Below are 194,810 nucleotides of genomic sequence, written 5' to 3' on the forward strand. Positions count from 1 at the left end.
CATCAAGAAAATCATCACACCTTTATTATCTCACATTATGGGCGTAATTAACAGTTTCCAGGCAAGAAAAACCGCGGAGAATCAACAAACCATCCAACGCCCAGCCAGCTATGTCCAGAGCCCTGAGTCCTTGTCTACGATTCCGTTGTTGTGGCTCAGGCCCTTGGCGATATCGATATGGACCTCTGCCAGGGACTTGCCGATGTTCCGTGACCCGCTGTGCAGCGTGAGCCAGACGTTGCCGACTTCATCGACGCAGACTTCGATGAAGTGGTTGCCGCCGCCGAGGGTTCCGAGCTGTGAATGGGCGCGCGATTCCAACTTCTGGACTGAGGGGTGCAAGTCCTTGAACCCCGCCCAGAAGCCCTTGACCCCGCTCTCGAGGCCGAGTCGCTTCAGGTTCACTTCGCGGTTGTGGGAGTTGAAACCGACCGGTATGGCCATTTCGATGGCTTGCCGAAGAACGTGCAGGTTGTCCAGATCATTCTCTGTCAGGGATGTCTTGACGGCAGAGACGCCGCAGCCGATGTCCACGCCGACGGCGGACGGGGATACTGCCTGGCGCATAGCGATGACGGACCCGACCGTAGCACCTTTGCCCAGGTGGACGTCCGGCATTACACGGACGCCGTGGACCCATTCCAGGGAGGCGATGTTGCGGAGCTGCTGTAAGGCAGCGGGTTCGACGTCATACTCGTGCGCCCAGAGGTGGACGGGACGTGCGGTGCCTCGCATTTCAATCGGAAACATTTTTTCCCTAACCAATAGCTTTGTCAGCTGAAGTAAGACAGTGTCATGCGGCTTGGTACCTCAGTCCGCTAAAGGACGGGGCGCGCTCACCAGCCGTCATCTTCGACGGACAGCTCGACGACGACGTAGCGTTCACGCCTGCCGGCGGCAGCTGTTTCAGCCCGCAAAGTTTCAGCGGCACTCTCAGCATCTGCGAGGGTTGGGTGAACGTCGGACCCGTACGGAATGCCGGGTTGACCCGAAGCCTGGTTGAACTCGATGACGATGAAGCCGATATCTCTCATGTGCCTCATGTGTACGGCATCTGCTTTAGCTGTCCCCAAGGGCTGCCGCAGCGGTCATGCACGGGTACTGAATGCCTGGTCCACAGGCGGCGCAGTGCTGCGCAGCCCTGATGCTCGGTGGTTCGCAGTCCTCACCGGAACACTGCTCGTGAAAGTCAGTTTCGGCTGCCTCCGTAGCGGCAAACGTTTTCTCTGCCCACCGGTCGTGGTGATAGCGGCTGACAGGCGCATGGATGGCCAGTACCGCGCTCAAAGCAGTGTGCATGCCAGCGAGATCTGTCTTGGCGTTGCCGAGCAGGTTCGCGTTCGCTCGGCCGCTCATTGGGAACCCTTTCGCGCAGCGGCAGCCCTGCGTTCCTCGACCCGTTCCAAGGCGCGGTACTTGGCCCGCAGACGCCGCAGCCGGGCCACCTTCTCAGGTGACCAGCCGTGCCGCGCTGCGACGGAGGACATCCCTGCCCCCCACCCAACGGTAATCCCGTAAATCCAGGCTGTCTCGCGCCCTATGCTCCAGTCCAGGCCACCGAAGGCGATCGCTGAATGGATCGCCTCCAGTGGGTCGTCCCGACGTCCGGCGGTGACCAGGTCGTTCGCCATTACGTGTGCCGTCATGGTGCCGGATCTTCCGGTTTCACATCCGGCACCGCGGTACGGTTAGGTTTTACGGGTAAGCGTTGCATAAAACGCCCCGCAAACATGAGGATTACGCCAAAACCCACGACAACTTGCCCTGCGTAGCTGAGAATTTCAAGCATGGTCAGTTTTTCCGTTCTTCTGAAACGTTCAGGCCTTTGGTCAGGAACCGGGGGAGCTTGAAAAAATTCGATGGTTCGTTCATGCAATTTCTGCTTTCAGGGCGGCCTGTTCAGCTTTGCCTTCTAGTGCGACGATGCGGATAAGCTCGTTATGAACGTCATTTGCAGCAGGAAAAGGCTGCTGGTCCCCTGCGGTCCATCGGTCCCTCCAGGTGTTGATGAGCCGCCAAATGGCAGTGTCAATTGTCTCGGTCACCAACAGTACGGACGCTTCGGAAAGAGGCATCTGCCGGGTCCACGGCTCGTCGCGCGCATAGGCTGCGTGCAGTTCGGCTGAGGCAGCAAAAATGCGCTCCGAGTACGGGATGACGGGCTCTTTGGCGTCATAGCCGAAGGGCCACATACCCACCTCGGGGCCGTCCGTTTCCGCAATTTGGTCAGACATCTGACAAACCTGCGACCGGCTCCCAAGGGAGATCGAGCCGGCGTTCGACACTCTTGCCGCGCTCGAGGAAATGCCTGACGGAAGCCTGCTCACGCAGAGTAACCCACCCCGCGGCGACAGCGTTGAAGCGGTACTCGTAAGGACTGTCATCGCTGCTGTTGTTGGTTTGTTGAGCCCGCAATTCTGCGATACCGGCGGAGAGTTCGTCGTGAAGTTCGGCGATGCGCAGACCAAGTCGGGAACCGACTTCACTGCCGGTCATGCCGTCGCAGAGCGCGCCGAGAACCATCCGGGTGCGTTCGATCTTTTCCAGGGGCGTGGCGCTCATACCGGCACCACGATCGAGTTTTCAAGGGCGGTCAGGACATCTTCAGGGCTTGGAACCGTATACGCCGGGGCGCCGGTCGCGATGACGGCCTGCCAAAGGGTCTGGTGGATGCCGACGAGGATGGTCCGGCAATCCTCCCAGTTCTCCTTCGTCGGGGTTTCCAGGAAGTTGAAGACACGGGCACGCATCTCCGCGTTGATTGGTTTCGAAAACAAGTTGAGGCAGCGGGCCAGGGCGACGAAAATGCGTTCCGCGTCGTTGGCGGCCGTTGAAGTGATGCTCGGTAGTGAGGTATCCATACCCATCATGTGTACGGAATTAGGGGTTGCGCTCACCGGGGGCATCCCAAGCAATCGTTTCTAGTCCAGCCAGTGCAGCGGGAAGCTCATCATTGTTTTCGGCGGCGACTTGGCATTGCTTTTCGAGTTCGTCCTTGATGGCGTAGAACGTCCGGTTGGGCTGGTAGTTGTGGCCGTCTTTGAGGGCGAGGAAGATGATCTCCTCGCAGGCCGGATGCGGCCAGGTCTTGCCACGGGGGGGGGGTCAGCCACCAACGTTCTCAGTGGCCTCTTAACTTCGACAGTGCTCCGGTGATCTTTGCAAATTCCATCTGATTACCGTCACGGGTGACCATAACTCTCGTAGCTTCGCCGTTTATAGTGAAGTTCGCAAAAGCCTGGGCGCCTTCGCCGGTATTCCTAAGGAGCTCCATGAAGTTCTTGTCGCTTGTGGCGCTGTAGTCGTTGGAGAGGACATGCTCAAATTTCTGGTTGGCTTCAGATTCGGCCAATCCTTGAATCACGGGGATGGCGAAGGCCCCGACCCCCACAATCAAAGCGGCCACTACCAAGCCGGATACAAACCACCGGCGCTTAGTGGCTTTGTAGAAGGTAAAACAAAGCACAGCAGTGGCTGAGAGGCCGAAGCCGACGAATGTCAGTACCGTCCCAAATTGGCTGAAATAGCCTTCGATATTCAAGGTGTTCCTTTCGTGGCCAGCACGTGGCCGTCAATAGGTAGGGTGCTCATGGGATCATGTATGCGGAGCTAGCGGCACAGCTCACCGCTACGGACGCAATCTATTGGCGTTCCCCGGCGGTCTGCAGACACGCGTCCGGGCGTCAGATGCCGGCCCTGGTTAGCCTCGGCGTGGTGCCGTCGGGCTCACGGTTTCCCGCCTTTACGCAGTAGGGGAAGCTGACCTTGGTTTTGCCATACTTTGCCGCAGGCGAGGCAGTGCCGATACCGCCACCCCCATCCCGTTCCGGGAGCGTACCGCGACCAGTGCTTTTCCATGATTCCTTCTCTGAATGTAATTTGAATGAAATGCCTTATGCGTCTGATAGGTCCGTACCAGCCCTATTGGGCGGTCACTGTGGGAAGCGCATTACGTCTGCGCCCTCCAGTGGCAGATCGCCATCGATAAGGAGCTGTCCGGCACCTGGTTTGATGGTGTAGCCGAAAGGCTTCTCATCCACGAAGACGACAGCGAGATTGCCCTGAACCAGCATCGTGATCTGGAATGTTGTCATCGCAGCGCCACCGATGCCGCCCCATGGTCCGGCAGTACTCCCAAACATTGTGGGCCGGGAGTAGGCGCGTACCTGCCTCGGGTTGATCCGGTAGCCGTCGGGAAGGCAGTGGTTCAGATGCTCCATTGTGTCGTCATCGAGCAGGCGGGTCGTGATGAAATCGGGTCGGCCGTAAGCCATGGTCACTCCTCGTGGATTTTCTGGCTGAAATGTTTGGGATTGCACCACAACCCGGCAAGGTGCAGGTCGGCTGGGCGGAGCCGGTAGACGACGGCGCCGCCGCGGCTGGAGGACTCCCAGAAGCAGAAGTGGAACATTGTCTGCGCCAGATGGCTGAGCACCTGTTCGCACCCGGACCAGCCGCCTGTAACCATCTTGACTTCCACCTTTGGCTGACCCCAGTAATCTTCGATGTCCGACCGGCGTACAGAGCCGTAACCGGCCATCAACTCCGCAACGTAGTCGATGAGTTCGTTGGGTGAGCCGGGAAAGGCATCCAGATAGGCCAGCGCCTCGTCGGACGGATAGCCGTCCTCGTCGAACAGTTCCTCCGGGTATTCGGCCGGCGTCGGCGCGTGGCCGTCCGGGCTCACTGCAACCGGTTCATGCACCGTCGCCAACTCAACCCGCAGCCGGTCAATGACGCCCAACAAGTGGTTGATGTCGGACCATTCGCGGACACCACCGATCAGGCCGGAAGTGTTACGTGCTTCAGCGCGGGCACGGATGCCGGCAAGCATCCTGTCGTCGTCCGCAGCCATGTTTTCTGCATGGGGTTTTTCGCTCATGGGCATCATGTGTGAGGCAGGCCGGGCCTCGCTCACCGTGCTGGTCACTGGTCGACTGGTTCCAAGATGACGCGGTAGCCGTCGACGATGATCTGCCGGCTCTGACCTGTTGCCTGCACCTGCTCGTATCCGGCAGCTACCGTTCTGGCCTCAGGATATGCAAGCCGGTAGTTGCTCGAGCTTGTTTGGCCGATGTTCTGGCCGACCACGTAGGCGGGCGTCTTGTCGTGATATTCAGTAGAGCCGGCCTCCCAGGATGCATAGGTCTTGGCGACATTCTGCATTTCTTTCGCCAGCCATAAACGGATAGTCGCTGAGCTCACCAACTGAGGGAGTGAGTCTTTGAAGCGCTCGTTCAGGTCGCTTGCAAGTTCTGTAACTGCCGAACGCATGGCTACGAGTACGGTCAAGCTGAGTTCGTCACGGGCGGTTGCGGCTAATTCCGGAAAATCATCAAGCTGCATGTGGGTTTCTTCCCTACGAGGACTAATCGGGGTTTTATCCAGAAGAATCTGGTCGGGTTAGATCCCAGGATGCCGGCTGTTGGGTTCCTCGAAAGGAGCAAGGGTGATGTGCTGGTCGCGGATCAGAATGACTTCAGTCTTGCCCGTCGTTTCGACTCTTTGTCGGGCTTCGACGACCTCGTCCATGCTTGGAAAAGTCCTTCTCAGGCTCGGGAGCGACAGCTGCGCGGCTTCGGCAATATTGGAGAGAGTGTCCTCCTGGGCCCTTGCTTCACCGGCGTCGGCTTCTACTACTGCACGAAGGGCCACACGGAGTTGCTCGACAAGGTACAAACGCGCGAGCATGACGGACAAACCTGTCTCTTCGCTGAGCCGGGTCGCCCCCCTACCCACGGTGTCACCAACGATGTCGAGGGCTTCAGAAACCCAACCCTCGGTTGAACGTTCCGGCTGAACGGAGAGACGGCGTAGCACGCTGCGGTTGATCGCATTCTGAGGGTTTTGGGTCATGGGCATTATGTGTGAGGCGTCGGGCAGCGCCCTCACCACCTGATGGAGCGCCGAGGCTGCCGAGACGATCCACGCCCCGGCAGCCTGCAAGCATTACTGCACGAGGCCGGCGCCGCGGGCTGCGTTGAGCCAGTCAGGGTACTCCTCCAGCAGGACACGGAACAGCTCATCATCGTTGAGCTTGTCGACGTCGGCGACATCCTGGTAGTTGGCGTTGTCGACTTTCCGGCCAGGCATCTCATCGAGCTTTTCCAGGAACGGGATGGGTGTCGGGCTGATCGAAATGAACTTCCAGAACACCGGGTGTTCGGCTGCGGCGATCAAGCCTTTCGTCGCCTCGGTCCTCGAGTCGGGGGCACCGTCTGTGAGGAAAATGACGTACACGGGTTCCTTCACCGGAAGGGACGTCAGTTCTACTGGGGCCGGTCCTTTGAGCCGTCCAAACAGGGTGCGCTTCTGCGGCGCCGACGGTGACGCGACGAACCCGTAGTGCTTCAGGACGGATGAGAAAGCTGCCGCGTAATTGGTGGTGCCCATATGCCGGCCCTTGCGGAGGCGGTCAACACTGCCTTTGTAGTTGTCCAGGGAGATTTCGCCAAGATAGTCAGCGTCGGAATCGAAGACGAAGAAATCGATCTGGCCGTCGTCGTCGAACTGGGTGCCCAGGACGAGTGCTTTTTCGGCAAACCGCTGCATGGCTCCGGATGAATACTGCCGGGACATGGAGCCGGAGTGGTCCAGCACGAAGGCAACCTTCGCTTTGTGTCCGGTCAGCCCTGCGCGATCAAGTGCCCCTGTGGCCTCCTTGGCAAGCGAGAGGAGAGCAGGTGCAGTTTCTTCGATTTTTTTGAGGCTAAGAGCCATGGGGATTCCATTTCTGTGAGTTGTAACAAAGGGGAAATAGGTGGGTGGCTACCCAGCCGACTAAGAGATGCCACTGAATGGGCTTGTCTGTCAGCTTCGGTGCAGGAAAATCACATATGGGCCGAGCTTACCGGGCGTCCATCAGGCCGCCGCCGTTTCGAAGAGGTCGACAACCTTTTCCATGGTGGTCCGTCCGGGACGGAACTCCAACGCCCACTCCCTGCGGAACCGCAGGTCATTCACAGCGTCGAGGGTCGCTTTCTCCTGGTCGGTGATGGCCGGACCGCATTCGCAGCCCGCGTCGGTCATTTCTTCCAGCTCTCCGAACACCGATTCCAGTTCGGCTGCCTTGTCGTTGTAGGTCTCACGGGAAACGAAATGGCGGGTGATCCACAGCGCGATCTGATCAGTGCTCAGATTCGTGTCCAGGGCGGAGAGCCCAGCGGAGGCTGCCTCGGCGGCGCGGATGTCTTCGACAGTGGCTGCTGGATCAATGGTGCGGAACCGTTCCGCGACGGATTCGGGGACCGGCAGGATTTTGTACGCTTCCGCCTGCCTGTGCTCCAAGGCTGTGGCTTGATTGGCAAGCCCGGCGATTACCGTGTTGATCTCTTCGGGAAGTTCATTGGGCGATCCGTCGATCCATATTGTTCGCGCTTCGGTGCCGTCAGCCTGGAAATGAACGGACGGTGTAACGACTCCCGTGCCCTCATCAGGACAGGTACGGGATGAACGAGGCCTCGGGAACAGGAAAGATGCCGCGCCGGATTCGCCGTCATCGCTAAGGATGGTGGAGGTGTATCCGATAGTGGATACGGTAACGATGGTGTTCCGGAGTTTTGACGCTTCCATGATCAGGCTGCCAGGCGGTCTTCAAGGAAGGAGAACGCGGTGATGTACGTTGCCAGTGGCTGCGCTTCTTCCGGGTTCTTTTTGCCGGACGGGATTACCACGTGAATAAACCCGACACGTGTCCCGGCACCGATGGCGATTGTGGCGGCATCGACGAAGGTGTCGATGCGGAACTGGGGGATATCGGTCGCGGCCGGACGCTTGATGACGAACTGGAGATCCGAGGGGACATCCAAGGTCACGTGCACGGTCCGGTGATCCTTCGGTACGGCTTCGGCTGCAGTCCGCTGGTGTCGGTAAATCTCAGTGGGGCCAGTCTTCAAACTGGCCACAGTGGCGTCCATGGGGACATTCGCAAACGCTTTAATAACGGTCATGAATCCCATGTGTGAGGCAGCCACCGGAACCCTCCCCGGTCGGCCTCGGATGCGACATCGTCGGACGAAAGGTTCAGATGCCGCACACTAATAGGTATGAACGCTTTCGATGAGTCCAAGCATCCGCGCAGCCGGGGGAAGTTCGCTGCCGTATCCCATCGCGAACCAGCAGTGACCCTCAGCGAAAAAGGTTTCGATGCCCGGTATTGGGGCCTCCCGGCGCTGCGTCCGGGGTCGTGGGTGTTCGGAAATAAATCGTGTGCGGAAATCTTAGCCGGATCCGTTGTCGATGGTCCGCTGTCAAGAGGGTCAGTCCAGCAGGAAAATCTCGACGCCTTTGCCCGCTGGGAGAGTGCCGCGCTGAACCACGGCACGGCTGAAGGGAAGGAGTTCGCTGCAGGCCTTGAGGATGGCATCCGAACTTTGCATGGCACCGGTGCGGGCGATTCCGCAGCCGGTCTGCTGGGGACCGCACCGCTGGCTCCGACAACCCACCCGTCACGGGTCAACTGGCAGCTTCGGCTGCGGTCTGCGTCCAGTGAAGCCCGGTACCGTGGCCAACTGGCGGCAGGGGTGATCCTTTCCGGGGCCGAGAAGTGGTGGGGTATTTCCGACGACCTGGATCTGGCGATCCTCGGGTCGGCCGAGAGCACCCCTCGCCCAGCCGGTGCATGGTCGTCCCTCTCCTCCCGGTAAGCCGCTAACCGCATCAGAGCACTGGTAGGTGTCGATTATCGGGGCGATGCCCATCTTGAGCCCGGAATGCAGGTGTCAGACTGCTGTAACTTCTGCCGCGGTTTCGGCGGGAGCGGGTGCTCCCCGTCCTGACCAGGTCTTGTAAACGGTCCATCCGACGGCGGTAAGCGGGACGGCCAGCAGCGCCCCGGTGATGCCGGCGAGCATGGTTCCGGCGGCGAGGGCGAGCAGGATGGCAAGTCCATGGATACTCAGGACCCGGCCCATCAGGACTGGCTGGAGGAAATGGTGCTCGAGCTGGTTGACACCAATGACGACAGCCAGCACGATCAGGGCGGTGACCGGTCCGTTGGAGATCAACGCGATAGCCACAGCGAAGCTTCCTGCCGCTGTCGCTCCGACAATCGGGATGAAACCGCCGATGAAGATGAACACGCCCAGGGGCAGAGCAAGCGGGACACCCAGAATGGCCAGGGCGATCCCAACGACGAGACCGTCAACGGCGGCGACAATGGCTGTACCGCGGACATAGCCGCCCAACACGAGGGTTGAGCGTTCGGCAGCCAGACGCGCTTTCGTCTGGTGGTTAGCTGGCATGAACCCAATGAGGAAGTCCCGGATCTTGTCCCCGTCGAGCAGGAAGAAGAACAATGTGACGGCCATGAGCACGAGGCCGGCGAGGATTTCCCCGACGGTCCGTGCCCCGGTGAGCGCTTCGCTGCCAAAGGTGCTGGAGGTGAAGAAGTTCCTGATGGAGTCCCAGGCGGAGGTTAGCTGTTCGTCGCTGACGGGGATCGGTCCGTCATTCAAGAAGACGTGCAGCTGGTCGATGCCCGTTGCCGCCTTGGCGGCCAGCTCTTTTGACTGAGCCCGGACGAGGAAACCGACGCCGGTGATAACGCTTCCGAACATGGTCAGAATACCGACGAAGGACGCTCCAGTTGCCGCTATGCGGGACCAGCCGCGAGTGGTCAGCCAGCGCACCAGCGGCGCAATGGCGGAGGCCAGAATGAGCGCGATCGTCACAGGGATGATGACGACCGGTACTCGGGTCAGGGACCACAGCACGGCACAGGCGAGGGCGCCGACAAGGAGGGTCTGGGCGGAGCGGATGCCGGCGCGGCCGAGGCCATCGGACCAGATGGCCGATACGGTGGTGCGGGTTTCAGACACGGTGATTCTCTCTTTCAAAGGATGATGGGCTGCCGAGGCGACAATCGTGGCGTTAGCTCGTCCAACCACACGGGTGCGCATGGGTCCCATGTGTGAGGTGCCGCAGGCGGCTCTCACCGGATCCAGTGGGCCAGTGGTTCTCTGATGCGTATTGCCAGGCCGGTGACGAAGCTGAGGATGATCCCAGTGACCAGGGCTGGGATCCAAACATCCAGGGATCCGGTGGCAGTGATAAATGCGAAACCGCCCGACGCGGCCGCGCACCCGAAAGGGGTCTTCAGCGCTGTGCTGAGGTCATCGGCGACGGTGGCTACCAGTGTTCCGAAAGTCCACAGCACGGCGTAGACGATGGCAGGGAGACTCTGGAACGTCAGCATGCGAACCCCCTCCTTGGGCTGTACGAGCTGCCAAAGCTGAATCTCCTGGAACAGCCAGTAACCGCTTAACACGACAAATACGGAGGCAATGGCGCCGATCTTGATTCGCCGGATTTTTACTTCTCGTCCGGATTGGGCGCGCTGCTGTGAGGGGGCCTCAGAATCCGCTGGGTGGTATTGCTGCTCGGGTTCTTCAAAGCGGTAAAACTGTGCTGGCTCTGCAGGGGCTGCCGGTTCCGCCTGCGGGGCTGTGACTTTATTCAGTTCACGGTCATAGGCGGCACGCTTCAGCGGATCGGAGAGGGTCTCGTAGGCATCCTGGACTGACCGGAACAGGGGTGTCATGTCTTCACCGTTGCGGTCCGGATGTGTCTTGGCCGCAAGTTTCCGGTAGGCCTTCTTAATATCGTCCGGGGCGGCGTCGACCCGGACGCCGAGCACGTCGTAGCGGTTCATGACAGCCATCCTGCTGGCAGGGCAGGGCCGCATGTCAACTGCTGGCGGTCGGTGTGATCCAAGGGTCGCGGCCTTTCCAATGGCTTCTACCCTGAAATATGCGTAGATATTACGATGACGGCCCTACTCGGGCAGTAAGGAGGGCCGGGAAGTCAGACTTCCCGGCCCTTCTATGTTGAAGGACGACGCCCGTCGGGGGTTGAACCCGCCCGGTCCGAAGACCGGTAGCGACTCTGCACGCTCTCAGCTCCGCCCTTCTCACCCGTCGGCTACCCTCGGGAGGCCACTCTTTCCGGGCCTCTTTGTCCATGGCCGGTAATCGATTCCGGGCCCCGTCTTAGGGGGTTCCAATCTAGGACCAGGTGGACTGGTGCCGACCAGTCTCCCTGTCCGTCCTCCGGGTCGCGCTTTCCCCGTTCTTCGGAACCCGGTTTCCCGGACTTGGACCTCATGTGTGAGGCACAGGTAATGCGGCTCACCGTGTGGTTAGTGGGCCCATCGATACATGAAGGCGGCCATGGCGTCGCGGTTCACGCTTTGCACTGATTTGAAAGTCCGGGTGCCGTTGTCTTCGGTCCAGCCGCTGGAGATCCCCTTCGCGGACAGCCAGGAAATTTCTTTGAAGAACTGCTGTCCTGTGGAAACGTCCCCGAACGGGGAGTTCCTTGGGGTGTTGAACGCCGGTGAGCCAGAGAGACGGTACATGAACGCGGCCATGGCATCCCGGTTCACGGATTCGAAGGGCCGGTACGTCTTGGTGCCGTTCGCTTCGGTCCAGCCGGTGGAAATCTTCTTGGAAGCGAGCCAGGCCATTTCTTTGTAGAACTGCTGCCCGGTGGAGACGTCCGCGAAAGGGGATTTCTTGGGCGCTGTATACGTGGGCGAACCGGCGAGGCGATACATGAACGCAGCCATGGCATCCCGGTTCACGGTATCGAAGGGCCGGTACGTCTTGGTGCCGTTCGCTTCAGCCCAGCCTGTTGAGATATGCCTGTCCGCAAGCCAGTTCATTTCAGTGAGGAACTGCTGCCCGGCACGCAAGTCGCCGAAAGGGGACGCTGGTGCTGGTGCTGGTGCTGGTGCTGGTGCTGGTGCTGGTGCTGGTGCCTGCACAGAAGAGCGATAGCCGGCCATGTTAGAGACGACCATATGCCAGCCCGCGTACGGTCCGGAGGTCGGTATAACATAGCCGACGCCGGCGTCGGTTTCGCGGCCGTCCAGCATGGCGGCCTTGTGTGAGGGCGAATTCATCCACCAGTCGACAATGTTTTGGGGCGTGAAATTGAAACCGATGATTTCGGCGTACCACGTCGCGCCAGCTGAAATCCTCGGGCCGCCACCGTCGGCCCGGTGGATGGTCCCCCAATCAAAGTTGGGGTCCTTGGTGGCTTCACCAAGATGGTTCGCCCATTCCTGGGAGACGTCAGCGACCTTTTGGTTCCAGCGCAGAGCAGGCACCCCGACATTGCGGCGCTGGGCGTTCATCAGGTCGAGGACCTGCGCAGCGTAGGTGTCGGTGGAGTCTGAATTTACAGTGGCGGACAGCGGATTCCTGGCAGTCGTGCCAGCCGGTGTCAGAGCACCCCCCTTTGGCAGGGTCATATCCGCTGGTGGTTTAGGCGTCCCCGGCATAACAGGTACGAGATCGGAGCTGACCCCAACGGATGGGGTGTCAGTCGGTCCGGCAGCGGACGCTCCCGTGGACGGGAGCGAAGCGCAGCCCAGGGCAAGGGCAAGAGCAAGGGGCAGCGTGTAAACGCTGAGGGCAAACTTTTTCATAACCAGAATTTCTTATCGGGGACATCGCATGCCCGGCTCACATGCGGCCGGTGGCGTAACCCGGATCATGTGTGCGGCATTCACGAAAAGTGTCTCCACCTCATCGGCAGTTCACCGTCCTTTATCGGCACAACCGGTCCGGAGAGTAAGGCTGGGCCTGCCGGAGATGTCCCAACCCACCGTCAGCTGGTGACGGCCGCGTCAAGGGAGCGCATCATGGTCTGCACCTGGTTGCCGGTCAGGCATCCGGTTTCAGTATCATCGTTGAGCGGTTCGGGAGCAGGAATGAGGTCTGTGGTGAAGAAGTGCTTCCCGGTCGCTGATCTGCTGACGACGACAAAACACGCACCGCGGGCTCCGGGCTGCGTGGCAAAGCGGCGCGGCCCGGCCGCGGCACGGAAGGGTGGTAGGTAGCCTTCGGATTCGAGGCCGGCCAGGTCTATGAACGTGCCGTCCATGATCCGGGCGAGCCCCTGCGCGGTGGCGATCTGGGCTGCGTTCTGTTGGGCGGCACTGTCGTGGGCCATTGGGATGGCGTTGCCGGCCGATGATGCCGCCACCCCTCCTATAAGGCTGGTGACGACGACACCGACCAGGGCCCCGGCAGCGTTGATTGAACCCCTATCGGATTTCAGGGAGGAGATTTTCTGACAGAACTGAAGGAGCATCTTCGGACCTCACCTCGCGGAACGATGGAGGTCATAGTGAACCACCCGGGGCAGACATCCATCGACACCATGGGGCAGCCAAGGGGCCAGCCCCAGAGGCTGCCTCGCTGGATTACACGGTGGCGCCCCGACCCCGCCAACCGGGAACGCTGGCATCAAGGCGCTCGGTTCTGGTCGGGTCCGTAGTCCTGCGCTGCTTTTCCATCCACCGGCCCAGTGATTTCTCAGCTACCTCAGAGCTTCTTGTGTGGGGCAAACAGCCGTGGCCGGAAACGTAGGTTTTCAGTTCGTTCAACCGTGCATCCCATTTGTCATCGAGTGTCACGTGCCAACCAGGGATGGATGCGTCCAGAAGTGTCCGGGCATCAGAAGATGCGGCGTGGCGTTGGTAGATAAGCCACATCGCAAGGGTCTTCGCTTCACCGGTGTCCGTCCGGTCCGGGAACCTGCCATTGGTGTCGTGGAAGGCCATTACGGACTCATGGCGATCCTTCCACGACACCAATGTCGGTTGCCATCCCGGGATCAAACGGTCGAGGGTGGAACGCTGCTCATCGGTGGCGCGACGGGACTGGTCAGATACCCATACGGCCAGGCGGCGCTGCACGTCGTCAGCGCCACCGGACGGAAGCCGCCCGTTGTCGGCGAGAAACTTCCTCACCGCGGTCAACGAATCTTCCCACGATCGCAGACCGGGGTGGTTGCCCCGCCAGCCTGGTGCGGCATTGTCCAGGGCAGTAACCCGTTCAGGTCTGGGGTTCATGCGCTCCCCTTTCAGCCAGTTGGCGAGGTGCCTTTCGGAAGCGTCCTGCCCGGTCTGGTGCGGGATGTGGCCGTGCTGCTTCACAAACACCGCGATCTGATCCACAGTCACGGTCCAGGCCTGATGCTGCGATTCGCGCCAGTCAGGGATCCTCTCGTCCAGGCGGGCTACCCGCTCCGGGGTTGCCGTGCGGCGCTGGTGCACCAGCCAGTAGCCGAGGAGTTTCTCGGCACGGTTCGAACTTTTGGAGCGGGGGTGATGACCATGGGCGGCTGCGAACACCGCTGCTGCCTCCATTTTCGTCTCCCACTGGGAAGTGCGGGACTCCCCCCTCCAGCCGGGCAGGTCCTTGTCCAACGTGTTGGCACGTGCTGGACCGGCACGCATCCTCTGGACTGAAAGCCAGGAGGCAAGCTTACGTTCGGTGGTTTCCTTTGCGCCCTGCACGGGAAGCCGGCCTTTCTCTGCCTGGAACCGGATAATGGCCGCAAGGTTGCGCGCCCAGCGTTCCTGCCACGTCGCGCTGGCCGGGGAAGAAACTGTCGGTGCCATGTCGATGCCGTACTTTCTGGTTTTACCCCGGTCCTACACCGGGTGTCTATGCCTCATGTGTGGGGACGTGTGTGTTTCGCTCATCGGCGATGTCAGCCGGCTTCCGAGGTTACCTCATGGATTGTGACCGGAATGCTCTTTTTTTGTGCATATTTCAGGGTGTGGGTGGCGCCGTTGGAACCGTCCAGAATGAACGCGATCAGGTGGTCCGGGCCGGTGTCCACCATGGCGGCATTGCGGGTGAAACCTGCTCTCTTGTCGGTGGTTCCGTCCGGCGTTTTCCATTGTGCCGGGTGCCGTTCGACCGTGAGCCCGTTGTGGGTCCAGATTTCTTCGCAGATCCGGTCGGCACCTTTCGGGCACGCCCCGGAGACGAGGACGGCTTCCGGGTTCCTGCCGGTGGAGTCCCACCAGTTCCGGAGGGCATCACGGATAACAGCGCGATCGGTCCAGGCGCGGGAGCCGGTGATGAGCAGGCGTGGTGGCATCAGTACGACGCATTCTCGGCGAGAGCTGCCTTGATCTCAGGGAACGCGGACATGCGCTGGTCTGCCAGTTCCAGCGCAGCAGCAGCTGTCTCCTGCTTGCGGATTAACCGGCAAAGCTGGGTATAGGCGATGAGGTTGGCGGTCTCAAGATTCGCATTGGCTTTCGCCTGCTCTTCGGCGACGGCGAGTGTTGCCTGCGCGAGGATGGCAGTCATGGTCATCGCCTCCGTCGGCTGGGCACCGCTTCCGGTGATTTCCTTCATGAGGTTGAGACCGTTAACGGCGGCTTTATAGTGCTCGTTCATTTGCTTTCCTTCGGTGGTCGGGTTGCGACCTGCAGCCGCGAAGCAGGTCAGGATATGTGGATGCGACGGCGGAGAAGCCCCCGCAGGTCTCACGGCGCCGGACTCATCAGTGCCGAGCAGAGGGGCAATATGTTCGACGTAGCCGGCGGCCACCCCGCATGAGGAAGACAGGATGCCGGATGCCGCCGTCCTAGTCTGCGGCGTGGCTTTCGAGCGCAGCCTCCTCTGCCCGCTGTCGGGCATTTGCGGCACGGCGCTGGTTCCGGCGTACAAGCCAGTACATCCTGTCGGCATGGTGCGCGGCCGAGTGGATGTTGGCGAGCCGCCGGACAGTGCGTGCGGCACGGAGCCGCGCGACCAGGTTCCAGACTGGAGGCTTCACCCGGCAGGCTTTGAAATAGCGGCTGGCAGCCTCCTCTTCCAAGGCGGTGGCGCGCGCATGGGCGAGATCCTCTGTGGGTTCCAGGGCCGCGATTTCCAGGTAGCGCACGACTTCGTCCTCGCCCTTGCTCCGGCGGCGCGATGCAGAGGCCTTGTAGTCGGCGATGAGCCAGTCCAGGACCGGGTGACCCTCCTGCTGTGATTCGGGAGTTTCAGCCACCGTTTAGTCCCCCCTTCCTCGGCCCGAACGACCAGGAGAGCCGGCACGGCTGGCCGGTGGTGGCGCAGGCGCGGAAGTAGCCGACGGCGCCTTGGGAGTTTCGGCCGAAGGGCTGGATCCAGTCCAGGGACGGGGCGGCATTGAGACCTCGGATTTGGCCCGGGCCTTCGACAGTCCAGGTGATGCCGGTCGTTTCGGTTGTGGGCCAGGTGAGCATCCCGATCGCGGACAGCCGGCGCGCTGTTTCGAGGTACGGCTCCATGCGAGACTCACGGGTTTCGGCCCGGTTGCCGATCCATTCACCCCAGGTCATGCTGGCGTGGCCTGTGGCGGCGAATTCGCGTCGGGCCAGCACTTCCGCGGCGAAGTCGATGAGCAACGCGGTTTCGTCCTGCTGCGGGTATTCGGCACGCTTTGCGTCTGTGTAGGTCAATGGGTCACCTTTCGCTCCGCTGTCACAGCTATGGTCCAGACGGTGTGGACAATCGTTTCGTTCGGTCTCATATGGATGCTCGCTTCTGATACGTCGAGTCGCTTCACCAGGGTGTCTGCGGAGAAGGCTGTTGCTGTCCCCCGCTGCCCCGGGTGCTGGCTCCCTTAGGCTTCCAGCCCGAGCTCAGCGGCCTTGGTGGTCATGGCGTCATTGATGGCCTGCCAGTCGTTGTCTGTGGCATCGCCCAGGTTTTTCAGGGCCGTGATGCGGTCAGCCCAAAGCGCGTCCGCGACAGCGTCTTCTTTGCCTTCCTGGATGGAACCCAGGTCTTCGGTGATGAGGTCGCCGCGCTGAAAGACGGTGAACGGGACGTCGTGGTTACGCAAAATCTTTGTCGCCAGGCCGATCAGCTGATCCTCAGTGACCATGGCCTGGTCGGATATCAGGTGGGCGTATGCGGGGCCGACAAGCTGCTGAAGATCGAAGTGTACGGTCATGGTGTCCTCCAAATTGGGTAGTTTCTCTGCTTCTTATGTGTGCGGCAGAGGTATTTCCCTCACCCGTTCGGCGTCAGATGAGGGTATCCGTGTGAGGTTCGGGGACACCGGGCTCTGCTACATCATGCGGCGTGTCGTTGGAGACGAGGATGTCGGTGAGGATTCCGATGACATGGGCGCGGAGAACCAGGATGTCCCCGGTGAGTGCCGGCCAGCCGGTGGCCGTGAAAACATCTGTAACGTCCGCGGTGGCGTCCCACAGGACACCCAGAAACGGATCATGGAGATGCACTGCCGCTACGGGCGCCTGCCCTCGCCGATGCTGGCGCATTACGGTGTCTGTCAGCCACACCGCCGCTGCGGACGGAGAAGCAACGAAATGGTTCTCGAACTCCCCGTCGGATATAGACCACAGGACAGAGCTGATCGGGGCTGTTGCGGCCTGGCGGTCCTCGGTTTGTATGCTCATGCCGGCTATGTGTGCGGACAGGAGAGGATCCGGGCACAGCAAAGGGCGGCCGGGATAGTCAGGGCCGCCCCTACTGCACTGCAGCTATCTGGTGCTTAACACGTTCCAGAGGATCAGGTCGTGCGCGTGGCGAGCTTTGTCGTCGCCGCGGAACTCGGCTTCTTTGGTGCTTCCCCCGGTATCGATACCGATGCTGGACGTCGAGGTGAACCGGCCCAGCATCGACTTGTTGGACAGCATGGAAACGGAGCGGATGTTCTTGTACGGCACCGATGTGATCGCAAGCTTGTTGCCCACAAAACCCTTGTCCTGCAAGATGACGCGCATATTGGTGATTCCGACAAAGCCGGTGCCGATACCGATGCAGTCGTAGACCGCATAAACGGTTTCGCCCTGGAGCAGGCCGGCGTTGATCTGTTCGAGCTGTTCGGGCCGATCATGGATAATCTGGGTCAAGGTGTCTCCTTTGGTTGTTGATGGGTGCGGGGTTGATCCAAGGTCAGTCGCGGAGCGGGACACCGTGGGCGTCGAGACGGAAGCTGGTGGCTGCGGCGATGATCATGATTCCCTCGACGAAGCCCCACACCCCGACGGCAACGAGGCTAAGCCCGAATGTAAAGAAGGGCAGAACGAGCGCGAGTACGAGCTGGATGACTGCAACCCCAATGAAGCCCAGATAGAAGCGGTGGATGCCAAAACAGCCAAGGAAGATGCCTAGGAGCCCAGCGACAAGCCTGGACTTGGGTTGCCGATAACCGTACGGAAAGTTGGGTATTGGCTGGTGCTGTGACATCTGCTGCTGCTGCTGCTGATATGAGGGCGCCGGAAGGTCGCCTTGGTACGGCGGCTCAGATGGCCCAGCGAAGCCTTTCGGTGGTGCGTCATTGGTATCAGGATAGGGCTGTGTCATGGGTGCCTTTCGGTGGAGTGATGATACGGCTCTCAGCGATCGTGGGTTTCCTTCGGGAAATGTATTCCACTAGATCACTTGCCGTCATTGGTCTGGCAGAACGGATCTACATTGGAGCCGGAGCCTTTACCCGAAGGCGCCGCGGGCATCCGATTCGTTATCGAAAAGACGGCAACCCCAGTAGGTCCAGGTGCCGTTCCTGCGCCGCCGGAAAAGATGGCGACTGTCGCTGGCCCGACTGTATTGGCGCACCGCGTCGTCCAGGGTTTCAGCCATGATGGGTGACTCGTTCAACGCCCAGGCAGTTTCCGATTCGCCGGTCGCCGCGAATCCCTCAGCCCAGATCGTCCACGAAGGGGATACCTCTACCGCTGCTCTGGGGTCTTCCGTTATAGTCGTCATAGCGGCGTCCTTTCTGGGTCGTCGGCGTCAGTATTGCGGGGCTGTGTTGGGCCAACTTTGCGGGTCAACTGCCACCGAAGTTGTCACACTTTGACTGCTCAAATACTGCGCAATTGCTCAGTTAGGTCGGGGTCTCACATCAGAAATCCCAGTCGTCGTCTTCGGTGGCTGCAGCCTTGGATGATCCGACAATGTAGCTGCTCCCGCTGCCGCTGAAGAAGTCGTGATTCTCGTCCGCGTTCGGTGACAAGGCCGAAAGGATCGCCGGACTGACGTCCGTGGTGTCGCTGGCAAACATCGGCTCATAACCGAGGTTCATGAGTGCCTTATTGGCGTTGTAATGCAGGAACTTTTTGACGTCCTCGGCCAGTCCGACGGAATCATAAAGGTCGTGCGTGTACTGCACTTCGTTCTCGTAGAGCTCCATCAGCAGCTCGTACGTGTACCCCTTGAGCTCGTCCCTACGGGCTTCGGAGACTTTTTCGAGCCCCTTCTGGTACTTGTACCCGATGTAGTAACCGTGAACAGCTTCGTCCTTGATGATGAGGCGGATCAGGTCGGCGGTGTTTGTCAGCTTGGCGCGCGAGGACCAGTACATCGGCAGGTAGAAGCCGGAATAGAACAGGAACCCTTCAAGCAAAGTGGAGGCGATCTTGCGTTTGAGCGGGTCATCACCTTCGTAATAGTCCATGACGATCTGGGCCTTCTTCTGAAGGTGCTCGTTCTCAACCGACCAGCGGAATGCCTCGTCGATCTCTTTGGTTGAGCAGAGCGTCGAAAAGATGGAGGAGTACGACTTGGCGTGCACTGACTCCATGAAAGCGATGTTCGTGTAGACAGCCTCTTCGTGGGGCGTGATGGCGTCCGGGATGAGGCTGACGGCGCCGACGGTGCCCTGGATGGTATCCAGCAGGGTCAGGCCGGTGAAGACGCGCATGGTGAGCAGCTGCTCTTCCGGGGTCAGGGTCGCCCAGGACTGTACATCGTTGGACAGCGGGATTTTCTCCGGCAACCAGAAGTTGTTGACCAGGCGGTTCCAGACGTCAACGTCTTTCTCGTCCTGGATGCGGTTCCAGTTGATGGCGGAAACGCGGTCAATCAGTTTCAGGGATCCCATGGGGTTCTTCTTTCGTAGTGCTCTGGCCAGACCAGGGCCGGTAATGCCGGCAGATGTTCAAGGTGTCTGGCTTTCCCTATGCGGCCCGGAGAGCGACGGCCGTTTCAGGGCCGCATAGGGTGCTCGGTTCAGGCGTCGGCGTCCATTGTTTCGTTCTGGGCGCGCCGGTCTAGTAGACCTTTTCGGAGGAGGAAAATTCCCCCTCCGATCTCGGCTGTGCGCTTGATGAGTGTCCAAACACCACCAATAACTGCGAGTACCCCGATCCATGGAGCGAACGTCAGGAACACCTTGAAGAAACCGGACGGCGGGATGGCTGCTGTAGCAGCGACGTCGTCGGGATAGTAGGTGACGTCGATCTTTTCGCCTTTCATGTACGGGCAGGGACTCTGGCTCACGCTGGAGCGCACGACGTAGGATTTTCCGTCCACAACAAGCTCAGCGACGGGCGTGCAGTTGCCTTTGTCGTTGACCTGCACATTTGTGACCGTGGCCTGTGTATGGATGGTGCCGGCACGGGGTACCTCGTTGTGCAGGGGCATGCCGGGGGTCAACGACAGAAAAAGCCACACAACGCCGAAGATGATGGTTCCGATGGCTCCTTTCAGGCCTTGCCGATTCTGCCCGAATCCGACGACACCATCTGCGATCAGTGCCCCGCCGGCGGCCGCAGTTCCTCCCGCCCTCACGCCAGGGTCGCCCACGTATCTCCTGGCCGTGCCGATCAGCGCCTCCGGGGACCACGGTCGTGAGGCCTGTGCGCCGGGGTTGGCGGCGGCCGCATACTGCGGAACGGTCTGCGCAGCTTCCGGGGCGTGCACGGACACCGGTACGGCTTCCTGGGCTGGGGGCAGCGGCTGTTTGTGACCTGTCCACCCGTTGCCATCCCAGTACCCCATCATGCCTGGTTCATTGGCTAGAGGGTACCAACCGGGCGCTGAGCTCATGTCTGCCTTTCGGACCGGATAACTGGTTGCTTCGACTGCCCTGAAACATGCGTAGTTTTTGCCCATGTAGCTGTTGTCCGGCGACTACCCCATGCCGCTGTGACATCGGCCGCTACCCGATCGCCAACGTCGGGGCACGCTGGTCGCTGACCGGTCCAGGGTCTCGCGGTGGCATCGGGTGCAGCCCTTTACCGCCGAATGAAGCTGCCTGATCAGTTTTTGCGCGGGGCCGGACTTCTGTATGTTGACAGGTTCCAAAAAAGCCGGAAAGAGGAGCACATATAGTGCAGCGTTTACAGACTGCAAGGGCACTTGCCAATGAGCGGGGTGCCTTTGACCTGCCCTCCATCATCGTGGGTGTGGTCGTCGTCGGAATCCTCACCGCGGGGGTGCTGGCGGCCATTTTCGGGGTCATCCCGTTCGCGCAGGACCACGGAGCCCGGCAGGACCTAGGCGCAGTCCGGACCGCTGAAGGAGTCTCTAAAGCCAAAGAAAGCCATTACCAGCCCAGCACCGGGCTCCAGACCAGCGGTTACCTGCACCCGTCCCCGGTGGTAGCTGTAGGCGCTGACACTGCTGGGTCCTGCTATGTGGCGATCGCCGTGGCTGGTTCCGGGAACCTGTTCTACGACACCAACGCCACCGGCTCCCCGCAGCCGTACACAACCGGCACCGACACCGGATGCATTACACTCGCCGCCCAGCGGGCATTGGTCGCCGCCATCGGGGGTAACCCTAAAGCGTCTCCTCCCTTGGTCGGTTGGGGGTACGACGGTAACGGACAACTCGGCGACGGTACCTTCACAGATCACTGGAACTCACCTGTTAGTGTCACAGCCTTCACCGGCATGGCTGTCACCAAGGTGGCCGCTGGGAATGGCCAAACGTGCGCAGTCGCGGATGGGGACACATGGTGCTGGGGCAACAACTACGCCGGCGAGCTCGGCATTGGTGAGAACACATCCGCCCGGAACACACCTGTGAAAATTCCGGCCTTGGAAGGAAAAACCATCACCGCCCTGACCTCTGGAGCCGGCCAGACGTGCGCTGCCGCAGAAGGCGACACTTGGTGCTGGGGCAATAATTACGCCAGCCAGATCGGTGACGGGACCACCATCACACGGAACTCACCCGTGAAAGTCGCAGGTCTGACCGGCACTACCATCACCGCCCTGGCAGCTGGAGGCTCCCACACGTGCGCGGCCACGGACGAGGGTATCTGGTGCTGGGGTCAAAACAGTTTCGGCCAACTCGGTAACGGCAACTCGACAGACCAAAGCACACCTGTGAAGGTCACGGGTGAGACCGGTCTGACTGGCCGGAATGTCACCGCACTGACCGCCGGAACCTTCCACACATGCGCTATCGCGGACGGGACCGCCTGGTGCTGGGGAAACGACGGCAAAGGTGAACTCGGTGACGGGACCACTAATAACAGGAGCAGGCCCGTGAAAGTTGCCGGGCTGGCAGGTAAGACCATCACCACCATCGCCTCTGGATACGGTCACACCTGCGCGGCCGCGGATGACGGCGTCTGGTGCTGGGGCGAAAACAGCTCCGGCCAACTGGGTGACGGCACCACCGCCAATCAGAGCACTCCCGTAAAAGTCACCGGCCTGAACGGGAAGAAAATCACCTCTCTGGCCACCGGATATGCGCACACGTGCGCGCTCTCGGACGGGGAAACCTGGTGCTGGGGATTCAATGGCTTCGGCCAGCTCGGCGACGGCACCACCACCAACCGGAGCCAACCTGTGAAAGCAGCCGGTATGGCCGGTAAGTCGGTAACGGCCCTGAGTGCAGGATATTACCTGACGATGGCGATGGTGAAGTAAGCCCTGCTATCTCCGGATAACAGAAAGCCCCGACGATATATCCGCCGGGGCTTTCTGTTAGAAACTTACTCGGGGCGCATCAAAGTGCGCAGGAGACACAACCATCTACGGCGGTCCCTTCAAGGGCCATCTGGCGCAAACGAATGTAGTAGAGCGTTTTGATTCCTTTACGCCCCGCGTAAATCTGCGCTTTGTTGATGTCGCGGGTCATGGCACCTATGTGTGCGGAGCCGGCCCGAGCCGTCACCGTCCCAGCGGCTCGGCCCACTCAAAGTGGTGATAGTCGGGTCTGGCCCAGGACCCGCCCCACTCGAAACCCAGGCCGGTGAGAGTTTTCGTCAGGTGGTGGCTTGCGGTGAGGGCGCCCGGACGGTCCACGCGTTCGATATGCGTAGCCTCCGGGTACCAGCTTCCGTCCCGTGCGAGGTACGGGTTCAGCAGCGGGTTGATGTCCACGGCCAGCCCTAGAGAATGCATGGACACCCTAGTGGTCCCGGCGATGGTGCGGTAGTTGAAGCCCGAGGAGTTGTTGGCGGCCATCGAGGCGTGGTCGTCACCGCGGTAGGCATCATCGTCAACCGGCACTGCCTGCTGGATCGGAAAGCCCAGCTCCAGTGCAGCCGCCAGACCTTCCAGCAGGGATCCGGCGATCGCCCGGTGGACAATGATGGTGCCCTCGTGGACGGCGCCGTCGAAGCCGAGGTGGTCGAAAATGACAGCTTTGAGGTCTGAGACGGGCACCGGGCAGCCACCGCGGTAGGTGTACGGCAACATATCAGCGGTGACGTGCAGGACGTGGTTCACGTCAGGTCCTTCCAGAACATGTTCGTTGACCCGGTGGAGGCCACCAGCGCGTAGCCGTTCCGGAGGTAGAAGTTCGTCGCCGGCCGCTTTCCGTCGCTGTAGAGGGTGCTGTTGGTCAGCATCACTGCCTTTGCCTCCGGAACCAAGAGTCCTTCGACTAGCTTGAGCATGGCAGTGCCAACACCTGTGGACCGGCAGCCGGCATGGACGGTGATGTTCATCAGCTCGACCAGGTCTGGAGCCATGTAGCCGCAGTAGGCAAAGCCCGTTACATAGCCCTCGGAGACCGCGACAGCCGACGGGAAGCTCTCCAGGGCTTCTTCGATGAGCCGCAGGCTCGGTTCCCGGTCCAGTTGCTCCCGGAACAGGTCTGCGATGCCGGCCAGGTCACCGGACGAGCCGTGACGGACCGTCGGTGCTTCCAGGAGCGCGGCCGGTTTCCGGTTGGCTGTAGTGAGCAGCGGTGAATGTGCGATAAGAGGCATCGGTGCGCTTCCCCGTCCTGAGATGCTGGGTTTCCGTGGCGCTTGTTTCGCGCCTCACCGAGGAACATGCGTAGAGCCGGGCGGAGTGCACCGGCCGCTCGGCCCGCAGAAGCTTGATGGCGCCCACATGTGTCAGTGACTCGGGGGTAGCCGGCTGCACTTGTCCTTCACCTGCTACGTGTGAGGCGGCACCCACTGGCGTCTCCCGTGCAGCAGAAAGCCCCGGGACGATGTCTGCCGGGGCTTTCGGTCAGGAACTCACTCTTTGCTCATTATGCGCGACAGAGCGGGCCGTTGCGCATTAAAGTGCGCAGGAGACACAACCCTCTACGGCGGTCCCTTCCAGAGCCATTTGGCGCAAACGGATGTAGTAGAGCGTCTTGATCCCTTTACGCCACGCGTAGATCTGCGCTTTGTTGATGTCGCGGGTCGTTGCGGTGTCCTTGAAGAACAACGTCAGGGACAGGCCCTGGTCCACGTGCTGGGTCGCAGCGGCGTAGGTGTCGATGATCTTCTCGTAGCCGATCTCGTAGGCGTCCTGGTAGAACTCCTGGTTGTCGTCCGTCAGGTAAGGAGCCGGGTAGTAGACGCGGCCGAGCTTGCCTTCTTTACGGATTTCGATCTTCGCCGCGATCGGGTGGATCGAGGCCGTCGAGTTGTTGATGTAGGAGATAGACCCGGTCGGCGGGACGGCCTGCAGGTTCTGGTTGTAGATGCCGTACTCCATGACGGAGGCCTTCAGCTGCTCCCAGTCTGCGACGGTCGGCAGGTAAATGCCGGCGTTGTCGAAAATCTCCTGGACGCGTCCTGTTGCGGGCAGCCACTCCGAGGTGACGTACTTTTCGAAGAACTCGCCGGTGGCGTACTTGGATTTCTCGAAGCCTTCGAAGACCTGGCCGCGTTCCTTGGCGATCAGGTTGGAGGCCCGGATGGCGTGGTAGACGATGTTCGCGAAGTAGATGTTCGTGAAGTCGATGCCCTCTTCGGAGCCGTAGTGGATCCGTTCGCGCGCCAGGTATCCGTGCAGGTTCATCTGGCCAAGACCGATGGCGTGCGACTTGGCATTGCCGTTCGCAATCGGCGGCACAGCCTTGATGTCTGACTGGTCCGACACGGCGGTCAGGCCGCGGATTGCTGCTTCTACGGTGGCACCCAGGTCTCCGCCGTCCATGGCGGCAGCAATGTTCATCGAACCCAGGTTGCAGGAGATGTCCTTGCCGACAGTGTCATAGCTCTGGTCCTCGTTGAACGTGCTGGCCGAGCTGACTTGTAATATTTCGCTACAAAGGTTGCTCATGATGATCTTGCCGTCAATCGGGTTCGCCCTGTTTACCGTGTCCTCGAACATGATGTAGGGGTAGCCGGATTCGAACTGGATTTCCGCCAGGGTCTGGAAGAACTCGCGGGCCTTGATCTTGGTCTTCTTGATCCGTGCGTCGTCGACCATTTCGCGGTATTTTTCGGTGACGTTGATGTCGGAGAACGGCATGCCGTAGACCTTTTCAACGTCGTAGGGCGAGAACAGGTACATGTCCTCACCCTTCTTGGCGAGCTCGAAGGTGATGTCCGGGATGACGACACCCATGGAGAGGGTCTTGATGCGTACCTTCTCGTCAGCGTTTTCGCGCTTGGTGTCCAAGAACCGGTTGATGTCCGGGTGGTGGGCGTGGAGGTACACGGCGCCGGCGCCCTGGCGCTGGCCGAGCTGGTTGGCGTAGGAGAAGGTGTCTTCGAGGAGCTTCATCACGGGGATGATGCCGGAGGACTGGTTCTCGATCTGCTTGATCGGTGCGCCTACTTCGCGAAGGTTGGTCAGGCAGACGGCGACGCCGCCGCCACGCTTGGACAGCTGGCCGGAGTTGGAAACGGACTTGAAGATCGATTCCAGGTTGTCCTCGGTGCGGAGCAGGAAGCAGGAGACCAGCTCGCCGCGCTGGGCTTTGCCGGTGTTCAGGAATGTCGGGGTGGCCGGTTGGAAACGTCCGGAGATGATCTCGTTGACAAGCTGACGTGCGATCGCTTCGTTGCCATCAGCCAGTCCGAGGGCGACCATCGTGACGCGGTCTTCAAGGCGCTCCAGGTACCGCTTGCCATCGAAGGTTTTCATCGCATAGGAGGTGTAGAACTTGAAGGCGCCCAGGAAGGTCGGGAAGCGGAACTTGAGTGCATAGGCCTGCTTGTACAGGTTCTTGATGAAATCGAAGCTGTACTTGGCCAACAGGCCTTCTTCGTAGTACTTGTTGGTGACGAGATAGTCGAGCTTTTCCTGCAGGTCATGGAAGAAGACCATGTTCTGGTTAATGTTCTGCAGGAAGTACTGACGTGCAGCTTCACGGTCGGCACCGAACTGCATTTTGCCGTCGGCTCCATACAGGTTCAGGTAGGCGTTCAGCTCGTGATAACCAAGGCCCTTGTACATCTCGGGAAGTGCATCGTCCTTGCTTACGCGCTCAGGCGCGAGGGTGTTCGTTTCCAAAATTTCTCCAATTCAGTTCGGACACGCTCCACGTCTTCCGGGGTGCCCATCAGTTCTACTCGGTACAACAGTTGTGTGCGGCACTTGGCCGAAATGACATCCCCTGCAATGCAGTAGGAGTCATGGAAGTTGGTATTCCCTGCCGCGATGACCCCACGGATAAGGTTCCGGTTGGTTTCGACGTTGAGGAATTTGATGACCTGTTTCGGTACCGCCCCGCCTTCAGGGCCGCCCCCGTAAGTGGGAGTGACCAGAACAAACGGTTCGGTGGCGATCAGGGTGTCATCGGATGTGTGGAGCGGTAGCCGGTCGGCGGGCACTCCGAGCTTCTGAACGAAACGGTGGGTGTTGTCGGAGACGGAGGAGAAATAGATCAGGTTCCCCGTCACAGTCAGCACCGTCCTTTGTTGTGGACCACTGCTTCGGTCCTTGGTCTCCCCTATGCGCTCCGGCAGATGACGGGTGTCAGCGGTCCGGGGCGGTGTCGGTTGCCTCCCGGAACGGGATGGCCCTGCATATATGTGAGGCACCCCCATAGCCTCTCGTCTCTAAACATTTACACACTTACACAATTCTGTTAGTGTGTAGATCAGACGCTAAGACACAGAGAAAGAAGGAACTCATGACCCTCCCCGAACTCACCATCACACCCGCCGAGCCGATACTCGATGAGGTGCTGACCCCGAATGGTGCAGCTGCATATCTGCAGACCACCCGACGGAACATCACCAAGCTCCTGGAAGCCGGCTACCTCAAAGATCTGTCGCTGTCCTCCCTGGCCCCGATCAGGAAGGCCGACCTCGTTTCCGCAGGCGGCAAACTGCCCCTCATCCAGACAGCCCCGGCGGAGGAAGGTACGGACGACTGGCGCAAGTGGTGGGGTGACGCTCCCACCCTCAGTGACAAGGACTGGCTGAACGCCCAGCGCGGCGACTGGACCGGTGCCGGCGCTGACCGGATCGAGAAGGTCGGCTACCTGCTGATCGGGCTCGGCGGCGTCATCTCCGGGGTCACTAAGGTCATCAAGGCCGTCCCGTCCAGGGATCCGCGCAGGGCCCGGTTTGAGCTCGAGCTGCTGGGCCGGCTTACCGGGGAGTTGAAGTCCTACGAGAAGACCTTCCCGGAGACATCCACCGAGGAGGAGCAGATATTCGCGTTCACCCTCATCGGCCAGCGATACGAGACACGCCAGGGCGGCTCAGTCATGTGGCTCTAAGCTCTCCCCCAATTCTCCACCCCATCAAATATCTTCCGAAAGGCACTCCATGACCTCTGCACCGAAAATCACCGTCGAACACCTCATCAAAAAGGGCCTCCTGCACCCTGATGCCGCCAACAAACACCGCGGCAAGCACGAGCGTTTCAACAGGATCCTGCGCAGCGAAGGGAGAGTCGCCACCGAAGCCCAGGTCACAGGCTTCATGACCATGTTCGGTGGAGACCTTGAGGATGCCGTGATTGGCTATCTCTGCACCGCCGCCGGCGTTGAGGACCGGGACCGGCTCCAGATCGTTTCCGGGCTGGAATTCAGATTCGACTCAGAAGCACCCAATAAGAGGTCCATCGACCTCGTGATCGGTCGACGCGATGAAGACGCGCCAACAACCAAAGGGGCCAAGTCCTGGACCCCCGTCGTTGCGGTCGAGGCGAAGTTCGGCGCCATGGTCAACGGAGGCCACGGCTATTGCCCTGACGACGCTTTGGGCTACTCAAACCAGGCAATCTGCTATGCCCTCCACACCTGCGTCGACGACCGCCTGGACGGCACTGTGAAGTACGTCTGGCTGGGCAACCCGGTGGACGCCGAGATGCTTGCCCTGTACGGACCGTGGGGCCGCAAGGGAATCCATCGCGGCGATTTCGACTACCAAACCGTCAAGGACGCGTTCGACGACCAGGAACTCGCCAAAGACAAGTGGAAGCCAGCCACGTGGCCCGCGCTGGGTGCGGCCATCACCACAGCACTGAACGCCCAGGGGCTCGCCGCCGAAGCGGAAGCCATCGTTAGGTTCCTGCGTGCAGGCGGTCCGTCCGCTAACTGACCAAGCATCTGACCGGGGCGGGTTGCCCCGGTCAGGCTTCAGCGCAGCATGCAGCCACGGTGAGGTATGACGTGCTCGTGATGGAGGGTGCAGCAGAAGTTGTCGTGGTCGCAGCCGACGTGCTCGTAGTGATCGGCGAGGTCGTCAAGGCTGACGCGGTCGCGGACCTCCAAGGGCTCGCGCGTGCTGCCGCGGGCCAGGACGACGGTCCGCCCGGACCGCAGGCCACTCAGGGTCCACACTTTCCCGGTTCCTGTGTCCCGGTAGGTGAAGCCGATACCGACCGGGATGCGGGGTGCCGTACGGGCGTGGCGTGGCGTGCTGTTTTCCATGTACCCAATGTGTGCGGCGGGCCCGCGGACGGTCCACGTCAGGTCGCTGGCTCGTACGCATCAGCGAAGTCGGTTAGGCTGACGTAGTCTCTGGCCTCGCAGCCGTAGAAGTCTTCGGTGAGCGCAATGAGCCCCGAGTCGCAGATCCTGGTGACGTGCCAGATCCGTCCGGTGGAGTGCCGGCGGTAACGGGCGCCGACTGCGGGTGTGTCGAGCAGTGTGGTCGTGGTCATATCTTCCTTGTGTGCGGCAGATGCTCTGATCGTCATCCGATGCCCAAGCCGCGGTAGAGGTTCGTGATCGAGGTGGCGCCGCGGCGGCGGCCGATTTCCACGGCAATGCGGGCGCAGGTGAGCGCATCGTCTCCGGCGTCATGCTGGGCGAAAGAGGGCAAGCCAAGATGTTCAGCCACCAGATGGAGTTTGTGTTTGCCGAGCTGGAGTGTGGTCCGGGACAGTGTCTCGGTGCAGCGGAATTCGTTCCGCGGCTGCGGCAGGCCGGCGATGGTGAACGACCGGCGGAGCACCCCGGCGTCGTAGCTGATGTTGTGGGCGAGCACCGGACCGTCACCGATCAGGGAAGCCAGCTTGTGCATTGATTCTTCCAGTGAGGGAGCATCGGCCGTCATATCGGGCGTGATCCCATGAACCCGGATGGCGTATTTGTCGAAGGATTCCGGGCCGGTGTGCGGGCGGATCAGCCACGACTCGGTGGCGGTTATCAGGCCGTCGCATACTGTCGTGACGCCCACCGCGCAGGCGGAGCTACGGTCGGAGTTAGCTGCTTCAAAATCAATGGCCGTGAAGTCCAGACCGGGGAGGGGTTCCATAACCCTCATGTGTGCGGAGGTGCTGGTGTCTTTGCCCGGCCAGCTGAAAGGCCCGGCGGGCGCCGCAGTGGCGTCCGTACCGGGCCTTGTAGCGCAGCATCCCTGCCTGGGGTGAACCCCCGTCCCGACTCCCAGGACGCTGACCGTTATGCCCCATCGGGAGGCATACGGTCAAAGGCGGTCAAACTGCCGGCACTTGGTGCCGGACGTTATGTGTGCGGACTCCGGAAAGTCTCTCCCCGCTCTCCTACCGTCGCCAGTCGTTTTGGAGATCGCCGAGAATGAACCCGATCTCAAGCACCGACTGAATCGACCTGTCAATCACATACTCCCGCTCAGGGCCCCTAAGGCCCATGAGTGTGGAACCGTTCCGACGGAACGAAGTGCGAAGCTGGTCAGCACGGAAGTTTTCGGTCTGTTCGGGCAATTGGTCGATGTATCCCGTAGCGTCGGCGTAGGCGTCAGCCGTGTCCTGAAGCGGGTGGTTCACAGTTCTCTCTACTGCGATGACACGACTGCGGGCTTCGGTAGGCATGATCTCTCCTTAGGGTCGGATGTGGCTTGCAGTCTTCATGTGTACGGAGGACTGACGGCCGCTCCCCGGGCAGCGAAAGGTCCGGCGGCACGACGAGGTGCTACCGGACCAATGCTGCGTACGTCAGCCGAGGGGTCGTTCCTGCTGCATCCAGTCATCGACGACGCCGTGGATGTCCATGTTGCCGTTCCAGCCGGACTCCTGGTAGGCGTCGGCGGCGAACCCGGCGAACCGCTCGACAGTGTCCCGGTCCTCAAATCCTGTGACACCCAAGACTGAGTGCCCATAGTCGTACGCGAAACTGTGATGCTCGTCCCACTGCTTACGATCCTCGGGGCTGAGCGGGTCCGGCTCGTCGGGACCGTCCCAGCCGAAGTTGACGCTGTCCGGTCCGCCAATCAGCGCGGCTGCCAAGGCTGCCTCTGCTTCGGCAGTGTTGACCGCTGCCTCATCCTTGTACTTCGGAATGCATTCCTTGGCCAGCGTGCCCGGCTTGAAGTCCAGATCGCGTTCAATGGGCAGTCCGAACTGGCCACTCACTTCCTCGACGTCGCCGAGTGGAATGTAGCCCCACTCCCCGTGTCCGACACCCAGGTCGGCGTACCCGAACGCCTCGTTTTCTTTCGGGTCATACTCCGCGACATACCAGTCCATACTGCCCTGGAAATAGTGTGCCTGGAGTGGCTTGTCGCCAAGGGGGCTATCGTTTTCGGTCGCGTACAGCTTCGGCCAAGTCGCCATCTCGACTGCCGTCGGGTAGAAATCGTGTCCACGGCGGCTCCGCTGCGTTTCGACGGGCCGTTCCAGGGTTGGAGCGGCCAGGGCAACTCCGGGCTCGCTGTGGGCGGTTGCGGCGAATTCGCCACCGGACGGGATTCCTTTGGGTTGGCGGTTGTGCTCGTTCATGGTGGTCCCTTTTAGGAGTGTGGAGTACTTTCACCATGAATGTGTGCGGCTGCGCCGGTCTGCAGCGCCAGTAGTTCGCTGGGAGGCGAACAGCCCGTCGCGTCAGCGGAAAGTCCTGCTCAATGACGTTGCGGCGTCAACGATTGAGGGGTGCGACAAAGTCAGTTCCTCTACTCCTACAAACCGGTGAGGCTGTGGACTTCCGGGCGCAACCCAGATGCCGACAATGGACCATTGCGGCCGTTGAAATGACCACCATTTCACCCCTGCCCATTTTCGTTCGCCGGCGTCGTTGCGGAACTCGAAAATCTTCAGCGCCCAGGTCTGGGTCAAGGGTCGGTTCCGGGAAATGACCTGAGTGGGACGCAGGTGCCGGTCCAGCAGCGTCTGGGCGTCATCAAGGTCAATAAGGGCCAGACCGTCCGGGATGCTGAACGTCGCCAAAGCCCGCCTGCTTCCGGGAAGTGCCGGGAAGTCAAACATCTCATCAGACCAGACAGGGACATTGCCAAAGGTTTCGCCGATAGCTCCCTCCTTAGTCAACGCCAGATACCACATGTCGTAATGCGCCGGGTTATCAATCCGGCCACCTCCCTGCCGCTTGTAAAGATAGTCCGCCGAACCGGTCTTTCCCATGCGGGCTGCAGCCAGGTGCGGAAACACCCGATACGCGAGCATTTAGGAGAATGATCCGGACATCTCAGCGTCCAGCGCTTCGATCACCTGTGAGGGTCCGCGCATTTTGACGACGTCGATGGGGCGGCCCCCGTCCAGGTACGAGTTGGGTCCGTTCAGCCACTCGAGCGCCACTTTGGGTGGCCAGAGCAGGTTTGCCCTCGCCAGGACATAGTCCAGGTCGATCAGGATTCGCTGGTTTTCCGGGTCTGGGGTTTCTTCACCGCTGATCCACCGAGGCGGCTGGCTGCTGGACACATCCATGAGCCGGGCCAGCTCCGCGCTGCCGCCGAGGGAGCCGGCAACGATATTAGTCCGCTCGGCAATCGCCCCCACAGTCTGAGCTTCGGTGTGGGTGAGAAAACGAGTATGGAGTTGGAGTCCATCGCGGTCGATTCCGACCCTATCCGCGCCTGCGGCGTCATACTCTGGAGCCGCAGAGTCACCCTCTGCGGCACCCTCTACTGCCATATCCCCCAGCCCTGGGACCCAGTCGTCAGTCATGCACCCAGAATACGCCCAACCGCTATGTTGAGCTATGTTCAGGCGGCCAGCTGCAGGGTGTTCGTGTGCGCCTGCCGGTAGGCGGCCGCCCAGGCTTCAATAGGGGCAATCAAGGCCGGTTCTCCCGGTCCGCCGAGCAGACCGATTCGCTCCAGCCTTTCCCAAATGCGGTAACCGTAAGGGCCAGTGTCGTCCTTGACCCATTTGAGAGCTTTGGACACCATGGCGAATTCGGCCACTGGTTCCACCGGCACCGGCCAGCGGCCCGGCGCGACGCAGGCGAGCCAGCGGACCTGGTGAGCGCGGGCGCCCAGGATAGGGACCATGCCGAGGGCGTATACCTTGTCCCCGTGGCCGGCCTGGATGACGGACCCGGCCACGGCGGTGCGGATTGCTCCGCCCATGTTGTCCCATGCCTTTACCTGTATGGCCGCGTCCGGCAGGACGTAGAGGTCCCCGACGTCTTCTTTGCGTCCGGCGCCAAGGTAGCGCATTGCCTTCTCCAGTGCGAACTCCGGGAGAAGGTTCACCACCATGGGCACCGACTCGCGTTCGAAGCGGTCGCCTTTATCTTTTGAGGTGTTAGCCATGACAGTCCTATGCGTCCCCGCACCCGACGGGCCTCCCTTCATGTATCAGGCGAACGGATCCTCGTCATCGCCCACCATGACGGCGTCAAAGGAATCAGCTCCGAATGCTGGATCATCGAACGGGTCGACCTCCAGTGCAGCCGTGGTGGCACGGTGCGGCGCAGGTGCGGGTTCCGCAAACGGGTCCACCCCATCAGGCACGATGACAGCATCTTCCGGTGCCGGTTCCGCCTTCACTGGCGCCCGGAGAACATGCTCGGATTCCCAGGGGGCGAGCTTATTTTTGCGCCATGAGACGTCCACTGCGTCGATCGCAGCGATCCTCTCCGGCGTGATGGTCCCCAGCCGCAGCGCGTTGCGCTGGTTGTTGATCCAAGCGCCAAGGTTGTGGCCGGCTTCGACATGCTTAACCGGGACCAGGGCATGACCTTCACGGGCAACGAAGGACACCAGATTCGACAACGCCATCTCCCACTTCTTCCGATGCTTCACCGGCCCGGTACCTGCCGCCACCTTCCGGGCCTTGGCAGGCTTGGCAGCTTTCGCCGACTTGGAGGGCGCCGCGGGTGCCGGGAGGCTCCTTCCGGATTTGCCGAGCACAAGGCTAGTGTGACCGTCGAAGAAGTCTCTCAGCCCGGACGCGGAGGAAGATTCCCGCAGCGCTGCCATGGCGGTCGTTTCAATCTGCCGTATCCGTTCACGGGTGACGCCGTAGATCCTGCCGATTTCATCCAGGGTCATTGCCTCCCCCGTGGCCAACCCGTACCGATAAGCGATGATGCCCGCCTCGCGTTGGGTCAGTCGGTCCAACCTGCTGTGCAGCGCGGTACGCAGTGCGTCATAGACGGCTGTGTCGAAAGCTGTTGGCTCATCCGGGTCGTACAGGGTTTCACCCAAGAGTTCAAGGCCGCCGCTCCCGTTCGGGACTTCCCAGTCAAGGGAAGCAGGGAGGACCCGCAGCCGCCGGAGACGGATGACCTCCTCGACTGTTTTGCCGGAGCCGGCAGCAATCTCTTCGACAGTTCCGTCACGTCCTTCACGCTGAAGGAATTCCCGTTCCGCACCGTAAACACTGAGGATCTGTTCGTTGATGTGAACAGGAATCCTGATCGTACGGGACTTGTCAGCGATCCCGCGCGTGATGGCCTGCCGGATCCACCAGGTTGCGTAGGTGGAGAATTTGAAGCCTTTCTTGTAGTCGAACTTCTGGACCCCGCGGTAGAGGCCGATGTTGCCTTCCTGGATGAGGTCCAGGAAGTCCATACCGGATCCGGTGTAGCGCTTGGCAATTGATACAACGAGGCGCAGGTTGCTGCGCACGAGCGTCAACGTTGCGGCCCGTCCTTCTGCGGCGATAGTCTCCAGCTCCAGGATGGCCCGTCGGCCCTCTGGGGTGGTGGTCACGAGCTTGTGCTCGGCATACAAGCCTGCCTCAATCGCCATGGCCAGGTCGGTCACCTCATCCGCACCCAGCAGGTCCACGTCACCGATCTGGTTCAGGTACTGGCGGATGTCCTCACCGATCTCCCCGCTCAGGACCGGCTCGTCAGTCCAGTCACCCTCTACATGTTCGAGGAGGAAAGGTTCTGCCGGCGGTTCAGTGACTGGCCGTTCAGGGGCTTTAACCGCTACCGGTGGTGCGACGTAAGCCAGGAATTCTTCGATCGCCTCAACATCCGTCTCGATCCGGAACACCCCCTGCCGCCGGGCATACGGAAGGACGGCGCCGAGGTACTCTTCCCCACGCACCTTCGGGTCCTCGACCGTGTTCAGGGAGTAGAGCACGACGAAGCGCCCGGCACGGCCATCAGCTTTCTTGCGGATAACCCGGCCAAGGCGTTGAACAAGTTGCCGCTGACTACTACTGGCTGCGACCATGATCCCCAGATCGGCCTCGGGCACGTCAATTCCTTCATCCAGGACGCGCGGGGCGGTAAGGACTTTCGCGGTTCCGTCCCGGAAGGCACCGAGGGCCGCTGCACGCGCATCCTTACCCATGCCGGACATAACAGTCGCGGACGAGTTGCCCATCGCTGTGCAGATCTGGGCGGAAGCCAAAGCCGACTTTTTGGTCTGCGTGAAGACAAGGGTAGGTCCGGACGCTGTGATCGCCGGGTTCAGGGCTGCCAAGGCCATCCGCTTTGTCGGCGTCTCTGCGAGCAGGTTCTGCCGCCCGGTCATGGCGGCCATGTATTTGCGTGCCAGAGCCGGGCCGGGCGAGTCGACCTTGCTATCAGCCAGATGAGCGACGGCGGTGATGAATGGTGCGAACGGGTTCCGCGGGATGTGGAGGTATATCTCCAAGGGTCCGACGGCTTTGGCCATCGTCTCGGTGAACGCGTCGTATTCGTCGCGCTCGGGGGCCGTAAGTTCAACCCCGACCATGGCGACGTCGAAGGGTGCGATGATGTTGTCGGCCAGCGCACGGTCGTACCAGAGACGGAAGACGATGTCGCCAAAAAAGGGTGCGAGGCGGACGAGGTGCTCTCCATCGGCGCGTTCGTAAGTGGCAGACAATCCCAAACGCCACGTATAGCCGGTCTCCAAAGCCTCAGCGAACAGTGGGGCGGCGTAGCGGTGGCATTCGTCGGCGATGATGAGTCCGGCCTTATGGTCACGCAGGGTTTGGCGCGTCGCGGCCGAATGAACGATAGCGACCAGGACCTCGACCGTGTCCAGACTGTCGTGGTGGTTATCCCCCAGGGCTCCCCGGCTGGCACCAGGAAGGTCTTTCCTTAACGCGCGCAGCCACTGCGTCTGCAGTTCAGCGGTCGGGACGAGGACAAGGACTTTGAACCCGCGGCGGACAGCTTCAAAAGCGGCCGCAATTCCTACCCGCGTCTTCCCTGAACCGGTGACGGCTTCGATGACTCCGCGGCGGCCAGCGGCACGCCAGCAGTCCACGGCTTCCTGCTGCCAGGTGTAAAGGCCGGGATAGTCATCGGCGGCACTGATGTGTCCGTCAGCCGGCAGAGCGCCATGCGATGCGTCGCTTGGTCGATAGGTCAAGGCAGTAGTCATGTTCCTCAATGTGTGCGGCAAAGGCGGGATCTCTGCCCTAAACCCGGGCCGCCTGCGGCCTAAGAGACGGCCGATGGGCCCCACTGGGTGTGGTGGCTGATACTGGACCTATGCTCGGAAACGCCCCACGGCTATAGCTGCAACGTCTACGCATGTTTCAGGGCAGAGGCCAACCACTACAAGCACTCAGGGGTTTATCACCATGGACATCAAACGCCGCCGGATGCTCACCGAGCCAGGCGACACCCTCCTCCTGTCCAAGTCCTCAATGGACACAGCCTTCCGTTTCACGGAATGGCAGGAGGCGACCGGTCTGACACCGAATCGGTTCACAGCGGACCCGATCTGCTCCGTTCCACTGCCCATCTACACGCAGGTGGCCGCTGGCGCCCGGCAGTTCTCCGCCGTCAAACCTGAGATCATGTGGCACCCGCTGTTCTGGCTGCCGCCGCGTCTCGCCGGCCGCTACAACCTGCCCTCCGGCCCGGACGGCGCCCTTGAGGTGGAGTCAACGACCATGTGGTCCATCCGGGTGGCACTGGAGCTGACCGCATCCGGACTGTACAGCATCGAGGACGGCTGGCTGGATATTCTCGCCACCGTCGGGATCGACGTTGAGAACGAGATTGATCTGGCCCGTGTCGAGGAATGGCAGTCCGGTGGTGTTGATGACCTGCTCGACTCAATCGACCTGGACCTGTACCTGGCGCTCGAGACCAACCCGAACTGGGCGCTCCAGTCGGCGATGGCCTTGGCTGAGCCGGCCACGCAGGCTCAGTGGGCAATCCTGGCCGACTCCCTCATGGAGGTCGTCATGGACTCCTACGACGCCGAAGAAAACACCCCGTTGGCTGAGGTCCGGAAAACGATCGCCGTCGTCGCTTCGCTGGCCGGCGTCCAACTCGACGAAGTTCCGACCGACGATGAGGAGCCCGCAGAAGAATTTTGGGCCCGGATCGAACTCGAATCCCGCGACGGAATCTACGCCACCGTCCAGGAGTTCCTGGAAGGCCCGGCAACGGAAGCCCTCGGGTGGCTCACGCTGACCCGCGACACCTATTGGGAGTCCGTGGAAGATCTTCAGTCGCTCCAGACCACCCAGGCGGCCTGACCTATGGGAGCCACCATGGACGAATACATTCCGCTGCAGGCCAGGGTCAATCCAGACGGCTCCGTCGACGTCCTGATCGACAGTGCTGCTGTACCGGGTGGATCCGGCCTGACCATGGCCTCTCTGCTGCAACTGCTGACGCGGTATGCCCGTGAAAACGGCAAGCTGATGATGACCACCACACACCCCAACGGCAGTGTCACCCGCGATCTGGTTTCCGAGGCAGGAGAGATCACGCCGTTCTACCCTGAGGCGGGTCCACAGTCGGTGAAAGCTGCCGTCTCCGCTGATCCTTCCGAGGAGGCCCTACTGCAGGTCCTCAAGCAGAGCGGTCAACGCCGCGTCGGGTACTCCGAAATCGCGACGGCCCCGCCTGTAGCCGCCGCTCCGGCCACGACACGGGTAACGATGGGTGAGGGGGCAATCCCGAAATTTGATGTCGAGGCCGACATCCAGAAGGCCATGTCGTCGAAGAAACCTCCGGCGAGCACAAAGCAGCGCATCATCATTGCCCTAGTCATCACCGTGCTTGTCCTGGTGGCTGTCGCATTGGCCGGCATGCCGCTGCTGAACGCGGCTGCACATATGCTCGGGGCACTACCTGCGCCGGGTGTCCCCGCGACCGGGTTACTGCAGATCTAACCCTGCTGTCTGAGGGCCGCCCCGTCCAAGTGACGGGGCGGCCTTTTTCGGTTCCGGTGAGTATCGCCGGTAATGCCGCACACATACTGACCATGGCGAACACACTTTTCCTGGCCCCGGCATCCTGCGCCCCATATTCTGCCGCCCCGGCAGCGGCGCTTCTGGAACCCCTGGAACTTGGCTACCGAATTTTCAGCCCGGAATTCCTGGACGAACTCGAGGAGCACTACCGGGCACTGGCCGTCGGCCGCGTCCCCGCATAGGAGACTCCGGACAGCTCTTTTGTCCTGTATGACCAGGGCCCGCCGGCCCACTTCCAGCCAGATAGAAACCCGAGGAACCCATGGCGTTCGTCCACCTGCATAATCACACCGAATTTTCGAGCCTTGATGGTCTTTCAAGACTCAAAACCGTCGCGAAAACTGCTGCAGCGCTGGGCCAGACCGCCATGGCCGAAACCGAACACGGCTCCCTGGCCGGTGCGTGGAGGTTCACGAAAGCCTGCCAGGCCGCCGGGATCAAACCGATTATCGGCATCGAAATCTACATGAGCATCGGCGACCGTTTTCTGCGCAACTCCGAAATAGTGGACCGCAACGACGACACCACCGCCGATGCCGATGACGGCAAGGGTGAGACGAAAGAGAAGCGTTACGAGCACCTGACCCTCCTTGCCCGTAACGAACAAGGCTGGAAAAATCTCCTCGCCCTGCACAACAAGGCCGAAGAATCCTACTGGTACAAGCCGCGGATCGATTACGCGCTGCTCAAAGAGCACGGCGAAGGACTGATCGTACTGACAGGCTGCCTCGCCGGCCCGGTTGCCGGTCCACTGTCCCGTGCTGCCGCGACCGCTGCCGCAGGAGACGCGGAGAAGTCCGTCGAGTTCGCCTCCGAAGCGAAAAACAATCTGGATACCCTGATTGACTGTGTCGGCAAGGAAAACGTCTACCTGGAGATCATGTATCACGGGATCGGCGCCGAGCAGTCGGTATTGAAACCGATCGCCCAGCTCTCACGTGAGTACGACGTCCCAATGGTTGTCACCAACGACTGCCATTACGAAAAGGACGAGGACTCCGGCGCACACGAAGGCTTCCTCGCGGTCGGGTCCAAGAAAGGCCTGGATGACCCGGCCCGCTTCAAGTTCAACGGCGGCGGCTACTACGTGAAGTCCGAGCAGGAAATGCTCGACATCAAACCCGGCAGCAAAACATGGGCCGACGCATGCGCCATGACTCAGGTCATCGCAGACCGTTGTGACGACCAGGTGATCCCGACCCCGCATCAGCGCCTGCCCAAATACCCGCTGCCTGAAGGCTTCACCGACTCCAACGTCTACCTGAAAAAGCTCGTCAAGGACGGCGCCGTCAACCGCTACGGGTATGACCTGGCGACCAAGGAGCGGATCCCGCTGTCCGCTGAGGTGAAGGAACGGCTCAAAACAGAGCTGGACATCATTGCCGAAATGGGTTTCCCGGACTACTTCCTCATCATGTGGGACGTCATCAACTGGTGCCGGACCGATGCACCCATCGAGTTCGACAACCCGGACGCGCCCCGGAAGAAGCCGATCCTGGTCGGCCCCGGCCGTGGTTCCGCGGCAGGCTCGGCCGTCTCCTACTGCCTGCGCATCGTTGGTATCGACCCGCTGTACAACAACCTCCTGTTTGAGCGTTTCCTCGAACCGGGCCGCGCCGGCATGCCCGACATCGACGTCGACTTTGAAAAGGCCCGCCGCGACGAGGTGTTCGCCTACCTGGCCTACCGTTGGGGGAAAGGCAACGTCGCCCGCATCGGCACGTTCGGTGTCGCCCTGTCCAAGGCTGCCATCAAGGACGCCGCCCGCATCCTGAAGCCGTCCGGCCCCAGCGAGGAAATCAAAGCCCAGGCCAAAGAATTCTTCATTGCCGGTGAGCGCGGCAAGGGTGCGACGTTGCTCCGTGACGCCGAAAAGGTCGCCGCGGACAGGGCCGCGCAGAAAATGCGGCTCGGAAACAAGATGTCTGACCTGGTCCCGGCCTCCGGTGAAAAAGCGTACGACTTCGCACAGCTCACCGATACGAAAGACCAGGCCGGTCAGGCATTCCGGGACCTCGTTGACGAATCCGGCGAGGACGCCCAGGCCATCCTGGAACTGGCCCGCGCATTCGAAGGGGTCATCAAGAACGAATCAATCCACGCCTGCGGTTTCGTTGTCTCCCCTGAACCTCTCGATGAACTGGTCCCGCTGCGCTGGGCTTCCCACGCCGCGGATGCCGACCCGGCAGCCCCGCGCGTCATCTGCTGGGATGGTCCCGAGGTCGAAGACTACGGGTTCCTGAAGATGGACATCCTGGGCCTGATGAACCTGGACATCGTCTCCACCGCGCTGGAAAACATCGAAATGACCACCGGTGAGCACCTCACGATGGACTCCATTCCGCACCCGGACATCAAAGGCGACCCGAAGGTTGACGCCGCTTTCGCGCTGATTGCTGCCGGAAACACCGGAGGGGTATTTCAGATGGAATCGGGCGGGATGGTGAAAATCGCCCAGGACGTCGTTCCGGAATCCCTCACCGACATTTCCGCCATCGTTGCCCTGTTCCGTCCCGGCCCGCTGGCCGCGAAGGTCCCGGACCGGTACGCTGCGCGCAAAAACGGGCGAGAAGAGGTCGACTACGACGAGTTCACCTCGAACAAGATGGAGCAGGAATGGATCGCCAAGGTCCTCGATGACACGTATGGAAAATTCGTGTTCCAAGAGCAGCTCATGCGTCTGGGGACGGTCATTTCCGGATTCGATGCCTCTCAACGATCCGTGTTGCGTAAGGCTGTCGGCAAGAAAGACGCCAAGAAGATGGCCGAGGTTGGCAAGATGCTGGCCGCCGGCGCCGAACAAGAATTCTTCGACGAGAGTGGGGTCCTGATTTCTCCGAAATTTTCGGCGAAGACAGCAGCCCACATGTTTGAGCTGATGAAAGGCTCGGCGTCGTACCTGTTCAATGCGAGCCACTCCGCCGCGTACGCGCAGCTGGCGTTCGTCACCGCATACCTGAAAGCCAACTGGCCGGTCGAATACGCGGCAGCGATCCTGGCAATCGCCGACAAGGACGACAAACGCATGAACGCGTTTTGGTCCCTGAAAACTGACGGGATCACGGTACTCGCCCCTGACATCAACCTGTCTCTTGCCCGTACTGCGCCGGTGAACGGCTCTGTCCAGATGGGTCTCGCAGAAGTCAAGGAAGTCGGCGCCGCCGGCCATTACATCCTCGCCGAACGAATCCTGAACGGGGAGTTCAAAAACCTTCACGACGTGCTGACCCGCGTCACCGTGCCTGGCAAGAACGGCACTGAGCCAACCAAGCTGCCCGTTGGTGCCATCCAAGGTCTCATCGAAGCCGGTGCCATGGACTCCTTCGGGCCCCGCCTCGGCCAGCTCATGACGTTGCGCGCCGCCCACAAGTCGGACCTGTCCCCTATCGACGCCGAATGGTCTGACGTAGAGGAATCCACCCGGCAGCGCCAACGCCTGGGCGTCAGCCTCGGCACCCACCCGCTGCAGTCCCTGAAGGAAGAAATCCTCGCATGGGAGGGCCCGGCGGGAGGCAGGGCGACCCCGCTGCACAAAATCGCGGACGAAAACGGTGAAGCAGTCCTGACCGTCGGCGTCATCTCCATGTGGGAGGAAAAAGGCTACTCCGGCGGACGGCGGGCCAACTTCGCCCTCGAATCCTCCAAAGTCACCATCCAGGGAGTCATGTGGGACCGCACCCTGTCCAACCTGCGCCGCCGTGGCACGGTCCCCAAGGTCGGCGACGTCGTCGCTGTGTCCGGGAAAGTCAACGTCCGCACCACCTCAGTCGGCGACGAAGACGTCGAGACCCAGGAGACCATCACCACTAAGGAGCTCTCCATTTTTGAAGTCTGGCAGATCGCATCGGCAACCGCACCGGAAATCAACGAACCGCGCGCGGTCATCGACTTCGCCGCCAAATACCGTGAGCTGCGCGCCACCAATCCGGACAAGCCCAAAGGCCCCGGCGGCAAAGATGACGAAACCGACAAAGCCCCGGCCGGTGAGCCCAAAAAAGTATTCGTCGCCGAAGTCACGGATCTGGAGGATCACCGGAAGAAGTCACGGTCCCGGCTCGTGGTCGTTGCTACCTCGGCACTTGGCCGCGGCCTGACCGGGAGAATCCTCGTCGGCGACCCTGCAGTCGTCAAACCTCATTCGAGTACGAGCTGGCCGACGAAGAAAGTCCAGCCGGGGTCCATTTACCGGGTCATGTGCCCGGGAGGGGACATCGTCATCCTCCTGGTGAAGTCCCCTTCCCTTGGGCACAGCCAGCTGCTGGAGATTTCCAACGACGTCACCGTCGAGGACCCCCGCTGGACGAAGCAGGACGGGTCCAACGCCCTCTACACCTGGTACCTGCTGGAGCAGACAGCAGAGCAGGCCGTCGAGGAAGAAGACACACAAGCCGCCTAGCCGGGGAGGGTGGCTCCGTGCTCCGCACACATAAGGGAAGAACAGGCGGAACTGCCGCCTAGAATCTACCCACCCGCCGCTGTGCGCGGCAGAAGGAGCCCCTCGTGAGCCCCGCCGACGACAAGCCCCAGACCGACACAACCCTCGCCGCGCTGGCCGTGCTTGAACGTTTCGCCACCCAGGATTTCGACTCCGTTGACGCCTTGTTGGACACCACGAACAACAAAGAACTGGCCATGGGGCTTCTCGATGTTGCCAGAATGCTTACCGGCATGCTCGCCCGTGCCACCGATGCCCGCCACGACGAAGTTATCGTCCACGTCCGCGAAACCGTCATGGGCCTGATCCATGACGGCCACCTCGGCACCGGCCTCCAGCCCGTCAACTGAACTGGTGCGGTGACCTTTCTGACGGTTGCCGCACACATATAAGCCAGAAGGAGAACCCCGTTTACGGGTGGTTTCCAACTGATGCGGGACCAGCGCAAAAATGACACCCGTCAACCGCCGGGGCGCATAGCAATACCAGAAGGCCGGAGACATTCCGGGCTTCTACAGCAGCCCTTATGGGCCCAACGAAAGGCCACACCTTGTACAACATTCCCTTCACCGGCAACCTGGCCCACGACCTGGAACTCAACACCAACACGGCCTCAGGTATCGCCCGCCTCAACTTCCGCCTCGCAGTCAACGAAGGCGAACGCGGCTCGGAGAACGAAAAAACGCACTTCATCCTCTTCACCGCGTTCGGCACGACCGCCGAGAACGCTGCGAAGTCCTTCAAGAAGGGCGACCGCATGATCGTCCTGGGCCGGGTCAACACCTACCCGAAGACCGTCTACTTGGAGAACGCCGAAAAGGAGCTCGAAGAGAAGGAGATTTCGATGGTCGGGTTCACCGCCAGCGACATCTCCGCACCGGTCCGCTTCGCTACCTTGGACATCCACAAGGTTGCCAAGCGCGAAGGCGGCGAAACTACCGCCCCCGCCGCGGCGAAGAAAGCTCCTGCCCCGCGCGTAGCAGCGACCAAGCCGAAGGTGTCCGTCGCCGCAACCGGTGGTGACGACGACTTCTAGGCCGTAGCGGCCAGGGTTATGCCCGAGAGCCCCGTCCAGCCCCTTTACCGGGCCGGGCGGGGCTCTTTCTTTCGGCGCCGTCTACGCATGTTTCCTACGGATAGTGACCCGACCACCGAGAAAGCCCCATGATCTCCCCCACCGCCATCACAGACACCTTCACCGCCTTCATCACCGGCCTGGCCTCTCAGGTGACGGCACTGACCACAGAAAACCCGGTACCGCTCGTCGTCGCCGCAGCAATCGTAGTGCTCGCCTACGTCGGCCGCGCCGTGGCCAGAAACCGGCCGGTTGCCACCGACCCGTCACGCCTGTTCTCCGCCGTGCAACGCACTGAGGGTTTCGCCCGCGCCGCCGGCCGATGCGAACTCGAAGGGTTTTTCTTCACCCGGTGCAAGGGCAAAGCACACCACGGGGACCACCACTTCCCCTGGTCTAAAGGCGGTTCCACGTCGATGGTCAACTTCGTCGCCGCTTGCGCCCGCTGTAATACCTCCAAGGGCGCGAAGATTCCGACCGCCTGGGCCACCATGCGCATGGAAGCGCGCCGCAGGAAATACTTCCCACAGGGTGTGACCGTGAAGGCCGGTGAGCGTTTTGCCCACCGCTGAGAACACCGTTTCGGCAGACTCTCCGGACAGTACCGGACCGTACGTCGGAGAGCTATGGTCACTGACCGCCGGGGACAGACACGCGATCTTCCTCGGTGACGGGTTATGGAACGTCCTGTCCTGCATCAATGACGAGTACACACTTGAACAGATCCCCGGGCTCGTACCGGAAGCGAAGCCTCCCGGACAGCCGGCCAGCTTCTACTGGGCTGACCAGTTCGATGCGCTGGCTGCTGCCGATGGACTACGAATTACCTGGTCCGAGGAAATCCTCACCTACCAGGCACAGGGTTGGGACAAGATCCGCAAGCTGCGCCCCGCCACCGTCTAGGGACCCTCGATGAGCGTGATGCCAAAATCTGCGCATGTTTCAGGTTATGAGCACCGATCCATCTGAAAGCACCGGACCAGCCGTGCCGGAAGCGGCCGAACCGGCGGCCGCCAGCCCCGAAAACTCTGACGGCAAGCCCACTACGGCGGACCAAGCCAAAGCAGATGGCGCTGCTGTTGCAATCTCCGCACTCAAGGGAGCCGTTACCGGTGGAGCAACAGGTGCGGCCGTGGGCGCGCTCAAAGGTGCAGTCAAGACGAAGACCGGCCGCAATGTGGCGATCGCCGTCATTGTCACCCCCATCCTCGCTGTTTCCCTGCTTACCGGACTTATTTTCAACGCCGCACAAGCTATTTCAGCTACACCCGGTGGACGCGCAGCTATCGCCCAGACCGCGGCTCTGTCAGCGTTCGAGAACAAGGATGACCTCAACTCCATCCAGGACGCTTCTACTCAAGGTGGTGTGCCCTGGCAGGTCGTCGCCGGCATCTATCAGGCAGCGAAGAGTAAGACCGGCGCTAAGGGATCCGGTCCGTTCGGCATCGACATGGCCGCGGCCAGCGGCGAGATCAGTGAGGATGATGCCAACGACTTCGATAAGGCGGCACTGTTTGTCGCCCGCAAGCTGAAGGCGGCATCCGCCACCACGATCGATTCGCTCTCCAACCCGACCCTGGACGCCGGTTACATGGACACCCGCGGTGACAAAGGCGAGAGCGTCCTGAAGCCGATCGACACTGACGAAGCAAAAGCTGCCCGCGACCTGGTGAAGGAAGCCTATGTGAAGGCGATCATCGCCATCCCTTTGGAGGGCAACCCGGGCACCGCCGAAGCAGCCTTTGCGAGCTCGCTCCTATGGATGGCCGGCGCGGCGCCAGACAAGTGCAGCCCCAGCAATGTGGTCACGGTCGGAGACGTCAGTAACGCCGACCTGAATGCAAAAAAGAAGATTTACGCCCAGGCGATCATCGACCAGGTGGCATCCAAAGGTATGCCCGAAAACGCTGCAGTCATCGCCTTAGCGACAGCGCTGCAGGAATCGGGCCTCCGGATGTACTGGAATTCCCATGTCCCCGGATCCAAGGAACTCGCTGACGGCGGACCGGAAGGTGGCTTCGACCTGGGACCGGGCAAATTCTCCTACTCGGTTGGCCTGTTTCAGCAGCAGGTCAACGGCACCATGTTTTCCTGGGGCACCGTCCAGGACGCCATGAACCCGTCCAAATCTGCAGACATGTTCCTGGACCGACTGATGACCATCAACGGCTGGCAGAACCTGCCGGTGACCGTCGCAGCCCAGTCAGTCCAAGGGTCGGCGTTCCCTTCCGCGTATGCCGATGATGAGGTTGCGGCGCGAACTCTTGTGGGCGAACTGAAACCCAAGTCAGGCAGCTACGGCACCACCACCAACACGGCTCCTTCGACCCCTGGATCTGGCCCCGGCGCACCGGCGGGTGCGGCCGTTACCAGCTGCCAGAGCGGCGGAGTCGGCACTGGCACGGTCGGCGCCGGTGACGACTACCCGTACAAAAACCCGGTTGGCGTTTTCACTACGGAAGCGGACCCGTGGTCAGAGTTCAAACGTCAGTGCGTCTCCTTCGTCGCTTGGCGGATGAACCTTCAGATGGGCTGGAAGGAAGGCCAGGAATACCCCTTCACCCCGGCAAAGCTCGGTCTGGGTCTCTTTGGTAGCGCCATCGACTGGAAAGACACTGTCGCGAGCAAATTCCCGATGGACAGCACCCCGAAGGTTGGTGCGGTCGCCTGGTTTGATGCGAACATCCACACCGGCAGCACCTGGACCGGAGATGCCGGCCACGTCGCAGTTGTCAGCGCAGTGAACGGAGATGGCACGATTGACGTCGAGGAGTACAACTTCAACCCTCTCGCCTACGGCACCAGGAAAATTCCGGCCTCCGATGTCAGCGGCTTCATTCACGTCGCCGACATCAGCAAATAGCACCCCAACCCGAACGATCATGAAGGACCACTGATGGCCGCTGAAACGAAGCAGCTCCACCCCGCATTGCAGTACCTGAAAGACAACGTGGTGGTGATCTCTCTGGTCGTCATCGTGGCAGTCTCGATCGTGATCTTCGCGTTCACGCAGAACGCACCGGCAGCGAAGCCGGCCGCCTCGGTGGCACCAACGGCGGTTCCGACCGCTGCGCTCGATACGGGCGCGCCAGTCACAGGAGCCACAAGCACCTCAGAAGCCACAGAAGATCACTCAGGCTCCACGGCTTCGTCCACAGCTCCAGGGGGCTCTCAGGGCGGCGCGCAGCCTTCCCCATCGCCTACCGCGGTCGAGCACGTCGTCGTCGGCACCGGACCCCAGGGCGTATCGGCTAAAGACTGGCGTCCGTACGCCGAAGAGTTCTCCAAAGCATGGGTGAATACCGCAGATGGCAAAGACGCCTGGCTCACTCGGCTGAAGCCTATGGTCAGCGCGGATCTGTACGCAGGGTTCACCAGGACGGACCTCAACTCAGTGCCCGCCGCCACCTACAGGAGTATCACCCTCGCCGAGGAGTCCCTCGCATCCAAGACGTTCCGCGCCTACTCCATGAACGGCCAGATGTTCGAGGGTAGGGTCTCCGTCCAGCCGGACGGCACCTGGATCGTTGACCAGGTCGGACCACCAAAGAAGTAGCAGGAATACGGGAAGGACCGCTCCGGCTTGGGGCGGTCCTTCTTCATGCACCATGGAAGCTCAGGAGTACACAAAAGGCCCCTCCGAAAGATGAAGGGGCCTTCGTTTTGGGCGGCTCAGTATTGGGCGAAGTCCGAGCGCTGGTGAACGAGTTGTTCGTGAATGCCGGAGAGCTGCTCAGACTGGCTCTCCACCGCCCTCAGAAGTGCCTCAGCATCGTTCCGGAAGATCTTCTCCATCGAGTACCGGACATCCCAAAGGCTGTATTTTTTGTCGATCTCGAGGACGGTGAGTGTCTCATCGAAAAGCTCAATCGGCTCGTTGAGGACCTTGTCTCCCTCGCCGGGAAAGCGCTGCGAGTTAGGCCGGTGCGCGAGCATCTTGGCTGCCCGGATGAGCTGGCGGGTGTCATACTCGCCGAGGCGTTCGGGGCGCTTAGCGACAACGCCCGGAAGTGCCGAAAGACGGTGCTGCTCATATTCTTGTTTGAACCGCTGCTGGTACTCCGGCAAGTGCCTGTCTTTCGGCACTGGGTTCTGTTTCTCCCAGTTGGCCCGCCACCGGGCCATCGTCTGGTCCAAGTCACGGTCAATTTCCTCGGAACGGTACTTGACGTAAGCATCGGCCACCTGATCAATGACCTCGTCGGGGATCTCCACTCTGGACCAGAACTGAATGCAGTGGTCAGCTGTTGCGGACGGGGCAGGGTTGAGGAACGAACCGTCGGCTCGGTCAAAAAGTCGGATGGGTGCCTCCGAGTGCTGGGTTGGCGCAAACTGTCCGCCGACAGTAATGCCCTGCGGCTGACGGTTGAGGCCTTCTGATGTCATGGTCGGTGAGCTCCCTTGATGCTTGCGACGCGTCGCGGGTGCTCGGCGTCAATATTACTGGACATGGACGGTGTACTGCGGCTAAATGCCTCCTACCAGCTTGTGTCCGGCAGGAGGCATTTTCGACGAACTAGACGATAGGAAGTTGCGCTGTCGTCGGAACGGCACTACTGGCCCCATCGACAGCTCCACTGTCGGGGCGTGCCTCTTTCTGAGTGGCCCTGGGCGCCGGAGGCGTCCCTGCCGACTGCCCGGTCATATCTTCCGAGCCGTTTTGGCTCGTGCTGATTTTTGGCGCCCTCGGCTCTTTCGGTGCCTTTTGCTTCATCTGGTGACGCATCGCCTCACGGTAAGTCTCGGTGCGTGCATCGTCCATCGCGCGCCGCGTCTTCGGCAGGTTGTTTACTCCAGCGCCGATGGCCTTTTTAGCTGCCCAGGCACCCGCTGCGACTGGAACCACAGCCAGGGCCGGCGTAGTCAGAGCCAGCAGCGCACCTCCGGCGATAGCCCCGGCACCGTACTTGGCGACCGTGCGGACAGGACGTTCCCGGAACTGCTGCCCGGCGGCGGACCAGGAATTCGCCACCGAGGCCATGGCCTTCTCACGCATCGTGGTCGGTAGCGGTGCGAGGCCGAGTTCGACCCGGCGTTGCTTCTCGAACTTCCGAGCCTCGACACGCTCGTCCGCGGCACCGGACCGCATCGCCTTCCGATCTGTGGCACTCATCCGGCCACTGGCCAACCTGGAGTTCGCCACGTTGGAGTTGATGAGGTCCACGTGGTCGAGCTTGCCGTCCGCGTATCCGCGACGGACCTGCTCGGCGTTAACCATTCCCGCAGTTGTCCGGCCTGTCGCGGGCTGAGCTGACGTAACCTGTTCTGCCGTCGACTGCTCAACCGTGCCCTGCTCGGTGGCCTGCTCATCTGTCGTCGGCTGCTCAACAGTGGCCTGCTCATCGGTGGTCGAGTCGATGTTCTCAGTGACCTCGCCCTTACGTGGCTTGGCAGCGCCGACGGCTGCACCTCCCGCTGCTCCTGCACCGAATGCACCCCCAAGGCTGACGCCGCCGCGGCGACCCTTGCCACCGAGCCCGCCCGGAAGACCTCCGGCTGCAGGAAGAGCCCCGCGGTTACCGGCACCGACTGGCGCGGCAGAACCTCTTCGGGAGGACGGGACACCCTTGCCAAGCCGACCGCCGGAGGCGGCAGACATTGCGCTGTTCAGCCCGCGTCCGCTGGCACGCTTGGCTGCACCCATGGCTTTGGCGCCGTGCCTGCGGGCCTGGCCGTCCAGAAGAGATCCGACCCCTGCAGCAGCGGCGCCGCCGACAGCAGCCGTGGAGGCGCCCCAGGCGAGTCCGGCGGATAGCTTGAACGGGGATGGGACCTTCATGACCTTCGTGAACATCATGTGGAGCAGATAGACGGCCATCAGGGGTGACAAACCGGTCCAGAAGGTCGAGACCAGGGAGCCGTCACCGCCAAGGAACGTGGCGCCCATGTCCTGCAGCATCTTGGACAGGACTGCGACAAGGGCGAAGATCATCTGAATACCGAAGACGAAAATGTTCATCCCGAGGAGCATCTTCACGAATGAGGAGAGCTTGTCTGTGCCGGCGCTTGGCAGCAGGCACATAATGACGAGGAAGAAAGCGGTGATGATCATGATCACCATGGCGACCTTAGCGACGATGATCGCGATGGCGATTGCACCGAAGACACCCAGCATGGCCAGCGCCGACAGGTTGTAAGCGAAGACCGAGGTCATGCCCTGGAAGTTGTAGTTGCCGTGCAGGGTCAGGATGTAGTCGCGCAGTTTCAAATCCGACGGGATGCGTTTTTGAACGTCGCCCGTGCTGGAAGGCCAGTTCATGGCTCCCGGCACGTCTCCACCCTCCATAAACCAGGTCCGGCAATCATCCTGGGAAACTTTGTGGTCCTTGTCTCCGTCGGCGAAGTTAGCCTGAATGGTCCAGCTGCCGGCATCACCGGGGTTAGCGTGCATGTCGTTCAGACGGCAGGTCGACCAGCCGATCATGGACCGGTCCCGGCTGACTGTGTCAGTGGGCTGCCATGCCTGGGAAAAGTAGTTCGACACCTTGTAGCCGTTGTCGCCCCAGAAGCGGGTCATGGTGCCGCGGACACTGGAAGCACCGGCCCCGCCGGCGTCTGTAGCCTCATCACCCATGACGGGGACTCCGGAATTCCAATCCAGCAGGTGGCAGTACGTGTTGTCATCCAATCCGCTGGTACCGAACTGCGCTGTCCGCCAGGTTTTGAGCCCGGTGCCTTCCCAGAGGGTGGACATGATCATTGGAACGCCGGAGGAGAGTTTGTCGGCGCCGGTCCCGTACGTCGATTGGTAGCCGGCTTTCAAAGACTGGATGTAGTTTGAGCAGCCGAGCGGATTGGCGGTGTCGTAGATTCCGGTTGGGGTCGTCGGCATGGCCAGTGCGGCGGCCGGGGCGGAAGCCAGTGAGGAGACCGTTTTGTTCAGTGTCGTGACAATCCAGCCCGGGGACATCAGGCCTGGTTTGTAGCTGGCAGTGCTGCCGTCCGCACCTCCGCCTGTAGAGGCCATCGCGCCGCCCACCATGAGGGCAAGAAGGCCGACGATGGCACCCTTGGCAACGATGGTTTTCCATGCGGCACCGCCGCGGCGGCGGGCCTGAAACAGCAGAATAGCGATGGAGATGACAACGATGCCGGCCAGTAGCCCGGATCCGAGGACTGCGCTTCCGACGGTCGCACCCACCTTGTCGGCGGCACCACCCATGGAGTCGAGCATGCAGAAGTTGATGGCGAACGAGGACAACCCTGTGCCGAGGGACCACATGAAGTTACCCGTGGACATGCCGCCGGCGATAAGTGCGTGGCGCTGCAGCAGTGTGGCCGTATCGGAGAACATGGTGTTATCGAGCCGGGAATGCAGGTTCGCGGTCGCATCCGCCCACCTGTTCACAGGAAGCAGCGGAGAAGTGGAGGCGTACTTGCCACTGCTGTCAGATGAGGTCCCGCAGGCATTAGTCGAAATGCTAGGGCTACCGTCGACGATCTTGGCGGGCGCGGAAACCGCCACAGACGCCCGTTCAAAAGAGGGTGCGGCAGCACTGGCTGCCGGCGCATAGCCAAGGACCAGTGTGGCCATCACGATGAGCGTCCCGATTAGGCGGGGGAACAAGGACTTTTTCATCGGGAAAGCGCCTCAAAATCTTCGAAGTGGTTGGACTGCTTGGGCCGGGAGTCATCGTCGTCGCGGTAGACGGGGACGGTGATCTGGCGAATGGTGCCGAAATTTTCGCCGCTGACATCGATCGGCTGGCCACAGAGGTAGAACGTGTTCACATTGGAACGCTTTTTGTCGAACATGGCCTGATAGGTCCGCAGCTTCAGACCTTCCTTGGAGCGGCGTTCGATGAGCATGAACGCGGCAATTTCCACTGCAGGGATCCACAGGAGCGCCCAGGTGCTGAGCATCGGGAGAAATACTGCTGTCAGGATGCCACCCGGAACCATCGCGAATACGGCGATCCAGAAGGTCCTCCATTTCATTTCCACTGTGCCGATGACTGTGGTTCGGTCGGCACCTGATGTGCGTCCCGTCATCGGGGTCAGCAGGTACAGGGAATTTATGGAGGCCAAGAGGTGGTCCCTTCAGTCGTGAGCCGGGGCTGGAAAGCCCCGGCTCATCGATGGTTCATGCCCGAAGGCCGGGCTAGGAGCCTGAGGTTGCCGTCTGGGCAAGCTTGATGGCAATGTTCGCGACGAAGTCGAGGATGCCGAGGAGCAACGGGAACAGGAGTGCCGGTGCCGCGAGGATGGCACCGGGGATCAGTGCGCCCCACAGCGGCTGGGATCCCTGGCCCATGCCGCCTCCACGGCGCCGGTCCCAGGCCCATTTGATGACGGCGAAGACCACGAGGCAGACACCAACGATGGTCATGAGAGTTGTAATACCCGGGAACCCAGTGGTGATGGCGCCCCAGAAAGCGTCCCAGCCTCCCTTGAGGTTCACTTTGTCAGCTGCCGCCGGGACGGCCATCGGAAGTGCGATCATTTCGTACCTTTCTTGGACGCACCCGCCGGTGGCGAATGTCGTTTCTGTGCTGCGGAGTACTTCTACTCATTGACATGCGTAGAGATTGGCGGGACGGCGGTTCAGTGTGAAATGAGCCCCATGACCCGCTGAACTTTCGGGTCGCTGGTGAGTCGTTCACGGTTCGTGTCCGACAAGTCCCAGCCGGCCAGTGCAGCGGCGCGCACCAGGGGGTGGGGATCTTCAGCTGCCCTGTCGGCAGTGCCTGCGTAACCGGTGTTCACGGCCGCCAGGCGCACTGACGTCGGTTGGTCGGCTTCGGAGAGACGCTCCAGGACGTCATCCGGGACCCGGATGCTGGAGGTCACCTCCGCCCGGACCAACGGATCGCTGCTCTGGGCCAGCGTGCGGATCTGTTCGACGTCGGCATCCCCTACTGAGGGAAGATCCGTGTCCGCAATGTGGAGCGCTGGCTCCGTGTGCGCCGAAGCGGCGAACTGGCCGCCGCCTCGGACTCCTTTGGGTACTCGGTTCGTGGACACTTCAGGGCTCCTAGATGTTCTTGCTGTGTTTGTTGTTGGCGATTGCCATAGCGGACATCCACATGGTCTGGGCGCGGTCCGTGCCGAAGCGCTCGAGCGTGTCGACAACCTTTTCCTGCTCCTCGAAACCGATGTCACCGAACGGTGCGAAAAGTGCTTCGGTGGCTTCACCGTCATTTCCGAGCGACCATGCCTTGCAGGCGCCCAGGACGCCGTCGTCGTGCTTATCCATGACGCCGCGGTGCTTGGTGACCTGGCGCTGCGAAAGGCTGCCCGGCTGGGACATCGGAACGCCGGTGCTTTCGGCGACGGCATTCCAGGCAAGCCGCTTCATTTCTGCTTTGTGTGCAGCGCCCGTCTCTTCCATAGCTTGGTGAGCGCGGTCCATGTAGGAGCCCGGCTCAATGTAGTGGCCACTGGTTTCCGGGTTCATGAGCTTTGCTCCGAGGGTCGATTCAACGCCGCCGGCCTCTCCGTTAGGTGCGTCGAGGGAGCGGTCGAACGTGCGGGCGATACGGAAATCTTTAGCTGGCTTGTGACGGGGATCGTGCCATTCGTCCCGTACTGTCTGGGCGAGACTGTCCTTTTCACGCTGCGTCATAGGGCGCCCGGTTTCGGCTTCGATTTCTTCTCGGTGCTTCTCGAAAACACGGTAGGCGCGGCGGTCTTCGGCACGGAAAACTGTCTGGGTCGCTTGAACGGTCCGGTTGGCGGCGGTGGACGTCAGCCACTGCTTGTAGTCGGTGACTTTGTTGCCGCGGTTCATTGCCTCAAGGAACTGAAGCATCGTCTCCTGGGCGATGTCGTCCTCGTCCACAATGATCGACTTCTCGCCCTGGTTGTAGCGGCGGCGCCAGACCTTAGTGGAGCTGTAGCTGATTTCCATAACTTCCTCGGGGGAAGTGAGTTCGTTCAGGCGCTGTGTGGCCAGGCTCAGGGTCGGCTCGGCGTGCGCTGTCGCTGCGAATTGGCCACCTGTTGGGATGCCCTTCGGGACGCGGATCGTGCCGGCTGAGGATGCGATGTCGTTGCTCATGTCTGATGTGTGTGCGGCAACTTTGCAAAACGCGCAGCATCCGGTAAAAAATGTCCCGGATCACATGTTTAGGATCGTCAGGTCAGCACCGGTCCAGGATCTTTTTGGCCAACGAGCGGGTCCGCTCGGACACCGCGGTTCCATCACGGTCGGCGTTATCCATCAGGGTGGCCGTGTACTTGCAAAGCGTGGCGTGGGCCTCCGCGGGCCACTGCTTCGGGTTCAGCAGAGTGTTAGCAACCCCGTCAGCCGCTGGACCTGGCGCCTTGGCATCAGCGGTCATCTGGGCCAGTTCCAGTGAAGCGGTGATCTTCGCGTCAGGGGTGCCGAAGCGTGCCGCCTCGTAAGCGGTGCGTCCTTCAGGAGTGAGGTCTACAGCTGCGCCCCTCTGCCCGTCGGAACAGCCAGTAACGGCAGTCAGGATCAGTGCTGCGGAGGCCAGTACGAGGAGGGTCTTTCGATGGTTGCTCATGGCCCTCATGTGTGCGGGCGCATGGGTCTCTTTCACCGCAGTCCCGAGGTGGTCCATTAAGTGGTCCATTTAGTGGTCCTTTTAGTGGTCCATCGTGGTGGTCCATCGTGGTGGTCCACGGTGGTCCTTTTAGTGGTCCATGTCATCGCCGGCCGCGTTGTCGTAGGCCGGTCCTAGACTGGGCCTTCCAACGGTCAAGCCGGACCCTTGGCAAGGGAGGAAGCGACGAATGACTTCACGAATCGAACCCGACAGCCGGACGATGGTGCTGCTCTCACTGACCCTGGTCGGGATCCTGGCGGCAGCAAGTTTCACCCTCTCGTTCTTAGGCCTGATCCAGGCGGCATCCTGGGCTGGGATTCCCGAGTATCTGCGATGGCTGGTGCCTATCGTTGTGGACTCAACAATCCTCGTATATGCCGTTGCGGCCAGTGTTCAAAGGGCCAGAGGGGAATCGACGAGCCTTTCCTGGCTGGCCGTCGGCTTCTTCACACTCGTCTCCGTCCTGGCCAACGGTGCCCATGTTCTGGCACCTGCAGGGGTGCAAAGGGACCTTGATTCGACCGTCATTTTTGGGGCCTTCCTGGCAGCCATCATGCCTGTCAGCCTGTTCTTCGCGACGGAAACAACCGTGAATCTGGTGGTGGCTCCGGCGCACGGTACGGTCGCCCAACGTCGCAAGCGGGCCCGCGATCAAGTGGTCCGCGCGGACCAAATGGACCACTCAAAGGACCAGTGGACCACTTCGGGTGGACCACGAAAAGGACCACTGGGTGGACCAGTAAAAGGACCACTAATGGACCACCCACGGACCACCCCTAAAACACGTGCCGAAGTGGACCCGGTGAAGGTCCGCGAAATGGCAGAAACGGGGCTCAGTCAGAGAGTCATTGCGCAGCGCCTCGGGGTGTCCAAAACGACTGTTGCCAGGGCACTCTCAGATTCCAGTGATCCAGTTCCAGCGCACTAGCGGGCGGCTTGCCGAGCGCTTTCCTCGGCGTCGCGGGCGCGCTTCTCCTCGAACCGTTCGCTGCTGGGTGTCTCGAGCTGGGGTCGGTTGGTGAACGATTCGGAATCAAAAATCAGCTCGTCATCGTCGCCCTCGATAGTGAAATCTTCCGCGACGCGGGCCAGGAGTCCGTATTTGTCCCAAGCCACGTCATCCCACTTCTTGATCTCGTCCAGGCCAAGGTGCCGTTCGAAGAGCAGGCCGATGAACGCCTGGACCTCGAGCATGTCGCTGCTGGAGAAATCGTCGTAGACCTGGATGCCGTCGGCGAAGCGGATGATCCGGTAGCCCTTGTAGCTCGCGTAGTGGACGTGCTGAATGAACAGGAAGGGCGTGCTGTCTCCGGAGAACTCGTTCAGCGATGTCCCCTCGCTGTAGTCGTATTCGCTCTCACCGCTGAAGTCGAGCTCGCGAAGGCGGTCCAGTGTTAGCCCCAGTCCGTCGGCCATGTACACATTGCCGCTCAAATAGCACGGCGCTGAGACCGGATCGTTGGCCATGAGCCGCGGGTCCTGCTTGAAGTAGACGTGAATCAGACCGGTCTCTTTGTTGACCAGGTACATGTTCTTGTTCATGGACTGCTTCCTGTTCGGGGAGGCTTGCTTGCCTCAGATCAGGCGAAGGGGTCTTCGTCATCGGCGACATCAACGACGTCGTAGACGGGCTCCGCGGAGGTCGGTGTAGCTGCGGGAATATCTTCAGGTGCGGATTCGATCTGCGGACCTGCCGGGGGCTCTGCCTCCAATACCTGGCGAGGTTCAGGTACATCGTCAGGTATGTGTTCAAGGACGGGTGCGGGTTTCGAGGTAGCACTGGCTGGCGTGGCTTTTCTGGCGGCCGCGGCCGGTACCTTTGGTTCCGTCGCGGATTTGGCTGCAGGGGTAGCGGTAGCCGCCTTCGCAGTGCCCGCAGCTGTCTTCGGGGCGGTGATGCCGGTGGCCGCAGCGACTTTGAAGGGTTTGCCTTCGCAGCCTGCGGTGACCATACACCGGGACGGTGCCGTGTCTGCTGTCAGCACGTAATGTTCGCAGACCGGGCAGATGACCGGGATGACGGCAGGGGCGACTTTGACGAGGTTCAGGACCGGCTGCCACGCGTTGATGGTGTCCAGCTGAGGATCGGTGAGGTCGACAGCTTTGAAGGCTTTGACGACGAGCAGGTTGCCTGCACCCATGGCGTCAACGAGTTCCGGCCAGGTGTTCTGTTTGGCTTTTTTGAGCAGCGCGATACCCAGGCTGACCGCTTCGGCCAAGCCTTTGTACTCGGGTTTCGTCTTCAGTCCAGCCATCAGCAGGGACTCGCGATGAGGCTCATGTTCATCATGTGTGCGGCATCCGGCTCAGCGCTCATCATGCGGCCAGCTCGTACCCGCGAATGAGCAGGATGTCCTGGACAATGTTTTCCACGATGTCGCCCAGGGACTTGAAGCTCTTTTCGAGTTCTTTGTCTTCCTCGGTCAGGACCTCGTACGCATTGGTTTGCTCATTCAGCACGGAGGTCATGCGGGTGACGTTATTGTCCGCACCGGGCATCAGGACGTCGAGGTCTTTTGCCTTGTTCCGGAGGATGGCACGCATATGGGCATCCAGAGTGTTGGTGGCCAGCAGGGTAGTGACCATGCAGGTGTTCTGCTGCCCGATGCGGTGCGCCCGGTCTTCGGCCTGACTGATGTTCGCCGGTGTCCAGTCCGTTTCGATGAAGATCGTGTCGGAGCTGGCGGTCAGCGTGATGCCGAAGCCGGCGGCCCCGATAGAACAGAAGATGACCCCGATCTCACCGTTTTGCATCCTGTCGGCGACGAGCTGGCGCTTGTGCTGGGCCACTCCCCCGTCGATAAAACCGGCGTCGGCGATCCCGGCCTTTTCGACCGCTTCGATAAGGGCCTGCATGACCGGCTGGTGGTGGACCCAGACAATCAGCGGTCGGGTATAGACGCGTTTGCCGTTACGGACCTCGGTGGTTGCTTCCATCCATTCGGAAATGATCTCGATGGCAGCCGGGATTTTGGCGATGCCCGCGGCGGCGCGCAGCGGGGTGATCAGATCGACCCTGGACCTTGCGAAATCCTTGATGGATTCCTTGGAGATAATCTCACCAGCAGCGCGCTGTTCGTCAATCCATTCGGTGACTTTCTCATACAAGGTGTCGTGGGCGGCCTTGAAGCCTTTCGGATCGATTTCGACGTATCGGGTGGTGCGCAGCTTGGGTGGGAGCTGTTTGAGGACGGCGCTCTTGTTCCGCCGCACCCAGCAGCTGTGGGAGAGCATCTGTTCAAGCTGGGGCAGCATTTTGCGGTTGGGCAGGAACGCGCCGAAGTGGTTCTGCGTCGTGTAGGTCTCCATGAACTTGGACGCCCCGCCGAACACAGGATCCAGGAGGCCGGCGATGGCGAGCATATTGGTACCCTCAGCCGGGTTCTGCAGGAACGGAGTGCCGGTCATGGGTAGACGCAGGGCATCGACGGAGCACGCCAGGTTGCGGTTGGCGGTGGCCCGTTTGCCGGCCCAGGTGCGGGAACGGTGCACTTCATCAAACAGGGCGGCCTGCGGCGCCCACGCGACCAGATCGTCCAGAAGCTCAGGGCGGGAGCCGAGCAGGGAATCGGCAACAACCACAACACCGGCCTCAGGGAACGGCGGGACTTTCTTGCCGGCCCTGATCGGGACAATGTACGCCGGGAAATCTGGTTTCTTTGGCGGCGCTTTGGGCTTAGCCTTCGATTTCCGCTTCGAAGGTGCAGGCTCGACTACGGGATCAACGGGTGGCTGGATTCTTTTTAGCCCCGGGCCGAGTGCGGCGTATGCTTCGCGGCACCAGTTCTCCACCACCAGGGGCGGGACAATGATGACAGTGCGTCGGGAACGGGCGATCGCAGCTGCGGCGAGGGCTTGCCGGGTGTTATGGCACCAGAGGTCTTCGGCGATGTAGTTGGCTCCATCTGGGACCGTCAGGTCGTAGACCCAGCCGTCATAGTCGCTGTACTCAACAGAGATGACACGGGTCCACCGGAGAGGTGTATCGTCATCGGGTTCAGCTATCGTGTCTCCGGCCTTGATAGCTCCCGTCCACCCACTGGGTGTCAGGAACTTGTGCGGCAGTGTGGCAGTGATGGATGCGCCAGAGGCGGTGCGGATGCTCTTGACCGGTGCGCTGATCCGTTCCCGGTAGAGGTGCGATGCGTCCACTGTCCGGGCAACCGTGGCACTGTCGTTGAGGGCCTGGACGCGCATCTGACCCGGGCTCAGGGCGATGATTTCGCCAATCCCGTCGTAGTCCGGTGTCGGCCTCGACGCCGAGGCTGCGTCATTCCACAGCTGCTCAATGGGCGCGTAGGAGCCGTTAGCCAGTACACGGGTTTCAGGCAATACGCATTTACCGAGCCCCGGCGCATCCGCCAGCGCCCTGTGCCCGCCGGCGATAGCGTAGGCTCCGGCGACCTGGAACGGGTAGAGGGCGAGACCGAACCATGTGGGCAGATAGCCGGAGTGGGTGGCCACGATGTCAATGAGTTCCTGGGTGCGCGGGGAGAGCTCGTGCTGGAAATCTCCTTCGACTCCTGTGGAGGATGCGAGTTCCCGTGCCGCGGCGCGGACGTTGGCCGGGATGGCCTCTAATTGCCGGGCGGTGACAGCGGCGTCCAGGGTGTCCTGGTCTAACCGCATGCCTTTTTTGGGTTCGCCGTCGTCGGTGACCAGGTCGGCGAGCATGACCTCGAAACGTTGGCGGGTTTTGTCCCAGACTGCGCCGGGACCAAGGATCATACTGACCCGTTCGAAGCCGGCCATCCGGGGCCGGACGAACGCCATGTGCGGGAATCGTTGTGACCGCTGGATGATGGGGCGCCATAGGGTTTCGAGTGAGGTGAGCCCCGCCAGGTCCCCGGTAGCTTCCGAAAAGTCCACGTCGATCTTGGCGGCGGCAAAGAATTTGTCCGGATTGATTCCGGTTCCGGTGATGTACCAGGTCTTTTCCGAGTTGTCCCAGCGGCGGCCGGGGAGTTTCTTCATCCAGTCCTGGGCGGACTTGCCGCTGGGCAGCGTGGCACCCCATCCGAATTTGAAGCGGAGTTCAGGGTTGCGGTAGGTCCCGGTAAGGACAGCGGTGAGGGCCATGGCTTTTCCTATGCGGGCAGCCGGCCGACGGCGGTTTACAGCCAGCCGAGCGGATCTACGACGTCGCCGTTCAGGTCGACCTCGAAGTGCAGGTGACAGCCGGTGGAGGCCCCGGTGGTACCAACATGGGCGATCACGTCCCCACGCCGGAGTTGCTGGCCGAGGGTGACGTCGAAGGAGTCGAGATGGTTGTACGTGGTTTTGAGCCCGTCAGCGTGCTGTATTTCGACCCGGTTACCGCCGCCGTAGGGATGCCATCCGGCGAAGACGACTGTTCCTCCGGTTGCGGCAAAAACATCAGTTCCGCACGGCGCTGAGAAGTCCTGGCCGCGGTGGAATTCTTCGGCACCGGGGATCGGGCTGGACCTTGAGCCGAATGGTGATGTGGGTGTCAGGACTGTGAGCGGGGCCGATAGTGTGCCCTTGGTGGATGTCGGGCCTGGTGTTCCTCCGGTCGAGGACATCATCTGGATGAGCTTTTCATCAGGTGTCGGGGCCGGGCGGGTTGTGACCAGGGTATGGGTGAACTGGAGGGTGACGCTGGCGGCCGTGATGGGCTGATCGGGTGAAGGTCCGTCATCGGCCTGGGCTGCGGTGCTGCCCAGGAGTGCCAGCGATACAGCGACGGCGACACTGATGGCCGCGGCTCGTCCTTTGTGGCGGTGTTTTCGCGTGGTTTCCGTTTTACAGGTCCGGACCAGTTGATGAGGTTTCATGGCCAATATGTGTACGGAGCCCCTTGGAGCCCTCCCCGCCTTGGCTATGCGGCGAGGGTGTAGCTGGTGACAGAGCGGTCCTGATCGTCGTAGACAACAACCTGTGGTTCCTCGGCACTGGATGCGGTGGACATGCTCAGTGCGAGTGTGTTGCGGACAGTACGTGCAGCTTCTTTATCGGCCAGCCCGGTCGCGAACTCGGCCGGAGCAGCGGAGGCGGAAACACTGACGTACCACTTGGAATTGTCGGTTTGACGCATCGAGATATGGGTCGTGGCCGACGCCTTTACTAGGGTACCTGCAGTGGTTTCGATCCAAACATCCATGAGAATCTCCTGGGTGGTTTGCGGTTGGTTTCCTTGCCTTTTATGTGTGCGGAAAGAGCATTGCCGGTCCCCGTTTTAGCCCTTCACCGACAAACATTTCCGGGCACAGAAAAACCGCCGCATGGTACTTTACGGCGGCTTTATATGTGCCGGGACTTCAGCTGTCGTGGCCGGTGACTTTGCGGCTGAAAACGGACAACGGCTGGACGGGTGCGGTGATGATGTCCCGGCGGTCACCGGCGTTTGGCGCTGCGGAGTCGAGCAGATCGACGGTGACGATTTCACGTTTGCGCAGCTGGTCGATCGTGATCTGAGGAGTACGGGTCGGGGCCATGGTTGGTCTTCCTGTCAGTGCGGACGCTTCTACTCCCAAGCATGCGTAGACGTGCCGGGGAAGGCCGTGCAGATCCAGCCGGTAAGCTGTCACGGTCCTAAAACGGAAGGAAAAACCCATGGCAAACGCAATGACGGAACAGACCGGTGCACGCAGTGTGCTCATCACAGGAGGAAACAGGGGAATCGGGCTGGCTATTGCCCGCTCATTCCTGGCAAACAGAGACAAGGTAGCTGTCACATACCGGACCAAAACAGAGCTTCCCGACGGAATCCTGGGGGTACAGGCTGACGTCACCGACGCTGCCTCGATTGACGCAGCTTTCAAGACCGTGGAAGCCGCTCACGGCCCGGTGGAAGTGCTGGTTCCCAACGCAGGCATCACCAAGGACACCCTCCTGATGCGGATGAGCGAAGACGACTTCACATCCGTCATTGACACAAACCTGACCGGCGCTTTCCGGGTCGTGCAGCGCGCCACCAAGGGGATGATGAAGCTGCGCAAGGGCCGGATCGTGCTGATCTCCTCTGTCTCCGGGATCTACGGAGCCCCCGGACAGGTCAACTATTCAGCGTCGAAGGCCGGCCTCATCGGAATCGCCCGGTCGATCACCCGTGAACTCGGCGGCCGCGGCATCACTGCGAACGTCATCATGCCCGGCATCGTGCTCACCGAAATGTTCGGTGAAGTCTCCGAGGAGATGAAAGCCAAGTATCTGGCCGGCATCCCGGCCGGACGCTTCTCCAGCCCCGAGGAGATCGCCGACGTGGTCCGCTGGCTGGCAAGCGATGAGGCGGCCTACATTTCCGGGGCGCTCATCCCGGTCGACGGCGGCGGAAGCATGGGCCACTAAGCCCTTTCTGTAGGCCACCGCAGCCCTGTTCGGCAATGCAGAAAGTGTATAAGCGGGCCGATGTGCGGGGGTACCATACAGCTATGGACGAGAAGCTGATTGACTGCCTGGTTGACGAAGCCAAAGAACTGGCAAGACAAACCGAATCTGCCCGCAATGTCATGATGGCAGCGGCACGGCGCAGACAGGAGACAATCTTGGCCCTAAAAGCAGCCGGCCTTTCAGTGCGAGCCATCGCGGCACGCCTCGGCAGCAGCCCGTCTGTGGTGCAGGACGCCCTCCGGACTGCCGTATCCCGGCACCCCCGTGCCGCCCGACGCGAAGAAAGGTTCCCATACGAGCTTCACGTACTCCTCGGAGCCAAGCTCCGCGAGCACCCGGAACAGCTTCGGCGGCTTGCGAGGGAAAACCTTGCCCGCATGCGTGAGACACAACGGGCACCGATCGCCGAGAACTGGATCAACAGGTGGGAGGAAATTCTCAGCCTCCCCGTCGCCGAGATGGAACGGGAGATGTTGAGGGATGACGAAGAGGGCCGGGATATGAGACAGATCAGCCCTTTCGCCGGCGCCCTTGACCCGGATGAGCGCTTGATTGCGATGAGGAAGGCACAACACCTTGCAAAGGCATGAGCTCGAGCACGCCATCCGTGCCGCCGCTTCGATCCTCCGACAGGACCGGGTCATCATCATCGGCAGCCAGTCGATCCTTGGCTCGTTCACAGAGGACCAGTTACCGGCCTCCGTGACGATGTCGCCGGAAGTCGACATAGCCCCTATGAGCGACCACGATGCAGAAGCCCTTGCAGACCAGCTCAGCTTCGATGTCGGTGAGCTGTCCGCCTTCCACTCATTCAATGGTTTCTACATCGAGGGCGTGGGAAAGCGGACAGCAATTCTCCCTCCGGGCTGGGAGTACCGGCTCGTCGGGGTCCGTAACGAGGACACTAACTATGCCACCGGTCTGTGTCTGGAACCGCTCGATCTGTGCGCGGCCAAGCTCATGGCTCATCGGGAGAAAGACCTCGAATACGTCCTTGCCCTCATCGATGTCGGTATCATCGACCCCGTGGCCCTTGCCGAGAGGGTGGCTTCCATCAATCTGGATGAGGTCCAAAGCGACCAAAGCCGTGAAGTTCTCGACTGGCGACAACGGGGGTCTGCCATCTGGCTGGCCCGGCAGAAATCTGCTTTCCGGCTTTAGGCGGCCTTTGCAGCAACCACCTCTGCAGTGTCGGCTTGCAGGAGCACGATCCCGCGCTCACCGGCCGGCGTGGCCACAATTGCGGTGTGATCGTCCAGGAACACCGTCAGCTTCTCGAGGGCGGCGTCGATGACCTCCATGTCGGGTGCCGGGTTGTTAGCCAGGTAGAGGTCCGCTGCCAAAGCAAACGAGCCAGGGAAATCCCAGTCGCCGTCCAGGACCCAGCGGAGTATCTCCTTCGCCTTGTCTGCGTTCAGGACGTCCATGTCCTCAGGGCTGGCCGTCCCATCGGTCAGGCGCTTCAGCTCTCCCCCGACATCTATCCCGTGCCGGTTCAGAGTCAGGTGGACGACAGCGAGGCGGACCAGTTCCTGCAGATGCGGCAGGGAGCCGTCGATGAGCTCTCCGGCGCTTCCGGCGGCAGAGGCGAATGCGGCCAGGGCGGCAGGAGAAGCGTGGCCTTGCAACACAATCAGGAGCCCTTCAGGCGCTTCGGAAAGGGTGGCGGGCAGCGTGTGAACGGTCATCGGGTAAGTCTTTCGGTTTGCGGTGCGTGGGGCGCGCTTGTGCTCACAAGGGCGGCAGCAGCTTTATGCGGCGGCCATGGACGGCGCCCGGACGGAGTAGGAAGCAGTTGAGGTTATGTAGCCGCTCATCGGCAGCGGGTCGGTGCCGGCGAGGACTCCGTCAATGCGGGGCGCGATGTAGTTCTGGATCGTTTCAGGACTCAGTTCCACACCGATCCAGTTCCGGCCAAGCTTCTGGGCAACAGCCAGGGTGGTCCCGGAGCCGGCGAAGCAGTCCAGGACAGTGTCGCCGGGCTCGGTGGCCGCCGCGATGAGCCGTTCCAGCAGAGCTTCGGGCTTGGGCGTGTCGAATGCGGCACCCATCTCGGTGCCGAAAATGGCTTCACTTTCGGCGCGGGCATCCTCGTTAGTAGGCGAGCCGTTGATCCGGAACGACTGCAGGTTGGTCAGGACCTTGCCTTTGGATTCCTGGGAGACGAAGGACGGGCGCAGCATCTGCCGCGGGCTGATGAACGCGCCAGGGGTCTCGGCCATCTTGTTCACAGCGTCCTGGCCGTACCGGAAAGGCCCGGTCATCCGGAAGGAATTCTTATTGGTGCCGTTCTCCACGGTCAGGTCATCGAGCAGATCCGAGATGATGGTCGGGGTGTTCATTGGGCCGGCAGGGATGGTCTGGTCCGGGAAATTGAACGTCATGCACCCGGCCGGGAATTCGAGCACGGACGGTTTGTTGCCCTTGTTGTGGACGGGGATCCGTTTGCCGACTTCAGTGGATGAATGAACCAAGGGCGCCATTTTGGACTTGTCCTTCGCGTAAATCAGGACATGGTCGGTGACATCGGCGAGGTGCGCGTGCAGGAAAGATCCGCGGTTCTTCTTTTCCCAGATCATCGTTCCGACGTAATTGCGGTCCCCGAAGACGTCGTCCATGATGCAGCGGACGCGGTGAATGTACCGGTCATCCAAGTGGACGAAGATGCTTCCATCCTCGGTGAGGGTGTTCCTGACTCCGGTGAAGGTGCGCTCCAGCATGTCCAACCAGTCCTTCACCGGGGATGAGTCGCTGTACTGGGCGAACTTCCGGCCTGTGTTGTACGGGGCGTCCAGATAGGCCATTTTGACGGTGCTGTGGATTTGGGTGTCTGCCAGTGCGCTGTCTGCGGTATCGCAGAAAAGTAGGTTCATGGCAGCCCCTATGCTGGAACTTTTACGACGGGTGTCGTTTAAGCGCGAACATCGGAATGGCCCTCCCGACTGGCCGATCAGGTGATGCTTCCAGCCAACCCGGGCAGTGCGCCTTCAGCCAGGCACGGCGTACCAGCGGCAAGCTCCCGCTGTGCTCCAGTGCCCGTTGGCTGTTAAGCCAGATGGCAATGAGCTTCTCGCCCTTTGCTTCGGCACCCATGTCAGGTAGCCGGCCGTAGGCGAGCACGAAGTCCGAAGCTTCCCGTGCCCGTTCCTGCCAGATGTCCTCCGGCGAGGACCTCCAGCCGGGAAGATGATGGTCCAAGAATGATGTGCGGAACGGGTCCATGGTGCCAGCACAGTCCGCGACACGCTGCTGGTTCAGCCAGATACCGGCACCGCACTCGTAACTGGACGATGACGCTGCCGAAGGCCAGCGGCCGTGCTCGGCATAGAAACTTGCCACAAGTTCAATGGTTTTCTTTTCATCCAGCATCCCGGTCACACCCTCTGCTTGACCCGCAGCCAACCGGCGGCGACGGTGTCCAGCGTTTCCAGACGGGAAGCACACAGCCGGCCGGCCCTGGCCGAGGCGCGCTGCGTGCCCAACCAACGGGCGAGGGTTCTCTCTGCCGGTGCGCCCACGCTCGGCCACCGGCCCTCGGTTTCCCGAAACAGGCCCACGGCCGTGGCCTGCGTCGACCAGAGCATTTCCCGGCCGTCAAGGTCTGGCAGCCAGCCCGGAACGTTCTTGTCCAGCCATTTGCGGCGCGCCTTCGTGATCCTTCCGGCCCGTGCCAGACCGCGCTGGTAGTTCATCCACCGGTACAGTCCGGATTCCTCAGCGGAGGAACCGATGCTGGCCGGGAGTCGACCGGAGAAGTCGACAAAGTTGGCGAGATCTTCAGCTCGGCCCAGCCAGAGTAATTCCGGATCCGCCGCGGGTCGGTCCCACCCGTGGGCGAGGGAATCCAGAGCTGCTTGGCGGCCAGCACTCAGATATCCAGCTGCGGCTGCACGGCGCTGGGATTTGAGCCAGACCTTCAACTGACCCTTGACCGGGGTGCCCGAGGTGAGGGTCTCCGCCAGAAAAGTCAGTTGGGAGTTCCAGCGTTCCTGCCGTGACTGGCGCCAGCCGGGAATCCGGGCGTCCAGGAAGCTGCGGTGGACCTCCGTCATGCGGCCCTGCTGGGCGGCGCGGCGCTGGACGGCCAGCCAGCCGGCCATCTCGTCTTCAGTCGGCTCAGCGCCGGGTCCTGGAAGGTTACCGGAGCGTTCCACAAAGGCGCTAACCACGGCGGCCATCTCGGTCCACGGGTCGTTTCCGTCACCGGTGGCGGCGGGGCTTACCGGTGCAGCCTGTGGCGCCGGGATCGTCAATGTCTTCACACGGTAAAGCATGCGTAGAGATCGCTGGCACGGCCGCTCCGGCGAAGGCAGGATCCTTCCTGACGGGCAAGCAAAAAACCCGCCGTTCCGGGATGGGCGGCGGGTTTTGCGTGGGGCGGGTCAGGCTGCGATGAGTTCGCGGACCTCGACGGGGGCTGTGCGCTCGACCAAAGGGTCGTTCTTCAGCTCGCCGGTCTTGATCGGGTTGAAGCCGGACCACTTGTCGATAATGACTCCGTCCTGGTAGATGACAACGACGGGGGCCTGCGTAAAGCCGAGGTCTTTGCAGAACTCGCGGTTCTCGTCAGTGGTGCCGTCCAGCTTGGTGACGTGCAGGTCGGTTTTGGCAAGGGCGCGGTCCATGGCGTTGCACTGGACGCAGCCTTTTTCCTTGCTGAAAATGGTGACGGACTTCGGTGAGGTGGAGAGCGTGACGGGTGACATGATGTCTGCCTTTCGGGCTGGTGGGTGATGTTCGGTGGTGTGTGTGCCGGTAATGAATCTGTGTGCGGCGCCGGCGAAAAGTGTCAGGACGCGAGAGCGAACGCGGCGTCACTGATCCGGTGGAGGTACTCTTCGGCCACCGTCTGGCTGGTTGTGACCTTGCTGAACCGGCCGGCGGCGTCCTTGTAAACCTTGCGGGTCGGCTCCGGATAGGACACCGGCCCGGTCTTGAGCATCCGCGGATCAAGGATGGCAGCCATCCCGAAATCGGACACGGACCGGATCAGCCGGCCCAGAGCCTGTTCCAGGAGCAGAGCGGCATCGGAAACGTAAACGTAAAGGTCCGCGGACCATTTGCTGGTCTGCAGGGCATCCATGATCGCTTCGACGCGTGCATCATCAACCGGGTTACCGGCCGCCCGCGGGATCCGGTCAATGGTGACCAGCGAGCAGGTGCGGCCTTTAGCGTCCACCCCTGTCATGAACGATTTGGTGCCGACCAGGACGGATTTTTCATCGTCGCGCCACAGGTTGGTCAGCTGCTGTGTGGAAAGGCCATCCCATTGGGAGTGGACGGTCCAGCGGCCTTTCGCGGCGCGGCGGAGGGCGGCGGCGTACGCTTTGCCGGCGGCGGAGTTCGCTGACAGGATCAGCGCCGAACCTGCGTTGGCTTCAACAAGGTCGACGTTCCTCTTCGTCGCCCACGCCTGGTGAAGGGCACCGTTGAATTTGCCTTTGGTGCCTGGCCGCCATCCGGGAAACATTTCCGGGATCTCCGCCGGCGTCAGCTTGGGAATGTAGAGCAGCGAATCGTCATACGCTTTGTCGAACGGTGACGGGTAGTTGACGTTCTCAGCGGTCAGCCCGACCTGGTACCCGAACCGGGACGGCAGGGTCGCGGAAACGGCAATGACGGTCATCGGGTACGTCTCTGTCTCCTCATCGACAGGCTCCCCGGCTTCCTTCATGGCCTGAACGGTTTCGTCTTCCTCATCCACCATCACTGGTGCAGTCCACAAATTAGCCTGCAGGAGCCCGGAAATGTTCACCGGTGAAGCATTCGCGCACCAGTACGGGGTCTGCGATTTTGCGTTCACAGGAGGGGTCTTGGATTCGATCCACCGGGCAGTACCGATCCGGTGGAGTTTGACCTGGCCGACCGCGCCGATGAAAGCATCCAGACGGCCGGAGAGACGCTTGGCTTTGAGCCGTGCCTGCATGTTTTTGGACTTGGCGATCCCATCGAGGGCACTTTTCACGCTACGGGCCCAGGCAATCAGGATGTCACCGGTCGTTTCGACCGGGTCGGCGTCCTCCTTGATTTTGCAGACTTCGCCCGACTTCGTGTACTTGGCTATCTCGGAGAGTTCATCTTCCAGCTCGATAGCCAGGGCGTTGCCCTCTTTGATGAGCCTGCCGACAGCAGGATCGGACTCATCCAGGGTCCGGGAAATGGATCTGGTCAAGGACATCACAGCCGCAGAAGAGACTTCGCTGGCGCCGGCGGAGCGCACATTCGCGGGAAGGGCGTGGGCTTCGTCGATCATGATGATGTGGAATTCGCCGAGGGTTTTGTTGCCGATGATGACGGGGACACCCTTGGCGGCTTGGACGGCGAGCATGGAGTGGTTGGTGACGACAATGTCCGCGTCGGCGGCTTTGGCGCGTGCAGCGCGCGGCTTGCAGAGATCGAAGATAGGGCAGGCGTCCCCGATGCATTCGGACGGGCCGACGGAGACGGCATCCCACAGTTCCGTGGTGGTGTTCCCGGTGTAGGACTGTTTGTCTCCGGCCTGGTCAGCTGTCAGTGACAACGCCCACAGCAGCAGTGGTACACCGTTGACAGGGTCGAAAGGCCGGCCGTCCAAGTACAGGCGCTTCTGGTTGGTGAGGCGTTTGACCTTGGACCGGAGCGAGGGCAGCGACGGCCGCTGGCCGACCGTGTCAGTCAGGGCCTCCGCCGAGTCGCGGGCGGACTGCCCGCAGACGTAGTTGGAAAACCCTTTCAGGACGGCGACCTTGGGTTTGGTGCCGGTGACTCTCTCGCACGCGGCGGCCGCGACGGGGGCGTCCTTGAGCAGGATCTGGCTCAACAGTGCCAGGGATTCGGTGCTGATGACGGTCCGCTGACCATACTTGGCCGCAGCGATCATAGCGGGGGCAAGCAGGCTGAACGACTTTCCTACGCCTGTAGGACATGCGCCCACCACGTGACCGGTGGTGCGGATGGCTTCCTCGATGTGGTCGACGAGGGAGACCTGGCCGGGGCGTCCTTGGGCGTCAGGGATTCCGGTGGCGAGCCGGACTGTTTCGGTGAGGGTCTTCTGCATCATGGCAGCCTCTATGCTTCCTGCCCTGTTGCGGGCGTCCTGAGATGGGGGGACCCGCCCACCTCTTGGGGTGGTGGCGGGTCCGTGCCGGTGCGGACCGGCGGGGGTGCGTATGGCTGTGCGGGCTTTACGCAGTCTTGGTTCGGCTGGAGCCCTTGGGCTTCCTTGCGGATGCTGTGGAGGGCTCCTTGGCCTTGCCGCGGCGGAACAGGTCATTGACCGGGATGGTGCGTTCGGTGACCCAGGCGCGGTGCAGCATCCACGTTTCACCGAAAAGGATGACAACGAAAGGATTTGACGAAGATTCGGAGACCATGAGGACCAGGCCGAGCAGCGCAACCCAGCGGTACCATCGCCTCCACCCCGACGGCATCAGGGTCATGGTGATGATTCCGGGAAGGACGATCGCCAAGGGAACCATCCACCATGCGAGGCTCATAGGGACCAGGGAAAGCACCACAGCGATGATAATGATGTGCGTGATCGTGACGGCGGTGAAGCCGACCCAACGGAGCGAGGGGAGAAGTTCTGTGCGGTTGAAACGGTTTTTAATCTTGTCGATGATGTTCATGCGGCGTCAGGCACCTTGACTTCCAGATCGGTGAGGGACCGGATGAGCCGGTCGAGCTGTTCGTACATGTCGGTTTCATTCAGCCCCAGGCGCTGGCCTTTGAAGGCGAGGGCGCGGGTGAAAACGGCGGGCGCCTTCAAAATGGCAATCCTGCGGCCGGCGACCCTTTCATCGCGGTAGTCGGAGCCGGTGGTGTCGAACGATGAATACGCCTCGAATTCCAGGGCGATGAACGCCTCGCAGGTCTCATCAGCCAGGCGGGCCCATCCCCGCCCTTTACCCAAGGCACGGACGGAAGCGCGGAAGGAACGCAGCACCGTGCGGGAAGGACGGGCACGATCGGCCAAGACCGAGTCAACGAGGACCCCGGCAACACGCGGTGCGGCGCGGGTGAGGGCGTCGATCTGGTCAAAGCTGTAGTCATCCCAGAGAGCCATGAGGCCTTCGTCGATCACTTCGTACGGTTCGCCTTCAATCAGGGCACGCATTGCGGCAATTGAACGGTGGGCCAGACCCGGCTCGGCGTCAACCATCGTCTTGAGCCGTTTGCGTTCCAGGATTTGGGGGCGGACAAGCGCAGGGACGCTGTAACCGTGCATGATGGTGGCGGCCTGGGCTGCGAGTTTGGAGCTGTCACGCAGGTGCCGTGTTTTGGACCGCAGCCAGTCAGCGGCGTCTTCCATGGTCTGGCTGATGTGTATCGGGTCGTTACGGTCGACGCTGGTCGCGTTATGGAAAGCCGCGTACGGACCGGCAACCCATCCACTGTCCTGCCACTGACGCATGGGGCTCGGGTCCACAAGGGTTAGCTTCGACGTCGTGCGCGTCTGGATGTTGCGAAGAATAGACAAGCGGCTTGCCCGCAGCAACTGCCGGGCCCAACCGGAGACCGACGCGTCCAGGCCGAGGTCCAGGTCGAAGCCTCCCGGCTCGTTCTGCATCACCTTCTGAAAGAGCAGCTCATCCATCTCAGTAGCCAGGTCGTGCATCAGCTGCAGTCCGAGAACCGTCTTTTCTTTGGAGACAGCGCCGGCGATACCCGAGCGGTGGAGGGACTCGGCGATAAGCCGGCGGGTCTCCGACGCACCAACCAGACCGTCAGCGTGGCGCTGCAGGATGTCGTGGCATTCGGAGTCAGTAATCTGGGAGGTCAGGTGCACAGATGTTATGTGTGCGGCTGTTCTGACAAACGTCACCGAGTGAGGCGTGTAACGTCCGACACAGGAGGAAAAGCCCGGAATCTAGCAGGACTTTCAGCCCGGCGTCCTGAACGAAGATGAAGTTCCTGCGCAATGGCGGACGCAGCGAGGTTTTCCAGCGTGCTGGTCACCGGTCCCCAGACAACAGCGGAAGTAGTCACCTGGTTGGGTTCATCAGAAGTGTGTACGGCTGCACAGGATGAAAGCGGAAAGCCCCGGCCCCCTTTGACGGAGACCGGGGCTTTCAGGCCTCAGACGAGGACGGCCATCTCTGCTTCCTGCCGGCGGCGGATGTCCTCCGAGTTGGTGGACGCCATGGCCAGGAACGTCGGCGGCAGGACCACCTCGACCGGGACGGCCCGGCCGGTCAGGTCCGCATAAATGCCGATCGCACCCCTGATGACCTTGTCGGTGCGTGGATCCCGCAGAGCCTTCATTGAGTTCCTGTTCGGGGCGATCGATTCGCCTTCACCGACATTGGCCTTCGCCCGGATCCGGCCGATGCGTTCAGCAGTCGGTTCGAGGTTGAAGAGCCGGCAAGCGGCTTCGGCTTCGATGCGGTCCTCAATCGGCAGGATGAAACCACGGGAGATGTACCCGGTCAGCTCGGCTTTGAGTGCATCAGAGACGCGCTGGGTGTAAAGCACCGGGAGCACGCCCTGAGAGCGAGCCAGACGGCCCAGACGTTCAACCTCGGCCTTCCCTGCGCCAAGGAAGACCCACGCCTCATCAAGGTGGATGACCCCGCCGCGGCCGGTCAGGGCCATCGCGGAACCGAACACCATCATGCGGACCAGAGCCAGGCACACGCGCTGCATCAGAGGTGCACCCTCGATGGCGCCGGGTTCTGGAAGGTCCAGGTGGGAGTTGCCGACCTTGATCAGCGTGATGCCGTCGTAAATGTTCAGCGCCTGGGAGTTCGGGTTCATGCCGACACAGCCGCGGAACATCGGGGACGCTTCGGCGAGGTCAAGGATCGGCTGGACCATCCCCTGGGACGCTTTTCCGTGGCCGAGCGCAATCTTCAGTGCCTGGCCGATACAGTTGGCGCCGTTGGCGACTCCGTAGCGCAGCGCCGTGTAGATGGCGACCTCGTACTCGCCTTTCTTGTCGCCCCACGGGTTGATGCCACCGAGCATGGAGGCTGCCAGTTCGACACCCACATCGGGGCTCTTGGCGAAGCGGATCGGGTCGAAGATTCCGTCAGCGTGCTGCAGGTCATCGAGGGAGATGACCTGTCCTCCGGCGGCCAGGACCGTCGGTGAGTGATCGGAACCAGTTTTCGGATCCACGATAACCTGCGGCGAACGATCTGAGCGTGGGGCAGGAATCTTATTCATTTGGGTGGCCAACCAAAGGAGCGCCTGGGTATTTGAAGTCGGGACGTAATCGCCGCAAAGGTAGGTTGCGTCTGCATTGTCGACCTGGATGCAGCGTCCGGGCTCTGATTCGATCTTTTCCATGGAGACGATGTACAGCCAATTGATCTTCTCGCCGTATCGCCCGCGAGTCTTCTCGAGCTTGCGGGGCAGCCGAAAAACCGGAAGTTCGGTGCGAAAGGTCACCCAATGCAACGGAGCTGTCTCTGTGCGCGTAGTCGTCCCGTCCGCATTCGGTTTCGGCCACGTGTTCCGTCGTGTGATGAACGTGGCCTTGATGCCGAGAGACCGGACCAGATCGAGAATCTGCCCCATGAGTCCCTCTCGGTTCATCGCGATGACAATGTCCCCGCCCGGAAGGACTGTACCGTCGGTGTCCATAATGCCCTGAAGCAATGCAAGCCGCTGCTCGAAGGACGCGCGGAGGTAGCCGCTCGGGATGTGCTTGTCGTGGAGCACCCCGGCGTCGCGGAGCTTGGCCGTCAGACCGCGTGTGCCGAGCACATATTCCGGACGTGACAGGCGTGGGGTCGGGTCGAATTCGCGCAGCTGCTCGATCATGTAGGCCTGATCCGTGACGCCGTTGCTGTCCGTGCAGGAGGCAGCCGTACCCGAGGCTATCGTGCCTTCACCTGTAGTTCCGTCACCAAGCCAGGCCCCGAGCACGTACGGGTCAAGGGGCAGGTCCGCTGTCGGCAGTTCCAGTGGCTTGGTGAGCCGGATTGCGAAGCGGGGGTATCCCGCTGCCTTCGTCAGTCCGACCGCCAGCATCTCCCCGGTGCTCATCTTCCGCTCGCCATGCTTGGACGAGTCGCGGTGCGCATGCTGCTGGCTCACGCGGAGGTGGAGTGACTTCAACGCGATTTCGGTACTGTAAATCCGGGTCTTTCCCCCTTTAGACGTACCGTTCCGGTGGCCGGTGCACACATAGTGGAAAGGTGTGTCGACCATGTCCAGCGCTGCCCGAAGTCCCCAGGTGTTGTTCCAAGGATTTTCGGTGACACCGGCGTCAAGGACAGCCATTATCTGGTTCAGGTCGCTCTCGTGTTCCGGCCCGAAATTGGGAAGCAGAGCCTCGAGATCGGAGAGGAATACGCGCGAGCGGTCCCAGTGATTGTCCCGAATAGCCCTCTTTGGTTTGCTGCCACCCTGACGGTCGTAATCCGAGCTGACCATCCACTGATGCTCGAAGTCAGCATCAATGGTCTGCCCATCAGAAAGCGTGATGCGGTACAAATCAGGTGTCTCGTTGATATCCGAAACGAACGTTACCTTCGTCGGCTTGCCGTCGCGGCCAAGCACCTCCTGGCCGAGTTTGAGCTCGCCCATAGTCGTCCATCCTGACGGTGTCGGAATCCTGGTTGGCAACGACAAAAGCTTTCCACTACCCGTCCCACCCGCGACGAGCATCAGCGGAAGACCGTCGGCGGTGGACGCCGCGGTCGGTGAAACGTACGCCGGCTGCCGGTCACGTTCGGTGAAGCCGATCAGCGCACCGGTCTTGTCCCCCACGGTGGAGAGCGACTGGATTCCCGACGCGGCCACGTTCTGGGTCGGCATGTCGTGCAGGTTCGGGTTCGCGGTGACGTAGGAGCAGAGCATCATTTCGGCCAGGGCCTGGCGCTGGCGGAAGTTCATGATCCGCAGGTTCGCCGCCGAACCGGGGCCGGCCTGGGAGATGTCTTCAACTTCACCGTTGAACGCGACCAGCACGGAGCAGTCCACGAGCGTCGGTGAGCCTTCACGGGAGGCATAGACGGATTCCACGTTTTCGAGGGTGCTGACCATCTCCTCCTGTTCAGAGAGTTCCATCTTGTTCTGCTTCATGCGTTCGTTGATGTCGTCAAGGTAGCGTTTGCGCTGGCGGCGCAGCTCAGCACGGGTGATCTTGGCAGGTTCAATGCCGGCGCTGATGGAAATCGCGACGGCACCGTCTTCGACAAGCCCGGCCGCCCAGAGCGCCTCCGTGCTGGTCGGCTGGACGAAATCAAAGTCGAAGCCTTCCAGGGTGGCGATGGTCAGGACCCGGTGGTTGGGGATGACCGGCCACGAGTGGCAGTCTTCACGGCCGGCAGCGTCGGCCATGCGGACCGCTTTGGCGTCCGCGAAAATGTGCAGGTGATCCGAATGCGGCAGATCCACGGTGTCCGGGAAATGTCCTTGGTTCCACCAGGAATTGGCGATGGCAATCTCCTGCGAAGACGGCACCGAGAGACCGCAGCGGGCCATGGCGGCATCGACTTTGGCCAGGTCGTTGTCGAAGTCGCTCAACGGCGTGCCGCCGACGACGAGCGTTTCAGTGAACGACTCGATGGCATGCCGGAGCCCGCCGTTGCCGCCGAGCTTTCCGGTGAGCTTGATCGCCAGCAGCAAGAGCCGCTTCTCCGTGATCTGGTGCGGGAAGGATTCCTTCAAAAACCCGGCGATGGGATGCCCGGTTTCCGGGTTGTACATCTTCTCCATGTTCACCATCAGCATCTTCGTCTGCCGGTAATCCTTGCGGGCCATGGCGCGCCTATTGGAGGTTGTATGCGTCAATGCGGACAACTCGTCGTAGGCAGCCATCAAAGGCGTGAAAACATTGATGCGCTCTTCAATGGACCTGGCGTCCACAACCGGCTCGAGCGGGACTTTGCGGACCAGCCAGAAAGACCCGTCAACGCCGAGCATCCGGCCTCCCGGAAGCAGTGTGCGCATCATGGTGGGGACGGAGACGTCCATCAGGGGTTGTGCTGTGCTGGCTTTGGAGTTGCGTGCCATGTCTACTTTCCTGCTGCCTTGGGGAGGGCCTGGTCGATGGTTCCGGAAGTGATCTTGCGTCCTTCGACGGCGTTCATATACGGCTTCAGGGTTTCGCCGGTACCGGCGCCGCCCCAGGCAACGATCTGCGGAGCCGCAGTGTCTGCCTTATCGATAAGCACGTCGTAGGTGACACGTGACGGGGTCTGGCTGTTGCCCATGTCCTGTCCCTCCCAGGTGACTCCGAAGGAAACGCGTGCAATGACCTGGGACGGCTTGGCATCCTTAGCGGCCTCCGGAGGCAGCGGGCGGGCGGCGACGTCACCGATGGAGACACTCGTAGCGGCCACCTGGACCAGCGGGACATAGGAACGGTTGGCGTTGGTGTCGCCGACGGCGAGGCGCAGCGCATCCGGGTCCCCTGATGTGAAAGCTTTTGCCCAGGCGTTGGCGGCCTGCTCGACGGGGTCCAGTTTGGACGTTGGGACCAGGTCAGGCCACGCCTTCAGGTTCGGCCAGTTCTGCTTGTCGTCCGGTGCCCGAGGAATCAGGGTCGGGTCACCGATAACCTTGGCACCCCGGATCGGTGAATAGGCCACCTGCACCTGAGTGGTGAAGAGCGAACCGGACGGGCTGATCAGTGTCAGGTTGTTCAGCTGCAGCCCCTGAATTTCTTCGACGTCGCCTTTGTCGTTGGTTGTCGTCTTGGGTTCGGCCTGAACATCGGCGCCATCCCAGGACAGGATTCTGCCCCCTGGCATCGGCGAGGGTTGCTTGTTCAGCCAGTCCTGGACCGATTTCATCGCGGCCGCCTTGGTCGGGGAATCCAGCTGGTTGGCCTGAACAGGGGGTACAACGGTTGGTTCGAGGAACTTCGGCAAGAAGGAGATAATGGCCAGCAGCGCCACCGGCAGGAGCACCACGCTGGAGACGACCCAGACCTTGTACAGCTTGATCCGCTTACCGGTCAGCTGCATCGACTCGACGTCGGCGCGAGGCAGCTCCTCGGCATCATGACCCCAAAAGTCGTCTGCCTGCTTATTGGTGGTGCGTTTGGCGTTGCGGGCCATCATCGTCCTTCGTTGAAAAAGTTGTTAGGAGCGCTTGAGCAGTTCGGCCGAAGCGATCAGTTCCAGCCGGTTGTCCCCGGAGAGGTCGTTCACGGCTTTCGCGACAGCTATGCCGGCTTTGACGTCGGAGGCGGGCGGCGTTGGGGTGCCGACGGCCCCGAGGGCATGCAGCAGGGACCAGATCGACTTCAGCCGGGTACGGCCCAACGCGGTAGCGGTGATACCCACGGACCACGGATCGTTTTTGATGGCGTGCTGGATTGTTTCGATATCGCCCAACGGGGAGGTGGAGGCCCGGCCGGCGACCATAATCGAGGTCACCAGTTCGATGACCTCATCGGAGGATCCAAGCTGGGCTGCAGCGAGGGAGCGAACAGTGGGTGAGGCTTCCTGGACTTCGATGGTCTTGCTGGCGACCCGGCGGTACAGTCCACGGGACGGTTTCGCGGACGCCTTTGCTTTGCCTGCACCCGTTCCCGCGTCGTCAGCCTCCAGGTCGCTGCTGAGTTCAGCGTCAATGGCCGCATCAGGGCTCAGGAGGTCCTCGTCGGACGGGCTGAAATCTGACGCCTGGTGGCTGTCAGTTTCGTACGGGGTTGTTGTCACGGTTTTCGTGCTCCTTCAGGCGTGCGGTCCGCGGTGTTTGATGCCGGGGTCCAGCGGGTGCAGATGCGGTCACTTGGGAACATGCGTAGACAATCCGGTGACGGCCGTCCCGACCACACAGCCCCTGCCGCCGTTTAGGGTGACAGGGGCTGTGTGGTCGCTGCGTTAGCGCTTCATCTTTTCCAAAGTGATGCGCTTGCCTTCTTCCGGGTCGAACTCCGGGTCAAGACCCAGGTCCTGGACGTGCTGGAGGATGCGGACCTTCTGGCCGTTTTTGGTCTCCTGCATTTCGATCCAGACGAGCACGCGGTGTCCGGTGAATTCGTTGCGGAGCCGGGACGCGAACGCCTTGGCTTCCTCGGAAGAGTCGGTGCGCTCGGTGCGGGCAACCTCGATGCCGTCCAGGGCGAACTTCGATTCGACCGTCTTGAAGGCGATGAAACCTCGGGTCGAGGAAGCTTCCTTCTGGACACCCAGGATGGTGCCGGTGAAGTTTTTGCAGTCGGCGAGCATCGCAATGGAGCGGGCGACGTCGGAGTTGTCGTTGAGCATCAGGGCCAGCGACTTGGCGTTGGTCTTGAGCTTGGCTTCCCAGTCGGACTGGTTGTCGCCGACGGGGCCGGTCATTGCGACGGCGCCGAGGATGATGTCATTGCGTTCTTTGGCGTCAAGGGCCATGGGGTCCTGCTTTCAGTGGTGGTGCGGGAAGGTGTGGTTAGGCGAAAACGTCGGCGTCTGTGGCGAAGCTGTCCGGAAGGAAGTCCAGGTCATCGGCCAGGGCGGAAGTCTTGGTGGCCGTTTTACGGACGACACGACGGGGCTCCGCTGCGGGAGTTTCCACCGGGGTCTCGGCAGGCTCTGCCGGGGCTTCTGCGGGTTCTTCGGCCACGGGGACCGGTTCCGCCTTCTCAGCAGCCTTAGGGGCAGCCTTGGCAGCCTCCTTGGGCGCCGGTGCTGCGGCAGCCACAGCGACAGGGGCGGAGCCAGGAGTGACGTTGGCGAGGGCTTCCCACGGGGCGTCGGGGCGTTCCTCGCTGAACAAGTGCAAAGCGACGGCCGTGATGGACTTGCAGCGGCGGATCGCACCGGCAACCCAGGCGTCCCATGCTGCGGCATCTTCACCGAACGGCATCGGCAACGTAGCCAGGACTGTGCGGATAGCGCCGCGCATCCGGGAGTTGGCACCGTCGGAGGCGGAAGTGGAGCCGGTCCAATGCTCTTGGGCTTCAGCGATTATGTGCTGGAACGTGGAGGCGAGGGCCTTGACGTTTGTACCGCTGATGGGCAGCCCTGCGCGGTGGAGTGCCTCGACGGCGAGTTCTGCCGTGCCGAACAGGCCGATGGCTGCGTACGAGATCGGGTTCAGTTCACCTTCGACGGTGTACGGCTCCCAGGGCTTGCCTTCGGTGATCTTTCTCGTCATTGCGTAGTCCTTGTCACTTGAAACGATCGGGTTCTCCCCGCTGCCATACATGTGTGCGGCAAGCTCTGAAGCCCTCTCCACTTCCGCCATCTCCTCATCCGGGATGCCGTAGCTGAACGGATCGGGCATGTAGAACGCCACGTCCTGGCCGTGGTGCGCCACAATGGTGTCCTCGGTGGAGGCCATCGGGGCAACGGATGCCCCAGGACGCAGGGCAGGAATGCCCAAGTGGGTTGCGGAGTGCATCTGGTCGGCGACCTTCTCAGAAACCGACTTGCCTTCCTCTTTTGCGACCGGGCACGCGTTGATCAGCGGGCACCAGCCGCACAAGGCCGAGACCTTGGTGGGGAACTCGCGGGTTTCCATGTAGCGGTTGTGACGCTTCCAGGAAAGCTCGAACGTCTTCAGTGTCTTGGACATCGCACCCTGGCTCAGGTCCACGTCCCGGGCCTCACCGAACTTCGTGTACAGCACTGTGGCGCCGACCGGCATCTCCCCGGTCTTTTCTTTCAAGGCTGCCGCGTAGACGCGCAGCTGGTCCCCGTGGTCGTCGCCGTAGCGCAGGTGGAACTTAGTCGGTACTTTTCCCGTTTTGTAGTCCTCTGCCACAAGGCCCTCTTTGCCTCGCTTGTTGACACCGTAGCGGACCCGGTCGATGAAACCGTTGGTCGGGACGCCGTTGATAGTGAGCCCGTCGATCTGCAGTTCACGGGCGTAGACCTCGATGGTCTTCGGGTCCTCAATGACGAACAATCCCTCGTAAGCGGTTTTGACGTCTTCGATCCAGCGCCGGCGGTTGATGCGGGTGAGCGCCCGTGCGCCGTCCGGCTCGGCCTCCGCGTCCGGCCACATGACGTCAGCGTCCCGGATCGTCAAAGCCTCTGCCAGACGCAGCGTGCGTTCATTGCGTTCGTAGACTTCTTCGTCGAACAGGTCCTCCATGATGGAGTGGGCGCTGGTCCCGAGCGGGGCGGGAGCGAACGGGTCTTCGATCTCGTTGCGCAGCAGACGCTCCCCCACCCAGCGTGCGGCGCACGACTGCATGGATTTGGAGGTGGACGCCGAGAGTGCCTTGCGGCGGATCTTGCTGATGACGGCGGCATCGGTGACGACGAGTTTCTTACCGTCCCAGGCGAGCTTGTCGCGGAGCAGTGGCGTGGTCTGGTTCATAAAATTTCTATGCACCAACCCGTGCCACGGGTGTCGTCTTTCGACATCAAAGCGGGGCCGCCGGCGCAAATTCTCGCCCTACCGGCCGTTCCCACCAAACGACCGTCACCCTACCACTTGGTCGAGTGGGAAAATCCCCGGAACGGCGGGGAATATAGGGCCCCTACTACTACTACTCTACTTAAACGACCTTAAGAGATATATATATATAAGGGGCCCCTTGCTCTCTGCCCTTCAGCCCCTCCCCCTTATAGAGAGAGTACTTTTCTCTCCATATATATGTCCCTCCCCAGGTAGGTTTGGTCGAGTGAGGGTCCGGCACCCGGCAAAATCCGCGCCAGCACTAGGATGCAGGCCTGTTGTGTTGTGCGAGTGAGGTCCGTTTCACCCGTGATCGGACCGTTTTGGCGGTGGAGTGGCTTCAAAGGTGAGAGACCACAGATTTGGTTTCATGTGATAACCTGAGGAACGATACCGACCCCTAGAGACGAGGGTTATCACATGGCTCCCAAATATGGGGCCATTTTGCGTTTAAGGGTCTTTCTGTTGCGGCTTCGGCCCATTGCCGAAATGTCCGTGCGTAGCCAGTTGTCGCTTACAAAACCCTCATATCGAGCGTTTACCGTTCACGGACATACAGAAAGCCCCGCCGTAATGACAGGGCTTTCTGTATGCGTCCAGCCGGGCGGCTAGTCCTCGGTGCTCGCCTCAGGCAGATCCTCGAGGGACAGACCGCCGTCCAGGAGTCTGCTGACCTCAACCGGGACACCGGTGATCCTGCTTTTACGCCAAGTCACCAGGGGCGTCCCACGGTTGTTTTTGATCCGCGTAATGTACGGCGGCTGCAGGTTCTCATCCCACACACTGGACCATGCCGCCGTCGGTCCCTGACCGAACTGGATCAGAGACGGGTAGGCTTTCTGGGCTGCGCTGAAGGCGGTGTCCGAGGAGAACAACACCACCTTGTGGTACTCCTGCGTGGACTTGTTTTGGACGGTCACGACAGTGCCGATGTTCTTCCCGGAGGGGCGCAGGCCGCCGTCTCCGCCGCCGCTGACAACCCATCCGAGCCGGCTGTTGACCATCGCCTCGGACTGCTCGGTGCCTTCGATCGGAGGGCGCGACGGGTCATCACCGGAGATCACGTGCGCGTCCCCAGAGGCCAACAGGGCAGCCAAGGCCTTGACCAGCGAGATACCCGGAGCTGCCTGCTGGTTCTCTGCATGGGCGTTGGTGACCAGCTGAATGACGGCCATCGACATGGCTCCGTCGACGGCGAACTGTTCGATGAACTCGTCATCCATGTCCAGTTCGCGGGCCAGGTTTTCCAGGATGAAAAAGGTAAGCATGACGTCGGCGGCCAGGGTGGAGGTGCGCTCCAGGGATCCTGACGCAGCCCCCATCTCCTTCATGAGCCCGCTGATCTGGTCCTTCAGCTGGGTACGGGCATCCTCCATGGCGGACACATACGCAGCCCAGCCACCCGGGTGGGTCGTGGCGGCGTAGCGGACGTATTTGATCAGCTGGGACGTGAACCGGGCTGGGGTTCCGGCACGGCTGGCGAGCTCGTTCAGAGCGTCCGTGGGGGTGCGCTTCTCGTTCAGCTTGCCTTTACCCACGTACAGCGGAATGAGCCGCTCCTTGGCGGAAGGAGTGCTGAGCTCGTTCTCACCGGTCATGATCAACTGGGTCATCGGCTTGTTAGACTTTTTCACTGTCATGTCAGCGTTCATGCGCAGCTTCGTGGCGTTGTTGAAGATGGCGCGGGTGATGTCTGCCAGCTTCGCATCCTCCTGCTCGGCCTGCCGGCGGACCGCGGACGGCGCCAGATCGTCAATCACCCAGATGGGGGTACGCGCTACGGCGTTCTCCATGGCCGCGGCCGTGTCCTTCGCCGAGCCGGGCAGTTCCTCGTGCCAGTCTCCGCGGCGCCGTGCCCAGAACCGCATCATGCATTCGGCAGTCCACGAGTTGTGGGACAGCACGAAGTCGTCCTGGGCGAACATTCCGGTCGGGTGCTGAACGGTCAGGCAACGCACCTGTCGGGTGCCGACCAGCCTGGCATCCTCAATGAACAGCCACGGTTCCAGCTGGGCTTTCGGCAGGCGGGCAGCCTTGCGGTCCAGGCGGAACACCGGCTCCGTCGTGGTGAACTGGATGCGGTACCGTGTGCCGACAACCCGGCGGATACTGAAGCCTTCGCGTACCGGGTCGGGCTCGGTGATTACGTTGTCACTGTCGGACATGCGGGCGCGGATCCCGAAGGAATGCACGAGTTCCAGGGCGTCCGCGGCGAGCCGTTCGTTGGTGAACGTCAGCTCACACTGGCCTTGGGTGCTGACAGTCCCGTCGGTATCCATGAGCCCCTGCAGCAGGGCCAGGCGCTGGGCGCGGGAGCCGCGCAGGTAACGGGCCGGGATGTGCTTGTTGTCCAGGACGTCCAGGTCGCGGAGGTCCGTCATGAGCCCGCGGATGTACCGGGTGTGGTCGGCGTTGCAGTCGGTGACATCGTAACCGTCGGCGCGGATCCAGTCGATGATTTCCTGGTCCGGGTTGGTTAACGCGCCCTCGCGGGACGTCCTGTCGCCGAGCCAGGCCCCGAGCGTATAGGCAGGCACGGGCAGAGTCGCGTCCGGGCCGTCTGCGGGCTCGATCGTGCGGATACCGAACCGCTGGCCGGTGAAACCTGCAGCGATCTCCTCGGCCGTGATGGTGGCTTCCAGCGGCATGGGTGCCGGTCGTGCGGATTCGATGTGGTCGGCCAGGGCCGTCAGCGTCTCGGCGATCGGGTACAGCCTTGCTTTGGAGACGCGGGCGGTGTCGAACCGGCCTGGTGTGAGGTGGCCGCCGTTGAAGACTTCCTGCTGGACGGCGGCCAGTTCGCCAAGGGTTGCTGCGCGGCCCTGCACAAAGTCGGCCAGCTCGCCGAGCGGCAGATCAATAACGGCTGCCCCTGCTGCCGCACCGGCCGGAACCAGGACGTCCTGGCGCTGGATCCCGTAAGCCTTGACCGCGGCATTGACCTGCTCGCGGCTGAAACCTGTGGCGGCTGCCAGATCCACCAGGGTGGCTGCGTGGCCGGAGGCCAGGGTGGCGGCGAAGCCGCGCAGGCGTTCGGCCTGACCCATCCGGATGTGATGACCGTTGGGCTTCTTGACCGAGGATGCCCGTGCTGCGCGGGAAGACGCCGTGGAGACCTTCCACAAGTGCTTGGCGCTGGAGCGGACCGTGCGGCCGTCGGAGAGGTCGAACTCGTAGACGTCGTCAGCGAAATCATCCGAGAAGGACCGGATCGCTGTTTCCGTGCCGTCAGCGGAGTACACAATATCCCCGATTTCCAGCTCGGAGTTCAGCGCCCAGCCGGACGGGAACTTGGCGCTCACCGGAACGGGCACCTTCGCGTCCTTTTCGATGGCCTTGCCCTTGCCCTTGGGTCCCCATACATAAATTGTCGCTTTAGGCCTGATCGGGATGGCCGGACGCAGGGCACCGGCCAGGACGACGGCCGCCGTGGACAAATCCGTCCACGCGTTGGAGTGGACGTAGGCGCCCATGATGGTGCGGAAGTTGTTCCGGACCTCTTCGCGGTAGTCATCGTCATCGTAGTCACCGGAAATGTTCTCCCCGACACCATATTTCTGGATGACGTCGATTTCGCGGGCGCTGATGCCGGGCAGGACGTTGGCGTTGGACTCGACGTCGCCGACGATCTGGTCGCCGATGAGGAACACCGGATCACCGTCCTGGACGGGCACCCAGCCCATCTGCATCCAGCGGGTCTTGAACGCAACCTCCTCGGGCCTGTTGGACTTGATGGCAGAGAGCCACTTTTCACCCGTGGCTCCGCGCGGCGGCCATTCCGGGTGCATGAGGAGGGTGGCCGGCAGTGTGGCTTTTTGCCGGATCCACTCCTCGGGCCGATAGGCGAGGATGGTTTCAGGGCCCGTGATGGTGGCTTTCTGGTCCCGCCCGTTGAGGTTGAAGGAGACCTCGATTTCGACCTGGGCGTCATCGACGTCCTCGGCCTTGACGTCCGGGTTGAAGATGCCGGTCTTGAGCTCCTGGTCGGTCGGTTGCCGGCGCTTTTCCAGCGCTACGATGCGGCCACCGATGTCGACGCGCTTCTCCCACCGGTATTCCCCGATGGTGCCCCCGGCGCCGGAGTTAATGGCGACACACTCTTCCACGAACTGGCCGGTGTCCCCGACCCTCCAGTTCCCTGCCTTGTCTTCGGCGTTCTTAGCGGGCGCGTCCGGCATGACGTCATCGAGTTGGTTGATCAATGCGGCCCAGTTACCGGTCTTGGCCAGGAAGTCATCGACGCCGGCCTTGCTCGTTGACCCGTCATCACCGGAGGTGACTTCCGGGTTCAGGTACAGGACCTCAGCCATCTTGGACTTGTCCAGCAGCTGAGTGGAGAGCTTGTTCGCGGCGGCGTGCACGGCCGGGTTGATTGCGATGTCGGCGTCGAAGGCGATCCAGCCGATCCTGTCTTTGAGGGAAATTTCACGCCAGTCGACGGCGTTCCCGGAGGCGTTGTAGACCCCGCCGATGGAGACGATGAGGATGCGCTCCTCGACTGGGACCCGTTCGAGCAGTTCTCGCAGCTTCTCGACCGGGTTGTCTACCCCTTCGGAGCGGAGATCGGCGTAGCTGATCCCGTTGTGGACCAGGTACGCGGACAGCGCGGAGTCGCCTTTGAGCATCCCTTCAGCGAACATGACCACCGGGGCTGTGTCGATCCAGCCGGTCGGGATGGCCGGGTGAACGTCAAGGGGTGTTCCGATATTGGAGACGAACTCGTACTTCAGCGGCTTGCCGGCGTCGTTGTTTTCGGGGAACTCGGGCCGGACCTGGTAGGTGTGTGGGACCGGCTTCTCCCCTTCACGGACCGCTTTCATGATGCCGGCCAGCGAGTACCACGGCATGAGCATACCGTCTTTGCCGGGAGCTGAAAGGGTCCGCTTGAACCGCTTGCCCTGGCCGGAGTTACCGACGACCTGCATTTTGCGGGACATCTGGTCGTAGTTGGTCTTGTCGATCCGGGCGTACCCGCGGGCTGCGGCGACCAGCGGGGCGACACCGGAGTCGGCGAGTTTGTAGGCGCCCGATCCGGTGATGCTGGAGCTGTAGTGTTCAGGTTTCCACGGGGGTAGCCCGGTGAAGTCGGGGTCGAGCACGTTCAGGTCGTTGAGGGAGTTGATTGCGGCAGCAGCGATACTCACGGGGGTCGCCGTGGTCTGCTCTTCTTGTGTGCCAGAATCCTGGGCAGTCTGGTCTGTAATTTCTTCCATGGTGAATCCCTATGCGGACCGATAAGGCACGGGCGTCACTTTTTGGCGGTTCGGGTACCTCAGGGAAACGGCGGGACATAGGGTACGGGCCAAAGCGTCCGCATGATTGCCACCGCGCATTCCCGGGTGTAACTTGAAATCCCCGGCCCAGACGGGGCCACACCATGATCTACGAAGAACGACTTTTTCAGATATTGATGCTGTGGATAGGCATAGTCGTCGCATTCTTCGGGCTTCTTCTGGTTTTCCGGATTGTGGGGCTGGCGCGGGTACGGAAAAATTTCAGCAAGGCAGACATGGATAAACTCCGTGAAGAACTCGTGGACTACATGTCTGCCAAGAGTAGAAACCGCCGTCAGCTGTTACCGCTCAAACCTTTCTGGAAGGGCCGGCACCTCACCCGGACTGCGCGGTGGGTTGTGGTACGGCCGCTGCTGCGCGAAGGCATCTTATGGGAAGAAGCTCCCGTACCCACCAGCAAAGCCAGCCAGGACAACACCGACGTGATCGTGCAGGTGTCAACATCGCGTGCGGAAATTTTTATGAGGTGGTGGGTGCCTAGGCCTCCACCGAAGGTCTACCTCAGTGACCTGGACTGGGAAGCAATGAAGCACGGGCACCTTTCGGCCCGAAAACTTTTGGAGGATCGTAACGTGATTATTGTCGGGCATGGTACCCATTTAGGCGACGATATCCACTATGACGCGAGCACGCATACAACAACGGTCGGCAGGGACTATAACCACGTAGAAACCAGCGGCGGATCACGAGCGGACGTCCACATGTAAACCGGCTCCACCAAAACAGAAGACCTGGAAGCCCTGATCGCCACGTTCAGACAGGAACTGGCGGCACTTACCGATAAAGACGACAAGGCTTACGGCCGCAGCCTGGCAGCCAAACTGGAGGAGAAATCCGCAGAACCTTCACCGGACAGGGCTGCTCTCACCGGGATCCTGCAGAAAATGGCCGGGTTTGTAACACCTCTGGCGACAACCCTGGCCGAAACACACAGAATACTGGAAACGTTCTGGCCCACTAAGCCGTCCTGAAAGCGGTCAGGCGCGACACCGGATTCCTGGTAGACAATAAGTGAGCTCAGGTCTTGTTGCCCGCCTGGCAGCAAACATTCTGGTCTACAGGTCGTCCTCGGAAATCGCGAACTCCTCCTGAGCGACCAGGACAGCATATTCCTTGATTTTGCGGACGTAGGCACGCGCCGTGGACCGGCTGACATCGAGGGCGTCGGCGATCTCATCGACCGTCGCAATCCGTGGTTCATGGTTGTCGCTGTACAGGCCAGACAGCCACAGCTCAGCGGCCTTCCCCAGCCGCTCGTTGTAGGCGCTGGTACGTTCCACGATCAGCTGGACGAACCGCGGACCCTCCACCGGGTGCAGCACGAAATCAGTGTCGATGGGCTCGGAGTAGTCGTGGTCGTCGATGTCATCCTGGACCCGGCTGACCCGGAGGTCCTCCACGGTCGCGATAACCCCTTGTTTAACAGGGTTGGATCGCTTCTCCCACATCTTGGCGTTGTGGGAGTCAACGATTTCCTGGCCGGACGGTTCCCTGCCCATTTCCCGGCGGATTTCGTCCCGGGTTGCGTCAAGGACTCTCTTGCGCCGTAGCGCGGAGGTCATCTCCGCCATCGGCGCGCCTTCCTTGTCAATGAAGTCCCTGACCGCGGAGCGGGCCTGGACGCGCAGCATCCCTTCCCAGTTTTCAATCCGGTCCAGCAGCTCGCCGTCGGCAAGTTCCTCGGTCAGCATTTTCAGGGCCGTCATGGACACGATGGAGGCGAAGTCTTCCACGTGCTGGTCCGGTGCATGGCCGAAGCGGCGGCACAAACCCCACGCGACCTGCTTGAACAAGCCCATCCTGGCGCGCATGAACTCGTGGATGAGGTTGTCCCGGGTCCGGCCGGTGGCGCCCGCGATGGAGCGAATGGCGTCATGGGTGTTTTCGGACATCACTGCTCCTTCTTTGCGTGCGGGAACCCCGGTGCGGAGAGTTCTTTTCGGGGGTCGATTGCATCCAGCCAAGCGGCAAATCGACGACCGCCGGCGCGTGGATCCAGGAGCCAGCCTATGGTCACTTGCCTACGGTCAATACTAGCGTCTGCGACTGACAAAACCTTGTCAATAATGGCGTACGCGCGGGTCCTTCCCCACCCGGGCTGGGCAAGCAGAAGCTGACGCAGTGTCAGCTTCAGTAGGGGGCGTGCCTGAGTGCCGGCCGCGTCCGTCAGAACGTCACCGGGAGTGACCATTCCCTCGTGGACCAGCATCAGCCATTGTGCCCGGTAGGTGTCGGCACCACGGCGTGCCTCGTTCGCAGTTTCCAGGGTCGGTGCAGCAGACATCATGCAGCCTGACTCCCTTCGAAGATCGTGCTGCCGGTGAAGTTGTCAGGTATGAGCAGTGTGCTGCGTGCTGAGGCAGACGGGCTCACTGATAGGGCTGCCCGTGCCCGTGGAAGGGATAGCCGGTCCTTGGGATACACCTCACGGTAGGCCTCAACAATGTCGGCGATCTCCGCACGCGGGTGCCGGCGGGCGATCTCCCGAATTTTGGGTCCGATGTGAGGATCGCCAAGGCGGCGGCGGATCTGCGTTTCGGCGTCACGGCGCATGTGCTTGGTCATGTATTTCAGCGGATCCACTTTCAGGAAGCAGTCCTCCTCCAGGCACAGCTCGATGAGCCGGAACATGGCCGAAAGCTTGCCTTTCTCCCGCTCCCCTGCTTCTTCATCTTTGAGCTCGCCGTACATCATGGCGTCCACAATCTGTTCCAGACCGAGCTCATCGAGCATCGGCTCGACAATACCGGTGCTGAGCCCGATCTCGTAGCAGACGAAAGAGTGGGCCTGGAAGACGGTGCTGCGCAGTTTTGGCTCCAAGTCAGTGAGAACCTCCCAGTGCGCGGCTTCACCGGCTTTGACCAGCGCTTTCAGGTGCGCGATATTCCGGGCCGTGATACCTGAACCGACGAACACCGGCTCCGCCAGGGATGGCAGGGTGGTGACAGCAGTGACCGGCGCTTCGCCCAGACGGCGGACCAGCTTGGACTGTCCCGCTGTCGCGTGACCCATACCGCGGACCCGGTAGCTGACCGGAACGGTTTCCTCTGTGATGAGAACGACCGTAGGGGTGTCCCAGCCGTTACGGACCGGCATGAGCATCCGTTCGCCCGTGCCGTGCGCTTTGTCTTTCCGGCCCACATCAATGAGCGGGTGCTCCCAGCTCCAGATCGGGAGTGTGACGATGCCGGCCCGTTCAGGCAGGTCACCGGCTTTAAGGATGGCTTTGGCGGCCAGCCCGTGCATGATCCGCTCCAGGCGTGCACATAACACCTCCAGGGAAGGGTGCTTGCGGTTGCACCCTTCAACCGACCTGGCCGCGTCCACCACGAGGGCGACAGCCGTTTCAGAGGCAAGGTTCAGGCTCATGCTGCCTTCCTCCCCATCAGCCAGGCGAACATGCCCTGCTTCTTGGCTGCTTCGGGCTTGTATTCGGCTGCGGCACGGAACGCCTCGTTGCCGGTGATGCGCAGCAGCGCCTTGGACATGACGGCACGCATCTGGGGATTGTTGGAGTTGATCCGGCCGGCGTTCATGTCGTGTTTGACGTTGATGTCCGCTTCAACTGCGCCCAGGAAGGTGCCGAGGTTGCGGAAGTAGCTGACGGCTTTAGCGGCCATCTCCATCTGCTCCGGGTGGACCTGGTTGATGAGGACCATCAGGCGGGCGGTGGGGACGCCTTCGTTGATGAATTTGCGCAGGCGGTTATTCAGGTTGTTGACCCCGACGGTGGACATGTCGGCGACACCGATACCCCATGCATCATGGACCAAAGCCGGGAGCAGGAGCGTGTTCACGACCCCTGTCCGGTCAGTGGATTCCACGATCTGGGTATCCATGATGACCAGGTCTGCGTTCCGGCGGGCGAAGTGGATGACGTCGCGGTAGAGGGCGTCGGTGACAACGGACGGATCGTTGATGTCATCGGGCGGGGCGCCGATGAACGCGAACTTGATTTCGCCGAGGTTTTCTTCCCGGTTGGCGTTGATGGTCGCCGGGGTGAGGATGGCATCTTTGATGCGGCCGATCGCTGCGTCGTAAATGGTGGGCAGGTTGGTGCGGTTCAGGCGAAGGTAGGTCCGCAGATCGCCTTGGCCGGAGTTGCCGTCAATGAGGACGACGCGCAGGCCCGCTTCGGCGGCGACGCAGGCCAGCTGCAGTGAGGCCGTCGATTTACCCACGCCACCCTTGCCGGAGTAGTCAATGACGAACGCGCCCAGGCCTGCAGAAGAACGGCCGGTGCCGATCAGCTTGGAAGCTTCGAAGTCATCGAAGATGCCGGTGGAGTCCGCGGCCGGGGTAACAGGAGCTTGGACGCCGTACCAGGCCGGAGTGCCGGCCGGGGCCTGCACAAACGCCTGCTGGGCCTGCGGTGCACCGGGGCCGAAGAAGTTCTCCGCCGGCACCGGCTGGGCAACCTGAACAGGGACGACAGGAAGTTCCGGTGTGTCCCAGTCCCCGTATTCCTCTACCGGCGCTGACATCACCGGCGCTGACATCACCGGCGCTGACATCACCGGCGGCTGATACTGGGGTGCGTCCCATTCGTTGACGATCTGCGGGGCGGCCAGGAGAACCGGAGCTGCAGCCGGGGCCGGGGCCGCCATGGCCTGCTGCTGCTGCAGCTGCTGAGCAGCGCGGGCGGCCCGTCGTGAACCTGGCTGCTCCGGGAGCTGGAGGACCGCGGCTACCGCAGGGGTGTCCCACTCATCCTGGACCGGTGCCGGTGCCGCCACGGCATCGACTGTCGGAGCAGGTGCCAGGAGGGAGACCGGGGCGAGGACAGGTGCAGATTCAAAGGAGACCGGCGTCACCACGACGGGGGTGTCCCAGTCATCTTGAGCCGGGGCGGGTGCCGGTGCCACAGCGGGCACGGCCTGCACTGCAACAGGCGCCGGGGATTCCCAATCGTCAAACGCCGGGGCGGCAGGTGGCACCGGAGCAGTTTCCGCGAACGGGTCTTCCTCAACCGGAGATGGTACTGCTGTGGGAGCGGTAATGATCTCCGCAGCGCGCAGGGCCGGCTCGTCGTCAAAGAAATCGAAGTCTGGAAGTTCGATGCCGACCGGTTCGGTCATTTCGGCAACAGGCGGGAAGATCCGCGAGCCCTCCGGCCCGTCCAGCGGGGCCAGCCCGACGGAGGCCAGGATGGCGTTGACGGTGGTCGGCAGGTGGATCTCAGCGACGGTGTCGGCGAAAGCGACCGGGTCCCCGTCTCCGCGCACCACGGCGACCTTCACGGGTGTTTTGGTCTGGAGGTGGCCGACCCAGGCACGCAGGCCTGGCGCCTGGACGTCGGCGACCACGATGGGGAACGCGCCGGCGGTTTTTGATTCGGCAATAATGGAGGTGGCGGCAGCTCTGAAGTCTGGACCGGTCACCACTTGCAAGCCGCACTGCGTCAATGTTTCGGCGAGGGCCGGCAGCTCAATCAACCCGATGCGGCCACGGGTGATTGCTGCGCTGTCTGATGTGTTCACAAACAGCTCTATGCGTCAACTCTGCCGACGGGGCATCTATGTGGACTAAGGTTCCTTACTCCAAGTACATTTGACTATCGTGCGCAACAAGATGTTCGAGCCTCCAGGGAATAATATGAGCCAGCTAGACAGTGGGTGGGTGACCCGATGGCTGGTTGCGCTCTGTGAACCCCTGATTGAGACCGACGCGCGTGTCCAGATTGAAGAGCAGATGGTTGACCTCGTCACCTCTCATCCTCACTGGTTTGCTGCCTGGCTCTCGGGTTACCTGTCGGACATCGTCCGTTCCCTGGATGCTGAGGACCCGTGGCGGAACCTGTCCGTCGTCGACGGCCGGACGGTCCATCCGGACAAGAGCCCGTTCGGAACCTGGGTTGATGCCAGTGACATCGTCCATGTCTCTATAGCGGACATCCGTGCCGATCTCGGTTTGGCCGCGCTCCAGAATCCGGTCGGTGAGACTGCCGCCCAGCTCCTGGCTGTGGCCGCTAAAGGGTGGGACACCACCTTGACCTGGTGCGAGACAAATTTGGTCACCTCGGCGACGCTCTCCCCATCAGAGGGTGCAGCTTTTTTCAAGACCGCCGCGTCGGCGCTGCGCTGGGCTATCCACCGCCGCCGGCTCTTCTATGGTCTCGAAGACCCTTTCGTGCACGTTTCCGGTTTCGCCTGGATCCAGCGCGCCGACAAAATGACCAGCGGGGAGCCGTGGGATGAAGCCCGCGCAGCCCGGCACCTCGAAGCGAACAGGGTCCAGCCGGGAACGTACCGGCAGTTCAATCCGTCCGTGGAGTAAGTTACCGCGGGTGCCGCACATAGGGGTGCCTTGGTGGTCTTTCCCGGAATCCGTTATCCGCTTTTTCAGCGGCACCGTTGCCGGTACGTCCACCCTGGCTGACCATCTCACTGCTGTGCTTCCTGGTCCGCCAATGAGCGCCCTTCCACATCAATACTGTGCGGTGATGCCAGCGAAGGGATCGTTCAGGGGCGGCCGGGCGAGTGCACCCGCAGCCCGTACGCAGGGGTTCCGCGGAGAAATTCGCGGAAGGTGGGCACCGCAAAATCCACGTACCCGTGCCCGGTCGGCTCGATGGCGCCGGCGGCAATGAGCCTGATGCGGTATTGGGCGCCGTAGACAAGATCAACGCCAAGCCGCGACGCAACCTTGGCTGTGCTGGAGGGCCCGTCATCCTCGGCCATGGCCAGCAGATAGGACTGGTCGACCGCAGACAGGGCGCCGTAGGCGGATTGGAGAACGGTCGCACCCATCCGGCGCTTCGCTTTCTCCAGACCGGCAGTTAAGGCCGTAGCGGTGACCGTACCGCCGGCCCGGCGTGCCTGACTCCACACGTGGTATCCGACGAGCTGGATGAGGAACGGGTATCCGCCGGTGGCAGCGGCCAGCATATCCAGATGCTCATCGTCGACGACAACGCCGCTGTCCTGGAAGGTTTCCCGGAATGCCTCTTTCACCTCCGGAATGGACGTGGCGTGAAGGTTGTACCGCTCGGCCCGGCGCAGGAATGTGGAAACGCCCTCCGCGAGCAGGTCGTCGACGGCTTTGGGTAACCCGGCCATCGCCAGGCCGACGGGAAGGCTCTCACGGATAAGGTGTTGGACGACGGCGGCCAGCTCGGAAAGCTCGCTCCGGTCAACGGCGTGAATCTCATCAACACTGATCAGCAGTCCGGTTCCGAATTCTCCCAAAGTGGTGAGCAGATCGGTCACGCGTCGGCGCCAGTGGACTTCACGCGGGGGCGGCAGCTGGGTGTCCACACGGATGGGCCCAATCGTCACCCCGGTGACCCGGCGCCCGACCGGTCCGTCCCCCATTTCTTCGGAGGCGGTGCGAACTGCGTCGGCGATTCTGGCCACGAGCCCTGCCGTTGCCGTTTCGGAAATAACGATCCACCCATGCTCGATCGCTTCATCCTCGACTTCCCCAAGCATGACGGTCTTTCCGATCCCGCGGGGGCCGGTAAAAATGGACAGCAGCCCTGGCGCGCCGGGTCCGTTCTCCAGGCTTTCGGCGAAATCCTGGCGGAGGTTTTCACGGCCGACCAGCAGTGGCGGACGTGCGCCAGCGGTGGGCTTGAACGGGTTCTGCACAGGGATCCTTTACATGTTTATAAATCCTTTACATCTTTTACATTTGCCGATCATAGCTGTCCTGGGGGCCCGAGGCCAGAGCAGCCGGGGAAACTCTCGTTCAACCGCCCCGGGCAGCGTTAGCGGTTCGTCCGCACACATAGTGATCATGCGATCTCTTCCGGAAGCCGTCATCTTTTCTTTCAGCGGCACCCTAGTCGACACAACCCGGATCAGCCACCTTGTTGCCGGGCACCATCCTGCGTGTGACGCGCCTGCTGCGGATCTCTTCCAGCTCGAGGTGGTCTCTTGTCCGCCGGTACAGCAGGTCGCCCGTCTCCTGAAGATTGAACGCGGTGTTGGCCGGATTGTTGTGCTGGTCGCCGCGGACCGGGACCATTACCGTCCGCATATTCAGTCATGGCTGGACCTGAACGGTCTCGCTGTGGATGAAATGCATCTGCGCAGTGTCAGTGACCACCGCCCGGACGCCCTCACTAAGACAGAGCTCGTATCCGTTCTCCAGGAGCGTTACGAGATCGTCCACGCTTACGAGGACCGTACCGATGTGGCCCGCGCTTACGAGCGTCTCGGTATCGGCGTTACGCTGACCCGCGGCGTCACCGAAATTGCCCGCGATGCTGCCGCAGCCTAACGGTGACCCCGTACCGCAGCTCTGCACACAAAGATAGTGACCGACCCATTCTCCAAAGATCAGGAACACCGATGAACGCCACACACAGCCTTGTGCAGCCGATTGTGCTGCTCGTGGACAAAAACGATCCCGCCAGCCACCGCGACAGTATCCTGGCCGCCGCCGTCGCGAGCGTGGAAGCTTATGCCAAGATCCTGGGCCCGTCCGTTGTCTGTCATGAGTCGTGGACGCAGTGGCTTTCTGGCCGGTTTACCAAATCGGTCCGCCGCGCCGACCTGAAAGCGTTCGCCAGGCTCGCTGCCGACGACACCCGCAAAAATGAGAGTCTTGTCACGATCGGAAAAGCGAAAGCCATGGCTTACCTGCCGCAGTCTTATGCGGAGATGCCCAAAGCCCTGACCCGCCTGCAGGTCTCCGGGACCGACCTCCCCCACGAGCCAGTCACCACCTCGTCCCGGCAGCGCAGCGGGGACCCGATCATCGTCCTCAACGGTGCCCTCGGGATGTCCACGGGAAAGTCCGCGGCCCAGGCCGCCCATGCGCTGTTCGCCTGGCAACTGAACCGCGGGCTCGACGATCCGGAGTTGGCGTCCCTGCAGCTGCGCTCCACGGACCTGATCATCGCTTCCGCGGAAGAGTTCATTACTTTGCGCACCTGCGCCGCCGGCCCGTTGATCGTTGATGCAGGCCTGACCGAAATCGCCCCGGACACCGCCACGGCGTTCGTTATCGAAAGGCCCTAATGAAAATCATCGACGATCTGGCGGAATCCCGCCGCTTCCGCCGCGACGTCGTCGCCACCTGGGGGCGCCCCAACCAGCCGGCACCGGAGCGGCTGTACGGGAAAGGGGCGTTCGTTCAGCACTATGCCCTGGACCGGCTCTCCCCTAAAGCCCTCTGCGGCGGTTCGGTCATGCTCGTCTCCGATCAGCCTTTCATCACCCGCACCCGTCTGCAGTGCCCACTGTGCGTTTCAGTCGTGGCCCGAATCATGGTGCGCGCCGTAGCCGAACAGGCAGCTGCCCTGACGAAGAAGTAACCCCGGTGCCGTAGCCGGTGACGCCATCCGGCATATCCGTACACATGGCGAGCATGACGACCACACTTTTTGACAACGTCCCGCTCAAGGATATGGATCCTTCAGCGCTGACCATGGCCATCTTCGCCGACATCCGGAACATACCGTCCATCGACAACGCCAAAGTGTCATCAGCCATCTCCGCCGCGGCATACCTGCACCTGCACCAGACTCGGGCCAACCGGAAAGACCTCCCTCGGACGTCCTATATTGAGCATCCTTTAAGAAATACGGTGAGAGTTTTGCGCTGGGGTGTGGCCTCTGAAGCCATCCTGACCGGAATCATCCTCCATGACACTGTCGAAGACTGTCTGACCCGCATCCTTGGCGCTTTTGTGCCAGGCGACTGGAGCGGGCTGAACGAAACGGCGCAGCGGGAGCTGGCGTATGGGTGGATCGCCGGTGAGTTCGGCCAGGAGTCCTCTGATCTGGTCCGCTCCCTTACCAACCCCGTCACGGAGGTCGAACACCTCACCAAAGCTCAGAAGCGTGAAAATTACGCAGTCGGGGTCGCAGCAAAGATCCGCGGCAACGCCGGGGCGTTCATCGGCAAGTTCACCGACTTCATGGACAACGCCGGCGGACTGCACCACAACGCGGTAGGTGGAAACGAACAGATGATCAGCCACCTCATCGCAAAGTACCACCCTCTGGTCGCTATCTTCCAGACCGAGCTGAACACCAACAAGGACGCAATCCGTGCACTGGTATCGGCAGCTGGCTACGCTGACATCGAGCTCAAGCTCTCCGTGCTGGGCCGTCGCCTCGGCGCACTGGCGGGCCTATATGGGACGGCCGCATGAGTGCTGTGAACGAGCCACCGAGCGTGGGCACCCCCATCGCCGGCCTGGCCGTCCTTCAGGCGGTCGAAGGCCGCCCTGACCTGGTGCTGAATGGTGTTGCTTAGGACCTTATGCGCTGAACAGTACCCGGCGGCGGCCAGAGGTCATCCGGGCGCATCCCTTTGATCCGTCCTCCCTGGTATCGGTAGCCAGCAATATTGGTGCGGTAACGGTTGTGGCTGCAGTGAGCGCAACGGGTGCAACGGGCGCCGGAGCATCGGCCAAGACCAGTGCACCAGTGCATTCAGGACACATTGTCTCGATCCACACGGTCCAGCCGCACTGCTTGGCAAGCCTGATCGCTACGCTCTGAGGGTGCGGGTACTCAATGACGGTATTGCCCGGGCAGGGGTTCCCGTCGCGTCCGTCGCATTCGATAGTGGTTACAGCTATGGCAAGAATTGGCAAGGTTTTCGGCTTTCAAGGGGTGCGCTGATCGGAGCGCGGAGACGAAGAAGGAGGTGAGACTGCGGCGCGTTAGATGCGCAGGGACGCTAAAGCGTCACTCAGAGGCATGGACAGGGCGGGGCCGTGTCCGGGAAGAATCACGGAGGCGTCAACACCGGCAAGGGCTTCCAGCGCCGCAACAGCACGCACCGGTTCATGATGGAACATGCGATGAAGCATCTGGGGCCCGGTATGCCGGCTCAACGCATGTCCTGTGATGAACGAGTCCCCGGTGACGATGACATCAACCGCCGCCAGCAGGAGTGAGACGTTTCCCGGGGTGTGGCCGGAAACAACGATCGCCTGCGGACTGCCAGGCAGGCCCCGGAGTTCTTCAACCGACCAGGCCCGGGCCGCGGTGGCCGGCTTCGCGGTCAACGATCCGGCCGCAATAGCATGCGCGGCCCAGCGGAAAACGCGGGGGTTCCAGGCTCGCGGCAGGACCTGAGCGAACCCGATCTGGTGCTTTACAACCCCTTGAACCTGCCGCAGCTCTTCCGGGCTGCACAGGACGGGTGTCCCGTAGGTGTCTGAGAAGTAGGCGGCCGAACCGGTGTGGTCAGCGTGTCCATGTGTGATCAGGAGGGCCTGTGCATCGGACGGGACGAGGCCCACGTGTTCGATGGATTCAATGACAAGGGTGCGGTCTGCTGGGTAGCCACTGTCGATGAGGATGAACCCGGACTGGTCCTTGACGATGATCCAGTTGGACGCGGGACCTTCGACGAAGAAGACTCCCGGTGCCGGTTCGGAAACCTGAGAGGAGGCCTGCCAGCCAGACGTCTGGCGGCGCGCTGTATTGGGGGGCAAAAGCTGTACTCCTGAAGATTGATCAGATGATTTTTGTACAGCCTGCCGGGCATCCGCCAGAAGGGCTTGTGACTCCTATAGTGCCATCTGGTTGACGCTCAGACAAGTCAAGCTAACTGCCGCACGCTTACACATGACACATGTGGCGAAGTTCACCACCTATTTTGTCAACACGTAGAATATGAAGTGACACAAGTACCGGAAAGGTGCAAAAATATCTCAGCGTGTTCCGTAGGGGCTAGAGGGGACAAATAATTATTTGGGGACATGATCTGTCACCAGGGATCGGCAGGCTGAACCAGTCATGAACACAGTTACTGACACCCGCAGCAAGTGGGTCCTTGTGGACTACCTGGACAAAGACCAGTCCGGGCTCCTTAGCATCGGTGAAGTGAATTTCCATGGCGCAAGTGTCCGCAAGAACCTGGACGCCCATGGTCGTGAACTTCTCGTTGACCGGATCCGCGCAGTAGAGGACACAGGCATCGGTATTGACGAGGTCGTGGAACGCCGCAAAGAGAAATTCCGTGTCCTCGCCGAACCCATCCTCTCCCCCTCATCACGTGGAATTGTCGCCGTCCGGGCAATATACGTCCCCGTCGGTGAGCCGGTCCCAAGCCGACCTGTTACCGGAGCCCTGGAATGGGTCATCTGGGATGACGGGCGCATCGAAACGGTCTGGGATGACGATATGTTCACCATCTATGAAATCTCCCGTACAGGATCTGCCAGCCCAACAGGGGATATGAACCAGTGGGTGAACAGCCTCATCGCCCCTGAAGACCGTGCCCGAATGAAGCTCACCATCGACACCGGGATCAAAGAATCCAACGGCCGCCGGTACTTCGTGCATTACCGGATCGTCACCCGCAAAGGCACCACGGATACTGGAGTCAAAAACCTCGAGGTCTCCTCAAGCTCCAACCCGGACCCGGTCCTTCCGTTGCGACGCCTGCGTGCCCTGACCCGCGAAGTACCGGAGCTGATCCCAGCGATCAACCCGGAATTCGGAGACACCGGCAACCTGATGCGCGCTGTGTTTGACCTGTCCACCGATGCCGTACTGCTCGCCGTCGACGTCCGCCGCTGGCAGACGTTCATGACCTCCAACAGCTGGGCGGCGTTTGGCATCCAAACCCCCCAATACGGGTACCTTCCCCATGTCATCCACCCGGATGATTTCGAGGAGTTCCGGTACGCGGTCACCACGGTGACCCAAGAGCCGGTAACCATCAGATTCCTGCATAGTTCCGGAGGCTTCCACCCGTATGAGGTCACGGTAAGCAGTGGTCCTAGTGTGGCGGAGGACCCCGAATATGTGATCTGCAGGATGAAACCGGCCGTGGTCGCTGTCCTATAAAGCAGTGGTGAGAGGGAATGGCTTTCCCGCACACATGAGAGGCACTAGGACCGGAGCCGCCGGCCGGGAAGACTGCAGGAGCCACCCTCATGAACGTTTACACCCTTTTCCCCGGAGACACTCTCCTGCTGGTCGCAGGTTCCGCATTCCTGATCGGGGCAACCCTCATCGTTGCATTGGTCCTCGGTGTCGGCGCCAAACGCCGGGACTCTGCCCTCACGTCCATGCTGAAACAGATCTCGGCAACCCACAACGCACCGCTGCGCAAAACGTACCTCGTCGAAATCGTTGACGAAACCGGAAACGCCCTAGCTTTGTCCAAATAACCGGGATGGGCGCGGCACGGCGTCCTGCCCGCTGCGTGGGGTGGACAAATCAAAGAGCCGGTGCAGACCTCCGCACCGGCTCTTTTGCTGCACCCAAAGTTACTGGATGCTGGAGGCCACCAGTCCGATCACCATGATCAAGGACAGCAACACACCCAGGGCGCATATAGCGCAGGCGATCCAGCCGAGCACCTTGCCGGCGTTGGAGGGGCACCCCATCCGTTCTGCTTTCTTCGCGGTGATGATCGCCAGCGGACCGAAAATGAATCCGAAGAAGAACAAGCCCAGAATCCCGAAAAGCAAGGAGTTCTGCTGGGCCTTCTTACCCTCAGCGTATTCCGGTGAGCAACCCACAGCGCCCACCCCCTGGTAAGTCGGCGGCGCCGTATACGGCTGAGAGGGCTGATTGTTGTCATATCCTGGCTGGCTCATGGCGCCTTTCGGTGGAGTGTGCTGCGGACTCACTGGCAAACATGCGTAGACCGAAGTGCCGACCGGAACGGTGAGCTCTTCAGCCTTGTCCGCACACATGCCAGACATCGTCATGATCCAACGCGGCCGCCGGCTGCCCATGAGCGTTGCCAGGAGCACATTTTGAGACGCGCACGCACCGAGATGGGCGGCATCGAGCAGCTGCTCGAATCGTCCATGCACGAAGATCAGTCCATCGCACGCCCGTTCGCGGTCCGTCTCGCAGGATTCATCGCAACCGTGCTTCTGGTGTCCCTGACGGGTCTCCTCGCCGCCCCGGTCGGCATGCTCGCAGCCGGTGGCATCGGCACCGCCGTCGACTACTGGGATAAGCTCCCATCCGAAATCCCCCTCGACGTAGCCTTGCCGCAGCACACCGTCCTGCTGGATAAGAACGGCAAAGAGTTCGCCCGGTTCTTCAGCGAGAACCGTATCGACGTAAAACTTGCCGACGTCTCCCCTACCTTCACCGACGCACTATTGGCCACCGAGGACGCCCGTTTTTACACAAACGGACCCATTGACCTTGTCGGCACTGTCCGGGCCACCATCAACAATGCGCGCTCGGACCAGGCCCAGGGCGCTTCCGGCATCACCCAGCAGCTGGTCAAAAACCTTCTCGTGGCCCAGTCCGGCGAAACGGCTCTACCCTCACGGGATCTGGGCACCAAACTTCAGGAACTCAAATACGCCGCCGGGCTGGAGAAAAAGCTCAGCAAAGACCAGATATTGGAGATGTACTCCAACACCGTCTACTTCGGCAACGGGGCCTACGGCATTCAGGCGGCCGCGAAAGTCTACTTCGACACCACAGCTAAAGACCTGACCCGCACCCAGGGAGCCACCCTGGCCGGCATCCTCAAAGGCCCATCCCTCTATGAGCCGTTCACGAACCCGGACGGCGCTCTCGCCCGCCGCGACACAGCCTTGTCACGGCTTCGGACGACCGGAAAGATCACTGAAGCTGAAGCCACTGCGGCTGCAGCCGAACCGCTCGGCATCAAAAAAGGTGTCCTGGTCAACGGCTGCGCCAGCTCCACGTACCCGTACTACTGCTCGCTGGTCCGTGACGAAATCCTTTCCGACCCGGCGTTCGGTGCCACCGCCGAAGCCCGCGCCGAAAAGCTCTCCCTCGGCGGCATGACCCTGACGACAGCCCTGGACCCGGCGGCTATGAACACGACGCAGAACGCTGTGACGAACGCGCTCGGTAACGACAACCGGGCAGCCCTGGCCACCGCGGTCATCAAACCCGGTACTGGCCAGATCGCAGCCATCGCCCAGAACCGCACCTGGGGTGACGGCCCCGGCCAGACCGAAATTGTTTACGCGAAATCCCCCTTCCAGGTCGGATCCTCCATGAAGCCAATCACCCTCGCAACGGCTTTGGAGCAGGGAATCCCGGCAACCACACGGCTCAACGCCAACAGCCCTTACACGTCCCCGACGCTGGACTCACCGCCGGGCGGCTTCATCAACTACGGCAACTACAGCTGGGGAACCGTGGATGCCCGCCGCGCCATCCAGCTTTCCCTGAACATCTACTTCATCAGGCTCATTGAACGTACTGGCGTCCTGCCGGTCGCTGACATGGCGGCCCGACTGGGCATCACCTCCCTCCCCCGGACCGGCCCGAACGCGATCAAGGGACAGGAAGCGTCCCTGACCCTGGGAGCGTACGAGATCTCCCCGCTGGAAATGGCGAATGCCTACGCCGTGTTCGCCGGCGACGGCGTCGCCTGCCGCCCTGTTGCGGTGACCTCCGGCATCCGCGCGGACACCGGCGCCAAGATCACCACCCCGGACCCGGATTGCCACCAGGCGATCGCACCGGCCGTAGCGCACACGGTCGCTGACATCCTCAAGATGCCTTTCACCGGGCCCGACGGCACCCTGTTCCAGATGGGCGGGCTCCCCGGCCGCGAGGCGGGCGCCAAGACCGGTACGACGAACGACTACGCCGCCAACTGGATTGTCGGGCTCGTCCCGCAATACGTCACGGCTGTCTGGCTCGGTGATCCGCGCGGCGGCAGCCAGTACCCGTTGAACATGGTGCACGCTTACGGCCGCGACTTCTACAACCTCACCGGAAGCGAAGTTGCCAGCCCGGTCTGGAAAGAAATCATGACACAGCTGACAGCAGGACTGCCCGTGATTCCTTTGCCGAAAGCCGACGACGTCGCGACCAGCTCCAGTACTGCACGGACGATCCCTGATGTCCGCGGGCTCTCCGTCAGTGAAGCGGAAACCTTGCTGCTGCAGAACAATCTGACCCCGGACATTGCCGAGAGGACTGCTGACCCTAACCCGCTGTTGGCCAAGGACATTGTCGTCGCCCAAACCCCGGCGGCGGGCAGCACTTTCTCTTATCGGGAGAAAGTCAGCATCACCCTCAGCCAGGGCAGCGACACCACCATCAAGCTCCCGGAACGGAAGTAGGACCACCATGGGAATTCAGCATTTCACCCGGAAATCGTCAACAGCTGTCCTCACCGGGACCGGCATCATCACCGCCATCGCGGGCTTGACCACCTTGGCGATGGTGATGATCGGCCTGCCGCCGGCCGCCGCACCGGCTCGCCAGGCACCGGCTGATCCGAAGTTCTCCGTCGCGGATTGGAAGCAGTCCCCGGCAACCATGACCCTTACCGACGTGCTGAACAATCCGCCGGCAGGCTGGGCAAAACAGGGCGAGCTGCAGCAGCTGGTGACCGCACCTCTGCCGTACTCATGCCCGCAGCCCGGGCTGGCCCCGTCCGTGTCGTTAGCCCGGACCTTCACCTCAGGCAGTTCACGCTTGCAGGTGATCACCCTCGCGTACACGGCAGGGATTGGTGCCGAAGCCATGAGCCGGCAGGCCTCCAACGCCTATGTGTGCGCCGGCTCCGAAACTGGGCTGACCCTGGGCGGTGTGAACGGTCCGGGCACTGACGCAAAACTGGCGACCACATCCCGTGGCGGGGTCAGGGCCTCGGTGTTGTCCTTCCGCCGCGGCGACGTCATCACCTACGTCACCGGTTCCCCCGCCGACCCGCTGCAGACCCTGGCTAAAGCCTTCGATGACGGGTTGACCCGCCGCCTGAGCCCGGTCTGCGTGGACCAGGAATCCACGACCGCTGACGCTACCCGGTCCCCATGGTCCAGTGCCGGTTACTCGCAGTATTCGCAGGAGGCCACTGTCGCCATCGCTGAGGTCCCTTTGCCGTCCACCGAGCCGACAAACGCACTCTCCACCCCGGCCACGTCCCCTGCTCCGGATCCCACGCCGTCACCGGCAGCGACGCTTGAGCGCGTCCCACTCCCAGCTCCGGACCTCGTGGACCGCACGGTGACACCGATGAACCGGCCGTCTTTTCCGGTGGCCCCGGACATGCCGGCACCTGTTGCCGAACCCACACCCCCGACAGCGCCCGCAGCAAAAGCGATCCTCAGCGCGACCGAGCAGGTTCCTACCAATGACGCCCAGGGCCCCGGCTGTGGCTGGGCTTTCACCGGAATGAAGCCCCTCGAATTTGATGAAGCCGACGCAACGAAGACCCGTACTGCGTTGTTGGCCGGGACCAAAGCGAAGCTTGAGGCGGACGCCAAGACCTGGCAGGACAGCGTCCTCACCTACTGGACCGGTTACGCCGCATACAAGAAGCAGGCCGCTGCCTACAACGCCTACGCGGACCAGGTCGCTCAGGTCAATAAGGCCTGGACTGTCATCGGCAACTCCTGGGCCAGTTACAACGCGGCGGTGCAGGACCGGGACCGTAAAGCAGCGGTGCGGGCAGATTTCATCACCCGCCAGGACGCTGCCCGGAAGGCTTACGACACGAAGACCGCCCAATGCGCAGTCATTCCCACACCATCGCCTTCCCCGTCTCCCAGCCCTGCACCGTCTCCTTCACCGTCTGCGTCGCCGAGCTCTTCCCCGTCCGCTGAACCGTCAGCGACAGCCTCGGCATCCCCGTCTCCGACACCCACCCCGAGTGCCTCCCCGCAACCGGGATGCCCGGCCGATCGTCCGGCGATCCTGGATCAGTCAGCACCAGAGGTTCCGGCCGAACCAGTCAGGCCCGCTGATCCTGCGAAGGGCTAGATCGGGGACGGAGAACGCAGTCTCTACGCATGTGTCCGGTTGACACGACTAGGAGAAACCGGACCATGAGCCTACCCACCGCGCAGGACCCGTTCAAAGCTTTTGACTATGCCAGTCTGACGGAGTTCCACAACACCGCGTACGACAATCTGGGCGGAATTATCATGTCAGGTGGCTGGTTCCTGGCGCTGGCCGCCGGCATCATGGTGTACGTGGTCCGGCGGGTGGATAAATCCAAACTCCCGGCGGTCTGGGCGAAACGCTCCTTCTGGGCTGCCGGGCTGCTGCTTGTCGTTCCGATCCTGGGCTCCGGTGTCATGGAATTGACCTCAGGCTCCGGGGACTCGGTGCCGAACTTCGCCGGCCTGGCCACGGGAGCCACGACCTCGGATAAGAACGGCGAATTCACCACCTGGGCCGAGGGTCGCTACAAAATTGATCTGACCGGGATCCAGGCCTCCGAGCTGCAGAAGCTCACCAACAAGGGCTTCATGGTCACCTCCAATGAGACCAACCCGGTGATCTTCAACGGCTCCCTCATCCACGGCACCTCGGCGGCAGGCCAGATCATCCTGGTCGACAAGGACGCCAAAGAAATGCCGGTTAGAAAGTAGACCGGTGAACGGGTTCTACGCCGTAACTGGGCAGGATCCGCGGCTGCGGGAAGTGAAAACGGGACCGCCGTACACATGAGATCCATGACCGAAACACCTGAGACCTCTTCTGCTCCGTCCTTTGACCTGGCCGCACTCGAAGCGACGGCCAGCGCTGCCGCCAAACTGGCACCCGGCAACTGGTTCTGGCGCGGCAACACCGACCACGAAGAGCCATCCCTGAACTGCATCGTCCCTTCCCTGGGAAGGGTCGAAATCCTCGGACACGTCCCGATCGACCGCGTCGCCGATTCCTTCGAAGCCCGCCAGCACCTTCGCGAGTTCAAAGACACCTTCATGGTGACCGACGATGAGGCTGAAAGGCATATGGCGGACTGGCTGTGGGCCGATCAGGCCTACGATCTCCCCAACACCGACTCCCGGCTGTCCGTCACCGATGAACGCAACGTCAAACAGCCCGTACGCGACCTGGCCGTATACGAGGTGGCACGCCACCGCGGGCTTCCTGATGACACACCGCGAACCCATGAAGGTATTTACCGCGGCAACATTGTTGACGTCCGTAACCCGATCGCCCAGCATCTGGCAGCCGCCAGCGCCGACACTGTCCTGGCCATGGTTGAGCGGATCCGCGAACTCGAAAAGCAGGTCCAGCTGGTCAGTGAAGCTGCTGTCTATTTAGACGACCTCATCGGTGAGACCTACGGGGGTGGCCCGACAAATGACGACTACGTCCGCGAAGCGGAGAGGTTAGCTTCCCTTTCGTTTGCTTCCGGCGCCGTCAAAGCAGCTCTCAACGGCGTCAGACCGTACGACTATGTGGGCAGCGAGCAGGCCGACAAGGATGTTCGCCAGCCATTCCGCTGCTACGTGCTCAGCAGCACCAGTGCTAACCCCGAGTCCGATTCGGAAGTCAGCCGATGACCCTCCCCTCCAAAACTGAAAGAACCACACCATGACCACCTTCCTTATCGTCATCTCCGTCCTCATCGCCTGGCTGGTCGGGGCGTTCTTTGTTTGGGCCCTCATCCACGGCGCTCAGATACTGCGCCGCCAGGAAGTCGCCGCCTTGATTGCCGCAGAGCAGGAACACGCCGGCCGGGACGAGGCGGATTCCGCTGACGCTACTGACGCCACCGTCATCTCCATCATTCCGGACGATGCACAGCTTCAGTCAGCCGCCTAAGAGACCGGACCGTCCGGATCATTGTCAGCAGCCCCACTTATGCCCACGACAGGTCCCGCTCAGGGGAATTTTCCGATCCGCACACATGATGCCTATGAAAGATCTGCAGACCATTATTGACCGCCGCCAGACCGCCGGCTTCGACGCCTGGCAGCGGCCCGTCTCATTCGATGAGCTGGGCACGTTTATCGACACATGTGAAGTCTCAGAACTGATTGGAGCCCGATGAGCCAACCCCAGACCGAATCGCCTACAGAAACCGCTCTGCCGTGCGCGGTGTGCCTGATCCCTCAGGAACGCGTGGACGGGGCCCCTGACATCCCGTACGGGGCGAACATCTTCACCACCACCGGCCACTACGGCTCCACCGCTTTTGATTCGGTTTTCGGCGGTGAGCACCTCGAACTGCTCATCTGCACGTCCTGCATAGGCATCATGAGGGCTAACTCGGCCATCTACCGCGTCCTAGAAGCCACCGAGGCGACCCTGGAACAGCGGAACCTGTGGCGCTCCACGGAAGACCCGTGCGGTGACAACCCCTGGAACAAGCAGCGGCTCCGCAATGAATTCGCGATGGAAGACTACTTCGAGGCGGTCACTGCCATGACGCAGGAGTGGGCCGAGCTGATCTACGACGCCTGCAACGAAGCCTCCCGGGCCGGGAAAGCCTTCGACCCTGCCTCGATCCCTGCCCCGCAGACACAGGAGCCGGCCCGTGGCTGATCTGCTGGGCGCCTACTTCAAAGCAGACCATATCGGCAGCGTCCTGGTGGTCGCGGCTGTCTTCGCTGTCGTGAAGCACTCCGAACGTCTGCTCCAGGTCCGGAAGGATCCGAATGGGTAGCACGATCACACCGGAACGCCGCCGCGGGTACCACCGCACCCGCCCCGTCCCTGTCGAGCCCTTCACCTTCGCCCTTGACGGACACGCCTTCGAAACCGACGGCAAGCACCTATGGGTCACTACGCCGGGTACGGAACGGATCGACCGGACCAAGGTCAGCCGGTACCTCGGCGACCAGTCCATCCGGAAAGGCTACCCGCGCGAGCTCATCCGTCCTGAGCCGATAACCGAAGGCTGGGCCCGCATGGCTGCCGTTTTCTGGCTGGGCTGGTCGGCCACGACCGATGCCGCGGCGTTTCCGCCGGTGTTTCTGGACCATTACGTTCGACAGCTGGAGTCGGGAAGAGCCTGAGCTTCTGCCGCACACATGGATGGTGAAACGCCGGCACCCGCCGGCCAGCGACCTGAGGAGAATCCTGTGCAGAAACCTGACCTGGTTGGCTACATCACGCTGCGTGTGCCGATCCGACTCATCAAAGAGAGCGAGTCTTGGGAGATCCCTGAGGTGTACACCTACCTTCAGCCGGGTGAGCCTGAGCTCGTCTCCCATGACATACCCGCCGCCTGGCATGAAAGGCTCCGCGAAGAGCTGGAAGAGGGCGGCGGTATCGAAGTTGGCCAGTGGGGTCCGGAAGAACTGGCAGCTACAACAACCCTCAGTGAGCACCCGCTGCCGACTGAACCACCCTTGCCGTCACTGGACCTGTTCAGTCTCCTGAACGCGGGCCAGTGAAGCGCAACCTTCGCTCTGCAGCGGACGGCGCCCGCAGGAAGGAACTTCGCCGTCGCAAGCGGGCGCGCATGAAGTACGTCTGCTGCGAACTGTGCCTGAGGAAAGTTCCTGGCCGGCTCGGCCGCGCCGAGCACTTCCGGCCCACCGGACGGGCCGCAGCGCTGCGCGACCAGGCCCTCAACTCCTGAGCAGGCACGAATCCGCTCCGTTCGCACACATCACAACTATGAGCGCCCCCGCGGCACGTTAGCCCAAGGGCATCGCCGCCGGCGGTCGACCGAGCTGGACCTGACCCGCAGGGCCCTCCGCTATGAGATGGGCCTGGCGGCAACAGCCTAAGCAGAAAGCCGGGCGTCCGGGGAGCCTGACGTGCGCCGCCGCACACATGGCAGTCATGAAGATCCTCAATATCAATCACCGCGCCGTCGGGCAGGTCGAGATCGCTTTGCCGTTCGAAACGGACGAACAGGTCGGACGCGCCTGGGAGTATCTCGTTGCCTGCCGCCATCTTGCCGATTTCAGCTACCGGCCTGATTCCGAGGGCGAGGACGAGGACCGCGCGTTCATCGCGTCCTATCTGCGGCGTCGGCATGGCGGCGAATGCATGGAGGGCCCTGAATCCGACGAGATCCGGCGGATAATCCCGAAAATCTGGCAGGCCGAGCTGAGTTTCGACATCCGCGAACTCATCGGCGTGGAGCCCTGATACGGGGAGCGGGGCTTCCCGCTCCGTACACATGAGGGTTATGAGCACCGATGCCTCCCCTGCCATTGAAGCCACCTGCACCCGGCACCTCCCCTACACGGTCCACGAAATGCACTCAGCCCGTGGCAACATCTGCAGGCGTGCCGCCGTGGCCAAAGACAAGGACGGCAGAGACATCTGCGCTGTCCATCGTGGTGCTGATGTCAGGGGTGAGCAAATCCGCCAACGCTCCAAGGACCGCTATTACCGGCGCCTCGGCATCGACCAGAAGACCGGAAAGAAACTCACAACGAAGGACTGACATGCCAGGCAAAAACAGCGCGCTGAGCGTCTCCCGCCGCGAATGGCAGAGGCTTCTGATCGATAGCTGGGGTAAGGAGAACGAACCCGGCGGCGAGCCCTGGTTCGGTGCCGGCCGTTTCGTTCAGCACCTGACCCCCGGCATCTTCGCTCACGTCGGCTTCTGCGGCCGCGAAACCGGCGACACCTCCAGCAACCCGATCCGTACCCTCATCGGGATCACCTGCCCTGGCTGTACTCGGGTGGCCAAACAAATTCGCCGGCGCCTTGACGCCGAGAACAGGGCAGCCGCTGCATCAGGGCACCCAGATCGCAGTTGACGTCAAGCGGCGGATGTCCAGGATTTCCACTTGGCGGCTTTACCGCGCTGCCGGCGAAGACGCACGGCTTTCCCCTGCCGGTGGCAGAGGGCGGAGACACCTAGCCGGCGCTCCGTACACATAAAAGGCATGTCAACTATGATCTGCAAAGTCCTCGGCTACGGCCTGACCGACCTCCAACACGGTGATGACCGCATGAACTGGGAATCACCGCTGCTCGACTTCACTGCAGCGCCGACTTTCACGGAGTTCGCCGACCACCCCGCCACTGTTAAGGGGCGGGAGTTCAGCTGGCTCGAACCCGCCGAATGCGTCCGCCGGATGGGCGACGCCCACCCGCACCGGAGCCTGGATTCCTGTGTCGTACACAACGCTGAGAGCGGATCGGAGAGCGTACTGGTCCTCGTCCCGCCGTCCCGGGCCAACGACTGGTCGCGGTCCGATGACACCTTCGACTACCTCGAGGCCCACTTCGGCGACGAGCCGGACATGGAACCGGTTGTAAGGGAGCTCCGGACCGGCATTACCCCGTTCGACGGACTCTGGATGGACAGGGAGACAGGGGCCGAGCTCCACAAGTTCGGCATGTTCCGCCGCCTGCTCCAGTCCGGGGACCCCTCTCCCGAGCGGCTGCTGGCCGCGGCCCGCAGTATCGCCGTCCTCCCAAACTTCGACGCGGACGAAACCCTGGGAGAACTGGCGGCGGGCACCATCACCGGCAAACCCGTGACCGATACTGAGCCTTTGTTCCATGATGCCGACGTGGCCGAGGATCGGTTGGTCCGTCTCGTGCCGGCCGAGGTCCGCGAACTGGCCTCCTTCGGGCACTTGTTCACCGACCCGGACACCTGGAAGTCCCTCGTCCCGGTCCACTACACGTACTGGTCCTAAGCCGGCCGCAAACCAACCATCGACGGAAGAAGTGCAACCGTGTTCGATAACATTCCCGCCATCGTGCCGTGGCCCTTCCAGGGCACATCCGGCAAGACCCTCATCGGGTTCAAAGGCGGGTGCCCGGACCTTTTCGCGAAGAAGGAACGCGCCGCCGTTGAGGACCTCCTGAAAAAGCACGGACTTAACGAGACACTCGTCATCGTTGACGACGAGGACAGCCGCGGATACCTCCTGCTCCTCGACGAGCACACAGACGGTAGACTGTTCGACTGCGAACTCAACACGGACGACGAGTCCATTCTGCTGGCCTACAACTCCCTGGTCCCCGGGGTCTTCGTCTACGACCTGCTCCGGCTGATCACTGCAGCCGCCAATCCGGAAGACCCCGACACGCTTGAAAAGCTGATCAGCGTCGTCCGAAACACCCACGTCATCTGGTGCGACGACGAAGATGACGACTTCGTTCCTTTCACCTGGGCTGACGTCGAACTGTTGCTGGCTAGCTGAATACGCAAAGAAGTTCCATGCGTGGGCGACGGTGAGGGATTACCGTTGAGATCACCGGGTTCCGCCGAACCATGCCGGCTCCTTGCCGAGCCCCAAAATTGTGCTCGTTCCGCGCACCGGTACGGGCACTTCCGCGTGGCTCGCCGCACACATAAAGGTGTAGGACTTTCACAGCAAACAGAGGAAAATCATGAGCCTTTCACCCCAGAACCGTCAGCCGGTCGGTGTCCCCGTCGGCGGCCAGTTCGCGGCCACCAACCACGCAGAGCCAGGTATCGGCCTCGGCACATTCGCCAGCACCGAAGAGTATGACGCAGCGGTCACCAATGCCTTGTCGGCGGCCCGCGCCTACGAGAGGACCGACATCGAAGAGATGACGGACACCGACTTCGACCGGCTCCTGGCGAAGATCGCCTCCCATGAAGCAGCGAACGGGATCCAACCCGCGCATGACTTGCACGATTCGGTCGGCCACGGCGGTGCCGCCGGTGGAGATGTCGAGCATGCCACCATGATGAAATCCCTGGACAAGCCGGGCGAAGACGCGGTCATCGAGTTTGCCGCCAAACACCCGAAAGCTGTCATTGAGCCCAAGATCGACGGACTCGCGATCAGCGTCAAATACGAGGACGGCAGGATGGTCCGTGCGGCCCGACGCGGTGACGGCTACACCGGCGAGGACGTCACCGACCGGGTCCGCGGCGTTGACGGCCTGCCGGAGATGGCCGGGGAAGGCGACTACGAGGTCCGCGGCGAGCTGTACCTGAACGACGAGAACAAGGCCAAGGCCAACGCCGTCCGTGCCGCAGCCGGGAAGGAGCCTTTCGCGAACGCCCGCAACGGGGTCGCCGGGATGCTCAACAAACAGGACGGCTCGTACAAGGGGCTTTTCTCCTTCGCCGCGTACAGCACCACGATCGACGAAAAAGCCGATCATCTGGATAATATGGAGCAGCTGGAGGGCATGGGGTTCACCACGGCCCGGTCGCTGCTCCCGCAGTCGGTCCTGGACGCCGCGGATCCGATGGCCGCCATCGCCGCCTTGGGCGCCGAACGCAAAGACCTCGGCTTCCTCATGGACGGTGCGGTGCTCAAAGTGAACACCGCAGCGGAACGTGCCGAGCTGGGCGAAGGCTCCCGGGCACCGAAATGGGCTGTGGCCTACAAGTACCCGGCGGTGGAGGAACCGACCGTGATTGAGGACATTGAGTTCAACATCGGCAAGACGGGCCGATTGTCCATCCGAGCCAGGCTCACCCCGGTCGAGGTGGACGGTTCCGTCGTCGAGTATGCCTCTCTGCATAACGTCGGGCACCTACAGGCTGCCGATATGCGAATCGGTGACACCGTCAGCGCGTTCCGCGCCAACGACGTCATTCCCCAGGTTCATTTGCCGCGCGCTGACCTGCGCCCGGAAGACTCACAGCCGTGGCAGCCGCCGGCGGTCTGTCCGCAGTGCTCCGAACCGTTCGACAAGAGCACGGAGCTTTGGCGCTGCCACACACCCGAGTGTTCGGTGAGCGGCCGGATCGCCTACGCCGTTTCCCGTGACGCGGGCTTCGACATCGAAGGTCTCGGAAGCTCCATCGGCGACGCCCTGATCGAGAAGGATCTGGTCAAAGATGTCTCAGACCTGTTCTATCTGACCGAAGACCAGCTGTCCGATCTGGACATGGGCGCGACTTCCACCGGCGGGACCCGCACCTTGGGTCAGAAGAATGCTACGAAGATCATGGCGGAAATTGAGAAGGCCAAGGCCCAGCCGCTGAATCGGGTCATCACGTCCTTGTCCATGCGGTTCACCGGGCGCACCTTCGGCCGTCGCCTGGCATCCCAGTTTGAAACGATGGAGGCCCTTCAGGCAGCGACGGTATCCCAGCTGGCCAACGTTGAAGGCATCGGTGAGAAAAAAGCTGCGGTCATCCACGAGCAGCTGAAAAAGAACGAGCCAGTCATCGCGAAGCTCCGTGCTGCAGGCGTGAACATGGGCGCCCCGAAGCCGAAACCCGAAGCCGGTGCTAAGGGTCCGAAGCTGGCCAAGCCGAGCGGTGAACCCCTTTCTGTGGTCGTCACCGGCAGCGTGAAGGGTGCGCCAACTCTTGCGTCCCTGTCCCGTAGCGGAGTCCAAGAGCTCATCGAAGCCAACGGCGGCAAGGCTTCCGGGTCTGTCTCCAAAACCACGGACCTCCTTGTTTGTTCGGAAGATGGCTCATCGAAGTGGGTCAAAGCAAAAGAGCTCGGCATCAGGATCGTCACCCCTGAAGAGTTTGCACAAATGCTGGAGGATGGCGAAGCGTAGTTCGTCCCGACATCGCAGAGGGGTCTGTCCGTTTCGGCGGGAGACCCCTTTTTGCTGTCCGAGTCTATTGCGAGAGCCGTAAAGGAGGATGGTCGCTGTTCGATCTGTCTGAGACTCCCGGCCGACAAAAAGCCCAGCGTAACCTCTTTCGAGTCGATACGACCAGCGACGTTACGGGTAGTAATGCGTGAGGACCCATTGCCCCAGATCCAAGCCAGTCCAAAAATGCTGGTACATTCCAAGGCCCAGTATCCAACCGACGGCATACCCGGCCCGACTCAATTTACGGGGGAACCCTCGCCTCAAGCTGTCGGAAAGTACGAACGCAAAAAGTATGGGAAGCGTGTAAGCCGCAATAACTCCGATAAAAATGGCGATCGGAACCAGGACATAGAACCAGCCGATGGTCGCCGGCACCAAGGCATCTTCATGATGAAAGAAAACGAACAAGATCGCGTCGGTGACTATCAGGACTCCATACCCCCACATAAGAGTCCATAAACTCCACCAAATGTAGTGGGCATCGACCGTGGAAATACTATTTGCAGGTTCCATGACTATTGGCTGTACCGGAGGCAGTTGAGCGGGAGCGGGTCGACTCCCGATCCGAGATGGCTTCCTTGGATGCCGCCGATGTATGACAGCAGTGAAGCTCCCTGCAGCTTCACGTGCAGATTTGGTCAGGTAATGAGCGAGTATCGATTCGATGAGCAGGATTGCCAGGTAGCCAGCGAAGGTTGCCACAGAAGTAGTAAAAGAATATTTCAGCGCCCACACTACATATGCAACGATGATGAGCAGGGCGAGATGTATAAAAGGCCTCAAGTACCCACTCCGTTTTTCCTGTCGTTGTGGCAAGGACTGCTGACGACGGTTCCTTGCCGGGATGCTGTGCAGTTTCCTCTGGCTGCGCCCGCACGGTGCAGTGAGATTTTCATTGTGCTCCTCAGACGCTGGCTGAGGAAGATCTGGGCTTCATCACTGGCGCCCGCGGAATCGGCAGCACCGTCATGCTTGGTGCCGATTAGGATCTGGCCCGCGGCCCCTCAACTGCCGGCAACATCAGGCGGCGCGTGGTAGGCCAGTCAAACCTTGTGGCTAACAACAGGGCCCGCCTTCTGGCCGCCGGTTTTGTCGAAACCACCGACCATGGCAAGGTCAATTTCGCCACCCCTGTTTGCGCGAGTATCTGCGGAAACATCCGCTGATCTGACCTCGCGTGCTACGGGCAGTTATTCCCGGCCGTCCGCACACATGGATGGCATGGAAACCACCGTAAGGGCTGCGGCCAAACCCGACGCTGTCACTGAAGCATCATGAAGCTGACGTTGATGAGCGAGGCGTCCGACCGGTTTTTGGAACGCCACTGGGACCTGACCGACGCCGAACCCGTCATGTCGTACCCGCTGATGCCGGCACGGGAATTTACCCCTGTGGACTTGCGCATTTGGTGGAAGACCGCCCACGGCCATAGGCCCACAACCTGCAGGGCGCATGCCTGGCCGGCCAAGGGCCACGACCCGGACCACACTTTCGCTTCCTGGAGCGACGTCCGCGGTAGCTACCCGGCAGCCATGCCGCAGTGGGTCCAGGACATGTCTGAGGTGGTCCGCACTGATTTGGCGGACAACCGGATGACCCCGAGCAGCGGGACCACCGACATCTGGGGCTACGGCAATGACCGCCGCTGGGCTGTTGAGGATGCCGCACCGGTCACGAATACCCGAGGCCAGGAGACCGTTCCTGCCGAGTTGGACATTTCGTGGAGCTTTTACCCTGACCGTCCCGAGCACGAGCACCGCTACAGCGTTTACGCCTACTCGGCCGGTCGCGGCGACCGCACATCTGTCCAGTGGGGTGGCACCCGCAGCTGGCAGGGCCCCGACCTGCCGGATTGGATCCGTGACCTCGTCGATGCACAGTACGAAGACCTGGCAGCAGCCGGTAAGTCATCGACCGCTGAACGGGTGAACCACTGACCGCTGCTGCTGTGCCCGGCTACCCTTCAGGGGCTCGGGGAGAGCCATTTCTGTGTCCGCACACATAGGTTCCATGAGAAGCCTGGATCGAAATTATTTGTCCACCCACACTTCAGGTTCAGAGAAGGCTGTCGTCAGTCTCAGCGTTGCCGTCCCCACCGGGGTTGATGTGCCCGCTAACCCGGACGGCACCCGCCCGCGCATCACACTCAACGCCACCGGCGTCACGTACACACTCGTACTCGCCGCCCTCCAGCACCTTCATGAAGACGGTGACGGACTCCTTCAGGAACTCATCGCCGACGTCGTAACGGACGAGGATCTGGAGGCCTTCAGTTCGCTGGAGGAAGCGGCTCCGTTACTGACCGAACGCGTCCACGCCGTTACGTCGCCTTTCCGCACATTTGAGTGGAGTGCCGAGTTGACGCTGGAAAGCGCAGACGGCAGACAGGAAGAGAGTTCCGTCGACTTCGAGCTGATCAGCCCGTCCCTTGGTGTCGGCGTCCCGGCCACCGTTGCGATGACCACTCCGCAAATGCTTACCAACGTCGCCATCAGCTTCAGCCCCAAAGTTGAGGACGATGACGACTACGAGCGCAATGAGGTCCTGGTCGTTTCCTGACATATCCAGGAAAACTCGTCACCGTTCCTATGGGCGGCGGGTTTTCAGGCATGCCCTAAACGGGGAGACCCGTCCACCCCTCCGCACACATCAGGAGTATGGCAAATACAGCAGCTCCCAAAGACCTCCGGAATTTAGTCAGGTTAGCCGAATCCCAAGGCTGGGAGTTCGGTCGCACCCATAGCGGTCATGTGAAATTCTGCAGCCCCTACAGCACCACTCAGCCGGTCTTCTACTCCGGGACTCCGGGCGACCACCGCGCCCAGAAAAACCTCGTCGCTAAATTACGCCGCGCCGGACTCGACATCCCCCACCAGTTCGCCTCCTAGGTGGACGGTCGGGCCCTCCCCTGAAAGACGACATGACAATCATCCCGCTCTCGTTCAGCAGCACAGGATCATTTGATTCCCCCCACGACTACGGCACCATGATGGTGCAGGGCGGTGAGGGCGGCACCGTCTTTGTGCAGGCAGGCGGCAGTTACATCACCGCCTACATCGAATGCTTCCCGGAGAATTCCTTCCTCCGGGGCGAGGGCGCCACCCTTGCCGAGGCCGACGCCGCGTGCTGGGCCAAGCTCCAATCTTTCACCAGCTGTGAGCATCAATGGGAGGTCCGCGGATACCGCAACGGCGGGGGCATCTGCAAACACTGCGGCCAGTTCGGCTCCAAAGTCTTCACTCCGGAGCAGCTGGGCCTGGCCTGCACTGTCTGCGGCGCCCCCACCTTCCATATCCTCTTCGACGACCAGCGCAAACCTGACGTCGAACAGAAGTCCCGGTGCGAGGCCCACGACCCGAAATGGCCGTACTTCATCGGACATCTCAAAGCCATGCGCAACCGCCGCAACGATGAGACCGCAGGCGCCATGTACACCCGGCTCAGCAAGGTCGCCAACTACGGCGCAGTGGAAGACCCGGGGGCCCTCGCATGGGCGTACGCCAACCTCGACATGTCGGACGCACCCCGAGATGAGACACCGTGACTACCATCACCGTTCACGACGTCGTCGCCTTCCTGCTCTACAGGCACGGAAGACACGAGGATAAGAGCCCATGACCACTGAGATCAAGTACACCAGGGTGCCCACCGGCATGGTTCGCTGGAGGCTGCAGTATGAGGATGGAACAAACATTCACCTCTTTGTCGGCTCCGAGAATTGGTGCGAGAACAACATGGCGAAGGCGAAAAAACTGCCGAGCACGCAAAACGCCTGACGGACGCCGCCCTGGCAAAGAAAGCCTAAGACCGTGCGCCCTTGAACGACAGGTTTCCCGCGCGGCGGCATTATGCCTGTCACGAACACCCCGAGATGAAGGATTGAAAATTGGTTGCGCAAAGCAGGCCCAGCCCAGGTGGACAGATAAGTTTGGGATCGATGACCATCACAAAGGAAGCATCCGGCAGCCAGCACCGCCCTGACAAAATCTGCAGAAGCGAAATGCGTAGGCTCCGGCTTGTCGAACGGCTCACGGGGTTGAAATCATTCGTGGAGGCTAACGGCCGTCTTCCACGAACTACGGAAGATCGGTCCCTGGCTGCGTGGATGTACCATCAGCTCAAGGGTCACACCACCGATCCCTTTTACGTTCTGGTGCGCGAAGAAATCGAGGGAATCCACCGCGAACTCGGAGCTCCCGACGGCACCAGCCGGTCTGATGAGAACGCCCGCCGACGCCGCCGCGCTGAACGCTTACTGCAGCTGAAAGCGTTCACTGCCGAGCATGGCCGACTGCCAAATGAACGCGCAGAGCACAAGGCCGAACGATCTCTGGCAGGGTGGATGCGCAGTTTGTTTTCATCCCGCACCGCACGTCCGGAATACGACCAGGTCCGTGAGGAAGTCGAAAGTATCCGCCGCGACCACGACGCCTGGAGCATTCAGTTGCGAAAGCTCCAAGACTTCATTGCCGCCAACGGACGGCGGCCGACACACGCGGAAAATACAGCGGCTGCAACATGGCTTGATCACAACATCGCCCGACTCCGAGAGGGACGATTGCACGAGAAGCGCGCGTCCGAGCTGAGTGCCTTTATGGAGGAGTGCCCGGATACGTTGCGTTCCACCGAATGGGACACCAATTTCATTTCAGTCACTGCCTGGTTCAAGGCTCACGGGTGCCTCCCCCGCCGCAGAAGCAATGATCCCGACGAACTCCGACTGGCGAACTGGCTCAACTGGAACCGGCGCTCCCACCGGGTAGGGGCGCTTAGTGCAACACAATCCGAACGGATCGCCGGTCTTGAGCCACTCCGGGCTTCTGGCAGACGCTTACCGGGAAGCTAACTCTCCTCCTCCGCACACATGATGAGCATGGAAACCCTTGAAGCCGTCCGCGCGCTCGTCACCCTTGAAACTGTCACCTCCATCACCGAGATAGAAAACGCCGACCTTATTTCCAGCGCCAAGGTCCGCGGCTGGAATCTTGTGGTGAAAAAAGACGAGGTCAACGTCGGCGACAGAGTGATCTACTTTGAAATAGATTCGCACCTCCCGCTGGCGGACCCGCGTTTCGCTTTCCTGGAACCCCGCGGCGCCCGGACCTTCAACGGCGTCCACGGCCACGTCCTCAAGACCGCCCGGATGCGCGGCATCTACTCCCAGGGCCTGGCCATGCCTGCGACCCTGTTCCCGGAACTGGAAACCCTGGCCGAAGGCGACGACCTCGCCACCGTCCTCGGTGTGACCAAGTACGAGAAGCAGATCCCGGATGAGATTGCCGGGACGGTGTCCGGTGAGTTCCCGACCCGTTTCGCCCCCAGGACGGGCGCCGAGCGGGTCCAGAACCTGACCGGTGTTTTCGCCCAACTCCGCACCGACTATGACTGGATCGCCACGGAAAAGGTAGACGGCGAGTCAACAACCTTTATCAACGACGGCGGGACCCTCCGGGTCGCAGGACGTGAATGGGAGTTCTCCACCCCGGCCAGCCCGGCCGAGGCCACCGCCCCGTGGAAGGTGGCCGCCGAATACAACATCCTCGACCGTCTCCCGGCGGGCTACACCGTCCAGGGCGAACTTTACGGTGCCGGGGTCCTTGCCAAAAATACGCTCAAGGAGGCCGGTAAGAAGTTCCTGGCCTTCAACGTATTGCGTGACGGCGTCTTCGTGCCCCGCTCCGAATGGCCGGCCGCGATCGAAGAGATCGGCACCCCGGTCCTGGACCTCGAACTGCCCGCCACCGTCGATGAGGCCGTTGCCCAGGTTGAAGGCATGAAGTCGGTGCTGAACCCTGATGTCATGGCCGAAGGCATTGTCTGGCACAACACCGCCGGCGCCCGGATCCCGGAGCTTCAGGGCCGGACCGGTATGAAAGCCATCAACAACAAGTGGCTGGTAAAACACTCCTAGTACTACAGCCGCGTTTATTTTTGGCGTCGTCGGCGTTTTAATCGGACTTCCCGTCCGCGATCTGTTAATCGTTGTTGATGAGTGATGATATTTGTGTGACAGATGTAGAGCAGTGGGCCGAGGGGCTGGCGGAAATTGATAAGTTGATCGGACACCGTTTCGCCCGTTCCGAACCCCGCCGGAATGCTGTGGGGTACGTGCGTGGACTGCTCACGGATGAGGAACGCAAAAACTCCTGGACCTTGTCTGAACGGGCCGGGCACCGCACCCCTGACGGCATGCAGCGGCTGCTCTCCACCACCGACTGGGACCCGGATGCTGTGCGGGATGACCTGTTCAGCTATGTCAACCGCCACTTGGGTGACCCTGACGGAGTGCTGATCGTTGACGAGACCGGATTTTTGAAGAAGGGCACCGCCTCGGCCGGGGTAGCACGCCAGTACTCGGGCACCGCGGGGCGGGTGGAGAACTGCCAGATCGGGGTGTTCCTGACGTACTCCACCCCGGCCGGGCGCACTCTGTTGGACCGGGAACTCTACCTGCCCAAAACCTGGGCCGATGACCGGGAACGGTGCGCCAGTGCCGGCATTCCCGAAACCCGGGAATTCGCCACGAAGCCGGTGCTGGCCGCGGACATGATCGAAAGGGCATTGGAGGCCGGGATCCCGGCCCGCTGGGCCACCGGGGACGCGGTCTATGGCCAGCACACGGGACTGCGCCGCCGCCTGGAAGCCAAGGGCTTGCACTACGTGCTCGCCGTTCCCATGAACCAAAACATCATCGCCCCAACGGCCGGGATCGGGGAACAATGGCGCGCCGATAAACTCATCGCTTCCCTGCGTGCCAACGCCTGGCGGTCCCGGTCCGCGGGGGCCGGAACCAAGGGCGACCGCCGTTACTCCTGGGCAAGGACCCGCATCAACGGTCCCGCCGAAACCGGCGAACACTGGCTGCTGGGCCGCCGGTCCCTGAAGGACCCCACCGACCTGGCCTACTACATCTGCTACGGCCCAAACCGGGTCTCGCTGGCTGAGCTGGTCCGGATCGCCGGCGCCCGCTGGGCAATCGAGGAAACCTTCCAAACCTCCAAGGGCGAAACCGGGCTGGACCACTACCAGGTGCGCCAATACACCGGCTGGTACCGCCACATCACCCTCTCCATGTTCGCCCACGCCTTCCTGACCGTCATCCGCTCTAAAAAAGGGGCCCTGCCACCGGAGCCGGGGAACTGATCCGGCTCTCCCTGCCGGAAATCAGACGCCTGCTGGTCCGGCTCGTCTGGTACCGGCCGCTACGCCCCGAGCCGATCCTGAAGCATTCAATCTGGCGGCGGAAACACCAACAGCGTGCACGATACTGTCATTACAAGGCCCGCGGACACCCATAAATGCGGCTGTAGTACTAGCCGTATGCAGGCTGACGCTCTGCCCATTCTGTGGGGAGGGCGTTAGCTGTTTCCGCACACTTGAAGTCCAGTAGCCCTCACCCCTATCGAAAGACACCTATGTCCCTGCACCACGTCACCACCGAAACAACCGGCAATTCGACGACGGTCACTATTGACGGCCTCTTCCGCATGACCGTCGTTAACGGCCTCGCCACCATCCACCTGGCCGGCAAGGACGTGTACGTCGAGCGGGACGACTCGGCCAACGTCATCACAGTTGCGCCCTACCACCCGCGGCTCGCGTACGTTGCCCCGGAACTCCGCGACCAGATCCGCGCCGAGCTCGGCCTCTAACGAAAGGCATCACTATGGCTCACCCCGCCATCAAAGTCGAGTCACTCGACGGCTCCACCCAGGTCACCGTCGAAGACCTCCTGCAGATGACCGTCCTCTCCGACGGCTCCGTCCAGATCGACCTCGCCGGCAAACGGATTGAAGTGGAACGGAACATGTCGGTAAACCAGATCGTCATTCGCCATGAGCGCGCCGAGGTCACGGCGCGCGTACCAAAACCCTGATAGAAACGAGCACAAAATGACAACCCAGAAGACCGAGGAACCCACCCCGGAGCAGGCCGCGTGGGATAAGAAGCGCCGCTACTACGCCCGGAACTCATGGATCGCCGTGTCTGTGTGGGCTTTGCTGTCGCTCGGCCCACTTGCCTGGATCATCATGGAAACTACCGTCCCCTTCGTGAAGGTTAGGTTCTCTGGGCTCCCGGAAAATGACCCGGTGGTGGCAGCAGCGGTAGCAAGTTTCGGATACGGGGTGCTTTTCGCGATCCTTATCGTAATGGCCTCGGGAGGTCTCTCGCTGCCGATCCGAAAGACCGTTGTGACTGCGTACTGGATCCTCGGTAAGCGTCCTGCTGATGGCTACAGGCCACGTCTTCCGAAGCCGATCGACATGGACATCCGGCAGATCAGTGCTGACGTTCAGATAGCAACGGTAGGAAAGTAAGTCTTTGAGATCAAAGCTCTGACGCATAAGAGGCTGTTCCGGCAGGACAGGTACTCCTACCGTATCCAGGAGTCGACGGGCAGGATTATTCTGTGCTCACCTTGGACTACAGCGTGTTCGATGACAGGACGGCCGAAGGCACCTCCAGGTACATCCGGGACCACATCAGCATGAAACTGGAGGACCGCACGGATTACTTCAAGGGCGGCCACATCTAGCCTTGGGTGCTTCGGAGACAAGGACCCACCCATCCGCACACATGAGTGGCATGACAACCAAAGCCTTACCCTCTACGCCAGTCCTCGAGCATTTCGTCCCTGAGACGGAGCCACCGGTCGGCACCGTCTCGTCCTTCCACTATCGTTTCGCATCCGGCGCAGGTACCGCTACCGGCTTCATGATGCGCGGTCCGGGCGGCTGGTCTTCGAAGCCCAGCCCACAGCGGCACGACATCTGCATCTGGGAGAGCCTGACTGACCTGGAGGCACTGAACGCCGACATTCAGCAGCGGAACCCGGGCAGCACTGCAGTGTTCGCGGCCGTCGAAGTGCGTATCCATGCCACACCCCCGGTGGACCGTGTCGGTGATCGTGCCCGCTTGGTCAAGCTTGAGCATGCGGTGCTCTGCGCGGCCGAACGCCTCGGCATCCAGACTGACTGCGTATCGCACACCGAACTGGTGGCCGCCATCAAGTCCGCTGCCGGGGTGCGGGCAGGACGCTGGAGGTAGGGTCCGTCATCACCCTCGATGAGCGGGGCAAGTCCTATGAAGCCCGGTGCGAATTCCTGTGCGTTCATACGGTGGTGCCTGTGACGCGCTTCGCCGTCACTATCGTCGAGGCGAAAATGGTTCGCGACCTGTGGACGGAAGGATGGTCCGGCTCCGGACCTCAAAGTCCGTGCCGGGACGCCTACCAGGCGGTGGACGCCGAAGGAACGCAATGGAGCCGCGACTGGGACGGGTGCCACAATGACGGCCCCGGCTATTGGAAGGCAGCGGACAGCGACCGTAGAGCCGAGTCCAACTCGGCCAAGCCGGATGTCTACTACAGCCAGAAACTTCCCACGGGCTACGGTGTCACGTTCACCGAACTGACCGCCTCGAAGGAGGCTTGATGGTCACGAACGCAGCCAACAACCTGCTCGACCGTCCGGTACGCGCGACCGGAAAACACCTCGTTGCCCGGACCCTCATCGAGCACTGGGGACGGCCCAGTGTGGCCGACGGGCGTGTCATCATTATCGACTGCATGGCCGCGGGGTGCGGGTTCCAATCCGGTCACGCCGACCTGGTCGGTGGAGACAATATCTGGGCTGAACATGCCTACCATGTCGCGGATGTACTGGAGCAGGCCGGTGTCGCAGAAACGGCCGACGCTGTCGCCAACGAACGTCTCCGGCTGGCGGGCAAACTCGACGAAGAGGTAGCGCACAGGAACACCCTGGACCGGACCCGATGGAATGAAACCACCCGCGGCTGGTCCCAGGCAGCTGACCATCTGCGCCACCCGACCGCCACAACCGATTAGCCGGACCGGGGAGCAAGACCGGTGCCTCCGCACACATAAGAGTTATGAGCACCTCTGATCACTTCACCGATGGATGGGACAAACCGCTCCCTACCCTGCACGAAGAACTGCAGTCCCTGATTGACGCATCTGGGCACGTAACGAAAGCTGACCTTGAAACCCTGCTGAAGCGCTACCCGACGCCCAAGCCCCCGCAGCCGGTCGAAGTAAACCGAATGATCATCGACAACGGCTATCTTCTCCACATCTGTGACGGCTGCAACTGCGCTGCATCAACCATGGACGCACCGTACAGCGGCTGCCATGAGGCTGGCTGCGGATATGAGCCCCTGCAGGATCTCACCGAGGTCCTGGCCCGCTCCGGTTACGTCCACGCACCGGAAACACCCTGACCGTCTTGGCCGATGCTGCAGCCCTTTCCAGTGCCTGGATCGACGGAGCCGAGATTAGCGCCGACATCTTCGGTGATGTGGACTCCAGCGATTGCCCTTACGATGACCCCGAATTGGCTGCCGCATGGCGCGCAGGCACAGAAACTCTGCGTGACTGGGATGGCCTGGCCGACCTTTCCGCGAACCCCTACATCGACTAATTGAAGGACCACATGTCCAGCATCAGGAACGCCGACAACATCCTATGGCTCGATTTTGAGACCACCGGCATAATGACAAACCCGAACACCGTGCCGCTTGAAGGCGCAGCCATTATCACTGACGGTCAGCTGAACGAACTCGCGACACTGCAAAGCATCGCCCTCACAGCGACAGAGGAAGAGCTTTCCCATATGGGGGACTTCGTGCTGAACATGCACACCACGACGGGTCTGCTCGAACGGGTTCACGCCTCGGCGTACACACGCAGCCAATTCGATGACATCCTCCACAGCTTCGCCGCCCCGTTCTTCCCGGCTAAAGGTGAAATCCTGGAAGACGGCGAGAAGTACCGCGGCATCGTGATCGGCGGCAACTCGGTGAAGTTCGACTTCGACGTCATCGAAAAGTTCTTCCCGCTCACACGAAGCGGAATGGACTACCGCGTTATCGACATTTCCGGCATCGGCGAACTCGTCCGTCGCTGGGATTACGGGTACTGGAAGGCCATGCCGGCGAAGAAGTCCGATCACACGGCGCTGACTGACATCCGTGCCGGCGTTGACGAACTCCGCTACTACCGGGCCGGGCTCCACCTGTTGGGCGCTCACGGATAGGACTGCCCACTATCACCGCCGAACGTCACCGGGGACCTGCAGGACTACCGTGGCTGGCAAGCACCGTCCGCCTCGTTCCCTGATAGGACACTTAGCACCACCGGCCGCCGGCACCTCCCCTGGCGGCACCCAACGGCTGATAGTTAAATCAGGTGCGGGCGAAGCAGGGCATAGGGCCGGATACTAGTCACTCACGGCACCGCCGACATGCAAGCTCCAGAACACCGGGAATAGTCCCGGAGATCCGGGTTCGAATCCCGCAGGCCGACAAAAGGAAGGGCCGTCTCGGAGAGCCGGAACGGCCCTTCCGCACACATCAGGTGCATGATGACCCAACTGACTTTCCAGGGACTTCTGGATGCCCTCGCCGCAGTGCCGCAGGACGCGATCGTGAAGCTGGTCGGCTTCGGTCCGGCCGACAACCCCGGAGTCCTGTTCCGGCATCGGCCGTTCGTGGACGGCTTGGCGATCACACCCACTATTGCCCGTGCAGCTCTGGACCTTACATCAGCCGAGCTCATCGACTTCCTCGTTGAGACCGGACCGGACAAGACCTGGCGCGGCCACGACGGCTTCCTTGACCGCTACCCGGCCGGGCCGGAGACGCCGATGTGGGTCGGCATCCCTTATGAGGTGAGCTTCCATGCCGTCACCGGTGTCGAGATGGTCAAGGGGTTCGCCGTCATCAGGACCACCAACCTGGCGCCGGTGCAGGGCCCATCCCTCCAGCGCATCCCGGACCATGAGGTCATCAACCGGATGCGGGTATCCAATTTGGAACTCCACGGCGATGACGTCCGGAAGGCTTCCGCGGCCGAGCGGTACCTGATCCGCTATATCCCCAAAGACCGGACCGCCGTCCTGCAACGCTTGGTTGAGGCCCGCGAGGAACTGGTCACGTTCGAGGCGAGCCTCCAGGAGAAGAAGGACCGGGTCGCCAAGCTGGAACGCGACGCTGCCCGGCATGACTACCTGCTCGGCATCTTGGACGAGCTCCCGCCGAAGGATGAGATCTGACATGTCCATGACGGTTTCCATCAGCTGTGATGGCTGCGACCTGACGGAAGAGACAAGTACCTCCTTCGAAGCGGGTACCAATGAGATCGAAGGCGTTCTGGAGGACGGCTGGGCCCATTCCAACACCGACGACTTCTGCCCCGACTGTGTGAGGAAGGGCCGCGCCGAGTAGTGCCCGGCGGCACCCCGCTCCACAGTGCACACCGAAGAGCTGACCGATCTCCCAGTACACCGTCCTATACGGCACCGTCATCGGCTAAATGGTCCGGTCCGGCGGCACCACTGTCACCTTTAAATCCCCTGACGATGTCCCGATCTGGTCCGATCTGGTCTGGTCCGATCTGGTCTGGTCCGATCTGGTCTGGTCCGATCTGGTCCGATCTGGTCTGGTCTGGTCTGGTCGGACCGCGCACGTCCACCCCAGAGGCGGCTACCGCATTCTTTGGCGGATCGTTGCCCGAAGGATCCGGACCCATCACCAGCGGTCACCGGAACCTCCGAAGGGCTGAGCAATGCCCTCAAGCTGGCAACCTGCTCGACGGCACAGCAGTCGGAGCCGGCAGTGCCCACCCTTCCCTGACCTCGCTTGGCCCCGTTTCAGACCGGAGCCGAGTGCTGTCCCGGGGACACGCCCGGTTGCTGCCGCACACATGGGACCCATGAGTATTCAGATCCGTAATATCCCCAACGACAGCATTCTTACCCTCTCCCCGCGATTGAACAGCCTGCATATTCAAACAGGTTCCACCGATCATAACGGACGTCTTATCTCCGGGAACTTCCAGTCAGCGAAGGCCATGCCCGATGGGCGCATCGGCATCAAGCTGACCCGGTACATGAACGGCAAGCACGTCCTGGACAGTGTCGCCGTACCCTCCGGGGCGGACCCGCTCGGCCGTCCGTGGCGCACCGCCTTCCACGTCTCGGACAGCGGTCTGCTCGCTGAACTTGACGCCACCTGAACCTGATCGGCGCGCCTGGCGGTTTTGAAGCATGCCGCAGGATAAAAAACACTGAGGGGGAAGCGCCTGCGTCCTCTGTTTTACTCTCCATCCGGGGAGGCTTTCCCTGCCCGCCGTACACATGAGGACCATGGCATTCTCACGCACCCGCCTCGCACTGTTTGCCTTACTCATCGTCGTCGCCCTCGTGGTCTTCGGCTTCTTCTACGCCAGTTCGCAGAAATCCCACGCCGCGGCGCAAACATCCGCAGCGCACGGGCCTTCTGTGGGTGTGAAATCCATCCACTCTCCCGACAAAGTCGCCATCGACGTTAAACTAAGCGCCGGCCAATGCGCGGTCCGCACCGTTGACGCCACTGCCGGGCTGTTCCTGCCGGACCCGTCCTGCACCCCCGGCGCCGTCGACCCGGACGTTACCCAGGACAATCTGGCTTCCACGATCTGCAAGTCCGGCTACACCACCACGGTCCGGGCGCCGGCCTCTGACACCGACAGGACCAAGGCCCTGAGCCTGACCCAGTACGGCCAGCAACGAGCTGCGTCCACTGAATACGATCACCTCATCTCGCTCCAGCTCGGGGGAACAAATGCGGTGTCCAACCTGTGGCCGGAACCGAACCGTGCCGGCGCTCCGGGCACCACAAATCCGAAAGACACCATCGAGACGCGGCTGAACAAGGCGGTCTGCTCGCATAAAGTCGCACTGGCCGCTGCGCAGAGAGCGATCGCCACCAACTGGGTGACCGCCGAAAAAGACCTTGGCCTCTAAGCCGACCCTTCCCCGCAGGCCGTGACCGTCAGTCCGCACTCTCTGAGGTGCGCATCAAGGACCGGGCGACGACGAGTTTAACCCGACTTCACCAGCGGTAATTCATCCCATTCGGTGGTGTACCGCGGGGACATGGCCTGGCGTTTCATACCCCAGTCCGGGGCCGCTGTCATTCCGGCCCGGCCAAGGCCGATCGAGCCGGTGCCGTACTTGTCCATAACCCCGCCCAGGAGCGCCCCGATGTGCTTTTCCTCGTGTGCGGTGGTGAAAATCTCCAGCTGCGGTGCGGCGCCGGCAGGTGACAGGTCGGTCAGCATGACACCGGCGCGGGCGTACGGGACGCCATCCACAATCCGGCCCTCCAGGCCCTTGTGGCGGCCTTGGTAAGCAGAACCGGGTCAGCGGTCGGCGCCGGCAGTTTGACGGCCACAGAGGGGAATGACGCGGCCCTGTCGTTGAAATGTGAGGTGCCGGCAAAGCAGGTGATCAGCCTTGCCTGCTGGCTGTCTTTGGCAAGCCGGATCGCGGCCTGTTGGGCGTAAATTGCCATCACTTCGTGCATTCTGGCCGCCGTAGTCACCGGGGTTGAAAACGACCTCGAAAAGATCAGCTGCCGCTTCGTCGCTACCTCGGTTTCCAGCGGGATGCACGGGATTCCGTTCAGCTCCATAATGGTCCGCTGCATGAGGACGGAGAACTTTTTACGCATGACCACCGGGTCTGCAGCCTTCAGATCCGCGATCGTGAAAATCCCCAACGCGTTCAGCTTCTTTCCGAGCCGGCCGGCGATCCCCCAGATCCCAGTCACCGGAACCCGGGACATGATGGCCTCGGCGTGGGCGGACGGCAGCGTATCCCAGGAGCAGACGCCGCGCAGTGCCGGGTTCTGCTTGGCAACCCGGTTCACGAACTTGGCCAATGTCTTGGTCGGGGCGATGCCCACACAGACCGGCAGGCCTGTATGAAGGGCGACGGCTGCTTTGATCTCAGCACCGGTCCTGACCAGCTCCTCCGGGGTTCCTCGAAGGACCAGCCAGGATTCATCAATGGAGTAGACCTCCTGGGAGAACGAATACCGTCCCAGGAGCTCCATCACTCTGCTCGACAGATCGCCGTACAGCTCGTAGTTGGAGCTGCGCTGGATGAGTCCGGTGCGCTTGGCGTCGGCTGCGAGTTTGAACCAGGGATCCCCGTTTTCGATGCCCAACGCCTTGGCCTCGTTGGACCGGGCCACCACGCAGCCGTCATTATTGGAAAGTACGACGACCGGTTTCAATTCAAGGCTCGGATCGAAGGCGCGCTCACACGAGACGTAGAACGAGTTCACGTCGACGAGGGCAAACCGCTCGACCTTGCCGGCCCCCATTTCAGGCATGGCGCAGATCAGACGTGGTGCAGGCAGCGGGTAACGACGCCCCAGATGCTCAGCTCGGATAGCTCACAAATTACAACGTCCGGGTATTCGGGGTTCTCGGCCGCCAACCGGACCCGGCCATGCTCGAGGCGCAGACGCTTGACAGTCAACTCCCCGTCAATGATCGCTACGACGACGTTACCGTCAGCCGGGGTGAGAGACCGGTCCACGACGAGTTCATCCCCGTCGGCAATACCGGCGCCGTCCATGGAGTGCCCGGAGACCCGGACCAAAAAGGTGCAGGTGATGTCGCGGATCAGGTGCTTGTTCAGGTCGATCCGGCCGGTGAAGTAGTCCTGGGCCGGGGACGGGAAACCAGCGGGCACTGCAACCGGAGAACACAGCGGTCCCTGCAGGTTCAGGCCGTCCAGATCCAGGGCGGATACGACCATGACGCCCATCAGCCTTCACACCTCTCGTATTCGAACCACTCCCCCAAAGATTGTTCACATATGAACATTGCTTCGATAAAAGTATACGGCTGATAAGTGTGGGTCGGACATGCCGTTGGCTGATCGAACGATCCTACGCTTCCGGCACGCAGGCCCGGGAGGTTGATCAATGTTTCCCCACCTACGCATCGGAGCCAACCGGTGACGGCAGAGTAAGTTCCCGCACACATGAGGGGCATGATGATCACTGCCCTGCTCCTGAACTACGCCTCCTGGCTCCTGGCCAGCGCCATTTTCTTCTGGCTGTGCTCCGTCCTGTACCGGACTACCTGGAACACCGTCAACGCGGCATATGAGTGCCGTCTTGAAGAAAGAGAAATCCCAGTTCCCCAGGTGGCTCACATTCCGGCGCGGCCGAGGCACAAACCCCGCGTCCCGTACTCGAACGCGGCCTGAGACTTGCCCGCAGGGAGACCGATGGAAGCCATGCAGCCAGCAATTCGAAGCCAGTTCGGTGCCGATGTAAACTCGGCAATCACGAGCGGGCCTGATCCGGCGAAGCCACGGAAGAGCCCGTGTGCCTCCTGCCCGTACCGGAAGAATGTGCCCTCGGGTGTCTGGGATGGGTCTGAGTACCAGAAGCTTCCCGGCTACGACGGTGAGATTCATGAGCAGAAAACTGCATCCATCTTCATGTGTCACCAGCAGGACGGCTGCGTATGCTCCGGCTGGCTGGGCCATAGGTCCGAGCCCGGTGACATGCTCGCTGTGCGCCTGGGGCTCATGCGCGGGAGCCTGGATCTCGGCTGCCTCGACTACACCACCAATGTGCCGCTCTTTGACAGCGGTGCGGCAGCCGCCGAGCACGGACTGGCGGATGTACAAAGCCCGGGCAGGAAGGCACAGGCTGTCATTAGCAAGATCGCCAACAGACGCGGACCGGAAGTGCTTTAGGGCTCGAGGCGCCAATTCTCCAGAGCCGGTTGCCGCATCTTCTGCAAAACCTGCCGCCGCGACGGGGAGAGGATCCGCGATCTCCGCACACATAGTGGCCATGACCACAATGACCCACCCCCGCCGCGCTGCAGCGCCCCGCCTGACCCTTGAGACAACCCAGGTCTGGGGTGCCCTTCTGTCTTCGTATTCCGCAGCCATCGGCGGCATTTCCGTCTGGTCCACCGAAGACGGGGCGCTCCGCTATGCCGAACGTGTCCTCGCCGCCCGACCGGGCATCGAGTTCGAACTGATGACCTACCTCGGTGAAGGCCCATGGCGCTCCGTCGCTGGAGGTCATGAGATTCCGGACGTCATCGCCCGCCGCTGGTCATGAGCGGTACGAAACGGGACCGCCGTGGTCGGCCGCATTCAGACAAACGATCCCCTGAGTCAGCCAATGGCGGATGCATCTACTGCCACACCGGGGACCAGAAACCCATCCTGCGCCGCAGAGCACGCCGCTCCGGTAAGACCCTCGCACGGAAGGAGGAACAGCTGTGAGCCATGACCACCTCACTGTTGTCACCAGCGCCCGCTGGCTGGCCGATGATCTTCGGGCCGCCGGTACCATCGGCATCGATCAGATCCTCGGACTGGATGCGCCGGTGCTCGATGGCAGGACCGCGCTCTGGTGCTCCGGTGCGTGGGCGCTTCGGCTGCTCAAAGCAGGAGTGCAGCACCCGTTCCTCTCCGCCGGTCCTGACTGGCTGACCCGTGTTCCAGCCGAATTCCTGCGCCGTGACGTCTGGGCCGGAACCATCGGACGCATGCCTTACCGGGGTGAGGGAAAGATGTTCTACAAACTTGCCGAGCATAAACACGGGGACATCCCCGCCGGCCTTTACCTGACTGAGGACACCTTTCAGCGGCACGTCCGTAACGTCTTCGCCACCGCCGACCACGTCGATGAGCTTCACTTCGTCGGCTCCGCACCGATGCGCTACACCCGTGAATACCGGTGCTTCATCGCCCACGGGACGGTGACCGCTGCGTCGTTCTACCTGGCGACCCTACCCGGCGTCAACGACAGCACGGCGACCATCACCTGGGATGCCTATAACGGCGAACAGGCACCGGACGCCTCCCGCGCTGCAGCGTTCGCCCAAGACGTCGTCGATGCGATGGGTGCTGACCAGCCGCCCGGTTACACGCTCGACGTCGGCGAGGATGCCGATGGTGACTGGTCTGTCATTGAAGCCAACGCCGCCTGGTCCTCCAACATCTACCATGCCCCGGCAGCCGGGGTCATCGACTCCGTCCTCGCCTCTCAGGAACCAGGCAACAATCGTTGGGGCTGGACCCCGGACGCATTGTTCTTTAACCGCACCCAACCCCTGGGCGGTGTCCGCTAATGGCTGCTGCCCGCCGCCGGCCCGCGGCCCAGGCACTGGAAATGCTGGACGCCTTCCAGCACGAGCACCGCCGGTTGCCTAAAGCCACTGCCACAGACCCGGCGGAGAAGTACCTGGCAAACTTCCTTTTCGTAACCCTGCGCCGGCGGGAGCGCCGCGGGACACTGCCGCCGGCCATCCGGGAACGGGCCGCACTCATCCCCGGCGCCCTGACTCTGGACACGCACCCTGATCAGGACAAGGTCCTTACCGAGCTGGCCGCCTTCGTACAGGTGCACGGTCACGCGCCAAGGTATTCCCGCCGGGGAGTCCCCGACCATGAGGTCCGCCTCCGGGCCTGGATCAGCAACAATGTCTACTGCGACCCTTCCCGCAAGAGCCCGCGTCTGCGCGTCCGCCACGAGGAAATCCAGTCCATCCTTGCCGGCATCCCGTCCTTTGCTGAGAAGAAATTTGATGACCGCATCGCCCTGGCTGAACAGTTCGTCCGCGACCACGGTTACCGGCCCTCCGGCAAAGCCTGGTCCTGGTTGCAGGCTTACATCCAAGGCACATACCCGATCCAGGGGCCGTTCCATGCAGGTTCACGTCTGAACGACATCCGGGCCGCGCGGCTCAGAGCCGTTATCTCCAGTCCAAACCCCGTCGACTTCCGCTGGCAACGGAACTTCGAGGATCTGACAATGTACGCCACAGCCCATAACGGGGAGCTGCCAAGCAGTTGGGATGAGGATCTTTTCAGTTGGTTGACCGTCCAGCGCCGGGAGTACCGGCACGGCAGACTCACTCCGGAGCGGGAAGCGGTCCTGCGGACGCTGCCGGGTATCTTGTCGGAGGGCACGGAGCTGGCCGCCGCGGCCTGATACTGGTGAGGACCGGACCGGTCTCCGCACACATTAGGCTCATCAGCAAGAAAAGTTGTATAGACCTGAAGTGGAGAACCCCATGACCGAAGACGCCGCACCCGGTGCTAGGGCTGAGATCAGTGCCCAGCTCCAGTACTATATCCACGCGGCACCAGCGCCTGTGGCCCCGGTTCCACCGTCCGTGTATTCGACCGCTATCCACCAGCTGCTCGACGATTTCGACCGTGCCAACGGCGCCGTCTAGGAACAACCCCGATCCCCTCCGGAAGTCCCTCACTGTCCGCGGTGAGGGGATTTCTTTTATCCGCACACATCACGACTATGTATGAACTTCTCGCTGAACTGACCAGTCTCCTTGAACGCACCTCACAGTTCACCGACCGGGGATGCGCCAGGCTACACGACGGTCTCCAGGAGGTTGTCGACAAGTACACAGGCACACCCGCCACCTACCAGTACCGCAATCACCCGTCCTGGGACACAGCTTGGATGGATCTTGACCGGTCGCAGGTCGGTATCGTTTTGGACCTTGGGCACGCCGTAGAGCGAAGCCTCGTCGCCGGTGACTGGGAAGCTGTGACAGGGGTTCCGGTATGAGCTGGAAGTCAGCCTTTCTTGCCGCAATCAAAAAGCGCAGGGCCCGTGACTTCTTCCGAGCTGTGTTCGTGGCATCAGTCCCGGCGGTCGTTAGCTCTTTCCAATATGGAATCGCACGCGGCCTGATGGCGGCCGCCGTTATAGCCCTCTGCGTCTTTCTGATCGACGTGGTGGACGATGCACGCGCGCTCCGCCGGCGCGCCCGAACGGACGCTCCACGGAATGACAGCCGGCACCAGGAACCTATTGCTCGACGAAACGCCCCGAAGGATCAATCATGAGCCGCTCCTCCAACAGCAAGACCCGGGAGGCATACGCCCAGGAACGCAGCGGCCTCGACTTCAAGCTCATCGGCTGGATGGTCCTTGGATCCTTCGCAATTACCGGCATCACCATTCTGAGCATAGGGCTCTACGCCACTTCCGGCTTGTCCGGGCCAGACCCGGTAACGATCAAGAACACCATCGCAGGGAACTACCAAATCCAGGGCATCGGCTGGGACGGTGACGGACGCACCAACGGGGTTGGAGTCTTCAACGTCGGCACCCACGCTTACGGGATCTCTGTGGACGGTACCGTCCACACCTGTCTTGCCAACCTGAAGCAGGCACAGGCTAAGACACCGATCATCTGCAGGGACCATTTTGTTGTTCAGCCGAAGCCGTAGGAGACGTCGATGACTGCGATCCGCGAAGCTTTTGACCGGGCAGTGCAGGAGCACGGCGCATGGCTGCCGGAGGGGGTCTTCCTCGACCTGGTTTTGGCGTCTCCGGCTGCAGATAGGCTACCTGCCACTTCAGCCGAGGAGATGGAGGTGTTGACGTTCGGCGGCGCCACCGGAACGAAGTACCGGTCCGCTGACGTCAAGACAGCACTCGGCTTCACCTGAGTGGCAGAGCTGCCGGCCGCACGGGTTTTCCGTGAAGTTGACACCACTATTCGCTGTCGCGGCGCCCCGCAAGCTTGTACGTCTTTGATATTCGACCTTTGAGGCCATCTCCTCGGACCTGCCAGCTCCACCAATAGGTGCCCACGTGTCTGCCGAGGAGCGGAGCTTCTTCCGTGAAGGTCTTGAAATGTCCTCGGGCCAGGTGTTGCCGTCCCTCCACTGTTGTTGCCTCAGGTCTTACTGTGCCGTTCATACCGGGGGTGCCTATGAGAAGCTCGTGGAACGAATCCCCTTCCACGCCCGGACCGGCATTGGCACCGTATTTGCGTTCCCGCATCCTGATGTTTCTGCAGTTCATCAGGGCGAGGCAGAACAGTGCCCGGTTGGCCACTGCTCTGGACAGAAAATAGTCCGGGTCCTGTGCGGTGTAGTCGACACGGGTTGTGGTGTTAGAAAATGAAAACCGTTTTTTTTCGGGCATTCTCCCCCGCCTCCGTTTTCTCGTCCAGAAACTCGATGCCGACAACTCGACCATCGGTGCCCAACCTGAACCGGATATCAGGGCCGGCACTGCGGGCAAACCCTTCGCTGTCTCTGACGAATGTTTCGATGAGAAATTCATCGCTGGCGCCGGTCCATGCCTGGGACCGGAAAGAGGTCCGGGTCGTGCTGTGGTGAATCATGGCTCCGATGCGTGAAGCCCCGCGGGATGAAAACACGGAGCCGTGAACTACACCCTCTACCCAGACTGCTTCTGCCCCTGGGCGCGATGGGCCGAACAACTCCGGAGCGTCAGCATTGTCGATATTGTCAGGCGTCATCTCCAGCGCATCAGAAACATCCACCATAAGTGGCTCGTCAAAGTCAGCCGTGTCCAGAAACATGCTGATCTTGGACCGGTAAATCATAAAATGGCGCCGCAGCCTGTCCGGCATTTTCTTGGACGAGAAAGTCTTCACTTCGGCAGCTCCTAGCAGTGGGTTCGCCCCGCAGGCTATCACGGACGAATGCACCCGGTGACGCGGTTTCCTGTGGCCGCACACATAGCGGTCACAGGCACAACCAGGCAGGAGCCAGACCATGACCGTAGTCATCTCATTCCCCACCAAAACCGCGGCGACCCCGCGAACCTCCGCATATGAGGTCACCGACGAGGTTCTGCACGAACTGCTCCGCAAAGCTGTCGTTGCCTACCGTGCCGGTGAGGCCCGGACCCCCGGCTCCCTCGCGCATCGCCACCATTTTGCCGTCTCTGTGGCACTGCTGGATGCTATCCAGGTCATCATGGGTTTTGGCGGTGTGGCGCAGGAGCTCGAACGCTGCCTGGGTTCAGGCATTACAGACATCCGGGCACTGGCCCGCGTCGCCCGCGCCTACAACGGACCCGAATCCGCCTAAACCGACACCCCAGCCCACATAGTCCCCGCAGAGGTGCAGCCGCTGCGGGGACTATCCTTTATCTGGTGAGTTTTACCCGCCGGTCCGCACACATAGTCGCCATGCCTTCCCTCCCGACCCTCACCCACCCGACCGGCCTTCCCATCTGCGATTGCACCGAAGCGTGGGAGCCGCACGAGCACGGGACCAGGGGAATGTACGGGTACCACCGCTGCCGGTGCGCCCCATGCAGGACCGCCAACCGCGACTACAACCGGGAGAACACCAAATACCGCCCCCGGCGTCAAATGGTGGATGCAGATCTGGTGCGGGCGCGGATCGCCAAGCTTCGTGCGGCAGGCTTAACGCTCGGCGAAATCGCAGACATGTGCGCCGTCAACTCCAAAGTCATCGACTTCGCCGTCCACGGCCGGAACGGCCGGAAACCCAAAACCGTTCAGGCGAGCACCTTTCGGGCGTTGAACGCCATCAGCTCCAAAGACATTGCCTCAGTGGAGCGCCCCCGCGGCCGTAAAGTCGACGGCGACATCCCCCGCCGGCAGATCCAGTCACTGCACAGTTTCGGCTGGGGAATGTTCGAAATCGGTTCCCGGGCAAACGCCACAGCAGCGACGCTGAACCGCATTCTGAAAGGCTTCATGACCACCGAGGAACTCAGGGCGTCCATCGACCGGGTCCATGCGGAACTTCACGGTATGGAAGCACCCACGGCCACCACATCGGAAAAGGCCAGAGCCAGCAAAGCCAGGACACGTGCAGATGCTAACGGCTGGACACCGGACACCTCCTCTGATCTTGAATACTCCCAGTACGTCAGGGTCCACTAACCGGTGAGTCCTGCCGGGCACTCCGCACACATTGATCTCATGCCGTCCAGCCCTACTGCCGCCGCCCCCACCGAGTTTGCCGCCTGCACCTGCCCCAGGGCCCGGCACAGTCACGGGACCAGGGACATGTACGGCTACCACAAATGCCGTTGCATCCCCTGTGCGACAGCAAACCGCGAATATTACCGCTCCACCGCTCACCTGACCCGTACCCGGAAATGGGCTGACGCTGAGCACGCACGCCAGCGGATCCTGCAACTCAGGGCTGCCGGGGTGTCGATCGAGACCATGGCCGACTTGTGCGCAGTACATGCTTCAACCCTGCGCTTCGTCCTCAGCGGCCCGGGCGGCCGGACTGTCCGCCGCGTCCTGGCCAGCACCTTGGACTCGCTGAACGCCATCAGCTACCGCGATATTGCAGCCCGTACTGTCAGCGATGACACCAGGGTCGACGGGGAAAGCCCCCGGCTTCAGACTATGGCGCTTACCGCGGCAGGCTGGTGTCCTGAAGATCTGGCCGAGCTCAGTGGTGTGGGCCGGCAGACGTTCAGCCGGCTGCTGCGAGGCTTCACCACTACTGAGGAAATGCGCCAGATGATCGACGCCCTCTACCGGGACCTGCGCCGCAGCACTCCACCTCAGCAGACACACCTGCAACGGATGCGTGTCCGCCGTGCTCTGAAGCGGGCGGCCGAAAACGGGTGGTCACCCGGTATGGCCGAGGACGACGAATATGTTGCCCCGGCGTGACCGGGACGGCTCCGGCAACGACTAGGCATAGGATTCCCTCCCGTCAGGAACCGGCCACATGGTGAGGTCAAAGGGTGGTTCCGCACACATGGGTTTCATGGACACAAACACTGAGCCGCATACCGTCGCACGACCGCGGCCGAAAACCCTGCCCGCCGGTCGGGGAGGTAACGTGTTCAGCGCACGCACTGAAGCTGCAGCCCGCACCGAATACAACCTCGCCCAGGGTCTTGAACCCAACGATGAAACCAGTTGGAACGAACTCGGAGGCCAGCCCCGGGCCACCGCACTTGCCCGCGCGGCGGTCCTGATCGCAGCGATCGATGCCGCTGATGACCGCATCCGCCTGACCATACCCGAATTCCATGCCATCAAGGCGGACGCTATCGGGGATCTGAGCCACGCATTGCATCGGGACTGGGATGCAGACCAACTCACCTCCGCACAGGCAGCCGGTGTCCCGGACTGCATGGAAGCGTTCCGGTCAAAGCTTGCCGGTAGCCATCTCGAACCCGCTAACCACGAAAGCGCCATGGCTTCCCTGATCAGCGAACGGACCGCCGCCGCCCTGCGCTCCACCGCCGATACCTTCGACTACGCTTCCCTTGCCGACGTCACCGCCGACATGGACATTGACCCCGGTGTCTCGCCCAGGTTCATGCGCATCATGATCCGCGGCTGCGCCGACTGGCTCAGGACCCGTGCCGACGAGCTCGATGCCGGGACCCGGATTCCTTACTATCGGGTCAACACCCGCGCCGTCATCGACGAGGACCGGCACACCGCTTTGCTCGGCGCACTTGGCCGCGTCGTAGACCGTGCCGACCGGCTCACCAACACCGGACTCATTACGGCGTCTTTCATCCTGACCGAACATCTCGTCGAGGCAATCGAAGCCGTCGGCGCCACCATCCCTACGGAAAGCTGAGGGCACCTGATGGCACCCTGGCCTTTCGGGCAGCGCGGCGGTCTCACCGTTGCGCCGTTCTCCTCCCACAACCCACTCGTCTGCGCTCACCAGGCAGCCCGGCTGCAGATCCTGCTGACTGAATTTGAGGGCCGCTACGAGGAAACCTCCATGGTGCTGAACCGTCTCGAGATCGTCTACATCTGCGCCGGGCGCCTCGAGGACGGTGACCGGGTCCATGCTGTCAAACTCGCACTCGTTCCACCTGCCAACGCTGACGAGGGGAAAGGGATCATCGGCCGGCTCCGATGGTGGTGGGAGGCCCGCGAAATGGAGGCACGCTTCCGGCACGGACAACGGGCCATCGACCGGCACCTCGCCGACCTGCACCGCTGCGCGCCGTGGAAGTCAGGCCAGGACTCCGGCGCCGTCCAAGGAATGGCTTGAGGGTCATTACGACTGTCGACGAGCTGGAAGCCTTGCCGACCATGAGCGTTATCGGATGTGTCAGTGCGGTCTGCAATATCCCCCTGGTGGTTGTTTTCCAGCGAGGATCCCTGGAGACCGGGGGCTCCGGCTGGTGCGCGCCCGAGGCTCAAGGCCAGATCACGTCCCACCAGGTTTTCCAGTTCCTCCTCGTCAACCAGCTCCCGTACGAGCTGACCGTCTTCTGGGAACCTGGGCTGTGACAGTTACCGAGCATTTCGTGCTGCCCCCGATTGTTCTCGATCAGCAACGCGCCATTGATGCCGCCCTTGAATTGGCCGCCGGCTGGGACAGCGAAGCCAACAACCTCCAGAACATCGCCGGATACACCCGCATCCACGGAACCTCGCTGCTGGCAGACCGGTACGCGATGAGGGCGCGCGCCTTGTCCGGGAACGCCCAGGCGCTGCGCGACGCACTGGCAACTGTTCGCTAATCCTGACAGCGTGGCGAGGCCAATCTGTGATGCCGCACACATAGAGAGGGACAGGATGGCACGACGAAGGCGGACACCATGAGCATTGAACTAACAGACTTCACCACCGTGGTCGGCGATACGGCTGTAGCCGAATTCTCCGCAACGGCTGAGGCAGTCACTGAAGCGGTCCGCCAGATCGAGCTGGAACATCCCGGATTCAGCCATTCCTACTCCACTTTGATCCGATGCAACGCGTGGGCCTGCAGCCAGTACATGGACATCGAAGTCGGCCGCGGACACAACAACGCCGGAGCTGAAGCGTATGCCGCCCACCGGGCCGAGCGCGTTGACGCTCGTCTCGCCGAATGGTTCCCTCAGCAGCGGGACGAGGAGCTGGGCAACTGACGGGAGGCGCCCCGGTTGTTCCGCTCACCGGGACCGGGAAACGGCCGCCCCGCCGGAGTCCTCCATCGGTACTCCGGCCCCGGCGGGCAACTGGACGACTGTCAGCCTGCGGCACCCCCAACGATCTCCCAGAATGCGATGTCGATATCTGCCTGGCGGAGGACGCGGTCTGCGAGATCCGTGGTGACCTCGATGGCCACATCAAGTGCGGCTGCGCTGACGCCTCCGGAAAGCCGGTATGACCGGCCCTCGACGTCGACACCGTCCTGCTCGTTAGCCAGAGCCGCCATCATGGCCTGCAGAATGACCAACGCTACGCTGGGCCCAAAAGTCTCCTCCAGAGCGTGCGCCGTTACGCCGAGGCCATCTCCGCTGACGGTGTACCAGCCCTCCAGTGCCTTGGCCGCTTCAAGCTTCTCCCCGTAGATTCCCATGCTCTCCCAGGTGACGGTCATCTGTCCCGTCCTGCGGTCCTTATCGATGGAGGCCGGAGCGGACCCGTCCTCGTCGTGTGGCCCGTTGACGATCAGGGCGTAGAGATTGACCTCAAGGGCTGGACGACCCTCCTCGTCATGGCCGGAGGTGAAAAAATCCATGTCGAACGTGTTGTCGAGGGGGAAGCCGATCGGCTGGATATGGTTGCTGCGCATGGTGGAACCTTTCGTAATCTGTCCTGGGGACAAAAAGCGGACCCCGCAATGTTTGCGGGGCCCGTAAGCTGTTTGCTGCCCGTGGGCGGCAAACGCGGTTGATGTGAGTGAATATCGTGGATCGCCGTTGCACTTGCAACCCACCGGAGACGGGGAGGACTGTTCTGGGCTCCGCACATCTGACCGATATGGCGGGCTTTCAACGCGGACCGCTCACTGTGCCCAACCAGCAGCCGCGTTCACTGCCCGTGGGCGCCAACGCGGTTGATGTGAGTGAATATCGTGGATCGCCGTTGCACTTGCAACCCACCGGAGACGGGGAGGACTGTTCTGGGCTCCGCACACATAACTGGTAAGGCGACCCCTGAATGCGGACCGCTCACTGTGCCCTCGCAGCAGCCGCGCGAATCGGCGCCCCAGACCTTGAAAGAAGCCCCGTGCCAACCACCACGCGCCGTATCAGTGACGCCGGAGCCTTGGACCATGTAGTTGAGCCATCCCCCGGGACCGATGCTTACCACAGCGCACCTATCGAACCGGATGAGAACCTTGCCGACTGGTTTCCGCAGGTTGCCGTCCGCGCCCGGATGTACCGGCTTGAAGATGACGGTGCCTCCGATCTTGCGCGCCGTAAACGGGCCGCCAAAGACCGGGGCCCGGGTGTCATTGAACGCCATGAGCAGGCCATCGCTGCGATCGGGAAACGTCAGCGCGGAGAATCCGCCCTGGACCCGGTGGCCGCGGACATAGCCCGGGGTCGGATCGACGCGCACCGGAAAGCAATCCGCCGGCACGAGGCAGGACTCGACGAGGTTCCGACGGTTAACCTGATCGCTCCAGTCGCCCGCCGCGTCGCCCGCGAAGACCGGCGGAGGAGCAGGAAGCACAAGGGCGAGCACCGCGCCTGACCTCCTGCCGACGCGCGCAGCACATCTCCCCCGTTTGTCGGAGGCCGAAGTCCGGATGAATAACAGGCCTGAGCCGGTGAGGGCCGGCGGCGCCTCCGCACACATGATGGTTTGCACGACTCCACCAGCACCGTCCCGACCATCGACGCGCCCGTCAATATCCAGCGCGGATACCTGAACGGCTGACCTCCCCCGCCCGTTTCTTCCCCACAAAGGATCACACCATGACCGTTGCCGTTGCGTACAAATCCACTGCACCAACAGTGGTCGACACCTACCTTCAGGCCCGGGAGGAAATCGTGGCCGTCTGGCGTACCAGCGTCGATGCCTTCCAAGAGAGCGTCGGCGGTCATGAAATCCACGGCACGGCCTTCTTCGACGGTGGCTGGGCCGTCCAGGGGTTTTACACCCCGAATTCCTTCGCAGAAATCCCGGACGGCTGGCGCCGCGAGGGCAAGTTCAAGGCTGTCCTCGCCAAGCGGACCCCGGAGGGCCGCGCTGCTGCCGCGACGCTCACGGAACTTCGCCTGCCCGGCAACCACTACCCGGGCGTCCCGGCAATACTCCACGCAGAGAACCACGCGGTGTTCCCACGGATCGTAACTGCCGGCAAGGACCACTTCCTGACTCTCAGCATCGCCCCGCTGGATGAGCCCAACAATGCTGTCGATCGCGGGCTGTGGGAACCCGTTAAGCTTTCCGCGTTCCACGCCGCCGTCGAAGCGGCCGAGATGGTCGCCCTGTGAACAGCGCAGGCCTTCCCCGTGAGGCACCGGCCCACGTCCGCCCGCTGCGGGCAGCATAACGGCCTGCGCCGCACACATGAGGTCCATGATTAAGTCACCCGCGACCAAGCCCGCTTTCGCACGAGCCCTGGCGTACGGCTATAAGGCACCCTCCGGAACCGAGATCATTCCGCCCTACGGACGCGAAATCATCTTCAACCGCGACCTGACCGGCGAAGAGCTCCGCCAACTCACCGACAGCTACCCGGTCCCTGGCCGCACGCTCCGCCTCGTCGGCGGCTACTCGTTTCTCGCCTCATGTTTCATCCCCGGGGTGACGTGGATTGAAGTCCTTCTCGGCGCCACCATCGCGGACGCCACCGATGTCCGATGGATCACAGAGCAGGAAGTCCCGGGACTCCTTAACACCCTGTTCTCCTTCACAGCCATAGTGTCCGGGTGGCTCGGTCTGCTGGCCATCGTCGTAGCAGCGACAGGGATCGTGACAGACTTCGTCGCCTGGAAGAAGTGGGGTGTCGAACTGTCAGCAACGTGGGCCCGATACGCCGGACGTGTCGTGTCCACTAAGGGACTTCCCACCAACCGCAAACAGGCGGTCGAAACCTTCGCCGGCCGCCTCGACTCAGCACTGAAAAAGCTTGACCCTGCCGATCCTGTGGCACAACGTCTGGATGCCGCGGCCCGGCAGGCGATCGGGTTCTACATCGACCTCCCCGTCATGAGCGAGCACATGCGCAACGAAACCGCGTCCGCCGACGACCAGATCCGCGACCCAGACGGGGCATCCCCGGCTGCCGAAGCTGAAGCGCGACAGGCCGCGGGAGCAGCAGTTTTCGCAGTCCGTGAATACGCACGCAAGGCCAGGCCTGCCGCCGCCGACCCGGAGAGCATCGCGTCGTCCCAGGTCACAACAGACAAGGCATCCTCATCTCTCCTCTGACCGCTCTCGTCGCTCCGGTGAGAGAACGATCCGTTGCCTTACACATGAGTGGCATGAAGCCGAAAAATAGAATGGCAAGCCCGTACAACGCAGAGGTCCGCCAATACGCCACCGATCTGCTCGGCTACCTTGGCAGGCCCGGCGACACCGTCCCCGGCGGCTTCACCACTGGTGTCTTCGAGTTGTGGCCGAAGGCTGACTTCGTCAATAAGGCGATCATCGTCAGTAGCTGGCCCGCTATCGGTGTGGTCCTGCGCGCTAACGACCGTGACGGCGAGGCCGCACTGCGCGACGTCGCCGGAATCATGGGCAGCGTCTGGCCGGAGTCCAAGGCAACACAAGCAGACCATGATGGCTTCTAACCCCGCCCTTCCGAAGATCACCCCTCTGGAGGAGTGTGCGATCCGCCCCCTACCGGCTGAGATGAAGGAAACCCCCGTGACCCTCTCCTTTTACTGCTTCCACGCCCCGACGCCGACGCCGGCCACCCACTGGCTGTGGGCGCCAGGGGACCATTGGTACGCTCTGGCCGACACAACCCTGGAAGACTGGGTCGGGACCAAGCGAACCGTCCCGCAGCGGTGGATGATCCGACCTATCGGTAACGTTCCGACGTCTGGAACAATGCATTGGCGGAACGCCGAAAACGCTGAACACTCCGCCAAGCTCAGCTACTCCCCCGTGCACCACCATCGTGCCCTCCTTGAGGAAATCCTGCCCGACAAGGACCTGGCGGCCGCCGTCCTGAAAGAGTTCGTCCTCGTGCCCAGGACCATGCTGCCCCACGCAGCGATAGTTGATGACGTCGGCACGGTGCAGGCCGGATCACAGGTCTATCCGTCCACGATGGACACGGACCTCCTCCGTATGAGCGCCGGGGCGACCCTGGCCATCGCCGACTTCATTGACGCGTTGTCCGAAGAGAGCACCCCATGACAGCAGTCCTCGACTTCGTTGACACCGCTGCCGTCGTCCTCGCCGGTCACCCGATATACACGTGGAACAAATCCGGCACCCGGATCCGGTGTGTCGGCCAGGGTTGCGGCGCCATCCTCGACTCAGCAGGCGGGGATGACGGCGCCACCCTGGTTTTCGCCCGTCACCAGGCCGAGCAGCTGCCGTCCCCTTTCGGCACGGAAACACCCGCACCGGTGACCGCTGTGCCGGTCCCTGATCATGCGGGCACCGTGGAACCCGAGCCAGAACCGGCCCGTGTGCCGAATCCGGCAATCAACGAAACATCAGGAGAACCCGTGGAAACCGCTGTCGAAGAAAAGACACTCAAGATCCGCCGCGACACGAAGGCGCTGGCCGCGACGATCGCCGAGGTCAAGAAAGGTGACCGGGTCACAGCCTCCTTCAAACATCCCCGTTACGGGGACTTCGCCGTCGAAGGCACCGTCATCAAGGGTGGGGCCGGGGTGGACAACAACCAGCTCATCGTCGGCGGCTGGTACATCAACCTGAACGAGCGTGCCGGGAAGTACCTTCAGGAGCTCATCATTGTGGCGGCCGCGGGGAGCCACGAGTTCGCCATACCGAAACCCTCCGAAGCCACCGAGCACGTCGGCATCGGAGGCTGAAACCGGCAGGTATCGCTGGCCTTTACGCCAGATCAGACCTCCATGGTGGGATTAGCCGACGTAATGCCCGTACGGGCAGGTAGTGCTCCCCCGCACGACCGCGTGACCTTCTGAGCAGACCAGCTGCGCCCGTGGAGCTCTGCCGCGCAGGACGTTGAGGAAGTCCTTCGCGGAACGGCCGGCCTCATTGGTTCCCTCCTCAATCTGCCCCCACCTCCCTTTAGCCGGTGGGACCGCAGTTTCCCCACGTGGTTCTGCTGTCTTGCCGAAAACCCTATCTTTCCAACCCATCGCTACCATCACCAATCTGCGTTTGAAGGTAGCTGGATGGTACGCCTGCCGGCGCCGGGGAGGAATAGGTGAGGGAACCGGGGATGTCCGCACACATGGGGTCTATGACCGATAATGAGTACACACCCCGGATGCGGGCAATGGACCGCATCGCCCGATCCATCGCCGAACACAGGTCTGTCCGGCGCACCAATGGCATCGGTTCGACCTGCAAGAACCCCGTCTGCAGGGGCGTCATCTTCCTGAACCTCAACGACTGGTACCGGCACCAGGCCGCCGTGCTGGTCAACGATCTGCAGCGCGAGCTGGACTTCTATACCGAAACCGTTCATGAGGACGCCCGCGCGGAAGGCCGCGAAGCCACCGCCGAAGAACTGTCCGCCTTGGCCTCCCAGTTCCTAGTCCTCGGCTCGGTACCTTCCCTGATCCGCGCCGCTGACGATCTCCTGTCAGCCGGAACCATCCAGAAAGGCTCCAAAGAAGATGTCTGATTTCATCGAGCTCCGCAACGGAGTGCCCTTCAAGCTGGACAGCAAGACGATGCGGCTGGACGTTCGACGCAACGGCGAATTTGAGTTCGGCGGCCCCGGATGCTGGCTCATGAACCCCGCGTTCGGCCAGTTCCCCTACGACGATTGGGAAATGGTCCCCCCGTACCCGACCAACCCGTTCAACGACGAGATCGACCCGACCGTGGTCGCCGTCCTCGTGAAGAGGTCGAAGCGGTACCGGACCGCCCTGGCTGCGCGGGCCTTCATCAAAGCAAAGGACCTGCATGAGGAAGCCGGCTCCGTCGGTCTACGTGCGCTGTTCCGCTCGATGGGCGGCATCATCATCCAGCCTGGCGGGCTTACCGAGCGGGACGCCGAACGATTTCCGGGGCGGACCGCCCGAATCCACGGGCCCGGCGACATCACCTTGTTCTTTCAGGACGGCGATGGTCAAGCCCGTCGCCGCGAACTCGTGGCCCTGACCATCGCCGTCCAGGAGCTGCGATGGGAAACCTACGAGGACTGCTACAACCACGGGCCCCTGGATCTCTCCTTGGGCGATGCTCGCCGAGACCACTTGGAAGCCCATCTCTTCGCGGCCATGCTGCTGGTCCCGCAGGAGGACGCTGCCCGCGCGGTTGACATCGCTGCAGCCGAAAAGATTGGTGCCGAACTGCGGGTCGACCCGGACACCGTCCAGGACGCCCACCAGCTGTGGCACGAAATCACCCATCCGGAACAACCGAAAGCCTGAGGACCGCCGTGACAGGACCCCACCCCCGCGTCTGGGCCACCGCCACCGACGAACTTGACCCGGTCAGCAATCTGATAGGGCATGCGGTGGCCCGCCATTTCAGCGACGCGACAGGCAGGACTGAACACGAGCCCGAAGCTGGGGACCTCGACCTGGCCTTCAGCATCAACAGAGCTTTGACAGCAGCAGGCTGGGGAGACCTGCGGTTCTTGGCTAGGGCCTTCACTGACAAGGCACGCGCCCATGACAGCATCGCAGACCGGTGGTCCACGGAGGACCGCGAACAGGCTCTCATCGACTCAGGAACCGCGGCCGGCTATCGGGGCGCGGCAGAACTTGCCATCAAACCCCTCGGTACTCAGCCGGCCAGCCTGTCCGCAGTCTTGGCCCTGCACTCCCCCGTCCGTCGTTACCAGGCCTCATCCCTTGACCGGATCACTTACCCGACTGCCGAGCGTGCCTACCAGATGAACTGGAACGACAGAATGCGCGGCTACGAATCCATCGCCCTGGGCCGTGCCGAGGATGCACCTTTCATTGAGGTCTGCACCGAATGCTCCCGTGTGGAGAATTCGTTCGACCTTGGCGGAGACCGCTACCCCGACGATCATGACGATGAGCAGGACGGTACCGAGCTGTCCATGGAAGCCTCCCGCTGGCCATGCGCAACGTACGCCGCCATCGCAGGTGTCTGATTGGTGCGTGGTTGCCCTTGGCGCTGCTCGGGTGCAACGATCAGAAGATGACAGCCGATGACCGGATCAGCACGGAGTTTCCTCTGACACCCGGGGCCGACGGCGACCAGGACATTGTGACCCTCTGGTCGGTCCACCTGCCGGGGACCCTGAATTATGAGGCAATCGCTGTGCGCTCCCACATCAGCGGCGCCGACGGCACCGGCCTTGAAGCTGAGACTATGGACCCCATCACCATCCTGAAAGGGGTCGGCGACGGCTCTCATCTGGCGTTCTTCCACGAGCGGGCGCTGATGGAGCTCGACGAACGCAAAGCCACCGATTACCGGGTTGCCGACCTGTTCGCACCCCAGGAGGAATGGACCTAACCTGTCGCGGACCCAGTGACCGGTTTCACCCGGTGACGCCGGACATGTCTTCCGCACACATACCAGGCATGGAAACTTTTTACGGCAATGTCAGCACTCTCGAGCGGTTCTTCTCCTACGGCCCCGACGGGCAGCTGCAGTTCGAACCGTTCAACGACGCCTATGGTGCAGTGCACCCGGACAGCGGACCGGGTACCGGCGAGAACGACGTCGAGCTCGTCCTCAACGATGGCGAGTTCTTCCAGGTCCGCGGCTTTTACCGCGCCAGCGACGGCGGGAATTTCCTCAATTACCGTGACGCCTACAGGAAGGCCATGGGCAGCGGGGAGCAGGGCAGCCTCGCCAAAATCGTCATCGTCGCCCAGGACGGTTCCACGAACGTTACCGCCCAGGCCGCCGACGGCACGACTGTCATCATGGGCCACAACACGACATGGCGGACCATCTCCCTTCCACGGCGCATCCGGTTCCTCAACCGTCCGGCCACCCGACCCGGAACTGACTAGAAGGAATCATGGACCTGAACATCGTCGACACCAGCTACGGCCGCGACAGCCTCTCCGCCCGGCTCACCCAAACCGCGCACGCCCAGATCCCCCACCCAAGGCAGCCTGCCCGACACACCATCTTGCAGGTTAGTATTCTCAACGCGGCCCTGGACAAGAACTCCCACGCCAAGATCAGCGTCCTCAACCGTGCGTCGATGGAGTGGACCGAACTGCTGTCACTGACTGCCAGCGAATGGCGCTCCAACGTGCCCAACCCGACCGGCTCAGCCACGGACTCACAGGCCGCCATGGAGGAACTGGCCGCGTCCCTGTTCAAGCGTGCCGAGCGGATCCTCGGCTACTGATGACACCGGCCAGGCGCCGCTTCCCGGTCAGCGTCTACACGGTTGCCCTGGGCATCATCGCCGTCAGCTTCGGCGGGTACCTCACCTTCCGGTGGCCGGTCGAATGGTACGCGCTGTCTCTCGTGGCAGCACTGCTGCTCAGCGACCTCGGATTCTCTCTGGCCGAACGACGCCGCAGGAAGAAGGCCAACGTCACGCTGTCGCCGGTGCCCGCGTTCAAGTAGTCACCGCGGAGAACAGGGACGGGGTCGAAGTGGCGCTCGGTGACACCGTGGTCTGGGAGCCCATATCGTTCCAGAGCCGGATCACCGTCCTGGCGTGACCCAGCAGCTTCGGTGAGGGCCCGTACCCGTTCCGCACACATGAGGGTCATGAAACACACACCTGACCCGCGCGCCAACGGTATCTCCACCAACGACTACTGCAAGCTCCTGCTCCGCCAGCGCTACTCCCATGAAGCCCGCGGGAAAGTTCTGCTGCTGCCTTCCAGCGGACTCGTCGTCGTCCCGTTCACCCACCACAACGGCGGCTGGGACGTCGTTGTGGTCGAAGGCCACGGCAGTTACCCCGTCGGTGGCTACCACCTCTCCGTCGGGGACACAGAAATCGAAACCGCCGTCGAACTTACCCTCGGCGAACCCGTCCCGGTCCGTTTCGTTCAGACCATCGGCGAGGCCGAGGACCTCCCGGATGGCACGATCATTCTCACCCGTGAAGGGCGGTCGCTTCGTAAAGGCACCGACGCCGACGGCACCGTTTGGACTTCATTCCTGAAAACCCCGGTCCGCTCAGCCGACCTAAGCGATGTGCTGTTCCCGGCGAAAGTCTATGGGGCGGTGCCGGTGAAAAAATCGCCGGATGACCAAAAATTGAAATAACTGGCTGTTGATATAGCCTCAGTCATCTCCTGGCCCAATCCGGGATTGTCACCGGCAGCACCAGCTCCGGCCGAAAAAGAAACCTGTCACCCCTGGAGGCTTATGCGGCCTGGGCTGCCAAGAATTTTTCGACAATATCGGACTTGATACGGCCGCGGGGGTTGACGTTCATGCCGTTGGCCAGAGCCCAGCGTCGTACATTCTTCGTGTCTGGACCCCCGGTGGACGGTTTCCGTGCCGCGGCGACAGGCTTAGTCCTGGCTGCGGCAATGAAAGGTGCCAGGGCGTCCCGGATCTTCTGTGCGTTTTCCTCTGTCAGGTCAATCTCATAGGAGACCTTGTCGAGGCCAAATTGAATTGTCTCGCTGGCGGTCGTGCCGTCGAGATCATCGAGTAAATGAATTGTTATCTTTTGTGCCATACATCAAGACTACCTAAAAGGGTGGTCAGTACTTTTATGCAATCATGAACGAACCGGACGAAAAGAGCGATGAACGAAAAACTGTGCACCCTCCCCGAATCGTCGAAGATATACCTACCCGCGATGGTTTTTCGCTCACTTCAGCCCGCGGTACTGGAAGCCTATTTGGATGAACGTGCCAGGGCTGAAGAAGGATTCAACGCAAAAGTGGCCGCCTACAGTATCACTATCGGCGGACGGGTCCCTTTAGTGGACACCTTTTCTTCCGGAGACCAGATGGTGCGCGGTATGCGGCTACTGTCTCCCACGGAAGAGTTACCGGCCGGCTGGCGGCGGGACGGATGCTATTCGGCTGTTCCTGCGCTGCGTACACCGGAAGGGAAGAAAGCTGCCGCGGTTCTCGCCGGTCTGCAGCTTCCCGGGCCCAGCTTTCCGGGCGCTCCAACGCACCTGACCGGGTTGGACGGCTCGCGCGTCATCCCCAGGCTGCAGCGGGCAGCCTCCGCCGTCTACCTGACCCTGGCTTCAGCTGTCAGCGGTCCGGAAGCAGCCCGCATCGCCGGCACTCATTGGGCCCGTGTCCCCGTCCAACAGATCACCGCAGCCGTCCTCCTGGAAGCGGCCTGATATCCGGAGAGGGAAACGCCCGGCTCCTTACACATAGGGGACATGGACATCGAGAAGAACAACACTGCGCAGACCGGAAGTGGCCACACCCTCGCACAGCATCCTGTGCCAGCCCCCGGTGGCGACGGACCGGGAGAGCGTGAGCTGAGCGCACGGGACACAATAGCCCGCGTCATCGTCGCCGCGTACGGCGAGAACAGTGACGAGTGCCCGTGCGAGCAAGACCTGGACGTTGCCGACGCAATCATCGCCTACCTGACAGGTGAGGCAGCAATTAAACGGACCGCCAAGGCGATTCTGGCAGCACCAGCCGACTACCCCGGCGAAGAACAAGCCCTGGAATGGGCGAAGTACCTTGCCGGCGCAGCCGTGGCCGCGTTGCTCGGCGGTGAACAGGGATGAGCATGAAGATTCAGACCAATCCGGACCTAGACGATACGGACTCGATAGGTCTGCACAAAGCTCTTGAAGCACTCTGCACCCTGTCCGAAAACCAGGCAGGGAGACGTGGCGACACAGCCAGCGTCAACGTTGCCGACCTCCGCGTCATCCTGGCCGCAAACCCGGACAACGCCAAAACCGAGATCCAGTGGGGAGCGGTGTTCACAGACGGCGACGCCGTCATCGCGAAAAGCTTTGCTGACGCAGTCTTGTACACCAAGTTCAGTTGCTACGCAGCAAGCCGGCAGAAAATCACCGTCCCGGAATCCGTCGTCTACACGCCCTGGGTGGCGGCGCTATAACAGTCCGCGGATTTCGCCGAGGAGCCAAGTGAGCACGCCACAAGACGAACTGCCAGCCGAGATCGTCCGCCAGTGCTGCCCGTACAAGTCCTGCACCACCAGGCTGTACCTGGTAATGGAAGCAGTCCTGGACCCGGAGAGTCCGACCGGAGCTTCCGTGGCGTACTATTACCGCCGCGAAAGCAACGACAACGGATACTGGGGTCCATGCGCCGCGGATGAGATTCGCGTCTACCTGGCTGATCTCAGCTATCTGCCCACGAAGCACGCAGAGCAGTGAGCCCTGTTGCCGAGCGGGCAGAAGCCACAGGACGTGGTCTGGGACTTGCCGGGGTCTTCGACTTTGGCGCGGCAAGGAAGCCGGCGATCGTCTCCGAGACGAATGCCGGGCACAGCGGCATCAGCGTCCACTGGCTTCGCTCCCAAGCCGCAAAGCTCAGAGGACAGTAGCACCGGCCGGTGCCCGGCAGATTCCTCCTGCATGGAGGGAGGTGGAGAGTTACACGTGCAGATCCGCACACATAGAGTGCATGGATGTCCCCGCTCTCACATACCGCCTACTCTGTTCGTCGCTGCCGGACGGCACACCTTTCGCCGACCTGGCGACGCCGTCGGTGGCGCGCAACCGTTGCTGGGATGCTGTCGACCATATCTCACGGGACAAGGCCGTTGCGTCAGCGGTGCACAAGGCGCTTGGGGTGACGTGCCCGGCCGGAGACCATTACGCAACCGCGGTGACCGGCAGTGACGGCCGCGAGGTCATCATCGACTTCACAGCCAGGCAGCTTGATCCGGAAGCTGCGTTCCCGCTCGTTACCGATCGGTGGACCTGGCAGCTAATGGTTGAACGCGCCCTCAAACGCCAGACCATTTTTACCGACGACGAATATTCTTCAGCTGCGTAGCTTGGTGCCCCCGGCGCCAACACCGGTTCGCGACCCTATTGGGGAAGATATTTGTGGCCCCTATAGGGTGACCCGAGGTTCCTCATGACCGTCATGGCTTCCGGTTCGGTCATCAGCGCGAGGGTTTCCACCCGGTACGCGCGGGCCATTCCCGTGCCGAGCATAACGCCTACGACCCGGTGAAGGACAGAGCCGTCGGAGAGAGACTGCAGGAGCGCGGTGGCCGCTGTTTCAGTGACCAGGTCGACGGACTGGACCCGGTACGCTTTTGTTTCGCTCGGGTTGACCGTCACCGCCCGAACGAGACGGAAACCACTCATGCCGGCTCCGACCCCTCAGTCTCCGGCCCACGGTCAAGCACCTTGATGCTCGCGGTGCCGAAATAGCGGACGATGGGCCCACTCGAATACGTTGATTCATCGTTGCGGCCGCCCGGATCCAGCAGCAGCCACGGATCACTGCCAGTGCCGGTCCTGATAAACACTGACGGCCAGGCAGGGTTGCTGCGCTCATTGAGCGCCTTGATGATCGAACCAACCGGCAGGGAGTCGAGCAGGGCAACCGCTGCGTCGAGCTTCTCTGGGATCTCGTTGGGAGTCAGGATGAGGTTGGTCATGGTTTCCTTCTTTAGGAGTTTGTCGGGAACTGGCGGCGGCCGGCGCTGGTATCGCCGTCCATCGCGCGCATCGTCGTGGCGGCGAACCGGGCGGACATATCCTCCAGGTGACCGCGGATGGCTGCGTGGATACCACGGGTGATCGGGTCATCCGATTTTTCCAGCGTGGCGGTTACGTCGTCGATTTCACCGGCCAGCCATTCCAAGATGGCGGGCGCTGTCATCACCGGGGTACGGGGTGAAGCGGGAAACATATCGCTCATGGGTCCTCCTTCGCGGTCTTTTGTTGTAGTCGAGGCGGTGCCGCAAATGTTTAGCGGGGCTACCAGCACCCACCTGAAAATGCTTCAGGGTTTTTTCGTCGAAGACGATGTCGTCCGAGGTGTTCTCGTGGGCGGATCGCCGCACCTTGTTGAGGGCAGCGAGGGCAGGCTTGACCTGCCTGATTTCTTCGGCGCTCATGATCCGCTCGCGAATGTCGTCGCTCAAGATCAGCGGACTCTCCGTCGGAGCATGTCTTTGACGTTGCTGATCTTCCGTCCGACGACGAACGTCCACCACGACGGATCCAGGTTTTTGAGGACGCTCGGCAGGACGTAGATCCCGCAAGTCACGCACCGGTACATTGTCCAGTGCGGCTTGTAGAGGCGCTCCCATTTGTCGGAGTCGTCACCGAACTGGACGGCCAGTGACCCGCCTTCGCAGCCGCTTTCCCCAGGTCCGGACTTCCATGCCGGACCGGACCAGCCAGGGCAGCGGTGTGGTTTGTCGTAGTTGGAGCGGGAAAACTTCACCGTGGTTCCTTCTTCTTGTGTCGCGGCCAGGAAGTGCCCGCCACTCGTATGTGTGAGGCGGGAGCCATCGGTCTCACCGGTGGTGTCAGCCGGCCACATGCCGTTTAGGCAGCCTGACGTTCCGGGAGCAGCTCCTCCAGCCATGGAGGTGCCGGCTCCACCTGGTCCCGCCATGCTTTTGCCTGGGTCTTCGAGATCCGTTCCGCCACCCCGGCGCGTTCCCGTGCAGCGACGAGAACAACGTATTTGACCCCGATGATGCCGGGGACATGGCGGTCCATGTGGACCAGGCGTCCTTGTCGCTCAGCACGCCGTGCCCGCTTGATCTCCATCGTCTCGGCGCGGGTGAGTCCCTGCTTCATTTCGCTGCCTCCTTGGGCGCGGGCATCACAGGGGTTGCTGGTTGGTGGCTCATGACGGAATCCTTCAAAGATTGGAGGGTGGGATAGACATCGAGGTTCTGCCAGTAACTGACCTGGCCGGTACGATCCCACTCGTTGGGGCAGTCAGTTGCGGAGCAGAGGATCTCCACGGAGTCGTCATTGTTGACCAGGGCGATAATCGGCGCACCACAGCATGGCGAGAGGATCGGCAGCCGGTTACGCTTGCGGGCCTCCGCGGCGGCAGACTGTTCGTCCGCGAAGCAGTCATCGTTGACAAACTTATAGAGGTGGTAATGAAATTTCTGGACCTCGACGGCGACGACTTGGCCCGTTTCGGGATGCTCAGCCAGACGGTAATGGGGTTCGCGGCTATCCAGCAGATTGTTGTTCTTCATGGACCTCATGTGTGCGGCGGAGTTCGCCTGTCTCACCGGGTGTTAACGATCACGGCATACCGCTACAGACTTTGATGATGGAGAAGGTCAAAGCAGTTACGTTCAGCAGCACCATGACGGCCACACCGACGCGCAGCAGTGTGCTCTGGCCCAGGTAGGGAGCGAGCTTCCCAAAGTACCGGTCCTTGAAAGTGACAGCCGAGCCGTCACGTATATCCAGAGCAGGCTCGAGAGCTTCTGTGTGATTCTTCATGGACCCCATGTGTACGGCAGGCCCGGTCAACTTCACCGCGTCATGCAGTGGTGACATTCTCCGCCATGTCCGTACACATAGCGGATATGGAACTCAGCGAAGCAACCCTCACCGAACAACTTCACAGCCCGTCACCACTTCACCACCTGTCCCCGGCAGTGCGTGCCCCGTGGCAGACCCCGATGGTCAACTTCGTCGGCTACATTCTCGTCCCCGCCGGCCGAAGGGACTTCCGTCTGCGCCGATGGATCAACACGGTCGCCACCCCTCCGGTTATCCATCCGACGTTTGCGGCCGCGGCAGTCCACATCCGCGCAGGCTTCGTCATCCGCACCGTGGGCGTGTGTGTTGAAAGCGATGCAACATACCAGGTCAACGGATTCGACTTCGTCGACTACGCCTCCGCATACAGCCACGCTGCGACCAACGGGAAGCTGACCGACATCGTTGTCATGGTCCCCCGGCCCGGGCATGCGAGCATAATTTTTCCGCTCAAATACCGGATCACTCTCCTCCGCGTCCTGGAAGGCTAACTGGACTGCTCTTGGTCAGGCGTCCCTGCTACCGGTGAGCGCGACCAGGCCTTCCCCACACATGGTGGGCATGACCACACGGAAGTCCGATCTTGACACCACCCCTGGGCGGCGCAGCTACGACCGACCACTTGCCCCGGCGCCATACACCGGTACCGCCGGAGACGGACGGCTCCATGCAGTCCGGGAACTACTCGACACACATTCCGACTACGGTGATGATATTGAGTTCGACGACGCCGACGGCCGCACTTACGTGCAGTCGACCTGCCGCTGCGGAGCCCCTCTTGGAATCCACCTCTCACTCGATGAGCACCAGGCGCAGGCCGTTGAAACGTACATTGATCAGGTAGTGGCTGAGCGTTTCAGGGAAACTGAGCAGAACACGGATGTCGCCACACGCACCGCAGCGTTCCTGCAAGCCGCCTCAGATCTGGACATCCCGCGCGGAGTGTTCTTCCACACCAGGGACAGGGTCGCAACCTTCGTCTGGCAGCAATGGCAGCAACACATTACCGTCCGCATCGAACGCGGCCAGCCTTACACCGTCGAGCACATCCTGAACAGACCCTCCACCCCTTTTGGCAGCTACGATCCGCAGGCCACGGCCGCCGAAGTGCGACGACTGCTGGGAATCATGCAAGACAGTGCCGAGCGATAGCGCTTCCCCTCACTGATCTGCGCCAGGGCACACGGCCGTGATCGCGGTCCCGTTACGATCAGCAGGTGAGCACTCAGCGGATCAGCGACCCACGGATGCCGGCAGACTTGCGCCGCCCCTGGATCTTGTCCTGGCCAAAGCAGTCGCTTCCATCCCAAAGCCCGCCACACTGTCCGCCGCACTGCCCGGCGGCTGCCATGACGAACCGAAACAGGACGGCTTCCGGGTCGCAGTCCATTGCGTCAACGGAACAGCCACCACCTGGCCCTGGAACGGCAAAGACATCACCAGCTACTTCCCCTTACTTGGTGAGCGCCACCTCCATCCTGCAGGTCTCTGCCGGCTGCATCCTCGACGGTGAAGCCGTCATCTGGACGGTGGACATACTCGACTTCTCCGCACAGTAGGAACGACTGACCGCCTCCCCCCGGAAAGTTCCCGCCCTGGTGAGCGCCCGCCCGGCGCCTGAGCTGTTTGGCCGCCGGTCATGGACTTGGACGCGACGTCGGACCGAACATGCCCCTTTAGTTAGGGCTGCGGCGGTCTCACCGTTGGAGGCCAAGATTCTGGCTTAACATTGGCAGGTTTCACCGTCCGTTCCGCCTCGGGTAAGGACGCGTCCCAGTCAAACTTTGGAGCCGGATCCCACTGTTTCGGGTTGTCGAACGAAACTTCTCCCGTGCCGAAGTCAGCCCTTCTGAAGCTGGTCACGACCCCGCTGAACGTCGCATCATCAAACCATGTGTGTACTGCGCTGAACGTCGCATCATCGAACCAGGCCTGGTCCCCTCTGAACGCCACACCCCTAAACGAGGTCTGCTCCCCGCTGAACGTCGCACTAGCAAATACAGTCCAGTCACCGCTGAACGTCGCATCACCAAACGAAGCCCAACCCCCGCTGAACGTCGCACCAATAAACGAGGCCCAACCCCCGCTGAACGTCGCACCATCAAACGAAGTCCACTTCCCACCGAACGTCGCACCATCAAACGAAGTCCGCTCCCCGCTGAAAGTCGCACTACCAAACACTGTCTGCCCCCCGCTGAACATCGCCTCACTAAACGAAGTCCACTCCCCGCTGAACCTCGCACCACGAATGTCCACCCTGGACTGAAACACTGCCTTGGAGAAGTCGGCGCTCTCAAGGACTGCTCCGGTGAAATCGAAGGTGCAGTCGGACCAGGATTCACGGACATCCTTCTGTAGGTGAGCGGCGATCACCCGGACGATGGTTTGGCGAACCTCTTTGTCGTTTTGCCGGTACTGATACTTGTGGGTCATTTCGTCACCGCCTCCGCGCCCCGGGGTTTTGTGCTCGAGCTGGAATTCGTGGTTAGCTCCCGTCCCTGGCGAGTAGGGCAGTCGCAAATATCCGCACAGGACGTCGACACACTGCTGCCGCTCGTGGTCCGTCGATTCGTCGGCGACACCAGCCATCGCGTACACGCCAGCGAGACGGACAGCCACATCGGGGTTACCCAACTGGCTTGCCGCGGCACCGAACCGTTCCACAAATCGGCCCAGTTCAATGCCAACCTGTCGGCGGTAGGCGACCACCAAGGCGACCACCCCGCCGACCCCGACCACTGTGGTGAAAGCGAACTGGGTCAGGTCCTTGGGATCAATCGGATGATCCGATGCAGGCAACAGCAGGTGCAGCAACAGGTACGCAGCAAAGGCAACGGCAATAGCCAGTATCACGGCGACGAGAACCGCGGTCAGGAGGTTCGCCCGTCGCATCCACCGTGACGATCTGGTCCGCCACGGCTTCACCTTGATCCAGACTGTTTTAGGCCACGGCCAGACAGCCTTGCGTAACCGCAACCACCTCGAAACGTGAACAGGTGTTGCCGGCGCCGTGGGACTCGGAGTGGATGCATCCATGCAGCCATAGTTGCACCCGATACCCGTGGCGTGGGGAACTCCGGTCCACAAAATTCTCCGCGGCCGCCAACATCACCGACGCAGACTGACCCCCTCACGCCCATCTCCCGACCCGTCCCGCGGTGTCGTTTCGGGCGCGGTAGCGCTACGGGCCGGCGTTAGCCGCAGCCCCGGTGTGAAAATCTGTGACGGCGGTCTGCGGGTTTGGCATATTAAGAGGACTCGGGGCTGCGCCCCTCGCCCTTGATGTGATCCGGCATGTTTTTCGAATTGTCCGTCGTCGTGTTTTCCGCGTTGTGGTTCTTCTTTATGTTTTGCTGGGCCTGCGGCCCGAGCTCCCGGCCTGGCGGCCGTGAGCTTGGCGGTCTGGTTGTCGTTGCGGCTGCCGTTTTGTTGGTCGTGCTTCGCTGCGCTGCGCGTCCGTGCTGCGCACGGCCCGTTGTGTTGTCCACCCCGTTTCCCGTCCTGGTTTTCCTCTTGGGGGTTCTGGCCGCTGCGCGGCCGGGGCCTTGTCTTTGTCCCGCTTTCCGGGGTCTTCGTTGTCGCTGCGCTCCACCTTCGTCCCCGTTTCGCTGCGCCACCCCCTTGGTTCCTTTTTCGCCTCCTGTTGTTCTGTCCGGTCTGCGTCGTGTTTCTCGCAGGGCTTCGCCCTGGGCCGGGTGGTCCTGCCTTTGGTGGTGTTGGTTCACCGGTGGTGGCACCTGCGGCGGGCGGTCCGGCTGTCCGGCTTGTTGGGCGTACTGGTTCACGGAGTGTTTTTCTGCCGGTGGCTGCGCCACAGGCTGCTGCGGCTGCGGTGTTGTTTCTTTTTGCGGCGTCTTCTCTTTCACGGCGGAACTCGGAGTGTTTCCCGCCGGCTGCGCCGCCACGCTTTTCGATTCGTTGTCCAGCCCGGTCTTCGACGTGTTTCACCGGGGCTTCGCCCCGGGGCAGGTGGTTCATCCGAGGGTTCTTGTTCCTGCGGAGTATGCGCCTGCGACGGGCGGTGACCGTCTCGTCCCGACACGCTCCACGTCGAGTTTCACTGGGCTGCGCGCGTCCAGGTGAACAAAAAGTTTGCGTGCCGGTGAACGAGAAGGACATCATGCACTGCGTGCCAATGGAAGCCACGGCAAATAACCGGAGCAGCGATACAAACCGTCCACGCAAAAACCCATTACGAAGCAATTCGTCTCCCACAAAGGCGAACCAGGACGAACAACAAAACAGACCACCCCCACCGCGCCGCAGGCACCCCAAAACAACCAGCAACCATCCCAACACTCCACCCACACCACCGCCGGCGCAGCCGCCACAACCCCGCACCCAAAAAAGCCGACAGCTTCAACCCCAGACGCACCCACCGCCCGCCGCAGGCGTGGTAAAAGCCCGCTGCAAGCGACACACCGGCAACAAAACCGCCCAACCCAGCCACACAAAAGTTTTTGGTGGAAGTCAACAAAAAAACCGTCACTTCCAGAAAGGAGCCGCACACAGAAGAAGTACAAGCAGCAAAGCCGCAGGCCAGTTCAGGGAACACCAAAACGCTTGCGCATGACGGTCAAACATGTTCGCAGCCGTGCATAAGATTTATAGGCCAGAAGCGGGCGCGGGGTTCCGATCCGGCCTCGGGGCGATTAGGGGATATCTGCAGCGAGCGAGAAGCTGTAAAAACCCCCAAATCCGCCTATCCGGGTCTGCAGGGCCGCATTCAGGAAAACTACGCATGTTCCAGGGTATGGAGCAACGTATTTTCCGTCTGGCCCGGGCCGGCGGCATCGACACAAACCCCACAACCTTCACCCAGCGGGCCGGGACCTTCGCATCCGCGGCCACCAACACCGGGCAGGCCACACTTCTGACCCGACGTGAAAAAACCGGACTCAACGGATACCTGATCCTGCCGGCCGCGTCTTTGGGAACGAACGCTTCACTGCACCTGGCCCACACTGTCGGTGCCCGTGCCGAAGAAACAACGATGCCCGAAGATCTCGGCGATACCCCGGCGATCGGGACGCTGAACTACAAGCCGTCCCCGGCACTGCGCGAGACCCAGTCCGGCATTGACCCGACCGAGCTTCCGCGGCTGCTGGCCAACGCCTTGCCGGAAGGTTCCTGGGTATCCGTCACGATGCGCAAACCCTCCAACAAGGAACGCAAGCATTACACGCCGTGGCTGGGCAACCGGCTCGGCACCGCGGTCCCCACCCATCACTCCACGTCCCCGACATCCGTCGTTGTCTCCATTACCGCAGGTGGCTCCTCCAAAGCGGAAGTGACCTCGCTGCTCTCCCAGGTCACCGCCGGTCTCCCCGGTTTTGACCTGGACTCCGGTGTGCGCTTCGCTCCGAAACATCACGGCCTCCTCTTCGGTTTCCCGCTCGGTCTGGTACTGGCCGCAGCCACCATGTTCGGTCTGCCGCAGCTACCCGCCGAGTACGCCGAGTTCATTCCCGCCGCAGCAACACCGTTCCTGTTCGTACTGTCCGGTATCGCCGCCGCCCTCGGACTGGCCGCACTCACCGGCCGTGTCACCTCCCCGGATTCGAAGCTTCGCAACCGGCTGGCCGGCACCAACTTCCCGGCCCCGCCTACACGGCGCGGACGTCCCCGGCCTCCCCGGAAAGAACAGAACATCAAAGGACACACAAAGGACGCGAACGGTGACCGGGTGCCCTTTGAAAAATATGTGGCCGCCTCCGATGGGGACTACCCGCTGGCGCCGGACGCGTTCATGGTCGGGCCCAACGTTGTTGTCGGCATGGTCTCCCCGCACGCCGGGGCTGTCTCCGGTGTCGCCGCCACCCGTGCCCGCGCCACCCCACCAGCAATGCTGCAGCCGATCGGTCCGCTGCTGGGAACCAATGACGACGGATCAGCCCACCTGTCCGCAGCTGCGCTTCTCTTTGGTTGCGCGATCGTCGGAAAACCCGGCTCAGGAAAAAGTCTTCTCATCCGTTCCCTGTTCGGCTGGCACTGCCTGGAGCGGGTCAACCCGTCCGACAAACCCGGTTACCCGGGCGTGAACAACGCACTGATCGCCTTCGAATCCAAAGGTGACGGCGTCGCCAAATACGTCCAGTGGGCGCACGCCCTGGGCGACAAAGTCCTGACCATCGACGTCGCCGACGCCCGCACACCGGCGATCGACCTGTTCGCCATACCGGGCGACAACGCGGCCAAAGCGGTCTTCTTCACCAACGCGCTCAAATACACGTTCGGCGCCGACGCGATCGGTGCCCGTTCTTTCCCGACCATTGTCGCCATCCTCACCGCCGCCCTGTCCGTGGACGCGCGCGTCATCGACTCCATCGAAGACCGGGACGACCGGATCCTCAAACACGGCATGTCCCCGCTCTACTACGCGTACCAGCTACTCGCCGGCACTTCCGATAAAGTCGCCGTCCAGCTCGCCACCGGCATCAAAGCCCTGGGCATCAAACTGCGTGAACGCGGGACACCGGACGAAACCCTCGAGCACGCATACATTGCCATCTCCTCCCTCTTCGAGGACCGCACCGAATCCGCGCGCCGGCCCTTCCTGGAGCCACCCCGGAACAAGTTCGAGCAGCTCCTCATCCTGGAGGACTGGTGGACCCCGTCACGCAAAAAGGTCAGCTGGACGGACATCCTTGAAGGCCACCGTTCCGTCGTCATCAACACCGGCTCCTCCCCGTCCGGCATCCTGCTGGATGATGAACAGAACCAGCAGATTTCCTCACTGCTGATGTACTCCCTGCAGAACGCACTCAAGCGCACCTGCTCCGGCTGGCTGGATCAGGGACGGTCCGTGTCCATCTTCGCGGATGAGCTTTCCCTGCTGGCCGGTACCTCCCCGGAAATCGTTGCGTGGATCCGCGACCAGGGCCGGTCCTACGGGATCCGGGCCATGCTCGCCACCCAGCGGCCCGAACAGCTCGGCGCCGCGCTGCGCAACAACTTCCTCACCTACTCAACCCTTATCTCCTTCGCGCAGACCGACGTCCAGACCGCCGCCGAAGTCGCAGCGAACGTCGGCTCCAACAACGAATGGACCACCGAAGACATCCAGCATCTGGAGCCGTACCATGTGGTGGTGCGCGCCGAAGTGGACCAGCGCCGGCAGTCAGCGTTCATCGTCAAGCTCCCCAACTTCGAAGCCGATATGTCCTCCTACGCCACCACGCAGGGGTACACTCATGAACCCGCAGGAGCCTACCCGTGGTAACCGTCGCACCCGAACGCCGCATCGTCAAAGACGGCATCCACGCCGCGATGATGCCCTCCGCCAACCCGGACGACGAGCTGGCGATGCACAACCGGACGGACCCGTACTGGGACAGGCTCTGGGCGCCGGGGTCACAAGCCAACTGGATCACCGGCTCGATCTCGCGGCACCACAGAAAGGAAGGGATAAGCAACGGGAACGCCAAGCTGAGCCTGGACCCGGAGGAGGCGCTGCGGATACTGACATCCAACCGAGGCCGCATCGACAGGTTGGCCGCATGGGGTGTCATGGATTCATGGCGCACAGTGTCATCGGAACAGCTTGCTGCCTTCACCGGCTGCCGCTACTTCCTGGATCCGAACTACTCAACCCTTGCCGCGTCGTTCGCCCTGGACATCATCGACATCGGCACCTACCCGAACAAGACCCGGCCCAGCCCCGGAATGAACCGCAACGTCATCTTCCGGACCTCCAACTCGGAATCGTTCAGCAAGATCATCGCAACAACCCTCACCGGCCCTGAGTGGCTGAGCGTCACCGCCGGGCACCCGTGGTCAACCGGCGGGCAATACGACAGGCACAATATTTTGGCTACGGAGCTTGGGTTGCGGGTCAGCGAGCATCTGAACGTAGGTGCAGTCCTGGGCGAAAAGCTCTCATCGTTTGACCTGCTCGCAGGCGCTGGATTGGGAAAAAAGCTGGCTAGCGCGGACAGCCGTCGGGCCGATGGAACGATCGTCCGAACCGACGGGATGCGCATTGTGTTCGAACTGACCGCCACGGCCTCGGCAGCTTTCGAGAACAAGGTCCGCCGTTGGGCTCAGGTGATTTCGGAGCGGCCGCTGGAAACATCAGGTCTGACGGTGGTGTTTATCGCCGCTCCGCACCCGGATCGTCCCCGGCACACGAGCACCGATCCGCGGCACGAAATCTATCGCAAGATGGCAGCCGTCCTGCGGGAATTTCCAGGCCGCGGCCAGGACTCACCTGCAGCCCGGATGGGCGTCGCGCACTGGGAGACCTGGTTCCCGGACCGGCACTTGATGAGCGAAGAATTCTTCGGCCTGCGGGCCGACTTTGCGATCAACGATGCGACCGGTCCGGACCGGTGGGCAGCACGGGATCTGCTGGGCGACTACCCCTTCACGCCGTGGCACACGTTCGATGCGACCGCAGTACTGGAGAACTCGAAGCTGCTCGCCGCCACCCCGCATTGGATGCGCAAAGGTGACCACACCCACCTGATCGGTTCGCCTATGGACCGCGCCGGCGTCGAGGTTCCGCACCCGGCACCGGCCAAACCGCACCTGTCCAAGGGCCGCCCCCTTGGTGCGGCGGTCGGTAACGGCGGCGACGCGCAACTCCCTGCCCGGCTGCGCATCCACTGGTGATCAGCGGGTAGGTGGAGGCTCCACCACGTTGGCGTGCCGGCGTTTTGTCCGCGGCGCAATCAGGGGCAGCATGCCCGCTTCCTCCATTGCCCGGTGGCCGCTCAGCTGCCGAACCACATCCCAGCTCTCCCGCTCACCGGCGTCCCCGAAGATGGCCAGACTGTTAGCCGGTCCGGTCGTGTACCGGGAGCCGTAGTGGATGCCGCCAAGCCCGGCTGTCTTGAAGGCCTCAGCCCATGAGCAGCACAATCCGTAATCCGGGCAGGTGGACAATTCGCGGTTGGCACCGAAAGAGGTGGACCGCGGCGAGTCCGTCTCAGCAAAGGCGCCGGCACCCTGCAGTGAGAGCTCACAGACGTTGATCCCATCCACGAACGCCGGGTCAATCACCCCGTGGGCCAGGAGCGGGCGCCGGGCCTTCTCCCGGACCGAGGTCTCGATATTCTGCGCCGTGTAGCAGGTGCCGGATGGGGTCTTCAGGTCAAAGCGCTGCGAGCCGTCAGATCCAAACCACCACGGCCCTTGCCCGACAGCCACGGCCCGGTACAGCTCCTCACCTTCCTCAAAGTCGGTGGCCGGAAACCCGGTCAGGTCACCGGGGTCCGACAATCCGGGGTCCGCGCTCATGCTGCCCAGACGGCGGCATCTGATGCGGCCATAGTCAACACCGGAGCGAGGGTGCGTTCGTCACCCAGCCACTCTGCCGGGGACATCCCTTCCAGCTCGTCATCAATTTTCGACGTCAGCCACAGCGCCCACGTCCACGGCGATGCCGTACCCTGCGCCAGCACAGTCAACACCTCGGTCAATCCGTTGATCACGGTGCCGTCCCGACGGAACTGCCAGGTCGGGTACAGCAGATGGTTATCCTCTGTTTTGCAGGCCAGAATCTGGAGCGCACTGGACCGTTTGCCCAGGTTCTGCCGTGTCGTGGCCAGCCACCGCTGCAGCCCGGCCGTGTCATAGAAAGGGCCTACGGCGTCCATCATGGGGTTGTTGTCCTCAACGGAAGGGAATGTCCTCACAACGTTCTGAGCGAGGAGGCCGATGTCCATACCGCGCAGAGACTTGTGCTGGCGCTCCATCTCTTCGGCCATCCGAAGAGCGAGGTCTTGGATCTCTGCCGTTCCCGGCATTAGGTTCCCCTTCCATTCCAACCGACGGTGTGTAAACCGCGTCAACCAAGGCTATCCCCGGTGGTGGGGACGGTCAACGGAAATGGCCTGTCCGAGTGCACCCGTGGCTGCATTGCCTACGCATGTTTCAGGGTATGAGCGAAAAGAATATGAAAGAACGCGTCCTGGATCAGAGCGCGAAGGACAAGAAGGACATTGAGGACTGGATGTTCGGCTCCGGCGGCAAGATCCTCGGCGCCATCGTGGTCCTCCTCGGCATCTGGACCGTCGTCCGTCTGTTCTGGTCCTGATGAGCAACGGCATCTACGGCCGGGCCGCCACCGGTCTGCAGGACACGTCCTGGGCGGTGAATGAGAACGTCGCGAAAATCGGCGCTAAAGGTGAGCAGAAGACCGAGGCGCTGCTGAACGGCTTCGCCATGAAAGCTGCCGTCCTGCACGACCTGAGGATCCCGATCCCCGGGTTCAAAGCCAACATCGACCACGCCATAGTCTCGGGCAGGTCGGTGCTGCTGATTGACTCCAAAATGTGGAAGCCCGGGTTCTACTGGTCCATGCTCGGCTACCGCCGCGGCTGGGAGAAGACACCGCACGTCGGCAAATCCCAGGAGTACGTCTCCAAGGCGATGAACACGTTCCTGAACGGGACCGGTGCCCGCGTCCTCACTCCGCGCCTGGTTGTCTGGTCCTCCCGTGACAACCAACCGGTGAGCACCTGGATGCTCACCGTTCCAGGAGCCGAAGTGGTCAACGGGCTGCGCATCGTGCCCGTTGTGAAATCTTTCGTCCGGGGCGGCTCCGCGGACCCGGCCATCGTGCGCCGGCTCCAAGAACTGCTCGTCAAAGCCCCGCGCGCAGCAAAGCAGACCGCGCATTGGTCAGACACCGACCAGTTCAAAGCCCCGCCGCCGCGGCCGGCCCGCGTCGACGTCTACGCAGACAACGACCCGTTCGCCTAAACCGCGCACCGGCGGCCGCCCCTCACGGAGACCGCCGCTGGGGCGCCCGGCGCATAGAGAACGCAGGAAGCTTTCACGACGGAAAGGCCATCATGGCTGCACCACGCAGGAACCAGGCACCCGGCAAACCGATCACCCCGCTCGTGATGCTCGGCGCCGCCGCCGCTGCCGGTTACGCCATCTACCAGGGTTACCCCGGCATCGCCCTCATCTGGGCCGGGCTGCTCGTCTCCGCGTGGACGCACCCGCCGGCCATGTTCACCGGCAAGAAAGACGCCCGCGGCTACCCGTCGCCGGCGCATCCGGGCGAGCAGGCGACCATGAACAAGTACCGGCACTGGGAGGACCTGAAATTCAAACTCGTCCTGCCCAACGTGGATTGGCTCCCCGGACTCAAGCCGCGCCTGTCTTTCCTCGTCGCCCTCTGGGCCGGGTCCGCCGCCTACCTGATCCCGGTCAAAGACGAAACCTACACCAACGGGTACGGCCCGTGGATCAATGCCGCCGCCGCGTTCCTGGCCATCGTCCAATACTCCGCGTCCCGGCGTCGCACCCAGGTTGCCGACGATGAAAACCCCGGGGCGCGCGTTGATTCGCTGATCGCCCTCGCAAAGAAGAACGTCGCAAAAGTGATCGGTCTGACCATCGCAGGCATTGTTGTCGGCGGCATCGTCGGCACGGTAGCGACGGTGCTGCTGCCGCTGGCCACGACCGCGTTCGGGGTCCACGCCATCCCGGACCCGGCCATCTGGGCGCTGGTCCTCACAGGCGGACCCCTAGCTCTGCTGTCGAGGGCGTGGATCACTGAAGCGCTCGAACACTGGAGGATCGTCGTCGCAGCCCGCGAAGAATGGAAAGGCCGGTGGGAGATGCTCAAACAGGACCCGGCTCCGCGGCTCATTGACCGGCAGGAAGTCGGCTCCGCCATCATCGACACCTTCGACGCCCCGGCCGGGACCGGCGCCGCACCATACTTCGTCATGGCCGACAAGATCAACCCGACCCTGGGGACGGGCGCAAAATTCGCGGTCCTGGACGTCCCCAACCTTGACTCCAACAACTCCCCCGTCCCTGGCACCAAACACCCGCTGCGGTTCGAGATCGTCCGCTGGCCCTCCGACCAGATGCCTGACATCACCGACCCGGAAACCCCCAAAGAGGTCGTCTACCAGCTGGTCCGCTGCGCGATCGCGTGGGCCGCCGACGGTGTCTACTCCCGGCCCGTCATCGACGACGTACACCTGCTCACCTGCCCGCCGGCCCCTGCCGGAGATGACGAAAAGCGGGCACCCGCCGGCGGCGCCGCATGGGCCATCACCTGGTATCTGCCGGACGGGCCGCCCCCTTCCTACATCCGGGCCAACGGCCGCAACGAAATGCAGGACGCCCTCCAAGCCCACGTCCTCGTCGACCACCGGGCACAAAACGGCAACGGCTGCGCGTACGCGGGTGCGCTACTGGACCCTGACACCAACTGGGACCCGTCCTGCGGGCTGACCACCAAGGACATGAAAAAACTCGCTGACGAAGACCAATGGAACAACCGCTGGGCCGAAGCCGCCCCGAAACACAAAGCAAACCCTCCCGTCATGGAAGCCTCCACCGCCAGCACCGCCCGGCTCAAAAACGGTGTCACCATCAACCACCTGGCCTTCATTACCCGCCAGGGCATGACCCCGCACGACTTCTTCCTATTCGAGCCCGCCCTGCCGTCTACGTTGAACGCCGCACCGTTCGTCGCCATGACCGGCTTCCCCGGCACCGGTAAACGCCCGGGCGAACGCCACCCGCAGGCGTTCAGCGTCCACTGGTCCACCGAGTCCGTGCCCGCCAAACCCGACGACCTGGCACCGGTCCCCCGCTCCGAGGGGCCAAAATGGGTCCTCGCCGGCCTCGTCAACCAGGCGTTCAAAGCCGCCAAGCTGTCCGACCGCCCCGAGATCGCCGCCGTCACCTGCCTTACCAAACCGGAATCCCGCCAGCACATCTGGAAAATCGACCTGCGCCTGTACGGCGGCGTCACCCTCAACGACGTCCGCGGCATGGCGCAACGGATCCGCCAGCACTGGGCTTCGGACTGGCTGCGCGTCGCCGCCGCCCAAGACGGCTGCACCATCGTCGTCGGTGCCCGCCCCTCCAAAGTCCAGCTCGCCAGCCCCCGCCACGAGCAGTACCTCGAATCCCTGAACTGGGACCAGGTGTTCCTGGACTCCGGGATCTCCGGCATCGGCGGCATGATGCCCGTGCTGACCAACGTTGACCACATGCCGCGGAACCAGCAGGTCTCCATCCTGGACTTCGACCTGCCCACCGGAATGGACTTCACCTCCTTCACCGGTGTCCGCACCAAGCTTGAATCCAACTCCGGCAACTCTTTCGTGGAGCCCCGCCGGATCAAGAACGCCTCCAATAAGATCCAGCTGCTCACCTGCGAAGTGAACCCTATGCCGGAAAAGGCCGGCTACGACTGGGACTACATCGACTCGTCTGATTTCATTCCGTTCGCGACCGGGGTTGACGGAGAGCCCGTGGAGTACAACTTTCGCGTCGACGCACACCTCCTTTGTGCCGGGGCATCAGGTGGGGGCAAATCGGTTTTGCTTCAATCCTTGGCCTACGGATGCCTGATTCGGGAGTACGAACTCTATGTTGCCGACCCCACCAAAGGGGGTGCCGACTTCAAATTCGCGGAGCCCTATGCGAAGGCTTTCACCGCTACGCCTTTCGAGGCGGCTGCCATGATGAAGGGAATTTACGCTGAGGTTGTCCGGCGAAAGAACCTCAACACAGCTCACGAGGTAGGCAACTACCGTGACCTACCGGAGGACATCCGGCCCAAGCACATGGTCATTCTCCTCGATGAGTTCACCTCCCTGATGGGTCAAGACCCAGTGCCGCCTGCCAGCGATGACCCGGAGATGGATATCGAGCGGGACATGATCATCGCGACCAACAGGGCCAAGACAGAGGTCGGCGTCTACGCCGGAAAGATTGCCCGTGAGGCCCGCTCGGCCGGAGCCACCCTCATTCTCGCGACACAGAAGCTGGCTGCAAAAATGCTCGACACCATCCCCGGGGCAGGGGATCTTAAGGTGAACCTTTCCCGTTTGCTGATGGGCAAGGCCACTTACGGGGACAAGCAATCCGCTCTTCGGGCTCCGCAGGATGCCCCGGACCTTGGTGACGCTATCCCGCCCGGCCGCGGACTCTTCGAAACTACTGCTGGCGCGGCCATGGCCATCCAAGCCTGGTATGACCCGGCTGAGCAAATCGTCCTACGGGAAAAACTGTCCCAGCGAATCGAGCCCTTGGCCGAATCCGCCAAACTCGAGCTGACCCCTTTCATGATGAAAATACCGGAGGTTGCCGGGGGTATATTTGCTCCGGCACCTGCTGTACGCCGACCTGCCACAGCAGCCGTCGTGGACCTGGGCGAGATCGAATTGGCTTTCGATGATCTGGACTGGTCAGAACTGGAACTCACCGAGGACCAGCCGGCAGCGGCCGGGACTGTTCAGGATGACGCGGTCGAGGACACTGTCACCACAGTCAATGACGATGGTGATGATGAGCTGTTGTGGCCTGAGGACGAAGCAGAGCCCGACGTGGATGAAACCTCGGTGGTGTTCTTCGACGTTGACGGGTCCATCTCTCCGTTCACGTTCCGGGAAGGGTTGGACCATATGGCGGCACCCGGGCATGGAACCGTCATGTTTGACCCTGCCGTCCTTGGCCGGATGGCAGCCCTCCCCGTCCTCCAGGCGTGGCTGAGCCCCTGGGAGGATGATGCACCGGATAACTTCGGGCACCTGCTCCCGCGGGCTGTGGAGGCGCTCATTGCCGACACTGAGGAGACCGGCTGGTGGAAAATTGACGCCGCCCTGGACTGGCTTCGTGAAAACCCGCGGATCCGACGGCTGGTCTGGATCGATGACGAGCTCGGCTCCGAAGATCCCATCCTGAGTCTGACCTACCAGGACATCGCTGCGGAAGCCTTCGAAGCTGCCGGGGTGGAGGCCCTGCTCGTCGTTCCCAACGCGGACCAGGGTGTCACCGACTCTGAGCTGGATGAGATCGAGGCGTTCTTCGACACGTCATCCCCAAGGACACGTGCTGCTGTGAGAGGAGAAGTCCCTGCAGAAGCTCCGGTTGCGGATCTGGTACCGGCGCCAGGAGTCACCGCCGTGCCTGACGAGCTGGACTGGTCCGAGATGGAAGCGGACGTCGCCACACCGGCCACTGAGGAGTCCGGCGTCGAGGACCCGTTCACGGTCCCGGCACCGGTCACCGCCGTGCCGGACCTGTTTGATGATCCGTTCGCGGAGACTGCCCCACGGAAGCGTTTCGTCCCAGATGATGACGATCCATTCGCCTAGACAGGCTTTGCGTGCACGTCGTTCTGTTCCCTCACCGTCGCCGCCAGATGGCTGGGGGGTCAGGGAGGTGGGGGTGCGAGGATCTTGGCAGAGACCCTTCTTTCGACCCGTGCAGCCTTTGTCCGCGGCCTCGGGATGAGTCTGCCTGCGGCGGCCGGCCTTGCCGATACCTGGGCCTGCACAGGAGCTCTCCGATCCCAGGGACGACTGCGGCGGCGGCGGCGGGGACCCTTTGGTACCTGGCCGCACACATGAGGGGAAGAAACCAAATTCTTCCGATGTGAAAGGACTGCCCGCCGCCATGATGGGAGCCCACCACGCAGCCTGCGGCGCCGCCGCCTGGGTTGCCTTGACCACCAACATCCACGTGGACATCTCAGCCGTTGCCGAGAAGGCTGCTTTCCTGCCGCATAGCCTGGACCTCGGTTTCGGACTGTTCGATGTCAGCCCGGTCGGCATTGTCACCGGTGCGCTGGTTACCGCGGGCGCTGCGATGCTCCCGGACGCTGACCATCATAATGCGACGATCGCCCATTCCCTGCCGCCGCTGTCCAACGCCATGTGCACCGGAATCGGCAAAGTAGCCGGAGGCCACCGGCACGGCACCCACTCAGTGGCCGGGATTGCCGTGTTCGTCCTCATCGCCTGGCTTGCCGGACTGTGGACCTACAACCTGGACGGCTTCGGCACCATCTACCCGGGCGCGGGAATCCTGTCGGTCCTACTTGTTGCTTTCGCCGCGAAAGCCTTGAAAATCATCCCGGACCGGATGCGTAAATCCCCGTGGGCGGTGGGTCTCACCACCGGGGCGTTCATCACTTTCTTTGCCCCGCAGGAGCAGGGCTGGTTTCCGATTGCCATGGGTATCGGCGTCATCATCCACATCCTCGGGGACATGATGACCACCGAGGGGTGCAACCTGGCGTGGCCGTTCGCCATCAAGCCGCCCAAGGCGATCGCCAAGCTGCCCATCCTCAAAGACTGCTGGCACCCCAACGGCTACATGACCATCCCGGTCCTCGGCCACGCCGGATCCGTTCGGGAATGGTTGCTGCTGGTCCCGATCGGTGCGTACGCCATCTTCGGCGTCGGCGCCACCCTGGTCGGCATGGGACAGACCGGCCTCCACGAACTCGTCCAAGCCGCAGCAATCGGACACTAGCTTAGGACCCTGAAGCCATACATCGTCGTGCAGGGGTTTGTCGCCAGACCCCTGCGCTGCCGCACACATAAGGGTTATGGACAACACAACAACAGCAAACCGTGTACCGGCCGGAGTCATTACGGGAGGCCAGTTCGCCCCCACACCGCATAATGAGCCCGCACTGACCCTGATCCCGGCACCCGTTGACGGTCCGGACTTCGACTATGAATTCGAAGCCGACCACGGGCCGGGCCTGGCCAAAGAGCTTCAGGCACTCCCGCGAATCCCGGCAAAGGCAGCCATCAGTGCCGGTCGGGTCGCGGACCTGATCCGGGACTCCTACGCCGTGTACTGGACCGGGGAGGACAGCGCTCCACGGACCCGCGCAGAGGCTGTGCAAGACCTTGAAGAAGCGCTGGGATACCTTCCCCGTGACAAACGCGAGCACCACATGCAGCTGATCCGCTTCGCCGTCCATGAAGAGATGAAGCACTGGGCGGACAGCGGGCATGTCCTGAACCCGGAACACAAATATGAGCTGCTCATCGAGGAAGCCGACTACACCGGTGAGGATGACCTGCTCGACAACGGCCAGGAAGAGAACCGGGAACGGTGGGAGCTGCTGGCCAACACGGCCGCCCACTACGCCGTGGCTGCAGGCAACGCCATCTCCGTCCAGCACAGCAGCGCCGCGGTCGCCTGATCCGCAGCCCTCCAACCAGGGGCCGTTCCATTACGGGGCGGCCCTTTCTGCGTGCCTGGGACGATGAGCGTCTACGCATGTTCCTTACACATGAGACACATGAAAGAAAACCCGGACAAGCCCATCGCACTCATCGACATGGACGGCACCTGGCTGCAGTGGGGTGTCCGGCTCAACGAGATCCTGTTACGGCTGGACCCTTCCTTCCCGATCGTCGACGACGACAAGCGTACTGGATGGGATGACCTGGCCGGCCCCGGCGCCAACCCGGAGGTACTGAAAGCGGCGATGAACCACCCGGATCTGTACACCGGACTGGACCCTGTCCCTTACGCCGTGGAAGCAATTCTTGAGATGGCGGATGAAGGATGGAACGTCTTCCATTGCTCCACCCCGACGTGGACCAACCCCGGATGCGTGGCAGGAAAACTGGCCGCCGTCGATCAGTATTTCGGACCGGAATGGGCTGACCGGCTCATCCTCACCTACGACAAAACCGTGGTCAGGGGCGACGTCCTGGCCGACGATAAAGGCGTCATCACCGGGGCTGCAGTGCCGACCTGGAAGCACCTCATCCACGACCAGTCCCATAACCGCTCCGTGACAGGAACCCCGCGGATGACAGACTGGCGGGAATGGCGCGGCCATGTCTACCCGATGCTGGGGGCTGTCTCCGTTTAGAGCATCAGGGGGCCGCACCACTTCACGGTGGTGCGGCCCCTTTCGTGTATCCGGATCAGGAAAAGGCTCGTAAAGCAGTCCCCCCTTTCCGGTTCCGGAGCTTGCCGTAGAGCCCGTGAACCCGATTTTTTGGTTTTTCGTGTCCACAGCTCCAACGCCCCAAAACACGAAATGGCCCCCTATTTGGGAGCCATGTGATAACCCTCGTCTCTAGGGGTCGGTACCGTTCCTCAGGTTATCACATGAAACCAAATCTGTGGTCTCTCACCTTTGAAGCCACTCCACCGCCAAAACGGCCCGATCACGGGTGAAACGGACCTCACTCGCACAACACAACAGGCCTGCATCCCAGTGCTGGCGCGGATTTTGCCGGGTGCCGGACCCTCACTCGACCAAACCTACCTGGGGAGGGACATATATATGGAGAGAAAAGTACTCTCTCTATAAGGGGGAGGGGCTGAAGGGCAGAGAGCAAGGGGCCCCTTATATATATATATCTCTTAAGGTCGTTTAAGTAGAGTAGTAGTAGTAGGGGCCCTATATTCCCCGCCGTTCCGGGGATTTTCCCACTCGACCAAGTGGTAGGGTGACGGTCGTTTGGTGGGAACGACCGGTAGGGCGGCAAATTAGCCCGACTGGGCATCTCTCAGGGCGCCGAAGCCTGTTTTGCCGGCAGCCGCACACATAGCTGGCATGACGACATCACAGAACCGGCAGCCCAAAGGGATCACCAACGGAGGGCAATTCGCCTCTGATGCCCATGCGGAATCCACCCTCCTGCTTGACCCGGCCCACCGCGCTGTAACCCTCGCCCCTGGCGACGGCGACACCTTCCCGGAACTGGCCGACGGTGAGGTCATCGAGACCCTGAACGTGAGCCGGTCCGATGACGGCTTCGGCTACTGGGTTTCCCCGGCTAAGACGATCAACCTGAAAGGGCTCATCACCGACGCAGACCCACGACTGCACGGGCAGACCCTGGACGACTGGCTGGAGCGCAACAGCCCCGTCATCGAAGACTTCCTCGCCGAACGCTACGACGCCGACGTCACCACCGATGAAGGCTGGGACGAGGTCAGCGTTGAATGCACCGCTCAGCTTCCGGATGGACCACTGACCGAAGCCCAGGTCGTGGACGCAGCGTGGAACTGGACCAAAGTCGTCCAGCTGCACAACGAATCCGATCACGGCTCCTTCAGGTCGGTGAACCTGGGCCGGCTCATCGTTGAACGCGTCCAAGACGCCACCGTCCTGACCAACCCGTACGCGGCCCGCAGCGCCGGCCTGCACCTGAGTGCGGACGAGATGGACGGCATGATCGAGGAGAGCCGGGGCAGCAGCCGTCCGGTCACCGACGCGACAGCCGTTGCCATCGCACGGGAGCTCAACAGGATCCGCACCTCCCGTGGTGTGATCGCCTACCCGGCCGTTGGCCGGCTGGCCAGCCGCGGGTATCTGGACAACACCGCCGTGGACCTGGAACTCTCCCGCGCGTCCGCGGCTAACCAGCAGTCCGTCTCCCCGGACCGGAAACTTGCCGCCCGGATCGAGGCAATGCAGTCGTGGATGAGCGACGGTGGCAGCCACGCATGAGTGTCACCACCCGCCACCCCCGTGGAACGCGGGCCGGCGGACGGTTCGGCCCCACCGTGCGGACCGAGCCGTCACTGACCCTCTCCCCCTGCATGGCCTCAGCGGAGGTGTACCGCCGGTACACGGAAAACAAGATGGGCAAGAACGAACAGCGCGCCTGGTCCAGGGGGCCTACGATTCCGGGTTGCTGCACCGGATGGCCGGAAACCGGAACCGCAACGAGGTGGACGCCGTCATGGCGGCCGCGACGGATGACGACAAGCTGGACGCCGCGATCCATGGCGTCACGCCGGCGGACAGCATTGCATTCCAGCTGTGCCGAAACCTGCTCGCAACCCAGCGATCATCGTGAGCGTCCTGCGCGAGATTCCGGCCAGCCGCGAGGGCAACTTCTTCGGCTGGGATCAGCTGGTCCCCAAATTGCTCCACAGGAACAAGAACTAGGAACCCCGGTAAAAGCGAGCCAGCGTGATCCCGCTCCGGACGTCGAAGGGCATCACGAGGAGGATGGTTCACCGATTCCGTCGAGACCGGATCGTCCCTCAGAGTTCCTGCCCGGAACCACGTAGCAGTAAACCTCCTGAAGCCCCGCACCCCTGGACTGCGGGGCTTCGCCATTCCCGGCAACCGCCGCACACAGCACTAGTATGACTTTCACCGCAAACGATCACCCGCGCGGATTCGGCGGACGCTTCACCTCCACCGTCCACGCCGAACCGGGGACCACGCTGACCGCGCCGGAGCCTTCGGATACGATCCAGTGCCGCCGCCTTGAAGCAGCCCAGATGGTCCTCGCTGATTACCGTGAAATGGAAATTTTGGACCATTCCCCGGCCGGGCGCGAAACCGTCACACTCGGTGAGCTCGGGGATCCCGCACTGGCCCTGGGCAACTGCTGGGCCGCCACGGGCGAACTCATCGAACAGGTGGGCGCGTCCGAGTTCGATGTCGACTGGCTGGATGAAATCACGATCAGGCGGGCCCGGCTGGGAGGCCAGCATGTTGCTGTCCTTGCCGGGGACCGGGACGGGCAGTTCGTCATCGACTTCACGGCCCGGCAGTTCCATCCCGAGCTTCCTTTCCCGTACGTCGCCGGCGTCGACGAGTGGAAAGCCATAGTGGAGCGCGCCTCGGGAACCCGATGGATCATGGACGATTGAGCTTTCCGGTGTGGCGCTGCGCGTTTTGCATCCAAGCCGTACACGATAGAGGTATGCCACTACCTAAGCAGCCATTCTTCAAGAAAAAATCTGTGCAAAATCAGCAGCCTGCAGGTGCCCCCAATTCCACCGGCGGGCAATTTGTCCCCACGCAACATGCCGAACCGGATGTCACATTGCCCTCCAATGAGAAGTCGATCTTCACTGAGGCGGACAATGAGCCGGACATCTTTGCGGATTCACCAACCACTGACGGTTACTCGCGCAATGTGCCCGCGAACGACTTCCTCGACAGCCCCGAAGATCCCATAATCCTCTCTCCCTACCCCGCTGTCGGACTTCCCGCCAAGCGCCCAACCGCCGGCGGACTTCCCACCAGTCCTGCTGCGGCTGACCTCCAACAGCGCGAGGCCAGCCAAAACATCGTGTTCGCCGCGGCTAAGAAGTACGCGTCTCATTTGCTGAACGCCAGAACTGTCAGCATCTCCTCTGACGACAAGGGGTATCTGCATGTCGATGAAGTCAGGGATCACGCCAACGAATCCATGTTCATGAACAATGACAGTCGATCCTCTGTCGCTAGCTCGCTGCAGTTCGAAATCAGGGCTAATGTCCCCTACGGCGTTCCCCTTCCAGCGCATCACGTCCTCGGTGATCTGAAATCCGCTTCAATTGATGCGTCAGCCCTGCTCAGGGGCGAAATCAAAATCGTCGGTTTCGGAAAGCCCGCCCCCTTCTGATATTTCTCTGTCCAAAACTCGCCCGCGCCGGATGTCCCGACGCGGGCGAGTCGTCTTTGAGGGTTTGCTTCCATCAGATTTGCGCGGATTTTCGTCGGGCCGCACACAGACAAGGTATGACCGAAAATATCAGCCGCCAGCCCAAGGGGGTTCCGGTCGGTGGCCAGTTCGCCGCCACCACCCATACCGAACCTGAACTGTCTCCTCTGACGTCGGTTACCCCGTTCCACGATGCGGATGGCACCGACTGGGAGTTCGGCGGGGATGAGTACACGGACGTCTACAACTCGTTTCAGCACGCAGTCGAGGTCCGCATCACCACTGACATCCGCGAAGACGGCGCCTACGCGACAGTCACAGACTTCCGCAGGAACCGCCCACTGGTCCTTGGCGACCGGACCCATCATGAGTCCTTGGAGGAAGCCAAGGCGCACGGCAAAGCGATCCGGGAACGGGCTAACAGCTACGAGCACAACCACATCGGGGAAGGATCCCGCTCCCCGTGGGGGAAGCTGCAGGGTGTCGACCCTGTGGCGGTCGGCATTGACGCCGTCTGGACGGAGCGGCATGGCGGTTTCAAACTATCCCCGGAGCGCGCTGCGGAGGTAGACCCGGCCTGGCGTGAAGTTGCCGGCTGGTATGAGCAGGACTGCGCGTGGGCCAAGGCCATCATCACCCACCATCAGGATCTGAAGCCGGCCGATGTTGCCGGGGCTCACAAAGCAGCACGCGAATATTACCCGGATGAGTACACGGCAATTGTCGGCAAGGATCCCGCCAAATACGGTCTCGCTTCTTTTCAGCCGATCACCGCTGCCGAGTCGTCGATTATCGAAACACGCGAATTCCTGGCCGCACGTGCCGACACGCATGTCCGGGTCGAACGAGTAAATCTGACGCCGGAAGGGCATTCCGGCATGGTTTCCGTCGACGTTCATGACATCCCTGCGGACGGCCGCGATGAGGAAGACAGCCCTGCCGTCAACGCCCGCACCATTCTGGTCCCAGAGCAGGAGTGGAAAATGCCGTGGACGGAGCGCCGGACCATTCCAAAGTCGGACGCATACCAGACCCTGGAGCTCGCTTAGCCGTCATTGCACCGGTTAGACCAAGGTCACCGTCACCACGGAACTGCAGCCCCAGGATTGGCCCCGGGGACTGCAGTTCCTGCGTCTACGCATGTTTTTCAGAGAGGCCCGCCATAAGGCCGGCACGCCACCTCTTTGTTTTTGGAGATCCGTGAAAAGCCCTTCTCTCGTTACCCGATCATTGGCAGTCCTTGTGCTGGGTGCCTCTATTCTTGCGGTGGCCGCACCTGCGCAGGCCGCCCCGGCCAGGACCTCCGTGAAGGTCGCCTCCTTCAATGTCGACTCCGCCTGGCGCCAGAAGGTTGACCCGTCCATCCCCGGCTGGGACGCCCGCGTCCAGGGCATCGGCCGGATCATTAACACAGCGAATCCGGATGTCGTAGGCATTCAGGAGGCTCCCGACATCAACATTGACGGGCGCGTCTACCATCAGGGCGACGACATCAGCCGCCAGACCGGTTTCAAGATGTACCAGCCATCAGACCCTGCCGCGAAGCTTGATCCGATCCTCTACCGCAGCGTACTTTTCGACATGACAGGGTCAGGCTACAAGGTGTTCGAGCAGAAGCCCTACCCGAACTACGGCAAGGTGATGACCTGGGTGAAGTTGCGTTCCAAGGCCACCGGACAGTCTTTCCTCGTCGCCAACACCCACTTCCAGGTCGGGGCTGACAAGCAGGCTGACCGGGACCGTGAAGGCGCCCTGCTGGCCGATGAGGTCCGGCGCATTTCAGGTGGTCTCCCTGTCTTCGTGACCGGGGATTTCAATGCCAGTGCCTCCAAGAACGCACCTCAGACAAAGAACCTTGCGGCCATCGGGCTGAAGGACATGTACGCCATGACCTCTGACCGGATGCACCCGGAAATGAAGACATACAACGGATACCAGTGGCCAGTTGCGGGTTCTTCACGAATCGATCAGGTCTACGCCGGAGCACCGGCAGGTAAAGACCTGAAAGTCAGCTACTGGGAGAACTGGACGGCTTACGGCAACCAGATCATTGGTGGCCGGCAGCCGTCGGATCACGACATGATCTACGCCGTGGCGACGTTCAAGTAGTACCTTCCCTCCGTGCCGCGGCATTTGTTTTCGTCTTGCGCGAGGCAGCCGGCGTCCCCTGATCGGCAAATTCTTTGACAGCAGGCCCCGGTACAGTGCCGGGGCCTGCTGTGTTTCCCGGCAGCCGCACACAGTCCAGGTATGAGCATCAGTATTGTTACCCGCCCCCGGCCGATCCGCCGGCTCGATGGCGAGAAGGTCTTCGAACGCCGCAACCTGACCGTCACAGTGGACCAGATCGTCCACCCCGACGGCCGGGACGGCGAATACGTCCTGGTCGACACGGGCTGCCGCTACGCCGTTTCGGTCATCCCTTTAGCTGTCATTGACGGCGAAGCCAGGATCGCTCTGGTCCGCCAGCACCGCTACCCGGTTGACGATTACACCCTTGAGCTTCCCGGGGGCGGCGCCTCAGCGATCGCACCGCAGGAAGCCCTGCGGGAACTTGTCGAAGAAACCGGCATCATCCCTGACTCCATTGAACTCCTTGGTGTTTCCTACCAGGCAGCAGGATCCTCCCCGATCACCGGCTCCACCTGGCTCGCACACGTCCCGGCCGCCGCGGCGGACCTGGCCTACGTTGAAGGCGAATCCGGCGCCGTCACCGAGTGGTACACGGTCCCCGAGATCCTGACCATGATGGCTACCGGCACGATCAACTGCACCATCACCCTCGCCGCCCTGGCGCAGGCAATCGTTGCCGGTAAGTTCGGCACCCTTATGAAGGAATGCTCATGACCACTGACACCACCACCCGCCAGCCTAAAGGCGTACCAGTCGGCGGGCAGTTCGCCGCTACGGCACATTCTGACTCGGTAGCAGCACTGGAACGGCCTGCTATCGAAGACCTGACCTTCAGCCATAACGATGACGAGTATGAGATCGAACGCGATGGTAACGGCCGCTACACGATTTACTCCGACGAGAGTGAGGTCGCCTCGTTCACCTACGACGCGGACCCTGCCGACCGGTCGGCGCTGGAGACCGCTGCTGTCGCCGCACTGACCGAACAGAATGAACGCCTCAAGCTGGTCACCTCCCCCGGCGCCCGTGTCCTGTGGACTGATCCGGACGGCTGCGCGGTCCATCCCGGAAAGGTGGTTGCCGCCGAAGGCGAAATCGTCACGGTGGCTCTGACTTCCGGCGGAGAAGCTGAAGTATTCGGTAACGAACTCACCGTCGATGAGGCTGCCACCTCAAAGCATCGGGATGCGATCTCACCGATTGACACCCCGGTTGTCTGGACTGACCCGTCCACCGGCAAGAAACATCACGGCCGGTCCCTTGGCTCCATTGGCGGTGACAACTTCGCTATCCAGATCCCGTTCGCCGGCAGAGGGTTCAGCGCAGCCAAAGCTCATGATCTCGAACTGGCTGCCGCCGGACCTCCTGCGCCGCCGGTGAAGTTTACTGAGCCGAACCGGAAAATCCGGGGGCACAACTTTTACGCCCCCAAAGCGGTCCTGTCCAAGGTACCTGCCCTGGGTGCAACGGAAGACACCCCGCTGGAGGAGAAAAAGTTCCACCTGCACTATTTCACCGGCGGAGCCGCCAACTGGTACATCGCAGAATACGATCCCGCCACAGGTAAAGCTTTCGGACTGATGGACCCCTCCGGCCGCGGCGACGGCTCCTGGGGTTACGTCAGCCTTCCCGAGCTGGAAGCCTACAACCCGTCCGGGTACCGCGTCATCGAACGGGACTGCTACTTCTCCCAAGGCAACCTCGCCCACGTCACCCGCAACAACTGATCCGCCGGCCAGGAGCATTCCGTTATGAAGACAGACCCAAATCGTCAGCCCAAGGGTGTCCCGGTCGGCGGCCAATTCGCCGCCACCACCCACAATGAAGCAGCGTTCACCCTGGCCAGTCCGGGACCGGCGCTGCCTGAACTTGAAGCGTACGGGGAAATCCCGACACCCCTGAAAGGGCAAACGCTCGAGACCGGGGAACCCGCTGAAGCTACCTTTGAGGGCTCCTACCGGGCGTATTTCCGCCCACTGGATGAGTACGAAACGAGCCACGGGCCGTTTACAGGCCAGCAGCCGATCTCTGAAGCTGAGATTCTCGACCTTGCCGGTATCGGCGAGGAAAACCTGGGTCGCCACCGAGGCACCTCGCTCGAGCGTGACGATGACACGGGCGAACCTGTCATTGTGGTCTATACGCGTAACGGCGGCGGCAACCGGGAATGCTGGCAGGATGACTGCGACGGCCAATGCACCGGCTGCATCCAGACCGACGCCATTCCCGCACTGCCCACCTACCTTCGAGACGAAGACGACGAGGGTGACAGAACCTACGCGAACAACTACTTTTGTCCTGTCGATGCGGCCACCGGCCGTGCCGCGCTCGAAGCCCAGGAGAGGCAGCAGCTGCTTGGCCGCCTCAAGTATTTCCGGGATGCCATCACCACCGGCAAGCAACCCCCGTGGTCTGTTTTGTCCCCTGTCCTGGCAGAATCGGAGAGGAACGATCTGCGGTACAAGCTGCAGAAGCTGCGCGAGCAGGCTGGTTACCGTGCCAGGGACCGGCGCTACGCTGACGCTGTGCAGGAAGCTCTCGGGAGCGGCGCCAATCTCCCAGCTTCCGGAATGGCACGGGTCCCGAGTGCGTACTACACCTACAACACCGCACTGCAATACCAAGCCATAAAGGAAGCGGCGGCGACCACAGCCCGCTCCGAGGCGGAGACGCTTGCTGGTGAGCTGACGGGAGCGCTGCCGCCAGCGGTCACCGCACTGGCCGTCGCAGAATATGACAGGCTCAGCGACAGCGCCACGAAACTAGAGGCCGGGGCCCTAGAGAGCAAGGAGAAACTCGCGGCCGCCGCGGCGGTGATGAAAAACTGGGCCGCACTTCAACACCGGGCTGCAGACGAAGCTGACGCAAAAGTAACCGAGGCGCAGAACATATTGAACAACTTCGACTGGTCAGCATCATTCCCTGGCGATACCAAAGACTGCCTGCCCCGTCCGACAGACTCCTGACCACCATCCAGCAGCCCCGGATTATTTCGGGGCTGCTCTGTTATCCCGCAGCCGCACACACTCCTGGTATGAGCACAGACACGACCAATCGCCAGCCCAAAGGCATCCCGACCGGCGGTCAATTCGTCCCGACATCCCACACGGAACCCGATCTGCACCTCGATCCGGTCAAATCTTCCCCTGAGGGCACCTGTTCAGAATGTGATGAAACCGTCGAAGATTTCCAGTCTGAACCCGGCCTCTGTGAAGGTTGTAACTCCGAACATACCTGCCGGGAATGCGGCAATCGAAATGATCTTGGCGGGTACGGTTACGACGGGCTATGCATCAATTGTGCCGACAAGGAATTTGACGATGAAGAAGACGAAGACAGCGACGTTGTGTGTGTCTTCGACCATGAGGGGGCCTCTATCCAGGTCGACCACTGCGGCGAGGATAATTACGCGCTCTACGACGAGGAAACCAACGAGCATCTCGCTGACTTTGAGTTTGTCGGTGATCCTGAAGATCATTCAGAACTGGAGGAGGAAGCCATCCAAGCCTTGAGGGTGGTTCGGACTGCACACAGAAGTGTATGACCACGAGCAACGCAGCACGACAGCCCGCGAAGGGATTTCAGTCTGTTCAGATGCTCCGCTTCCCGCTTCACTTCGCTGCGACGTCGAACATTGCCCACCGCGGCCGGAAAATTCCCGACCACCGTCCAGCAGCCCCGGATTATTTCGGGGCTGCTCTGTTTTCCCGCAGCCGCACACACTCCTGGTATGAGCACAGACACGACCAATCGCCAGCCCAAGGGCATTCCTGTCGGCGGCCAGTTCGCCGCCACCACCCACTCCGACCCGGAGGTCCGGCTGCAGGTCTCCGCCGAACACCGGTCTGCCCTGGCCGAGATGGGTGCCGCATCACGTGCCGGGATCTCCCATACTTCTGCCACCTACGTTGCAACCCTGATGAAGAACAGCCCTGCCGCGGTCTGGGACGAGAACGCTGCAACCCTGGCGGCCGCCAACGGCTGCACGGTCGACGACATACGCAGCATCGATGCTGTCTTCAACCGGGGTGAGCGACCGCTGGAGGTGACGGGGTCCGGTGATGATCTCCCCGACCTGCTCACTGCCGGCGGCCTTACCGGCCACCTCACCCCTTACACCGGGAGCCACCCGGATATCCCTGATAAGGCTTGGACGTATACCTCCGGCACCGGCCGTGAGCTGATACTCAGCCGCACCGAGGACGGGGGTTTCACTGTCTGGAACGATGACCCCGACGAGGATTACTCCTTCAGTGTCGAAACGATGCCCGGCGACGTCACTCCTGAGTCATCTGTCGAATCTGTTCAGGATGTGCTGTGGAACCGTGCTGTGACCGACGCGAACTACAACATGACAGGCGGGCTTCAATCCGGGGATTTTTACGAACTTCGCGAGGTCACCCTCGACAAGGACTCGGAAGGAAACACCTTCGGCGAGGTCCTGGCCAGCAATGAGGACGGCATGTGGACCACGCTCCATCACGACTTCGCCACCGGCGCCACCACCGTTGACCGCGACAATGAACGCCTGGAGGGCGCCGCTGCGGACTGGGAGATGGCAGCTGTTTTCGAGGGTCTGCACAGTGAACCATCCGACGGTGACTTCAACGTCCACGCAAAGAATGTGTTCGCCGGACTGCTCGCTGAGGCCGCCAAAGACCCGGACGCACCCCGTTGGGCAGCCCGGCACGCCGATAAGGATGACCGATCATGAGCACAGAGTCACGTCAGCCCAAAGGGATCCCCGCCGGCGGCCAGTTCGCGGCCACCACCCACACCGAGCCTTCCCTCAGTCTTGCCGCCGCCCGCCCGGATCCGGAAGTCACGCCAACCAAGCCGGGGCGGCCGTACGAGCTGACCGACAACGGTGACGGCACATTCAATTACAGCGACGTCGGCGCCGAAACCACGCTCGAACACAAGGAGCCGGTCACCCGTACCGACATCCGCCGCGCACTCCGCTGCCCGCGAGGTCAAGGCCGCGTTGTGGACCTGGGACGGGTCCCCGGCCGGCGCAACTCACCACGGGATGACATCTATGAGGTCGTCGGACCGGAGTCCGGGGCACCCCTGGTTATCCGGATCCAGGACGGATTCCATGCCATACACGTCACATCTGGCAACGTCCAGGTGGAGGTCCTCGGCGGCTTCATGAGCACCGCTGGCCGCACCGTCGTTGAGGACGGCGCCCGCGCCGGAGTAGTCGTGGACGATGACCACAGGTACACCATCGAGACCCGTGGCTCCGGCAGCGCCCGCGTGGCGCTGTCCACCCAATCAAACGTCGATGTCCGGGCAACCGGCACCGGCCAGATGTACGTCACCGGCGGCGGCCGCAGGTGCGAGATCCTGGCCAAGGACGGCGTCGTCGTCCACCAGGACGGGCCGGAGGAGGACCGGCTCCCGGTCCAGCGCCCCGCCATCTGGTGGTAGCCGCACACAGATAAGGCATGACCGAAAACATCGTGCGTCAGCCCACCGGCATCCCGGCCGGCGGGCAGTTCGCCGCCTCTGCCCACGCCGAACCCGTGATCACCCTGGCCCCGGCGTTCAGCTACGACCCCGAAGCCGTCGCCAAAGGTATCTTGAGCGATCTGCGGGACATCCAAGAGCTCTGGACTTCCGAGCTGTTCTACGACACGTACAACGCTGTCCGGGCCGGAAAGACCACATACGGGAAATTCTTGGGCGGGCTCATTGCCAAGAACCGCGGCGGCCGGTGTGAACACCACGAGCACGACCCAGGCCACTCCCCGGAGCGCTACTGCCACGACTGCCACATCGCCTTCATGGTGGAGGCCCGCACCAACCCCAAGCCCCTGCCCTCCCCGCGAGGTGTTATCCCGGGCCCGCCGCAGCATCACCACCTGACAAAGCAGCAGATCTCCTCGGACTACAACGAAAGCAATGGGGTCGAACAAACCACGACCGCTATGACCGGGGACCAGAAATTCGAAGCCGCAGTCCGTCGAATGTTCAAAGCACCCGAAGACGCCAACGTCGAAATCATCCAGGAAGAATACGAATCAGGGACCGACTGGACCCGCGAGACCTCCACCGAAATCACCGTCAAATGCGACGGCCGCGAAGCCGTGTACGAGTACTTGGGTGCCCTGATGACTGCACTTGATCAGGCAGAGCAGGACCCGGAGGAAATGGCGTTGCGCTTCATGCGCGCAACTTCCGGGCAACGGCCTTTGTTGAACGGCGTCGCCGCGGTGTACCTGAAAACCGGAGAGCACAGCGCCCCGAAGCCGGTGTTCGGAAAGATTCGAAATGTCTTCTCCGGCCGGGATGCGTCCATGGATTTCCTGCACACTGACGGCCGCCAAGAATACGTCCCAATGAACCGTGTCGCCTCCATTTTGGAAACCGACCAGTCCAGCATCTACGACGAAAGCGAATAGGACCATGACCCAGCAGCGCCACCCCGTGGGCATCCCAACCGGCGGCCAGTTCGCCGCTACAAACCATGCCGAGCCCGACATTGCCCTGGACTCAGTTTCAGCTGCCCGGCTGATCCTGCCGGACGACTCCTTCCTGGGCCAGCACGCCCGCTGCCCTGAAACCCGCCCTGCAGAATGGGTATTCGGCCAGGATGACTCCATCGATGCCGCCGTCGGAACCGTCATGGACGGCCCGCTCTCCCGCGGAGTCGTCAACGCCCAACGCCGTAGCGCGTTCCACGCCTGGCATGACTGGGCAATGACCCGGGCATTGGAAACCAGAGACCCTGCCTTTGATGACTTCGTCATGGGGCTGCGCACCGGTGCCACTTCGCTGTACGAGCGTCGCATGGACCACTACAAGCCGTCTCTTGACCGGTTCAAGCACGGAGGCACCCCGGTCTACGTCGCTGACCATGCCCTGCAGATCTCCGGGACCAAACGTGCTTCCTTGGAGGACCGGGAGCATTGGCGCAAACTCCTCAAACGGACACCGAATGAGGCCTGGCACCGGGGACACCTCGCGGCTGGTCTCGTTCTTTCGGGTGCCGACGCGTACTGGGGTATGCGCGACACCCCGGACGCTGCAGCGATCGGCGTGGCCACCCCGCCCTCCGCGGAGTGAGCTCAGCGCGGTTAGGTGATGCGTCCCTATCATCCTGAGCTCAGCGGATGCAGGCGGGGAGAGTGCGGGGCCTTGTCTACGCATGTCAGTTGGTGACGACTATTCTGACCGCGATCGACCTGCACCGGGGGAACTGTGATTACCCGCACGAGCCTTATCACCACATTGTCTGCCGCTGTTTTGGCCGGCTCCTTCCTGCTCCCGGCAGGGATGGCCGATGCCGCTCCTGCCGTGCATCCCGGACTCAGCGCTTCCCTCGCTTCAGTCATGCCGGCGTCCCAGACCCAGTACCTCAAATACTCCTGGAGTCCTTCGATCTATTCCCGGACCCCCACCAGCAAAGGAGATCAGTGGAAGGTGCTGTCATGGGACGACTACGTCTCCGCCGGATACCCCAAGCCTTCCCCTGCCGGCTTCATTCCTGGCACAACCGTTTACCAGTTCCCCGGGGACAGCACTATCTTTGTCTCACAGGACGGTCTCGAACATGCGCTCTCCTATCCCGAGTGGAAAGACATGGGCTTCCCCTCCCCCGGCACCCCAGCAAAAACACAGTACGTGAAATACCCCTGGGGTACGGCCATCTACTCACGGACCGTGTCTAAAGGCACCGTCCAGTGGAAACATTTGAGCCCTGCCGATTACGCCAAGGCAGGACGCCCCGTTCCGGTCACGATCGTGTCGCTGATCCCTGACACCGCCGTGAACAAGTACAACTCAGACCCGACGCTGTGGGCTGAGCAGGATGGGATCAAGCATGCTCTCTCCTTCGCAGAATGGGGGTCTCTTGGTTCCCCGGCGCCAACGGTCCGCACCTCTGTCGAGGTGGCTTCATTCAACGTCGACTCAGCATGGCGGCAGAAGACAGACCCGTCAATCCCTGCATGGGACCAGCGTGTCCAGGGCGTTGCAAGGATCATTAACACGGCCAAACCGGACGTGATCGGTATTCAGGAAGCCCCGACAATCACAATCGACACACGCACTTACACTCAGGCTGATGACATCCGCCGACAAACCTCATACGAGATGTACCAGGCACCGGACGGGGCAACCATGCCCATCCCGATCCTGTACCGCGGCGGGCTCTTCGACCGCCTCGATGCTGGCTACAAAGTGTTCGAAAACCAGCCTTACCCGAACTACGGACGAGCCATGACTTGGGTGAAGCTGCGGTCGAAGGCGACCGGGGATGTGTTCTTCGTCTTCAACACGCACCTCATGGTCGGCGGCGACAAACAGTCAGTTCGGGATAACGAGGCCAGGATGCTGGCTGCCGAAATACGGAAGGTGAATCCGTCCGGGCTGCCGGATTTTGTGACCGGGGATTTCAACGCCTCGGCTTCCAAAACCGCACCACAGACTCGTGAACTGGGGGTCCTGGGCTTCACGGATACTTACTCGGCGGCCGCTGACAAAATGCATCCCGAGATGAAAACCCATAACGGATACACACCGCCGCAGGTCGGCTCTTCACGCATTGATCAGGTCTACGCAGGCGGACGGACCAGCGATGACATGCGGGTTGATTATTGGGAGAACTGGATGGCATATGGAAACCAGATCATCTGGGGACAGCAGCCTTCTGATCACGACATGATCTACACACGGGCGAGCTTCAAATAGCGGTATTCCGCCGAACACCTGACAGGACAGGCACCCGCTGGTGGTGTCTGTCCTGTTTCGGCGACAGCCGCACACATCATGAGCATGAGCACAGATACAGTACGTCAGCCCAAGGGCATTCCTGTCGGTGGCCAGTTCGCCGCCACCATTCACGCTGAGCCGGGCATCGTCCTGGCCGGCGGCCGGGCCGAGTTTGTGGGCGAACGCCACCTTTATCAGCGGGAGCTGGCGGCCCTTGCCGGACCTGATGCTGTCATCGAAGAAAAATACCCGGCCACCAAGTCGGAGGCCAGGCGCCTGTTGAAGAACACCCGTGGAGAAACTGGCAGAAAGATCCGGGTTGTTCGTCTGGATTACAGTAATGCCCCAGATTCCGAACTGTACGAACGGGTGGAGATTGTCGGACCGAAGGATGGCCGACCCATCGTCGTCGACGTTGTCTCCGGTCTGCCGCGTCTGAAGGTTATGTCCGGGACGGCGATCGTGCGGATGCGCTCCAACTGGGGTAACGCGGTGGATGTCGGTCAGGGTGCTAAGGCGATCATCATCGCACCGGCAGAAACAAAAACCACTATTGAATGCGATAAAGGTGGTACGGCGATCCTGGTGAGTCCATCGGCGAAGAACCGGTTGCGGCCGTTCGGTGACGGGGAAATCTTCGTGTCCACGGGCACGGATACCGATCGTATTCCGTATGAACGCCCGGTTTACTAGCCAGGACTGCCAAGTCGTGGGCCGTGGAGGAAGGTCACCGTTTCCGGGCAGGGACAGCGAAACTTCTCCGTGGACCTTGACGGTGACGGGGGCACACTCGATCCCGACGATGAAGACGGGCACTTCGCCGATGAACTTTGAGCGCTTCCTTCAGTCTGTAGGGCTCCGGGACCTAGGGCTTGCGTGAATTGACTGCGGTCAAGGTGTCAACCTATCGTCCGGATGTGAATGAAGTTGCGGGCTAGTATCAAGGTCACCGCGAACTTATGCGGAACCTAGTCCGGGGGTTCCGCCAATACAAGTAGCATCCGGCGATACTTGGAGACGAATTGAAGCAAGTCATCATTGTTGCGGGCCATGCTGGCTCGGGTAAGACTGAGTTCTCGAAGCAGATCGCCGATCGCACGGGGTGGCCCTTGCTCGATAAGGACACACTCACCCGGCCGTTCGTTGAATCGTTAGCCGACCAACTCGTCGGCGACCCAAATGACAGGCACAGCATTACGTATCTTGAGGATATTCGACCACTCGAGTATCAAACTTTACTCGAAACGATGTGGGAAATCTTAGAATATGGCGCGCGAGGAGTCGTCGTGACTGCCCCGTTTGTGATGGAGCTGTTCGATGCGAATTGGCTTGAAAACTTCGATTTCGATTGCGACCTCAAGGATAGTCAACTCACGGTTGTGTGGGTGCACTGCGATGACGAGACCCTCAAGGGGCGCATCATTGAGCGTGGTGCTGCTAGGGATCGCTGGAAGATCCTCAATTGGGCCGAGTGGGTGGCTTCGTTGGGTGTGCCATCGCTTCGGGAGACTGACGTACATGTCGACAATAGTGTGGAGTCAATCGCGTCCCTCAGCTCATCGGTCGATGCACTCGTAAGTCGGCTTGAGCGTGCATGAGGAGCCCGGCAACATCGTTGTTCTTTTCGGAGCGCCTGCGGTAGGTAAGGACACAGCAACGGCCGTGCTGGTCGCACGGAACTCAGGGTATGAACACTTCAAGAAGCCATGCAGAGCCCGCCTTGTCTCTGGCGAATGGCGATCCAATTGCCATGAGTCGGGAGGAGACCGTTGATTTCATCCGCGGCGAAATTTACCACCACATCTCCCCTGTCATCGGCGCACTGCGCATGAATGCCAGGCAGGGTGTGGCGGACACTGACAAAGCCCTGTTGAATGATTGGAGGGTCAGCGCTGCGAAGGCTGCCGAAGCGATCGCAAAACGGTCCACCATTCCGGCCCCTACCCTGGACGGCTTTACTGCAGAGCAGGTTGAGGATCAGATGGCAAAGGACACGCACGAGGATCTGTGTGGCTGCGCCCTCGCCAACGACGGCTGTGCCACACCCTCTTATGGGCCCGACTGGCGGTCACGGATGGGTGTTCCGAACGTCCACGGCATGTTCGACGCGTTGGAGAAAATGGCTGCTACACGAGCGGCCTGCACTTCCGGAGCCTAGCCGCACACAACCCTGGTATGAGCATCCATACCGTAAACCGTCAGCCCGAAGGCATCCCGACCGGTGGGCAGTTCGCCGCAACCACCCATGCCGAACCGGACCTGTCCTTGTCCGACCCCTCCATCAAAAACGTCACGGAATTCTTCGAGGAGCGGGATTCGATCCGTGCCCGCCGCGAACGCCTCCAGTCCCAGCAGGAGAATATGGACCGGCTCTCCCAGGCTTATTCGATCCGCGGCGCCGGAGCTCTCGCTATGGCCCGATTCCCGGGCGCGGCGGCGATGAAGATTGCAGCGAACGAGGATGGCGAAAACCAGTATGACGTGGTTGCAATCCTGGACAAGGACGGCAATGTTCTCCAGCACGTCGATGACGACGAAGATTTCATTTACGAGGAGATGGTTCAGGATGGACCAAACCTGCAGGACCTCATCTTGGATCTGAACCTCAAAGATGACTCATGGGCTGACAATGGGATCGCCATCGTCGCCGGTGACGGTAAGCGTGTTTTCAAATCCGCTTTCATTAACCTCACCGCCGCCCGTGATGCACCCGTCCCGTTTATCGCAGCGGAAAACAGCCCATACACCAGGTCTTTCTCCGAGGATGAGCAACGGGATTTGGTCGAAGCAGCCAATCGAGGAATTGTTGCCATCGAAGATGTCCTTGACGATCCGGGCAGCTTCGATGAGCATCGCCAGTTCCAGGAGCTGGAAGATCTGAAGGACCGGGTCAACGCATTGCTGACCGTTACGAAGGAAAACCGGGCCTGATCCTAAGGACCCCGCACCGCAACCGGTGCGGGGTCCGAATGCTTTTACAGCTGGCCGCACACATAGCCTGTATGACCACTGATAACGAAGCGCGGCAGCCTAAAGGTGTACCCTCCGGGGGACAATTCGCCGCCACCGCCCATGCAGAACCGGCAATCGCACTTGCCGGATCCATCTCAACGGCAGCAGACCTAAAGCTCAGCGCCGACTTCATCGACAACCTCCCCTTCGAACACAAAGTCGCCCTTGAACACTGGCATAGCAGGCTCCAGGGCGCCGGCGTGGCAGGTGAACTGGAGATCTCCTCCGTGGACGGGGGAAATACCGACCCCGGCGGGCCCACAGTCTCCGGGGAATGGCGCAGCCCTGACGGGAACCAATTCGGCTTCTACCTGGACCACAAATCGCTCTACATCTCCCGTTACGACGAATGGAACGTGGATTCCGGCCACGCCGGCGTAACCTCAACCCTCGTCAAAGGGGACGAGTTCCCCATAACAGATGAGGACCTGACCACTCATTTTGAGCATGCCAGGGAACGGGCCCGTTCCGCAGACGGCTGGGCCAACCGGTCGCTCCTGCGCAGCAACGACAAATTCCGCTTCACCATCCCCGAACGGATCTCCGAGGGTCCGGGCCACGAGACCGGCCAGGTGGAGATCACTGCACCCAACGGTGACGAATACATTGTCCGCATGGACCGCGGAGAATTTGAGGCCCGAGTCTACGGACCGCACGAGGGGCAGCTCAGCGACCGGATGGCGGCGGCCTTCCTCACTGATGTCTCTGAAGCCTGCGGTGGGAATACCGACCCGGACGACCTCAAGTACGCGATCCTGTATTCCATCCAGGCAGGCTCCGGAGAAACCTGGTAGTCCTCTCGTGTGCCGCTGGCGGCAATCGGTGCAGCCGCACACGTTCTGGGTATGACCACATTGACGGCCCGCCAGCCTAAAGGCATTCACATAGGCGGCCAGTTCGCCGCGACAACCCACGCCGAACCAGGCACCAGTCTGAGCATGCCTGTAAGCCTCCACGAGCGCACCCATGCAGGGCTAGTCAATGATCAGATGAACACCCACGAGGAAGCCCGGAGTGTACGGGACGCAATCTATGCGTCCTTGGTGGCAGGGGATTTCGGCACTAAGACCACCACTGTGCGTAACCTCGCCGATGATGACCGTCTAATCCGTCTCGCTATCGACCGCTACGTGGTCACCGAGGACAACGAGCCCGGCTCATTCCGCCCTAAAGACGCAGGCCACAACCTGGGTTGCTTGCTTGTCGAACTTCAGGCCGAAGACCTTGCGGACGAAGTCGACGAATATGAAGACGATGAGGACTTATGAGCGCTGTAGTTCGTCAGCGCAAAGGGGTCCCCTCCGGTGGCCAGTTTGCAACCACCGCCCACGCGGATCCGTCCGTTCAGCTGCAGCAGTTCGCAAAGATGGAGAAGGTTTTCGCGCACTCCCCCGGGACCAGGGTCATGACCGGCAACGAATTCGGTACTATCTCTGACGCCGGCAAGGACCGAAGAGAAAACATCACCGTCAACCTCGACGGTGGAACCTCGCTGTACCAGAAAGCATCACGTGTTGTGCCTTGGGAAGCGTATTTGGACACCGTTATGCCCACCACAGAGTACAACCCCGACTCGTCAGCAGAGGATACCCCGCAGCAGGACGCTGATGCTTTCTTCAGGGCGGCTTTGGTCAGAATGCGCAACGCCAGGGACGCCAGCATCCAAGCGGATTCGCCGTACTTCAACGGAATAGCCGTCGGCGAAGCGGAGGTCGCTGCTGCCCTCGCCAATGCCGACGCGGATCCGGCTACCATTGAGCAGTCCAGTGCCACATTCCTGGGCATGGACGGGGCCGGGCTCGATGTCACGGAAATCAAGAAGCAGACCGCCGCTCCCCTATCGATGACCCGTGCACGCCGGCTGGCCGGCTATTTCACCACTCGTGCGGTCGAGCTGCAGCACGAGCTGGGCTCCAAGGCAGCCAGCGACTGGGGACGCGATGACTGGCAGAAGCATGGAACAAAGTTTGTCTTCTCTTCTGCCGCTGTCCGTTTCGCTGGCGGGGCCCTCCGCGATAACAACCGTTTCTACGAGGACAGGTTCAACTCCTTGGTGATGGAGGGTGAAACGGATACCGACACAATAGTCAGCGAAACATTCGACGACGCCGGTTGGTAAAACGGTCCCTTGCGGCCCTGTGTGCCCTCAGAGCGCCTCAGCGCGATAGATACGGACACTCACCCATGTCAGGAAGACTAGTGACTCCTGTCGCCACGGACGGCGTCTGACGGGTACCTGAATTCCGGTGCGGGGACGACTAGCAGGACGGGCAGGTGGCCTCATCGGCGACAGCCCAGCCGGAGCGGATAGCAGCGCGAAGCGTCGCAGCCATCGTCTTCGACTCAAAAGTTTCCGCCGCAGACCTGGCACAACGTCCCAGTCCTCCCCCGTCGCACGTCAATGTGGTCCGGCAGCTGATCTTGATGCTCATAGATCCCCCTCACGCGCCCCCATGGCACGAATTCATCTCTAAACGAATCTAAGACCTGAACACTTGTTACCAACCGGTAACTTCAGACTTCACCCCCACTTTCACCCTGCCGTGAAAACCGGTGCCATGCCGCCGCGACAAGGATCACTTTCCCGCTGGCTTTCAGTGTGTTCCACAAAGATAAGCGCACTTAATGGTCCGATCTTCGGTACCAACCTCGTACAGTACTGGTACTAGTACCACACCGGACCGCGTTGGGGCGGTTTCGATACCACATCAGTACCTTAGCGGGAGCGGAATGGCAGCACGCATTGTTGACTTTTTTGACAAACACCACACTAGTACTGCACTAGTACTGCACTAGTACTGCACTAGTACTGCATAAGTAGTACACCACCACCACACCGGTATTTGACTAACACATAACCAGTACCACACAAGGTCGGATACCACACCAGTATCGCGCCAGTACCACACCCGAACATTGCATATACCGAGATCACACCACGTTTATACCAGCACCACACCAGTATGGGGCTAGTCAGATACCGGCACCGTACTGGTCACACACCACGAAAACACAAGTGTGTAACCGATACCATACTGGTACCACACCGGGGCTGGGCGGGGACCAATTCAATGCTAGTGCTGTACTAGTAAGGGGCCAGCACCACACCAGTACCGTTTAGGGGCAGGTTTGGACCTAAGACAGGGGAATTATGCCCGCTGTCGGTAGTACCACACCGGTATGGTACTACCGACTCTCTACGTGTAGGACGCGCTACTCGTAGGATCCGGGACCGTACTTTTCTTCGAGGATAGGCCAAATGAGCCGCTCCAAAACCTTCTGCTGGCTCATTTCCTCAACCAGCGCTGCCGTGCGCAAAAGGTCCAACTGCGACGAACTGGCGCGAAAATTGATGCCACCGACCTTCGGCTCACGGTTACGGCGCTTCCAATCCACCATGGCCGGGGCCAGAGTCGCCGATATAGACGAAACCTTAGCGGGGGAGGGGCGGACAACTTTGGGCGCCACGGGCGCCTTCTGAGCTGGGGAGGGGTCCTGTTGTGGGGCGGCCGATTGGGGGAGTGAGGTTACCGGCATGAGTGGCCGTTCCGCCTGGGCACCAAATTCTTCAATAGCTTTCTCTGTCTGGACGTCAGTTCGGGTGCGCTTGTTTACCATGCCAAAACCTCCGCAGTGAGTAGCTGGATTTCTGCTTTAGCCTTCGGGTCCTTCATTTCGACGACACCGAGGCCTTCGGAAAGGCTTGTCTGGTAGACCTTGCGTTCATGCAGGCGGGTGACGGCGATGCGCAGCTCCGGAAAGTCGGAGAGGTAGGAGTGTGCCTCCGCGACGGAGTCGGAGAATACGTTAGTCGGGACACGGTTCAGCACCGCCAGAGCTTTCAGGTCGGGGTTGAAGTCCTTGGCCTGGTTGATGGTTACGACAAGGCCCTGGGTGGTGTCCAGGTCTGGCTGTGTTGGCTGAATAGGCACCAGGATCAGGTCTGCGGCCGTCATCGCCGTCCGCATCTCCGAACTGTCCTTGCCGGGGGCATCAACAATCACAATGTCGTACTTTTTGGCCAGATCCAGGAGTGTAGCGCGCAGATTACCGGTCTTCTGCACGGTTTGGATAGGGGAGTGGCCGCCGTTTTCGCGGTCCTTGGCCCAGTTGCTGGAGGTGAACACGGTCGGGTCAGCTTCGACGATGATGACGTCACTGCCCCGGGCGGTGAACTCCACCGCTATGTTCACGGCGACGGTGGACTTGCCGACGCCGCCTTTCTGATGGGCTACGAGAATTATCACTGCAGTACCGTCCTAGTATGGTCCCGGTGTGGTACCACTCTAGGGCCATAATGTGCCGCAGAGTGGATGGGCAAAAGCTACGGGGACGACCGGGGGAGTGGGCCCGCTTTACCGCAAAAGGGAAAAGACGGTCGTGACCGCGGTCGAAACACCAGCAGTGAGGGTACCCAGGAACGGGACCTGTCCACTATAGACTGGTCCCAGCAATCCAGCGGGTGCCACCGCTGCTTTAGCTTCGAAGGCCCTGCGGTTACGCGGGGCCTTCTTCTTTCCTAATGATTCCGGACAGGGCAGGATGACGCACGGAGGCGCGCCGGACTTCAAGGAACGAACTCCATGTTCAGGCAAATTGACCAGCAAAGAGTTCGTGGCTGGGATCTAAGACGCGGCGGTAAAGGCCATGTCCGCCAGAGTCCAGTCATCGGGTGGTCCTTCAAACATTTCCCACGGGTAATCTTCACCGGGGGAGAGGAGCTCAGCGACTGTATGGACGTTTTTGGACAACCATTCCTTCCAGATGATCCGCTCAATCCGGTGGCGGTTCAGTTGCTCGGCTACAACTTCCAGGACACCGAAGTGCTCAGCGAGCTCCTTTAGCGAGGTGGCCGCAACAACCGCCCAGTCACGGGTGGGGTTTCTGGAGATCATCTTCCAGGCCGCCAGGACTTCGAGAGCCTCCCATACTGCCGTGCGGGACAGTTTCGTGACCCGGACGATCTCGGCAGTCGGAATAGGGGTGGGGGAGTGCTCAAGGGCTTCGTAGACGAACGCTGCCGGAAGCCCTAGCTCGCGGAAAACGGGTCGAAGGGCGTGGATCTTTCCTTTCTGCCAGGAGAGGTCCTCAGCTGCCTCTTTCACATCTTCCGGAATGGTGAGCATGTACAGGTCTCCTTTCGTGCCGCGGCCTTGTTCGACCAGAGTGACCAGCGGGTTGCTTTCGCCACGGAGCGCCCTCAAGTGGGATCCGACTGTCGTGTGGTCCAGACCGGTAGCGACGGCGATGGATCTGTCACCGAATTCGATAAACCGGGACGCTGTCATATGGGCTGCTTCCCCTAAAGCACGAAGAACCATCCGGCGGGCCAGACCGGTACGGGAATCCTGGTAAGCATGCTCTCTCAGTGTGAGGGCATTTCGCCAAGTCCGAATGAAACGGTGCTCGGCATCCGGACTTTTCGAAGCCGCTCGTCCTAGTATTCCGGGGGCCTGTGTACATGGCTGGCTTGTGGGGGATATACGGACGTTGTTGTTTCGTGGATTTGAGGTCGGGTTTTTACGAAGGTGGCTGAGGGCCTTGGCCCAATCTCTTTTCAATGCCGGTATCCGGTTGCGGGAGGAGTAGCGGGCGTAGAACGAGGCCAGCCCCGGCCAGGTACCCTGCAGGATGCGTCGTTCCACATCTGTCAGTTCCAGTCCGGCGGCTGCAGCGCCGGCAATGACTGCTTGGCGGGCATCCGAGTCGGTAGCGTAGCGGTTGGCGTCGTAGAGTCCGGTGAGAGCCATCTGCTGCATGGCTCGGGACATTTTGGCCGTCAATCGCGTCGCGGCGGGCGCCCCGGTCGTGGCTGCTGTGAATGATTGCTCCAGACGCATAGACCGCGCTGCGGCGATCTCGGCGGCCAGGTCGGCGTTCATAGCGGCCCACACGCTGTCGCTGTTCGGTCGGCGGACAACGTCGTACGCCATGTTCAGGCTCATGGCCAGCTGCTGGTAACCGCCGCGTTTGTGGGGGGAGCCAGGGGTACGCATGCATCCGTGGAGGAGGTTCTGGTGCGGGGTTTTATCCAGGCTTCGGTGGCGGTTGCCGAGGGCTTCGACCAAGTCGCGTGCCTGGGAGAAAGTAACCCGATCCGCCAGCGGGATGTAGACGTGCCGGCCGCCGTTGGGGGAGTAGTCCTCAATCCAGCGGGCGCCACAGGAGTAAAGCCACGTCTGGACCGCGCGTACATCAGCTTCAACCCAGTCGATGCCGGCGACGGAGGAGTCGAAGTCCAGGAAGATCGCCGCGCAGGTGCCGTCCGTGCCGAAGATGCGCACGGCGGCAGGAAAGGATGGCACAGCCTCGGTCAGCGTACGTTCGTACTTCTGCGGGTAGGTTTTTCCGGCGTCGCGGGAAAGACGGACACGGGGTTGCCCAGCCAGCAGAGGGGCCAGTGCTGCCCATGCCCTGGCATGGTCATTTTCGGTCCGCGACACGCCAGACTCGGGGAGGGCTGGCAGTACACGGGCATGCTGAGGTACGATGATGATGTTCCTGTCGAGGGAATAACAAAGGGCCGATCCGCCAAGATCGGTTTTATAGCACTTCAAAGGCGGACTTTGACGGTCTACCTTTCGACTTACGATCTGTCCGCCGCCAAGCAATCCAGACTGTAAGTCTCAAATCTTCGAAGGCCCGCCAAGTGCGGGCCTTCTTTTTTATGAGGCCAAGCTGATGGGCAGCTCCTCCTGATGATTGAAGTGGTTGCGCATTGCCCGGTCCTCAATTAGTGAGCGTGCAACGGCAGACGCGACGTAGTCGGAAACAGTGATGCCTTTTGCCGCAGCAACCAAGGACACCTCTTCAGCTGTTTCTTCCTGCACTCGGAAGCCAATGTATTTGCGCAGGCCCCTGCTGGGTCTGCCGCGTCCACGCTTGATTACTGCAGCCATTGTCTCGTCCTTTGAATCTCGTCCAGCCGCTGAGGCTGCACTGCTTCATCGTTGGTATTTCTGGTAGCCGGCAAAACGCCCGTATTTTTGTTTACAGGTATCCGACTAATTCGAAGGTAACACCTGCGCAGGAGGCTTTCGTGTATTTGTTTACTGCAAACACTAGGCGTGTCGCGGTAAAAGCGGGAACATGCCGACCGACGCAGTATCCACCGCATCAAGGTCCTCTTCCCGAGGTCAGAACTTGAATCTAAACGGCTTGCAGGCGCGCCGACCAACACATTGCCTTTCTTCACCCTCGGTTTAACCCTTCCAGTGACGTACTGCACAGCGGGGCGAAAAAGTGATCTGCCGGGGCTGCCGGCGCGGACATTCTTCTGATTCCGACATGAGGCACGCTGCCAGATGCTCTGGCCCACAGCTCTCAGTGCGACGCCGGGATCCATCAGCCGGAGCCTGGGAGGCGAACGTTGCACCGAAGTATGTGACCGCCATACGAATGAAAAGTAGTAGGAGTAGTGTTACTACTACCGTTACTACTACTACCCATGGAGATCCGCCGTTATGTCTTCACCCTCCGCCAAGGACCGTGTGTATGCCGCCGCCGAGAAAATCAGCGCCGAACGCCCACCAACCGTGTCCAGAGTCCGCGAGGGCGCCGCGGTCTCCAACGCCGACGCAACCCGCTACCTCAAGGAATGGCGGGATGAGCAAGCCACCTCCGGCAGTCAGATTGCGGCAACCCCGCAGGAAATTACCGAGCAGGCGACTCGACTGGCAGGAACTGTTTGGGCCCAAGCAGCGGCCCTAGCCGAGGCTACGCACGAGGCACTCGAAGCGAAATGGGGCCAGGAGAAGAAAGATAAGGACCTGGAACTGGCCGAGCTGGTCGCTGACCTCGATAGGATCACGGCGGAAAAGGACCAGACCATCAGCGAATTGACGTCGCGGTTGGCTGCTGCAGACGCTGAAGTGGAAACCGCAGTGAACGCGGCCGCCGTCGCCACCTCGGCCGAGACCCTAGCGCGGGAGGAAACTGTTGGACTGAAAATTCGTTTGGCCACCGCCGAAGCGAAAGAGACGACTCTGCAACAGGCCCACAATGATCTGCTAAGGCGCATCACTCCGCATGATTCGGATTCGAACCACTGAGCACCAGGGCTCCTGACATGGTGAGTTATTGTGTGTGGGCTGGGGGCGCGGTTTTGACTTCGTAGCGCATGATGAGGTCTGTTCCGGGGTATCGGGTTTTGGTGGTGGTGAGGTGTTCGCAGAGCTCGCTGATCGCGGTGGTGGCTCGTTTGGTGGGGAATGGATCGAGCCGGATCGTGAGGTGGCCGGCTTCGGTGGGATCGATGTCGCCGCTGTGGGTGAGTGCGTGGCGGATCAGGGTGTGGGCTTCCTCGGCGGCCCGGGCGTAGCCGGTGTTGGTCCGCATTTCCCTGGCGAGGGTGGTCGCGGTGTTGAACGCGGCCATCCGGATCGCGTGGGTGAGCAGCTTCATCTGGGTATCGAGGACCTGCTGGCCGGGTGAGAGTTCTTCCAGCCGCACCCTGGCAGGGATGCCCTGATGGGTGGTCGTGGCCTGTTCCAGAGCCGTTTCAGCGTCCCAGAGCCCGGCGGTAATCGTGTTGTGGGTTTTGTTGGTGATGGTGATTTCCCTGGTTCCCGGGGCGGGTTTTCTCGCGGCGAGCAGGGCCGTGTCCGTGGCGGCTGCGGTCTGGGCGTATTGGGTCCGGGCGGTGAGTACTTGCTGATACGCGGCCCTTTTCGCGGGGTTCGGCACCGACCGGTCCGGATCGTCGTCGGTGCTGGCGTACGCGTCGTGGGAATCAAGACCGAAATGCATCCGCGCGTAACGGAAGTAGTTTTCCTGCCGCCATCGTGCTCCCATCCGGTGGATGACTTCTCCTGCCGGCATCTTTGAGGTGGTGGTGAGGATATGGATTTGCCGTGTCAGGCCTCCCCGGGCGGGGACGATCCGGGTGATCTGACGCATCCGGAATACTTCACCGCCGGTACCCAGCGGCAGGTCAACGTTGGTGTCGGCCGCGGTCCAGGTCCGTGGTTCACCGTGGTCATCGGTATGGGTGAGCGTGGTGAAGAGGTGGCTGGGGATCTCTTCGGTGGTGCCTTTGCGCCACGTCAACACGTCAAAGCCCTTCCCGGCCATGTGTTGGAACAGGGCCGGTGACCAGCCGCCGCGGTCAAAGCCCACCAGCACCCGCCGGTTGTCGCCGATGATGGTGCGCAGGGAGGGCAGGAGAGCGCGTAGTTCCCCGGTCAACGCCGCCCCGGGGGCTGCCATGACGATCAGAACGGGTGCGCCCCTGCAGTCCGATACCCAGGTCTCTTCCGTGGCCGGGACCGGAAATTTCAGCCGTGTTGAATGGATTTTACCGATCTTTTTCCGTCCCTGGTAGGCACGGACATGCCCGTCGACGTACAGGACCGCGGCCAGCTCCTCACCGGGTCCGCCACCGGTGCCGGTGCCGAGGTGTTTGATGGCCATGGCCTTTTGGAGCTCGCCGGCTTTGTCCATTCCGGCGAGGTGGTGGAGTTTACGGCGGATTGTTTTGACTTCCGGTGCCCGGTCCATTCCCAGCACCCGCCCCAGTGCTGCGGGGTCAAAACGGGTCGCGCCCTCGGCGCGGGGTTCACCGGCGAGTGTACGGAAAACGGTGTCCAGGAAGATGGTGTCCAGTCCGTAGAACCCGTCCGGCAAGGCCCCGAAGGTTTCCCGCCCACAGGCCAGCAGCCCCGTGACCTCCAGTGCCGGCAACGCCAGGAACAACCCGGCCAGCGGGACCTTCCCCGCCGGAGTAAACACCGGTTCCGCGCATTCCAGGAGTCCGGCCCGTGACGCAGCCCGTTCCCCGGCACGGACCACCGGTTCCGGCAACACCGGCAACACCGGCGATATCGACGATGCCGGTGCCGGGGGTTCACCCGTTGGTGAATTCGCCATGGTCGGGGCCGGTTCCGCGGGAGCAGTCTCCTGGGAGGTGAGTGCGCGTCTGACAGTATCGGTGGAAACCCCGGCGGCTGCCGCTGTTGCCCGCAGGCTCGCTCCGCCGGCACGGATACGGCGGATCTCGGTTGCCTTGTCCCCGGTCAGGACCGTTGGGCCCTTGGGTCCCTTCTTTACCGGTGCCAGCGCCGCTACGCCTTCATCGGCTAGCGTTATGCGCCAGCGGCGCAACGACTCCGGGGTGACACCGAACCCGGCGGCGACCTCATTAACCGGCCCCGCACCCACCAGCACCAGCTGCACCGCCGCCAGTTTACGCACGTCGTCCTGGCCGGCATCCCAAACCCAGGCCAACTGGCCGTTAAGGAAAACCCTGCCGTCCCCGGCGGGGTTTTCCAGCAACGCAGCCGAGGCCCCGATCAGCACGGCACCCAGGTCAGTGATCATCGGCAGGGGCAGCTGGGTCGTCACCCCACCCATCGTTCCACTCCCACCATCAAGAAAATCATCACACCTTTATTATCTCACATTATGGGCGTAATTAACAGTTTCCAGGCAAGAAAAACCGCGGAGAATCAACAAACCATCCAACGCCCAGCCAGCTATGTCCAGAGCCCTGAG

237 protein-coding genes and 1 pseudogene are annotated in these 194,810 nt (G+C 61.7%); 136 read left to right on the plus strand and 102 right to left on the minus strand.

The annotated features are described in order from the left end of the window. Positions 1-108: 108 nt before the first annotated feature. From IV500_RS04170 to IV500_RS04245, 16 genes are all read right to left on the minus strand, one after another. A complete protein-coding gene (locus IV500_RS04170; RefSeq protein WP_446680229.1) occupies positions 109-750 on the minus strand; it encodes an RtcB family protein in 642 nt (213 codons plus the stop codon). An 86-nt stretch (positions 751-836) separates the two neighbouring features. After that, positions 837-1,034 (minus strand): hypothetical protein, encoded by a 198-nt coding sequence (locus IV500_RS04175; protein WP_196395575.1) that lies wholly within the window; start codon positions 1,032-1,034, stop codon positions 837-839. Positions 1,035-1,059: 25 nt separating this feature from the next. Then, entirely contained in the window at positions 1,060-1,356 is a 297-nt protein-coding gene (locus IV500_RS04180; RefSeq protein WP_196395576.1) for a hypothetical protein, read from the minus strand. After that, a complete protein-coding gene (locus IV500_RS04185) occupies positions 1,353-1,646 on the minus strand; it encodes a hypothetical protein (protein ID WP_230854475.1) in 294 nt (97 codons plus the stop codon). Before IV500_RS04185 ends, IV500_RS04180 begins: the two co-directional genes overlap by 4 nt. Next, a complete protein-coding gene (locus IV500_RS04190; protein ID WP_196395577.1) occupies positions 1,643-1,789 on the minus strand; it encodes a hypothetical protein in 147 nt (48 codons plus the stop codon). Before IV500_RS04190 ends, IV500_RS04185 begins: the two co-directional genes overlap by 4 nt. A gap of 79 nt (positions 1,790-1,868) precedes the next feature. Continuing rightward, on the minus strand, positions 1,869-2,234 hold the full coding sequence (locus tag IV500_RS04195; RefSeq protein ID WP_196395578.1) for a hypothetical protein: 366 nt from the start codon (positions 2,232-2,234) through the stop codon (positions 1,869-1,871). Continuing rightward, positions 2,227-2,562: a hypothetical protein gene (locus IV500_RS04200; protein WP_196395579.1), complete on the minus strand. Its 336-nt coding sequence runs from the start codon at positions 2,560-2,562 to the stop codon at positions 2,227-2,229. The genes IV500_RS04195 and IV500_RS04200 overlap by 8 nt, the downstream gene beginning before the upstream one ends. Beyond that, positions 2,559-2,861, minus strand: coding sequence for a hypothetical protein (locus IV500_RS04205; protein WP_196395580.1), 303 nt, complete (start codon positions 2,859-2,861; stop codon positions 2,559-2,561). The genes IV500_RS04200 and IV500_RS04205 overlap by 4 nt, the downstream gene beginning before the upstream one ends. A gap of 260 nt (positions 2,862-3,121) precedes the next feature. Further along, positions 3,122-3,541 (minus strand): hypothetical protein, encoded by a 420-nt coding sequence (locus tag IV500_RS04210; RefSeq protein WP_196395581.1) that lies wholly within the window; start codon positions 3,539-3,541, stop codon positions 3,122-3,124. 391 nt (positions 3,542-3,932) lie between these two features. Then, positions 3,933-4,274, minus strand: a complete 342-nt coding sequence (locus tag IV500_RS04215) for a hypothetical protein (protein WP_196395582.1) — start codon at positions 4,272-4,274, stop codon at positions 3,933-3,935. 2 nt (positions 4,275-4,276) lie between these two features. Continuing rightward, entirely contained in the window at positions 4,277-4,882 is a 606-nt protein-coding gene (locus IV500_RS04220) for a hypothetical protein (protein ID WP_196395583.1), read from the minus strand. A 44-nt stretch (positions 4,883-4,926) separates the two neighbouring features. Next, complete coding sequence (locus IV500_RS04225; protein ID WP_196395584.1) at positions 4,927-5,346, minus strand: hypothetical protein; 420 nt, start codon at positions 5,344-5,346, stop codon at positions 4,927-4,929. A gap of 57 nt (positions 5,347-5,403) precedes the next feature. Next, positions 5,404-5,856 (minus strand): hypothetical protein, encoded by a 453-nt coding sequence (locus tag IV500_RS04230; protein ID WP_196395585.1) that lies wholly within the window; start codon positions 5,854-5,856, stop codon positions 5,404-5,406. Between the two features lie 93 nt (positions 5,857-5,949). Next, complete coding sequence (locus IV500_RS04235) at positions 5,950-6,720, minus strand: VWA domain-containing protein (protein WP_196395586.1); 771 nt, start codon at positions 6,718-6,720, stop codon at positions 5,950-5,952. Positions 6,721-6,861: 141 nt separating this feature from the next. Further along, positions 6,862-7,572: a hypothetical protein gene (locus tag IV500_RS04240; protein ID WP_196395587.1), complete on the minus strand. Its 711-nt coding sequence runs from the start codon at positions 7,570-7,572 to the stop codon at positions 6,862-6,864. A 2-nt stretch (positions 7,573-7,574) separates the two neighbouring features. Then, the gene (locus tag IV500_RS04245; protein ID WP_196395588.1) at positions 7,575-7,949 is read right to left on the minus strand and encodes a hypothetical protein; all 375 of its coding nucleotides are present in this window, start codon (positions 7,947-7,949) and stop codon (positions 7,575-7,577) included. 96 nt (positions 7,950-8,045) lie between these two features. Here IV500_RS04245 and IV500_RS04250 point away from each other — a divergent pair, with 96 nt between their 5' ends. Then, on the plus strand, positions 8,046-8,645 hold the full coding sequence (locus IV500_RS04250) for a hypothetical protein (protein WP_196395589.1): 600 nt from the start codon (positions 8,046-8,048) through the stop codon (positions 8,643-8,645). Between the two features lie 75 nt (positions 8,646-8,720). Here the strand turns inward: IV500_RS04250 and IV500_RS04255 are convergent, their stop codons facing one another. From IV500_RS04255 to IV500_RS21325, 16 genes are all read right to left on the minus strand, one after another. Then, positions 8,721-9,818 carry an AI-2E family transporter gene (locus IV500_RS04255; protein ID WP_312875828.1) on the minus strand — a complete coding sequence of 366 codons (1,098 nt, stop codon included), beginning with the start codon at positions 9,816-9,818 and terminating at the stop codon, positions 8,721-8,723. 113 nt (positions 9,819-9,931) lie between these two features. Then, positions 9,932-10,651, minus strand: coding sequence for a J domain-containing protein (locus IV500_RS22095; RefSeq protein ID WP_230854477.1), 720 nt, complete (start codon positions 10,649-10,651; stop codon positions 9,932-9,934). A 486-nt stretch (positions 10,652-11,137) separates the two neighbouring features. Continuing rightward, a complete protein-coding gene (locus tag IV500_RS22100; protein ID WP_312875829.1) occupies positions 11,138-12,430 on the minus strand; it encodes a CAP domain-containing protein in 1,293 nt (430 codons plus the stop codon). Positions 12,431-12,612: 182 nt separating this feature from the next. Continuing rightward, entirely contained in the window at positions 12,613-13,098 is a 486-nt protein-coding gene (locus IV500_RS04270; RefSeq protein WP_196395592.1) for a hypothetical protein, read from the minus strand. 112 nt (positions 13,099-13,210) lie between these two features. Beyond that, positions 13,211-14,413: a helicase associated domain-containing protein gene (locus IV500_RS04275; protein ID WP_196395593.1), complete on the minus strand. Its 1,203-nt coding sequence runs from the start codon at positions 14,411-14,413 to the stop codon at positions 13,211-13,213. A 92-nt stretch (positions 14,414-14,505) separates the two neighbouring features. Then, positions 14,506-14,901: a DUF2493 domain-containing protein gene (locus IV500_RS04280; protein ID WP_196395594.1), complete on the minus strand. Its 396-nt coding sequence runs from the start codon at positions 14,899-14,901 to the stop codon at positions 14,506-14,508. Further along, positions 14,901-15,206, minus strand: a complete 306-nt coding sequence (locus tag IV500_RS04285; RefSeq protein ID WP_196395595.1) for a hypothetical protein — start codon at positions 15,204-15,206, stop codon at positions 14,901-14,903. Before IV500_RS04285 ends, IV500_RS04280 begins: the two co-directional genes overlap by 1 nt. A gap of 190 nt (positions 15,207-15,396) precedes the next feature. Then, positions 15,397-15,807 carry a hypothetical protein gene (locus tag IV500_RS04290; RefSeq protein WP_196395596.1) on the minus strand — a complete coding sequence of 137 codons (411 nt, stop codon included), beginning with the start codon at positions 15,805-15,807 and terminating at the stop codon, positions 15,397-15,399. Continuing rightward, positions 15,800-16,240 carry a hypothetical protein gene (locus IV500_RS04295; protein ID WP_196395597.1) on the minus strand — a complete coding sequence of 147 codons (441 nt, stop codon included), beginning with the start codon at positions 16,238-16,240 and terminating at the stop codon, positions 15,800-15,802. Before IV500_RS04295 ends, IV500_RS04290 begins: the two co-directional genes overlap by 8 nt. Positions 16,241-16,404: 164 nt before the next feature. Further along, positions 16,405-16,737, minus strand: coding sequence for a hypothetical protein (locus tag IV500_RS04300; protein WP_196395598.1), 333 nt, complete (start codon positions 16,735-16,737; stop codon positions 16,405-16,407). A 73-nt stretch (positions 16,738-16,810) separates the two neighbouring features. After that, positions 16,811-17,206 (minus strand): hypothetical protein, encoded by a 396-nt coding sequence (locus tag IV500_RS04305; RefSeq protein ID WP_196395599.1) that lies wholly within the window; start codon positions 17,204-17,206, stop codon positions 16,811-16,813. 84 nt (positions 17,207-17,290) lie between these two features. Beyond that, positions 17,291-17,662 (minus strand): PH domain-containing protein, encoded by a 372-nt coding sequence (locus IV500_RS04310; RefSeq protein WP_196395600.1) that lies wholly within the window; start codon positions 17,660-17,662, stop codon positions 17,291-17,293. A 43-nt stretch (positions 17,663-17,705) separates the two neighbouring features. Further along, on the minus strand, positions 17,706-18,116 hold the full coding sequence (locus IV500_RS04315) for a TM2 domain-containing protein (RefSeq protein WP_230854479.1): 411 nt from the start codon (positions 18,114-18,116) through the stop codon (positions 17,706-17,708). Between the two features lie 126 nt (positions 18,117-18,242). Beyond that, positions 18,243-18,518: a hypothetical protein gene (locus tag IV500_RS04320; RefSeq protein WP_196395601.1), complete on the minus strand. Its 276-nt coding sequence runs from the start codon at positions 18,516-18,518 to the stop codon at positions 18,243-18,245. A 139-nt stretch (positions 18,519-18,657) separates the two neighbouring features. Next, positions 18,658-19,635 carry a class 1b ribonucleoside-diphosphate reductase subunit beta gene (nrdF, locus tag IV500_RS04325; protein WP_196395602.1) on the minus strand — a complete coding sequence of 326 codons (978 nt, stop codon included), beginning with the start codon at positions 19,633-19,635 and terminating at the stop codon, positions 18,658-18,660. 128 nt (positions 19,636-19,763) lie between these two features. Further along, the gene (locus IV500_RS21325) at positions 19,764-20,648 is read right to left on the minus strand and encodes a DUF2510 domain-containing protein (protein ID WP_312875830.1); all 885 of its coding nucleotides are present in this window, start codon (positions 20,646-20,648) and stop codon (positions 19,764-19,766) included. A gap of 218 nt (positions 20,649-20,866) precedes the next feature. Between IV500_RS21325 and IV500_RS04335 the strand changes: the two genes are divergently transcribed. Beyond that, entirely contained in the window at positions 20,867-22,417 is a 1,551-nt protein-coding gene (locus tag IV500_RS04335) for an RCC1 domain-containing protein (protein WP_196395603.1), read from the plus strand. Positions 22,418-22,496: 79 nt separating this feature from the next. Here IV500_RS04335 and IV500_RS21870 read toward each other — a convergent pair whose 3' ends face one another. The 5 genes from IV500_RS21870 to nrdI form a co-directional block, all read right to left on the minus strand. Then, positions 22,497-22,628, minus strand: coding sequence for a hypothetical protein (locus IV500_RS21870; RefSeq protein ID WP_281063988.1), 132 nt, complete (start codon positions 22,626-22,628; stop codon positions 22,497-22,499). Between the two features lie 32 nt (positions 22,629-22,660). Further along, the gene (locus IV500_RS22105) at positions 22,661-23,221 is read right to left on the minus strand and encodes a M15 family metallopeptidase (protein ID WP_196395604.1); all 561 of its coding nucleotides are present in this window, start codon (positions 23,219-23,221) and stop codon (positions 22,661-22,663) included. Further along, entirely contained in the window at positions 23,218-23,706 is a 489-nt protein-coding gene (locus IV500_RS04345) for a GNAT family N-acetyltransferase (protein ID WP_196395605.1), read from the minus strand. The genes IV500_RS22105 and IV500_RS04345 overlap by 4 nt, the downstream gene beginning before the upstream one ends. A gap of 301 nt (positions 23,707-24,007) precedes the next feature. Further along, on the minus strand, positions 24,008-26,125 hold the full coding sequence (gene nrdE, locus IV500_RS04350) for a class 1b ribonucleoside-diphosphate reductase subunit alpha (RefSeq protein WP_196395779.1): 2,118 nt from the start codon (positions 26,123-26,125) through the stop codon (positions 24,008-24,010). Positions 26,126-26,148: 23 nt separating this feature from the next. Continuing rightward, positions 26,149-26,580 carry a class Ib ribonucleoside-diphosphate reductase assembly flavoprotein NrdI gene (gene nrdI / locus IV500_RS04355; RefSeq protein WP_196395606.1) on the minus strand — a complete coding sequence of 144 codons (432 nt, stop codon included), beginning with the start codon at positions 26,578-26,580 and terminating at the stop codon, positions 26,149-26,151. A 224-nt stretch (positions 26,581-26,804) separates the two neighbouring features. Here nrdI and IV500_RS04360 point away from each other — a divergent pair, with 224 nt between their 5' ends. Then, the gene (locus IV500_RS04360; RefSeq protein ID WP_196395607.1) at positions 26,805-27,398 is read left to right on the plus strand and encodes a hypothetical protein; all 594 of its coding nucleotides are present in this window, start codon (positions 26,805-26,807) and stop codon (positions 27,396-27,398) included. 49 nt (positions 27,399-27,447) lie between these two features. Beyond that, a complete protein-coding gene (locus IV500_RS04365) occupies positions 27,448-28,224 on the plus strand; it encodes a hypothetical protein (RefSeq protein WP_196395608.1) in 777 nt (258 codons plus the stop codon). A gap of 38 nt (positions 28,225-28,262) precedes the next feature. Here IV500_RS04365 and IV500_RS04370 read toward each other — a convergent pair whose 3' ends face one another. The 9 genes from IV500_RS04370 to IV500_RS04410 form a co-directional block, all read right to left on the minus strand. Beyond that, positions 28,263-28,556 carry a hypothetical protein gene (locus IV500_RS04370; RefSeq protein ID WP_196395609.1) on the minus strand — a complete coding sequence of 98 codons (294 nt, stop codon included), beginning with the start codon at positions 28,554-28,556 and terminating at the stop codon, positions 28,263-28,265. 38 nt (positions 28,557-28,594) lie between these two features. Continuing rightward, the gene (locus tag IV500_RS04375) at positions 28,595-28,789 is read right to left on the minus strand and encodes a hypothetical protein (RefSeq protein WP_196395610.1); all 195 of its coding nucleotides are present in this window, start codon (positions 28,787-28,789) and stop codon (positions 28,595-28,597) included. 32 nt (positions 28,790-28,821) lie between these two features. After that, positions 28,822-29,385, minus strand: coding sequence for a 3'-5' exonuclease (locus IV500_RS04380; RefSeq protein WP_196395611.1), 564 nt, complete (start codon positions 29,383-29,385; stop codon positions 28,822-28,824). 247 nt (positions 29,386-29,632) lie between these two features. Beyond that, on the minus strand, positions 29,633-29,920 hold the full coding sequence (locus tag IV500_RS04385; protein ID WP_196395612.1) for a hypothetical protein: 288 nt from the start codon (positions 29,918-29,920) through the stop codon (positions 29,633-29,635). A 123-nt stretch (positions 29,921-30,043) separates the two neighbouring features. After that, the gene (locus tag IV500_RS04390; protein WP_196395613.1) at positions 30,044-30,826 is read right to left on the minus strand and encodes a DUF2958 domain-containing protein; all 783 of its coding nucleotides are present in this window, start codon (positions 30,824-30,826) and stop codon (positions 30,044-30,046) included. Positions 30,827-30,928: 102 nt separating this feature from the next. Then, a complete protein-coding gene (locus IV500_RS04395) occupies positions 30,929-31,504 on the minus strand; it encodes an RES family NAD+ phosphorylase (RefSeq protein WP_196395614.1) in 576 nt (191 codons plus the stop codon). Beyond that, the gene (locus tag IV500_RS04400; RefSeq protein WP_230854481.1) at positions 31,505-32,005 is read right to left on the minus strand and encodes an antitoxin Xre/MbcA/ParS toxin-binding domain-containing protein; all 501 of its coding nucleotides are present in this window, start codon (positions 32,003-32,005) and stop codon (positions 31,505-31,507) included. Between the two features lie 38 nt (positions 32,006-32,043). Further along, a complete protein-coding gene (locus IV500_RS04405) occupies positions 32,044-32,595 on the minus strand; it encodes a hypothetical protein (protein ID WP_196395615.1) in 552 nt (183 codons plus the stop codon). 45 nt (positions 32,596-32,640) lie between these two features. Continuing rightward, positions 32,641-35,616, minus strand: coding sequence for a sigma-70 family RNA polymerase sigma factor (locus tag IV500_RS04410; protein ID WP_196395616.1), 2,976 nt, complete (start codon positions 35,614-35,616; stop codon positions 32,641-32,643). Between the two features lie 202 nt (positions 35,617-35,818). On the opposite strand from IV500_RS04410, the gene IV500_RS04415 reads away from it, so the two are divergent. The 10 genes from IV500_RS04415 (at position 35,819) to IV500_RS04460 (ending at position 46,516) form a co-directional block, all read left to right on the plus strand. After that, positions 35,819-36,727, plus strand: coding sequence for a hypothetical protein (locus IV500_RS04415; RefSeq protein WP_196395617.1), 909 nt, complete (start codon positions 35,819-35,821; stop codon positions 36,725-36,727). A 15-nt stretch (positions 36,728-36,742) separates the two neighbouring features. Beyond that, entirely contained in the window at positions 36,743-37,369 is a 627-nt protein-coding gene (locus tag IV500_RS04420) for a hypothetical protein (protein ID WP_196395618.1), read from the plus strand. 92 nt (positions 37,370-37,461) lie between these two features. Beyond that, on the plus strand, positions 37,462-37,632 hold the full coding sequence (locus IV500_RS04425) for a hypothetical protein (protein ID WP_196395619.1): 171 nt from the start codon (positions 37,462-37,464) through the stop codon (positions 37,630-37,632). Positions 37,633-37,712: 80 nt separating this feature from the next. Continuing rightward, positions 37,713-41,846: a DNA polymerase III subunit alpha gene (locus IV500_RS04430; protein WP_196395620.1), complete on the plus strand. Its 4,134-nt coding sequence runs from the start codon at positions 37,713-37,715 to the stop codon at positions 41,844-41,846. Between the two features lie 104 nt (positions 41,847-41,950). Then, positions 41,951-42,235 carry a hypothetical protein gene (locus IV500_RS04435; RefSeq protein WP_196395621.1) on the plus strand — a complete coding sequence of 95 codons (285 nt, stop codon included), beginning with the start codon at positions 41,951-41,953 and terminating at the stop codon, positions 42,233-42,235. 176 nt (positions 42,236-42,411) lie between these two features. Further along, the gene (locus IV500_RS04440; protein ID WP_196395622.1) at positions 42,412-42,921 is read left to right on the plus strand and encodes a single-stranded DNA-binding protein; all 510 of its coding nucleotides are present in this window, start codon (positions 42,412-42,414) and stop codon (positions 42,919-42,921) included. Between the two features lie 128 nt (positions 42,922-43,049). Continuing rightward, on the plus strand, positions 43,050-43,532 hold the full coding sequence (locus IV500_RS04445) for an HNH endonuclease (RefSeq protein WP_196395623.1): 483 nt from the start codon (positions 43,050-43,052) through the stop codon (positions 43,530-43,532). After that, on the plus strand, positions 43,510-43,863 hold the full coding sequence (locus tag IV500_RS04450; RefSeq protein ID WP_312875832.1) for a hypothetical protein: 354 nt from the start codon (positions 43,510-43,512) through the stop codon (positions 43,861-43,863). Before IV500_RS04445 ends, IV500_RS04450 begins: the two co-directional genes overlap by 23 nt. 46 nt (positions 43,864-43,909) lie before the next feature. Continuing rightward, positions 43,910-45,823, plus strand: coding sequence for a CHAP domain-containing protein (locus IV500_RS04455; RefSeq protein ID WP_230854483.1), 1,914 nt, complete (start codon positions 43,910-43,912; stop codon positions 45,821-45,823). Positions 45,824-45,856: 33 nt separating this feature from the next. Continuing rightward, positions 45,857-46,516, plus strand: a complete 660-nt coding sequence (locus IV500_RS04460; protein ID WP_196395625.1) for a hypothetical protein — start codon at positions 45,857-45,859, stop codon at positions 46,514-46,516. A 116-nt stretch (positions 46,517-46,632) separates the two neighbouring features. Here the strand turns inward: IV500_RS04460 and IV500_RS04465 are convergent, their stop codons facing one another. The 7 genes from IV500_RS04465 to IV500_RS04495 all read right to left on the minus strand — a co-directional run bounded on the left by IV500_RS04465 (position 46,633) and on the right by IV500_RS04495 (position 53,432). Beyond that, positions 46,633-47,346 (minus strand): hypothetical protein, encoded by a 714-nt coding sequence (locus tag IV500_RS04465; protein WP_196395626.1) that lies wholly within the window; start codon positions 47,344-47,346, stop codon positions 46,633-46,635. A 130-nt stretch (positions 47,347-47,476) separates the two neighbouring features. Continuing rightward, positions 47,477-50,539, minus strand: a complete 3,063-nt coding sequence (locus tag IV500_RS04470) for a hypothetical protein (protein ID WP_196395627.1) — start codon at positions 50,537-50,539, stop codon at positions 47,477-47,479. Continuing rightward, the gene (locus IV500_RS04475; RefSeq protein ID WP_196395628.1) at positions 50,536-50,988 is read right to left on the minus strand and encodes a hypothetical protein; all 453 of its coding nucleotides are present in this window, start codon (positions 50,986-50,988) and stop codon (positions 50,536-50,538) included. Before IV500_RS04475 ends, IV500_RS04470 begins: the two co-directional genes overlap by 4 nt. Before the next feature lie 73 nt (positions 50,989-51,061). Beyond that, positions 51,062-51,403 (minus strand): hypothetical protein, encoded by a 342-nt coding sequence (locus IV500_RS04480; RefSeq protein ID WP_196395629.1) that lies wholly within the window; start codon positions 51,401-51,403, stop codon positions 51,062-51,064. Between the two features lie 101 nt (positions 51,404-51,504). Further along, on the minus strand, positions 51,505-51,924 hold the full coding sequence (locus IV500_RS04485) for a hypothetical protein (RefSeq protein WP_196395630.1): 420 nt from the start codon (positions 51,922-51,924) through the stop codon (positions 51,505-51,507). Between the two features lie 10 nt (positions 51,925-51,934). Next, entirely contained in the window at positions 51,935-52,960 is a 1,026-nt protein-coding gene (locus tag IV500_RS04490; RefSeq protein WP_196395631.1) for an RNA polymerase sigma factor, read from the minus strand. Between the two features lie 82 nt (positions 52,961-53,042). Continuing rightward, entirely contained in the window at positions 53,043-53,432 is a 390-nt protein-coding gene (locus IV500_RS04495; RefSeq protein ID WP_230854485.1) for a hypothetical protein, read from the minus strand. A gap of 229 nt (positions 53,433-53,661) precedes the next feature. Between IV500_RS04495 and IV500_RS04500 the strand changes: the two genes are divergently transcribed. Then, positions 53,662-54,402 carry a DUF2637 domain-containing protein gene (locus IV500_RS04500; protein ID WP_196395632.1) on the plus strand — a complete coding sequence of 247 codons (741 nt, stop codon included), beginning with the start codon at positions 53,662-53,664 and terminating at the stop codon, positions 54,400-54,402. On the opposite strand, the gene IV500_RS04505 is transcribed toward IV500_RS04500, so the two are convergent. The 6 genes from IV500_RS04505 to IV500_RS04530 all read right to left on the minus strand — a co-directional run bounded on the left by IV500_RS04505 (position 54,399) and on the right by IV500_RS04530 (position 59,929). Beyond that, on the minus strand, positions 54,399-55,016 hold the full coding sequence (locus tag IV500_RS04505) for a hypothetical protein (protein WP_196395633.1): 618 nt from the start codon (positions 55,014-55,016) through the stop codon (positions 54,399-54,401). The two genes, IV500_RS04500 and IV500_RS04505, sit on opposite strands and share 4 nt — an antisense overlap. A 38-nt stretch (positions 55,017-55,054) precedes the next feature. After that, complete coding sequence (locus IV500_RS04510) at positions 55,055-55,729, minus strand: hypothetical protein (RefSeq protein WP_196395634.1); 675 nt, start codon at positions 55,727-55,729, stop codon at positions 55,055-55,057. 61 nt (positions 55,730-55,790) lie between these two features. Next, a complete protein-coding gene (locus IV500_RS04515) occupies positions 55,791-58,553 on the minus strand; it encodes an SNF2-related protein (RefSeq protein WP_196395635.1) in 2,763 nt (920 codons plus the stop codon). Between the two features lie 35 nt (positions 58,554-58,588). After that, the gene (locus IV500_RS04520; RefSeq protein WP_196395636.1) at positions 58,589-59,269 is read right to left on the minus strand and encodes a M23 family metallopeptidase; all 681 of its coding nucleotides are present in this window, start codon (positions 59,267-59,269) and stop codon (positions 58,589-58,591) included. 44 nt (positions 59,270-59,313) lie between these two features. Further along, positions 59,314-59,595, minus strand: coding sequence for a hypothetical protein (locus IV500_RS04525; RefSeq protein WP_196395637.1), 282 nt, complete (start codon positions 59,593-59,595; stop codon positions 59,314-59,316). A 157-nt stretch (positions 59,596-59,752) separates the two neighbouring features. Next, complete coding sequence (locus IV500_RS04530) at positions 59,753-59,929, minus strand: hypothetical protein (RefSeq protein ID WP_196395638.1); 177 nt, start codon at positions 59,927-59,929, stop codon at positions 59,753-59,755. 130 nt (positions 59,930-60,059) lie between these two features. Between IV500_RS04530 and fabG the strand changes: the two genes are divergently transcribed. The 3 genes from fabG to IV500_RS04545 all read left to right on the plus strand — a co-directional run bounded on the left by fabG (position 60,060) and on the right by IV500_RS04545 (position 61,985). Next, positions 60,060-60,782: a 3-oxoacyl-ACP reductase FabG gene (gene fabG / locus IV500_RS04535; protein WP_196395783.1), complete on the plus strand. Its 723-nt coding sequence runs from the start codon at positions 60,060-60,062 to the stop codon at positions 60,780-60,782. 83 nt (positions 60,783-60,865) lie between these two features. After that, on the plus strand, positions 60,866-61,414 hold the full coding sequence (locus tag IV500_RS04540; protein WP_196395639.1) for a helix-turn-helix domain-containing protein: 549 nt from the start codon (positions 60,866-60,868) through the stop codon (positions 61,412-61,414). Beyond that, positions 61,401-61,985: a DUF6036 family nucleotidyltransferase gene (locus IV500_RS04545; protein ID WP_196395640.1), complete on the plus strand. Its 585-nt coding sequence runs from the start codon at positions 61,401-61,403 to the stop codon at positions 61,983-61,985. Before IV500_RS04540 ends, IV500_RS04545 begins: the two co-directional genes overlap by 14 nt. Here the strand turns inward: IV500_RS04545 and IV500_RS04550 are convergent. The 14 genes from IV500_RS04550 to IV500_RS21340 form a co-directional block, all read right to left on the minus strand. After that, positions 61,982-62,512, minus strand: coding sequence for a hypothetical protein (locus tag IV500_RS04550; RefSeq protein WP_196395641.1), 531 nt, complete (start codon positions 62,510-62,512; stop codon positions 61,982-61,984). The two genes, IV500_RS04545 and IV500_RS04550, sit on opposite strands and share 4 nt — an antisense overlap. 63 nt (positions 62,513-62,575) lie before the next feature. After that, entirely contained in the window at positions 62,576-63,697 is a 1,122-nt protein-coding gene (locus IV500_RS04555; protein WP_196395642.1) for a site-specific DNA-methyltransferase, read from the minus strand. 22 nt (positions 63,698-63,719) lie between these two features. Further along, positions 63,720-64,193 carry a hypothetical protein gene (locus IV500_RS04560; protein WP_196395784.1) on the minus strand — a complete coding sequence of 158 codons (474 nt, stop codon included), beginning with the start codon at positions 64,191-64,193 and terminating at the stop codon, positions 63,720-63,722. A gap of 5 nt (positions 64,194-64,198) precedes the next feature. Beyond that, the gene (locus IV500_RS04565; RefSeq protein WP_312875833.1) at positions 64,199-65,086 is read right to left on the minus strand and encodes a helicase associated domain-containing protein; all 888 of its coding nucleotides are present in this window, start codon (positions 65,084-65,086) and stop codon (positions 64,199-64,201) included. 120 nt (positions 65,087-65,206) lie between these two features. Continuing rightward, positions 65,207-65,530 (minus strand): glutaredoxin domain-containing protein, encoded by a 324-nt coding sequence (locus IV500_RS04570; protein ID WP_196395644.1) that lies wholly within the window; start codon positions 65,528-65,530, stop codon positions 65,207-65,209. 83 nt (positions 65,531-65,613) lie between these two features. Then, positions 65,614-67,863 carry an ATP-dependent DNA helicase gene (locus IV500_RS04575; RefSeq protein ID WP_196395645.1) on the minus strand — a complete coding sequence of 750 codons (2,250 nt, stop codon included), beginning with the start codon at positions 67,861-67,863 and terminating at the stop codon, positions 65,614-65,616. A gap of 124 nt (positions 67,864-67,987) precedes the next feature. After that, entirely contained in the window at positions 67,988-68,431 is a 444-nt protein-coding gene (locus IV500_RS04580; RefSeq protein ID WP_196395646.1) for a hypothetical protein, read from the minus strand. Continuing rightward, the gene (locus tag IV500_RS04585; protein WP_312875834.1) at positions 68,428-69,591 is read right to left on the minus strand and encodes a hypothetical protein; all 1,164 of its coding nucleotides are present in this window, start codon (positions 69,589-69,591) and stop codon (positions 68,428-68,430) included. The genes IV500_RS04580 and IV500_RS04585 overlap by 4 nt, the downstream gene beginning before the upstream one ends. A gap of 290 nt (positions 69,592-69,881) precedes the next feature. Next, a complete protein-coding gene (locus tag IV500_RS21335) occupies positions 69,882-73,769 on the minus strand; it encodes an ATP-binding protein (RefSeq protein WP_230854487.1) in 3,888 nt (1,295 codons plus the stop codon). Positions 73,770-73,771: 2 nt separating this feature from the next. Beyond that, positions 73,772-74,821 carry a hypothetical protein gene (locus IV500_RS04595; protein ID WP_230854488.1) on the minus strand — a complete coding sequence of 350 codons (1,050 nt, stop codon included), beginning with the start codon at positions 74,819-74,821 and terminating at the stop codon, positions 73,772-73,774. A 21-nt stretch (positions 74,822-74,842) separates the two neighbouring features. After that, the gene (locus tag IV500_RS04600; protein WP_196395648.1) at positions 74,843-75,424 is read right to left on the minus strand and encodes a hypothetical protein; all 582 of its coding nucleotides are present in this window, start codon (positions 75,422-75,424) and stop codon (positions 74,843-74,845) included. Positions 75,425-75,589: 165 nt separating this feature from the next. Further along, positions 75,590-76,102: a hypothetical protein gene (locus IV500_RS04605; RefSeq protein WP_196395649.1), complete on the minus strand. Its 513-nt coding sequence runs from the start codon at positions 76,100-76,102 to the stop codon at positions 75,590-75,592. 37 nt (positions 76,103-76,139) lie between these two features. Beyond that, the gene (locus IV500_RS04610; RefSeq protein WP_196395650.1) at positions 76,140-78,017 is read right to left on the minus strand and encodes a RecB family exonuclease; all 1,878 of its coding nucleotides are present in this window, start codon (positions 78,015-78,017) and stop codon (positions 76,140-76,142) included. 689 nt (positions 78,018-78,706) lie between these two features. Continuing rightward, on the minus strand, positions 78,707-83,311 hold the full coding sequence (locus IV500_RS21340) for an LAGLIDADG family homing endonuclease (RefSeq protein ID WP_230854489.1): 4,605 nt from the start codon (positions 83,309-83,311) through the stop codon (positions 78,707-78,709). Between the two features lie 164 nt (positions 83,312-83,475). Here IV500_RS21340 and IV500_RS04630 point away from each other — a divergent pair, with 164 nt between their 5' ends. Continuing rightward, positions 83,476-84,099: a hypothetical protein gene (locus IV500_RS04630; protein WP_196395651.1), complete on the plus strand. Its 624-nt coding sequence runs from the start codon at positions 83,476-83,478 to the stop codon at positions 84,097-84,099. A gap of 348 nt (positions 84,100-84,447) precedes the next feature. Here IV500_RS04630 and IV500_RS04635 read toward each other — a convergent pair whose 3' ends face one another. The 4 genes from IV500_RS04635 to IV500_RS04650 are packed head-to-tail and all read right to left on the minus strand — an operon-like array spanning position 84,448 to position 88,872. Further along, positions 84,448-85,284, minus strand: coding sequence for a helix-turn-helix domain-containing protein (locus tag IV500_RS04635; protein ID WP_196395652.1), 837 nt, complete (start codon positions 85,282-85,284; stop codon positions 84,448-84,450). After that, positions 85,284-85,679 (minus strand): hypothetical protein, encoded by a 396-nt coding sequence (locus IV500_RS04640; RefSeq protein WP_196395653.1) that lies wholly within the window; start codon positions 85,677-85,679, stop codon positions 85,284-85,286. Before IV500_RS04640 ends, IV500_RS04635 begins: the two co-directional genes overlap by 1 nt. Continuing rightward, a complete protein-coding gene (locus tag IV500_RS04645) occupies positions 85,676-86,761 on the minus strand; it encodes a hypothetical protein (RefSeq protein ID WP_196395654.1) in 1,086 nt (361 codons plus the stop codon). The genes IV500_RS04640 and IV500_RS04645 overlap by 4 nt, the downstream gene beginning before the upstream one ends. Next, the gene (locus IV500_RS04650) at positions 86,758-88,872 is read right to left on the minus strand and encodes a nucleotide-binding protein (RefSeq protein ID WP_196395655.1); all 2,115 of its coding nucleotides are present in this window, start codon (positions 88,870-88,872) and stop codon (positions 86,758-86,760) included. Before IV500_RS04650 ends, IV500_RS04645 begins: the two co-directional genes overlap by 4 nt. A 115-nt stretch (positions 88,873-88,987) precedes the next feature. On the opposite strand from IV500_RS04650, the gene IV500_RS04655 reads away from it, so the two are divergent. Beyond that, positions 88,988-89,668: a hypothetical protein gene (locus IV500_RS04655; RefSeq protein ID WP_196395656.1), complete on the plus strand. Its 681-nt coding sequence runs from the start codon at positions 88,988-88,990 to the stop codon at positions 89,666-89,668. A 185-nt stretch (positions 89,669-89,853) separates the two neighbouring features. Here IV500_RS04655 and IV500_RS04660 read toward each other — a convergent pair whose 3' ends face one another. Continuing rightward, the gene (locus IV500_RS04660; RefSeq protein ID WP_312875835.1) at positions 89,854-90,981 is read right to left on the minus strand and encodes an ATP-binding protein; all 1,128 of its coding nucleotides are present in this window, start codon (positions 90,979-90,981) and stop codon (positions 89,854-89,856) included. A 148-nt stretch (positions 90,982-91,129) separates the two neighbouring features. Between IV500_RS04660 and IV500_RS04665 the strand changes: the two genes are divergently transcribed. The 4 genes from IV500_RS04665 to IV500_RS04680 all read left to right on the plus strand — a co-directional run bounded on the left by IV500_RS04665 (position 91,130) and on the right by IV500_RS04680 (position 93,496). After that, positions 91,130-91,615, plus strand: coding sequence for a phosphatase domain-containing protein (locus IV500_RS04665; RefSeq protein ID WP_230854490.1), 486 nt, complete (start codon positions 91,130-91,132; stop codon positions 91,613-91,615). A 71-nt stretch (positions 91,616-91,686) separates the two neighbouring features. Continuing rightward, entirely contained in the window at positions 91,687-92,358 is a 672-nt protein-coding gene (locus IV500_RS04670) for a peptidyl-tRNA hydrolase (RefSeq protein ID WP_196395657.1), read from the plus strand. Further along, complete coding sequence (locus IV500_RS04675) at positions 92,358-92,654, plus strand: hypothetical protein (RefSeq protein WP_196395658.1); 297 nt, start codon at positions 92,358-92,360, stop codon at positions 92,652-92,654. Before IV500_RS04670 ends, IV500_RS04675 begins: the two co-directional genes overlap by 1 nt. Positions 92,655-92,707: 53 nt before the next feature. Beyond that, positions 92,708-93,496, plus strand: coding sequence for a hypothetical protein (locus IV500_RS04680; RefSeq protein ID WP_230854491.1), 789 nt, complete (start codon positions 92,708-92,710; stop codon positions 93,494-93,496). 516 nt (positions 93,497-94,012) lie between these two features. Here IV500_RS04680 and IV500_RS04685 read toward each other — a convergent pair. After that, complete coding sequence (locus IV500_RS04685; RefSeq protein WP_196395660.1) at positions 94,013-94,792, minus strand: MBL fold metallo-hydrolase; 780 nt, start codon at positions 94,790-94,792, stop codon at positions 94,013-94,015. Positions 94,793-95,096: 304 nt separating this feature from the next. Between IV500_RS04685 and IV500_RS04690 the strand changes: the two genes are divergently transcribed. Together IV500_RS04690 and IV500_RS04695 are read left to right on the plus strand one after the other, a co-directional pair. After that, positions 95,097-96,152 (plus strand): hypothetical protein, encoded by a 1,056-nt coding sequence (locus tag IV500_RS04690; protein ID WP_196395661.1) that lies wholly within the window; start codon positions 95,097-95,099, stop codon positions 96,150-96,152. A gap of 89 nt (positions 96,153-96,241) precedes the next feature. Next, on the plus strand, positions 96,242-96,478 hold the full coding sequence (locus tag IV500_RS04695; protein ID WP_196395662.1) for a hypothetical protein: 237 nt from the start codon (positions 96,242-96,244) through the stop codon (positions 96,476-96,478). A 99-nt stretch (positions 96,479-96,577) separates the two neighbouring features. On the opposite strand, the gene IV500_RS04700 is transcribed toward IV500_RS04695, so the two are convergent. Then, positions 96,578-96,910, minus strand: a complete 333-nt coding sequence (locus IV500_RS04700; RefSeq protein WP_196395663.1) for a hypothetical protein — start codon at positions 96,908-96,910, stop codon at positions 96,578-96,580. Positions 96,911-97,072: 162 nt separating this feature from the next. Here IV500_RS04700 and IV500_RS04705 point away from each other — a divergent pair, with 162 nt between their 5' ends. The 17 genes from IV500_RS04705 to ligA all read left to right on the plus strand — a co-directional run bounded on the left by IV500_RS04705 (position 97,073) and on the right by ligA (position 109,436). Next, positions 97,073-99,388, plus strand: coding sequence for a transglycosylase domain-containing protein (locus tag IV500_RS04705; protein ID WP_196395664.1), 2,316 nt, complete (start codon positions 97,073-97,075; stop codon positions 99,386-99,388). 7 nt (positions 99,389-99,395) lie between these two features. Next, complete coding sequence (locus IV500_RS04710) at positions 99,396-101,033, plus strand: hypothetical protein (RefSeq protein WP_196395665.1); 1,638 nt, start codon at positions 99,396-99,398, stop codon at positions 101,031-101,033. Positions 101,034-101,098: 65 nt separating this feature from the next. Beyond that, complete coding sequence (locus IV500_RS04715; RefSeq protein ID WP_196395666.1) at positions 101,099-101,647, plus strand: hypothetical protein; 549 nt, start codon at positions 101,099-101,101, stop codon at positions 101,645-101,647. An 84-nt stretch (positions 101,648-101,731) separates the two neighbouring features. Continuing rightward, positions 101,732-102,571 carry a hypothetical protein gene (locus IV500_RS04720; protein WP_230854492.1) on the plus strand — a complete coding sequence of 280 codons (840 nt, stop codon included), beginning with the start codon at positions 101,732-101,734 and terminating at the stop codon, positions 102,569-102,571. Positions 102,572-102,602: 31 nt separating this feature from the next. Beyond that, positions 102,603-102,833 carry a hypothetical protein gene (locus IV500_RS04725; protein WP_196395668.1) on the plus strand — a complete coding sequence of 77 codons (231 nt, stop codon included), beginning with the start codon at positions 102,603-102,605 and terminating at the stop codon, positions 102,831-102,833. Positions 102,834-102,918: 85 nt separating this feature from the next. Continuing rightward, positions 102,919-103,062 (plus strand): hypothetical protein, encoded by a 144-nt coding sequence (locus IV500_RS04730; RefSeq protein ID WP_196395669.1) that lies wholly within the window; start codon positions 102,919-102,921, stop codon positions 103,060-103,062. Further along, on the plus strand, positions 103,059-103,556 hold the full coding sequence (locus tag IV500_RS04735; RefSeq protein ID WP_196395670.1) for a hypothetical protein: 498 nt from the start codon (positions 103,059-103,061) through the stop codon (positions 103,554-103,556). The genes IV500_RS04730 and IV500_RS04735 overlap by 4 nt, the downstream gene beginning before the upstream one ends. After that, on the plus strand, positions 103,549-103,677 hold the full coding sequence (locus IV500_RS21875; protein ID WP_281063985.1) for a hypothetical protein: 129 nt from the start codon (positions 103,549-103,551) through the stop codon (positions 103,675-103,677). Before IV500_RS04735 ends, IV500_RS21875 begins: the two co-directional genes overlap by 8 nt. Next, positions 103,670-104,029, plus strand: a complete 360-nt coding sequence (locus IV500_RS04740) for a hypothetical protein (protein ID WP_196395671.1) — start codon at positions 103,670-103,672, stop codon at positions 104,027-104,029. The genes IV500_RS21875 and IV500_RS04740 overlap by 8 nt, the downstream gene beginning before the upstream one ends. A 66-nt stretch (positions 104,030-104,095) precedes the next feature. Continuing rightward, positions 104,096-104,410 (plus strand): hypothetical protein, encoded by a 315-nt coding sequence (locus IV500_RS04745; protein WP_196395672.1) that lies wholly within the window; start codon positions 104,096-104,098, stop codon positions 104,408-104,410. Continuing rightward, positions 104,407-104,598: a hypothetical protein gene (locus IV500_RS04750; RefSeq protein ID WP_196395673.1), complete on the plus strand. Its 192-nt coding sequence runs from the start codon at positions 104,407-104,409 to the stop codon at positions 104,596-104,598. The genes IV500_RS04745 and IV500_RS04750 overlap by 4 nt, the downstream gene beginning before the upstream one ends. A gap of 206 nt (positions 104,599-104,804) precedes the next feature. Beyond that, positions 104,805-105,116, plus strand: a complete 312-nt coding sequence (locus tag IV500_RS04755) for a hypothetical protein (RefSeq protein ID WP_230854494.1) — start codon at positions 104,805-104,807, stop codon at positions 105,114-105,116. 40 nt (positions 105,117-105,156) lie between these two features. Beyond that, positions 105,157-105,417, plus strand: coding sequence for a hypothetical protein (locus IV500_RS04760; protein WP_196395675.1), 261 nt, complete (start codon positions 105,157-105,159; stop codon positions 105,415-105,417). 1 nt (position 105,418) lies between these two features. Then, complete coding sequence (locus tag IV500_RS04765; protein WP_196395676.1) at positions 105,419-105,736, plus strand: hypothetical protein; 318 nt, start codon at positions 105,419-105,421, stop codon at positions 105,734-105,736. Between the two features lie 129 nt (positions 105,737-105,865). Then, positions 105,866-106,627 carry a hypothetical protein gene (locus IV500_RS04770; protein WP_196395677.1) on the plus strand — a complete coding sequence of 254 codons (762 nt, stop codon included), beginning with the start codon at positions 105,866-105,868 and terminating at the stop codon, positions 106,625-106,627. A 39-nt stretch (positions 106,628-106,666) separates the two neighbouring features. Further along, positions 106,667-107,137 carry a protein kinase family protein gene (locus IV500_RS04775; RefSeq protein ID WP_196395678.1) on the plus strand — a complete coding sequence of 157 codons (471 nt, stop codon included), beginning with the start codon at positions 106,667-106,669 and terminating at the stop codon, positions 107,135-107,137. 190 nt (positions 107,138-107,327) lie between these two features. Beyond that, positions 107,328-109,436: an NAD-dependent DNA ligase LigA gene (gene ligA / locus IV500_RS04780; RefSeq protein WP_196395679.1), complete on the plus strand. Its 2,109-nt coding sequence runs from the start codon at positions 107,328-107,330 to the stop codon at positions 109,434-109,436. A gap of 171 nt (positions 109,437-109,607) precedes the next feature. Here the strand turns inward: ligA and IV500_RS04785 are convergent, their stop codons facing one another. Then, positions 109,608-109,925 (minus strand): hypothetical protein, encoded by a 318-nt coding sequence (locus tag IV500_RS04785; protein WP_196395680.1) that lies wholly within the window; start codon positions 109,923-109,925, stop codon positions 109,608-109,610. Positions 109,926-110,467: 542 nt separating this feature from the next. Between IV500_RS04785 and IV500_RS22475 the strand changes: the two genes are divergently transcribed. The 23 genes from IV500_RS22475 (at position 110,468) to IV500_RS04890 (ending at position 123,280) form a co-directional block, all read left to right on the plus strand. Next, positions 110,468-110,644 carry a DUF8462 domain-containing protein gene (locus IV500_RS22475; protein WP_512699632.1) on the plus strand — a complete coding sequence of 59 codons (177 nt, stop codon included), beginning with the start codon at positions 110,468-110,470 and terminating at the stop codon, positions 110,642-110,644. Positions 110,645-110,752: 108 nt separating this feature from the next. Beyond that, positions 110,753-111,415, plus strand: a complete 663-nt coding sequence (locus IV500_RS04790) for a hypothetical protein (protein ID WP_196395681.1) — start codon at positions 110,753-110,755, stop codon at positions 111,413-111,415. Positions 111,416-111,488: 73 nt separating this feature from the next. Next, a complete protein-coding gene (locus IV500_RS04795; protein ID WP_196395682.1) occupies positions 111,489-112,037 on the plus strand; it encodes a hypothetical protein in 549 nt (182 codons plus the stop codon). 98 nt (positions 112,038-112,135) lie between these two features. After that, on the plus strand, positions 112,136-112,366 hold the full coding sequence (locus IV500_RS04800; protein WP_230854495.1) for a hypothetical protein: 231 nt from the start codon (positions 112,136-112,138) through the stop codon (positions 112,364-112,366). A 32-nt stretch (positions 112,367-112,398) separates the two neighbouring features. Further along, entirely contained in the window at positions 112,399-113,022 is a 624-nt protein-coding gene (locus tag IV500_RS04805; RefSeq protein WP_196395683.1) for a hypothetical protein, read from the plus strand. 70 nt (positions 113,023-113,092) lie between these two features. Beyond that, the gene (locus IV500_RS04810) at positions 113,093-113,254 is read left to right on the plus strand and encodes a hypothetical protein (RefSeq protein ID WP_196395684.1); all 162 of its coding nucleotides are present in this window, start codon (positions 113,093-113,095) and stop codon (positions 113,252-113,254) included. A 161-nt stretch (positions 113,255-113,415) separates the two neighbouring features. After that, positions 113,416-114,324: a helicase associated domain-containing protein gene (locus IV500_RS04815; protein ID WP_196395685.1), complete on the plus strand. Its 909-nt coding sequence runs from the start codon at positions 113,416-113,418 to the stop codon at positions 114,322-114,324. A gap of 27 nt (positions 114,325-114,351) precedes the next feature. Then, positions 114,352-115,389: an RNA ligase family protein gene (locus tag IV500_RS04820; RefSeq protein WP_230854496.1), complete on the plus strand. Its 1,038-nt coding sequence runs from the start codon at positions 114,352-114,354 to the stop codon at positions 115,387-115,389. 77 nt (positions 115,390-115,466) lie between these two features. Then, entirely contained in the window at positions 115,467-116,621 is a 1,155-nt protein-coding gene (locus IV500_RS04825) for an IS701 family transposase (RefSeq protein ID WP_376770184.1), read from the plus strand. A gap of 272 nt (positions 116,622-116,893) precedes the next feature. Next, complete coding sequence (locus tag IV500_RS04830) at positions 116,894-117,130, plus strand: hypothetical protein (RefSeq protein WP_196395686.1); 237 nt, start codon at positions 116,894-116,896, stop codon at positions 117,128-117,130. A gap of 14 nt (positions 117,131-117,144) precedes the next feature. Next, a complete protein-coding gene (locus IV500_RS04835; RefSeq protein WP_196395687.1) occupies positions 117,145-117,354 on the plus strand; it encodes a hypothetical protein in 210 nt (69 codons plus the stop codon). A 16-nt stretch (positions 117,355-117,370) separates the two neighbouring features. Continuing rightward, positions 117,371-117,796, plus strand: a complete 426-nt coding sequence (locus IV500_RS04840) for a hypothetical protein (protein ID WP_196395688.1) — start codon at positions 117,371-117,373, stop codon at positions 117,794-117,796. A gap of 92 nt (positions 117,797-117,888) precedes the next feature. Further along, complete coding sequence (locus IV500_RS21880; protein ID WP_281063986.1) at positions 117,889-118,014, plus strand: hypothetical protein; 126 nt, start codon at positions 117,889-117,891, stop codon at positions 118,012-118,014. A 50-nt stretch (positions 118,015-118,064) separates the two neighbouring features. After that, positions 118,065-118,526: a hypothetical protein gene (locus IV500_RS04845; RefSeq protein WP_230854498.1), complete on the plus strand. Its 462-nt coding sequence runs from the start codon at positions 118,065-118,067 to the stop codon at positions 118,524-118,526. A gap of 80 nt (positions 118,527-118,606) precedes the next feature. Next, positions 118,607-118,912, plus strand: coding sequence for a hypothetical protein (locus IV500_RS04850; protein ID WP_230854499.1), 306 nt, complete (start codon positions 118,607-118,609; stop codon positions 118,910-118,912). Continuing rightward, positions 118,912-119,325, plus strand: a complete 414-nt coding sequence (locus IV500_RS04855) for a hypothetical protein (RefSeq protein ID WP_196395690.1) — start codon at positions 118,912-118,914, stop codon at positions 119,323-119,325. The genes IV500_RS04850 and IV500_RS04855 overlap by 1 nt, the downstream gene beginning before the upstream one ends. A 44-nt stretch (positions 119,326-119,369) precedes the next feature. Next, complete coding sequence (locus tag IV500_RS04860) at positions 119,370-119,717, plus strand: hypothetical protein (protein WP_196395691.1); 348 nt, start codon at positions 119,370-119,372, stop codon at positions 119,715-119,717. A gap of 5 nt (positions 119,718-119,722) precedes the next feature. Continuing rightward, positions 119,723-119,917, plus strand: a complete 195-nt coding sequence (locus IV500_RS04865; protein ID WP_196395692.1) for a hypothetical protein — start codon at positions 119,723-119,725, stop codon at positions 119,915-119,917. Between the two features lie 12 nt (positions 119,918-119,929). Beyond that, positions 119,930-120,532, plus strand: coding sequence for an oligoribonuclease (gene orn, locus IV500_RS04870; protein ID WP_196395693.1), 603 nt, complete (start codon positions 119,930-119,932; stop codon positions 120,530-120,532). A 324-nt stretch (positions 120,533-120,856) separates the two neighbouring features. Next, positions 120,857-121,549, plus strand: a complete 693-nt coding sequence (locus tag IV500_RS04875) for a hypothetical protein (protein WP_196395694.1) — start codon at positions 120,857-120,859, stop codon at positions 121,547-121,549. Position 121,550: 1 nt separating this feature from the next. Then, positions 121,551-121,721, plus strand: coding sequence for a hypothetical protein (locus tag IV500_RS04880; RefSeq protein WP_196395695.1), 171 nt, complete (start codon positions 121,551-121,553; stop codon positions 121,719-121,721). A 487-nt stretch (positions 121,722-122,208) separates the two neighbouring features. After that, positions 122,209-122,511, plus strand: coding sequence for a hypothetical protein (locus IV500_RS04885; RefSeq protein ID WP_196395696.1), 303 nt, complete (start codon positions 122,209-122,211; stop codon positions 122,509-122,511). Positions 122,512-122,641: 130 nt separating this feature from the next. Then, on the plus strand, positions 122,642-123,280 hold the full coding sequence (locus IV500_RS04890) for a hypothetical protein (RefSeq protein ID WP_196395697.1): 639 nt from the start codon (positions 122,642-122,644) through the stop codon (positions 123,278-123,280). A gap of 77 nt (positions 123,281-123,357) precedes the next feature. Here the strand turns inward: IV500_RS04890 and IV500_RS04895 are convergent. Both IV500_RS04895 and IV500_RS04900 read right to left on the minus strand, forming a co-directional pair. Then, a pseudogene (locus IV500_RS04895) lies at positions 123,358-124,646 on the minus strand (Y-family DNA polymerase). Positions 124,647-124,663: 17 nt separating this feature from the next. Then, positions 124,664-125,095 carry a LexA family protein gene (locus IV500_RS04900; RefSeq protein ID WP_196395698.1) on the minus strand — a complete coding sequence of 144 codons (432 nt, stop codon included), beginning with the start codon at positions 125,093-125,095 and terminating at the stop codon, positions 124,664-124,666. 228 nt (positions 125,096-125,323) lie between these two features. Between IV500_RS04900 and IV500_RS04905 the strand changes: the two genes are divergently transcribed. The 9 genes from IV500_RS04905 (at position 125,324) to IV500_RS04945 (ending at position 129,786) form a co-directional block, all read left to right on the plus strand. Next, a complete protein-coding gene (locus tag IV500_RS04905; protein WP_230854501.1) occupies positions 125,324-125,542 on the plus strand; it encodes a hypothetical protein in 219 nt (72 codons plus the stop codon). A 30-nt stretch (positions 125,543-125,572) separates the two neighbouring features. Further along, entirely contained in the window at positions 125,573-126,040 is a 468-nt protein-coding gene (locus IV500_RS04910; protein WP_230854502.1) for a DUF6283 family protein, read from the plus strand. 100 nt (positions 126,041-126,140) lie between these two features. Next, positions 126,141-126,416 (plus strand): hypothetical protein, encoded by a 276-nt coding sequence (locus IV500_RS04915; RefSeq protein WP_230854504.1) that lies wholly within the window; start codon positions 126,141-126,143, stop codon positions 126,414-126,416. Positions 126,417-126,579: 163 nt separating this feature from the next. Next, entirely contained in the window at positions 126,580-127,434 is an 855-nt protein-coding gene (locus tag IV500_RS04920; RefSeq protein ID WP_196395700.1) for an ATP-grasp domain-containing protein, read from the plus strand. Continuing rightward, a complete protein-coding gene (locus tag IV500_RS04925; protein WP_196395701.1) occupies positions 127,434-128,297 on the plus strand; it encodes a helicase associated domain-containing protein in 864 nt (287 codons plus the stop codon). Before IV500_RS04920 ends, IV500_RS04925 begins: the two co-directional genes overlap by 1 nt. 82 nt (positions 128,298-128,379) lie before the next feature. Next, positions 128,380-128,544: a hypothetical protein gene (locus tag IV500_RS04930; protein ID WP_196395702.1), complete on the plus strand. Its 165-nt coding sequence runs from the start codon at positions 128,380-128,382 to the stop codon at positions 128,542-128,544. A gap of 77 nt (positions 128,545-128,621) precedes the next feature. Next, positions 128,622-128,897 carry a hypothetical protein gene (locus IV500_RS04935; protein WP_196395703.1) on the plus strand — a complete coding sequence of 92 codons (276 nt, stop codon included), beginning with the start codon at positions 128,622-128,624 and terminating at the stop codon, positions 128,895-128,897. 277 nt (positions 128,898-129,174) lie between these two features. After that, complete coding sequence (locus IV500_RS04940; protein WP_196395704.1) at positions 129,175-129,564, plus strand: hypothetical protein; 390 nt, start codon at positions 129,175-129,177, stop codon at positions 129,562-129,564. Positions 129,565-129,573: 9 nt separating this feature from the next. Beyond that, a complete protein-coding gene (locus IV500_RS04945; RefSeq protein WP_196395705.1) occupies positions 129,574-129,786 on the plus strand; it encodes a hypothetical protein in 213 nt (70 codons plus the stop codon). 46 nt (positions 129,787-129,832) lie between these two features. Here the strand turns inward: IV500_RS04945 and IV500_RS04950 are convergent, their stop codons facing one another. After that, positions 129,833-130,267: a hypothetical protein gene (locus IV500_RS04950; RefSeq protein WP_196395800.1), complete on the minus strand. Its 435-nt coding sequence runs from the start codon at positions 130,265-130,267 to the stop codon at positions 129,833-129,835. Next, positions 130,236-130,745 (minus strand): hypothetical protein, encoded by a 510-nt coding sequence (locus tag IV500_RS04955; protein ID WP_196395706.1) that lies wholly within the window; start codon positions 130,743-130,745, stop codon positions 130,236-130,238. Before IV500_RS04955 ends, IV500_RS04950 begins: the two co-directional genes overlap by 32 nt. 121 nt (positions 130,746-130,866) lie before the next feature. On the opposite strand from IV500_RS04955, the gene IV500_RS04960 reads away from it, so the two are divergent. From IV500_RS04960 to IV500_RS04995, 8 genes are all read left to right on the plus strand, one after another. Beyond that, on the plus strand, positions 130,867-131,184 hold the full coding sequence (locus IV500_RS04960; protein ID WP_196395707.1) for a hypothetical protein: 318 nt from the start codon (positions 130,867-130,869) through the stop codon (positions 131,182-131,184). Positions 131,185-131,285: 101 nt separating this feature from the next. Beyond that, a complete protein-coding gene (locus IV500_RS04965) occupies positions 131,286-132,011 on the plus strand; it encodes a hypothetical protein (protein ID WP_230854505.1) in 726 nt (241 codons plus the stop codon). Positions 132,012-132,050: 39 nt separating this feature from the next. Beyond that, positions 132,051-132,761: a hypothetical protein gene (locus tag IV500_RS04970; protein ID WP_196395708.1), complete on the plus strand. Its 711-nt coding sequence runs from the start codon at positions 132,051-132,053 to the stop codon at positions 132,759-132,761. 97 nt (positions 132,762-132,858) lie between these two features. Continuing rightward, positions 132,859-133,689, plus strand: a complete 831-nt coding sequence (locus tag IV500_RS04975) for a hypothetical protein (RefSeq protein ID WP_230854507.1) — start codon at positions 132,859-132,861, stop codon at positions 133,687-133,689. Between the two features lie 9 nt (positions 133,690-133,698). Continuing rightward, positions 133,699-134,115 (plus strand): hypothetical protein, encoded by a 417-nt coding sequence (locus tag IV500_RS04980; protein ID WP_196395709.1) that lies wholly within the window; start codon positions 133,699-133,701, stop codon positions 134,113-134,115. Then, positions 134,112-134,357: a hypothetical protein gene (locus IV500_RS04985; protein WP_196395710.1), complete on the plus strand. Its 246-nt coding sequence runs from the start codon at positions 134,112-134,114 to the stop codon at positions 134,355-134,357. The genes IV500_RS04980 and IV500_RS04985 overlap by 4 nt, the downstream gene beginning before the upstream one ends. Further along, positions 134,354-134,590, plus strand: coding sequence for a hypothetical protein (locus IV500_RS04990; protein WP_196395711.1), 237 nt, complete (start codon positions 134,354-134,356; stop codon positions 134,588-134,590). The genes IV500_RS04985 and IV500_RS04990 overlap by 4 nt, the downstream gene beginning before the upstream one ends. Positions 134,591-134,668: 78 nt before the next feature. Beyond that, positions 134,669-134,977, plus strand: coding sequence for a hypothetical protein (locus IV500_RS04995; protein ID WP_196395712.1), 309 nt, complete (start codon positions 134,669-134,671; stop codon positions 134,975-134,977). A gap of 101 nt (positions 134,978-135,078) precedes the next feature. Here IV500_RS04995 and IV500_RS05000 read toward each other — a convergent pair whose 3' ends face one another. After that, on the minus strand, positions 135,079-135,627 hold the full coding sequence (locus tag IV500_RS05000) for a hypothetical protein (protein WP_196395713.1): 549 nt from the start codon (positions 135,625-135,627) through the stop codon (positions 135,079-135,081). 437 nt (positions 135,628-136,064) lie between these two features. Between IV500_RS05000 and IV500_RS05005 the strand changes: the two genes are divergently transcribed. The 14 genes from IV500_RS05005 to IV500_RS05070 all read left to right on the plus strand — a co-directional run bounded on the left by IV500_RS05005 (position 136,065) and on the right by IV500_RS05070 (position 144,134). Next, on the plus strand, positions 136,065-136,535 hold the full coding sequence (locus IV500_RS05005; protein ID WP_312875836.1) for a hypothetical protein: 471 nt from the start codon (positions 136,065-136,067) through the stop codon (positions 136,533-136,535). A gap of 224 nt (positions 136,536-136,759) precedes the next feature. Continuing rightward, entirely contained in the window at positions 136,760-137,281 is a 522-nt protein-coding gene (locus IV500_RS05010; protein WP_196395714.1) for a hypothetical protein, read from the plus strand. Between the two features lie 85 nt (positions 137,282-137,366). Then, positions 137,367-138,221, plus strand: a complete 855-nt coding sequence (locus IV500_RS05015; protein ID WP_196395715.1) for a hypothetical protein — start codon at positions 137,367-137,369, stop codon at positions 138,219-138,221. 53 nt (positions 138,222-138,274) lie between these two features. Continuing rightward, complete coding sequence (locus IV500_RS05020) at positions 138,275-138,583, plus strand: hypothetical protein (protein WP_196395716.1); 309 nt, start codon at positions 138,275-138,277, stop codon at positions 138,581-138,583. Positions 138,584-138,659: 76 nt separating this feature from the next. After that, positions 138,660-139,157, plus strand: coding sequence for a hypothetical protein (locus IV500_RS05025; RefSeq protein ID WP_196395717.1), 498 nt, complete (start codon positions 138,660-138,662; stop codon positions 139,155-139,157). Beyond that, entirely contained in the window at positions 139,154-139,804 is a 651-nt protein-coding gene (locus tag IV500_RS05030) for a hypothetical protein (RefSeq protein WP_196395718.1), read from the plus strand. Before IV500_RS05025 ends, IV500_RS05030 begins: the two co-directional genes overlap by 4 nt. A 374-nt stretch (positions 139,805-140,178) precedes the next feature. Beyond that, on the plus strand, positions 140,179-140,586 hold the full coding sequence (locus tag IV500_RS05035; protein ID WP_196395719.1) for a hypothetical protein: 408 nt from the start codon (positions 140,179-140,181) through the stop codon (positions 140,584-140,586). Continuing rightward, positions 140,579-141,340, plus strand: coding sequence for a hypothetical protein (locus tag IV500_RS05040; RefSeq protein WP_196395720.1), 762 nt, complete (start codon positions 140,579-140,581; stop codon positions 141,338-141,340). Before IV500_RS05035 ends, IV500_RS05040 begins: the two co-directional genes overlap by 8 nt. An 8-nt stretch (positions 141,341-141,348) precedes the next feature. Further along, positions 141,349-142,035: a hypothetical protein gene (locus tag IV500_RS05045; protein ID WP_196395721.1), complete on the plus strand. Its 687-nt coding sequence runs from the start codon at positions 141,349-141,351 to the stop codon at positions 142,033-142,035. Between the two features lie 47 nt (positions 142,036-142,082). Then, complete coding sequence (locus IV500_RS05050; RefSeq protein ID WP_196395722.1) at positions 142,083-142,403, plus strand: hypothetical protein; 321 nt, start codon at positions 142,083-142,085, stop codon at positions 142,401-142,403. Between the two features lie 68 nt (positions 142,404-142,471). Then, positions 142,472-142,909: a hypothetical protein gene (locus tag IV500_RS05055; RefSeq protein ID WP_230854509.1), complete on the plus strand. Its 438-nt coding sequence runs from the start codon at positions 142,472-142,474 to the stop codon at positions 142,907-142,909. A gap of 8 nt (positions 142,910-142,917) precedes the next feature. Further along, positions 142,918-143,256, plus strand: a complete 339-nt coding sequence (locus tag IV500_RS05060) for a hypothetical protein (protein ID WP_196395724.1) — start codon at positions 142,918-142,920, stop codon at positions 143,254-143,256. After that, a complete protein-coding gene (locus tag IV500_RS05065; RefSeq protein WP_196395725.1) occupies positions 143,256-143,480 on the plus strand; it encodes a hypothetical protein in 225 nt (74 codons plus the stop codon). Before IV500_RS05060 ends, IV500_RS05065 begins: the two co-directional genes overlap by 1 nt. Before the next feature lie 147 nt (positions 143,481-143,627). After that, positions 143,628-144,134, plus strand: coding sequence for a hypothetical protein (locus IV500_RS05070; protein ID WP_230854511.1), 507 nt, complete (start codon positions 143,628-143,630; stop codon positions 144,132-144,134). A 100-nt stretch (positions 144,135-144,234) separates the two neighbouring features. Here IV500_RS05070 and IV500_RS05075 read toward each other — a convergent pair whose 3' ends face one another. Continuing rightward, entirely contained in the window at positions 144,235-144,555 is a 321-nt protein-coding gene (locus IV500_RS05075) for a histone-like nucleoid-structuring protein Lsr2 (protein ID WP_196395727.1), read from the minus strand. A 69-nt stretch (positions 144,556-144,624) separates the two neighbouring features. Here IV500_RS05075 and IV500_RS05080 point away from each other — a divergent pair, with 69 nt between their 5' ends. The 6 genes from IV500_RS05080 to IV500_RS05105 all read left to right on the plus strand — a co-directional run bounded on the left by IV500_RS05080 (position 144,625) and on the right by IV500_RS05105 (position 146,830). After that, positions 144,625-145,182 (plus strand): hypothetical protein, encoded by a 558-nt coding sequence (locus tag IV500_RS05080; protein WP_196395728.1) that lies wholly within the window; start codon positions 144,625-144,627, stop codon positions 145,180-145,182. A gap of 42 nt (positions 145,183-145,224) precedes the next feature. Next, positions 145,225-145,584, plus strand: a complete 360-nt coding sequence (locus IV500_RS05085) for a hypothetical protein (RefSeq protein WP_196395729.1) — start codon at positions 145,225-145,227, stop codon at positions 145,582-145,584. Positions 145,585-145,586: 2 nt separating this feature from the next. Then, positions 145,587-145,925 carry a hypothetical protein gene (locus tag IV500_RS05090; protein ID WP_196395730.1) on the plus strand — a complete coding sequence of 113 codons (339 nt, stop codon included), beginning with the start codon at positions 145,587-145,589 and terminating at the stop codon, positions 145,923-145,925. 28 nt (positions 145,926-145,953) lie between these two features. After that, complete coding sequence (locus IV500_RS05095; protein WP_196395731.1) at positions 145,954-146,205, plus strand: hypothetical protein; 252 nt, start codon at positions 145,954-145,956, stop codon at positions 146,203-146,205. Then, positions 146,202-146,375 carry a hypothetical protein gene (locus tag IV500_RS05100; protein WP_196395732.1) on the plus strand — a complete coding sequence of 58 codons (174 nt, stop codon included), beginning with the start codon at positions 146,202-146,204 and terminating at the stop codon, positions 146,373-146,375. The genes IV500_RS05095 and IV500_RS05100 overlap by 4 nt, the downstream gene beginning before the upstream one ends. 80 nt (positions 146,376-146,455) lie before the next feature. Continuing rightward, positions 146,456-146,830, plus strand: coding sequence for a hypothetical protein (locus tag IV500_RS05105; RefSeq protein ID WP_196395733.1), 375 nt, complete (start codon positions 146,456-146,458; stop codon positions 146,828-146,830). Positions 146,831-146,865: 35 nt separating this feature from the next. Here the strand turns inward: IV500_RS05105 and IV500_RS05110 are convergent, their stop codons facing one another. The 7 genes from IV500_RS05110 to IV500_RS05140 all read right to left on the minus strand — a co-directional run bounded on the left by IV500_RS05110 (position 146,866) and on the right by IV500_RS05140 (position 149,271). Next, positions 146,866-147,150, minus strand: a complete 285-nt coding sequence (locus IV500_RS05110) for a hypothetical protein (protein ID WP_196395734.1) — start codon at positions 147,148-147,150, stop codon at positions 146,866-146,868. Continuing rightward, positions 147,147-147,446 (minus strand): hypothetical protein, encoded by a 300-nt coding sequence (locus IV500_RS05115; protein ID WP_196395735.1) that lies wholly within the window; start codon positions 147,444-147,446, stop codon positions 147,147-147,149. Before IV500_RS05115 ends, IV500_RS05110 begins: the two co-directional genes overlap by 4 nt. An 11-nt stretch (positions 147,447-147,457) precedes the next feature. Continuing rightward, positions 147,458-147,709 (minus strand): hypothetical protein, encoded by a 252-nt coding sequence (locus tag IV500_RS05120; protein WP_196395736.1) that lies wholly within the window; start codon positions 147,707-147,709, stop codon positions 147,458-147,460. 228 nt (positions 147,710-147,937) lie between these two features. Beyond that, entirely contained in the window at positions 147,938-148,240 is a 303-nt protein-coding gene (locus IV500_RS05125; RefSeq protein WP_196395737.1) for a hypothetical protein, read from the minus strand. A 104-nt stretch (positions 148,241-148,344) separates the two neighbouring features. Further along, positions 148,345-148,602, minus strand: coding sequence for a hypothetical protein (locus tag IV500_RS05130; RefSeq protein WP_196395738.1), 258 nt, complete (start codon positions 148,600-148,602; stop codon positions 148,345-148,347). Then, positions 148,599-149,018, minus strand: a complete 420-nt coding sequence (locus IV500_RS05135) for a hypothetical protein (protein ID WP_196395739.1) — start codon at positions 149,016-149,018, stop codon at positions 148,599-148,601. Before IV500_RS05135 ends, IV500_RS05130 begins: the two co-directional genes overlap by 4 nt. Before the next feature lie 49 nt (positions 149,019-149,067). Beyond that, entirely contained in the window at positions 149,068-149,271 is a 204-nt protein-coding gene (locus IV500_RS05140; RefSeq protein WP_196395740.1) for a hypothetical protein, read from the minus strand. A gap of 65 nt (positions 149,272-149,336) precedes the next feature. Here IV500_RS05140 and IV500_RS05145 point away from each other — a divergent pair, with 65 nt between their 5' ends. Both IV500_RS05145 and IV500_RS05150 read left to right on the plus strand, forming a co-directional pair. Next, positions 149,337-149,804 (plus strand): hypothetical protein, encoded by a 468-nt coding sequence (locus tag IV500_RS05145; RefSeq protein WP_196395741.1) that lies wholly within the window; start codon positions 149,337-149,339, stop codon positions 149,802-149,804. 70 nt (positions 149,805-149,874) lie between these two features. Next, positions 149,875-150,465: a hypothetical protein gene (locus IV500_RS05150; protein ID WP_196395742.1), complete on the plus strand. Its 591-nt coding sequence runs from the start codon at positions 149,875-149,877 to the stop codon at positions 150,463-150,465. 528 nt (positions 150,466-150,993) lie between these two features. On the opposite strand, the gene IV500_RS05155 is transcribed toward IV500_RS05150, so the two are convergent. Further along, the gene (locus IV500_RS05155) at positions 150,994-152,205 is read right to left on the minus strand and encodes a pentapeptide repeat-containing protein (RefSeq protein WP_196395743.1); all 1,212 of its coding nucleotides are present in this window, start codon (positions 152,203-152,205) and stop codon (positions 150,994-150,996) included. Positions 152,206-154,066: 1,861 nt separating this feature from the next. Here IV500_RS05155 and IV500_RS05160 point away from each other — a divergent pair. Continuing rightward, positions 154,067-156,535, plus strand: a complete 2,469-nt coding sequence (locus tag IV500_RS05160; RefSeq protein WP_230854512.1) for a type IV secretory system conjugative DNA transfer family protein — start codon at positions 154,067-154,069, stop codon at positions 156,533-156,535. Next, positions 156,529-157,926 carry a hypothetical protein gene (locus IV500_RS05165; RefSeq protein ID WP_196395745.1) on the plus strand — a complete coding sequence of 466 codons (1,398 nt, stop codon included), beginning with the start codon at positions 156,529-156,531 and terminating at the stop codon, positions 157,924-157,926. The genes IV500_RS05160 and IV500_RS05165 overlap by 7 nt, the downstream gene beginning before the upstream one ends. Here the strand turns inward: IV500_RS05165 and IV500_RS05170 are convergent, their stop codons facing one another. Together IV500_RS05170 and IV500_RS05175 are read right to left on the minus strand one after the other, a co-directional pair. Further along, the gene (locus tag IV500_RS05170; protein WP_196395746.1) at positions 157,927-158,553 is read right to left on the minus strand and encodes an RES domain-containing protein; all 627 of its coding nucleotides are present in this window, start codon (positions 158,551-158,553) and stop codon (positions 157,927-157,929) included. Further along, complete coding sequence (locus IV500_RS05175; RefSeq protein ID WP_196395747.1) at positions 158,550-159,062, minus strand: hypothetical protein; 513 nt, start codon at positions 159,060-159,062, stop codon at positions 158,550-158,552. The genes IV500_RS05170 and IV500_RS05175 overlap by 4 nt, the downstream gene beginning before the upstream one ends. Positions 159,063-159,196: 134 nt before the next feature. Here IV500_RS05175 and IV500_RS05180 point away from each other — a divergent pair, with 134 nt between their 5' ends. From IV500_RS05180 to IV500_RS05315, 28 genes are all read left to right on the plus strand, one after another. Beyond that, positions 159,197-159,352, plus strand: coding sequence for a hypothetical protein (locus tag IV500_RS05180; RefSeq protein ID WP_196395801.1), 156 nt, complete (start codon positions 159,197-159,199; stop codon positions 159,350-159,352). Next, positions 159,352-160,020, plus strand: coding sequence for a nuclease-related domain-containing protein (locus IV500_RS05185; RefSeq protein WP_196395748.1), 669 nt, complete (start codon positions 159,352-159,354; stop codon positions 160,018-160,020). Before IV500_RS05180 ends, IV500_RS05185 begins: the two co-directional genes overlap by 1 nt. 92 nt (positions 160,021-160,112) lie before the next feature. Next, positions 160,113-164,396: an FtsK/SpoIIIE domain-containing protein gene (locus tag IV500_RS05190; RefSeq protein WP_196395749.1), complete on the plus strand. Its 4,284-nt coding sequence runs from the start codon at positions 160,113-160,115 to the stop codon at positions 164,394-164,396. A gap of 280 nt (positions 164,397-164,676) precedes the next feature. Further along, the gene (locus IV500_RS05195) at positions 164,677-165,558 is read left to right on the plus strand and encodes a metal-dependent hydrolase (RefSeq protein WP_312875837.1); all 882 of its coding nucleotides are present in this window, start codon (positions 164,677-164,679) and stop codon (positions 165,556-165,558) included. Positions 165,559-165,634: 76 nt separating this feature from the next. Then, the gene (locus IV500_RS05200) at positions 165,635-166,243 is read left to right on the plus strand and encodes a hypothetical protein (protein WP_196395750.1); all 609 of its coding nucleotides are present in this window, start codon (positions 165,635-165,637) and stop codon (positions 166,241-166,243) included. A gap of 99 nt (positions 166,244-166,342) precedes the next feature. Next, positions 166,343-166,924 (plus strand): 5' nucleotidase, NT5C type, encoded by a 582-nt coding sequence (locus IV500_RS05205; RefSeq protein WP_196395751.1) that lies wholly within the window; start codon positions 166,343-166,345, stop codon positions 166,922-166,924. Positions 166,925-167,617: 693 nt separating this feature from the next. After that, positions 167,618-168,517 carry a hypothetical protein gene (locus IV500_RS05210; RefSeq protein WP_230854514.1) on the plus strand — a complete coding sequence of 300 codons (900 nt, stop codon included), beginning with the start codon at positions 167,618-167,620 and terminating at the stop codon, positions 168,515-168,517. A gap of 184 nt (positions 168,518-168,701) precedes the next feature. Further along, positions 168,702-168,869 (plus strand): hypothetical protein, encoded by a 168-nt coding sequence (locus tag IV500_RS05215; protein WP_196395752.1) that lies wholly within the window; start codon positions 168,702-168,704, stop codon positions 168,867-168,869. A gap of 295 nt (positions 168,870-169,164) precedes the next feature. Then, positions 169,165-169,677: a hypothetical protein gene (locus IV500_RS05220; RefSeq protein WP_196395753.1), complete on the plus strand. Its 513-nt coding sequence runs from the start codon at positions 169,165-169,167 to the stop codon at positions 169,675-169,677. A 92-nt stretch (positions 169,678-169,769) separates the two neighbouring features. Beyond that, positions 169,770-170,417, plus strand: coding sequence for a hypothetical protein (locus IV500_RS05225; protein WP_196395754.1), 648 nt, complete (start codon positions 169,770-169,772; stop codon positions 170,415-170,417). 116 nt (positions 170,418-170,533) lie between these two features. After that, positions 170,534-171,505: a DUF7007 domain-containing protein gene (locus IV500_RS05230; protein ID WP_196395755.1), complete on the plus strand. Its 972-nt coding sequence runs from the start codon at positions 170,534-170,536 to the stop codon at positions 171,503-171,505. A gap of 151 nt (positions 171,506-171,656) precedes the next feature. Next, complete coding sequence (locus IV500_RS05235; protein WP_196395756.1) at positions 171,657-172,565, plus strand: endonuclease/exonuclease/phosphatase family protein; 909 nt, start codon at positions 171,657-171,659, stop codon at positions 172,563-172,565. Between the two features lie 141 nt (positions 172,566-172,706). Beyond that, positions 172,707-173,303 carry an NUDIX domain-containing protein gene (locus tag IV500_RS05240; RefSeq protein WP_196395757.1) on the plus strand — a complete coding sequence of 199 codons (597 nt, stop codon included), beginning with the start codon at positions 172,707-172,709 and terminating at the stop codon, positions 173,301-173,303. Next, positions 173,300-174,316 carry a DUF2958 domain-containing protein gene (locus IV500_RS05245; RefSeq protein ID WP_196395758.1) on the plus strand — a complete coding sequence of 339 codons (1,017 nt, stop codon included), beginning with the start codon at positions 173,300-173,302 and terminating at the stop codon, positions 174,314-174,316. Before IV500_RS05240 ends, IV500_RS05245 begins: the two co-directional genes overlap by 4 nt. A 24-nt stretch (positions 174,317-174,340) precedes the next feature. Further along, a complete protein-coding gene (locus IV500_RS05250) occupies positions 174,341-175,555 on the plus strand; it encodes a hypothetical protein (RefSeq protein WP_196395759.1) in 1,215 nt (404 codons plus the stop codon). A 68-nt stretch (positions 175,556-175,623) separates the two neighbouring features. Further along, positions 175,624-176,133, plus strand: coding sequence for a hypothetical protein (locus IV500_RS05255; RefSeq protein ID WP_196395760.1), 510 nt, complete (start codon positions 175,624-175,626; stop codon positions 176,131-176,133). Between the two features lie 186 nt (positions 176,134-176,319). Continuing rightward, positions 176,320-177,303: a hypothetical protein gene (locus IV500_RS05260; RefSeq protein WP_196395761.1), complete on the plus strand. Its 984-nt coding sequence runs from the start codon at positions 176,320-176,322 to the stop codon at positions 177,301-177,303. Further along, positions 177,300-178,022, plus strand: a complete 723-nt coding sequence (locus IV500_RS05265) for a hypothetical protein (RefSeq protein ID WP_196395762.1) — start codon at positions 177,300-177,302, stop codon at positions 178,020-178,022. The genes IV500_RS05260 and IV500_RS05265 overlap by 4 nt, the downstream gene beginning before the upstream one ends. Before the next feature lie 17 nt (positions 178,023-178,039). Continuing rightward, positions 178,040-178,996: a hypothetical protein gene (locus tag IV500_RS05270; RefSeq protein WP_196395802.1), complete on the plus strand. Its 957-nt coding sequence runs from the start codon at positions 178,040-178,042 to the stop codon at positions 178,994-178,996. A 4-nt stretch (positions 178,997-179,000) separates the two neighbouring features. After that, positions 179,001-179,660, plus strand: a complete 660-nt coding sequence (locus IV500_RS05275; RefSeq protein WP_196395763.1) for a hypothetical protein — start codon at positions 179,001-179,003, stop codon at positions 179,658-179,660. A 135-nt stretch (positions 179,661-179,795) separates the two neighbouring features. Next, the gene (locus IV500_RS05280; protein ID WP_196395764.1) at positions 179,796-181,286 is read left to right on the plus strand and encodes an endonuclease/exonuclease/phosphatase family protein; all 1,491 of its coding nucleotides are present in this window, start codon (positions 179,796-179,798) and stop codon (positions 181,284-181,286) included. 84 nt (positions 181,287-181,370) lie between these two features. Next, positions 181,371-182,000 carry a hypothetical protein gene (locus tag IV500_RS05285; RefSeq protein WP_230854516.1) on the plus strand — a complete coding sequence of 210 codons (630 nt, stop codon included), beginning with the start codon at positions 181,371-181,373 and terminating at the stop codon, positions 181,998-182,000. A 329-nt stretch (positions 182,001-182,329) separates the two neighbouring features. Further along, positions 182,330-182,905 carry a P-loop nucleotide/nucleoside kinase family protein gene (locus IV500_RS05290; protein ID WP_196395766.1) on the plus strand — a complete coding sequence of 192 codons (576 nt, stop codon included), beginning with the start codon at positions 182,330-182,332 and terminating at the stop codon, positions 182,903-182,905. An 89-nt stretch (positions 182,906-182,994) separates the two neighbouring features. Then, on the plus strand, positions 182,995-183,465 hold the full coding sequence (locus tag IV500_RS05295) for a hypothetical protein (RefSeq protein ID WP_196395767.1): 471 nt from the start codon (positions 182,995-182,997) through the stop codon (positions 183,463-183,465). 17 nt (positions 183,466-183,482) lie between these two features. Further along, positions 183,483-184,238 carry a hypothetical protein gene (locus IV500_RS05300; RefSeq protein WP_196395768.1) on the plus strand — a complete coding sequence of 252 codons (756 nt, stop codon included), beginning with the start codon at positions 183,483-183,485 and terminating at the stop codon, positions 184,236-184,238. Positions 184,239-184,309: 71 nt separating this feature from the next. Further along, entirely contained in the window at positions 184,310-185,113 is an 804-nt protein-coding gene (locus tag IV500_RS05305) for a hypothetical protein (RefSeq protein WP_196395803.1), read from the plus strand. 51 nt (positions 185,114-185,164) lie between these two features. Then, the gene (locus tag IV500_RS05310; RefSeq protein ID WP_196395769.1) at positions 185,165-185,587 is read left to right on the plus strand and encodes a hypothetical protein; all 423 of its coding nucleotides are present in this window, start codon (positions 185,165-185,167) and stop codon (positions 185,585-185,587) included. After that, positions 185,584-186,438 (plus strand): hypothetical protein, encoded by an 855-nt coding sequence (locus tag IV500_RS05315; RefSeq protein WP_196395770.1) that lies wholly within the window; start codon positions 185,584-185,586, stop codon positions 186,436-186,438. The genes IV500_RS05310 and IV500_RS05315 overlap by 4 nt, the downstream gene beginning before the upstream one ends. A 1,094-nt stretch (positions 186,439-187,532) precedes the next feature. On the opposite strand, the gene IV500_RS21345 is transcribed toward IV500_RS05315, so the two are convergent. The 4 genes from IV500_RS21345 to IV500_RS05335 all read right to left on the minus strand — a co-directional run bounded on the left by IV500_RS21345 (position 187,533) and on the right by IV500_RS05335 (position 191,218). Next, positions 187,533-187,787, minus strand: coding sequence for a hypothetical protein (locus IV500_RS21345; RefSeq protein WP_230854517.1), 255 nt, complete (start codon positions 187,785-187,787; stop codon positions 187,533-187,535). Positions 187,788-187,930: 143 nt separating this feature from the next. Next, positions 187,931-188,566 (minus strand): AAA family ATPase, encoded by a 636-nt coding sequence (locus tag IV500_RS05325; protein ID WP_196395772.1) that lies wholly within the window; start codon positions 188,564-188,566, stop codon positions 187,931-187,933. Positions 188,567-188,944: 378 nt separating this feature from the next. Further along, a complete protein-coding gene (locus IV500_RS05330; RefSeq protein WP_312875838.1) occupies positions 188,945-190,762 on the minus strand; it encodes a MarR family transcriptional regulator in 1,818 nt (605 codons plus the stop codon). A 222-nt stretch (positions 190,763-190,984) separates the two neighbouring features. After that, a complete protein-coding gene (locus IV500_RS05335; RefSeq protein ID WP_196395773.1) occupies positions 190,985-191,218 on the minus strand; it encodes a hypothetical protein in 234 nt (77 codons plus the stop codon). A 564-nt stretch (positions 191,219-191,782) separates the two neighbouring features. On the opposite strand from IV500_RS05335, the gene IV500_RS05340 reads away from it, so the two are divergent. Next, entirely contained in the window at positions 191,783-192,370 is a 588-nt protein-coding gene (locus IV500_RS05340; RefSeq protein WP_196395774.1) for a DNA-binding protein, read from the plus strand. Positions 192,371-192,395: 25 nt separating this feature from the next. On the opposite strand, the gene IV500_RS05345 is transcribed toward IV500_RS05340, so the two are convergent. After that, the gene (locus tag IV500_RS05345) at positions 192,396-194,660 is read right to left on the minus strand and encodes a putative transposase (protein WP_196395775.1); all 2,265 of its coding nucleotides are present in this window, start codon (positions 194,658-194,660) and stop codon (positions 192,396-192,398) included. Positions 194,661-194,810: the final 150 nt, after the last annotated feature.

Source organism: Arthrobacter terrae (genome assembly GCF_015708085.1).
Classification (GTDB): domain Bacteria; phylum Actinomycetota; class Actinomycetes; order Actinomycetales; family Micrococcaceae; genus Arthrobacter_M; species Arthrobacter_M terrae.

Coding starts and splice junctions, on each gene's coding strand:
- IV500_RS04170 (WP_446680229.1), bottom strand. CDS start 750: ATGTTTCCGATTGAAATGCGAGGCACCGCACGTCCCGTCCACCTCTGG.
- IV500_RS04175 (WP_196395575.1), bottom strand. CDS start 1,034: ATGAGAGATATCGGCTTCATCGTCATCGAGTTCAACCAGGCTTCGGGT.
- IV500_RS04180 (WP_196395576.1), bottom strand. CDS start 1,356: ATGAGCGGCCGAGCGAACGCGAACCTGCTCGGCAACGCCAAGACAGAT.
- IV500_RS04185 (WP_230854475.1), bottom strand. CDS start 1,646: ATGACGGCACACGTAATGGCGAACGACCTGGTCACCGCCGGACGTCGG.
- IV500_RS04190 (WP_196395577.1), bottom strand. CDS start 1,789: ATGCTTGAAATTCTCAGCTACGCAGGGCAAGTTGTCGTGGGTTTTGGC.
- IV500_RS04195 (WP_196395578.1), bottom strand. CDS start 2,234: ATGTCTGACCAAATTGCGGAAACGGACGGCCCCGAGGTGGGTATGTGG.
- IV500_RS04200 (WP_196395579.1), bottom strand. CDS start 2,562: ATGAGCGCCACGCCCCTGGAAAAGATCGAACGCACCCGGATGGTTCTC.
- IV500_RS04205 (WP_196395580.1), bottom strand. CDS start 2,861: ATGGATACCTCACTACCGAGCATCACTTCAACGGCCGCCAACGACGCG.
- IV500_RS04215 (WP_196395582.1), bottom strand. CDS start 4,274: ATGGCTTACGGCCGACCCGATTTCATCACGACCCGCCTGCTCGATGAC.
- IV500_RS04220 (WP_196395583.1), bottom strand. CDS start 4,882: ATGAGCGAAAAACCCCATGCAGAAAACATGGCTGCGGACGACGACAGG.
- IV500_RS04225 (WP_196395584.1), bottom strand. CDS start 5,346: ATGCAGCTTGATGATTTTCCGGAATTAGCCGCAACCGCCCGTGACGAA.
- IV500_RS04230 (WP_196395585.1), bottom strand. CDS start 5,856: ATGACCCAAAACCCTCAGAATGCGATCAACCGCAGCGTGCTACGCCGT.
- IV500_RS04235 (WP_196395586.1), bottom strand. CDS start 6,720: ATGGCTCTTAGCCTCAAAAAAATCGAAGAAACTGCACCTGCTCTCCTC.
- IV500_RS04240 (WP_196395587.1), bottom strand. CDS start 7,572: ATGGAAGCGTCAAAACTCCGGAACACCATCGTTACCGTATCCACTATC.
- IV500_RS04245 (WP_196395588.1), bottom strand. CDS start 7,949: ATGACCGTTATTAAAGCGTTTGCGAATGTCCCCATGGACGCCACTGTG.
- IV500_RS04250 (WP_196395589.1), top strand. CDS start 8,046: ATGAACGCTTTCGATGAGTCCAAGCATCCGCGCAGCCGGGGGAAGTTC.
- IV500_RS22095 (WP_230854477.1), bottom strand. CDS start 10,651: ATGAACCGCTACGACGTGCTCGGCGTCCGGGTCGACGCCGCCCCGGAC.
- IV500_RS22100 (WP_312875829.1), bottom strand. CDS start 12,430: ATGAAAAAGTTTGCCCTCAGCGTTTACACGCTGCCCCTTGCTCTTGCC.
- IV500_RS04270 (WP_196395592.1), bottom strand. CDS start 13,098: ATGCTCCTTCAGTTCTGTCAGAAAATCTCCTCCCTGAAATCCGATAGG.
- IV500_RS04275 (WP_196395593.1), bottom strand. CDS start 14,413: ATGGCACCGACAGTTTCTTCCCCGGCCAGCGCGACGTGGCAGGAACGC.
- IV500_RS04280 (WP_196395594.1), bottom strand. CDS start 14,901: ATGCCACCACGCCTGCTCATCACCGGCTCCCGCGCCTGGACCGATCGC.
- IV500_RS04285 (WP_196395595.1), bottom strand. CDS start 15,206: ATGAACGAGCACTATAAAGCCGCCGTTAACGGTCTCAACCTCATGAAG.
- IV500_RS04300 (WP_196395598.1), bottom strand. CDS start 16,737: ATGACCGTACACTTCGATCTTCAGCAGCTTGTCGGCCCCGCATACGCC.
- IV500_RS04305 (WP_196395599.1), bottom strand. CDS start 17,206: ATGAGCATACAAACCGAGGACCGCCAGGCCGCAACAGCCCCGATCAGC.
- IV500_RS04315 (WP_230854479.1), bottom strand. CDS start 18,116: ATGACACAGCCCTATCCTGATACCAATGACGCACCACCGAAAGGCTTC.
- IV500_RS04320 (WP_196395601.1), bottom strand. CDS start 18,518: ATGACGACTATAACGGAAGACCCCAGAGCAGCGGTAGAGGTATCCCCT.
- nrdF (WP_196395602.1), bottom strand. CDS start 19,635: ATGGGATCCCTGAAACTGATTGACCGCGTTTCCGCCATCAACTGGAAC.
- IV500_RS21325 (WP_312875830.1), bottom strand. CDS start 20,648: ATGGGCAAAAACTACGCATGTTTCAGGGCAGTCGAAGCAACCAGTTAT.
- IV500_RS21870 (WP_281063988.1), bottom strand. CDS start 22,628: ATGACCCGCGACATCAACAAAGCGCAGATTTACGCGGGGCGTAAAGGA.
- IV500_RS04345 (WP_196395605.1), bottom strand. CDS start 23,706: ATGCCTCTTATCGCACATTCACCGCTGCTCACTACAGCCAACCGGAAA.
- nrdE (WP_196395779.1), bottom strand. CDS start 26,125: ATGTACAAGGGCCTTGGTTATCACGAGCTGAACGCCTACCTGAACCTG.
- IV500_RS04360 (WP_196395607.1), top strand. CDS start 26,805: ATGACCCTCCCCGAACTCACCATCACACCCGCCGAGCCGATACTCGAT.
- IV500_RS04365 (WP_196395608.1), top strand. CDS start 27,448: ATGACCTCTGCACCGAAAATCACCGTCGAACACCTCATCAAAAAGGGC.
- IV500_RS04370 (WP_196395609.1), bottom strand. CDS start 28,556: ATGGAAAACAGCACGCCACGCCACGCCCGTACGGCACCCCGCATCCCG.
- IV500_RS04375 (WP_196395610.1), bottom strand. CDS start 28,789: ATGACCACGACCACACTGCTCGACACACCCGCAGTCGGCGCCCGTTAC.
- IV500_RS04380 (WP_196395611.1), bottom strand. CDS start 29,385: ATGGAACCCCTCCCCGGTCTGGACTTCACGGCCATTGATTTTGAAGCA.
- IV500_RS04385 (WP_196395612.1), bottom strand. CDS start 29,920: ATGCCTACCGAAGCCCGCAGTCGTGTCATCGCAGTAGAGAGAACTGTG.
- IV500_RS04390 (WP_196395613.1), bottom strand. CDS start 30,826: ATGAACGAGCACAACCGCCAACCCAAAGGAATCCCGTCCGGTGGCGAA.
- IV500_RS04395 (WP_196395614.1), bottom strand. CDS start 31,504: ATGCTCGCGTATCGGGTGTTTCCGCACCTGGCTGCAGCCCGCATGGGA.
- IV500_RS04400 (WP_230854481.1), bottom strand. CDS start 32,005: ATGACTGACGACTGGGTCCCAGGGCTGGGGGATATGGCAGTAGAGGGT.
- IV500_RS04405 (WP_196395615.1), bottom strand. CDS start 32,595: ATGGCTAACACCTCAAAAGATAAAGGCGACCGCTTCGAACGCGAGTCG.
- IV500_RS04410 (WP_196395616.1), bottom strand. CDS start 35,616: ATGACTACTGCCTTGACCTATCGACCAAGCGACGCATCGCATGGCGCT.
- IV500_RS04415 (WP_196395617.1), top strand. CDS start 35,819: ATGGACATCAAACGCCGCCGGATGCTCACCGAGCCAGGCGACACCCTC.
- IV500_RS04420 (WP_196395618.1), top strand. CDS start 36,743: ATGGACGAATACATTCCGCTGCAGGCCAGGGTCAATCCAGACGGCTCC.
- IV500_RS04425 (WP_196395619.1), top strand. CDS start 37,462: ATGGCGAACACACTTTTCCTGGCCCCGGCATCCTGCGCCCCATATTCT.
- IV500_RS04430 (WP_196395620.1), top strand. CDS start 37,713: ATGGCGTTCGTCCACCTGCATAATCACACCGAATTTTCGAGCCTTGAT.
- IV500_RS04440 (WP_196395622.1), top strand. CDS start 42,412: ATGGGCCCAACGAAAGGCCACACCTTGTACAACATTCCCTTCACCGGC.
- IV500_RS04445 (WP_196395623.1), top strand. CDS start 43,050: ATGATCTCCCCCACCGCCATCACAGACACCTTCACCGCCTTCATCACC.
- IV500_RS04455 (WP_230854483.1), top strand. CDS start 43,910: ATGAGCACCGATCCATCTGAAAGCACCGGACCAGCCGTGCCGGAAGCG.
- IV500_RS04460 (WP_196395625.1), top strand. CDS start 45,857: ATGGCCGCTGAAACGAAGCAGCTCCACCCCGCATTGCAGTACCTGAAA.
- IV500_RS04465 (WP_196395626.1), bottom strand. CDS start 47,346: ATGACATCAGAAGGCCTCAACCGTCAGCCGCAGGGCATTACTGTCGGC.
- IV500_RS04470 (WP_196395627.1), bottom strand. CDS start 50,539: ATGAAAAAGTCCTTGTTCCCCCGCCTAATCGGGACGCTCATCGTGATG.
- IV500_RS04480 (WP_196395629.1), bottom strand. CDS start 51,403: ATGATCGCACTTCCGATGGCCGTCCCGGCGGCAGCTGACAAAGTGAAC.
- IV500_RS04490 (WP_196395631.1), bottom strand. CDS start 52,960: ATGAGCAACGACATCGCATCCTCAGCCGGCACGATCCGCGTCCCGAAG.
- IV500_RS04495 (WP_230854485.1), bottom strand. CDS start 53,432: ATGAGCAACCATCGAAAGACCCTCCTCGTACTGGCCTCCGCAGCACTG.
- IV500_RS04500 (WP_196395632.1), top strand. CDS start 53,662: ATGACTTCACGAATCGAACCCGACAGCCGGACGATGGTGCTGCTCTCA.
- IV500_RS04505 (WP_196395633.1), bottom strand. CDS start 55,016: ATGAACAAGAACATGTACCTGGTCAACAAAGAGACCGGTCTGATTCAC.
- IV500_RS04510 (WP_196395634.1), bottom strand. CDS start 55,729: ATGGCTGGACTGAAGACGAAACCCGAGTACAAAGGCTTGGCCGAAGCG.
- IV500_RS04515 (WP_196395635.1), bottom strand. CDS start 58,553: ATGGCCCTCACCGCTGTCCTTACCGGGACCTACCGCAACCCTGAACTC.
- IV500_RS04520 (WP_196395636.1), bottom strand. CDS start 59,269: ATGAAACCTCATCAACTGGTCCGGACCTGTAAAACGGAAACCACGCGA.
- IV500_RS04525 (WP_196395637.1), bottom strand. CDS start 59,595: ATGGATGTTTGGATCGAAACCACTGCAGGTACCCTAGTAAAGGCGTCG.
- IV500_RS04530 (WP_196395638.1), bottom strand. CDS start 59,929: ATGGCCCCGACCCGTACTCCTCAGATCACGATCGACCAGCTGCGCAAA.
- fabG (WP_196395783.1), top strand. CDS start 60,060: ATGACGGAACAGACCGGTGCACGCAGTGTGCTCATCACAGGAGGAAAC.
- IV500_RS04540 (WP_196395639.1), top strand. CDS start 60,866: ATGGACGAGAAGCTGATTGACTGCCTGGTTGACGAAGCCAAAGAACTG.
- IV500_RS04550 (WP_196395641.1), bottom strand. CDS start 62,512: ATGACCGTTCACACGCTGCCCGCCACCCTTTCCGAAGCGCCTGAAGGG.
- IV500_RS04555 (WP_196395642.1), bottom strand. CDS start 63,697: ATGAACCTACTTTTCTGCGATACCGCAGACAGCGCACTGGCAGACACC.
- IV500_RS04560 (WP_196395784.1), bottom strand. CDS start 64,193: ATGCTGGATGAAAAGAAAACCATTGAACTTGTGGCAAGTTTCTATGCC.
- IV500_RS04570 (WP_196395644.1), bottom strand. CDS start 65,530: ATGTCACCCGTCACGCTCTCCACCTCACCGAAGTCCGTCACCATTTTC.
- IV500_RS04575 (WP_196395645.1), bottom strand. CDS start 67,863: ATGATGCAGAAGACCCTCACCGAAACAGTCCGGCTCGCCACCGGAATC.
- IV500_RS04580 (WP_196395646.1), bottom strand. CDS start 68,431: ATGAACATCATCGACAAGATTAAAAACCGTTTCAACCGCACAGAACTT.
- IV500_RS21335 (WP_230854487.1), bottom strand. CDS start 73,769: ATGGCACGCAACTCCAAAGCCAGCACAGCACAACCCCTGATGGACGTC.
- IV500_RS04595 (WP_230854488.1), bottom strand. CDS start 74,821: ATGATGGCCCGCAACGCCAAACGCACCACCAATAAGCAGGCAGACGAC.
- IV500_RS04605 (WP_196395649.1), bottom strand. CDS start 76,102: ATGGCCCTTGACGCCAAAGAACGCAATGACATCATCCTCGGCGCCGTC.
- IV500_RS04610 (WP_196395650.1), bottom strand. CDS start 78,017: ATGAACCAGACCACGCCACTGCTCCGCGACAAGCTCGCCTGGGACGGT.
- IV500_RS21340 (WP_230854489.1), bottom strand. CDS start 83,311: ATGGAAGAAATTACAGACCAGACTGCCCAGGATTCTGGCACACAAGAA.
- IV500_RS04630 (WP_196395651.1), top strand. CDS start 83,476: ATGATCTACGAAGAACGACTTTTTCAGATATTGATGCTGTGGATAGGC.
- IV500_RS04635 (WP_196395652.1), bottom strand. CDS start 85,284: ATGTCCGAAAACACCCATGACGCCATTCGCTCCATCGCGGGCGCCACC.
- IV500_RS04640 (WP_196395653.1), bottom strand. CDS start 85,679: ATGATGTCTGCTGCACCGACCCTGGAAACTGCGAACGAGGCACGCCGT.
- IV500_RS04645 (WP_196395654.1), bottom strand. CDS start 86,761: ATGAGCCTGAACCTTGCCTCTGAAACGGCTGTCGCCCTCGTGGTGGAC.
- IV500_RS04655 (WP_196395656.1), top strand. CDS start 88,988: ATGAGCCAGCTAGACAGTGGGTGGGTGACCCGATGGCTGGTTGCGCTC.
- IV500_RS04665 (WP_230854490.1), top strand. CDS start 91,130: ATGCGATCTCTTCCGGAAGCCGTCATCTTTTCTTTCAGCGGCACCCTA.
- IV500_RS04670 (WP_196395657.1), top strand. CDS start 91,687: ATGAACGCCACACACAGCCTTGTGCAGCCGATTGTGCTGCTCGTGGAC.
- IV500_RS04675 (WP_196395658.1), top strand. CDS start 92,358: ATGAAAATCATCGACGATCTGGCGGAATCCCGCCGCTTCCGCCGCGAC.
- IV500_RS04680 (WP_230854491.1), top strand. CDS start 92,708: ATGACGACCACACTTTTTGACAACGTCCCGCTCAAGGATATGGATCCT.
- IV500_RS04690 (WP_196395661.1), top strand. CDS start 95,097: ATGAACACAGTTACTGACACCCGCAGCAAGTGGGTCCTTGTGGACTAC.
- IV500_RS04695 (WP_196395662.1), top strand. CDS start 96,242: ATGAACGTTTACACCCTTTTCCCCGGAGACACTCTCCTGCTGGTCGCA.
- IV500_RS04700 (WP_196395663.1), bottom strand. CDS start 96,910: ATGAGCCAGCCAGGATATGACAACAATCAGCCCTCTCAGCCGTATACG.
- IV500_RS04710 (WP_196395665.1), top strand. CDS start 99,396: ATGGGAATTCAGCATTTCACCCGGAAATCGTCAACAGCTGTCCTCACC.
- IV500_RS04715 (WP_196395666.1), top strand. CDS start 101,099: ATGAGCCTACCCACCGCGCAGGACCCGTTCAAAGCTTTTGACTATGCC.
- IV500_RS04720 (WP_230854492.1), top strand. CDS start 101,732: ATGACCGAAACACCTGAGACCTCTTCTGCTCCGTCCTTTGACCTGGCC.
- IV500_RS04725 (WP_196395668.1), top strand. CDS start 102,603: ATGACCACCTTCCTTATCGTCATCTCCGTCCTCATCGCCTGGCTGGTC.
- IV500_RS04730 (WP_196395669.1), top strand. CDS start 102,919: ATGATGCCTATGAAAGATCTGCAGACCATTATTGACCGCCGCCAGACC.
- IV500_RS04735 (WP_196395670.1), top strand. CDS start 103,059: ATGAGCCAACCCCAGACCGAATCGCCTACAGAAACCGCTCTGCCGTGC.
- IV500_RS04740 (WP_196395671.1), top strand. CDS start 103,670: ATGGGTAGCACGATCACACCGGAACGCCGCCGCGGGTACCACCGCACC.
- IV500_RS04755 (WP_230854494.1), top strand. CDS start 104,805: ATGAAGATCCTCAATATCAATCACCGCGCCGTCGGGCAGGTCGAGATC.
- IV500_RS04760 (WP_196395675.1), top strand. CDS start 105,157: ATGAGCACCGATGCCTCCCCTGCCATTGAAGCCACCTGCACCCGGCAC.
- IV500_RS04765 (WP_196395676.1), top strand. CDS start 105,419: ATGCCAGGCAAAAACAGCGCGCTGAGCGTCTCCCGCCGCGAATGGCAG.
- IV500_RS04770 (WP_196395677.1), top strand. CDS start 105,866: ATGTCAACTATGATCTGCAAAGTCCTCGGCTACGGCCTGACCGACCTC.
- ligA (WP_196395679.1), top strand. CDS start 107,328: ATGAGCCTTTCACCCCAGAACCGTCAGCCGGTCGGTGTCCCCGTCGGC.
- IV500_RS04785 (WP_196395680.1), bottom strand. CDS start 109,925: ATGTGGGGGTATGGAGTCCTGATAGTCACCGACGCGATCTTGTTCGTT.
- IV500_RS04790 (WP_196395681.1), top strand. CDS start 110,753: ATGAAGCTGACGTTGATGAGCGAGGCGTCCGACCGGTTTTTGGAACGC.
- IV500_RS04795 (WP_196395682.1), top strand. CDS start 111,489: ATGAGAAGCCTGGATCGAAATTATTTGTCCACCCACACTTCAGGTTCA.
- IV500_RS04800 (WP_230854495.1), top strand. CDS start 112,136: ATGGCAAATACAGCAGCTCCCAAAGACCTCCGGAATTTAGTCAGGTTA.
- IV500_RS04805 (WP_196395683.1), top strand. CDS start 112,399: ATGACAATCATCCCGCTCTCGTTCAGCAGCACAGGATCATTTGATTCC.
- IV500_RS04810 (WP_196395684.1), top strand. CDS start 113,093: ATGACCACTGAGATCAAGTACACCAGGGTGCCCACCGGCATGGTTCGC.
- IV500_RS04815 (WP_196395685.1), top strand. CDS start 113,416: ATGACCATCACAAAGGAAGCATCCGGCAGCCAGCACCGCCCTGACAAA.
- IV500_RS04820 (WP_230854496.1), top strand. CDS start 114,352: ATGGAAACCCTTGAAGCCGTCCGCGCGCTCGTCACCCTTGAAACTGTC.
- IV500_RS04825 (WP_376770184.1), top strand. CDS start 115,467: ATGAGTGATGATATTTGTGTGACAGATGTAGAGCAGTGGGCCGAGGGG.
- IV500_RS04830 (WP_196395686.1), top strand. CDS start 116,894: ATGTCCCTGCACCACGTCACCACCGAAACAACCGGCAATTCGACGACG.
- IV500_RS04835 (WP_196395687.1), top strand. CDS start 117,145: ATGGCTCACCCCGCCATCAAAGTCGAGTCACTCGACGGCTCCACCCAG.
- IV500_RS04840 (WP_196395688.1), top strand. CDS start 117,371: ATGACAACCCAGAAGACCGAGGAACCCACCCCGGAGCAGGCCGCGTGG.
- IV500_RS04845 (WP_230854498.1), top strand. CDS start 118,065: ATGACAACCAAAGCCTTACCCTCTACGCCAGTCCTCGAGCATTTCGTC.
- IV500_RS04855 (WP_196395690.1), top strand. CDS start 118,912: ATGGTCACGAACGCAGCCAACAACCTGCTCGACCGTCCGGTACGCGCG.
- IV500_RS04860 (WP_196395691.1), top strand. CDS start 119,370: ATGAGCACCTCTGATCACTTCACCGATGGATGGGACAAACCGCTCCCT.
- orn (WP_196395693.1), top strand. CDS start 119,930: ATGTCCAGCATCAGGAACGCCGACAACATCCTATGGCTCGATTTTGAG.
- IV500_RS04875 (WP_196395694.1), top strand. CDS start 120,857: ATGATGACCCAACTGACTTTCCAGGGACTTCTGGATGCCCTCGCCGCA.
- IV500_RS04880 (WP_196395695.1), top strand. CDS start 121,551: ATGTCCATGACGGTTTCCATCAGCTGTGATGGCTGCGACCTGACGGAA.
- IV500_RS04885 (WP_196395696.1), top strand. CDS start 122,209: ATGAGTATTCAGATCCGTAATATCCCCAACGACAGCATTCTTACCCTC.
- IV500_RS04890 (WP_196395697.1), top strand. CDS start 122,642: ATGGCATTCTCACGCACCCGCCTCGCACTGTTTGCCTTACTCATCGTC.
- IV500_RS04900 (WP_196395698.1), bottom strand. CDS start 125,095: ATGGGCGTCATGGTCGTATCCGCCCTGGATCTGGACGGCCTGAACCTG.
- IV500_RS04905 (WP_230854501.1), top strand. CDS start 125,324: ATGATGATCACTGCCCTGCTCCTGAACTACGCCTCCTGGCTCCTGGCC.
- IV500_RS04910 (WP_230854502.1), top strand. CDS start 125,573: ATGCAGCCAGCAATTCGAAGCCAGTTCGGTGCCGATGTAAACTCGGCA.
- IV500_RS04915 (WP_230854504.1), top strand. CDS start 126,141: ATGACCACAATGACCCACCCCCGCCGCGCTGCAGCGCCCCGCCTGACC.
- IV500_RS04925 (WP_196395701.1), top strand. CDS start 127,434: ATGGCTGCTGCCCGCCGCCGGCCCGCGGCCCAGGCACTGGAAATGCTG.
- IV500_RS04930 (WP_196395702.1), top strand. CDS start 128,380: ATGACCGAAGACGCCGCACCCGGTGCTAGGGCTGAGATCAGTGCCCAG.
- IV500_RS04935 (WP_196395703.1), top strand. CDS start 128,622: ATGTATGAACTTCTCGCTGAACTGACCAGTCTCCTTGAACGCACCTCA.
- IV500_RS04940 (WP_196395704.1), top strand. CDS start 129,175: ATGAGCCGCTCCTCCAACAGCAAGACCCGGGAGGCATACGCCCAGGAA.
- IV500_RS04945 (WP_196395705.1), top strand. CDS start 129,574: ATGACTGCGATCCGCGAAGCTTTTGACCGGGCAGTGCAGGAGCACGGC.
- IV500_RS04950 (WP_196395800.1), bottom strand. CDS start 130,267: ATGCCCGAAAAAAAACGGTTTTCATTTTCTAACACCACAACCCGTGTC.
- IV500_RS04960 (WP_196395707.1), top strand. CDS start 130,867: ATGACCGTAGTCATCTCATTCCCCACCAAAACCGCGGCGACCCCGCGA.
- IV500_RS04965 (WP_230854505.1), top strand. CDS start 131,286: ATGCCTTCCCTCCCGACCCTCACCCACCCGACCGGCCTTCCCATCTGC.
- IV500_RS04970 (WP_196395708.1), top strand. CDS start 132,051: ATGCCGTCCAGCCCTACTGCCGCCGCCCCCACCGAGTTTGCCGCCTGC.
- IV500_RS04975 (WP_230854507.1), top strand. CDS start 132,859: ATGGACACAAACACTGAGCCGCATACCGTCGCACGACCGCGGCCGAAA.
- IV500_RS04980 (WP_196395709.1), top strand. CDS start 133,699: ATGGCACCCTGGCCTTTCGGGCAGCGCGGCGGTCTCACCGTTGCGCCG.
- IV500_RS04995 (WP_196395712.1), top strand. CDS start 134,669: ATGAGCATTGAACTAACAGACTTCACCACCGTGGTCGGCGATACGGCT.
- IV500_RS05000 (WP_196395713.1), bottom strand. CDS start 135,627: ATGCGCAGCAACCATATCCAGCCGATCGGCTTCCCCCTCGACAACACG.
- IV500_RS05010 (WP_196395714.1), top strand. CDS start 136,760: ATGACCGTTGCCGTTGCGTACAAATCCACTGCACCAACAGTGGTCGAC.
- IV500_RS05015 (WP_196395715.1), top strand. CDS start 137,367: ATGATTAAGTCACCCGCGACCAAGCCCGCTTTCGCACGAGCCCTGGCG.
- IV500_RS05020 (WP_196395716.1), top strand. CDS start 138,275: ATGAAGCCGAAAAATAGAATGGCAAGCCCGTACAACGCAGAGGTCCGC.
- IV500_RS05030 (WP_196395718.1), top strand. CDS start 139,154: ATGACAGCAGTCCTCGACTTCGTTGACACCGCTGCCGTCGTCCTCGCC.
- IV500_RS05035 (WP_196395719.1), top strand. CDS start 140,179: ATGTCCGCACACATGGGGTCTATGACCGATAATGAGTACACACCCCGG.
- IV500_RS05040 (WP_196395720.1), top strand. CDS start 140,579: ATGTCTGATTTCATCGAGCTCCGCAACGGAGTGCCCTTCAAGCTGGAC.
- IV500_RS05050 (WP_196395722.1), top strand. CDS start 142,083: ATGACAGCCGATGACCGGATCAGCACGGAGTTTCCTCTGACACCCGGG.
- IV500_RS05055 (WP_230854509.1), top strand. CDS start 142,472: ATGGAAACTTTTTACGGCAATGTCAGCACTCTCGAGCGGTTCTTCTCC.
- IV500_RS05060 (WP_196395724.1), top strand. CDS start 142,918: ATGGACCTGAACATCGTCGACACCAGCTACGGCCGCGACAGCCTCTCC.
- IV500_RS05065 (WP_196395725.1), top strand. CDS start 143,256: ATGACACCGGCCAGGCGCCGCTTCCCGGTCAGCGTCTACACGGTTGCC.
- IV500_RS05070 (WP_230854511.1), top strand. CDS start 143,628: ATGAAACACACACCTGACCCGCGCGCCAACGGTATCTCCACCAACGAC.
- IV500_RS05075 (WP_196395727.1), bottom strand. CDS start 144,555: ATGGCACAAAAGATAACAATTCATTTACTCGATGATCTCGACGGCACG.
- IV500_RS05080 (WP_196395728.1), top strand. CDS start 144,625: ATGAACGAAAAACTGTGCACCCTCCCCGAATCGTCGAAGATATACCTA.
- IV500_RS05085 (WP_196395729.1), top strand. CDS start 145,225: ATGGACATCGAGAAGAACAACACTGCGCAGACCGGAAGTGGCCACACC.
- IV500_RS05090 (WP_196395730.1), top strand. CDS start 145,587: ATGAAGATTCAGACCAATCCGGACCTAGACGATACGGACTCGATAGGT.
- IV500_RS05105 (WP_196395733.1), top strand. CDS start 146,456: ATGGATGTCCCCGCTCTCACATACCGCCTACTCTGTTCGTCGCTGCCG.
- IV500_RS05110 (WP_196395734.1), bottom strand. CDS start 147,150: ATGAGTGGTTTCCGTCTCGTTCGGGCGGTGACGGTCAACCCGAGCGAA.
- IV500_RS05115 (WP_196395735.1), bottom strand. CDS start 147,446: ATGACCAACCTCATCCTGACTCCCAACGAGATCCCAGAGAAGCTCGAC.
- IV500_RS05120 (WP_196395736.1), bottom strand. CDS start 147,709: ATGAGCGATATGTTTCCCGCTTCACCCCGTACCCCGGTGATGACAGCG.
- IV500_RS05130 (WP_196395738.1), bottom strand. CDS start 148,602: ATGAAGCAGGGACTCACCCGCGCCGAGACGATGGAGATCAAGCGGGCA.
- IV500_RS05135 (WP_196395739.1), bottom strand. CDS start 149,018: ATGAAGAACAACAATCTGCTGGATAGCCGCGAACCCCATTACCGTCTG.
- IV500_RS05140 (WP_196395740.1), bottom strand. CDS start 149,271: ATGAAGAATCACACAGAAGCTCTCGAGCCTGCTCTGGATATACGTGAC.
- IV500_RS05145 (WP_196395741.1), top strand. CDS start 149,337: ATGTCCGTACACATAGCGGATATGGAACTCAGCGAAGCAACCCTCACC.
- IV500_RS05150 (WP_196395742.1), top strand. CDS start 149,875: ATGACCACACGGAAGTCCGATCTTGACACCACCCCTGGGCGGCGCAGC.
- IV500_RS05155 (WP_196395743.1), bottom strand. CDS start 152,205: ATGCGACGGGCGAACCTCCTGACCGCGGTTCTCGTCGCCGTGATACTG.
- IV500_RS05160 (WP_230854512.1), top strand. CDS start 154,067: ATGGAGCAACGTATTTTCCGTCTGGCCCGGGCCGGCGGCATCGACACA.
- IV500_RS05170 (WP_196395746.1), bottom strand. CDS start 158,553: ATGAGCGCGGACCCCGGATTGTCGGACCCCGGTGACCTGACCGGGTTT.
- IV500_RS05175 (WP_196395747.1), bottom strand. CDS start 159,062: ATGCCGGGAACGGCAGAGATCCAAGACCTCGCTCTTCGGATGGCCGAA.
- IV500_RS05180 (WP_196395801.1), top strand. CDS start 159,197: ATGAGCGAAAAGAATATGAAAGAACGCGTCCTGGATCAGAGCGCGAAG.
- IV500_RS05185 (WP_196395748.1), top strand. CDS start 159,352: ATGAGCAACGGCATCTACGGCCGGGCCGCCACCGGTCTGCAGGACACG.
- IV500_RS05190 (WP_196395749.1), top strand. CDS start 160,113: ATGGCTGCACCACGCAGGAACCAGGCACCCGGCAAACCGATCACCCCG.
- IV500_RS05200 (WP_196395750.1), top strand. CDS start 165,635: ATGGACAACACAACAACAGCAAACCGTGTACCGGCCGGAGTCATTACG.
- IV500_RS05205 (WP_196395751.1), top strand. CDS start 166,343: ATGAAAGAAAACCCGGACAAGCCCATCGCACTCATCGACATGGACGGC.
- IV500_RS05210 (WP_230854514.1), top strand. CDS start 167,618: ATGACGACATCACAGAACCGGCAGCCCAAAGGGATCACCAACGGAGGG.
- IV500_RS05220 (WP_196395753.1), top strand. CDS start 169,165: ATGACTTTCACCGCAAACGATCACCCGCGCGGATTCGGCGGACGCTTC.
- IV500_RS05230 (WP_196395755.1), top strand. CDS start 170,534: ATGACCGAAAATATCAGCCGCCAGCCCAAGGGGGTTCCGGTCGGTGGC.
- IV500_RS05240 (WP_196395757.1), top strand. CDS start 172,707: ATGAGCATCAGTATTGTTACCCGCCCCCGGCCGATCCGCCGGCTCGAT.
- IV500_RS05245 (WP_196395758.1), top strand. CDS start 173,300: ATGACCACTGACACCACCACCCGCCAGCCTAAAGGCGTACCAGTCGGC.
- IV500_RS05250 (WP_196395759.1), top strand. CDS start 174,341: ATGAAGACAGACCCAAATCGTCAGCCCAAGGGTGTCCCGGTCGGCGGC.
- IV500_RS05255 (WP_196395760.1), top strand. CDS start 175,624: ATGAGCACAGACACGACCAATCGCCAGCCCAAAGGCATCCCGACCGGC.
- IV500_RS05260 (WP_196395761.1), top strand. CDS start 176,320: ATGAGCACAGACACGACCAATCGCCAGCCCAAGGGCATTCCTGTCGGC.
- IV500_RS05265 (WP_196395762.1), top strand. CDS start 177,300: ATGAGCACAGAGTCACGTCAGCCCAAAGGGATCCCCGCCGGCGGCCAG.
- IV500_RS05270 (WP_196395802.1), top strand. CDS start 178,040: ATGACCGAAAACATCGTGCGTCAGCCCACCGGCATCCCGGCCGGCGGG.
- IV500_RS05275 (WP_196395763.1), top strand. CDS start 179,001: ATGACCCAGCAGCGCCACCCCGTGGGCATCCCAACCGGCGGCCAGTTC.
- IV500_RS05285 (WP_230854516.1), top strand. CDS start 181,371: ATGAGCACAGATACAGTACGTCAGCCCAAGGGCATTCCTGTCGGTGGC.
- IV500_RS05295 (WP_196395767.1), top strand. CDS start 182,995: ATGAACACTTCAAGAAGCCATGCAGAGCCCGCCTTGTCTCTGGCGAAT.
- IV500_RS05300 (WP_196395768.1), top strand. CDS start 183,483: ATGAGCATCCATACCGTAAACCGTCAGCCCGAAGGCATCCCGACCGGT.
- IV500_RS05305 (WP_196395803.1), top strand. CDS start 184,310: ATGACCACTGATAACGAAGCGCGGCAGCCTAAAGGTGTACCCTCCGGG.
- IV500_RS05310 (WP_196395769.1), top strand. CDS start 185,165: ATGACCACATTGACGGCCCGCCAGCCTAAAGGCATTCACATAGGCGGC.
- IV500_RS05315 (WP_196395770.1), top strand. CDS start 185,584: ATGAGCGCTGTAGTTCGTCAGCGCAAAGGGGTCCCCTCCGGTGGCCAG.
- IV500_RS05335 (WP_196395773.1), bottom strand. CDS start 191,218: ATGGCTGCAGTAATCAAGCGTGGACGCGGCAGACCCAGCAGGGGCCTG.
- IV500_RS05340 (WP_196395774.1), top strand. CDS start 191,783: ATGTCTTCACCCTCCGCCAAGGACCGTGTGTATGCCGCCGCCGAGAAA.